Genomic DNA, 224,086 nt, shown 5'->3' with positions numbered 1-224,086 from the left:
GCTGGGGGTGTTGATGAAACCGATGGTGTGGCCGTCGGGAATGGCCCCGGAGATGGTGGCGAACCCGACGTCGCCGCCGCCGCCCTGGATGTTGCTGACCACCACCCGCGCACCGGCGTGCAGGTTCTTCTCGATGTAGGGGGCGATCATCCGTGCCGTGACGTCGGTCGATCCGCCGGCGGCGAATGGCACGATCAGCGTTACGGGCCGATCGGGAAACGCGGCGGCGGCCGGTCCGCCGATCATCGTTACGAAGAGAGTCAGCAGCGTCATGAACGGCGCAAGCATCGTGCCGACCCCTTTCGACCAGGTTTTTGCAAGAAAAGACTATAATGCAACCATTCAGCCCCCACCAAGGACCTTCGTATGATCCTGGCGGGAACTTTCCGGTACGGCGGGTGCCAGTGGGGGGAACCGACCGGTACCGGTTCCGGGCCGGACCGCGGCTCAGCGCGGTGGAGGTGGGGTGGAGTCGTGGACGCCCGCCGGCTGCGCAGCGCGGCGTGGCAGCAGCGATCGCAGGCCGCGCGCGATCATCCGCTGCAGCAGGTTCGCCCGCGACCGGGGCGCGGGGATCCAATGCGGATCGTCGCGCAGGATGTAGTGGATGACGGTGTCGAAGGCATCGACGACGCGCGGATCGAAATCGCATCCCGCACGCCCGCGGATCCAGTCGATTGCGGAATCGACCTCCCATGCGGGGCGGTGTTGACGGTCGGACACCAGGGCGTGGAACACGTCGGCCACTGCGGTGATTCGGGCCGCCAGCGGGATCGCCTCGCCTTTCAGCCCGTCTGGATAGCCCGACCCGTCGAAACGTTCATGGTGATGGCGCGCGATCTCCGCCGCCAGCGATATCAGGGTGCGGCCGCGCAGTCCGGAGGAGGCGCCGGCCAGCAGGCGATGGCCGATCTCCGTGTGATGACGGATCAGGGCGCGGTCCTCATCGCCGAGGTCGCCGGGAATGTTCAGCGTCTCGTCCGACACGCTGATCATGCCGACGTCGTGCAGTGTGCTGGCCAAGCCGATCTTCGCCAGGAAATCCGCCGTGAGTTCGTCGGCGAACTCGCCCCGTCGGTGCAGTTCGCGGGCGATTCCGTCGACCAGCCGCTGCACCCGCCGTAGGTCACCGGGCTGCCCGTCGTCCTTCATCTCGGCGATCGTCCCCAGCGCCTCCACGATGGCGGTCTGCGAGCGGGTCAGCTCGTCCACCAACAGCGCGTTCTCGAAGGCGATCGACGCGTGGTTCCGGAACACTTCCAGCAGTTGCCAGTCCTGCGAGGTGCAACCGTGCCGCCCCACACCGGCGACATAGACCAGGGCCGACACCCCGCCGCTGGCCGGGCGCAGCCGGATCGCGCAGTAGTCGGGCTCCAGGATCGTCTCGGTGCCGTCCTGAAGGTGTCGGAACGCGGCGAGCACCTCCACCGGTGCATCCGGGCCGAGCTCCCCCCCCTCCAAGGCGGCGAAACGGCCGGTCGCCGCCCGCACGCGCGGTGGCTGGTCCGGCCGGTCGAGGGTGCAGAGCACCCCGTCGCGGCCGAGGTTGAGCAGCCCGGAGACCCGCGGCAGCAGATTGGCGAACAGCAGGTCGGGCTGCCGCATCTCCAGCAGGCCGGCGGTGGACACCATCATCCGGGCCAGATTCATGCGCCCGGCAGACTGGGCCTGAAGCCCGGCGTAGGTCCGCAGGGACGCGATGATGCGGGTCCGCAACGCTTCGGCCGTCAGGCCGTCCTTAAGGCGGTAATCGCTGATCTCGTACGCGTCGATGGTCGAGCGCTCGGGCAGCAGGGCGGGGTTGCCGGTGCAGATGACCAGGCGCGTGCGCAGGTTGTTGAGGTCGCGCCGGATGTGGTTGATCAGCTCGATCCCCGCCTTCGGCGTCTCCAGATCCGGTTCCAGCAGGACCACGGCGACGTCCGGATGCTCCTCCAGCGCCTCGCGGGCCTCCGCCGTGCTGGCGGCGGCGATCACCACCGTCGCCAGCCCGTTGTGACGGAAATCGGCCAGCACCATCCGGCTCGTCTGGGCCAGCGCGGGGTCCGGATCGATGACGAGGATCTTCCACGCCCGCCGGAAGATGGCCGGGCCGGCGGTCGGCGTCGGATCGGCGGGGGCCGGCAGGCCCTTGTCGTTGTCCGTGTCGTGCTGCGGCATGCGTCGTCCGGGAGCTGGGCAGCCCAAATGGTAGATGGCGGCGCGGCGACATTCAACCACAGCAATAAGACGCGAGCATGACGCTACGTCGCACGCGAGCGCGTGCCGCCCTGCCGATTGATGGGCCGCGTTCGTGAAACCGGCGCCGCGGCACCATGTTCTCTGTGCATGCCACGCAGCCGGAGCACCTGATGACCGCCTTCCTGAACCGCATCGGAACCGCGGTACCACCCTTCGACATCCACGCCGCGTTCGTCGAGACGGCGCAGCATCTGCTGCCGGACGAGCGGTCGCGCCGCCTGCTGCGGCGGATGGCGGAGCGTTGCGGCATCGAGCGGCGCTGGTCGGTCTTCGAGGCGGCCGGCGGCGGTGGCCTGGACCGCGGCGGCTTCTACCGCTGGGGGGCCTTTCCCGGCACCGCCAGCCGCATGGCGCTGTACGAGCAGCACGCGCCGGATCTCGCCGCGCAAGCTGTGGAACGGCTGGAGATCGGCGCGTTGCGCAGCCGCATCACCCACCTGATCGTCGCCACCTGCACCGGCTTCTACGCGCCGGGCCTCGACCACCAGCTCGTCGAGCGTTTCGGGCTGTCCCCGTCGGTGGAGCGCACGGTGGTCGGCTTCATGGGCTGCTACGCCGCCATCAACGCGTTGAAGCTGGCCCGGCACATCGTCCGTTCCGAGCCGGAGTCGGTGGTGCTGACGGTGAACCTGGAGCTGTGCACCCTGCACCTTCAGGAGCGGCCGGATCTGGAGACGGTGCTGAGCTTCCTGATCTTCGGCGACGGCTGCGCCGCCGGGCTGGTCTCCGCCGAGCCGTCGGGCATCGCGCTGGACGGTTTCCGCGCCGTGGTGGTGCCCGGGACCGCCGACCAGATCACCTGGCGCATCGGGGAGAGCGGCTACGACATGCATCTGTCCGGCGCGGTGCCGCTGACGCTGGCGGCTGGCCTGCCGCGCGCCCTGCCGGCGATCCTCGGCGGGCGTCCGGCCGATGCCATCGAGCTGTGGGCCGTCCATCCCGGCGGCCGGTCGATCCTGGACGCGGTGGAGCAGGCGCTGGCGCTCGATCCGGAACGGCTGGAGGAGTCGCGCGCCGTGCTGCGCGACTTCGGCAACATGTCGTCGGCCACGGTGATGTTCGTGCTGAAGCGGATGCTCGACCGCTTCCGGCGGACCGGTTACGGCGGCAACGGGGATGGCGTCGCCATGGCCTTCGGTCCCGGCCTGACGGCGGAGACGATGACCTTTCGCATGGCCGCGTGAGGCCGGTCATGGCGTGGCTCGACCTGCCCCGGCGCCGCCTCGTGCCCGAACTGATGGACGGCGAGCCGGTGCCCTACGAGGAGTTCCGGGAGTGCCTGCGCCACCTCGCCGGCATCAACCGGGTGAGCGGCGCCTATCGCCCGACGCTGCGCTGGCTGGAGCGGGTGGCGGCCCGCCATCCCGAGGCACGGCCGCTGCGTGTGCTGGACGTCGGTTCGGGTTACGGCGACATGCTGCGGCGGATCGCCGGCTGGGCGCGGCGGACCGGTCGGCCGGTGGAGCTGACGGGCGTCGACCTGAACCCCTGGTCGGCCAAGGCTGCCACGGAGGCGGCGGAGCCAGGGGAAGCCATCCGCTACGTGACGGCGGACTGTTTCGCGCTGCCGGACCACGAGCGGCCGGACGTGATCATCAGTTCCCTCTTCACCCACCATCTGGACGATCCGCAACTCGTCCGCTTCCTGCGCTGGATGGAGGGGCGGGCGCGGCTGGGCTGGTTCGTCAACGACCTGCACCGGCACGCCGTTCCGCACCGCTTCGTCGCCGCGGCGGTGCGGGTGCTGCCGTTCAACCGGCTGGTGGTGCACGACGCTCCCGTCTCGGTCGCCCGCTCCTTCACCCGCCGCGACTGGGAAGGGCGCCTGGCCGAAGCGGGATTGGCGGGGCAGGCGGAGGTGCGGTGGATGCTGCCCTTCCGCCTGTGCGTCGGGCGGCTGCGGTGAGCTGGGACGCGCTGGTGGCGGGCGGCGGCCCGGCCGGTGCCGCTGCCGCCGCGGTCCTGGCGGCGGGCGGCGCCCGCGTGCTGGTCGCGGAGCGCACCAGCGGGCCGCACCAGTCGGTCTGCGGGGAGTTCCTGAGCCACGAGGCGGCGGCTCTGCTCCGCCGGCTGGGCGTTGATCCGCCAGCGCTGGGGGCGCTGCAGGTGGAGCGTGTCCGGCTGGCGACGCGCGGGGTCGAGGCCGCCGCGTCCCTGCCGTTCCCTGCCTGGAGCCTGGGCCGTGACCGCATGGACGAGGCGCTGCTGGGAGCCGCCCGCAATCATGGCGCGGTGGTGCGGCGCGGGGTGACCGTGCGCGGGCTGGAGATGCGTGCGGGTTGCGCGCGCGGGTTCCTGGACGGCGACGCGGTGGACGCCGGCACGGCGCTGCTCGCCACCGGCAAGCACGACCTGCGCGACCACAAGCGGCCCGACTCCGGTCGGGAGGCGGTGATCGGCTTCAAGCAGTATTGGCGGCTGGCCCCGGCTCAGGCGCTTGCGCTTGACGGCCATGTGGAGGTGCATCTGTTCGTCGGCGGCTACGCCGGGCTGCAACCGGCGGCGGGTGGGTGCGCGAACCTCTGCCTCGTCGTTGACGCGGCGCGCTACGCCGCGCTGGGGCGCGACTGGCCGGCGTTGCTGGCCCATGCCGGGCGGGGATCGCCGCTGCTGGCCGCAAGGCTGTCCGGCGGCGAGCCCTGCTGGTCGAAGCCGCTGGCGGTGGCGGGCATTCCCTATGGCTTTCGCCATCGGGGCGGCGAGGGGCCGCACCGGCTGGGCGACCAGCTCGCCGTCATCCCCAGCTTCTGCGGCGACGGCATGGCGATCGCGCTGGATTCCGGCTGGCGGGCCGCAGGGCGCGTCCTGGCCGGGCAACCGCCCGCGGATGCCGCCGTCTACAGCGCCCAGGTGGGGCTGGCGCACACCCTGTCCCGCGCCTTGGCGGTGCCGCTCCTCCCCGCCGCGGCGATCGCCGCGGCGCGGGTGCTGCCGGGTGCGGTGCGGTGGTTCGCGCGGCGTACGCGGGTGCGGAGCGCGCCCTTATCCCACACCCCAGCCGCCCGTGTCCGGAAACGGCACCGGAGGGGGCGGGGCGGCGCCCATGCGCCGGCCGGGTGCGGGGATGTCGCGGGGCAGGGGCGGGGCGTCGGCGGCGGGCGGAAGCAGCCGGGCGGCCTTAATCCACCAGCCGCGCGCGTCCGCGGTGAGGGCGTCCGCGGCGCGGCGGGCATCCTCCGCCGACGCGTACAGCCCGAAACAGGTCGCCCCGCTGCCCGACAGCCGCGCCAGAAGGCATCCGGCCGTCCGTCCGATGGCGTCGAGCGCATCGGCGATCACCGGCGCCACCGACAGCGCCGGCGCGGTCAGATCGTTGCGGCGCTCCGCCAGCAGTGCCGCCAGTTCGTCCGCGCTCGCCGGCGCCTGCGTGAAACGCGCCGGCTGCGAGAAGTCGCCGGAGCGCGCCTTGAACACGGCCGGGGTCGGTACCGGCACGCCGGGATTGACCAGAACGACGTGCGTCTCCGGCAGGGGCGGGGCCTCGTCCAGCTTCTCGCCGACGCCGCCGAAGAAGCAGGGGCGGCCGGCCAGACAGACCGGCACATCGGCACCCAGCGACGCCCCTACCTCGAACAAGCGTACGTCCCCCGGCTCCACCCCCCACAGGGATGCCAGCCCGCGCAACGCCGCCGCGGCATCGGCCGAGCCGCCGCCGATGCCGGACGCGATGGGCAGCGCCTTTTCCAGGGTCAGCAGCGCTTCCGCCGGCACCCCGATGCGTCCCGCCAGAGCGTGCGCGGCGCGCAGCACCAGATTGCCGGCCGGATCCTCCGCCATCAGCGCCGGGCCGAACGGGCCGGAGATGACCAGCCGCGGCCCGGCCGGCGGCAGGTCGGCGCCCCGCAGGGCAACCCGGGCGATGCCCGGCCGCACGGTCACGGTGTCGGCGATGTCGGCAAAGGCGACGAGGCTGTCCAGCTCGTGATACCCGTCGTCACGCCGTCCGACGACGTGCAGATACAGGTTCAGCTTGGCCGGCGCCCGTTCGATGCGCACGGGGTCGGTCATTTCGGTTTCGGCGCCTCCGCCCCCGCCGTCCGGCGCTCGGGCAGGCCCTTCTCCAGCTTCTCGCGGATCTGTTCCTTGAGGTCGTCCTCCTCGGCGGTGCGCAGCGCGCGCTGCCACTGGAAACGGGCCTCGTTGCGGCGGCCGACGCGCCAGTACGCGTCGCCCAGATGGTCGTTGATGGTGGCATCCACCGGCTTCAGCTCGACCGCGCGCTCCAGCTTCGCCACGGCGGCCTCGTAATCCTCCAGCCGGTAGAGCGCCCAGCCCAGACTGTCGATGATGTAGCCGTCGCGCGGGCGCAGCTCGACCGCCCGCTCGATCATCCGCCGCGCCTCGGCCAGGTTCTGGCCCTTGTCCACCCAGCTGTAGCCGAGATAATTCAGCAGGTACGGCTCCTCCGGCCTGAGCGCCAGGGCGGCCTTAAGGTCGGCCTCCGCCTGCGGCCAACGGTTGGTGCGGTCATAGGCGATGGCGCGCGCGTACAGGATCGGCCAGTGCCGCTCCGCCGGCGTGCCGACGCGCTTTACGGCGGTGTCGTACGCCTCGACGGCCTCGTCCCAGCGCTTGGCGGTGCGCAGCACGTCACCCAGGCGTACGGCGGCGTCCACCCGTTCCGGCCGCTCGTCCGCCAGACGGCGCAGCATCGCCGCGGCCTCGTCCGTGCGCTCCATGGACGCCAGCGTGTCCGCCGTGCGCAGCCGCACCGCCCAGCCGAGCACGGGGTGCTCCTGCAGGGAGGCGTAGGTGGCGATCGCCTCCTCGCCATGGTCGCGCGTCGCCTGGATGTCGCCGATCATCAGGCGGGCCAGAGCGAAGTCGGGGCGCAGATGCAGCGCGATGCGGCCGAACAGCATCGCCGTGTCGGCGGAGCCTTCGTGCTGGATGGCGCTGCCCAGGTCGAACAACGCCTCCGCCAGCCCCTCCCGCGCGTCGGCCACCGCGGGCGGCGGCTTGGCGCCGGAGGCCATGGCCGCAAGGTTCGGTTCGATCATCACGCTGTCGGGGTTGCGCTCCCGGAAGCCCTCGTAAAGGGCGCGCGCCTGGTCCTGGCGGCCGGTGCGCTCGTAGAAGCCGCCGACGATCTGAACCACGCGCAGCGGCGCGTCGTCGCTGGTCACGCCGGCGTAGGTCTCCGCCGCCGCGTCGTTGCGTCCGGCCATGTCCAGGATCAGCCCGGCGTGCAGGTCGTGCAGCGCCTTGAAGCCGGGAACCGACAGCAGCGGCGTCAGGGCGGCGAGCGCCGCGTCGGTCTGCCGGCCGGCGGCCAGCAGCCACGCCTCGACCAGCGGCGTCACGTAGCGTGCCATGCCGTCGCGCGGCATCTTCTGGGCGAGCGCCCGCGCGTCGTCGGTGCGGCCCGCCTTGAGGTCGTCGGCGATCACCGTGGTGACGGCGAAGGGGCCGCTGGTGTCCTGGCCCATCAGCTTGCGGGCGAGGACCACCGCCTCGTCCACCTTGCCCTCGCCGAGTTTCAGCAGGAAGGTGCGCCGCATCAGGGCGAGGTCGCCGGGATCGGCGGCCAGCGCCTGCTCCATGTAGCGGGCGGCCGACGGCCAGTCGTCCTGGTTCTGGGCGAACCGGCCGGCGAGATAGCTGCCGATGGCGGTCGTCACCGCCCCATTCGCGGTCGGGGTGCCGGCGGCCAGCGCCGGCGGCAATCCCGCGGCGGTCGCCAGAAGAGCCGCGGCAAGCGTCCGGCCGATCCTCGGAAATCTCGTCATGCCTGATCCAGGGTCGAAGGGAGGCTGGGTGACCATCAGCCTATGCCGATAACGCCAAGCCGTTCAACAACCAGTTCGGAAGTCGGCGCGCACGCGCTCCACCACCTCCGGTCGGAACACGTCCTCCACATAGCGGCGCATATGCCGGGCGAGGGCGGCGGGCATGCCGGCGGACAGCGCTTCGCCCTCCACCGCCCAGCGCGCCATCCAGGTCAGCGTCCGCAGCCAGGTCAGCCGCCGCAGCGGCGTGAGCCACGGCCGCACGGCATCGGCGAGATCCAGCGGCACCGCCGCCTCCCACGCCGCCAGGAAGGCCGCGACCTCGGCGGGCGACAGCTCGGCGTCCACCTGCGGGTCCCAGCGGGTGGAGGTGTGGAGGCTGGCGTGGGCGAGGTCGATGGCCGGATGCCCGTACTGGGCCTTTTCCAGGTCGGTGAACCACGCACGACCGGCGGTGTCGATCAGGAAGTTGCCGGGGTGCACGTCGCTGCCGACCAGCGCGACCGGAACCGGCGCGTCGGGCAGGGAGGGGCGCAGGGCCGCCAGCTCCGCGGCCAGCAGCGCGCGCGTGCGCGGTTCCAGCGGAGCCGCGTCGAAGGCTGCGGCCTGCCGCTCCACCTGGGCCAGCGCCGCCGCCACCGGGTCGGGCGGGCTGACCAGGGGTGGGCGTGCCGCCATCGGCGGAAGGGGCAGGTGGTGCAGCGCCGCCAGGGCGACGGCGATGGCGGCCATGTCGCCGGGCAGGCGGGGCGGACGGCCGACCACCTCGTCCACCAACAGCGCGCCCATCGGCAGCCCGTCCGCTGGCGCGATCACCCGGTGCAGGCGCGGTGTCCGGCCCGACGCCTCCGCCCGGCGGAAGGCCGCCGCCTGATGCGCAAGGTTCGCCGCGGCGTCCAGCCCCACCTGGCTCCAGCGCGGCACCCGCGCCACGAGGCCGCGCCCGACCAGCCGCACATGGTCGTGCGCCACCCCGCGCAGTGGCAGCATCTCCAGCGCGCCCGCCTCGGGAAGGGCGGCGGCGAGGGCGGAGAGGAGGGGGGGCGTCAGCGGCGCACCCTCAGCGTTCCGTCATCTCCGCCCGATCAGCCCGTCTGGTGCTCGCGCAAGCGCGGCATCAGCTCCACGAGGTTGCAGGGGCGGTGGCGGTTGTCGAGCTGGAGGGCGAGAATGCCGTCCCACGCGTCGCGGCAGGCGCTGGGCGAGCCGGGCAGGGCGAAGATGTAGGTGCCGTTGGCGACCCCGCCGGTCGCCCGGCTCTGGATGGTCGAGGTGCCGATCTTCTCATAGGACAGCCAGCGGAACAGCTCGCCGAAGCCGGGGATGTGCTTCTCGAACAGCCCTTCCACAGCCTCCGGCGTCACGTCGCGGCCGGTCACCCCGGTGCCGCCGGTGGTCAGCACCACGTCCACCTCCGGATCGGCGATCCAGCCCTGCACCTGGGCCCGGATGGCGGCCACGTCGTCCTTCACGATGGCGCGGGCGGCCAGCCGGTGGCCGGCGGCGGTCAGCCGCTCCACCAGCGTGTCGCCGGAGCGGTCGTCGGCCGCGCCGCGGGTGTCCGACACCGTCATCACGGCGATGTTCACGGAAAGGAAGGGGCGGGACTCGTCGATCCTGGGCATGGGGCCGTCCGCGTGCCGGAGGGGAGGAACGCCCTCATTCCCCCAGCGGGTCGTAGGCGTACGCCTCGACCGGCGCCGTCTGCGCCACCTGGGAGGGGCGGGCGTCCCGTGAGCTATAGACCGGCCAGCGGCCGGCCGCAACGGCGTCCAGCGAGGCCGTCTCCTGCCCCAGACGCAAGCGGTACACCCAGAAGTTCGCCATCACCTTCTCCACATAGCCGCGCGTCTCGGCGTAGGGGAGGCTTTCCATGAACAGCAGCGGGTCGTTGTCGAGCGTCGACAGCTCGCGCCGCCAGCGCTGCAGCGTGCCCGGACCGGCGTTGTAGGCCGCCAGCATCAGCATCAGGTTGTTGCCGATCTCCGGCATCGCCAGAAGCTCGGCCATGTAGCGCTGGCCCAGCTCCAGGTTGGTGGCTGGGTCGAACAGCGCGGCCTTGCTGGCGTCGTTGATGTCCTCGTTGCGCTCGCGCACATGCTCCGCGGTCATCGGCATGATCTGCATCAGGCCGGTGGCTCCGGCCGAACTGACGAGCCGCGGGTCGAAGCGCGATTCCTGGCGCATCACGGCGAAAACCAGCGCCCGGTCCACCGCGAAGCCGTCGCGCGGGCGCCAGTGCGGCACCGGGAACAGCGCCGCGTCGTAGGGCGCCCCCTCCGGCGCCATCACCGCGTTGCCGACCCGCAGCGCCAGCTCCGGCAGACCGCCGCGCTCGGCCAGCGCGATCAAGGCCGCTTCCAGAAGCGGGTTGCCGCGGGGGTTGATGCGCAGCAGCTCGCGCTCGGCCGCCTCGTACTGGCCGACCTGGATCAGCGCCATCCCGCGCCGCCCGTCCGGCCGCTCGGCCAGTGCCGCCAGATGCTCGCGCGTCAGGTGCGGCACCGTGAAGCGCAGGCGGCTGGTCTGGCCCAGCGCGCGTTCCGCGACCAGCCCGTAGAAGGTGTGCGGGAACAGGGCGGCGGCGGCGAGATAGGCGCGCGCGTCCTCCTCCCGACCCTTCTTGCGGTGGGCGCGGGCGGCCCAATAGGCAGCGGCCGAAGCTTGCCAGGCGGAGGAGGGGCGGGCGGCCACCATCGCCTCGAAATGCTTGGCGGCACGGTCGTACTGCTTGCTCCGCCACGCCGACAGCCCGGCGATCCAATGCGCCTGGGTGACGACGGAGCCGGAGCGCGCCGCACTGGCCGAGGCGAGCGACAGCGCTTCGGAGACCTGCCCGGAGTAATACATGCCGGCCGCGATGCGCGAGCGGGAGGTGTCGTACTGCACGCTGTCCAGCTTGGCGCCCACCTCGTCGGTGCCGAGAAGGCCCAGCGCCGCGGCCGGCTTGCCGGCGCGCAGCAATTCGTTGACCCGCTCCACGGCGCTACGGTCGGTCTGGGAGCGCGGCTTGGCGCGGCTGCGCGGGGTGACGCTCACCGCCTCCGCCGCCTCCTGCAGGTCGAGGAGCGCCTCGTCGGGTTCGGCGTCCTCAAGCCCGCTCTCGGGCGGCTCCATGTCCGGGCGGAAGCCGGCGAAGCGTTCGAGCGAGCCGTTCAGCCGTTCATCGCCACTGCGCGGGCTGCGTGGTGCCTTCTGGCCGGCAGGCTGGCGCCGCACGGCGAGCACATGGATGCGCTCGGCCCCGCCGTGATCGGCGTAGAGCCGGAGCCATTCCGCCAGCTCGATGTAGCTGGCCTTGCGGTCGGGGTGCAGGTAGCGGTGCTGCAGCACATGGCCCAGCAGGCGCTTGTCCGACAGCTTCCGGATCTCCTCGTCCGCCGCGGACCAGTCGCCGCGATCCTGCAGGGCGAAGATGCGCCGGTACTGCGCGACCTGTTCCGGATTGAGCTGCCCCGGGTCGTCCGGTGCGTCGGGGACCAGCAGGTCGTCCACACGCGCGTAATCCGGCAGCGCGGTCGCGCCGACGTCCGGAAGACCGGTCAGGGGGGCGGTGCGCACCGGCCAGTCGGCCGCTTGCGGACCCGTGGCGGCGCCGACCGTCAGCACCACCACCGCTGCCCCGAGGAGGTTCCGCCGCAGCCTTGTCGATTTTGCTGCGTTGCAAAAAGTCCCGAGCATGGCGGAGACATAGCTGCCCGGGGAGCATTCTGCAAGTCCATAAAATGCTACATTTCTGACGTCAGAAATGAAACATCAATGTCAGGAATGTCTTAGATGCCGGATCCCATGATGGCTTAGCCCGATTGGGCAAGTCGGCTCCGCAACGTCAGCATGTCCCGCCAAGCTTCGCGCTTGGATACAGGGTTGCGCAGCAGGTACGCCGGATGGAGCATTGGCAGGACCGGTACCGGCTGGTTCGAAGCGCCCACCGGATACTCGAACCACTGACCGCGCAGCCGCGTGATGCCCTCCGACCGGTTCAGCAGCGTCTTGGCCGAAGTGCCGCCCAGCGGCACCAGAACCTCCGGCCCGATCAGCTCCACATGGCGTTCCAGGAAGGGCAGGCAGGCGGCGATTTCCGCCTGGGTCGGGCTGCGGTTGCCGGGCGGGCGCCAGGGCAGGATGTTGGTGATGTAGACGGAACTGCGGTCGAGCCCGATCTGTTCCAGCATGCGGTCGAGCAGGCGCCCGCTGACGCCGACGAAGGGCTTGCCTTGCCGGTCCTCGTCCTCGCCCGGCGCCTCCCCCACCAGCATGACGCGGGCCTGCGGGTTGCCGTCGGCGAAGACGGTGTTCATCGCCCCGAACTTCAGCGGGCAGCCGTCGAAGGCGCGCAGTGCCGCCTCCAGCTCCGCCAGCGTCGCGGCCTCCCGTGCCCGGGCGCGGGCCGCCATGCCGGCCTCGCTGGCGCCGAGCGGTTGCGCCGGCTCGATGCCGGGCAGGCCGGCCGCGGGGAACGGTGCCGCGGCGGGGGCCGGGCGGGGCCGCGGCGCGGTGGCGGAGTCGCCGCGCAGGGCCGGCGGCGGTGCCCCGGATCCGGCCGGCGCGCGGGCGGTTGCGGCCCGCGACGCGAAGGCGATTGCCCAGTCCATGGGCTCCTCGCCGACCGCCTCGTCGCACCCGACGTCGGCATGCCAGCGCAGCGCAGCGAGGATGTCGCAGAGGTCACTCATAATTTGACCTTAGCACGGGATGTGTGGTTTCACATGAGCTTAACCACAAGCCGTAGGGGCAGGCCAGGGGGGACCGGCCGCACCCGCCGGCACGGACGACGCAACCAAGAAATCATGAGGACGGAGATGGAGCGCGAACCGCGCGAGGCGATGGAATACGATGTCGTGGTGGTCGGCGCCGGCCCCGCGGGCCTTGCGACGGCGATCCGTCTGAAACAGCTCGCCAACGACCGCGGCCAGGAGCTGTCCGTCTGCCTGATCGAGAAGGGGTCGGAGGTCGGCGCCCATCTGCTGTCGGGCGCGGTGTTCGAGCCGCACGCGCTGGCCGAGCTGATCCCCGACTGGAAGGAGAAGGGCGCCCCCCTCCAGACCCAGGCGAAGGAGGACCGCTTCCTCTTCCTCACCGCCACCCGCGCGCTGCGGATGCCGACCCCGCCGCAGATGCACAACCACGGCAACTACATCATCTCGCTGGGCAACCTCGCGCGCTGGCTGGCCACCCAGGCGGAGGAGCTGGGGGTGGAGATCTACCCCGGCTTCGCGGCGGCCGAGGTGCTGTACGACGAGACCGGTGCGGTGAAGGGTGTGGCCACCGGCGACATGGGCATCTCCAAGGAGGGCGAGCGCACGTCGGGCTACACGCCGGGCGTCGAGCTGCACGCCCGCCAGACCGTGTTCGCCGAGGGCTGCCGCGGCTCGCTGACCAAGGGCCTGTTCCAGCGCTTCAACCTGCGTGAGGGCGTGGACCCGCAGACCTACGGCCTCGGCATCAAGGAGCTGTGGGAGATCGATCCCGCCAAGTCCAACCCCGGCCTGATCGTCCACACCATCGGCTGGCCCATGGACCCGAAGACCTATGGCGGGTCCTGGCTGTACCACATGGACGGCAATCTGGTGTCGGTCGGCTTCGTGGTCGGGCTCGATTACTGGAACCCGCATCTGAGCCCCTTCGAGGAGTTCCAGCGCTACAAGACCCACCCCGCCATCCGCGCCACCTTCGAGGGCGGGCGGCGCATCGCCTATGGCGCGCGGGCGCTCAACGAGGGCGGCTTCCAGTCCATCCCCAAGCTGACCTTCCCCGGCGGCCTGATCGTCGGCGACGCGGCCGGCTTCCTCAACGTGCCGAAGATCAAGGGCAACCACACCGCCATGAAGTCCGGCATGGTGGCGGCCGAGGCGCTGTTCGACCATCTGACCGGCGATGCCGGCGGCAAGGAGGTCGCGGCCTATCCCGAGCGCCTCAGGCAGTCCTGGCTGTGGTCGGAGCTGCACGCCGTGCGCAACATCCGCCCCGGCTTCCAGAAGGGGCTGTGGGCGGGGCTGGCCAACGCCGCCTACGAGACGGCGGTCAAGGGCAAGTCCCCCTGGACGCTGCACCACCACCACGCCGACCACGCCACCCTGAAGAAGGCCAGCGAGGCGCCGCGGATCGAGTACCCCAAGCCCGACGGCAAGATCAGCTTCGACCGCCTGTCCTCGGTGTTCATCTCGAACACCAACCACGAGGAGAACCAGCCGGCGCATCTGACGCTGAAGGACCAGGAGACGCCGATCCGCGTCAACCTCGCCCTCTACGACGCGCCGGAGACCCGCTACTGCCCGGCCGGCGTCTACGAGATCGTCCGCAACGAGGACGGCACCAACCCGCGGCTGCAGATCAACGCCCAGAACTGCGTGCACTGCAAGACCTGCGACATCAAGGACCCCACCCAGAACATCAACTGGGTGGTCCCCGAAGGCGGCGGCGGTCCGAACTACCCCGGCGGGATGTGATGTGACCTCCCTCGCCCGCCTCCGGCGGGAGAGGGAAGGGGCCCATGCGCAACAGGGTGGGGCCTGCGGGTGGCCGAACCGCCAAGGCCGCTCCGGCTGGGCCTCGGCGGGGTCTACGACGCCCCCGGCGCATGCTGGCCCAGGTCGAGGGCCTTCGCAGGGTGGAAATGGACCGCCTCCGGGAGTTGTCCTGTTGCTGAGGCGCGAGCGGCGGCGGCAAGGAGGCCCATGCCGATCTCGCTGGAAAGGCGGCCACCAGCCGCCGCCTCAAAGAGCCGATCGCTACCGGTGCCTCCACCCTGGTGACGACGGCCGGCGCTCGTGCAGCACCTGCTCCAGGACATCGCGAGCGCCTTGGTCCGTTCCGGCCCGTCCGTTGTCGGCTCCGGCCGTTTGCCCTGGTCGCGCGCGGCCTGCCGGACCCAGTTCCGCAGCGCCTACGGATTGCGGCCAAGCCTCCCCGCGATCGAGCTGATCGCCGCCCACTGCGAGGCGTGTCCGCCTTCGTGCCCGAGCACCACCCGAACCGCGCGCTCGCGGACTTCAGGGGCCAATCCGGGTGATGGCCGCGCTGTCATGACGACTCCATCCTCTCACCGGTTATAAAAATGCGAATGATTTTCATTATTGAAGTTTATGAGTGTCACTATATTATCCAGGCCAACCGCAGGGAGGGCATATCGCCCGGCACTCGCGAACGGGGTGGGGAAATGGCGCGAAGCGGCCCGGCCCGGACGCTGGCCGACTGCATGAACGATGAGGAGCATGGTCTCTTGTGATCGATGTCCAGGCCGGCACCCGATGGCCAACGCGCCGAGGCGACCAACAAGAACAAGGCCCACGGGCGACCCTTCAAGCCGGCACGGCGCCAGGACCGAGGCGGATAACACGCACAGGCACGAAGCCGGACCGATCATTCCAGATGAATTTCCAAGGGGCGTCGCGATGCGCCGGACGCCGGTCCGGTGGCCGCTGATCGCGCCTTCATTCGGATTGCTGTTGCGCGCGCGAGGCACCGGGGCCTCGGCGCAAGGATCCAACAAACAACAAGGGGCCGGAGAGCATGAGGGTTGCAGTTGGGCGTTCTGGCGGTGTCTTGCGACTGGTGTGTGCCCTGTCCGCTAGCACAGCGCTTTCCGTTGTACTATCGGCATCAGCTGTCGCGCAGACGGCACCGGAAGCGCCTCCCGACGGCGACGGCTCGGTCGTGCTGGACGCGATCCAGGTGCAGGGGACGGTGCAATCCCGTTATGACAGTCGCTTTACCGATGTGGGCGGCCGTCTGACCAACGACATCACGGAAATCCCCCGTTCCATCGATGTGATCCCCGAGCAGCTGCTGCAAGACCAGCACGCGCGGGAGATGGACGAGGTCTACCGCTACTTTCCCAACGTCGTGAACAACGACGGGTACGGCGGCACCCGCGAGGATTACATCATCCGCGGCTTCCGGCGGCGGGACGACGTCTATCGCAACGGCGTACGCTTGAAGTCCAACAGCCGCATCGATCCGGCGACCATCGAAAGCATCCAGATCTTCAAGGGGCCGGTGTCGGACATCGGCCAGATGACGCCCGGTGGACTGGTCAACATCACCACCAAGAAGCCGAGCTGGACATCGCGCAACCACGCCGAGCTGAATTTCGACGAGCACGGCGAACGCCAGGGGATGATCGATTCCACCGGTGCCCTGTCGGAACAATGGGCGTACCGGATCGTCGGCAGCACCGAGAACAGCGAAACGTTCCGCGACGACACCACGATCAAGCGTCAGTTCTTCGCCCCCACCCTGACCTGGATGGGCGCCAACGACGCCACGGTGACCATCGGCTACGAGTACAACCGGGACCAGCGGCCACTGGACCGCGGCACGATCACGACCGCGACAGGGTCGGGGTCCCGCAGCGTGGCCGATCCGGGCCGCTCCGTCCGGTACGACGCGCCATTCTCCGACCGGGATTCACGCTCGCATCTGGGCGAGGTCGACGCCTCGGTCCCGGTCGGCTTCCGGGACTGGAAGCTCGAAGGCAAGCTGTTCTACTCCAACGAACAGACCGACGAGATCCATTCGGAGGTTCGGAGCGTGCTCGCCAACGGGACGCTGGTCCGGCGTGTCGAAGGCAACGACGACCGCAAGCTGAGCACCTTCTTCACCCGTCTCCAGGCGAAGGGCAGCCTTGATGCGGGGCTTCCGCTCCGGATCGCCACCGGCGTCGAATACCGGTACCAGGAGGAGAGCTGGATCAACTTCGTCGGCGCCAACCAGACCGGCGGCACGGTCCAGAACCCCGCGTCCAGCCGGCTTGTGAACGACAGCGCCACCGCCAGCCGGACCCATCGCCGCGTGGAGCAGGCCGATTTCGGGCCCTTCATCCAGGCGGACATCGATCTGCTGCCGACGCTGACGCTGACGATGGGCGCCCGCTACGAGTTTTATCGCGGCAGTGCCGTCGTGCGGAACCTCCAGAATTCGTCGGTCACCAGCGGTTCCTATCCCACCGACCAGAAGTTGACCAAGACCGCCGGCCTGATGTGGAAGGCGACCGGGAACGTTTCGCTGTACGTGTCATACGCCGATACGTTCCAGCCGCACAATTTCTACAACGGCGACACCACGGTCTTCCCGGCCGAGGAGGGGCGCCAGTACGAGGTCGGCACCAAGGTCAACCTGATGGGGGAGCGCCTCTTCCTGACCGGTGCGGTGTTCGACATCAAGCAGGAGAACGTGGTCGAGACCGTCAACGGCGTGGCCCGGCTGACCGGCGGGCAGACGTCGCGGGGCTTCGAGGTTGCGATGGTCGGCAACCCGTCGGAGGGATGGAACATCCGCGCCGCGTTCGGCTATGTGGACGCGGAGTATGTGAGTGACGATGCCGCCATCGACGGCAACCGTCCGACCAACGTGCCCACCCACAACGCCAGCCTGTGGTCGAGCTACGAGTTCAAGGACCCGGCCAGCCCCCTCAACGGGCTTGGGCTGGGCGCCGGCGTGACGCTGGTCGGCAACCGCTACGGCGATGCCGAACACAGCTTCGAACTGGGACGCTACACGTTGGTCGATCTCGGCGCCTGGTACTATCTGCCGATCGGTAAGGACCGCCAGGTCCGCTTCGACGTGGGGGTCAAGAACGTCACGGATGAGGATTACCTGACGGCGTCCGGCGGCAGTTATCGCGTGGCGGTGGGGTCCCCCCGGACCTTCTATGGTGGGATCAGTGTCGATTTCTAAGCCACGCCCGTCGAACCGGCGTGACCGCCGGGTCGTCTGGGGGCTCTTTGCCGGTCTTCAGGTCCTGTGCGCGGTCGTTGCGGTCGAAACGGTGGGCACCGAAGCGGGGTTGACCCTGGCCCTCATGGAAACCGGCCTGACCGGCGGCGCCCTGACCTTGTGGTTGCGCGAGCCGGTCCGGGCGGGAACCGAACCACGGACTCCGGATCGCGTCACCACGCGGGCCGTGACCGGTGGGAGCGGGCGCGTGTGGCTGTCCCTTGCGCTGGCCACGCTGGTGGGGTTTCCCGCCAGCGTGGCGCTCTCGCTGGCGATGGGTGGCGCCTTCGGGTGGCGGGGGGAGGATCGGCTGCTGGGCGTGATGTTGCTCGCCCCGGCGATCTGGAGCGGTCTTTGCTTCGCCGTGCTGTGGCGGGTGTTGCCCGGCCGGTCGCGACGGGGGTCTGCCCATGCCTGATGCCACCGCGTCCGGCCCGAACGCCTCCGAGCGCCTGCTCGCCGTGCATCGCTTTGTCGGGCTGGTGTTCTGCCTCCTGATCTCCTGGTCGATATGGACGGGGATCCTGGCGTTCTACGCCGATTTCATCCGCCCCTGGATGATGCCGGAGGTCGCCCGAGCGGCGGTGTTGTCGGCTGGCGGGGCGCCGCCGGAGGCGTCGCGCACCTACGATCACGTGGCGGTGCGTCACGAGGTCGGGTCGCACTGGACGATGATGGCGCCCAACGATCTGCGGCCCTTCTTCATCTTCTCCGGCCGGATCATCGCCAAGGACGAACCCACCGCCGGCAATACGCCGCTCAGCAACCTGATGGTTCACCCGGACACCGGGCTGATGGCGCCCTGGAACGGATCGCTGGCGGACGGGCTGTTCCGGCGCATCCACACGGACCTCCTGCTGCCCAAGCCGTGGGGCCGGCTGCTGATGGGAATCGCGGGCGTGCTGATCGTCATGCTGACGCTCGGCGGGCTGTTCATCCATGGCAAGATGATCCGCGACGCCTGGGCATGGCGCCGGCGGTCGCCGGTGCTGAACCTGAGCGACGGGCACAAGCGGTTCGGGTTCTGGCTGACGCCCTATCTCCTGCTGCTCGGCCTGACCGGCGCGGTCCTGGGCATGAAGGTGGCGAGCGTCCCGATCGGCGCAATCCTGTGGAGCGGTGGCGACGCGCGCGTGGCCGCGGCCCTCGTCCGCGAGTCGGGGGAGACGGCGCGTGGCAACGCGCCCCCGGTGGCGCGCGACGCGGTGTCAGCCGGGATCGACCGCTGCGTGCGGAGTTTTCTCGACCGCTTCCCCGACACCCGCCTTGGCCGCCTGCGGCGCGACGAGGGGATCCTGATGGTGGAAGGCATCCCCTTCGGCCGTCTGAGCTGGGCGGGCGAGGGGGCGGGGGCGTTGCGGAGCGACTGCGCCCTTGCCACGGGGGAGATCGTCGCGGTCCACGACGCCCGCGAGGACGGCGGTCCGGGTGTGGTCGAGAGCGCGCTGCGGCCGATCCATTACGGCCGTTTCGGCGGGCTGGGCACCGGCCTGATCTACTGTGTCCTGGCCCTGCTGTGCCTGTGGAACATCGACACCGGGATGCGCCTGCTGTGGCTGCGGGACGGGACCGGCGCCGCCGCGCCGGCCATGGGCCGGGTCCCGTGGTCGTTCCGAATTTACGCCGCCAACAACACCCTGTACGTCTGCCTGCCGCTGCTTCTGCTGCTGGATAATCTGCTCGCAGGGACCACCCATTGGGGATTGCTGGCAGCGTTGACGGGTGGCGTCGTCGCGCTGCATTGCATGCCTTTCGCGGACGATGCGCGCAATCGGCTGGTCGGAGCGCTCACGCCGGTGATCGCGCTGACCTATGCCGCGCTGCCGCTCGCGCGTCAGCTGATGCTTCCGGACGGGCCCTGGTGGGAATGCCCGCCGATCCCGGTGATCGACCTCACCTTGGCCGCGTTCGGCGCTTGGCTGCTTTGGCGATCCCGGGGACAGCGTGCCGGGGTGACGTCGATGGCGTTGCTGCAGCGATTGCGTGGGGGCCGATCATCGCGGATGGGGGCGACGACCTGGACAAGTCCGCCCAGGCCCGAGCGGCCGGGGCGGGCTACCAAGGTGCAAGACCGGCGGTGACGCTCATCATCATGCAAGCGACCGTCTTCCCGTTCAGCGACTGTGCCATGTGGGAATCCTCGTCGGTTGCGGGTTTGCCGCAGCAACCGCATCCCGCCCGTAAGGTTCCGGGCCTCAGGCGCCGCTCTGCTCCTCGCCCTCCAGCGGGTGGCAGGGGCGGCAGGCGGTGGGCCAGGGCTCGCCCAGATCCTCCACCATGCAGCGCCAGCCGGCCCCTTCCACGCGGATGCAGGCGCCGCCGGCGAAATGCAGCTCCACCCCGTCGCCGGCCGCCTCCAGCGTCAGCAGCTCCAGGATCCGCGCGCGGTCCTTGATGTCGAGGCCGCGGGTGCGCACGGCGGTGACGTTCTCGAAGCGCACGCCGCAATGGGTGCGCTCGAAGGGGAAGAGGTGGTCGTCGTCGGCGGTCGGCCCCGGCCGCGCCGCGTGGTCGGCGCCGACCGTCTCCCACTTGAAGCGGTTGACGACCAGCACGAAGCGCCGGTCCTCGGGCAGGAAGCACATCTCGCCGATCGGGACGATGGCGTCCTGAAGGCAGGCGGAGACGATCTTCAGGTCGTCCTCGTCCTCGGCGCGCAGGCGGATCGGCGTGGTCATCGTGGCCCCCGGCGGTCTAGTCGGATTCGCGTACCCGTTCGATGTCGGCACCGCAGGCCGCCAGCTTCTCCTCCAGCCGTTCGTAGCCGCGGTCGAGGTGGTAGACGCGGCTGACCGTCGTCTCCCCCGCAGCCGCGAGGCCGGCGAGCACCAGCGACACCGAGGCGCGCAGGTCGGTCGCCATCACCGGCGCGCCGGTCAGCCGCTCCACCCCGCGGACCAGGGCGGAGGCGCCGTGCACCGTGATGCGTGCCCCCATGCGCGCCAGCTCCGGCGCGTGCATGAACCTGTTCTCGAATATGGTCTCGGTGATCATCGCCGCACCCCGCGCCGTGCACATGAGCGCCATCATCTGGGCCTGCAGGTCGGTGGGGAAACCGGGGAAGGGCTCGGTCATCGCGTCCACGCCGATCAGGTCGCGGCCGGTGCGCGACACGCGCACGCCCCCCTCCACCTCGGTGAACTCCACGCCGGCCTGCGCCAGTACGGTGGCGGCGGCCTGGATCAGCTCCAGCCGGGTGTTGAGCAGCGTGACATCGCCGCCGGTGATCGCCGCCGCCATGGCGTAGGTGCCGGTCTCGATGCGGTCGGCCACCACCATGTGCCGGGCACCATGCAGCCGGTCCTTGCCGCGGATGCGCAGCCGGTCGGTGCCGATGCCGCTGATGTCGGCACCCATGGCGACGAGGCAGTGGGCGAGGTCCGACACCTCCGGCTCGCGGGCGGCGTTGACCAGCACCGTCTCGCCGCGGGCGAGCGTGGCCGCCATCAGCAGATTCTCGGTGGCGCCGACGGAGACCTTGGGGAACACCACCTCGGCCCCGACCAGCCCCTTGGGCGCGCGGGCGACGATGTAGCCGCCGTCGATGTCGATCTCCGCCCCCATGGCCTGTAGGCCCTTGATGTGCAGATCGACCGGGCGCGCGCCGATGGCGCAGCCGCCGGGCAGCGACACCCGCGCCTCGCCGCAGCGCGCCACCAGCGGCCCCAGCACCAGCACGCTCGCCCGCATCTTGCGGACGAGGTCGTAGGGCGCCGTGGTGCTCGCGATCCGCTCCGCCGTCAGGTCGAGCTGCCGCCCCGCGCAGGAACCGGCACCATTCAGGTGCTGCGCCACGCCGTGCTGGTCGAGGAGGCGCATCAGCGTCTTGATGTCGGCCAGATCGGGAACGTTCGTAAGGGTCAGCGTCTCGTCGGTCAGCAACGCGGCGGTCATCAGCGGCAGGGCGGCGTTCTTCGCCCCGCCCACCGCGATGCTGCCGCGAAGCGCGTTGCCGCCGCGGATGCGGATCTTGTCCATGGGGGTTCGGCTCTGGTGAGGTGCGTGGAAGGGATGGTTACAGCCGAGGCAGCGTCACGCCCGTCTGACGCATGTATTTCCCCGCCTTGTCGGCGTAGCTGGTCTCGCAGGGGGAGTCCCCCTTGAGGAACAGGAACTGGCAGAGACCTTCGTTGGCGTAGACCTTGGCGGGCAGCGGCGTGGTGTTGGACACCTCCACCGTCACATGGCCCTCCCACTCCGGCTCCAGCGGCGTGACGTTCACGATCAGGCCGCAGCGCGCGTAGGTGGACTTGCCCAGGCAGATCACCAGAACGTCGCGCGGCACCCGGAAATACTCCACCGTGCGGGCCAGCACGAAGCTGTTGGGCGGGATGACGCAGACCGGCGTCTTCACGTCCACGAAGCCGGACGGGTCGAACGCCTTGGGGTCGACCACGGCGTTGTAGACGTTGGTGAAGATCTTGAACTCGTCGGCGACCCGGGCGTCGTAGCCGTAGGAGCTGAGCCCGTAGGAGATCACGCCCTCGCGCTCCTGCCGGTCCACGAACGGCTCGATCATGCCCTTGGTCTGCGCCATGTCGCGGATCCAGGTGTCCGGCATGATGCCCATGGTCGCGGTGCTCCCTCCAGGAATGGACGACCGGGCGGCGTCGCCCGTCACCGCGTTGTAGCCCGTCGCTTGCGCCCGCTCAAGGGATGGAATCAGGACGAGGGAGAGCCGGAATCCGGTTCCGCCGGCTCGTCGGCCGCCACACGCCCCCGCGCCTGCTCCTTGCGGCGCTTCAGATTCTCGCGCAGCCGCGCGGCCAGCCGCTCGTCACGGCTGGCCGGGTCGGGGCGCTTCGGGGGGCGGGGCAGCTCGTCCATGGCGCGCCCGTTGGCCCGTCAGTGGTCGGAGCGGTGCAGGATCGCGTCGCGCAGGCCGGTGTCGTAGTCCAGCCCCTCCGGCGTCACCACGCAGCCCATCGGGCTGCCGGAATGGACGAGGCCCTTGCGCTCCAGCGCCGTCCACACGGCCGGGTTGGACAGGCCGGTGGCGTCCTTGCTGGCCACCACCGCGTCACCGAGGTGGAAATGGTTGCCGTGCGGGTGCGGCATGCGGCCGACGGCGACCGCGCCCGGCTCGCCCTCCACCGGGTTGCCGGCGACGCGGGCCAGTTCCTGCACCAGCGTCAGCGTCTTCAGTTGCAGGGGATTGAGACCGAGGGGATTCTTCTTGGGAGGCATCGGACCGCTGTCGTGAAGGTTCGAACGGGTTTGGGGCACAGGAGTAGACCGGGCGCTGCGGCGCGGTGTCAAGCGCAACGCCGGTACCACATGCGGACTGGCATCGCGCCCCCGGCTCGGGCATAACCGGCCGGGGATTCCTGGCGCTTTGCAACGGCGGACGCACATGACGATTGTTGTTACCGGCGCGGCCGGATTCATCGGCTCCCACGTGGCGGCTGCGCTGCTGGACCGGGGTCAGCCGGTGCTGGGGATCGACAACCTAAACGATTATTACCCGGTGGCGCTGAAGCACGCGCGGCTCGCCCGGCTGGAGGGCCGCCCCGGCTTCACCTTCGCCCGCGTCAATGTCGAGGATCGCGAGGCGATACCCGCGCTGCTGGCCGCGGCGGACGGCGTGACCGGCATCGTCCACCTCGCCGCGCAGGCGGGCGTACGCTACTCGCTGGAGAACCCGTACGCCTACATCGACGCCAACGTCATGGGCCACACGGTCATGCTGGAGGCGGCGCGCCGCCTGCCGGACCTGCGCCATTTCGTGTACGCGTCCAGCTCGTCGGTCTATGGCGGCAACACCGAGCTGCCCTTCTCGGTGGAGGACCGGGTGGACAGCCCGGTGTCGCTGTACGCGGCCACAAAGAAGGCGGGGGAGCTGATCGCCCGCACCTACAGCCACCTCTACCGCATGCCGGCGACGGGGCTGCGCTTCTTCACCGTCTACGGGCCCTGGGGCCGGCCGGACATGGCCGCCTATCTGTTCGCCGACGCCATCCTGGCCGGGCGCCCGATCCGGGTGTTCAACGAGGGTCGCATGCGGCGCGACTTCACCTACATCGACGACATCGTCGCCGGTGTGCTGGCGACGCTCGACCGCCCCGCCGGCCCGGACGCGCAGGGCGCACCGCACGCCGTCTACAATCTCGGCAACCATCAGGCGGAGGATCTCCTGCGCTTCATCGCCGTGCTGGAGCAGGCGCTCGGTCGCACGGCGATCAAGCAGCTCGAACCGATCCAGCCCGGCGACGTGCCCGCCACCTACGCCGACATCGAGGCCAGCCGCCGCGACCTGGGCTTCGAGCCGACCACCCCCATCGACGTCGGCATCCCCCGCTTCGTCGCCTGGTACAAGGAGTATCTCGGTGTGGGCTGAGCTGCTGGCCGGGGCGGGGCTGCTGGCCGCCACGGCGGTCGCATCGAAGGCGCTGACCGGCCGGGTGCTGGTCTGGCTGCGGCAGCGCGCCATCCTCGACCGGCCGAACGAGCGGTCGAGCCACACGACGCCGACGCCACGCGGCGGCGGTTGGGGCCTGATGCTGACGTTGCTGCCCGCGTGGGCGCTGCTCGCCGCGGCGACCGGTGACCTGATGCCGCTGTTGCCGGTCCTGCTGGGTGCCGCGGCGCTGATGGCGGTGTCCTGGGCGGACGACCGGCGAGGGCTTGGGGCGGCGCCACGCTTCCTGGCGCAGATCGCGGCGGTGGCGGCCGGCCTGTCGGCACTGCCGGCCGACGCGTCGGTCTTCCAGGGGCTGGTGCCGGTCTGGCTGGACCGGCTGGCCGCGGGCTTCGCCTGGCTGTGGTTCGTCAACCTGTTCAACTTCATGGACGGCATCGACGGGCTGGCGGGCAGCGAGGCGGCGAGCGTCGGCCTCGGCGCGGCGCTGGTCGCCGTGGCCGGCGGGCTCGGCCTGTCTCTGGGCGGCTACGGGCTGGCGGCGGCGGGAGCGGCGCTGGGCTTCCTTGCCTGGAACTGGCACCCGGCCAAGCTCTTCATGGGCGATGTGGGCAGCGTGCCGCTGGGCTACGCGCTCGGCTGGCTGCTGCTGGCGCTGGCGGCATCCGGGCGGTGGGAGGCGGCGCTGCTGCTGCCGGCCTATTTCCTGGCCGACGCGACGATCACGCTGCTGCGCCGCGCGGCGGAGGGCAAGCGGGTGTGGGAGGCGCACCGCGAGCATTTCTACCAGCGCGCCACCCGGCGCGGCCGCAGCCACGCCCAGGTCGTGCGCGCGGTGATCGCGGCGAACGCCGCACTGGCGGCGCTTTCCGTGCTGTCGGTGCCGCTGGGCTGGCCGGTCGTGCCGGCGGGGGCGGCGGTGGTTCTGCTGCTGCTCGCCCATCTCGCGCGCCCGGCACGGACGGCGGCGGCATGAGCCGGGTGCTGGTCACCGGTGCGACCGGTTTCGTCGGACGCCACCTCGTGCCGCTTCTGCTGGAGCGGGGGCATGCGGTGCGCGCGGCCGTACGCGGCACGCACAGCCTTCCGCCGCAGGTGGAGACGGCGTTGATCGCGGGAATCGACGCGCACACCGACTGGTCGGCGGCGTTGGGCGGGATCGATGCCGTGGTGCATCTGGCCGCCCGTGTCCACGTCATGCGTGACACGGCTGCCGACCCGCTCGCCGAATTCCGCGCCGTCAACCGCGACGGCACCGCCCGCCTTGCCGAGTTCGCGGCGGCGGCCGGCGTGGCGCGCTTCGTGTTCGTCAGCAGCATCAAGGCGGTCTGCAACGAGAGCCGGCCCGAGCCGGTGAGCGACCGCACGCCCCCCGACCCGCACAGCCCCTACGGCGTCTCCAAGCGGGAGGCGGAGCTGGCGCTGGCGGAGATCGCGGCGCGCTCGGGCATGCAGGTTTGCGTGCTGCGCCCGCCTCTGGTCTACGGCCCCGGTGTGGGTGGCAACTTCCGCACGCTGATGGAATTGGTGCGGCGCGGCGTTCCGCTGCCGCTGGGCGCGGTGGACAACCGCCGCAGCCTGCTGTACGTCGGCAACCTCGCCGACGCCATCGAACGGTGCCTGAATCACCCCGGTGCTTCCGGCGGCACCTTTCTCCTGCACGACGGCGATCCGCCATCCACGCCGACGCTGATCCGCGACATTGCCGGCGCGCTCGGCCTGCCGGCGCGCCTGATCCCCATGCCGGCCGGCGCGCTGGCGCTGGCGGCGCGGCTGGCCGGTCGGTCGGCGACCTGGGACCGCGTTGGTGGCTCGCTGGTGGTGGATGACCGCGGTATCCGCAGCGCGTTGGAATGGGCGCCGCCCCATGACCGCGCGCAAGGTTTGCAGGCGACCGCCGAATGGTTCAAAGCACGGCCACAAGGCTGACAGAGGCAGTCCGGTCCACGAGGACCGGTTTCACGAGAGTCCGGTTCATGAGAAAACGTCTGTTCACGCCGCGCGGCGTCCTCGTCTACCTGCACGATCTGGCGATGACCGCCGTCGCCTTCGTGCTGGCGCTGTATCTGCGCGTGGGCGACGACGCCTTCGGCCAGTTCCGCGACCCGCTGCTCGTCGGACTGCCCATCATGGTGGCGATCTCCGCCGTCGTGTTCCGGGTGTTCGGTCTCTACAAGGGCATCTGGCGCTACGCGTCCATCCCCGATCTGCTCCAGCTCATCCGCGCGGTGACCGTGGCGGTGCTGACGCTGGTGCTGGTGATGTTCCTGCTGACCCGGTTGGACGCGCTGCCGCGCTCGGTGCCGCCGATCCTGTGGCTGGTGCAGTTGGGGCTGCTTGGAGCGCCGCGCTTCCTTTACCGGCTGGCCAAGGACGGCAAGGTCGGCTTCCGTGATCCCGGCATGCCGGCGATCCCGGTGCTTCTGGTCGGGGTGGGGGACGGGGCCGAGCTGTTCATCCGCTCCCTGGCCCGCGATGCGCGCGCGACCTACCGCGTGGTCGGCATCATCGACGAGAAGGGACGCCGCGTCGGCCATTCCATCCGCGGCGTGCCGGTGCTGGGCGGGCCGGACGAGCTCGCTGCCGTGGTGGAGCGCCTGGAAGGGCAGGGCGACCGCCCGCAACGCCTGATCGTCGCCAAGGGTCAGGCCGAAATTTCCGGCGCCGTCATCCGCAGCCTGCTGGATGGGGCGGAGGCGCTGGGTCTGTCGCTCGCCCGCCTGCCCAGCCTGACGGAGTTCAAGTCGGCGCTGGGCGAGGGCAAGATCGAGGTGCGCCCGATCGCGCTGGAGGATCTGCTGGGCCGGCCGCAGGCGGTGCTGAACCGCGGCGCCATCGAGGGGCTGATCGGCGGCCGGCGTGTGCTGGTGACCGGTGCCGGCGGCACCATCGGTGCGGAGCTGACCCGTCAGATCGCGGCACTCGGCCCGTCCGAGCTGGTGCTGGTCGATAGCGGGGAGTTCAACCTCTACAGCATCGACATGGAAATCCGCGAGCGGCACCCGGAGGTGCACCTGCACGCCGCGCTGGCCGACGTGCGCGACCGCGACCGCGTCGCCCGCCTGTTCCAGGAGCACCGGCCGGCGCTGGTGTTCCACGCCGCCGCGTTGAAGCATGTGCCGCTGGTCGAGGCCAACCCGGCCGAGGGCGCGCTGACCAACGTCATCGGCACCCGCAACGTGGCCGACGCGGCGCGCGCCGCCGGCTGCGTCGCCATGGTGCTGATTTCCACCGACAAGGCGATCCGCCCGACCAGCGCCATGGGCGCAACCAAGCGCTGCGCGGAAGCCTATTGCCAGGCGTTGGACCTGCTGCCGCCGCGCGACGGGGCGGAGGTGCGCACCCGCTTCATGACCGTACGCTTCGGCAACGTGCTCGGCTCGTCCGGGTCGGTGGTGCCGCTGTTCCAGCGCCAGCTCGCCCGCGGCGGCCCGCTGACCGTGACCCACCCCGACATGCGCCGCTATTTCATGACGGTGCGCGAGGCGGTGGAGCTGGTGCTCCAGGCCTCGGCCCATGGCGCCGACCGGGCGGAGGAGCGCGGCAAGATCCTGGTGCTCGACATGGGCGAGCCGGTGAAGATCGTGGACCTTGCCCGCCAGATGATCCGCCTGATGGGGCTGCGGCCCGATCACGACGTGAAGATCGAGTTCACCGGCCTGCGCCCCGGCGAGAAGCTGTTCGAGGAGATCCTGTCCGCCGCCGAGGCGCCGACGCGCACGGAGGCCGACGGCGTGTTCCTGGCCGCTCCCCGCGCCATCGATCACGCGCTGATCAACCGCACCCTGGCGGAGCTGGAGGCGACCGCCCGTGGTGGCGACGAGGCGCGCGTGCTGGCGCTGTTGTCCACCATCGTGCCCGATTACCAGCGCGCCGAAGCACCCGCTCCCGCCGGAGTGCAGGTATGAATATTTTCCAGTGTTTTCGGCTTGCGCGACCCGGATCCCTGTGGCATAACCCGCGCCACTTCAGGGCGGCGCTGCGGTAGCTCAGTGGTAGAGCACTCCCTTGGTAAGGGAGAGGTCGAGAGTTCAATCCTCTCTCGCAGCACCATTACTCAGCCTTGACCTTCGGCGTCTTGAACGCCCGTCCCCGTTCTCCCATCGAAATTGCTGGTCGCGGAACGCGGATCACGCTGGTTCCACGCCTTTCGGCGCGATCTCGCCAGACGGCAGGCTCGGGCCGACCGCCGATGGCTGTCCGCCTGTGGTGCCTGGATCGCCGGCCCTTGATTTCGCTGCCGGCGGTGCGCATCCTGAAGGGGTCATGACGCACCCGATCCGTACCGTCTTCGGTCCGTTCCCTGGGGACCGCCGCCAAGCGCGCCGGTTCGCCCCGGATCCGGCCGTCTGAACCAGGACGCCTGCACCGGCCGGGGCCGCACCCAATCCCCTTCGCCCATCCCAAGTGCCCGCACCCCGCCGCGCCACGGCCGGTGGACGGGACGATCCATGACTTTCAAAAGGGGACCGCCATGCGATCCGCCGAACCGTTTCCCGCAATCACCTTGACCGCCGCCGACCACAGCCGCTTGTCCGCTCTGGTCGAGACGGTGGCCGACACCGCCCCCGACGTCTACGATTACCTCTCCCGCGAGCTGGACCGGGCCGCTGTGACGGAGGTGCCGGACATCGCTCCGTCGATCGTCACCATGAACGCCGAGGTGACTTTCCGCGATGAGAGCACGGGGCAATGCCGGCGCATCACGCTCGTCTACCCGGGGGAAGCCGATCTGGAGAACGGCAGGCTGTCGATCCTGACGCCCATCGGCGCCGCCCTGATCGGTGTCGCGGAAGGCCGGTCCATCCGCTGGTACGACCGGCAGGGGGAGGCCAGGACCCTGACGGTGCTGGAGGTCGAACGCGGCGGTTGACCGCCGGCGGGATTTGCGGACGATCACCGGGACGAGCCGGAGCCGCGGGCTCGCGCCTGGCTCCCCACCGCAGGACCACCCGCCCATGCGTCTCAGCATCGTGCTTAGCGCCCACAACAAGGCGCATTACCTCGACGTCCTGCTGCATCAGCTCCGCCGCTCGGCGCCCAAGGCCGAGTTGGTGCTGGTGGACGATGGCAGCACCGACGGCACGCGCGCCATCATGGAGCGTTACGCCGACCGCCTGCTGGTGACTGACGATGTGTGGGAGGTGCGGGCCAACAACGCCGGACTGGCGGCGGCGGGTGGCGATCACATCGCCATCGTGCAGGACGACGATCTGATCCTGGCGGCCAACTGGCTGGCGGGCTGCGCGTCGATCATGGACGCGCTGGGGATCGACATATTGGGTGGGCGGGGAACCGGCGGCTACGGTGTGCGCTGCCGGCCGGAGGAGGTGCCGGTCACGCGGCAATGGGCGAGCGCGGGTGCCCCGCCGGAGCGGTTGGTGAACGTCATCGATGGCCCGGTGGCGGACGGCAAGTCGCGGCTGTACCTGCTGAACCTGACGAAGACGTTCGTCGGCGATGTCGGCCGGAGTCTGCGCACCCATCTGACCACCTGCCAGATGGCCGTCCGCTCGCCCTGGATCCTGTCCCGCCGGGCGCTCGACCGCCTCGGGCCGCTGGACGAGGATTACGCGCCGTTGATGTACGACGACATGGACTACTGCATGCGGGCACGTGCCGCCGGGCTGACGGTGGCCTTCACGATGATCCCGCAGTTCGGTCGGTTCGGCGGCGGCAGCGCCCATCTCTACGACGACGCGGACGGGCGGCGGCGGTTGTTCGCCGACGCCGCGCGCCGCAACTTCTCTCGGCTGCTGGACCGCCACCGCCACGCATTCGAACCGCCGGAGCGGGTGCACGCGGTCAACCTCGCGACCGTCGAATTCCCGCTGCTGGCCCCGGCCTTCGCCGGGCCGGTGGACCGGCTCCAGGACCTTTTGGCCTGCGCCGCGGCGTGGCGCCCCGTCGCGGGGTGAGCCTCACCAGTCCGCCCGCATGAGGTCGGAACCATGCCGAGCGGCGCCTTGGCAGCCAGGGGCCCAAGGGCAAGAAAGGGCTTTCCGGTTTGCCGGCTTCGCGCAATCCTGTCGTGGCTTCAATGTTCCGGTCGATGCCCGGCGCGGGCTCGCGGACTGATTCCGGAATGGCGATGATCGACCTGATGGAAGCGTTGTGGGACGTGCTGATCGAGAACAGCCTGGTCCGGTGGTTCTTCATCGGGCTGCTGATCGGTCTGGTCCTGGTCGGCTGGATGATCTGGAACGGCAGCGACATGGGGGCTGCGGATGCGCTGATGGGCATCGTCGCAAGTGGTGTCCTGGTGCTCGGCCTGCGTCTGCTTCTGTGGTTCGCCCGCGGCTGACGCGGCCGGCCGCTCTCCGACATGAGCCCGGACGCACCCGCGAGTCGCGGGTGCGTCCGGGCACGGCGTTCACGACTCCTTCTGCACGACGTCGTCGGGTTTGCGGGCGAAGTTCTCGCCCAGCGCGTCGTAGACCTTGAAGGACCAGCCGGCGAAGCGGGCGTGCCAGTCCTTTGCCTGCGCCTCCACCTCCTCCGGCTTCAACAGCCCCGCGGCACCGGCGTGCGCCTTGGCGGCCTCGCCGTCGAAGGCGGCATCGAAGGTCAGCCAGCGGGCGTCCTCGCGCCTGGCCTGACGCACCGTCAGCACCATCCCGTCGAAGCTGCGGAACACCGCCGTCGTGCCGTCCTTGAACCAGGCCGGGTCGGTCTTGCCGACATCCTCGAAGCTCAGGTAGCCGAGCGCTCCCGTCGTCTCGTCGATGGCGGAAGCCTTGGGCTGTGCGCCCTCCGGCAGGCCGGTGGCGGTGAAGGCCGGCTCGGTGGGGGAGGCGCGCGACAGCCGGAGCTCCGTCCCGTCCGGCTGCCGGATCTCCACCGAGGCCAGCCGCTCCCGCGGCAAGCGGGGCACCGTCCGGTCCACCCAGCGCATGGGGTCCGCCTCCAGCCGCTCGGCCGGTCCGCGCACCAGCCAGGACTGCGCCTCGCCGGCCTTGCGGACATAGAGGGTGGACGCCTGACCGGGGCCGCCGCGCGCCGCCTCGTTGCCCAGGATCAGCGACGCCAGCGGTGCGTCTCCGGCACCGAGCGTCAGCCGGGTGGAGGTCGCCCCCTTGGCGTCCGGGTCCTGCACGCCGATGCGGTCGTAGAGGTCGGGGAGTGCGGTGCGCGCGTCCACGATGGTGGCCTGCGCCACGCCCACGACCGCGGCCTTCACGAGGTTCGCGTCGGCCGGGTAACCGTCCTTCTGGAGGACGATCCACCGCTCGCCATCGCGCGCCAACGTCGCCACGCCCTTGGCCGACACGAGATCGATGCGCGTCACATCGTTCACCTGGTTCATCAGGGCGGGGAAGAGCGGACCGCCGGTCGCGATCTCCGTCCGCACCTCCGGCTGGTGGTTGAGCGCCCAGCCGGCACCGGCCACCGCCGCCGCGGTGGCCAGCCCCAGAACCAGCAGGGTCTTGGTCTGCATGGGATCGTCCCTCCTCACTCCGGGTCGCTGCGGCGCTGCCGGCGGCGCGAACGCACGCCGGCGACACCCGCCGCGGCCAGCGCCACCACCAGTGGCACGGCGACGATGTTCACCGCCTTGACCGCGGCGGACAGCCCCTCGATGTCCTTGTTCAGGCTGTGCTGCACGTCGCGCAGCTCCTTGCGGATGCGCACGGCCTCCTGCCGGAACCGCTCGATGGCCTGCGTCTCCTCCGCCGACAGCATGGCGGACGCGCCGGCCTTCTGCTTGCCCTGAAGGTCGGCGAGCTGGCGTTCCGCCTCCTTCAGGCGGGTCTGAAGCTCCTGCTCCCGCGCCAGCATCTGCTGCCCGGCGGAGCGGCGGAGATCCTCCACCAGCGTGAAGGGGCGGGTGGAGCCGGCGCGCCCGCGCAGCCCGATCAGGTCGGAGCTGCCGGTCAGGTTCTCCACCGCGTTGACGATCAGGTCGCCGTTGCCGGCGAAGGGTGCCAGCACCCGCTGCCCGAACATCGACTGGTCCTCGACCCAGAAGCGGTCCTCGATCAGGTCGCTGTCGGCGATGATGATCAGGTTGGCCGGCTGGCGGCTCTCCGCCAGATGCTGGCCGGCGGGCGGGGCGGCCTCGCCCTCCTTGACCGGCGGCGGGCCGTCGGGGAAGGCGCTCTTCAGCGGGCCTGTGACGCGGGCGGCGAGCACCTGGGTGGCCCCGTCGCCGGCCTTCAGCATGGCCATCAGCTTCTCCGGCTCCGGCCGCGCCCGCATCTCCGTCGTCGGCACGAGCTGGGCGGCGGGGGAGGAGGTGATCAGCGGCGTCAGGGTGATGGCGGCGCCATCCTTCTTCGACAGGCCGCCGGCCGACGCGATGTTGACGGCACCGATCTGCGCGGTCACCACATCGCCGCGGTCCTGGTTCGCCTCGCCCACCGACAGCCAGGCGGGGTAGGGGACGGTGCGGCGGCGCGCCTGATCCCCGGCGCTGACATTGAGCGCAAGGCGCGGGTCGGCCACGAAACGGTCGGCCGCCATGGCGATGCCCCAGGCGTCGAACAGCCGGGGCAGGGCCGCCGCCTTTTCCGGTCCAGGATCGGGCATGCCGGTCTGCGGGTTGGTCTGGCTCTCCGCATAGGGATCGACCAGGAACAGCGCGTGGCCGCCGCGCATGACGAACTGGTCGATGGCGTATTGCGCCGCGTCGGACAGCCCGCGCGGCCGGGCGACCACCAGCACGCGCACGTCCTCGCCGATGCTGGGAGCGGACGGGTCGAGCATCCGCACGTCGAAGAAGCTGCGGAGCTGGGTCAGGATGGCGTAGGGCTGCGATTGCCCGCGCATCGCCATCATCATGCCGCCTGGGCCGTACTCCAGCGGGATGTCGGTCAGCACGCCGACCATGGGCTTCTTCGGGTCGCCCAGCGCGTGCACCAGCTTGGTCAGGTCGTATTCCAGGAAGGCTTCACGGTCCTGCTGGAAGAAGGGAATGACCTCCTGTTTGTCGGTGCTGTTGGTGCCGACCAGGCCGAAATAGAATTGCCGGCCGCTCGTGCGGTCGAGCGGCACCCCCTGCACGCCGGCGGCGACGGCGCGGTCCTCCGCGTCGGAGTAGGGCTCGGGGTCGATGATCTCCAGCCGGATTTTTCCGTTGGCGCGGCCGGCGTATTCCTCCAGCAGTTCGCGCACGCGGGTGCCGTAGGTGCGCATGGCCGGCACCTCGGCCGCAAGCGTGTCGGAGAAGAACAGGCGCAGCGTCACCGGCTCGCGCAAGCTCCCGATGACTTTCTGCGTGCCGGGCGACAGGGTGTAGAGGTGGTCGGCGGTCAGATCCAGCCGCGCCCCCTTCAGCCCGGCCTGCGCCAGCACGTTGACGGCGACGAACAGGACGGCGGCGAGGCCGAGCCCGACGACGGCCGTGTTTTTGCGGTTCATGATCCGTCCTCCCTCAGCCGGCCTTGTTGGCATCGACCACCACCGTGTTGGCGAACAGCCACACGGCGATCAGCGAGGCGAAGAACACGGCGTCGCGGGCGTCGATGACGCCGTTCATGATGGCGGAGAAGCGCGTCAGGAAGCTGAAGGACGCCAGCGCGTCCACAAGCACCGACGGCGCCCATCCGGCCACCGCGTCCAGCACGATCGGGCTGCCCGCCACCGTGAACAGCAGGCAGACCACCACCCCGACGACGAAGGCCACCACCTGGTTGCGCGTCGCCGCCGACAGGCAGGCGCAGATCGCCAGATAGCCGCCGGCCATCAGCAGGCTGCCGATGTAGCTGGCGACGATCACCCCGTTGTCCGGATCGCCCAGCAGGTTGACGGTGATCCACACCGGGAAGGTCAGGGCGAGCGCGATCGCGGTGAAGGCCCAGGCCGCCAGGAACTTGCCCAGCACCACGCCGCCCAGCCCGACCGGCAGCGTCAGCAGCAGCTCGATGGTGCCGGAGCGCCGCTCCTCCGCCCACAACCGCATGGCGATGGCCGGCATCATCACGACGTAGAGCCAGGGATGGAACATGAAGAAGGGCTTCAGGTCGGCCTGCCCGCGCTCGAACAGCCCGCCGACGTAGAAGGTGAAGATGCCGGCCAGCAGCAGGAAGCCGACGATGAAGACATAGGCGACGGGCGTGGCGAAATAGCCCGCCAGCTCGCGCCGGAAGACGGACAGGGTCCCGGTCATCAGGCGGCCTCCCCCAGATCGCTGGCCCCGGTGGTGATGCGGCGGAACAGGGCGTCCATGCGGCCGGGGGCGGCCACCAGATCGCCGAAGCGCCAGCCGCCCTCGGCCGGATGCCCCTCGGCCAGCACCTTGCCGCGGCCGATGATCAGGGCGCGGGTGCACACCGCCTCCACCTCCTCCAGGATGTGGGTGGAGATGACGATGGCCTTGTCGGCGGCCATGGACGCGATCAGGCGGCGCACCTGGTGCTTCTGGTTGGGGTCCAGCCCGTCGGTCGGCTCGTCCAGGATCAGCACCTCCGGGTCGTGCAGGATGGCCTGGGCCAGCCCGACGCGCCGCTTGAAGCCCTTGGACAGCGTCTCGATGGGCTGGTGCAGCACCGCCCCCAGTTCCACCCGCTCGACCGCCCCTGCCACGGCCTGCGTGCGCTGCGCGCGCGTCATGCCGCGCACGTCGGCGATGAAGTCGAGGAAGCCGGCTGGCGTCATGTCGGGGTAGGTGGGCGCCCCCTCCGGCAGGTAGCCGATGCGGCGCTTGGCCTCCAGCGGCGCCTTCTCGACGTCGAAGCCGCACACCGACACGCTGCCCGAGGTCGGGGCCAGGAAGCCGGTGATGGTCTTCATGGTGGTGGATTTGCCGGCCCCGTTGGGGCCGAGGAAGCCCAGCACCGTGCCGCGCTCGACGGAGAAGCTCACCCCGTCCACGGCGGTGAAGGTGCCGAAGCGCTTCACAAGCTGTCGGATGTCGATCATCGCCATGCCGCGGCCCTCCGGCACCGGCACGGCAGGTTCCCTGCACAGACTCGCATGGCGCGATCCTGCCTCCCTGCTCCTATGGCGTCGATGCGGCTTTCCGGCTCGTTCGGGAGCTGGAAAGCGCAGGAAGCGGCGTAGCGCCGCAGCTCGACAAGCTCAAGTGTCAAATTGTTCATGGCTGACCCTGGACCCACCGCGGGGGGCCCCCCACATTCGCCGCCAACGTCGGGGCGATCGGGAGTGGCACGTGGAACTTCAAGGCGACCACCGCATCCCCGCCGACCGCGAGCGGGTTTTCCACGCGCTGTGCGACGAGGCGGTGCTGATGCGCTGCATCTCCGCGCTGGAAGCCATGGAGCGGCGGTCTGACGTGGAATACGCGGCCCGCGTCCGCCTCTCCGTCGGCCCGCTGAAGGCGCGCTTCGAAGGGCGCGTGGAGGTGGAGCCGGTGGACCCGCCGGGCTTCTACGTGCTGAACGGGGAGGGGACGGGGTTGCTCGGCTTCGCCAAGGGGGTGGTCGAAATCCGCCTCGCCGACCTCTCCGGCCACACGCTCCTCTCCTACCGCCTGACCGCCGAGATCGGCGGGCGCGTCGGCCAGATGGCCGCAAAGCTGATGCAGGCGAAGGCCCAGACCCACATCGACCGCTTCTTCGAGCGGTTCACGGAGGCGATGGCGGGGTGATCCTGCGCCGACCGGTGCCGCAGAACGGGCGCGCATGGGTGGGCGGCGCGCTTGCCGTGCTTGCTTGACCGGCGTCCTGCCAATATATTGATCGTTCAGGCGACACTGGAGTTGGTTCGGAATGGCCCGCGTTACCGTTGAAGATTGCGTCCTCAAGGTGCCCAACCGGTTCGATCTGGTGATGATGGCGGCTCAGCGGGCGCGCGAGATCGCGTCCGGCGCGCCCTTGTCGATCGACCGCGACAACGACAAGAACCCCGTCGTGGCGCTGCGCGAGATCGCGGATGAGACCGTGTCGCTCGACACCCTCCAGAACTCGCTGATCAAGGGCCACCAGAAGCACGTCGAGCCGGACGAGCCCGAGGAGGAGATCGTCGAGCTGATGGCCGGCGAGAACGACTGGGCGCGGCAGGGCCGCGACGCGTCGCTCGCCGACGACGACGCCATGGGCGACGCCGAGGAGCTGTCGGGCGAGGACGACATGATGTCCGAGGTCGAGGGCGACCCCGATGCGGCGTTCGATATGACCGAAGATGACGTGGTCGGGCGCGACGCCGAGGGCGATCTCTAACCCCGGCCGGTCGTTTTCCGGGAACGGGGCGCCGGTGCGGGCGCCGCGGTCCCTTCCATCCCCCTCGCGCCCCCGAGCGGCGCGCGGCGGTCCTTCCCCGAAGCGGGCGCCACGGGCGCGGGGCCGGTCGGCATGATCCGGCAATATGAGCTGGTGGAGCGGGTCCGGGCCTACGATCCGTCGGCCGACGAGGATCTGCTCAACAAGGCCTACGTCTTCTCGATGAAGGCGCACGGCACGCAGACGCGCGCCTCCGGCGACCCCTACTTCTCGCACCCGCTGGAGGTCGCCGGCATCCTCACCCAGCTCAAGCTGGACGCCGGCACCATCGCCACCGCCCTGCTGCACGACACGGTCGAGGACACCGTGGCGACGCTGGAGGACATCGAGCGGCTGTTCGGCAAGGACATCGCCCGGCTGGTGGACGGCGTGACCAAGCTGTCGCGCCTGGAGATGCACAGCGAGCAGACCAAGCAGGCGGAGAATTTCCGCAAGCTGGTGCTGGCCATGTCGGAGGACATCCGCGTCCTCCTGGTCAAGCTCGCCGACCGCCTCCACAACATGCGCACGCTCCACCACCTGAAGAACCCGGACAAGCGCAAGCGCATCGCCCGGGAGACGCTGGAGATCTACGCGCCACTGGCCGAGCGCATCGGCATGCATCAGGTGAAGGACGAGCTGGAGGATCTCGCCTTCGCCCAGCTCAACCCCGACGCCCGCGACAGCATCCTGGCCCAGCTCGCCCGCCTGCGCACCGAGGGGCAGAGCCAGATCCAGCGCATCATCGGCGAGTTGAAGCAAACGCTGGCGGCCGAGGGCCTGCCGGACGCCCAGGTGACCGGGCGCGAGAAGTCGGCCTATTCGATCTGGCGCAAGCTCCAAATGAAGAACGTCAGCTTCGAGCAGCTCTCGGACATCATGGCGTTCCGCATCATCGTGGACTCGCTGCCGAGCTGCTACATGGCGCTGGGGCTGATCCACGCGAAGTATCCGGTGGTTCCCGGCCGCTTCAAGGACTACATCTCGACGCCCAAGCCCAACGGCTACAAGAGCCTGCACACCGGTGTGATCGGGCCGGAGCGCAACCGGATCGAGGTTCAGATCCGCACCCGCGACATGCACGAGATCGCCGAGCTGGGCGTCGCCGCCCACTGGGCCTACAAGCAGGACCCGCAGGCGGTCGCCAAGGGGCGCGAATACCGCTGGCTGCGCGAGCTTCTGGACATCCTGGAGCACGCCCAGAAGCCCGAGGAGTTCCTGGAGCACACCAAGCTGGAGCTGTTCCAGGACCAGGTCTTCTGCTTCACCCCCAAGGGCGACCTGATCGCCCTGCCGCGCGGGGCGACGCCGGTGGATTTCGCCTACGCCGTCCATTCGGAGGTCGGCGACCATTGCGTGGGCGCCAAGATCAACGGCCGCATGCTGCCGCTGCGGACCCAGCTCCAGAACGGCGATCAGGTGGAGGTCATCACCTCCAAAGCGCAGTCGCCGGTGCCGGGGTGGGAGCGCTTCGTCGTCACCGGCAAGGCGCGGGCGCGCATCCGCAAGTTCCTGCGCACCCAGCAGCGCTCGCAATACATCGAGCTCGGCCGCGCCATACTGCAGCGCCAGTTCAAGGCGGAAGGCTACGAGTTCTCGGACAAGGCGCTGGACGGAGTCATCAAGATCTTCCAACAGCCGTCGGCGGACGATCTTCTGGCCGCCGTCGGGTCCGGCCTGCATTCGGGGCGCGAGGTCTTCCACGCCGTCTTCCCCGGCCACAAGGCGCAGACCACGCCGAAGGAGGCGGACGGCACCGTCACCGTCAAGACCAGGCCGAAGCCGAAGGGCCGCGAATCGGCGCTGCCCATCCGCGGCCTGATCCCCGGCATGGCCGTGCATTACGCCCGCTGCTGCCACCCGCTGCCTGGCGACCGCATCGTCGGCATCGTCACCACCGGTAAGGGCGTGACCATCCACACCATCGACTGCGAGACGCTGGAGAGCTTCCACGAATCGCCGGAGCGTTGGATCGACGTGGCGTGGGATGTCGGCCCCGACACGCCGGAGGATCACGTCGGCCGCATCAGCCTCGTGGTCGCCAACGAACCGGGGTCGCTCGGCACCCTGTCCACCGTGATCGGCAAGAACGGCGGCAACATCACGAACCTGAAGATCACCAGCCGCAACCAGGACTTCTTCGAGCTGCTGATCGACATCGACGTGAAGGACGCCAAGCACCTGACCAACATCATCGCGGCGCTCCGCGCCACCCCCGCGATCAATTCCGTGGACCGGTCGCGGGGGCGGTAGGCGCGGCCGGGTGCCGCGACCGCGGCATTATGTTGCATCGCAACAACGCCTGTTCCGGTCGGGGGCGGATTGCGGAAAACGCCGGGTGACTCCGGCGGCGCGATCCCCTATCACACCGGTTTGAAGCATCGGCCAAGGGATTCCGCCTTGTCACGCTCCATCGCGATCGGCCTGTCCGCCGCCGTCCTGATCGGCCTTGCGGGCTGCACCTCGTCCTCCACCTACTCCCCCGACTCCTACGCCAGCAACGCCGTCCAGCAGGCCAACAAGGTCGAGCCGGCGGTCGTCGTCGGCTTCCGGCAGGTGGTGATCAGCGCCAGCGGCACCGTGGGCGCGGTCACCGGCGGGGCGGCGGGCGGCATCCTCGGCGCTCAGGTGGGGCCGGGGGGCTTCAATTCGGCGCTGGGCGCGGTGGGGGGCACGGCGGTCGGCACCATCCTCGGCACCACCATCGAGCGGGTGACCGGCGACACCACGGGCTGGGAATACATCGTGCGCAAGCCGAACGGTGACCTGCTCTCGCTGACCCAGCGGGAGGAGAAGCCCATCGCCATCGGCCAGAAGGTGCTGGTGATCACCGGCAACCAGGCGCGCATCGTACCCGACTACTCGGTCGCCGTTGAGGAGCCGGGCAAATCCGCCCCCCCGGCGTCGGGGACGCCACCCAAGGATGCCCCGGCCAAGGATGCGCCCGCCGCGACAACCCCACCGCCGGCCAATCCATCGGCGGGGGAGGCGGCGAAGGACGCCGGTGCCGCACCGGCGGTGCAGGCACCGCTCTCCCTGCGGTCGGAGAACGCGGGCAATCCGGCGCCCGCCGCCGCGGCCCCGACCGTGACCCCGTTGCCGGAGCCGCCCGCGGCCAGCCCCGCCCCGGCCGCGACGACAGCGCCGGCGGCCGACCCGGCGCCGGGAGCCGCGGCACCGGAAACCGCAGCTCCGGCAGCGTCGACGCCCGCCACCCCGGCGCCAGCGGCTACGAAAGAAGCTCCAGCAGAGCCCGCGCGACCACTTCTGTCGCTCTGAACAGGTCGGCGACGGGCAGGCGCTCGTCGGCGCGGTGTGCGTTGGCCTCCTCGATGCTGCGCGGGCCGGCGCCGTACAGCACGATGGGGATGCCGGCGGCGGCGTAGTGCCGGGCGTCGGTGTAGAGCGGCACGCCGACCGTGCCCACCGGCTCCCCGAACACGGCGCTGGCGTGCTCCGCCAGCGTGGACGCCAGCCGCTCGGTGCCGGGCAGCGGGGTGAGCGGCTGGGCCAGCAGGATGCGGCGCACCTCCACCCGCGCCTCGGGGAAGGCCGCGGCGGCCTCCGCGATCAGAGCGCGCAGCTCCTGCTCCACCGTCGCCCCCGTCTCCTCCGGCACCAGCCGGCGGTCGAGGCGGAAGGTGATGCGGTCGGGCACCACGTTGGTGTTGATGCCGCCCTTGATCAGCCCGACGGTGAGCTGCGGGCAACCGATGCCCGGCACCGCCGACGGCTTCGCCGCGTAGCTCTTCCGGTGGGCGTAGAGGCGGGTGAGGATGGCGTTGGCGGTCTCCAGCGCGTCCACCCCGGTGCTCGGACGGGCGGCGTGGGCGGAGCGGCCGATGACCTCCACCTCCAGATGCAGGCAGCCGTTGTGGGCGTTGACCACGGCGTAGGAGAAGCCGGCGGCGATGCACAGGTCGGGCTTGGTGATGCCCTGCTCCAGCAGCCATTGCGGCCCGATCTCGCCGCCGATCTCCTCGTCCCAGGTGCCGTGCAGCTCGATGGTGCCCTTGAGCGGCTGGCCCAGCGCCTCCAGTGCCAGGATGGCGAAGGCATAGGTGGCGAAGTCCGACTTGGAGACCGCCGCCCCGCGCCCGTACATCCAGCCATCGACGATCTCGGCGCCGTAGGGATCATGCGTCCAGCCCTCGCCGGGCGGCACCACGTCGCCGTGCGCGTTCAGCGCGATGGTCGGGCCGTCGCCGAAGCGGCGGCGGGCGATCACGTTGGTGGCCGTCAGCATGCCGGCGGCGCGCACCGTCGCCTCCGGCACCGGGTGCCGCTCCACCGTGAAGCCCAGCTCCTCCAGCAGCTCGGCGGTGCGCAGGGCGTGCGGCGCGCAGTCGCCGGGCGGGTTGTCGGAGGGCACCTTGACCAGTTCGGCCAGGAAGCGGAGCTGGCGGTCGCGGTTTTTCGCGACGAAGTCGCCGATGGCGGCGGCTGCGGTGTCGGCAATCACGGGTCCGGGCCCTCCCCAGGGCGTCAGTGGCTAAGGCTTGAGGGTGCGCAGCATATCCAGCAGCACGTCCAGGGCAACAGCGGCGTCGTCCACCGTGATGGATTCCGCCGGATTGTGGCTGACGCCGCCCTTGCAGCGGACGAACAGCATGGCGACCGGGCAGAGCGTCGCCAGCGCCATGGCGTCGTGCCCGGCCCCGCTTGGCAGACGGAAGGGCCTTATCCCGGCGCGCTCGATCGCCGCCGCGAACGCGTCCATCAGGGTGGGATCGCACTGCGCCGCCGGCGCCGCGTGGATCGGCTCCACCGCCAGCGTCACCCGGCGGTAGGCGGCGATGCCGTCCAGCGCCGCGCGGATGTCCTCTGCCGCCTTGTCCCGCTGCGAATCCTGCGGTGCGCGCAGATCGATGGTGAAGCGGGCCCGGCCGGGGATCACGTTCACCGCACCGGGCAGCGCCTCGATGGTGCCGACCGTGGCCACCAGATCGGGCTCGGCAAGGGCGCGGCGCTCGATGGCCAGGATCATCTCGGCGGCGGCGGTCAGCGCGTCGCGGCGCATCTCCATCGGTACGGTGCCCGCATGTCCGGCCATGCCGCCGACGGTGATGCGAAAGCGGCGCGCGCCGTTGATGGCGGTCACCACGCCGACGGGCAGCCCTTCCGACTCCAGCACCGGGCCCTGCTCGATGTGCAGCTCCAGATAGGCCAGCACATCCTCCGGCCGCTTCGCGGCCTCGCCGACGCGGTCGGGATCGCCGCCGAAGGCACGCAGCGCGTCGCCGTGGCGTACCCCGTCGCGGTCCGCCACGTCGAAAGCGCCGGGGGTGACGGTGCCGGCGATGGCGCGGCTGCCCGTCAGCGTCACCGGGAAGCGCACCCCCTCCTCGTCGCCGAAGGCCAGCACCTCGATGGCGAAGGGCAGCCGCTCGCCTCGGCGGTTCAGCTCGGCCACCGCCTGCACGCCGGCCAGCACGCCGAAGTTGCCGTCGTAGCGACCGGCGTTGCGCACCGTGTCGATGTGCGACCCGATCAGCACGGCGGGCAGGCCGGGCCGTGTCCCCTCGTAGCGGCCGATCAGTGTGGCCGCCGGGTCCAGCCGGACGGACATGCCGGCCTCGGTCATCCGGTCGCGTAGCCACGCCACCGCCTCGCGGTGGGCGGGGGACAGGTAGAGGCGCGTGAGCGCCCCCTCCTCGTCGCTGAATCCGGCGAAGTCGGCGAGCTGCTGCATGAGCGCGGCGGCGGGGGCGGGGGGCGGGTGCGTCGTCATGCCGCCAGAATAGCCCGCGCGCGGGTGACCCGCTTCCCCAAACTGCGGGAACGGGACGATCCCGTTCGCACGAGGCTTGCCAGCGTCCCCGGTTCGGCTACCGTTGGGATGCGGACGGCATCACGACGGGGAAGGCGGGGGCGGCATGGACCCATTGGTTTGGGAGTGGATCAACTTCGCGGTGCGCTGGCTGCACGTGGTGACCGCCATCGCGTGGATCGGCTCCTCCTTCTACTTCATTCATCTCGACGCCAGCCTGACCAAGCGCGAGGGGCTGCCGGCCGGCGTGTCGGGCGACGCCTGGCAGGTGCATGGCGGCGGCTTCTACCACATGATGAAGTACACGGTGGCCCCGGTGGCGTTGCCGGAGAAGCTGACCTGGTTCAAGTGGGAGAGCTACGCCACCTGGATGAGCGGCTTCTTCCTGCTCTGCGTCCTCTACTACCGCGGGGCCGACCTGTTCCTGATCGATCCGGCGGTCATGGAGATGCCGGTGTGGGCGGCGATCGCGGTGAGCGCCGGATCGCTGGTCGTGGGTTGGTACGTCTACGACCGGCTGTGCCGCTCCTCGCTGGCCGACTCCGATTTGCGGCTGGCGCTGGTGGGTTTCGCCTTCCTGGTGGCGGCGGCCTTCGTCTTCGCCCATCTGTTCAGCGGGCGCGGGGCGATGCTCCAGGTCGGGGCGCTGATCGGCACGATCATGGCGGCCAACGTCTTCCTGGTGATCATTCCCAACCAGAAGATCGTGGTGGGCGACCTCCTCGCCGGGCGCACCCCGGACCCCGCCTATGGCCGGACGGCGAAACAGCGGTCGCTGCACAACAACTACCTGACGCTGCCCGTCGTCTTCCTGATGCTGAGCAACCATTACCCGACCAGCTTCGGCACCCGCTACAACTGGGTGATCGTCGCGGTGGTCATCGTGATGGGGGCGGTGATCCGCCATTTCTTCAACAGCCGCCACGCCGGCCGGGGCAGCCCCTGGTGGACCTGGGCGGTGGCCGCGGCGGGGGGGGGCCTCGTCGTCTGGCTGGCGTCGGCCGGCCCGCGCGAGGCGGTGGCCTCGGCCACCGCCGGCTCGACGGTCGATTTCGCCGCGGTGGAGGAGGTGGTGATCTCCCGCTGCAGCATGTGCCATGCGGCGACGCCGGTCTGGGACGGCATCGCCGCCCCGCCGCGCGGCGTGCGGCTCGACACGGCCGACGAGATCCGTCGCCACGCCGACCCCATCCGGCTCCAGGCCGTTCTGTCGGACGCCATGCCGCCCGGCAACATCACCGGCATCACGGCCGACGAGCGCCGCCTGCTCAGCATGTGGACCGGGCAGGGGCGCTGATCGCGGGCCGGGGGGGGCTGTCAGCCCCGACCGGGCACCGCGCGGGCAAGGCCGCCGTGGAGGTCGAGCATGCGCTCCCGCCACGCGGCGACCGGGTCGTCCGCCGCCAGCAGCTCGAAGGGGCTGACCACCCGCGCCCACTGGAAGGCACCGAAGACGATCATGTCCGCATAGGCCGGCGCCTCGCCGCCCAGGAAGGGGACCCGGCGCAGCGGCTGGCGCAAGGGCTCCAGCAGCTTGCGGAAGCCGGGCAGCGCCGCGTCCCGTTCGGCCGTCACCTGTTCCAGCGGCATGCCGAAGCGCTTCTCGCGCGACATGCGGAAGTAGGTCAGATCCGCCGCGTGCAGACGATCGGTGATGTCGCTGACCACCAGCTTGGCCACCGCCGGGTTCAGCACCGTGTCGGCCCAGGTGTTCAGGAACAGGGCGACCGGCCGCCCGGCCCCCGCCGGGAACAGGGAGGGACTGTCGGGGTACTGGTCCTCCAGATACTCGGCGATGGCCCAACTGTCGTGCACCACGCGGTCGCCATCGACGATGACCGGGACGCGGCCGTTGGACGGCTCAGGCAGCTTGGCCTTGTCGGTGAAGCGCCAGGGGATGGTCTCGACCTCCAGCCCCTTGTGGGCGAGGGCCAGCCGCGTCCGCCAGCAGAAGGGGCTGAAGCGGCAGCGCTCGTCTGCGCCCGCAAGATCATAGAGCCGGATCGTCATGGATATCCTCTCCCGTATTGTTGGCTGGATTTTTGATTCGGTGGTCACGCGCCCGGCTTCCACTTGATGGCGCAGCCCATGCTGGGAACCTGATCGGCCGGGCCGGTGCCGCAATCGGCGATGCGGCACATGGCGTGGTACAGCTCGCGCGGGGCGTCCGGAACCGGCTGGGTGCGACCGATGTCCAGCCGCCCGCGGTACTGCAGCTGCAGATCGGCGTTGAAGCCGAAGAAGTCCGGCGTGCAGACGGCGCCATAGGCGCGCGCCACCGCCTGCGACTCGTCGAGCAGATAGGGAAAGCCGAATCCGTGCTGGGCGGCGAAGGACTTCATGGCCTCGAACCCGTCCTGGGGGTAGGCGGCGGTGTCGTTGGGCATGATCGCCACAGCGCCGATCCCGTGCGCCTTCAGATCCTCGGCATCGCGGACGATGCGGGTGATCGCTGCCCGCACATAGGGGCAGTGGTTGCACAGGAACATCACCAGCGTGCCCCGCGGGCCGCGCACGTCGGCGAGCGACCAGTTGCGGCCATCGACGCCGGGAAGGTCGAAGTCGGCCGCGGGCCTGCCGAAATCGCAGATGGGGGTTTCTGCCGCCATGGTCGGTTTCCTCCTCCGGGGCATAGGACCAATGTGTTCGGCGCCGCCACGCTCGCAGCCCTGGACGGTTCCGCCGAGTTGGGTGACAGTTGTGGTGCACGAAGCATACGGGGTTGGACGCCGACAGCCAATGACCGCGGAATCCGTTTCCAATCTGATCCCGCTTTCCGAACGCCGGAAGGCGTCCCGTCGGATCTATTTCGACCGGGTGGAACTCTCGCAGTTGCTGCAACTCTATTCCAGCCGCGTGGCGACCGGCGAATGGCGTGATTACGCCATCGACCATGGGGTGGGCATGGCCGTCTTCTCGATCTTCCGCCACACGTTGGAACGGCCGCTGTTCGCCATCGTCAAGACTCACGGAACGGGAAAGGGCGGGGCGGAATACACGGTGTTCACCGGCCGCCAAAAACTCGCCCGCGCCACCACGCTGCGCGACGCGCTGACCGTCTTCGACCGCCCCATCCGCGTCGTGCTCTGAGCGGCAGGGGTGCCGGAACGGAAAAGGCCGCGCCGGGGATGGCGCGGCCTTGCTGCCGGTGGAAGGCGTCGGAGGGCGCGTCAGCCCGCCATCGACGCGGCGGCGATGACCGCCTGCGTGCGGTTGCGGACGCCGAGCGACTTGAAGATCGCGGTGACGTGGATCTTCACCGTGCCCTCGGACAGGCCCAGCTCGTAGGCGATCTGCTTGTTGGACTTGCCGGCGCGCAGGCAGTCGAGCACCTCGCGCTGCCGCTGGGTCAGGCCGAAGGCGCTGGCGCGGTCGGACTGGCCGTCGCCGTTGCGGCGACGCTGGCCGTTGTCGCCGCTGCCGAAGGCCAGCGCACCCGGCGGGACATAGATGCCGCCCTGGAGGATGAGGTTGAGCGCGCCCATCATAACCTTGACGCTGCTCGACTTGGGAATGTAGCCGGTGGCGCCCTGGTCGAGCGCGCCGCGGATGTCGTTCAGCGCTTCGGAGGCGGACACGATCACCACCGGAACGCCCGGCTGCGCCGCGAGGATCTCGTCGAGACCGCTGAAGCCTTCCCAGCCCGGCATATGGAGATCCATCAGGATCACGTCGAAGCGGTCGCCGGAACGGCAGCGGTCGAGAACTTCGCCGAAGGTGCCGGCCTCGACGAAGACCGCACCGTTGTGCATCTGTTCCAGAAGGCGGCGAAGGCCTTCGCGGAACAGCAGATGGTCGTCGCCAATCAGGATCTTCATTTTTCCCCTACCTCCCACCATCGGTTGAAGCCGATATCGGCGACCGGATTGCCGAGGGTGCAACTCGAACCGGTGATGCCGAAATATTAAAGTACAGGTAACACATTGTGTGTGCGTGCCGTATACCAGCATGCGCTATAGGTCATTTTCCGGTCCTATGACCTTAGGCCAGAAACCGTTCGGGTGCCACGTTACTCCCTTCGGTGGAGCGGTTGCGCGGGAAGAACGAAGGGGTCCACATGTGGTCCGTGCCACAGTCGGCCGGATGTGCTCCGGAAAAGCGTTCCATTCACCGTGTCGCACGAGTGACTTGCAGGCTCCCGCGTTGTTACTCCCTCTGTTGGACGGCGGGGCGTGATGATGACGAGAACATTGAATTATGGTGGATTTTCGCCAGAATACGCGCTGGGAGTTGCACGATCCGTTGCAATCCCGAACGGTAAAACCTATCTCGGAAGTGTTATCACGCAGCGTTCCTCCGTCACCGAATGGTGACGCTTGGCGATCTCGCATGATAATCTATCGTTCGATTTACAGATAGAACCGACAATATATAAGATCATCGATACATTGTCAATTTTTTTTGCAGAATTTCATGGGGTGGCTAGAAAATACGATGGATAGTCCCGGCACACTGTCGACAACGACGGAACTTTCTCACACCGACGGCGGTTACGCGCACCCGGAGACGGGAAGGGCGTGGATGCCTCGTCCAACCAGAGCAGACCCATGACTCCGTACCGTGATCTCGTGCCCGAGACGGCATCGCACCAGACCCGCAACGCGGTGAACCCCATGCATGTTTGCCTGATACTCGACAACCCCGCCCTGACGGAGTCGGTTGTGCCGGCGCTGGAGAAGGAGGGGCGCCATCGCATCACGGTGTTCCACGACATCTCCGAGCTGACCCAGAGCAGCCTGACCCCGGACGCCATCCTGATCGGGTTGCAGCAGTTCACCGCGCTGCGCGAGAACGAGCCGATGGTCTATTTGCGGTTGTCACGCCGCAGCCGGATCGTCGTGGTGCTGTCCTCCCGCGAGCTGCTCGATGCCGCCCACATCCTGGCATTCGCGGACGCCTGGGTGTTCGAGGACATCAATGTCGACCGGATCAACGAACTGCTCGACCTCGGGCTCGAAGGGCATTGCCTCATGCCCAAGCAGTTCCTGTCGCGTCTCGGTGTCGATGAGATCCGGCTGACGCTGCTGCCGCGCCTGTCGGAGGCGGAGTTCGAGACGCTGCGCCTTCTTGGGCAGGGGCTCAACAACCGCACGATCGCCAACCAGCTCGACCTCTCCGAGGCGGTGATCAAGTCGATGGTCCGCAGCGTGCTGTCCAAGCTGCACTTCCGCAACCGCACCGAAGCGGGCGTCTTCGCCGCGCGTCAGCAGGGGGCGTTGCAGGGTGCGCGTGACCCTCAAGGTGCCGGGGACGCCGCCCGGGCCGTTCCGCGGTCGCGTGCCTGACCGGCACCGGACGTCCCTGAAACGCAAGATCGCCGCAGCACCGCTGCGGCGATTTCCGTGTGTCCGGTGATGTCAGACCCGTTGCGACCCGCCGGCGTCCCCTCCATCGCGGGGAGCCGGGGAGCGTCGGACCATAATCCGCCCCGGTTCATTGGTTGGCGGCTACGGCCGGGACCGCGCCGGCCAGCTCGCCGCCGATGCCGTTGTTGAGCGCCCAGATGGCCGCCTGCGTGCGGTTGGACGCGTTGATCTTGCGCAGAAGGCTCTTCAGGTGGACCTTCACGGTCGCTTCCGTGATGTTCAGGTGGTTGGCGATCATCTTGTTGCTGTCGCCGTTCAGCAGGCAGCGGAGGATCTGCACCTCGCGTTGGGACAGGCCCTTGCGCGACACCGGCATGTCCGTCCCGTTGCCGTTGACCCGGCCGCTGATCAGAAGCGCGGCCAGATGGGTGGGGAACACCTTCTCCCCCATCATCACCAGCTTCAGCGACTGCGCCAGCGCGTCCGACGACAGGTCCTTCATCAGGTAACCGTCGGCGCCGGCTTCCAGCGCGTTGGCCAGACGTCGGGTGCACAGCTCGCTCGTCAGGATCACCATGCGGGTGTCGGGCAGCATGCCGCGCAGGCGGCGCATGCCCTCGGCCTCCTCCTCGCCACCGCTCACCAGATCGAGCAGGACGAGCTGGGGTCGCAGTCCGCTTTCCGCAATAGCGGTGGCTTCCCTGAGATTGCTGGCCTCGGCAACGATCTGGAACGGGGAGTCATCCAGAAGGCGCTTCAGGCCCTCCCGGAACAGCTTGTTCGCATCGATCAGAAAGGCTCGCACTGGTTCCATGGTCAGCTCCCGCTTTTTTGGATGTTGCAACGACAGACACCGGCCAAGTCGACTGTTCAGCAATAGGCTCAGCTCTCTCGTATGCGCTCCACTCATGGTATTGTTATGCCGATATTTTGGATGAGGATAACCATGTGGCGTGGAATGCGATACCTCTCCGTGGTATTAAATTAACAACGCAATAGACATATGCGTAAAGCGGTCTCTGTGACGTGGAAACTTCTGTACGGTTTCTTTACAGCATCGTCACTTTGGAGTGGTGGCAGAAGGATATTGCCGACACTTTATCGTGACAAATCTAGTCCTAAAGCTGATTTATTTGTTATCTAAGCCCGTTGAGGTAGCGTGTCGGGCGTTTGTGGTGACAACCGGGGGCGGATTTTGTGCAGTGCACACCGCCAGAACGTGCATCGTCGCCGGTGTTGGGGTCTATGCCTTTATGTCGAATGTCATAGACTTCGGAGAGGCGTCCCGGCAGCCACCAAGGTGGCAAGCCCATCGCCCCACCGGCCATGGTGACGGCTTGACCGGACGTCGCGGCGGGTGTGGGGTATCGCACGTCGGGGGTGTCGGGCGGAGGGCAGGGGAATGTCGGCGATGCAGGCGGTCGGGTTCGTCACCGCCGCCTATCTGGCGCTTCTCGCGCGCAGCGCCTGGAAGCAGGGCGAGTTCCGCCAGTTCATGGCCAGCCTCGCCGTCGTGGCCGCACTGATCGGCTCCATCGCCGCCGCGGTGTGGGCGGCGGCGAGTTTTGGCCTGCGTTGACGGCCCCCGGCCGGTTTTGTCGGAGGCCGTCACGGGCGTGGCTGGCCGACGGTCAGATCTGGCCGCGCTCCTGCGCCTGCCGCATCAGGACGTACTGGCGCATCATCTGGTTCTGGAAGCGGTAGCGGATACGCCCTGGTTCCAGGACCGGGACCAGCACCGCCCCATACTCGTCATCGACCAGGCGGCGCAGCCGCTCGGTGAAGGTCGGCGACACCGTGCCGCCGGGTGCTGCCAGATCCATCGGATCGAAGATGCCGAACTCGTCCGACGGGCAGAGGGCGGCGGCAAGCAGCACATCCTCCAGCTCCGACCGGTGCTCGGGCGCCAGCGCGCGGGCGTAGGAGACGACCACGCCGCGCTCCGCCTCCTGGAGGCAGCGGGACACCGCGTAGACGAGGTCGTCCCGCTCCACCGTGTCCGACCGCCGGCTGACCGCGCTGCGCGCGGAGTGCAGGCCCAGAAGCTGCGCGTAGTAGGGGAGGCCGCGGGCGAAATCGACGATCCGCCGCGACACCTCGGTGGCGAAGGCGATCTTGGCGTTGTCTGCCCCGGCCTGGAGCAGCCGCTCCACCTCGCGGTCGCTCATCAGGGGCAGATGCACCGGCACCAGCGCGCGCTGGATGGACGGGTGCTTGCCCAGGAGCTGGTCCAGGTTCTCCGCCACGCCGACCACCAGCAGGGTCACGTTGATCGAGCTGTCCGACAGGTTCTTGAACAGCTCGGCCAGCTTGTTGCGGAAATCCTCGTCGGTGACGCGGTCGTACTCGTCGAGGATCATCAGCACATGCGTGCCGTGAATGCTGCCCAGCACCTCGTTCAGCTCGGTCACGCTGAAGGATTCGCGGGGCAGCAGCTCGGCGAAGCTCTGGAAGGTGTTGATCTGGGTGAAGGCGTGGCCGGAGGTCGCGCGGTAGTAGGTGGAAGGGATCTTCTTCAGGAAATGGCGGAAGATCTCCTCGAAGGTCAGCTCGGAGCTGCAGGTCTGCTTCAGCGCCATGTAGCCGGCCTGCGCCGCGATCTGCTCGACCGCGTTGGCAAGCGAGGTCTTGCCGCGTCCGCGGTCGCCGAACAGGATCACATGCGCCCGCTCCTCCTCGATGGCGGAGATGATGCGGCGCAGGGTGGCGGTGCGGCCAATGAACAGCGAGTTGAGGCGCTGCTTCGGCCGGGTCGGGGTGAAGGCCTCCCGCAGCAGGCCGTTGACTTCGGGTGACAGGCCCTTCAGCAGGGCCGGCTCGCGTCCAGCGGCGCTGCGCAGCCCGCCGGCCACGGGAATGCTGAAGCGCGGCAGTTCGGTGTCGGCGGGTGCCGCCGTTTCAACACCGGCACGGCCGGCCGGCGGTTCGCCGCGGGCCGGGTTGGCGGCGGCCACCGCCAGCCCGCCGATCGGCCGGAGTTTGGGTGGCCCGCCGACGGTCCGTTCCGCCGCCGGTGCGCGCACCGGTGCGGCGGGGGTCATGGTGGGGCCATCGTCGGCGACGGCGGCCATGCGCCGTTTCTTGAAGAAGTTCCGCATGGAATCCGTATCCCGGCAAATCCCGATGAGGCGCCGGGGCCGGCTGTTCGTTGCTTTCCCCCGGTGCCAGACGTCTGCGCCGACGGCGGTTTGGTCGCCGACCGGCTGCACCCCGCATTTAATCAGGCGTCCGCGGCGCGGCTTCTGGGATTTCGGATAGTATCCCCTTGCGGCGGTTCTTTTGCGCCGCCGGTCCCCGTCCGCCACTGGCAAAAGGTCGGGGACCTAGACCGTCGGGCGGGATTCCGCCGGATCGGCCGGTGTCAAAGTCCGACGGCGTAGCCGAGGAAGGTCCATACGAACAGCGTGCCGAGCATGGCGGTGAAGGTGAACAGCTCGCGCAGGAAGGTCAGGAACGGCATGGCGGTCTCCTTCGTGTCGCTGGCGGTCGGGCGCTCGGCCGGACCGGCGTTGCAGGGTCGCGGAGTGCTTGCGTCTGTCGCTGGGGCGTTCCGATCCCGGATCGGTGCGGGGGCGGGCGCCGTCTGATCACACGATGCCTGAACGAAACGGGAACGACAAGCGGAAAGTTCTGTATATGTTCTTTCGTGTTGCGGGCCCTCTCCCCACGGCCCTCCGGGCCCTCTCCCCACGGCCCTCCCTATGGCCCTCCCCATGGCCTCCCCATGGCCCTCCCTATGGTTCTCCATCTCGGCTGACGACGTGGTTGGCGCCTGCCGTGCCCACCATGCAACAGGTGCGGAGGGTCGGCCGTTCTACGCCGTGGCCTGTGGCTGTCCGCCGGGATATCTAACGTGTACTGAGGCAATGGGGCCGGGGCGGCCCGTCACGGGGGAACGGGAATTCCATGAGCAGTGCCAGCGAGCCGCAGGGGGAGCCCCAAACCGGGCACGAGCCGCAGGGCGGTACGCCCAACCGTCTGCCCGGCCTGGTGGTCGGGGCGGTGGGCGTCGTCTACGGCGACATCGGCACCAGCCCGCTCTACACGATGCGCGAGGCGTTCGGCGAGACCGGCATGGCGCTGGGGGAGGGGACCATCCTCGGCATCCTGTCGCTGGTGTTCTGGGCGCTGCTGCTCGTGGTCACCGTCAAGTACGTGATGGTCGTCATGCTGGCCGACAACCGCGGCGAGGGCGGCGTGCTGGCGCTGGGCTCCGTCGCCAACCGCGTGATCGGATCACCGCGCGGGCAGAGGCTGGTGGTGGGGCTCGCGATCTTGGGCATGGCGCTGTTCTATGGCGACAGCATGATCACCCCGGCCATCTCGGTGCTGAGCGCGGTGGAGGGGCTGAACGTCGCCACGCCGGTGTTCCAGCGCTTCGTTCTGCCGCTGACGCTGCTGGTCATCGCCGTGCTGTTCCTGTTCCAGCGGCAGGGCACAGGCGCGGTCGGCCGCTATTTCGGGCCGGTGATGCTGCTGTGGTTCGCCGTGCTGGCGGTGCTGGGCATCGTGCAGGTGGTGCGCTGGCCGGACGTGCTGCGGGCGGTGAATCCGCTGTACGGCGTCGCCCTGTTCGCCGACCACGGCTTCGCCGCCTTCGTGGTGCTTGGAGCCGTGGTCCTGTCGGTGACCGGTGCCGAGGCGCTCTACGCCGACATGGGGCATTTCGGCCGGCGGCCGATCCGCATCGCGTGGCTGTTCCTGGTGCTGCCGGCGCTTCTGCTCAATTACTTCGGCCAGGGCGCGCTGCTGCTCCACGAGCCGGGCGCGTTGGCGCATCCCTTCTACCATATGGCCCCGGACTGGGCGCTGTTGCCGCTGGTGGGGCTGGCGACGCTGGCGACGGTGATCGCCTCCCAGGCGGTGATCTCCGGCGCCTTCTCGCTGACGCGGCAGGCGGTCCAGCTCGGCTACCTCCCCCGGCGCGAGATCCGCCACACCTCCGAGCACGAGGTGGGGCAGGTCTACATCCCCCGCAACAACTGGATGCTGCTGGTCGGGGTGACGGTGCTGGTGATCGGCTTCGGTTCGTCGAGCAGCCTCGCGTCGGCCTATGGCGTGTCGGTGACCGGGGCCATGCTGATCGACACACTGCTGGCGGCCGTGGTCGCCGCACGCCTGTGGGGCTGGTCCTGGCCGCTGCTGGCGGGCGTCTTCACCCTGTTCTTCATCATCGACGCCGCGCTGTTCGGGGCCACGCTGCTGAAGGTGCCCTCGGGCGGATGGTTCCCGCTGCTGGTGGCCGTGGCCATCTTCATCGCCATGACCACCTGGCGGCGCGGTCGCGCGCTGCTGGCGCGGCGGCTTTACGGCGACGCGCTGCCCCTCACGCAGTTCCTGGAGCGGTTGAGCCCGCAGGGGCCGCAGCGCGTCGCCGGCACCGCGGTCTTCATGACCGGCAACCCCGATGTCGTGCCGCACGCCCTGCTGCACAACATCAAGCACAACCGCGTGCTGCACGAGCGTGTGGTGGTCGCCAGCGTGCGCGTCGCCGATGTGCCCCGCGTCGATCCCGACCGGTCGGTGGAGGTGGAGAAGTTGGGCAAGGGCTTCTTCCGGGTGATCCTGCACTATGGCTACCTGGACGAGCAGCACATCCCGCGCGCACTGGAGCGCTGCCGCCGCTTCGGTCTTCACTTCGACCTGATGGAGACGTCCTTCTTCCTCGGCCGCGAGACGCTGATACCGTCACGGCGCGAAGGGCTGCCGGCGTGGCGGGAGCCGTTGTTCATCGGCATGTCGAAGACGGCCCTGTCGGCCACGGAGTATTTCTGCCTGCCGCCCGGCCGTGTGGTCGAGCTTGGAACGCAGATCGAAATCTGACCGGGGTGCGACCCCTCACGCCACCTCGACCTCCGCCAGCGGCCGTGGGCGGTGGCTGGCGGGCTGCAGGTCGCGCAGCAGATCCATCATCTTCTCCAGCGGCATCGGCCGCCCGAGCAGCCAGCCCTGCGCCTTCACGCAGCCGAGTGCCGTCAGGCAGGCGGCCTGCTCCTCCGTCTCCACGCCCTCGGCGATGACGTCCAGCTCCATCCCGCGGCCCATGGCGATCACGGCGGAGACAAGCGCCACGTCGTCCTCGTCGCCCGGCAGGTTGCGGATGAACTCCCGGTCGATCTTGATGGTCTGGACCGGCAGCTTCTTCAGGCGCGACAGGGACGAATAGCCCTTGCCGAAATCGTCCAGCGACACGGTCAGTCCGGCGTCGTTCAGGCGGACCAGAAGCGACGCCGCGTGCTCGTCGGAGGCCAGCAGGCTGTTCTCCGTCACCTCGATGGCGAGGCAGGCGGGATCGATCCCTTCCTCGGCGCAGGCATCCAGGATCGTCTGCTCCAGCGGCACGTCGCTGGCGAGCTGGCGGGCGGACACGTTGATGGACACCCGCGGCACCACCAGCCCGGCCTCCCTCAGCAGCCGCATGTCGGCGCAGACGCGGCGGATGACGAAGTTGCCGAGCGTGATGGCGTGCCCCGTCTCCTCGGTCAGCGGGATGAACTCGTCGGGTCCGACCATGCCGCGGTCGGGGGTCATCCAGCGCACCAGCGCCTCGAAGCCGAAGACGCTGCGGTCGTCCAACCGGGCCTGCGGCTGGTACATCATGAACAGCTCGCCGGCCTGCAGCCCGCGGACGAAATTCCGCTCGAACTGGGCGCGCTGCTCGGTGCGGCGGTTCAGCTCCTCGGTGAAGAACTGATGGTTGTTCCGGCCGACCGCCTTGGCGTGGTAGAGCGCCGCGTCGGCCTTGCGCAGCAGGTCGTCGGCGTTGTCGGCGTCGTGCGGGAACACGGCGATGCCGATCGAGGTGGACACCCCGATCTCCGCCCCGTCCAGCGTGATCGGCTGCGCCACCGTCCCGATGATCTTGCGCGCGACCTGGTCCAGCGCCTGCACCTCCGCCAGGTTGGTGGCGATCACCGTGAACTCGTCGCCGCCAAGCCGCGCCACCGTGTCCGACGCGCGCAGGCAACTGCCGAGCCGGTGGGCGACGACCGACAGCAGCTCGTCACCCGCCTTGTGGCCCAACGTGTCGTTGACCGCCTTGAAGCGGTCGAGATCGAGGAACATCAGCGCGATCATCGACCCGGTGCGCCGCGCCTGCTCGATGGCCTGGTGCAGCCGGTCGAGGAACAGCCGGCGGTTCGGCAGCCCGGTGACGGCATCGAAGTTGGCGTGGCGCCAGACCGCCTCCTCCTGCTCCTTGCGCTCGGTCAGGTCGTTGAACAGCGCGATGCGGTTCTTCAGCGTGCCGTCGATGCCGCGGACGCTGGAGATCGACACCCACATCGGCACCAGCTCGCCGTCCTTGCGGCGCAGCAGGATCTCCCCGCTCCAGGAACCGGCGGAGGCGACCGAGCGCGAGATCGCGTCGAAATGGCTGCGGCTGTAGCGCGCGCTGCCGAGCTGCGCCAGCGACAGTCCCTTGGCCTCCCGCTCCGCGTAGCCGAGGATCTGGGTGAAGGCGACGTTGACGGTTTCGATGCCGTCATGGCCGTCGAAGATGGCGATCGCCTCGGTCGTGTTCTCGAACACCGAGGCCGCCAGTCGCAGCGCCTCGGCGTTGCGGCGGGCCTGGGTGATGTCCTCGACCACCGCCAGGGCCACCGGGTCGGGGTGCCCGGTCACCCGGGCGTGGGTCAGCGACAGGCGCCCCCAGATCACCGCACCGCTGCCGCACAGCAGCCGCGCCTCCACCGCGTCCTTCATCCGCACGCCGCCCGCCACATGCTCGACCGCGATCTGCAGTGTGGCGCGGTCGTTGGGGTGACCGACCTGCCAGAACTGAATGCCGACCAAGCCATCGAACGGCCGGTCCAGCATGGTGGTGAAGGTCGCGTTGGCGTCCAGCACCTCGCCGTTGCGGGCGATCATCACCATGCCCATGGCGGCTTCGTTGAACACGGCGCGGAAACGCGCTTCGCTGTCGCGGACGGCGCGCTCGGCCCGCTTGCGCTCGGCGATGTTGCGGAAGGTGAAGATGCGCAGGCGGCCGACATGGCTGACCGTGATGCCGGACGTCACCTCCACCGGGAAGGTGCTGCCGTCGGCGTGCAGGGCCAGCGCCTCCACGATGCCCGACTCGTCGTTGAAAGCGGCACCGCCGAGCAGCAGGTCCTTCAGCCCGAGGAGCTTCAGGTCCTCGTCGTGGTAGCCGAACATCTCCGCGGCGGCCTGGTTGTGGAACAGCGGGTGCCCCTCGGCGGAGAAGATGAAGATGGCGTCGGTGGCGACACGGACGATGGCGTCGGTCCTGGCGACGGCCTCCTCCAGCCGGTCCATCACGAAATTGTAGCGGACGGCGATCTGGCCGGCCTCGGTGAAGGGGTCGGCGGTGATGCGCAGCGACATGTCGCCGGTGCGCGCCTGTTCGTGGAACCCCTCGTAGAGGTCGTGCATCTCGTTCTTGGCGCCATGCTCCGACACGTTCAGGCCGACCGTCTCCGCATCCGGCGGAACGCGAAAGGGCAGCACCCGCGAGCACAGCCAGAACAGGGTGAGCGGCAGCAGGAAGGCCACCGCGAAGCAGGCGGCGATGCCCTGGAGCTGTACGGCGAGCTGCTCCCAGAAGGTCAGCCCGGTGCCGAGCAGCTCGGGCCGCCCGAACAGGGCGACAGCGACGATGCCCCAGACGCCGGCACCGAGATGCACGGGAATGGCGCCCACCGCGTCGTCGATGCGCAACCGCAGCAGAAGCTGTTCGAGCACGACGGCGATGAGTCCGCCGATCGCGCCGATCGCCGCCGCGCTGGCGAAGCTGACGGCGTGGCAGTTCGCCGTGACCGCCACCATCCCGGCCAGGATCCCGTTGAGCAGCGCGCCCACGTCGGCCTTGCCGAGACGCATCCAGGCGAGCAACAGCGCGGCGATCCCGCCGGTCGATGCCCCCAGGCAGGTGTTCGCGATGATCGTCGCGATGCGCAGCTCGAGCTTCAGCGTGGAGCCGCCGTTGAAGCCGATCCAGCCGAAGCAGAGCAGCAGCACACCCATTGCCGCGAGCGGCAGGTTGGACATGGCGACCGGCCGTGGAGTGCCGGTTTTTTCATCGAAACGCCCAAGGCGCGGGCCGACCAGGATCAGCAGGGCGAGCGCGGCCCAGCCGCCGGTCTGGTGCACCACGCTGGAACCGGCCCAGTCCACATAGCCGGCGGCGCCCAGCCACCCGGCGAGCTTGCCGGTTTCCAGCCCGTTCCACGCCCAGTGGCCGAACAGCGGATAGACGAATCCGGCGATGACCAGTGACACCAGGATGTATCCGGAAAAGGTCATACGCTCCGCCAGCGCGCCGGAGATGATGGTGACGGCCGTGGCGCAGAACATCGCCTGGAACAGGAAGAAGATCGAATGGGCGGGGCTCGATGCACCATCCAGCAGGAAGTTGCTGGTTCCTATCCAGCCGCCCTCGCTGTATCCAAACATCAAGGCGTAGCCGACCACCCAGAAGGCAACGATGGAGATGACGAAGTCGGCGACATTCTTCATCGCCACATTGATGTTGTTCTTCGATCGGGTAAGACCGGTTTCCAGGCATAGAAACCCCGCCTGCATGATCATGACCAGACTGGTGGCCGTTGCCAGCCACAGGAGGTCTTGCAACTCAAGATTCATGCAACGGCTCCGCTGGGAACGCATCCGCGACCATGGCCGGTCGCGACGGGGTGCTCGGTTTGATCGGCGCGACCATCATACATGCAAGCGATGGGCCGCCCGCGGCCGGGTGAGACGGTCGGCGGGTGGACGGGCGCGCGGCGACGCAATGATTGATAGCGGCTGCCCGGCCGCCGGTTCGGATGTGCTCCACGCGGGTGCAACTATGTCGTGGCGAGGACATAAGCTTACCGCATACGCCCGCACCCGCATACATGGAACTGTGTCGCCCCGGCGACGGTCGTTCCGACCTGTTGCAACCCTGCGGCACATGGACGCGGCGGTGACAACGCGCAGCGGCGGTTTTCCGGGATCCGCGGCGGTACGCCACCGGCCAACGCTGTTCGTTTCCACCGTGATTCGGGCTATGATGCCGATTCCGGGGTGGGCTTGGTGCCCGGGCCGGAAGGGAGGCGGCGTGGACCTTCAGGTGCACAGCGACCGGCAGGACGACATCGGGCGGATCCGGGTGGCGAACCCCGCGCGTCCGATCTTCGCCGCGCTCGACCTGGGAACCAACAACTGTCGATTGCTGGTGGCGCGCCCGACACTGGGCGGTTACCGGGTGATCGACGCCTTTTCGCGGATCGTCCGGCTGGGGGAGGGCGTCTGCCGCACCGAGCGGCTGTCCGACCCCGCCATGGCCCGCGCCCTGTCCGCGCTGCGCGTGTGCGGTGCCAAGATACGGCGGCGTGGCGTCACGGCGGTGCGCGCGGTGGGCACCGAAGCATGCCGCCGTGCCGTCAACTGCGGCGAGTTCGTGGACGCGGTGGAGCGGGAGACCGGCATCGCCATCGAGATCATCACCAGCCAGGAGGAAGGGCGGCTGGCGCTGGTCGGCTGCGCACCGTTGCTCGACGCCTCCCACCCCTACGCGCTGATCTTCGACATCGGTGGCGGCTCGACGGAATTGATGTGGCTGGCGGTGGAGCCCGGCGGGCGCCCGCGCATCCTCGACCAGGTGTCGGTGCGTTGCGGCGTCATCGGTCTGACCGAGCAGTACGGCGGCGACCGCATCGACCGCGCGACCTACCGGCGGATGCTGGACGAGGTGGCGGACGCCATCGAGCCGTTCGAGGCGCGCAACGACATCCGCAGCCGTATGGAGGCGGGTGAGGTGCAACTCCTCGGCACGTCGGGCACGGTGACGACGCTGGCCGGCATCCATCTGGGGCTGCCCCGTTACGACCGGCGGCTCGTGGACGGCAGCTTCCTGCGGGTGGACCACGCCCGCGCGGTGATCCGGCGGCTCTTGGCACTGGACTTCTGCGGCCGTGCGGCGCATCCCTGCATCGGCACGGAGCGGGCGGATCTGGTGATCGGCGGCTGCGCCGTGCTGGAAGCGATCTGCGACTGTTGGCCGGCCGAGAGGCTGCGCATCGCCGACCGCGGGCTGCGCGAGGGGATCCTCGTGGAGCTGATGGGCTCCGTGCCCGCCGCATTGGGGACGAGACAGGATCATGGCCGGTAAGCCACCCACCACGAGGCCGGGCGGCCGCAACGTCGCGGTCCGGGTGAAGACCGCGCGCAGGCGCTCGCTCTCCTCCACCCGCTGGCTGGAGCGCCAGCTCAACGACCCCTACGTGGCGGAGGCGCGCAAGCGCGGCTTCCGCTCGCGCGCCGCCTTCAAGTTGCTGCAGCTCGACGAGAAGTACCGGCTGCTGGCGCCCGGCAAGCGTGTCGTCGATCTGGGCGCGGCTCCCGGCGGCTGGACCCAGGTGGCGGTTGAGCGGGTGAAGCCGGAGACCACCGGCGGGCAGGTGGTCGGGCTTGATATCCTGGAGATGGAGCCGGTTGCCGGCGCCGTCACCTTCCAGGCCGACTTCCTGGACGAGACGGCGCCGCAGCGCCTGAAGGATGCGCTCGGCGGCCCCGCCGACCTCGTGCTCAGCGACATGGCGGCCCCCACCACCGGCCACCAGCAGACCGACCACCTGCGCATCATGGGTCTGGCCGAGGCCGCCCTCGATTTCGCGGAGGAGGTGCTGGCCCCCGGCGGCGCCTTCGTGTGCAAGCTGTTCCAGGGCGGGGCGGAGCGCGAGCTTCTCGACCGCCTGAAGCGCGCCTTCGCCACCGTGCGCCACGCCAAGCCCCCCTCCAGCCGGCAGGACTCGTCGGAGACCTACGTGGTCGCCACCGGCTTCCGGGGAGGGCCGAAGCCGACGGAGTGAATTTCACGCGTCGGAGAAGCAGGAGACGGGAATGACCCATCTCGGTCCCGCCCTGCGCCGCATGCGGCGCCTGCGCGGCATGAAGCAGAGCCATGTGGCGGAACTCGCCGGCGTCACCCAGGCGACGGTGTCGCGCTGGGAGGCGGGCAGCCACCGGCCGGACCCGGAGCAGGCGCTTCGCCTCACCGCGTTCCTCCAGGCCCGGCTCGACGGCGTGGCGGAGCGGGCGCTGAAGCGGCTGGTGGAGACGTCGGCACTTCCCGTGCACCTGATCTGCGACGTGACGCACCGACTGTTCGCCGCCTCGGCCGGGCGCGAGCGGGAATGGACCCGCGGTGCCGACACCTTCATCGGCGACACGGTCTGGCCCTACGCCTGCGACGAGATCCGCGAGGCGGAGGCGCGCCTGCCCGATATCGGCTGGTACGACCCGGCGGCCGTTCCCGTGGCGAGCTGGCACGGGGCGAACGGGCACCCGGTCATGCGCATCCTGCCCGGCCTGATGGTGTGGGAGCGCATGGTTCTGGCCGACGGGACGGCGGTGCGCCTGTGCACCACGGTGGAGCCGGACCGTCTCGACGCGCTCTACCCCGACCGCCGGCTGCTGCGTGCATCGCCCTGCTGACGCGTATTCTTTATTCGTGGCCCCCTTTCACCCCCGCGCGTAGCGTCGGCGGGGTAGGAGGGCTGGTCATGGGCGGGTGGCTGTGGCGTCGCCGGGATGAGGCGGCGGACGATCTGGTCGGGATGCTGGGCGCCGGTGCTGTGCCGGCGGTGCTGGGGCTGGCGCGTCGTGTGGAATGGCCGGTGCGCGCCGGGCGGGCGCTGCGGCTGGTCGCGGTGGCCGGGTTGTCGGAGAGGGAGGCCGCCGGCATCGGGGCGCTCGGCCTGCACCGCCGCTTTCATCAGGGCGCGGGCCGCGAGGAGCGTTTCGTGCGCGCCGTGGTGGCGCTCGACCGGCAGCGGCGGCGCAACCGCGCCGACCCGCGCTTCTGGACGGAGGCGGAGCGGTTCGGCCTGTTCGATCCGCAGGGGCTGACGCTGGCCTGCTCGCACGACCGAGTGTTGGCGGCGCTGGCCGACCGGGTGCGGGCGGAGGCTTGGGCGGTGCTGCGCGGGGCCGGTGACGATCCGGCCCTGCTGGCGCTGCGGGCGTGGGGTGTGCGCAGAGCTGCCCCAACGATCCATTGTGGGTGATGCGCCTTCACAAGCCCATCTCCTTGTGTATAGTGCGGCGCAAATTTTTGCAGGAGGCCCGCCATGGCCCGCGACATCGCGATCCGCGAAGCCCTCACCTTCGACGACGTGCTTCTGGTGCCGGCCGAGAGCGCCGTGCTGCCGAACGAGGTCGAGACCAAGACGCGCCTGACCAAATCCATCGAGCTCGGCATCCCGTTGATGTCGGCGGCGATGGACACGGTCACCGAAAGCGGGCTGGCCATCGCCCTGGCGCAGGCCGGCGGCATCGGCACCATCCACCGCAACATGGACATCGAGCGCCAGGCGGAGGAGGTGCGCAAGGTCAAGCGCTACGAATCCGGCATGGTGGTCAACCCCATCACCATCGCGCCCGACGCCACGCTGGCCGACGCGCTGCGGCTGATGGCCGACTACCGCATCTCCGGCATTCCGGTGGTGGAGGGGGTGGACAGCCGCGGCAGCGGCCGGCTGGTCGGCATCCTGACCAACCGCGACGTGCGCTTCGCCACCGACCCCAACCAGCCGGTGGCCGAACTGATGACCCGCGAGCGGCTGGTCACCGTACCCGAAGGCGTCAGCCAGGCGGAGGCCAAGCGCCTGCTGCACCAGCATCGCATCGAGAAGCTGCTGGTGGTGGACGACGCCTACCGCTGCATCGGTCTCGTCACCGTCAAGGACATCGAGAAGGCGCAGGCCTACCCCAACGCCTGCAAGGACGAGCGCGGCCGGCTGCGCGTGGCCGCCGCCACCGGCACCGGGCCGGACGGGCTGCGCCGGGCCGAAGCGCTGTTCGACGCCGGCGTCGATGTGCTGGTGGTGGACACCGCGCACGGCCATTCCATGAAGGTGGTCGATCAGATCGCCGCGGCGCGCAAGCTTTCCAACTACACCCAGCTCGTGGCTGGCAACATCGCCACCGGCGAGGCGGCCAAGGCGCTGATCGACGCCGGGGCGGACGCGGTGAAGGTCGGCATCGGGCCGGGCTCCATCTGCACCACCCGCATCATCGCCGGCGTCGGCGTTCCCCAGCTCACCGCCGTCATGGACGTGGTCGAGGAGTGCCACAAGCAGGGCATTCCGGTGATCGCCGACGGCGGCATCAAATATTCGGGCGACCTCGCCAAGGCGATCGCCGCCGGTGCCGACTGCGCCATGCTGGGCAGCCTGTTCGCCGGCACCGACGAAAGCCCCGGCGAGGTGATCCTGTACCAGGGCCGCTCCTACAAGACCTACCGTGGCATGGGCTCCGTGGGTGCCATGGCGCGCGGCTCCGCCGACCGCTACTTCCAGCAGGAAGTATCGACCATGAAGCTGGTTCCGGAAGGGGTCGAGGGCCGTGTTCCCTACAAGGGGCCGGTGTCCGCCGTCATCCACCAGCTCGTCGGCGGCCTGCGCGCGGCCATGGGCTACACCGGCAACGCCACGATCCCGGACATGCAGAGCCGCTGCAATTTCGTGCGCATCACCAACGCCGGGCTGCGCGAAAGCCACGTGCACGACATCACGATCACCAACGAGTCGCCCAACTACCGGCAGGGCTGACCGGCTTCGGGCGAGGCACCGGAACCAACCGGTTCCGTTCGTAAGATTTCCGTGGCCGGCCTTGCCGCCCCCGAAGGGGGGCGATAGGGTTGGCCCCGCGTTTCCGGGTCGGCGGCGGAGATCATGCACGGCGTATTCGTCTATGTCCTGAGCGTCTCGGGGCTTCTCGTCCTGGTCAGCTTCCTGCCGCCGCTGGCCGCCCGGCTGCGTCTTCCCTACACGGTGCTGCTCGCCGCCGTCGGCGTGACGCTGGGCCTGCTGCTGCAGGGCTTCAGCACCTTCGACGGGCTGGGGGTGATCAGCGACTTCGTGGACAGCCTGGCGGAGCTGGAGGTCTCGTCGGAGACGCTGCTCTACCTGTTCCTGCCCGTGCTGCTGTTCGAAACCGCGCTGGCGGTGCAGGTGCGGCGGCTGATGGACGACATCGCGCCGATCCTGATGCTGGCGGTGGTGGCGGTCCTGGTCTGCACCTTCGCCGTCGGCTATGCGCTGCATCTGGTCAGCCCGCTCGCACTCGTGCCCTGCCTGCTGCTCGGATCCATCCTGGCGACCACCGACCCGGCGGCGGTGATCGGCGTGTTCCGCGACCTTGGCGCGCCGCGCCGGCTGACCATGCTGGTCGAGGGCGAGAGCCTGCTGAACGACGCGGCGGCCATCGCGCTGTTCACGCTGCTGCTGGGCATGCTGACCTACCGCACCGACGGCGGGGCGCTGGAGGCGGCATCCTCCTTCCTGATCTCCTTCACCGGCGGGGCGCTGGTCGGCTTCGTGCTGGCGCGCATCGCCTGCGTTCTGGTGATGCCGGTGCACGACCAGCCGCTGGCCGAGATCACGCTGACCGTTGCGCTTGCGTATCTATGCTTTGTGGTGGCTGATCATTACGTTGGCGTATCGGGTGTGGTGGCGGTGGTCACCGCGGCTCTGGTGATCGGCTCGGTCGGGCGCACGCGCATCTCCCCCACCACCTGGGGCGCGCTGGAGCATGTGTGGCGGCAGCTCGGCTTCTGGGCCAACTCCCTGATCTTCCTGATGACGGCGCTGATGGTTCCGCGGCTGCTGAGCGGCGTGGGGTGGGAGCATCTGTTCTACCTGATGGTCATCGTCGTCGCGGCGCTGGCCGCAAGGGCGGCGGTGCTGTTCGGCATGCTGCCGCTCCTCTCCGCCTTCGGCGCCGCACAGCGGGTCAGCCACGCCTACAAGGCGGTGATGCTGTGGGGTGGGTTGCGCGGTGCCGTGTCGCTGACGCTGGCGCTGGCCGTCACCGAGAACCACAACGTGCCGAACGGCGTCCAGAGCATGGTGGCGATCCTGGTCGTCGGCTTCGTGTTCTTCTCCCTATTCGTGAACGGAACGACCCTGCGGCCGCTCATCCACCTGCTGGGGCTGGACCGGCTGAGCCCGGTCGAGCACGCCATGCGCAACCGCGCGCTGGCCCTGTCGCTCACCGGCGTGCGGGAGCGGGTGGTGGACGTGGCCAACCGCTACCAGATGGATCCGGCCGCGGTCGATCCGCTGGTCGCCCAGTATGGCGAGCGGATCGAGGCGATCGACCGCGAGCGGCAGGCGGAGGCGGCGCTGCACGACCGCGACCGCGTCGCCATCGGCCTCGCCATCCTGGTGAGCCGGGAGGAGGAGCTGTACTACCAGCATTTCACGGAGGGCATCGTCTCCCGCGCGGTGGTGGAGTTCCTGGCGAGCCGGGCGGTGGGCGTGCTGGACGCCGCCAAGGGACAGGGGGCGGAGGGTTACCGCCGGGCGGCGGAGGCCTTCGCCGTCTACAGTCCCTGGATGCGCGGCGCGAACTGGCTGCACCGCCGCTTCGGCATCCATGGGCCGTTGGCGCAGCGCCTGTCCATGCGGTTCGAGATGCTGGTCGCGGTGCGCATGGTCCTGGGCGAGCTGATGCTGTTCACCCAGACCCGCCTCTCCCAGGTCTTCGGCCCCGGCATCGCGGCGGAGCTGGAGGAGCTGCTGCGCATGCGGCAGGGCAGCGTGGAGCGCGCGCTCGAGGCGCTGAAGCTGCAATACCCGGAATACGCCATCATCCTGCAGAACCAATATCTCGGTCGTGCGGCGCTGCGGTTGGAGGAGGCGGACTTCCGCGCCATGCACACCGACAGCATCATCAGCCAGGAAATCCTGAACGACCTGGAGCGTGGGCTGGGCAAGCGCCGCAACCAGGTGGAAAAGCTGCCGAAGCTGGATCTCCGGCTCGACACGGCGGAGATGGTGGCCAAGGTGCCGATGTTCGCCGGCCTGCCCACCGCGCGGCTGGCGCAGATCGGCTGGCTGCTCAAGCCGCGTCTCTACCTGCCGGACGACCGGGTGGTGCGGCGCGGCGATCGCGGCGACGCCATGTTCTTCATCGCCTCCGGTGCCGTGGAGGTGATGGTTCCGGGACTGGAACAACCGATCAAGCTGGGCAGCGGTGATTTCTTCGGCGAAATGGCCCTGTTGACGCGCCAGCCGCGCAACGCGGACGTGCGGGCGCTCGGCTATTGCCAGGTGCTGGTGCTGGACGAGCGGGATTTCCGCCGCATGGTCCAGCGCGACCCGGAACTGCGGGCACACATCCAAGCGGTCGCCGAGCGCCGCAAATCCCCCGCCAAGCCCGCCGCGGCGGCGGAGTAGGGCGGATCGACGGGGCCGATCGACGGGGCTGATCGACGGGAAGGAATCGGAACACCCATGACCACCGACAGCGCCGCCGGGTCCGCCGCGCGGCTGGGCTGGGTCCGCGCCATGCCGGCGGTGTTCGTCGTGCTGTGGAGCACCGGCTTCATCGGCGCCAAATACGGGCTTCCCTACGTCGAGCCGCTGACCTTCCTGCTGATCCGGCTGGGGCTGGTGGCGGTCGTCCTCACCGCCCTGGCCCTGGTGACCGGTGCGCCCTGGCCGCGCAGCCGGGTGGAGGTCGGGCGGATCGCGCTGGCCGGGCTGCTGGTGCACGGGGCCTATCTCGGCGGGGTCTTCTCGGCCATCGCCATCGGTCTGCCGGCGGGCATGGCGGCGCTGATCGCCGGTATGCAGCCGTTGCTGACCGCGGCGCTGGTCGGGCCGTTGCTGGGCGAGCGGGTGACCGGGCGCCAGTGGATGGGGCTGGCGCTCGGCCTTGCCGGCGTGGTCATGGTGCTGTGGGAGAAGCTGACGGTCGGCACCATCCCGCCGCTGGCACTGCTGCTGGCGCTCGGGGCGCTGCTGGGGATCACCTTCGGCACGCTCTACCAGAAGCGCCATTGCACCGGCATGGATCTGCGCACCGGCACCGCCATCCAGTATCTGGCGACGAGCGCCGCGCTGGCCGTGCTGGCGCCGCTGACCGAGACCATGCGCGTCGTCTGGACCGGGGAGTTCGTCTTCGCCCTGGCATGGCTGACGCTTGTGCTGTCGGTCGGGGCCGTCTTTCTGCTCTTCGCGCTGATCCGCCGTGGGGCCGCGGCCCGTGTCGCCAGCCTCTTCTACCTGACACCGGCCGTCACCGCGGTGATCGCCTGGGCGGTGTTCGACGAGCGGCTGGGCGTGGTGGCGCTGGTGGGCATGGCGGTCGCCTCGGCCGGGGTGGCCCTGGTCAATCGCTGACGGTCAATCGCTGAGGGTCAAACGTTGATGGTCAGCCGCGCATGCGGCTGGCGCGGACCATCTTCTTGGCGTCGATGTGGCCGATCTCGAAGGCGAGGACGATCTGGTTGTCGACGGCCGTTATGACCTTGGACGCGTCCTTGGGCAGGGGGATGCTGCGGGTCATGCAGTGCGCGACGAGGGCGGCGGCGACCTCCTCCTGTGTCAGCACCATCTCGTGCACCGCACCATAGTCGTCGGTCACCGACAGCACGCCGGTCACCCCCTCCCCCTCGCGAATGCCGAAGCCCTTCAGCGTGCCGCTCGGCAGCGACCGCTTGTTCTTGCGACAGAAGGTGACGACGGCGGCGGCGGCTTCCGTCTCGTCGAAGATGATCGTCCGCAGTTCCTTCATCGCCGCCTTCATCCCGCACGCCGGACAATCGGCGCAAAACCATTATGGCGCACGCGTCCGTCGGGGCAACGGCAAGCCGACAGCGTGACTTCCTTTGTTGCAGCTTGTACCATTCCGTGCGGGAAGGCCGCGATCGGGCGGCCGGTGACCGGTGGACGGGACGGCATGGATACGATTTCGCTCGACGACAACCAGACGCTCGAAGCGATCGGCATCCTGGCCGATGTGCTGGATGGCGTGACGGAGCATGGTGGGCTCGACACCGTACTGGTGTCCAAGGCGTTGCGCCAGGTGATCGCCACCAAATCGCAGCCCGCCTTCGAGTTCGCGGCCAAGGCCTTCAACACGTTGGACCCGCAGGTGCGGCGCCAGGTGGCGGCGGACGCCGACGACGCGGCGCACGACGCAGTCGGCCTGCGCGGTCGGGTCGGCGGCTTCCTGTCCACGCCGCCGCGGCGGGCGCAGGCGCCGCAACAGTCCACCACCTTCCTGAACGCCCTGAACCTCAGGGCCCGCCGCCGGCCGAAGGAGGCGTGAGCGCCGTGTCCCAGTAGGGCTCGGGGCCGAATCGGCCGGCGAGGAAATCGACGAAGGCACGCACCTTCGGCGACAGGTGACGGTTCTGCGGGTACACCGCGTAAACGGTCGATCCGCCCCCGTAATATTCCGGCAACAGGCAGCGCACGGCCCCCGATTGCAGGGCGTCGCCGATCAGGAAGGTCGGCAGCACGGTGATGCCGACGCCGGCGATCGCGGCGGCGCGCAGCAGGTCGCCGTTGCTCGTCCGCAGATTGCCGGACACCCGCACCGTCCGCGTCTCCCCGTCCACCTGGAAGGACCATTGTTCCGCAGCCGGAACGTTGGTGTAGAGCAGGCAGTTGTGCCGCATCAGGTCTTCCGGCGTCACCGGGCTGCCATTGCGGGCGAGATAGCCGGGCGAAGCGCAGACCACCCGGTTCGCCGGGGCCAGCCGCCGCGCGATCAGGGTGCTGTCGCGCAGCCGTCCGATGCGCACGGCGACGTCGTAGCCCTCGTCCACCAGATCCACGTAGCGGTCGTTCAGATCGATGTCGATCTCGATCGCCGGGTTGCGCTCCAGGAAACCGGCAATGGCGGGCGCGAGGTGCAGCAGCCCGAAGGAAACGGGGGCGTTCACCTTCAGCCGTCCGCGCGGTGCCGCGTGCAGGTCCGCCACCGCCATCTCCGCCTCCTCCAGGTCGGCGATGATGCGGGTGCAGCGCTCGTAGAAGGCCTGCCCCACCTCGGTCAGGCTGAGCCGCCGTGTGGTGCGGTTCAGCAGCCGCGCGCCCAGCCGGTTTTCCAGTTCGGTGATGCGGCGCGACACCACGGATTTGGAAAGCCCCAGCCGATCGGCGGCGGCGGTGAAACTTTTCGCGTCCACGACCTTTATGAAGGCCAGCATGTCATCGAGGCGGTCCATGGGATTGTTCTACACCGCACAACGATGAAGTGCCATCTCCGCCGGCTTCCCGCAGGCGAGCAACGTGCTATCTCCCAGGAGGCAAGGGACGGATGGTCCCGCCGTCACGGGATGAGGAGTGAGAGACATGGCGAAGATCCTGGTGCTCTATTACAGCAGCTACGGACACGTTTCGCAGATGGCCCAGGCGGTCGCGGAGGGCGCACGCGCGGTGGATGGCGTGGAGGTCGCGGTGAAGCGGGTGCCCGAGCTGGTGCCCGAGGAGGTCGCCGTGAAGTCCCACTTCAAGCCGGAGCCCGATGTGCCGGTCGCCACGGTGGCGGAGCTGGCCGAATACGACGCCATCATCATCGGCACGCCGACCCGCTACGGCAACATGGCGTCGCAGATGAAGAACTTCCTGGACCAGACCGGCGGCCTGTGGATGCGCGGCGCGCTGAACGGCAAGGTCGGCAGCGTGTTCACGTCAACCGCCACGCAGCATGGCGGCCAGGAGAGCACCATCCTGTCCACCCACATCGTCATGCTGCATCTGGGCTTCGTGATCGTCGGGCTACCCTATTCCTTCCAGGGGCAGATGGGCGTGTCCGAAGTGATGGGCAACTCGCCCTATGGCGCCAGCACCATCGCCGCCGGCGACGGCTCCCGCCAGCCGAGCGCGGTGGAGCTGGACGGCGCGCGCTTCCAGGGCCGCCATGTGGCGGAGATCACGAAGAAGCTGCACGGCTGACCGCGCGGCACGAACGGAGGGCGATCCCATGGGCCTGCTGATCGAGGGGCGTTGGAGCGACCGGTGGTACGACACGAAATCGACGGGGGGTGCCTTCGTCCGCTCCGAGTCGCGGTTCCGCGACCGGGTGGCGGCGGACGGGTCCACCCGCTTCGCGCCGGAAGCCGGACGCTACCACCTGTACGTCTCGTACGCCTGCCCATGGGCGCACCGTACGCTGATCTTCCGCGCACTGAAGAAGCTGGAGGATGTGATCGGCCTGTCGGTCGTCGAGCCGTTGATGCTGGAGAACGGCTGGGAATTGGCCGAGGGCGCCGATCCCATCAACGGCGCGCGCTTCCTGCACGAGGTCTACACCCGCGCCGACCCGGCCTACACCGGCCGCGTGACGGTGCCGGTGCTGTGGGACCGCGCGACCGGGACGATCGTCAGCAACGAATCGGCCGAGATCATCCGCATGCTGAACCGGGAGTTCGACGCGTTCGGTGACGCGTCGCTCGATTTCTGTCCGGAGGAGCTGCGTGAGGAAATCGACCGGGTGAACGCCTTCGTGTACGATGCGGTGAACAACGGCGTCTACAAGGCCGGCTTCGCCACCAGCCAGGACAAGTACGAGCAGGCCTTTGACGCGCTGTTCGCTGCCCTGGACGAGCTCGACGCGCGGCTGGCGACGCAGCGCTGGCTGGTCGGCAACCGGCTGACGGAAGCGGATTGGCGCCTCTTCACCACCCTCGTCCGCTTCGACGCGGTGTATGTCGGGCACTTCAAGTGCAATCTGCGGCGGATCGCCGACTATCCCAACCTGTCCGGCTATCTTCGTGACCTTTTCCAGGTCCCGGGCGTGCGCGATACGGTGCGCTTCGACCACATCAAGCGGCACTATTATGGAAGCCACGCCACGATCAACCCCACGGGGATCGTGCCCAAGGGGCCGGCCCTCGACCTCGACGCGCCGCACGGGCGCGACAGTCTGGGCTGAGGGTCAGCCGTCGCACATCCACTGGTGCAGGGTGGTCAGAAGGGTGGCCTTTCCCGCCGGCTTGGTCAGGAAATCGTCCATACCCGCTTCGATGCAGCGCATGCGGTCCTCCGGCTGGCCGTTGGCGGTGAGCGCGATGATCACGACCCGCCCGTGCGGCGGCGGCAGCGCGCGGATCGCGGCGGTGGTCATGGCGCCATCCATGTCCGGCATCGCGAGATCCATCAGAACGGCATCCGGGGCCCTTTCCGAATCGCGCATGACATCCAGCGCCTCCGTACCCCCGGTTGCCAGGGAGACGGTGAAACCGACGCTGGACAGGATGGCTTCGGTCACCAACAGGTTGGTCGGGCTGTCGTCCACCACCAGGATGTGCCCACCCCGCTCCCTTGCCCAGTTCACCAACAGGGACAACCGATCCGAACGGAGAGGAGCTGCCGGCGCGGTGACGTGCGGGTTGAGGAAAGCCATGGTCGAATCCCGAAATGAGTTGCAGAATGCAACGCGCTTTGCGAGGCGGCGAGGCGGAACAGTCTTGCAACCTGCGGCACGTTGCCGTTAACGCGCTCTTAACTGCAAAGGTCGGGCCAAGCGGCGTCGGCGGAAGGAAGAATGATGGGCGGCGTGGATCGGGTGTGGATCGCGTGGGCGGGGCTGCAGGGCGCGGTCGCGGTGGCCGCCGCCGCGTACGCCAGCCACGGGCTGGCCGGTGTGCCGCAGGCGCAGGACTGGGCGCGCACCGCCAGCCAGATGCAGCTGTGGCACGCGCTCGCCCTGATCGCGGCCGCGCTCTGCTGCGGGTACGCCCACGGTGTGGCCCGCATCGCGCTGCGTGCGGCCGGCTGGCTGTTCCTCGTCGGCGGTCTGTTGTTCTGCGGGTCTCTGTACGGCTTGGCGTTCGAACGCCCGCTTCCGCTTCCCATGGCGGCCCCGGCCGGCGGCATGGCCCTCATCCTGGGATGGGTGGCGGTCGCGGTGGCGGCCCTGGCACCGGAGTGGGTGGCCCGGCGCGGGTCCTGACCCGCGCGTCCGACGATCCGATCAGTTGCTCCGTCCCGTCGGCCGGGCGCGGTGCGCCAGCCGCAGGCGCAGCCCGTGAAGGTGCGGGTTGTGGCGCAGGGCCATCTCGGCGGCGGCGTCGGCCTCCGCGAGCGCGCCGTTGCGCTCGCAGATGTGGGCGAACCCCGCGATGGCGCCGAAATGCCGCGGCTCCCTGCTTAACGTCTGCTCGATGTCGAGCAGCGACGCGGTGTCGTTGCCGCGCAGGAAATGCAGCGTCGCCCGCTTGTTCCAGGCCTCCGCCCAATCCGGATCGTGGTCGAGGATGGCGTCGAACCGTGTGGCGGCGGTGGTGAAGTCGCGCAGTGCCAGGGACGCGATGGCCGCGTGCATGGCCTTTTCCAGATCCGGCCGGGAATGGCTGGTCCAGATCGCCCAGATCAGATCTTCCGTCTCCCCCGCGTCGAGCACGCCGTTGTCCTGACGGAGCCGATGGAACAGGGCTGTAAGCCGGCGGGGCAGGGCCGGATGCGGCGTGCGCTCGGTGCTGTCCAGGACCAGCGCGAGGACGCGGCGGATCAAGGGGGGCAGCGGCTCGGTCATGGTCGCCGCCCTTCGCGCGAGCGGGGCGACATACCGCGGAACGTCAAGGCGGCGACGCCGCTCCGCACGCCCACGCCGATGTGCCACATCATGGATCTTTCCCTCTGCTGTTCCGGTGTGCTGACGCCATGGACGGTCATTGCGGGCGGAACGCGCGCACCGGGCCCCCTGGCGGTCGCGGCCGGCCGCGACATGTCATTGCCGGAGCCGTCCGCCGGCACGCCGCATCGCCCAGGAGCCAACCCATGCGCATCCTCCCGATTCCCTTGGTCCTTCTGATCCTCTGGTCGGGCGCCGCGGCGGCCGAGCCGAGGCGCTACGTCATCGATCCCGAGCACGCCACCGTCGCCTTCCTCGTCCGTCACATCGGCTACGCCTCGGTCCTGGCCAGCTTCCTGAAGCTGGAGGGTGCCTTCACCTATGATCACGACGCGCGGACGCTGGACGATCTGGTCGTGTCCATCGACGCGCGCAGTGTGTTCTCCAACCATGCCGCCCGCGACGAGCATGTCCGCGGCCCCGACTTCCTGGATTCCGGGCGGAACCCCGTCATCCGATTCGTCGGAACGCGCGCCGAACCGACCGGTGACGCCACCGGCCGCGTGTACGGCGAACTGACGGTTCGCGGCACCGCCCGGCCGGTCGAGATCGCGGTCACGCGCAACAAGATGGGGCCTTACCCGTGGGGAGAGAACTACGTTGTCGGCATTTCTGCCCGGACAACGCTGAAACGCAGCGATTTCGGCATGACCTACGGGCTTGAGGGCGATCTGGTCGGGGACGAGGTCGAGGTCATCATCGAACTGGAGGCGATTCGCCGGCCCTAGGATCACCGGCCGCCGGACCGGCGGTCGGCCGCTTACCCGTCGGCTTTGACGGCGCGCGTGCCATCCATGCCCAGCCCGTCCAGAAGATGGCCGGCCCGGGTCGCCTTGGCCGCGAGATAGCGGCGGTTCTCCACGGTCACCAGACCGATGAGGGCGCTGCGACCCACCACCTCGATGCCGGCCCGGGCAAGGGCGGCGATCTTGTCGGGGTTGTTCGTGAACAGGCGCACGCGCCCGAACCCCAACCGCAGCAGCATGGTGGCGGCGAGGTCGTAGCGCCGCTCGTCGGCGCCGTACCCCAGCACCGCGTCGGCATCGATCGTGTCGAGCCCGTGGTCCTGGAGGTCGTAGGCGCGCATCTTGTTGGCAATCCCCGTGCCGCGCCCCTCCTGGTCGAGATAGACGAGAACGCCGCCGCCCTCGTCGGCAAGCCGGGCCACCGCCTGCCGCAGCTGGTCGCCGCAGTCGCAACGCAGCGACGCGAACAGGTCCCCGGTCAGGCAGGCCGAGTGCAGCCGCACCGGAACCGGGCGGTCCGGGTCCGGACTGCCGACGATGATCGCCACCTGGTCGCGCAGCCCGGCGCCGCCGCGGAACACCACGAAGACGGTCTCCACGCTCTCCGCCAACGGAACCCGTGCGCGCGAGACGATTTGGAGCGGGTGGGGCGCGCCGTCCGCCCCCTCCGTCAGGGCGGCAAGAGGCACGCGGTGGACGCCGGCCGGCACCGGGCCGCACAGCCCGGCCGGGACCATCAGCACCGCCGGCAACAGCAGGGCCAGCTTCGCCAGACCGATCGCGGCCTCCGCGATCCTGTCGGCCGGGTGCCAGACGGCCGGTCCGGGAGCGTCGATGCCGCCGGCGAGCCGGCAGGCGGCGTCATGCCCCATGCCCGACAGCGGGACGGCGACCGCACCGTCGGCGGGAAGCCCCAGCACGCGGGCGCGCGGTTCCGGCAGCGTGAGAACGGCGCCACCGCCGGCCAGTGTCGCGAAGGCGTCGAAGGTGGCGGGGGAGATGGTGTCGATCGTCGCCACGAGCGTGGCGCCCGTGTCACCTTCGATCACCACCGGCCGGCCGGCGCGCAACTCGGCCACGGCCCGATCCACGGTGACCTGAACGCCGTCGCGGAAAAGATGTGCGAACGGCGTCGGCTGGCTGTTGGAACGCATTATGGTCTCTATCCTCCGCCTTGGGCCTCTTGCGCTTGGTCGCCGACATTGAGATTGCGGCCGCGGCGCCCAGATCAAGCGGCATATCGTTCGGCCAATCAGCGAACCACGGAGCGGCGATGACACCGGTCGGCACCCACCCGGAACTTTGGGGGCAACTTCTGGACCGGGCCGCGGGGCGACCCGCAGCGGCACCGACGTTCGAGGCGGATGGCGAAGCGGCCTGTGTTTTCTGGCGCTTGTACGCCGGCGTCGCCGCCCCGGATCATCGGCCCTTCGTCATCGGGCAGCTGGGCCAGTCGCTGGACGGGCGCATCGCGACGCCGTCCGGCCATTCGCATTACGTCAACGGACCCGAGGCGATCACCCATCTGCATCGCCTGCGCGCGTTGGTGGACGGGGTGCTGGTGGGGGTGGGCACGGCGGTGGCCGACGACCCGCGGCTGACCGTGCGCCATGTGCCCGGCCGCAGCCCGGCGCGCATCGTCATCGACCCGCGCGGTCGGCTGCCGGAAGATGCGGCCCTGCTCGCCGACGACGGCTGCCGCGTCATCGTCGTCCAGTGCGCCAACGTCCGCCGTCCGCCGCGGGTCGAACCGGTCACCGTGGCGGAGCGCGGCGGGCAGATCGCGCCGCGCGACGTCGTGCAGGCGCTCGCCGCGCGCGGCGTGCACCGGCTGCTGGTGGAGGGCGGGGCGCAGACCGTATCAGCCTTCCTCGCGGCGGAGGCGCTTGACCGGCTGCACATGTGCGTAGCGCCGATCCTGATCGGATCGGGCCCGACCGGGATCACCTTGCCGCCCATCGAACGGCTGAACGCAGCACTTCGGCCCGTGGCGGAGGTGGTCCGCCTCGGGCGCGACGTGCTGTTCGATTGTGATCTGCGGGGATGAGTGGACGCGGGTCAGGGACTCTCGAAAAAGCCCCCGCCATTTCCGTCGCCGCCCGACCCCAGGGGGCCCTGCACGGGCGGGGGAGGGGGCTCGCGGTGGTGATGGACGCGGGCGATGGTGCCGGCGAGCTCCTGGAGTTCGACAAAATTGTCGGCCTGACGGCGCAACTCATCCGCCACCATGGGCGGCTGGGACCGGACGGTGCTGATCACGCTGACCCGCACGCCCTTGCGCTGCACGGCCTCCACCAGCCGCCGGAAGTCGCCGTCACCGGAAAACAGCAGGATGTGGTCCACATGGTCGGCCATCTCCATCACGTCGATGGCGAGCTCGATGTCCATGTTGCCCTTGATCTTGCGCCGGCCGGACGCGTCGGTGAATTCCTTCGTCGGCTTGGTCACCATGGTGTAGCCGTTGTAATCCAACCAGTCCACCAGCGGCCGGATCGGCGAGTATTCCTGATCCTCCACCAATGCCGTATAATAGAATGCGCGCATCAGCCGCCCCTCATTGGCAAAACCGTCGCGCAAGCGCTTGTAATCGATATCGAAGCCCAGTGAACGTGCCGCCGCGTAGAGATTCGCTCCATCGATGAACATGGCCAAGCGTTCTTCTTTGTAAAAGAGCCTGGAAACCTCTTTGGGCAATACGGTTGTCCGTTCCAAAGGTCTATTCCTTCTTCAACAGATTGTAATTTATGAGCGATGCAGGCAAATCGCACTGCACCAGTCCATAATGTTAGGGCGTTGTCGCGGAACGCACAAGTCCGAAACAATCGTTCTTGGTATGGGGCACAAATCGGTATCCGACGGTGGGTCATCGGGCAAGTCGCCGCGGCTTTCGCCGATGCCCTTTCCGGCACACTCCCACTCCGGTTGGCGTGTGATCGTCATGAATGATGGGCCGGCATTGTGACCAGCTTGTGATCATACCGCGGACCGTCGTGCCATGATCCTGATCAAAGGGGGCGATGGAAAAACCACTTCGCACATGCGGGATATTTTGCCACCATGGCCCGACCGGCACGCGTCCGCTCGCTCAGGGAGCCGCTCCGCCATGACCGACACCACCATGCCCCCGGAGGCATTCACCATCGCGCCGCAGCCGCTGGACGGACTGGACGGGGACGCGCTCGACGGTTATCTGGCCGGACTGATCCTGGCGCAGGCCGCCCGTGAGGACCGGCCGCTCACCGAGGCGCTGGGGCTGCCGCCCGGCCCGCTGGCAGGACTGGTCCACCAGCTTCGGCCGGACGCGGTCCAACTGCTCGACGGAGCCGTCGGGGATACCGGCGAGGACGCGATCGAGGAGGCGGACCTGCGCGCTTTCCTGTTGGAGCACCGGGCCGGGCGCGGCGCCGTGGAGGAGTGGCTGGCCGCCATCGTGGCCCGGCGCAGCCTGGCGCCCAACCATCTCTGGCAGGACATGGGCTTCACCAACCGGCGGGAGCTGAACGCCTTCTTCCGCCGCCACTTCCCGGCGCTGGTGGCCCTCAACAGCGGCGACATGAAGTGGAAGAAGTTCTTCTACCGCCAGCTCTGCCTGCGCGTGGGCATGCTGATTTGCAAATCGCCCAACTGCGAGGTCTGCGACGACTTCGCCGCCTGCTTCGAGGCGGAGGAGGGCGACCCGCTCTCCACCCTGGCGCAGATGGGGCGGGGCGCCTGACCGCGGGAGGGCCGGCGGGCCGTCAGCCCGCCAGCTTCGCCTCCAGCGCCGCGTTCTTGATCGACTTCTGCAGCTTCTCGAAGGCGCGCACCTCGATCTGGCGCACGCGCTCGCGGCTGATGCCGTATTTCTGCGACAGGTCCTCCAGGGTGGTGGGGTTGTCGCGCAGCCGGCGTTCGGTGAGGATGTCGCGCTCGCGGTCGTTCAGGCCTTTCATGGCCTGGACCAGCAGCTTGCGGCGCTTGCCCATCTCTTCCTGCTCGGCCAGCGTGATCTCCTGGTTGGAGCTCTCGTCGACCAGCCAGTCCTGCCATTCGCCCTCGCTGTCGGCGCGCAGCGGCGCGTTGAGCGAGTGGTCGGGGCTGGCGAGACGGCGGTTCATCGCGATCACGTCCTGCTCCGGCACCTCCAGCTTGGTGGCGATGGCGGCGACATGCTCGGGCGACAGGTCGCCCTCGTCGATCGCCTGCATCTGGCCCTTCAGCTTGCGCAGGTTGAAGAACAGCTTCTTCTGCGCGGCCGTGGTGCCCATCTTCACCAGCGACCAGGAATGCAGGATGTATTCCTGGATCGCCGCCCGGATCCACCACATGGCGTAGGTGGCGAGGCGGAAGCCGCGGTCGGGATCGAATCGCTTCACCGCCTGCATCATGCCGACATTGCCTTCGGAGATCAGCTCCGACAGCGGCAGGCCGTAGCCGCGATACCCCATGGCGATCTTCGCCACCAGCCGCAGGTGGCTGGTCACCAGACGGTGGGCCGCCTCCGAATCGCCGTGTTCGCGCCAAGCCTTGGCCAGCATGAACTCCTCGTTCGGCTCCAGCATCGGAAATTTGCGGATTTCCTGCAGGTAGCGCGACAGGTTGCTCTCAGCGCTGATGACGGGAATGCTCGGAAGTGTCGTCGCCATGCTCACCCTCTCCCGGCGGCTGTTCACCCCTCGTTGCCTCGGAGGCCATCGCCACCACTATGCCACGCCCATGATCCACCGCCACCCCCAGAATAACCGAGTCCGGCGGTCGGTCATAGAGTTTTACGTTCCATCCAGCCTTGCGATCAGCGCGGCCATGTCGGCCGGCAGAGCGGCCTCGAACCGCATCGGCTTGCCCGTGCCTGGATGGACGAATTCGATCGCCGCCGCGTGCAGGGCCTGACGCGGAAACTCAACAAGGGCCCGGCGCACCGGTTCCGGCAGCGCCGCCGTCTTCGACCCGGTCGGCCGGGCCGTGCGCCCGCGGCCATAGACGGCGTCGCCGACCAGCGGGTGGCCGGCGTGCGTCATGTGCACCCGGATCTGATGGGTGCGGCCGGTCTCCAGCTTGCACTCCACCAGCGCCGCCGACAGGCCGTAGCTGGAGCGCACGCGGTAGCGGGTGGCGGCGTGCTTTCCGCCGCTCGCGACCACCGCCATCTTCTTACGGTCGGCGCTGCTGCGCCCGATGTTGCCCTCGATCCGCCCCTCGCGCGGCGAGGGCACGCCCCACACCAGCGCCAGATAGGTGCGGCTGAGCGAACGGTCGGCGAACTGGGCGGTCAGCGCGTGGTGCGCACGGTCGTTCTTCGCCACAACCATAAGGCCGCTGGTGTCCTTGTCCAGCCGGTGCACGATGCCGGGCCGGCGCACGCCGCCGATGCCCGACAGGCTGTCGCCGCAATGGGCGAGCAGCGCGTTGACCAGCGTGCCGTCGGCGTTGCCCGCCGCGGGGTGGACGACGAGGCCGGCCGGCTTGTCCAGTACCACCACGTCCTCATCCTCGTGCACCACGGTGAGCGGGATGTCCTGCGCCACCGGCTCGGCCGGTTCGGCGTCGGGCACCGTCACCTCGTAGCGGTCGCCGGCGCGCACCCGCAGCGACGCGTCGGCCACCGGCCGGCCGTCCGCGCTCACGCAGCCCGACTCCAGCAGCGCCTGCACCCGCGACCGCGACAGGTCGGGGATCGAGACGGCCAGCGCCTTGTCCAGCCGTTCGCCGGCCAGCGCCTCGCCGATCACCACGCGCGCGGGGCCGCCGGCGTCAAGGCTTCCGCCGTCTTGCGGGTTGCCGATCTCGTGATGGTCGGGCATCGTTGCGCCGCTTTCCCCGTCGAACATTCGTGCACCCGAAGTGGACCTCATACCGTGAAGGCACTCAAGGCCGCCGTGGTCATCATGGGCCTCCTGATCGTGGTCGGTGTGACCATCCTGATCATGGAGCTTGCCAACCGAAACCGCGACCCCGACCGCCGCGCCGGAGGCGACGACCCCGGCCGCATCGCCGAAACCGACCTGGGCCTGCCCGACGACGCGGCCATCTCCGAGATGGTGGTCGTGGGCAACCGACTGGCGATCCGCGTCACCATGCCGCAGGGCGGTGACCGCGTGTACCTCATCGACCCGAAGAACGGCGCCGTGACCGCGACCGTGAGCACGACCAGAATTCCGCAACGCGTAGGGACCGCGCAGTGATGGCCGTCACACACGATTTCCGCAGCGACAACACCGCCGGTGCCGCGCCCGAGATCCTGGACGCGCTCGCCCGCGCCTCCAGCGGCGGCGCGCCGTCCTACGGCGCCGACCCCTGGACCGCGCGGGTGCAGGAGCGGATCGCCGCCCTGTTCGAGACGGAGGTGGCGGTCTTCCCCGTCGCCACCGGCACCGCCGCCAACTCCCTGGCCCTGGCGGCGCTGACGCCGCCCTGGGGCGCCGTCTACTGCCACACCGACAGCCACATCCAGGGCGACGAGTGTGGCGCGCCGGAGCTGCAAACCGGCGGGGCCAAGCTGATCGACCTGCCCGGTGCCGACGGCAAGCTCGACCCTGCCATCCTCGACACCGCCATCGCCGACACCGGCGCTGGCTCGGTCCACCGCATCCAGCCGGCGTCGGTCAGCCTGACCCAGGCGACCGAGGCCGGCACCGTCTACAGCGTGGAGGAGGTGAAGGCCATCACCGCCGTCGCCCGGGCCCATGGGCTGGCCGTGCACATGGACGGCGCCCGCTTCGCCAACGCGCTGGTGACGCTGGGCTGCAGCCCGGCCGACGCGACCTGGCGGGCGGGGGTGGACGTGCTGACGCTGGGCGCCACCAAGGGCGGCTGCCTCGCCGCCGAGGCGGTGGTGTTCTTCCGCCCCGAGTTGGCGCGCGACTTCGCCTTCCGCCGCAAGCGCGCGGGGCACCTGTTCTCCAAGATGCGCTTCCTGTCGGTGCAGCTGGAGGCGTGGCTGCAGGACGACCTGTGGCTGCGGCTCGCCAGACACGCCAACGCCATGGCCACCCGCCTCGCCCGCGGCCTCGCCGGCATCGAGGGGGCGGAGCTGATCTTCCCGGTCCAGGCCAACGAGATCTTCGTGCGCCTGCCCGAACCCGCCATCGCCGTGCTGGAGCGGACGGGCTTCGGCTTCTACCGCTGGGACGGCCCGCTGCTGCGCCTCGTCACCTCCTTCGACACGCCGCAGGCCGCGGTGGACGACTTCATCGAAATCGTGCGCACCGCGAAAAAAACCGCTTGATCCCCCGGAAACCGTCGGCTATCTAACCGCCCACGCCGACGACGTCCCCTTCGTCTAGAGGCCTAGGACACCGCCCTCTCACGGCGGTAACAGGGGTTCGAATCCCCTAGGGGACGCCACTTACCGTGCGTCAATCAGCTCAAGCACTTACGGAAGCCGGAACGGCCCTGTGTACCACTCGTGTGTACCAGTGGGGCCGACGTGGGCTTGCAGTCATTCCTCCTCCGACGTGGCGCGACGTACTCCTACCGCGTGCGCGTTCCCCGTGACCTTGTGCCGTTGCTGGGCGGACGGCGGGAGCTGAAGAAGGCGCTTGGCACCGCATGTCCGGTCACGGCAAAGTCCCGCGCCGCCGTCATTCATGCGGCGGTTCAGACCCTGATCGCGAGACTGCGGATGACCAGCCTCCCGGCGGATGCCGAAGCGTTTCTCGAATTCATGAAACGGGCCACCGAGTGGTCCGAGGCGATGCTCATCGAGCACCTCGACCACCTTCCGCCGGATCAGCAGGCCGAGTTCCGCCACCACGCCGCCACGATCCGGACGGCGCTGGCCGGGGCCAGGGCGCATGTGAAGGTGGCGGAGCTTGAGGAGGTCAACCGCGGCCTGCAACGAGCTCTTGCCCGGGGCGCGGGGCCGGGTGTCCCGGCGGAGGAGATCAGCGTCATTGTCGAGCGGATGGAGGCGATCGCGGCGCAGGCCACTCCCGATCCGTTCAAAGGCCTGGACGACAAGGCTAAGCTCCCGATTTCCAACTTCCTCGATGCGTTCCTCGCAAAGAAACGCCTCAGCAGAAGCAGCGTGTACAACTATAAACGCTGTTTCCGAATGCTGACAGAGTGTCTTGGGAACAAGTCTGTCGGCTTGATCGATACCCGCGATTTGCAGAAGTTTCACGAGTTGCTGATGGACACACCGAGCGATAAGGGTGATGGAAATTTTCTAAAGCATGACACCATCTATCGCTACATCAGCAACGTCAGTTGCTTCTTTGATGAATTTGCTATTCCAAACCATTTGGCGAATGACAATCCAACACGGCGGGTTGTGGTTCTTCCGGATAAAGATAGTGACAGCGACGAAGACAACCCATCCCGGCGCCCATACACCATCGACGAATTGACCATCATCTTCGATGCTCCTCTCTATCGTGGATGCAAATCCGAGCGCCGAATCGACGAACCGGGAGAATTCATACTGCGAAATCACAAGACCTACTTTCCGCTGGTTGCCCTATTTTCGGGAATGCGCCTATCCGAAATCGCTCAACTTGAGTTTGACGACATCGTCGAGCACAATGGCCGTCCGCACTTCAGCGTGAACCGTAAGTCCCTTCACGGACACAAGAAAACAACCAAGACGGAAAGCTCGATCCGCTTTGTTCCGATCCATAAAGAATTGGAGAGATGCGGTTTCTTTGATTACATAAAGCGACGCGAGTCCGAGCCGAACGTTGGGAGAATTTTTCCAGACTACCGATATAGCAATTGGTGGAACCAAGTGTTTCTTGTCCGGCGGGGCTTGAAGGAAGACGCACTGGTCTTCCACTCATTCCGCCACACGTTCCGTGACGCGTTGCGGGAAGCAACGGAGAGTGACGAATCGGTTGATCGGATACTTGGTCACCACCATGACGGCACCGGACCACGCTACGGCGACAAACGCAAGCGGCTCCACCGGGAGTCGGAGGTCATCGAAACCGTGGCGTATCCCGGCCTCGACCTCAGCCACCTCCGTCAGTAGGCAGCCTCTCCCCAGGATCAGAATTTTTCCTTCTGCACCACTTCAGAGTCGAAGCGCCTGTCAACGAATCGGCACGACATGTGATTCGATGGGGGTTGACGCTCTCCACAAGGGCGAACACCTTGGAAGGAACGCGCCTCGCTGTCACAGGGCGGCAACCCTCGGCGAGGCGCATTCGCAGGAGTTCGGACAGGATGTCTGACCTTTTCCGCGCCGTCAACAATAGCGTTGCCGCCACCCTCCCGGGTAGGTGACGGCCCGGCCGCATAGTCAAGCGGCCGGTCAACCCAACACTGCACCCCAAGACGTCAACAAATTTGGCCTCTCCGTCCCGCTTCCGGCGTTCGCCCGCCGGGGACAGCATTCCGTCACGACCACGACCACCCGGAAGCCCGCCACCCGTGCCGCACGTCGGCGGTCGCTTCCTACCGGGGACGTCAAGATTGCCACCAGCACGGTTCCGTTGCTGGTCGCCCCGGCCTCAGCAGAGCGCGACAGGCCGGAGGCCGCCGCGGCCTCTGCCCCGCCACTTGCCCCTGGACGAAAGCTCGAACGATTTCGGCAGTTGCCACTGGCGTGGCGAGTCCGGGTGCAGCAGGCGTGCGGCGGCACTGGAGAAGAGGACGTCGGAGCACTCGAATGGGCGTTGGAAGAAGCGCCTCAGCCACCCGAGGCCGCCTTCATCTTGGGGCGGCTGGGAAATGATGGAAGCAGGCTCAGCCCGAAGGCGCAGGCCCATGCGGACGCCCTGGCCGTCGATGTCGCACTGTGGCGTGCCGAGGTCCGGGCATGGGAAGAGGCCCGGCCGCTGCACGATCTGGCGAGCGCCGTCGAGCGCCGCGCCGCCCGGCTGGAGCACGTCGATGCCGGGGCCTTGCGGTTCCTCGACGACGACGAGGAACGCTTGACCGAAGAAGCCCGACGCTTGGCCGACGTCGGCTTCGCCCGGCGGCAAATCATCTTCTGGCAGGGCGACGACGCCGTAGACATGATGCCCCACCCGCGGGAGGGCGACATGCCATCCCTGCGGCGGCGGCTTCGCCGCTGGATCGGGAGAGCCGACGCCCACGCCGCGGCGGTCCTTGGGCTGGTCGGCGGGCGGCCGGGCGGAGGGGGCGCGAAGTTCGTCACCAACTGGAGCCTTGGCCGCTGGGAGCAGGTCCAAGCGAAGAACGAAGCCTTCCTCGCCGAGCGGGAGGCGGTGAGCGAGGTCGGAAAGGTGGTGAACCTCGCCATGGTCGCGAACGAGTCGGTCAAGGCCGCGGCGGCCTCGTGGTACGCCATCGTGCTGGGGATGGAGGAGCGCGCCAGACGGGTGGGATACGTGGCCGTCTTCGTGACCGCGACGTTACCTCCCCGTTACCATCTCAACCCGCGGCACGGCGATGCGGAACACGGTGATCCTGCCCTCTCGCCGTGGATCGGCGCGCAGGAACTGGCGAGGCGCTGGCATGCGGCCTTGTGCCTTGCCCGGCAACGGGGAGTCAATCCGTTTGGGGTGCGTACGGTGGAGCCGCACACCGATGGATGCCCGCACGCCCACGCGCTCCTCTATGTCGCACCGGATGAATTGGGTGACCTCGAAGCCTCCCTCCGTCAGCACTTCCCTGCCGACGGAGGCGATGCCAATGCGGCCCTCAAGGTCCGCCTGATCAACGGCGGCACCGCGGCTCCGACGAGCTACGTGATGCACTACGTTCTCAAATGCGTCGGCCCGGCGGATGACGAGGAGACGCGGCGATTCCGCGCGTGGGCCAGCCACGTGGGCGTACGGCGGTTGTCGCTTGTGGGCCTTCGGCAAGGCACTATCGGGCTGTTCCGGGCGGCGTACCGGACAACAAAGAGCGACACGCCGCCCGCCGAGCCTCGCGCCCGGGCGGTGTACCGGGCGATGCGCCGGAAGCGGTGGGCGACCGCGCTGGCGCTGTTGGGAGCGTGGTCGGTCACTCCGCGGTTCCGGCCCGAGCGAGAGATCCGCGTCAACTGCTGGGGCGAGGACGTCCGGCACACGATCGGTTGGTGCAACGCGCGGACCGGGAAGCATTCCCTCGCTCGGCAACCCGTCCGGTGGGCGATTCGAAAGATCACCAACGTATTGATTGGGAACGCTCTTTCAATTGTCACCAGTTACCCAAGGGGCGCCCCGCCGGACGGTGGCGTCCGCCAACGCCCGCCGGACAAAGGCCAGCATGACCCGTAGGCGTGGGGGGGCCGCTTCGCTCCACCCCCCACACCCCCAGATCGGAACGGCCCTGCCGGGGGCCACATGGGCGCGCTTCGCGCGCTCGAACCAGGCGGTCGTGGGCCGCCTGGTTCGAATTCCGGGCGCTTCGCGCCGGGGGTGGCCGGGGGCCGCATTCACCACGATCCCTTCCATTTTGCGGGTATCATGATATCGGATGTCCCTGCGAAGGCATCCTGCGGCCAAAAGGTCGCGTAATTTTGTTGCGTAGTGTTAAAATGAGTCGCTTTTCGGTCGACCTTCCTGGCCGGGGCGCCTCCGAACGTCCATCGAGAAATGGTGTATGGGTCAGTGCACCAGGAGGTGCTACCACCCACTGGGTCGGCTGGTGCCGAGCTTCCCCGCGAACGTCAGGAATGCCGAGGCTGGCGGCCACAATTAGCGACGTCCACGATGTTGGCCGCTCATCATTCGCCCGGCGGTCACAATGACGCCGTTCCGTTATGGAACCAAACTCTCACCTCAGCTGCACTAGAATATTGTCGCTCCCGCCGGACGGTGCGTTCCCGTTGGTCAGCATCAATCAACCGGGCGCCCTGTATAGGCGACGACCGCGTCTTCAAGAGTCGCCAAAGCATTGCCGCACTGCTGATCATAGACCCATAGGATGGCAGCACGAGCAATATCCTCAAGTTGCGCTCGTCGATCCTTTGATGGCTCAGGTGGTGGTTCAATCGGTGCAGGCGCAGTCAATACTTTCGAGCTCCGTCTCTTCATTTCCTATTTCATCCGCAATGGTAAGATTTGAAAGGTTCAGAAGATCGCTGTACGTCCATCTTGATGAAAATCTGCAATAATCTCCCGGACGCACGGTGCTTGGGAATCGCTTCTCTTGCTCTATCCACCAGTTGGCGGCCTGCGGATACTGGCGGAAAATGTCCACAAGCTTGCGCTTGCCTTTTAGGTAGCAGCCGACGCAGTTTCCAAGTAGTGTCGCGCCTTCCACCGCAGGCAGTTTCAGATCGAACGAGTTACCAGCCCAAAATCGGGCGACATCTGCTTTGTTTATGCCCGCATCCGCCATAGGCATCACTGGAATCCCCTCGTCTCGTCGTTCCGCCGCCCGGCGCAACTGTCGCTCGACCCGGCGCGGTTCATCCGCCCGAAGTCCAACCACCGAGTACCATCGAGACAAACCGAGTGTGTGCTTAGCAAACATCATAATGCGCCGCACCTTCAATTCAACCGTGCAGTATCTGGAGACGACGTTCGGAAGGTAGGTCCGCTTTTGGTTTAGGGCTGCAAAGGGTTCGCCATTACGGGACGCCGAATGATAGTCAACGATACGCGTCCGGTGTGGTGCATCAGGGTCGTATTCGAGCCAATGTACGTTTACGCCCCATTCCTCCTCACAGCGGCGCACAAAATCCAAAGTTTCTGCATGCTCTAGTCCAGTATTAGCGAAACAAACTGTAATCCAATCAGGCAGTGAGCAGCCAAACGCGTCCAACATCTTGCGCATCATGTAGGCGCTACTGCGGCCGCCGGAAAAACTCACCACGGCAGGACCGTCTATACGGAAGTGGTCGAGCATGGAAGGTTCGACGACGCGGCGTTCCATCCCGCGCAACCGCTCTGAGATCCGCACCTCTGCCTCAGGCAGCCCGGCGAACGCTGTGGCCGCCCTTGCGACGACGCGAAGGAAGGTCTGATCGTCGTCGCGCGCGAGGCTCGACACTGCCTCAATCAACGCGCGATCTATCGATTCTGCGGTCAAGCGACGCGAGCTGTTATCCCTGTATTCCCTTTGTTTGGCGGTGCGATAGGCACGTCGATAAGCGGAACGATCCACGGAACTGACCCTGTCCACAGTGGACAGACCTTTTGGACGACCTCAGCGCGCGGCGCAAGGGCTGTCGCGTCCAAGGCTGGCGACAAACGCCAGAACCAGACACGGTTGGTCAATTGCTGAATGCGGCTGACGTTCCGCTGGCCGCGACCTGTCGTGTATAGGCACACGAGGCGTCGGGACGAACGGGCCGGTCGGCCCCACCTCCACACACACAGTCCGAAGGGCCTGCCGGGGCAAGGTGGGCGCGCGTCGCGCTGTCGGGTTGGGGCGGTCGTGGGCCAAGTTGACCGCGATCCCTGCCATTTCGGAGGGTATCAGGATAGCGGACATCCCGCCGAGGGCATCCTACGGCCAAAAGGTCGCGTAATTTTGTTGCGCGATTGCCGGAATGAGCTGCTTCCCGGCCGGGTCCCCGCGCGGCGCCGCCCCCGAGCACCCATCGGGAAACGGTGGATGGGCTAGCGCGCCGGGGGCGCGCCCATCCACCTGGTCGGCTATTGCCGACCTTCCCCGTGGACGTCGGGGACGGCGAGTCCTCCATCGTCGTCTGGTGCTGCGGCCTCGTGGCCGTCGATGATCCCCAACAACCGGAGCACGTCCCGGGGCGGCCCTACCTCCGGTTTCCCAGCTGTGGGCAGAGCGAGCAGCACCTGCGCCCCGATCCTCTCAATCGCCGGAAGTTGGCGGATGATGGCATCGCCCGCCACGCTCCATTCCCCCAGCGTCGCCTTGTCCGCTGCGTTGACCGCGGCGAGCAGGGTTGGAGGCAGGAACCGCACCTCCGGCGGAGGCCGGGTAGCGGTGCCAGTGCGCCCGATGATGATCCCGCCGCGGCTGATGGTGTCGCCCGCCGCCTTCCACGCTGCGTACTTCCGGAACGCGCGTGCCATGCGGTGACGTGGGACCCCGTTCACAGTGGTCCCGGTCCCTTCGTACCGGGAAGGGGGCGGAGCTGGACGCGGCCCCGGAAAAGGTGCCTCGAAAGCCGCATGTGCCACCTCACCGCTGGATCGGCGGAACGTCGCATTGAGGACGCCTTGAAGGCGGAACAGGGCAAACATCACATGCACCGTCAACGTCACCGTGAACACCACCTTACCGACCATTGCGGCCACTACGCCCGGCCCTCGCCGCCGGAGGAGACGGCGCTCGGCTTCTCGCGCCCGTGCAATAGCGATGCGCAGACATCGGCATCGCCTCCGTCCTTCATCGTGGCTGGTGTCTCGGCCGCCCGGCCGCAACTGTGCGATCGTCATGGCTTCTCTCCTTCCGCCGGGATATCCCGCGCGAAGGGTGTCCCGTCCAGTGCCGCCCAATCGGCCTCGCGCCGGATGAAGCCCCCGAGGAAGCGCCGCAGGTGCGGGATGATGCGTGTGTCGGTATCGGCCCACGCCAACACCGCGGAACCGAGAATGAACTTCTGCTGCGCCGTCACGTGCCGATCACGTTTCACCATCGTGCGCTTGAGCCGGGCCGCCGCCTCCCGTGCCCGGCGCTCACGGTCCTGTGCTTCGGTGAGGCGCTCTCTCAGCTGTTCGTTCGACAGTGCGCGCGACATTGCTCCCTCCCGGCAGTGATGAACCGAGTCAGCACCGCACTTGCCGAAGCAAGGAACAAGCTTTTCGTCGTTTCCACCGTCCCGGAGATATTTTCCCTCCGGAGATCCTCAGCAGTCTCGCCTATACATTCCCTTCGGGAACGTGGCTCGGAGGCACAGCATGACCGCCGTTCTGTACCATGTTCAGTTCGGCATTGTTGCGCGCTCCGCCGGGCACTCCGCCGTCAAACGAAGTGCCTACCAAGCTTGCGCCCGCCGGGAGGACGGCGGGGGCCGCGTCTACGATTGGCGGAGGAAGCGCGGCGAGTGGGTCGGCGGATTCATGCTATTGCCAGACGGCGCGCCGGATTGGGCGACGGACCCGGCCCGCCTGTGGCGCGAGGCCGAGGCAGTGGAGCGTCGTTGCGATGCGCAACTCGCGCGGACCATCGAGTTCAGCATCCCGCGCACCGTCCCATCCCATCTGCGAGAGGCTTTCGCCCGAGCTGTCCTCGAGCCCTTGCGAGCGCGGGGAATGGCGATGCAGGTCGATCTCCACTGTCCGCCCGCTTCGGACGGCGAGGAGCAGCCGCACGCTCATGCTCTCCTCACTCTGCGCGCCTTTGAGGGTGACGGCTTCAGCGAGAAGAAGCGGCAGTGGAACGCCGCCTTCACGGAGAACGCTGGGCGAGCGATGCGCGGCCTGCTGGCCGACCAAATGAACGCGTTCTTCGAGGGCCACGGGATCGTGTCCACTGTGGACCATCGTCGCGCCGCAGCTGAACCAGAGCACGCGCCGCCGGAAAGGAATGTACCCCGGGCGGCATGGGCCGCATGGAAAGTTGATCCAACCTCATCGGCAGCCGCTCCGGTGCATGCGGTGCAGGACGTCCGCCGCCTCCGACACCAGCACCGTGCGGCCCTTGCTATGGCCGAGGCCGCCAAGGCCGAGGTGGCCGCGCTGTCCCGGGAAGCCCGCCGCCGGACACCCGGCGTCGCACCCAGCGACAGAGCGACTCGGGAGGAACGCCGCCGCCGCGTTCTGGCCGGGCTGATCCGCCAGCACTACGACACGGTGTGGATGCCCGAGTCGGTGGCCGCGAACGTTCGCTCCGTGCACCTCGACCCGGAACAACATCGGGCCATCATCACCCTGTACGACGGCAGCCAATTCGTGGACTACGGCGACCAAATCACCTTTCACGGCCCGATCACCCGCACTGCCGCCGCCGAAATCGCCGCCGCAGCAGCCCGGCATGGGTGGACGTCGGTGGTGCTGACGGGATCAAGGGAGTTCAAGGACGCTGTGGCATTGGAATGTGCGCTGTTGGTGCCGCCAATTGCTACCGACTATATCATGTCGCAGCACGTCCAAAGGCATCTGCAATCGCTGTCTCGGGAAGTGAACCTCCGGGCCGATGAATGCCACTTCCGTTTCCACATGCCTACCCGGCCGGATATCGTCGGGCTGGCAGCTTCTCCATCGAAGGGTGGGCCCTGTCAGATAGGGGAGCCCCAAATACACTTGCCATCACCTAATAAGCGGAGCTACTGCTAAAGGAGAGCGATACAAGCAGGATTGACGCTGTCGTGCGAAGCAGTTTTCGGGAGATTTTGTGATTTACGCAGGAGCATACCCATGTATGTCAAGACGATAAGAAGGCGCTTGATACTATAATGTGCTCGCGTGAAATTAGTAATGACTGAGCATAATAAAAATGTGACAATAATCATCAATTCGCGAGGTGAAAGATGCTCGGCTCGGCTCTTTACTATCCATATATAGACATAAAAGACTCTGATTGGCTTCGCGCCGCGGTATTGTTTTGGGACTCTCTCCAAACGATTGCGCCGCGATCAGTGAAAGATCCATACAAGAGTTTGGACACAAAGATTCTATGGAAGGAAGGATTTCTCGAGCCGCTAAGGTGTGATCTTCATCCAGAACTACTTGATACACTTGGGAAGCGTGTTGTCGCTCTGATGGATCGAAATGAATTTGGTCCCGGATGCAATTTGAATCAGAGCGATCCAAATTCAAGAACTCTGATGCATGCTGAGAAGGTTGGAACAGATATCCGACGTCAATTTCATCGCGCACGAATTCACCCTGAAAAGCTGTCACCGGAACTGAGGGATTGGGCGATGCGCGCTGCTGTGGCGCGCATGCATCCTGAGAAGCTATCACCTAGAATACGGGATCTATTCGATGAAATCGAATACGCTAGCATTCACCCAGAAAAGATGTCTCCTAGCCTAAGTCGATTTCTTTGGCGCTCTGAACGCTTTCAAGATCGCGATGGGGAGTGGCTGCTTTTGGATAGCCGCTTTGCGGAAGTTTATATGTCAGCCCTCGCAGCTATGCTAGCGAAAGAAACCGATACTGCAGCTCTTACTAATGAAGAGCCGTCTATGGCTGTTAATCTGCACACCATTCTTGAAGATGTAAAAGCTTCACAGCAGTCTGATAAAAAAGGCGCGCTTGTATCTTTCATCATGGAATCAATTCGGATTGATCCAAATACACGAATCGACAAGCTGCTTAATTTTAAGCGGTCTCGAACCAATCAACTTGCTGAGTTGTCCGCTCAATTCGACGACATTTCTTCAAAAATATCAAGTTGTGAGACAGCTCAGGAGCTTGAGGAAAAAGTTCGTATTGTATACGCTAACAGAGTTCGGCCGAAGCTTGAGGCATTGAAGCAGGAACTTAAAGAGAATTCGATTCAATCTCTTTGGGAGGGCATGTACCGTGCGGTGACTGTTTCTGTTCCAGCCGGAGGTGCTCTTGCCTATTTTACAGGATTTAGTGGTCAAGCGCTTTTGGCTGCTGGAGCAGTATTGGCAGTCACTGACGTTTCTGTAAAGACACACCTTGCACGAAGAAAAACTCGTCGGACTTCTCCTTACACGTACCTACTCGACATTGAAAGAAAATTTTCCCCAACAGATTGTTAAACCAGGGTAAGGAGTTACGCATTACACATCAGATGTTCGTTCATCTATCATGAAATTTCTCCGCTGATATGTGGATCAAGTGAACAAATTTCCTTGGCGACATTTGGAAATTGGATCATTCCGCAATCGACGAGATGCGATGCCTTGTCCATACGGGAGCGATCATATTTGGTTGACGTCTCTAAGCATCGTGTGTACCAGTCTCGTGGACCAAGGCTGATCCGGTTATCGCTTCTCGACAGAAAGTGCATTTGTTGACAGACGCTTGCCCGGTAATGGCCTGTCCCCTCCCCTAGGGGACGCCAACCATCCAATGGTTCGGCACCGAGTTCGAGAAGGCCCAGCCGCTTGGCTGGGCCTTTTCTGTTTTGGGATTTTTGCTCAATATCCCGACGTTGCCGTCCTTACAAGGTGCGGAACATTTGGCTGTGATGCCACGCCGGTTCACGCTGCCATTTCCTCAGAGTTGTCCAAAATGGAGGGGTTCATCAAAACCCTATCCACTACGGATTATCGCTTACCTTACGTGTCAAAGTGTTATGCCGCATGCTGTAATATGTGGTTATCCGCTCTGCAATGACAGCTTGCTGCCAAGTGAGCTGCGTGTGTATGCTCATTATGCGAGTTGCCGTGCACGATCCTAAACAAATAAGCGGAGAAATGCAGATGTTTAATCGTATTATTGGAACGGCGTTTGTCCTTGGTGCAATCGCGCTTGCGTCGTGCCGTACTGCAGACTATGCGGCAGATCAACTAAATGATGCTGAGGCAGACGTGACGGCGGGTCGCTACACTCTGGCTCTGGGTAAAATGAATTATTACGTCACGCAACAGACGCCATATGGTGAGAGAGCGAGAAAGACAATAAATTCTAATGAAAAACTGAAAGCTACAATACCAAGATATTATAAAGAACTGTTGAATTCAGCTTATTCCATCGCTCGATTGTCAGAAGTTGGTCGCCAAATACCCGCAATGGCGCAGTTTGGATTAATTGGAAAGGACGCTGAGACTGAGCTTCTGCGATATGCGGACCAGTATGCCCTAGAATCATACCGAAACGGCAGGTACAAGGTTGATCTGTCGCATGACATTTCTTTGTATCCATCTCTTCAATCTCCAGAGATAGGCAGTGAAATATTTCTTGCATCATTGGAAAAAGCAAAGGGAGACAGCGCTCCAGATCCTTATTTGGTGAAATCTATATTCTCGGTAGTAGCAAATGAAGGGAAAAATTCTCCAAAATCAAAATTGGTTCTTCAATCCCTTCCAGAAATGCGCATTAGCAAAGCGCAAATGCAAGAAGTTGTGGCGCCATTGTTTCCTGAGCAGGCGCGGAAAATTCTTGCTGATCGCAGTGTTTCTGTTCGTCTTTTTGTCTCCCCCGAAGATCGCCTATTGTATGAAGACCTGTCGTCGAAGCTCCGCGATATATCCCCGAACATATCTCTGGTATCTGGTAGCGAACAAGCCACGGTATCCATTTTCGTGAAAAAACTTCAATGGGAGGAACGCCAAGCGCCATCAATGGTGCAACCAGTCATGTATGCTCAACATGAGGTCGATCTGCTGTCGGCGGTACTGCTAATGCCAAAAAATGCTACGTATATTTATGATGTCTCGACTGGGGGAGTGCAGATCAACTACGCCTTTGAGGTGAAAGCCGCAATGAAAAATGAAAAGCCTTTCGATGATCTTATAAGAAATAAGATCGTAAGAGAATGGAAAATTTGCAGCAATGCAAGAATTCAGAATGTGTTTGGTGGCGTTCAGCCGGCATCTTTTGTCGCAAATTCGCACATGCAACAGATGTGCAATGGCGGGAGCTCAGCCGTTAGCGTTGATCAACTTCGTGATGCGGCAATTTCAGAGGTGGTAAAAACGATTAGAAAAATACCAGTTATCGACAAAGCGGCGTCAATTCGCTAATGGAAGCTGGCCCAGCCCCCCAAGCCGGGCCTCCCCATCTCCCTCAATACCCCATCGCGCACCCGTCCTTCCGCGGATCGGACCCGCCGATCAGCACGCCTCGCGCGTGGTCGATGTGGATGGCCTGGGAGCCGCCGAGGGGATCGGGGGTGATCTCCACGGTGTGGCCGCGGCGGCGGAGGTCGGCGATGAGGGCGGGGTCGTGGGTGGCTTCCATTTTCAGGATGCCGGCGTGGGCGAAGCTGCGGGGGCGGTCCATGGCGGCCTGGGGGTCGAGGCCGTGGTCGAGGATGCCGGTGATCAGGTCGGCGTGCCCCACCGCCTGGTACTGGCCGCCCATCACGCCGAAGGGCATCACCGCGCGCCCGTCCTTCACCAGCATGCCGGGGATGATGGTGTGCAGCGGGCGCTTGCGGGGCGCGATGGCGTTGGGGTGGGCGGGGTCCAGGCGGAAGGACTGGCCGCGGTTGTGCAGCATCACGCCGCTCTTCGGCGCCATGCGGGTGCTGCCGAACAGGTCGAAGATGGAGTTGATGAAGGAGATGGCGTTGCCGTCGCGGTCGACCACGCAGAGATAGACCGTGTGCCGGTGCTCCGGCCCATCCGGAGGGATTCCGGGGCCGGCGGCCTGCGGGTCGATGGCACCGCGCAGCCGCTCCGCCATCGCGTCGGACAGCAGCCCTTCGACATCGACCGCGCCGTGCCGCGGGTCGCAGAATCGCGTGTCGCGCAGGTGGTAGGCGAGCTTGGACGCCTCGGCCAGCCAATGGATGCGGTCGGCCGGCGGCAGCTCCGCGAATCGGGGCACGCCGCGCAGGATGTTCAGGATGACCAGCGCCGCCAGCCCCTGGCCGTTGGGCGGGCATTCATAGACCTCGTGGTCGCGGTAGGCGGTGCGGATCGGCGTCACCCAGTCGGCGCGCTGGGCGGCGAAATCGTCGAGCGTGTGCAGCCCGCCGAGCCCGCGCAGCGTGTCCACCATGTCCTCCGCCACCGCACCCTCGTAGAAGCCGGCGCGGCCCTGGGCGGTGATGGCGCGCAGCGTGGCGGCCAGCGCCGGCTGGCTGTGCCGGTCGCCGGGGGAGGGGGGACGGCCGTCGAGCCCGAAGACGGCCCGCGCGTTGGCGTCGCCGCACACCCGCTGATAGTGCTTCGCCCAATCATAGGCGACGCGGGGATGGATGGCGTAGCCCTCCTCCGCGCGGCGGATGGCGGGGGCGAACAGCTCGTCCAGCCCGCGGGTGCCGTGCTCCTCCTGGAGCCGGCACCAGGCGTCCACCGCGCCGGGCACGGTGACGGCGTGCGGGCTCTCCGGCCCGATGGAGTCGAGGCCCAGCGCCCGCAGCGCGTCCACCGTCGCCGCGGCCGGCGCCATGCCGGAGCCGTTGAGCGCCAGCACCGGGCCGTCCCCGGTGCCGCCGGCCGGGGCGTAGAGCGCGAAGCAGTCGCCGCCGACACCGGTCATGTGCGGCTCCACCACGCACAGCATGGCGCTGGCCGCCAGCGCCGCGTCGACCGCCTTGCCGCCGGCGCGCAGCACGTCGAGCGCCGTCAGTGTCGCCAGCGGGTGCGAGGTCGCGGCCATGCCGTGCTCGCCGTAAGCCGGCGAGCGGCCGGGCTTCTGGAAGTCTCTCACCGGTGTCCTCCCTGGCCGCTGTGGCGCGGCGCGTTCGTTCGGGACCGGATTATCGTCCGGTGCCGCGAAACCGCCAAGGAGGAGCCGCGGTGGTCAGCCGCGCAAGCCCTGCATGTTGGCGGCGTAGCGCTCCGCCCCGCCGGTGAAGGTGGCGGTGCCGGCCACCAGCACATCGGCCCCCGCCGCGATGGCGAGCGGCGCCGTGTCGGTGTTGATGCCGCCGTCGATCTCCAGATCAATGGGCTTGCCCAGCGTGTCGATGCGGCGGCGCAGCTCGCGGATCTTGGGGAGCTGGCTGTCGATGAAGCTCTGGCCGCCGAAGCCGGGGTTGACGGTCATCACCAGCACCAGATCCAACTCGTGCAGCACCCATTCGATGGCGGACAGCGGAGTCGCGGGGTTCAGCGACACCCCGGCCTTCTTCCCCTGCGCCTTGATGAGCTGGATGGTGCGGTGCAGATGCGCCCCCGCCTCCGGGTGGACGGTGATGATGTCGGCCCCGGCCTTGGCGAAATCGGCGATGTAGGGATCGACCGGCGCGATCATCAGATGCACGTCGAAGGGCTTGGCGCTGTGCGGGCGCAGCGCCTTCACGACCGCCGGGCCGATGGTGATGTTGGGCACGAAATGCCCGTCCATCACATCGATGTGGATGTAGTCGGCCCCCGCCGCGTCCACGGCGCGGACCTCCTCGCCCAGGCGGGCGAAATCGGCGGAGAGGATGGATGGGGCGATCTTCACGGCGGGCATGGCGCGGTTCCGGGCAGGGGCTCTGGATCGGCGTGGTCATAGCACCGATCGGCGGTCATCCCAACCCCGTGCGATCACACGTCCGGCGAACCAATTGTCACAAACAGAGAATCCCAAAAGGGGTAGTCAAAGATCAGCATTCCGCTATACTGACAACCACGGCGCGTGAAGGCGCGCGTGGAATATTCGATCTGAATATGTGGGGGAGCTATGACGGATCACCACGGGAAACATGATGGATGTTGCTGCGTAATTCCGGAAAATACGCGGCGTAATTTCCTGACGCTGGCGACGCTCGGCGCCGGGGTGGCGTTGCTCGCGCCAATTCTGCCGGGTTCGGCGAAGGCCGCCGGCTCCATCGATGCGCTGCTGCTGTGCTGCATGGATTACCGGCTGGTGGACGACGTCACCGCCTACATGACCGGCCGCGGCCTGAAGGACAACTACGACCAGATCATCCTGGCCGGAGCCAGCCTGGGCGCACTCACCGACCACCGGAAGGACTGGGGCGTCACCTTCTTCCAGCATGTGGACGTCGCCAAGCAGCTCCACCACATCCGCCGCGTCATGATCATGGATCATCGCGATTGCGGAGCGTATAAGGTGTTCCTGGGGCTCGACCTGAAGGACGACCGGGCGAAGGAGACGGCGGTGCACGCCGAGCATCTCCAGAAGCTCGCTCAGATGATCAAGGGCAAGCACCCGGATCTGGAGGTGGAGCTGCTCCTCATGGCGCTCGACGGGACGGTCGAAAAGATCCCGACGCCGGCATGATCTCCCGCGTGGTGGGCTGGCCCGCCCGACGGGCCGGCACCATCTTCAGAGCGAGGTCCGCTGGAACCGGAGACGCGCGTGTCGCAAGCTCAAGCCAAGGAAGAACCCACGCGGCTGGAACGGCTGTGTGCCGAAAAGGGGCTGAAGATGACGGAGCAGCGCCGCGTGATCGCGCGCGTTCTGTCCGAGGCCGACGATCACCCGGACGTGGAGGAGGTGTACCGGCGGGCCTCGGCCCATGACGCCGGGATCAGCCTCGCCACGGTCTACCGGGCCATGCGGATGTTCGAGGACGCCGGCATCGTCGAGCGGATCGACGTCGGCGACGGCCGCGCCCACTACGAGGAGGCGCGCGGCGACCAGCACCACCATCTGATCGACGTGGAAACGGGGTCGGTGGCCGAGTTCACCAGCGCCGATGTCGATGCGATCCTCCAACGCATCGCGCGCGATCTGGGCTACTCGCTCGTCGGAACCCGGCTCGCCCTGTTCGGCGTGCGGCGCGACAAGCCGGCGGAGGAGCGTTGATGGTGCACGAGCACGACGAGGAAACGCAGCGTCTGGCCGCCTGCGAGGCCGCGGCCTGCGGGTGCCGCCCGATGGTGGAGCGGGCCTTCCGCGAACTGGTGGGCCGCGGCCAGCCGATGGCGCACGCCCTGGAGGCGGCGCTCGTCGTCATGCGATGGCATCACCCCGAAGTCCCGCCGCCCGAGGCGGCCGAGATCGTGGCCCGCTGGGTCGCCGACGGGCGCCCGCACTGAACGTGCGCCCGGCGGGCGCCAGCCCAACGCCATGGTGGCGCGGGCGGGCTGCTCGTCATCAGTTTCCGGCGAGGCAACGGCGCATCTTGGCGCCGTCGTTGGGGTAACGCTTGGCGCAGCCGACGGCCAGGGCCTCCTCGCTGTGCCGGTCGCCGTTCAGGCACTCGCGGTACTTGCGGTCGTTGTCGTAACGCTCCCGGCACCCGGCCTTCAACGCCTCGCGCGCACCGCCCGAGAGGTTGTGGACGCTGGGCGAGTCGTCATCGTCCGAGCGGCTGCTGCTCGAATAGCTCGAGGACGGGCTGCTGTACCAGCCGCTGTCGTTCCCCGATGTCTGACACCCCCCAAGCGCGACCGCCGCCAGGAACACGGTGGCCACTGCACCCCGCCTCATCACAGACACTCCCTACCCCCATCGATGGGAGGATAGTGAACGTCGACGCGCTGCGATGTCCAGTGATCCATGGGTGGCGCACCGGCGTCAGACGATCCCGGCGAAGCTCAGAACGGCGATCACCACGACGACCAGACCGACGATGTAGATGACGTTGTTCATGCTTGTCTCCAGCGAAGGGGCGATGCCGGCCGGGCGTTCCACGCCGGGCGGCGGATCGGATGCTCGATGAACACGGACAGGGCAGGGCGTGTTCCGCGCCGTTCCCGGCACCGGCGGTCCTACGCCCGCGGCAGCCGTGCCAGAGCCTCCGGCAGGTCCGGGAAACGGTCGATCACCACGTCCGCCCCCAGCTCTCCGACGGGCATCCGCGGGTAGCCGTAGCTGACGGCGACCACCGGCACGCCGGCCGAGCGGGCCGCCTGCACGTCGTTGGCGTTGTCGCCGACCATGGCCGCACGGCCGCCGCCCAGCGTCTCGATCACCCAGCCCAGGTGCCGCCCGTCCGGCTTCTTCACCGGCAACGTGTCGCCGCCGGCCACCGCCGCGAACAGCGCCTCAAGCCCCAGGAACCCGAGAAGCCGGCGGGTGATCCGTTCCGGCTTGTTGGTGCAGAGCCCGAGCGCCACGCCGCGCACCGACAGTTCGGCCAAGGTTTCGGTCACGCCCGGATACAGGCAGGAGGGGTTTTCGGATTCCTCGTAATAGACGTCGAGGAACCGGCCGAGGGCGTCCTGGAACTCCGGCCCCGCCAGTTCCGGGCCGGTGGCGAGCAGGGCGCGCCGCAGCAGGGCGGTGGAGCCGTCTCCGACCATGGAGATCACCTGGTCGAGGCCCAGCGGCGCGCGGGCCAGGTCTCCCAGGGTGCGGTTGAGCGCCCGTGCGATGTCCGGCGCGCTGTCGATCAGCGTCCCGTCGAGGTCGAACACGACGCACTCGAAGGGAACGGGCGACATCGGCATGGCGGGGCTCCTGGTGGTTGCGGCGGAACGCCGACCCGGTCGATAGCACCCGCGCCACGGTCGCCACAAGGCTTGCCGGCCTGCCGTTAACCATTTGTTCGCCGCAATTGGCGACGCCCGGCATCGCATTCTGCGACGCGGCGACGGCACGGAGTGCCTGTCGGCAGGCTCGTCAGGGGCGGATTGCGCTAAATGGCAAGCCGGGAGCGGGCTGCGCGGGTCATCCGACGGTCATGATGCCTTGGCATGACGCTTGCGGAGAGGGGCGGGCCAGCGAAACGTCACTCCGGAACCAGCCCGACATGTGCCCGACGACCGAAGCCGATCGTAAAGTCCTTGCCGCCCGCCTGCTGGCCGCCGCTGGTCGTATCGAGCGGGCGGTCTATGTCCGGCCTGTCACCATGCAGGAGGCGGCGTTCCGTCTTCAGTGGTCGGACGCGCTGATCACCCTTGCCGAACGGCTTCTTCGTGACCCGCCGACAACGGAGTCATGACGAAAACGCACGCCGGTCAGCGCGCATTACCTCTTTTTCAACCTTGAAACGACCGGCGCGACAGTCCATTTTAGACTCATAACCCCTATTTGCCACGCCTGCCGCGCCCCTCACCGGGCGCGGTCTTTTTTTGCTTGGATGGAAGCTACCGCGTCGCCCGCGGAACCGCCACCGGCTTGACGGCTCTGTTCGCCGGGCGGACCGCAAATTCCCCTCCCCATGGCAATTGCGCCACACCCGAAAGGGAGACGGGTGGTCCGGCCGCGGCACCTCCGGCGGCGCCTGGGGCCCGTTCAGACGACGACCAATGACGGCACCGCCTTCGCCTGTGCAATCGCCCGGCGTAACCTCTTGGCTTCACGAAACCCCTACGCGATGACACAAAAGTTGACTTGGGGTTCGCCGCTGCTCTGTGGCACTCAATATCACGGCACGAATTCGGCGCGAACACCAACTCAGGGAATGGCATGAACCACCGCCCGCTCGCCTGCGTGATCCTTGCCGCCGGCAAAGGCTCCCGCATGAAGTCCGACCTGCCGAAGGTCCTCCACAAGGTGGCCGGCCGTCCGATGATCGGGCATGTGCTGGCCACCGTGCGGGAGCTGGATCCCGACCACGTGGTGGTCGTCGTCGGGCCGGGCATGGAGGATGTGGCCGCCGTCGTCCATCCCTACCCCACGGCCGTGCAGGAGCGCCAGCAGGGCACCGCCGACGCGGTGCGGTCGGCCTTCGGGCTGCTGGAGGGGTTCCGCGGCGACGTGGTGGTGCTCTACGGCGACACGCCGCTGGTCACCCCCGACACGCTGCGCGCCATGATCCAGGCGCGGCGCCAGCCGAGCGATCCGGCGGTCGTCGTGCTGGGCATGCGGCCCGACGATCCCGGTGCCTATGGCCGGCTGATCCTGAACGCCCGCGGCGGGCTGGAGAAGATCGTCGAGTATCTCGACGCCACGGAGGACGAGCGGCGCGTCACCCTCTGCAACGCCGGGCTGATGGCCTTCGACGGCGCCCGCATGACCGGGCTGATCAACCGCATCGGCAACAGCAACGCCAAGGGCGAATTCTACCTGACCGACGTCGTCCAGATCGCCCGCAGCGAGTCCATGCCCTGCGCGGTGGTGGAGGCGGCCCCGGCCGAGGTGATGGGCGTCAACAGCCGCGAGGAGCTGGCGGAGGCCGAGCGCGTGGTGCAGCGCCGCCTGCGCAAGGCGGCCATGGACAACGGCGCCACCCTGACCGACCCCAACACCGTCACCTTCAGCCACGACACCCGCCTCGGCCGCGACGTGACCGTCGCCCCTTACGTCGTGTTCGGTCCCGGCGTGTCGGTGGCCGATCGCGTGGAGATCAAGTCCTTCTGCCATCTGGAGCAGGTGCGGATCGACAGCGGCGCCATCATCGGCCCCTACGCCCGGCTGCGTCCCGGCGCCGAGATCGGGCCGGACGTGCACATCGGCAATTTCGTCGAGGTCAAGAACGCCCGCATCGAGGCGGGGGCGAAGGTCAACCACCTCACCTACATCGGCGACGCGCGGGTGGGGGCGAAGGCCAACGTCGGCGCCGGCACCATCACCTGCAACTACGACGGTTTCAACAAGCACCGGACGGACATCGGCGCCGGGGCCTTCATCGGCTCCAACACCGCGCTGGTCGCTCCGGTGAAGGTCGGCGACGGCGCCATGATCGCCGCCGGCAGTGTCATCACCCGCGACGTGGAGGCCGACGCCATGGCGGTCGCCCGCGGCAAGCAGGCCAGCCACGCCGGCTGGGCCGGCCGCTTCCGCGCCGTGAAGGCGGAGGAGAAGGCCAGGAAGCGCTGACCGGCGCACCGGCCCGACCCTCGCATCCCCATCCCATCCGGAGAATCATCCCCATGTGCGGCATCATCGGTATCGTCGGCGTGAACGACGCGGCTCCCCGTCTCGTTGAGGGGCTGCGCCGGCTCGAATACCGCGGCTATGACAGTGCCGGCGTGGCGACGCTGGTCAACGGCCACATCGACCGGCGCCGTGCCGAGGGCAAGCTGCTGAACCTGGACGCCCGCCTGCGCGAGCAGCCGCTGGCCGGCACCGTCGGCATCGGTCACACCCGCTGGGCGACCCACGGCGGCCCCACCGAGAACAACGCCCACCCGCACGCCACCAAGCGCGTGGCGGTCGTCCACAACGGCATCATCGAGAACTACCAGGAGCTGAAGGACGAGCTGATCGAGGCCGGCTGCGTCTTCGAGAGCGCCACCGACACCGAGGTCATCGCCCATCTCGTCACCCTCAACATGGACCGCGGCATGGCCCCGGCGGAAGCCGCGCACGCCGCCTTCCAGCGCTTCACCGGAGCCTTCGCGCTGGTGCTGGTCTTCGCCGGCGAGCACGACCTGCTGATCGGCGCCCGGCACGGCACGCCGCTGGCGGTGGGTTTCGGCGACGGCGAGATGTATCTGGCGTCGGACGCCTTCGCGCTGGCGCCGCTGACCAACCGCATCTGCTATCTGGAGGACGGCGACTGGGCCGAGGTGACGCGCGCCGGTGCGGTCATCCACGACGCCGGCGGCGCCGTCGTCGATCGTCCGGTGAAGACCACCGCGGTGTCGGGCGCCCTGATCGGCAAGGACGGCTACCGCCACTACATGCTGAAGGAGATCTACGAGCAGCCGCAGGTGATCGGCGACACGGTCAACAGCTACATCAACCCGGAGACCTCGCGCATCACCATGCCGGATCTGCCCTTCGATCTGGCGCGGGCGAGCCGGCTGACCATCGTCGCCTGCGGTACGGCCTTTTACGCGGGTCTGGTGGCGAAATACTGGTTCGAGACGCTGGCCCGCCTGCCGGTCGAGATCGACATCGCGTCGGAGTTCCGCTACCGCGAGGCGCCGATGCCGGAGAACGGCGTGGCGCTCTTCATCTCGCAGTCCGGCGAGACGCTGGATACGCTGGAGGCGCTGCGCTACTGCAAGCGCCAGGGCCAGCGCATCCTGTCCGTGGTCAACGCGCCGGAAAGCACCATCGCGCGCGAGAGCGACGCCGTGCTCTACACCATGGCCGGGCCGGAGATCGGCGTCGCCTCGACCAAGGCCTTCACCACCCAGCTCACCACGCTCGCCTGCCTCGCCGCCCAGGTGGCGCACGCCCGCGGCGCCATCGACGACGAGCGGCTGATGTCGGTCGCCCGCTCCCTGCGCGAGGTCCCCGCCCGCGCCGCCGAGGTGCTGGCCCACGACGAGCGCCTGAAGGACCTCGCCGCCGAGGTGTCGGAAGCCCGCGACGTGCTCTATCTCGGCCGCGGCGCCATGTACCCGCTGGCCATGGAAGGGGCGCTGAAGCTGAAGGAGATCAGCTACATCCACGCCGAAGGCTACGCCGCCGGCGAACTGAAGCACGGGCCCATCGCGCTGATCGACGACGCCGTCCCGGTGATCGTGCTGGTCCCCTCCGACAACCTGTTCGAGAAGGTGGTCAGCAACGTGCAGGAGGTCTGCGCCCGCTCCGGCAAGGTCCTGCTGATCGCCGACCGCAAGGGCATCGACCGCCTGTCCGACCGCGTCCGCTGGTCCGTCGAACTCCCGGCCTGCGACCCCATCGTGGCCCCGATCCTCTACGCCATCCCGGTGCAGCTCCTCGCCTACCACACCGCGGTGCTGAAGGGCACGGACGTGGACCAGCCGCGGAACCTGGCGAAGAGCGTGACGGTGGAGTAGGGGGGCTGAACGCCGCCGGGCCCGGCCCCCCGGACCCGGCGGCCCTCCCGCCTACACGGCGGCGGCGTTGCAGTAGGCCCAGGCGTTGCCGCGCAGGCCGAAGAACAGGGCCATCGGCTTGGCGCCGGAGCGGTCGATGACCACGCGGAAGCGTTCGCCGGTGCAGGCACCCTGCGCCTGCTTCTCGAAGGGCAGCTTGACGCTCTTGGAGGTCAGGCACGTCTCCGACGCGGCGGGCGGGGTCGGCATGGCGTCGGCGCGCTTGCCATTGATGACCATGTAGTAGTTGGAGGCCATGCCGCCCTTCACGTCGGCCCTGATCTCGATCCGGCCGAAGCGCGACTTGTAGGAGCCCGCCTCCTGTTCGCCGTCCGGCGTGCCCGCCGCGACCGGCCGGAAGGAGATGGCCGCGCAGGCCGGCGGCTCCTTCTTGGTCGCCGCTTCGGCTGCCGTCGCCGCCGTCATGCCCGCCATGACCAGCGTGAGCATGCCCAGACAAAACCCTTTCATCCCCTGAACTCCACTCGATGCCGCCGGCTGGCGCCGGTTCCGGGCAGTATGGTGCACAAGACTTTCCACCTCGTGAACAGGCACCCTGTTCCCGGAACGCATGGCAGGTTCCGGCCGGCGGTCGCAGGACATGGCGCCGTCGATCCGTCGAAGGGCCGCAACCTCCCCGACTGCGGCTCCGGCCCCGGCCCACGGGGATGGTTCCGGAGCAGGGAGTCACACCGCCGTCATGTTGTCCGTTGCCTGGACGATGCTTGCCGGAGACCGCGCCAAGTGTCTCGGGATCGTCCTCTCGCTCGCCTTCACCACGCTGCTGATCACCCAGCAGGGGGCGATGCTGCAATCCATCCTGTCGAGTACGACCAGTTTCGTCGATTCCATTGGTGGAATCGACATGTGGGTGACCGACCCGCGGTCGGCCTACATCGACGACATCAAGGCGATGACCGACACCCAGGTGAACCGCGTGCGCGGCGTGCCGGGGGTCGCCTGGGCGGTGCCGCTCTACAAGGGATCGATCCGCGCCCGCTTGCCGGACGGCAGTTCGCAGAACAGCCAGTTCATAGGGCTGGACGATGCCACGCTGATCGGCGGACCGGGGGACATGGTGGCGGGAACGCTGGCAGACCTGCGCGTCGCCGACGGAATTCTGGTGGATGTGGACGCCGCCGGCGGCCGGCTCGCCTATCCGCTGTCGGGCGGCGGAACGCGGCCGCTGGCACCCGGTGACACGCTGGAGCTCAACGACCATCACGCGCGGGTGATGGGCATCTACCGCGGCCGCAAGAACTTCCAGTCCCAGCCCGTCATCTACACCACCTACGAACGCGCCAAGGCCTTCGTGCCGAGCGAGCGCAAGCTCCTCTCCTATGTCCTCGTCAAGCTCAAGCCGGGAGCCGACAGCGCCGCGGTGTCGCGCGACATCGCCCGCCTGACCGGGCTGAAGGGGCGCACCACGCGGGAGTTCTCCGAGGAGTCGCTGCGTTGGTTCATCGCCAACACCGGTGTGTTGATGAATTTCGGACTGTCCACGGTGATCGCCTTCGTCATCGGTGGCGGCATCGCCGGAATGACCTTCCACAACTTCATGCTCGATAACCAGCGGCATTTCGCGGTGCTGCGCGCCATGGGCGCCGGATCGGGCACGCTGATCGCGATGGTGGCTCTGCAGGCCGCCGGCGTCACCCTGATCGGCTATGGGATCGGCATCGGTGCGATCGCCCTGTTCGCCTTCGCCATGGCCGGCAGCGAAATCACGCTGACCCTGACTTGGTCGATGATCGGCGCCTCGGCGGCGGTGGTGGTTCTGGTGGGCGGCGTATCCGGCTCCTTCGGACTGCGTCGCGTGCTGACGCTCGATCCGGCGGTGGTGTTCAAATGACGGGTGCCGCGGTGCTCTGCCGTGGCGTCGGCAAGTCCTATCCGTCCGCCGCCGGACGGGTCCAGGCGGTCAGCGGCGCCGACCTGGAGGTGCGGGCGGGAGAGGTCATGTTCCTCGTCGGGCCGTCCGGCTGCGGCAAGACCACGCTGATTTCGATCATAGCCGGGGTTCTGCGGCGCGACACCGGGGAGTGCCGGATCCTCGGTACCGATCTGGATACCCTGGCCCCGGCAGCCGCGTCCGCTTTCCGCCGGCGTCACATCGGTTTCGTGTTCCAGGCCTTCAACCTGATCCCGACACTGACCGCCCAGGAGAACGTGGCGGTGCCCATGCTGCTCAACGGAGCCGCAAGGTCCGCGGCGCGCCGCGCGGCGCTGGAGGCGCTGGAGGCGGTGGAACTGGGTGCCCACGCGGCGAAGCGGCCGTCGCAACTGTCCGGCGGGCAGCAGCAGCGGGTGGCTCTGGCCCGCGCCATCGTCCACGGCCCGGCCCTGGTGGTGTGCGACGAGCCGACCAGCGCGCTCGACCACCACACGGGCATGGAGGTGATGCGGCTGCTCCGCCGCCTCGCGCACGAGCGGGACAGCACGCTGCTCGTCGTCACCCATGACCATCGCATCTACGAGTTCGCCGATCGCATCGCCGAGATGGACGACGGCCGCATCCTGCGGGTCGGCGCACCGCGGCCGAATGACGGGAGCACGGTTCCATGATCGCCACCTTCCGGCGGCTTCTGCTGCCGGCCCTTGCGCTGTCCGGGATGCTCATTGCCGTGGCCGCGGTCCTGTCGGCAAGCAAGCCGGCGCCGATCGCCCAGCCCATCGCCGAGCCGGCCATCGCGCCCTTCGCCAATTACATCGGTGGCACCGGCCAGACGGAACCGCCGGGCCGCACGGTTGCCATCGGGTCGGCGGTCGGCGGCATCGTGACCCTGGTCGCGGTGGCGCCCGGCGACCGGGTGCGTGCCGGAGACACGCTGTTCCAACTGGATGACCGGGTCGAGCGGGCGACACGCGACCAGCGCGTGGCGGAGCTCGCCGAGGCGGAGGCGCAGGTGGCGGAGATGGAGGCGAGCCTGGCCGATTACCGCAACCAGCTCAGGCTCGCGGACACGGTGTCGGATCGGCGCGCCGTCAGCGTGGAGGACCTCGCCAAGCGCCGGTACGCCGTGAAGGTGGCGGAGGCGAAGCTGGCGTCGGCGCGGGCGGCGACCGAGTCGGCGAAGGCGCTGCTCGCCCAGGCGGACACCGCGCTCGCCCGGCTGACGGTCGCCGCTCCGTTCGACGCCGAGGTGCTCCAGGTCAATCTACGACCCGGCGAATACGCGTCGGCGAGCGCGCTCAGCACGCCGCTGGTGATGCTCGGCCGGACCGGGGCGCTGCATGTGCGGGTCGAGATCGACGAGAACGACGCTTGGCGCCTTCGCGCCGGCGCCGCGGCCAAGGCCTATCTGCGCGGCAACCGCAATCTGTCGTCGGCGCTGCGCTTCGTGCATATGGAGCCCTACGTCACGCCGAAGACATCGCTCACCGGTGACAGCAGCGAGCGGGTGGACACGCGCGTGCTCCAGGTCGTGTATGCGGTGGAGGACCCGTCCCTGCCGGTCTATGCCGGCCAGATCCTCGACGTCTTCATCGAGGCTCCACCGCTGTCCGCCGATCCGCATGCGGCGGTGGCCGAGCGGGGCGCGCCGTGATGCGTCTTCCGGCATTGGCGCTGCTCGTCCTGCTGTCCGCCTGCATGGTCGGCCCCGACTACACGCCGCCCACGGCATCGCTTCCGGCGGCTTGGGAGAGCCCATCGGCAAGCGCGGAGCGGGTGGAGTCGCTGGCTGGATGGTGGCGCCGTTTCGACGATCCGGTGTTGACCGACCTGATGGAGCGCGCCGCCCGCGGCAACGCCGATGTGGCACAGGCCGCCGCGCGGCTGCGTCAGGCCCGCGCCCTACTGGGGCAGCAGCAGGCGGGGACCCGCCCGACACTCGACGGCTCGGCCAGCGCCACGCGGCAGCGGCAGACCGGGGCGGACGGCCGGTCGTCGGTGGCGGGCGACGGAGCGGTTGTCGGGAACAGCTTCCAGGCCGGGTTCGACGCGACCTTCGAGCTCGATGTGTTTGGTGGAGCGCGGCGGGCGGTGGAGTCCTCCTCCGCCGAGGTGCAGGCGACGCGGGCCGACCTCGCCGACACGATGCTGACGCTGTGCGGCGACGTCGCCCGGTCCTATGTGGATCTCCGCGCCTATCAGGCGCGGCTGACCGTCGCGCGCGAGACGGTGGACAGCCGCCGCGACACACTGCGGCTCACCGAGGCCATGGCCCGTGCCGGCACCGGGACGACCCTCGACGCGATGCGGGCACGGGCGGAGCTGGAAAGCGCGGAGGCCACCATCCCACCGTTGGAGGACGGGGCCCGCCAGGCCATGCACCGCCTGGCGGTGCTCACGGGGGAGACCCCGGCGACGGTTCGCGCGGCGGTGGGAACCGGTGGACGGGTCCCGCGGCTGGCCGGTACCATCACGCCGGATCCGGTGCTGTCGGTGCTCGACCGGCGGCCGGACGTGCGTGCGGCCGAACGGCGTATCGCCGTCGCCACCGCCGACATCGGCGTCGCCGAGGCCGACCGGCTGCCGGCGGTGAGTTTGGCGGGGACGGTGGGGCTCAACGCCAGCCGTCTCCGGTCGATGACGACGCTGTCAACCGCTTCCGTCTGGTCCTTCGGTCCGCAGGTCGACCTGCCCCTGTTCGATGCGGGGCGTCGCGAGGCCGTTGTGACCGAGAAGACCGCGATCCGCGACGAGCGCATCGCGGCGTGGCGGGCCACGGTGCTGACCGCCATCGAGGAGGTGGAGAACGCCTTGACCGCGCTCGACCGCGAAAAGGCGCACAACGCCGCGTTGACCCGCACGGTCGCCGCCTACGCCGACGCGCTGGCATTGGCCCAGGTGCAGTACCGGGCGGGTCTGGCGGCCTATCTCGATGTGCTCGACGCGCAGCGGTCGCTGGCGACCGCGCGCGACACGCTGGTGCAGAGCGACGCGGCGCTTGCCACCGCTGCGGTCGCCCTGTTCAAAGCCCTTGGCGGCGGGTGGGAGCCGACGCCGTGATGGGCCGGGCTCCCGGTCACTCCGGCATCAGGGCGATGCAGGTCTGCTGCATCAGGGCGTTGTCCACCTCGCGTCCGCCGTCCACCATCGCCACCTCGATGCTGCTGACGGTCAGGGTGCGGCCCGACTTCACCACGCGGGCCCGTGCGATCATCTCCTCGCCCTTGGCCGGGGCCATCAGGTTGATCTTGAACTCCACCGCCAGCACCTCCGCCCCCGCCGGCATCAGCGTCAGCGCCGCGAAGCCGCCGGCATTGTCGGCCAGCATCGACACGACGCCGGCGTGCGTGTACCCGTGGTGCTGCGCGTAGCGCGGATCCACCCTCATCCGCAGCTCCACGAAGCCGGGCTCGATGGCAGTGAGGCGCATGCCCATGGTGTGGACGATCGGCTGGCGGTCGATGGTGGCGCGGGTGATGGCTTCCCAGTCGGGGTTGCGGGGCTTGAAGGCGGTCATGCTACTCCTCACAGCAGGAAGGCGGCGGCGAGGCCGAGGAAGGCGAAGAAACCGACCACGTCGGTGACGGTGGTCAGGAACACGCCGCTGGCGACCGCGGGATCGACGCCGAAACGGTCGAGCGCCAGCGGGATCATCACGCCGAACAGCCCGGCGACGAACAGGTTTATGGTCATGGCGCAGGCGATGACGACACCGATGGCCGGGCCGAACCAGAAGCCGGCGATCAGCCCGACCAGGGTGGCGAAGACCACCCCGTTGAACAGCCCGACCAGCACCTCCTTGCCGACCACCCGCGGGGCGTTGGAGGAGGACAGCTCGCGGGTCGCCAGCGCCCGCACCGCCACGGTCAGGGCCTGGGTGCCGGCGTTGCCGCCCATGGAGGCGACGATCGGCATCAGCACCGCCAGCGCCACCACCTTCTCGATGGTCGCCGAGAACAGCGAGATGACGCCGGCCGCCAGGAAGGCGGTGACCAGGTTCAGACCCAGCCATTTCAGCCGCGAGCGTGCGGTGTCGATCACCGTGCGGTAGATGCTGGCATCGCCCACGCCGCCCAGCTTGAAGAAGTCGTCCTCCGCTTCCTCGTCGATGATGTGCACCACGTCGTCCACGGTGATCACGCCGATCAGCCGGTCGCCGGCATCCACCACCGGGGCGGACACCAGCGCGTACTGCCGGAAGAGGTTGGCGACCTCCTCCTGGTCCATGGTGGCGGGGATGGTGTGGAAATCGTCGTTCTGCAGCTCCGCCATGGCGACCGACCGCCGGGCGCGCAGGATGCGCGACAGCGGCACCGTGCCGATCACCCGGTGCATGGGATCGACCACGAACAGGTCGTAGAAGGTCTCCGGCAGGTCCTCGGCCCCGCTGCGCAGATAGTCGATGGTGCGCCCCACCGTCCAGAACTGCGGCACCGCCACCAGATCGCGCTGCATCAGGCGGCCGGCGGTGTATTCCTCGTAGGTCAGGTTCTCCTGGACCAGCGCGCGCGTCTCGGGCGGCAGGTTCTCCAGGATTTCGCGCTGCTGCTCCTCGTCCAGGTCCTGGATCAGGTCGACGGCGTCGTCGGTCTCAAGCTCCGCGACCGCGGCGGCCAGCTCCTTCGGCTCGAAGGCCTCGACCACCTCCTCGCGCAGGTCGGGGTTGAGATAGGACAGAACCTCCGCGTCGAAGCCGGGCTTCAGGACCTCGACCAGCGCTTCGCGATGGTCGGGGTCGATCTGTTCGATCAGGTCGGCGACGTCGGCGGCGTGCAGGTCGTCGGTGACGGCGCGCACCTCGCCGACGCGGTTCGCGTCCAGCAGATCGACGACCGAGTCGACGAAGTCGGGATCGACGCCGTAGGCGCGCTCCTCCTCGTCCTCCTCCGTGCGGAGCTGGTGCGGCGGCCGGGGTTCCCCGCCGTCCTGGTCGTGCAGGCTCATGGTGTCCGCTCCTGTCGGGCCGGGCGGCGGACGATGGACGCGCGACGTGTGGGGCGGTCGGCCATGGTGCACCGGGGCAGGGGAGGCGGGAATCCCTGGCGGAAGGCACCGGGGCGAACACGACATAGAGGCGGCGTGTCGCTTTGTCCAGCGCAGCGACCGGGCTTTGGCTTGCTCCCGCGTCCTCTTCATGGTTCCCTCTCGCGGTGCGAGTAACGGGGGCGCCGCCATGGAATACGCATATGTCGAGGTGGCCGGGCGGGAGGGAGTGCTGCTCTCGGGCCGATTCACCTACGAAGACAGCGGGAAGTTCCACCAGTTACTCGAAGATTGGGACTTCGCGGCGAAAGCGACGCTGAACATCGACGCACGCTATCTGACCTTCCTCGACTCCACAGCCATCGGGATGTTGTACCTTCTGGCGACCCGCTGCCGGGACGCCGGCGGTTACGCCGTGGTGACCAACGCCCAGGCCAACATCGTGCAGACCCTGAAGCGGGCCTCGCTCGACCAGTATCTGTTGCTGAAGTGAGAAAAAGGAAAAGCCGGCGGTCACCTGAACGGGACCCTGCCGGCTTGAACCTTGATGGTGCGGTCGAGAAGACTCGAACTTCCACGGCCTTTCGGCCACAGCGACCTCAACGCTGCGCGTCTACCAATTCCGCCACGACCGCACGAGGCAAGGTAGCAACTCCGGGCTTGCGTCCGAAGTGGGCGGGGTATACCCGATCCCTGACGCCGGATCAAGCGGCGCAATGGACCTTTCGGACGAAAAATGCTGAGCGTGGACGACGCCGCTGCGGGCGGCCTGGAGAAGCGGCGGGTGGAGTGGCGGATCAGCGACGAGCCGGTCGCCTACGAGCACGCCATGGCGGTGATGGAGGAGCGGGTGGCCGCCATCCGCGCCGGCACCGCGCCGGAGATGGTCTGGCTGCTGGAGCATCCCCCGCTCTACACGGCCGGCACCAGCGCGCGCGACGAGGACCTGCTCGATCCCGGCCGCTTTCCCGTCCATCGCACCGGGCGCGGCGGCCAGTTCACCTATCACGGGCCGGGGCAGCGGGTTGGCTATGTGATGCTGGACCTGAAGGCGCGCGGCGCCGACATCCGGCGTTTCGTCCGCGATCTGGAGGAATGGCTGATCCGAACGCTGGCGGCCTTCAACATCCGTGGCGAGCGCCGGGACGGCCGCGTCGGCATCTGGGTGGACAAGCGCAACCACGGCGGCCTGCCGGGGCAGGAGGACAAGATCGCGGCCATCGGCGTGCGCGTGCGCCACTGGGTCAGCTTCCACGGGGTGGCGCTGAACGTCGAGCCGGAGCTGTCGCATTTCGGCGGCATCGTGCCCTGCGGCATCGCCGAGCATGGCGTCACCTCGATGGTGGCGCTCGGGCACCTCGTGACCATGGCGGAGGTCGATTCGGCGATGCGGGCGGCCTTCGACGAGGTGTTCAGCGGTTAGGCGTGGACCATCGCCGCGTCGAGCCAGTCCTGGAAGCCTGCCCGGGGCAGCGGCGGGGCGTACAGGTACCCCTGTCCCATGTGGCAGCGGAAGTCCATCAGCCGGGCCGCGTGGGCCGTGGTCTCGACACCCTCCGCCACGACCTTCAGGTCGAGGATGCGCGCGAGGTCGATGATGGAGCGCGCGATCGATTCGTCCTCGCGGCTGCGCAGCAGGTTCTTGATGAAACTGCGGTCGATCTTGAGCGTGTCGGCGCGCAGGCGTGTCAGCCGGGCCAGCGAGCTGTGGCCGGTGCCGAAATCGTCGATGGCGATGGACACACCGGCATCGCGCAGACGCAACAGCTCCTCATCCACCCGCTGCCGCTCCTGCATCAGCAGGGTTTCGGTCACTTCCAGCTCCAGCGCCTGGGGTGGCAGGCCCTCGTCATCGAGAATCGCCAGCGCCTCGTCGGCGAAGCCGGGTGTGTCGAGCTGGCGCGGCGACAGGTTGACCGCCACCGTCAGCGGAACCCGGCCGCCGCTGCGCCATTGGACGGTGTCGCGGCAGGCCCGGCGCAGCACGAACAACCCGACCGGCACGATGGCGCCGGACTCCTCGCAGATCGGGATGAACTCCATCGGCGAGACGGGACCCAGCGTCGGGCTGTTCATGCGCACCAGCGCCTCCATCCCGACCACGCTGTTGTCCAGGAGAGACACCTTGGGCTGGTAGTACACGTCGAGCCCGCAGTCGCGCAGCGCGTGGCGGATCTGGTCCTCGACGGCGTGTCGGCGGACCCGCGCCGATTCCATGGCGGCGGTGAAGGGCAGGTGGCCCGTCTCGGCGGCGCGCGCGCAGGATTCGGCCAGCCTGGCGCGGCGCACGAGGTCGGTCGCCGACAGTCCGTCGCCGGGAAAACGGGCCGAACCGGCCGTAAGCTCCATGGCGAGGACGCGTTCGTCGTCGTCAAATGGGCCTTGCAATGCCTTCAGGATGCCTTCGAACAGAGGTTCCGGTTCGATTTCCCCGACCAGCAGGAAGCATTGGCTGTCCCATGCGTAGACCGACGCCACACGCTCCGTGCATTCGCCGAGCCGCTCGGCCACCTGGAACAGCGCCCGCTCGGCGCTGTGATCGCCGAACAGGTCGGCGTGGCGGTCGAGGCCGCTCAGGCGCAGGAAGAGGATATGCCCCTCGCCGCCGTCGTAGATGCAGGTGGCGAGCCGGTCCAGGGCGACGCGGCGGTTCGGCAGGCGGGTGACCTCGTCCATGTTCGCAAGCCGCCAGAAGGATTGTTCCGCCACCTTGCGTTCCGTGGCGTCGCGCATGATCACGATGCTGCCGTGATCGGGCGCGGCCGTCACCGTGATGTCCGCCGGGAAACCGTCGCCGTCGGCGCGTCGCGCCATGGTTTCCCGTGATCCGGTGAAGTGCGTTTCCAGTTCGGGAAGGAAAGAGCCGACGCGTCGCCCCACCGCCTTGTCGCTTTCAAGGCCCAGCATCGCGGTGCCGGCCTGGTTGCATTCGGTCAGGCGACCGGAGCGGTCGATGACCAGGATGCCCTCGCCGGCACTGTCCATGATGCCCTGCAGGAAGTGCCGCCGGCTCTCCAGCTCCACCGTGCGCACCGCCACCTCGCGGTCCAGCCGCTCGGCAAGGTGCAACTGCTCGCGCAGGAGCAACCGCGTGGTCAGCGTGTCGCGGACGCGGTGCAGAATTTCGACGCGGTCGCAGGGCCTGATGATGAAATCGTGCGCCCCAAGCTCCAGCGCCGCGAGGCGGATTTCACGGTCGGCGAGGTTGGACAGTATGATGACGGGCGCGCGGTCACCGTCCCGCCCGTCCATGTACCCGCGCAGGAAGCGCAGGCCGCTCAGCCCCGACCGTCCGATGTCGAGCAGGATGAGCGCGTAGTTGCCGGAAAGCGCGCGGGCGGGCGCCTTCGCAAGGTCCGTTTCCCCGTCGCACGCCCGATAGCCGGCGCCGTGGAGCGTGTGGAGAAGGGCCTTCGCGCTGCCCGGATCGACGTCGATCACCAGGATGCGCGCGTCGGTCAACCGGCCGGGAAGGATCGGAGCCTTCTCCCGCTCCTCCAGTGGCCCGGACCCGACCATGCCGCAGTGTGTAAAGGCTGCCATCAGGACCACCGAGGGACGGTGCCGATGGTCGGCGCGTCGGTCCGGTAAGCGGCTCGGGTGTCGGCGGCAGCCTTGCCACGGGCACAGGGACGTCCGGGGGGATGCGGGATCGCGTTGCCCAACGGCAGTTCGACCCAGAGGCGGCCGGCTTGGCCGATGTCGCCCTCCACCCCGACGCGACCACCCATCAAGGCCGCGAGGCGTTCGCTGAGGGCGAAGCCGATGGCGGATCGCTCGACGCCATGGTGCAGGCAGGGCCGGAACAGCATCGCCATGCGGGCCGCAGGCACGGCGGCGCTGCAGGACACGGTGAAGCGCACGGCGTCATCCTTCGGATCCGCGGTCACCCCCACCCAGCCACCGGCCTCTTCCAGCGTGATTGCGGCGGAGGCAAGATTGAACAGGCACTGCTTGATGCGGGTGTAATCGCCCCGGACGCGGACACCGATGGCCCCCGCCGCGTCCACATCCAGCGAAACCGATGCGTCCCGTGCCGGACGCTCCGCCATGCGCGCAAGGTCACCCAACAGCTCGACCACATCGATCTCCGTCTCTGCCAGCGACAGGCGACCGGTGTCGATCCGCGACAGGTCGTTTATGTCGTTGACCAGGGCCAGCATCTGGTCGCCGGCCTGGATGATCTGCCGGACATGGTCGACCTCCGGGTCGTCGGGGTGGTTCCTGTGGTTGCTCAGCAGAAGCTGCCCATAGCCGAGGACGGTGTTGAGCGGTGCCCGCAGGCCGAGCGCCAAGTCGCCGAGAAACTCGGACTTGGTGTGGTTCGCGTCTTCCGCGGTCGCGCGCGACTGTTCCAGCGCGGCCACGGACCGCTGAAGCCCTGCCACACTGTGGGTCGCCCACCACAGGATCAGCATGGCGCATCCGGACGCCAGCCCCGCAAGCCCCACCAGCGCACTGCCGAACGTCAGCGGATCCAGGCCGGCACCCGGGTCGGCGAGCGGCCACACGGCGATCCCCAGAACGATAGCCATCAGGGCCGCAACGGCCAGCAGCCCCGAGCGGAGCGCCGCGATGATCCGCATCGCGTCCTTCGTGTCAGTTCCTTTCGGTTCCTTCGCGGAACCGTCACAGCGCTCGTCCATGGCGATACCTCTGCGACCAAGCGGCATATCGGCGTATGTGATACGCAGGCCGCAAATGTTCGGATCGGTAAAGAGCACACGCCGTGCCAGATGCGGTCGCGACCGGCCGGTCGATGGTTCGCAGTCACCGCAACGGTTACAGGGGTATTGGTGGACGGCCGATGCGCGGGATGTGGTCGCCTTGTGACGCGAAATGCGAATATACACGCAGATTGCAACGCACCGTCCCCGGGCGGGTCAGCGGGCGGCGGGGATTCCGGACGGCCGCATCACGCTCCGGTGGGCGTCGATGCCCATCTGGAAGCTGCGGGCGATCTGCTCGGCCTTGCCGACGAAGAAGACGGCGGCCTCGGGCGTGCAGACCTCCGCCGCCGTGGTGCGGAACAGCTCCAGCCAGCGGCCGAAATGCTCCGGCCCGACATCCAGCCGGACATGGACCGGCATGGGCCGGCCGGCATAGCGCGCGGTCTGCAGCGCCACCGACGACCAGAAGTCCATCAGCGTGCGCAGGTGCGGCTCCCACTCATCGACCCTGGCGGCGAAGATCGGGCCGAGCAGCGGGTCCGTGCGGACCCGGTCGTAGAAGCCGCGCACCAGGCGCTCCACCATGGCCTCGTCGATGCCGGTGCGGGCGATCCGCTCGGCCAAGTGGATGTGGCGCAGGGAAGGGTGGTCGGTCGCGTCCATGCGTGCCTTCATAGACCACCCTCGCGCCGGGGAGAAGGGTCGAAGACCGTTCCGGCCCTCACGCCTGGGGCTGCGAGAACGCGGACTCGGGGAGCGATGTGCCGCCCGTTCCTGCATCGGCCAGCGTGGGCCACGCGATGCGGCCGGCGGGTGTCAGCGCCTCGAAGGCGGGCTTGGCGAACAGGTAACCCTGCATCAGCGACACCCCCAGCCCGGCGAGCACCTTGGCCTCCGCCACGGTTTCCACCCCCTCCGCCACCACGGCGATGCCCAACTCGCGGCAGGTCGCCAGAACGCCGGTCACGATGGCGTGGCGGGTGCGGTTGCTGTCGATGTTGCGGATCAGGTCCATGTCCAGCTTGATCACGTCGGGCTGGAAGTCCGCCAGCAGGTTGAGGCCGGAGAAGCCGGCCCCGAAATCATCGATGGCGGTGGTGAAGCCCTGGCGCTTGTACTCCTCCATGATCGAGCGCAGATGCACCCGGTCCAGCGTCTGCTCCGCCTCCGTCACTTCGAAGATCAGCCGGTCGAGCTGGAGGCCGGTGCGATCGGCGGCATCCAGCGTCGCGCGGATGCAGGCGGCGGGGTGGTAGACCGCGTTGGGCAGGAAGTTGATGCTCAGCTTGGTGTCGATGCCCAACCGCTGCGCCAGCTCGATGGCCCGGATGCGGCAGGTCTGGTCGAAGGCGTAGCGGTTGGCGTCGGTCACCTGGGCGAGCACCCAGCCGGCTGGCTGCCCCTCGGTCCCCCGCACCAGCGCCTCATGCGCCCAGACGCTGTGGGTCGCGATGTCGACGATCGGCTGGAAGGCCATGCTGATCGTGAACGCGAGGCCCTCCCGGCACTGGCCGCCGCAGGCGGGGGATCGCTGTTCGGTCATGGGGACGTTCCTGTCGGGTGGGGCACTCCGAAAAAGATGTAGTCACTTATCCATCGGAATGCCACGCGACATAGGCTCTATCCTTGTGTCGTTTTCGTGACTGAGCGAACGGCCGTCTCCCACGTCGACCGGGGGAGGTGGACACTCCCTGGTGAGCCGGAGTTACGCCGACTTCGGGCGTAGGTCGCGCACCCGCTTGGCCTTGCCGATCGAGCGCTCGATGCCGCCTGGCTCGACGATCTCGATATCGGCGGTGATGCCGATGAAGGATTTGATGCGGTGCTGGAGCTGCGACGCCTCGGCCCCCATGTCCATGCGGCCGGTGCCCGGCGCCCGCTCCACGCGCACGGTCAGGCAATCCAGATGCGCTTGCCGGGTCAGCACCAGCTCGTAATGCGGGGACAGGTTCTCCGCCTTGCAGATGATCTCCTCCACCTGGGTGGGGAAGACGTTGACGCCGCGGATGATGAGCATGTCGTCGGAACGGCCGGTGATCTTGTCCATCCGGCGCATGCTGCGCGCGGTGGGGGGCAGCAGGCGCGTCAGGTCGCGGGTGCGGTATCGCACCATCGGCAACGCCTCCTTGGTCAGGGTGGTGAAGACCAGCTCCCCGTATTCGCCGTCCGCCACCGGTTCGCCGGTTTCGGGGTTGATGATCTCGGGGTAGAAATGGTCCTCCCAGATCACCGGCCCATCCTTGGTCTCCACGCACTCGTTGGCGACGCCTGGGCCCATGATCTCCGACAGGCCATAGATGTCCACCGCGTCGATGCCCATGACCTGCTCGATCTCCGCCCGCATGGCGTTGGTCCAGGGCTCCGCGCCGAAGATGCCGATCTTCAGCGAGGTGCCGGCCGGGTCGATGCCCTGGCGCCGCATCTCCTCCGCGATCGCCAGCATGTAAGAAGGGGTGACCATGATGATGTCCGGCTCGAAGTCCTGGATGAGCTGGACCTGCCGCTCCGTCTGGCCGCCGCCGAAGGGAATGACGGTGCAGCCCAGCCGCTCCGCCCCGTAATGCGCGCCGAGCCCGCCGGTGAACAGCCCGTAGCCGTAGGCGACATGCACCTTGTGGTGCCGCCGCCCGCCGGCCGCGCGAATGGAGCGGGCGACCAGATCCGCCCAGTTGTCGATGTCGCGCTGGGTGTAGCCGACCACCGTCGGTTTGCCCGTGGTGCCGGAGGAGGCGTGCAGCCGAACGATCCGCTCCATGGGCACGGCGAACAGGCCGAAGGGGTAGGCGTTGCGCAGATCCTCCTTGCCGGCGAAGGGGAACTTCGCGAGGTCCTTCAGCTCCTTGAAGTCGTCGGGGTGGACACCCTTCGCCTCGCATTTCGCGCGGAACGGTGCGACGTTGGCGTGGGCGTGGTTGAGCGTCCAGCGCAGCCGTTCCGTCTGCATGGCCGTGATCTCGTCGCGGCTGGCCGTCTCGTAATGGTCGAGGTCCTGCGTCCGCGGTGCTGCGTTCATCAGCATTCTCGTTTCCTCCCCGTACCGTTTTCCAGCGCCTTACACCCGCTCCATCACCAGCGCGATGCCCTGGCCGACCCCGATGCACATGGTGCAGAGCGCCAGCTTCGCCCCGCGCTCCTCCAGCTCCCGCAGGGCCGTGCCGGCGAGCCGCGCACCCGATGCGCCGAGAGGGTGGCCGAGCGCGATGGCGCCGCCGTTGGGGTTCACGTGCTCCGCGTCCTCCGGCAGGCCCAGCATGCGCAGCACCTGGATGCCCTGGCTGGCGAAGGCCTCGTTCAGCTCCACCACGTCGATGCGGCCGATGGGAATGCCCAGCCGCTCCAGCAGCTTCTTGGAGGCCGGTGCCGGGCCGATGCCCATGATGCGCGGCGTCACCCCGGCGGCCGCCATGCCGAGCACACGGGCGCGCGGCATCAGGCCATACCGCTTCACGGCCGCGGCCGAGGCCACCAGCACCGCCGCCGCCCCGTCGTTGACGCCCGACGCGTTGCCGGCGGTGACGGTGCCGTTGGGGAACAGCGGCTTCAGCTTGGCAAGCTGGTCGAGCGTCACGTCGGGGCGCGGGTGCTCGTCGGTGTCCACCACGGTGGCGGCACTCTTGCGGCCGGCGATGGTGACCGGAACGATCTCCTTCGCCAGCCGGCCATTCGCCAGCGCCGCACCCGCCCGGCGCTGGGAGCGCAGCGCGAAGGCGTCCTGGTCCTCCCGGCTCACCCCGAATTCGCGGGCGACGTTCTCCCCCGTCTCGGGCATGGAATCGATGCCGTGCTCCGCCTTCATGCGCGGGTTGACGAAGCGCCATCCGATGGTGGTGTCGTAGACGGCGTTGTCGCGGGAGAAGCCGCTCTCCGCCTTCGGCATGACGAAGGGGGCGCGGGTCATGCTCTCCACCCCGCCGGCGATGATCAGGTCGGCCTCGCCGCTGCGGATGGCGCGGGCCGCCTGCCCGATGGCGTCGAGACCGGAGCCGCAAAGGCGGTTGAGCGTCACCCCCGGCACGTCGGTGGGCAGACCGGCCAGCAGCGCCGCCATGCGGGCAACGTTGCGGTTGTCCTCCCCCGCCTGGTTGGCGCAGCCGTAGATCACGTCATCGACGGCGGACCATTCGACGGACGGGTTGCGCTCCACCAGCGCCCGGATGGGGATCGCGCCCAGATCGTCGGTGCGCACGCCCGAGAGCGCCCCGCCGTAGCGGCCGAAGGGGGTGCGCACGGCGTCGCACAGGAAGGCGTCGGTCATGATGGAAGCTCCTCGGGCGGCACCACCTCGCCCTTCAGGCGGGCGGAATGGCCGCGGAACAGGCCGACGATGGTGCCGTCGGGCTTGGCCACGGTGACGTCGTAGACGCCGCTCCGCCCCTTGCGGTGCGCTTCCCGGCATTCGGCCGTCAGCACGTCGCCAAGGCGGGTGGGGGCGAGGAAGACGATGTTGCAGGCCTGCGCCACCGTCACCTCGTTGCCCGCGTTGCAGGCGTAGGCGAAGGCCGTGTCGGCCAGCGTGAAGGTCATGCCGCCATGCCCGATGTCGTGGCCGTTCACCATGTCCTGGCGCACCACCATGCCCATGCGCGCGTAGCCGGGGCCGATCTCCAGCAGCTCGATGCCATGGGCGCGGGCGCAGTGGTCGCGCGCGTACATGGCCCGCCCGACGGTCTCGGCGAGGCGTTGGGCGGTGTCGGTCGGGGGGGTGTCGTCGTTGGCGGCCATGTCAGCGCCCCTTGAAGGCCGGCGGACGCTTGGCCGCGAAGGCGGCCACGCCCTCCTGGTAGTCGTCGCTGCTGCCGGCGAGCCGCTGGAAGTCGCGCTCCAGGTTGAGCTGGGCGTCCAGCGTGTTGGCGGCGGACTGGTTGAGCGCCCGCTTGGTCAGCGCCAGCCCGCGGGTGGGTCCGGCGGCGAGGCGGCGGGCGAGAGCGGTGGCCTCCGGCATCAGCGCCTCGTCGTCCAGGCACTTCCAGATCAGGCCCCAGCTTTCGGCGGTCGCCGCGTCCAGCTTGTCGCCGAGCAGGGCGAGGCCGGCGGCGCGGGCCGGGCCGACGAGGCGCGGCAGGATCCAGGTGCCGCCGCTGTCCGGCACCAGCCCGATCCTGGCGAAGGACTGGATGAAGCTGGCCGAGCGGGCGGCCAGCACGATGTCGCCGGCCAGCGCCAGATTGGCCCCGGCACCCGCGGCCACGCCGTTGACGGCGACCACCACCGGCATCTCCAGCTCGCGCAGCGTGCGCACCAGCGGGTTGTAGTTGGTCTCCAGTGACTCTCCCAGGTCCGGCCGGTGCTCGCCGGGGGCGACGGCGCGGTCGCCCAGATCCTGCCCGGCGCAGAAGCCGCGGCCGGCTCCGGTGAGCAGCAGGCAGCGCACCTCCGCCCGCCGCTGGACGGTGGCGAGAGCGGCACGCAGCTCCGCGTGCATGGCCGACGTGAAGCTGTTCAGCCGGTCCGGACGGTTGAGGGTGATGGTCGCCACCCCCTCCGCCACGTCCAGAAGGATGGTGGAGCCGGTCATGCCGCGGGCCTCGCGGGCGGAATCATGGCGGGGTGCTGTCGCTGCCTCATCTCTGTCGGTCCCTCCGCGGCGCGCCCCGTCCGGTGCCGCGCCGATGTGATACAGTTCTTGTTGATTGGCCGCCCTGTTCTGAGCCGCGACGACCCCTTCCCTGGGGTTCTAGTTTTTATCCAACGCTCTGAAAAGGATACATAATTTTCCTTCTATCATAGAAATTCGTATCACAAAAGGATTTCGTTGGTGTATCCTACCATCCTGCGGGCGATCGGTCAGGCCCGCCCCCATTGCCATGAAAATGGTGCGCCCCACGCGGCGTGCGAGAAGAACGAACGATGCAGGAGGACGCTTTCCCGATGACGCCGGACACCCTGTTCGCCCGCCACCGCCCGACGCTCGACGCCGCGGTGGCCGCGACCCGCGCCCGCGGCTACTGGTCCCCCTTCACGGAGATGCCGAGCCCCCGCGCCTATGGCGAGACCGCGGCGGCGGACGGCGAGACCGCCTTCAAGGCGCGGCTGAACACACGGTTCGACCTGCACCAGCCGGCCGGTCCGGGCTTCGCCGGCAACGAGCGCTCCCCCTTCGGCTTCGACCTTGGCGTCACCTACCCGACGGCCGATGTGGACGCGGTGATCGCGGCGGCGAAGGCGGCGCTGCCCGGCTGGCGCAAGGCCGGGGTGGACGGCCGCGCCGGCGTCTGCCTGGAAATCCTGACCCGCCTCAACCGCCGCAGCTTCGAGATCGCCAACGCGGTGATGCACACCACCGGGCAGGCCTTCATGATGGCCTTCCAGGCCGGCGGCCCGCACGCCCAGGACCGCGGGTTGGAGGCGGTGGCCTATGGCTGGAAGGCGATGGCCGACCAGGTGCCCTCCGCCCGCTGGGAGAAGCCGCAGGGCAAGAACCCGCCGCTGGTGATGGACAAGACCTTCGACGTGGTGGGGCGCGGCATCGGTCTGGTGATCGGCTGCGCCACCTTTCCAACATGGAACGGCTTTCCAGGTTTGTTCGCCAGCCTCGTCACCGGAAACGCGGTGCTGGTGAAGCCGCACCCCGCCGCCATCCTGCCGCTCGCCATCACGGTGGAGGTCTGCCGCGAGGTTCTGGCCGAGGCCGGGCTCGACCCCGCGCTGGTGGCGCTGGTGCCCGACACCGCCAACGCCCCCATCACCAAGGAGCTGGCGCTGCGGCCGGAGGTGGCGCTGATCGACTACACCGGCTCCAGCGAATTTGGCGACTGGCTGGAGCAGAACGCCCGGCAGGCGCAGGTCTTCACCGAGAAGGCCGGCGTCAACACCGTGGTCATCGACGGCACCGATGATCCCAAGGGCATGGTCCGCAACCTCGCCTTCACCCTCAGCCTCTATTCCGGCCAGATGTGCACGACCACGCAGGTGTTCTTCGTGCCGAAGGACGGGATCGCGGCGGGCGAGGGGCGCATGTCCTTCGACGAGGTGGTGTCGGCGCTGGCCCAGGGGGTGGACAAGTTCCTGTCCGACCCGGAACGGGCGGTGGAGGTTCTCGGCTGCATCCAGTCCGAGGCCACCCTGGCGCGCATCGAGCAGGCGGCGTCGCTCGGCCGTGTCGCCCTGCCGTCGCGCGCCATCCAGCACCCCAAGTTCCCCGACGCCCGCGTGCGCACCCCCATCCTGCTGGTGGTGGAGGCCGACCGGGAGGACGTCTATGGGCGGGAGATGTTCGGCCCCATCGCGATGGTTGTGCCGGCCGCCGACACCGCCGACGCCATCCGCCGCGCCACCGGTCTCGCCCGCACCCGCGGTGCCCTGACCGCCGGGCTCTACTCCACCGACCCGGCCACCATCGAGGCGGCGCGGGAGGCGTTCGTGGAGGCCGGGGTGGCGCTGTCGGTCAACCTGACGGGGGGCGTGTTCGTCAACCAGTCGGCGGCCTTCAGCGATTTCCACGGCACCGGGGCCAACCCGGCCTGCAACGCCGCCCTCTGCGACCTCGCCTTCGTGGCGAACCGTTTCCGCGTGGTGCAGAGCCGCATCCCGGCGGCGGCGTGACGGGGGAACCGACGATGCACACGCCGCTGCGCCCGCGCGTCTGGGCCATCGAGGGGGTGGTGCCGGTGATCCACCCCACCGCTTTCGTCCACCCCACCGCCGTGCTGATCGGCGACGTGATCGTCGGCCCCGGCTGCTACGTCGGCCCCTGCGCGAGCTTGCGCGGCGATTTCGGCCGCTGCGTGCTGGAGGAGGGCAGCAACGTGCAGGACAACTGCACGCTCCACGCCTTCCCCGGCATGGACGCGGTGGTGGAGGTGAACGGCCATGTCGGCCACGGCGCCGTGCTGCACGGCGGCATCGTCAAGCGCGATGCGCTGGTCGGCATGAACGCCGTGATCATGGACGGTGCGGTGATCGGCGAGTGCTCCATCGTTGCCGCCATGGCCTTCGTCAAGGCCGGCTTCGTGGTGCCCCCGCGCACCCTGGCCGCCGGCCTGCCCGCCAGAATCCTGCGCGAGCTGTCGGAACAGGAGATCACCTGGAAGCGCGAGGGCACCGACACCTACCAGCAGCTCACCCGCCGCTCCCTCGCCAGCATGGTCGAGTGCGACCCGCTGACGGAGGTCGAGGAGAACCGGCCGAAGGTGGACGGCGGCGAGGTGCAGCCGCTGTTCAAGGTGAAGGGGTAGGGGTGGACCGGGCCACGCGGATCGCCATATCCTGCCGGCAGGAGGCGATCCATGAACGTGTCCCTGACCCCGGATCTCGAACGCCAGATCGAAGAGCGGGTGGCGAGCGGCCGCTACGGCTCTCCCAGCGAGGTGATGCGCGAGGCCCTCCACCTGCTCTTCCGCTACGACGAGGAGCGGGCGCACGGCATCGAGTTGCTGAACGAACGCATCGACGAGGGTTTGGCGCAACTCGACCGCGGCGAGGGGGTGCCGGGGGACGAGGCGCGGCGATTGGTGGTAAAAGGAAGATGAAAATCTATCAAGGGCTTAAGTGGGACAGAAGATTCATAAATTGATAAATCAAACTATGATTTTCAAGAACAGAAATAATCATTGGGATTTCCAGATAATGAGATCGTCGCCAGAGCATTCGCTTTGGTTGCCATGGCCGGCTTTGGGTTGAAAATCATGTCATATCAAGAAAAATAACGGAAATTATTCTTTAATTGCATTGCAGTGCGCAGTTGTCTTATAAATTTATCGCTTTCTAACGTTCGTTAAATTCTGGTTGCCATTGTTGGCTTGGCCTGGAATTTCCACTCTGGAGTTTCTCTAGAACAAGTCGTATTTTTTCTGTTTCTTTGTAGAGCTGGTATGTCGGATCGCCCCCGCCGATCATTTTAATCCCTTTGTACTCCGAGAAATCCACAACCGAATCAACAGTATGGGGGCGTCCATCCAAGTCTAGGCAAGAGATTTTCACCGAAAATCGCACGTTAAACATTTCGTCTCCAGCCTTGCCTGACAATTCATGGAAGCTGAAGGCGAAGCTTGTCCTCTGTTTGCCCGATCCGAGAGACGATATCCCATTCGAAAGCATGTTCAATTTCAGCAGATTATCGATCACAAGACGTTCATATTCTGTGAATTCATTTTTTCCTTCGGGCATAAATTTAAACGAAATATTGCGCGCCACACCTTTTCCATTATTCTCAACATGTACATTCATAAAATTGATTGCGGCAGGCGAAGAGAGCAAGTAAATGTCAACTCCTGGCCGAATCGCTTCCTTCCTGATCTCCTCGACCTGCTTCATCTGTACGATGCGAAGACTCCAAGTCTCTTTCGCTAGAACAAATGTCAAAATAGCAATTGCGAGTGTAGCAACAGCACTTACCCAGGAGGAGAGAGAATCAGCGGAGAGACCTATTTCTCCTGGGATGCTTGTGCCGAAAATCAACCCAATAATAAATATCAAGGGCGTCAGAAGCAAAGATCCCAAGGCAATTATTATCCAGAATGGCTTTTCTGTTCCCATTGTCGGCAAAGCCCTGAGATATGTACCATCGCCGAGATATTCGCCGTTTATGACCGCCCGCGCAAGATCTCTTCATCGTTCAGGAATTGACCGACGCGGGGCACATCCAGGCGGCGCAGGTCACGCCGTGGGCGGTCTTCGAAGCGATCCGGTGTGTGCAACCGATCAACAATGGCGAGGCGCCGAAGGGTCGGACACCATGATTTCGCTTATCAGCGCAATCCGGAACATCGCCGACGAAGCCCCATCCGGGATGTGAAGACCACCCCCGCTACTCCGCCGCCCGCGTCCACCCCTCCGCTTCGCCCAGTCCCCCGAACCGCTCCTCGAAGCCCGGCTCGACCTCCGGCAACGGCCCGTCCGCCGTCTTCAGGGTCGCCATGACGAACGCCTCCGACGGGCGCTTCAGCAGGCGGTAGAGGTTGCGGGTCAGGGTGCGGGCCGCGTTGCCGGACCAGTCGGGGGGGAGCAGGGGGGCAGGCAGCATGGGGTCGCGCAGCAGGATGCGGCGGAAGTCATGGATCAGCAGGGTGCGCAGCAGGAAGGCGGCGCGCGGCTCCGGCTCGGCACCGTCCAGCGCCTGCCAGACGGGGCGGTAGCGGGCGAGATAGGCGGCGTAGTCGGTCTCCAGCCGGTCGAGGTCCCAGCAGCCGCGCACCAACTCGCGCAGGGCCGGAAGGCCGCCGCCCTGGTCCTGGCTGGCCTTCATCAGCACGACACGGTCGGCGACGCCGAGGTCGGCCAGCAGGCGGCGCACCGCCGGCTCGTCGCAGCAGGGGTGGGTGAGGACGGTGGGCGACACGGTGCCGAAGCCGAGCCATACCAGCTCGCTCTTCAGCCGCTCCCGCGTCTCCGGTTCGATGGTGGAGGCGCCGATCAGCAGCATGTGCCAGCCGCCGTCCCATGGCCGGTCCTGCGGGGCGTAGATGCGGCGCTCGGCGGCGTGGAAACGCTCCAGCCCGCCCTCGGTGATGCGGTAATAGCTGCGCCGGCCGACCTGGGTGTTGGTCAGCAGATCGTCGCGGCACAGCCGGAAGACGGAGGTGCGGACGATCCGCTCCCCCATGCCGAACTCGCCCATCAGCTCGATCAGGCTGCCCAGCCACACCGACCCGCCATGCGGCAGCACCGCGTCGCCGTAGATGGTGACGATGAGCGACTTGGCGCGCGGCGCCACCGCCACCGTCAGCGACGCGACCAGCCCCTCGGCCTTGCGGGATCGTGCCATCCGCCAATCTCTCTCACAAACGCGTTCATTCCCGACCGGCCGGCTCCGCGACACCGCAGCCGCCGGATCGGCTGCTGTCTTGTATCACGTCCGGCGCCGCGATGCGCATCACCGCGCTGGATTTGCTCGTTGTAGAAACTGTTTGACACCGGACAATATGATACAGTAACGTCTCGATAAATCGAGAATAATGTGTCGCATGGGCTCCAGGCCCGGCGAACGCCAACTGGGGAGGACCGTCCGTGTTCCGGAAACGCCTGCTTTGCGCGGTCATGACCGCATCGGCCGTCGCCCTCGGCGCAATGAGCGCGCTGGCCCAGTCGGGGCAGCCGATCAAGATCGGCTCCATCCTGTCCGTCACCGGTCCCGCCTCCTTCCTGGGTGAGCCGGAGAAGAAGGTGCTGGAGCTGTATGTCGACCGCATCAACAAGGCGGGCGGCGTGGCCGGCCGGCCGATCCAGCTCACCGTCTACGACGACGGCGGGGCGGCGGACAAGGCGGCCTCCTTCACCAAGCGTTTGCTGGAAAGCGACGGGGTGGACGCGATCCTGGGCGGTACCACCACGGCGGCGACCATGGCCGCGGTGCCGCTGGTGGAGCGGGCCGGTGTGCCCTTCATCTCGCTGGCCGGTGCGGTGGTGATCACCGAGCCGGTGAAGACCTGGGTCTTCAAGACCCCGCACACCGACCGCATGGCGGTGGAGAAGGTCTACGGGGACATGAAGAAGCGCGGCTTCACCCGCGTGGCGCTGCTGTCGGAGGATTCCGGCTTCGGAAAGTCCGGTCGCGACCAGGCGCTGACGGTCGCCAAGCTGGTCGGCATGACCGTCGTCGCCGACGAGACCTACGGCGCCAAGGACGCCGACGTCTCCGCGCAGGTCACCAAGATCCGCGGGGCCGAAGGCGTGCAGGCGGTGCTGGTCTCCGGCCTCGGCCAGGGGCCGGCGATGGTGACGCGCGATTACCGCAAGCTCGGCGTGTCGGCCCCGCTCTACCACCTGCACGGCGTGGCCTCGAAGGAGTTCATCCGGCTGGCCGGCGACGCCGCGGAGGGCGTGCGGCTGCCGGCCGCCGGTCTGGTGGTCGCGGCACAGCTTCCCGACAGCGACCCGCAGAAGAAGGTCGCGACCGAGTTCACCAAGACCTACGAGGAGGCCTTCAAGAGCGAGGTGTCCACCTTCGCCGGCCATGCCTATGACGCGCTGATGATCTACACCGACGCCGTCAAGCGCGCCGGCGGCACCGACAAGGCCAAGGTCCGCGACGCCATCGAGCAGACCAAGGGCTATGTCGGCACCGGCGGCGTGGTGAACATGAGCGCCACCGACCACATGGGCCTGGGCCTCGACGCCTTCCACATGGTGGAGGTGAAGAAGGGGGATTGGGCGCTGGTGAAGTGACGGGCGAAGGGGTGGGTGGTCGCCGAGGGCCCCCACCCCGACCCTCCCCCATCTTCGACGGGGGAGGGGGAAGAAAAGAAGCCCTCCCGCGCGCAGTGGGGGAGGGTTGGGTGGGGGCACAGCTCGACCACTCCCCGCAACACTCCCCGGAGCCCCCATGGCCGAGTTCCTGCAATATCTGGTGACCGGGGTCACCATCGGGTCGATCTACGCGCTGGCGGCGCTGGGTTTCGCCATCGTCTACAACGCCAGCCACGTCATCAACTTCGCCCAGGGCGAGTTCATCATGATCGGCGGCATGGCGACGGCGACGCTGACGGCGGCCGGCGTGCCGCTGCCGCTCGCCATCCTGGCCGGCATCGCCGGCGCCATGCTGGTCGGCGTGCTGATCGCCAAATTCGCGGTGGAGCGGGCGCGCAACGCGTCGGTCGTCACCCTGATCATCATCACCATCGGCGCCTCCATCTTCCTGCGCGGGCTGGCCGAGGTGGTGTGGGGGAAGGAGTTCCACCGCCTGGACTCCTTCAGCGGCAACGCGCCCCTGATGCTGGGCGGGGCGGTGGTGACGACGCAGTCGCTGTGGGTGCTGGGGGTCACGGCGGCGCTGATCCTGGCGACCGGCCTGTTCTTCAACCGGACCATGGCGGGCAAGGCGATGCTCGCCACCTCCCACAACCGGCTGGCGGCGCAGCTCGTGGGCGTCAATGTGCGGCATGTGGTGCTGGCGGCCTTCGCCCTGTCGGCGGCGCTGGGGGCGATGGGCGGTGCGGTCGTGGCGCCGATCACCTACAGCTACACCGAGATGGGCATCATGCTGGGGCTGAAGGGCTTCGCGGCGGCCGCACTCGGCGGGCTGGGCAACGGGGTGGGGGCGGTGGCCGGCGGCCTGATCGTCGGCATCGCGGAGAGCCTGTCGGCTGGCTACATCTCCTCCGCCTACAAGGATGCGGTGGCCTTCGTGATCATCGTGGCGGTGCTGGTCTTCATGCCCGGCGGGCTGTTCGGCCGCGCTGGCACCGAGCGCGTGTAGGGGGCCGGAGATGACCCATCGCCTCCTCGGGTTGGGCCTGCTGGCCGTGGTGCTGGCGTTGCTGCCGCTGGGCCTGCCCAACAACTTCTACCTCGACATGGCGATCCTGGCCGGGCTTAACGCCATCGTCTGCGTCGGCCTGAACCTGCTGGTGGGCTTCGCGGGGCAGGTCAGCCTGGGCCATGCCGGCTTCTTCGGCATCGGCGCCTACGCCACGGCCGTGCTGGTCAGCACCCACAAATGGCCGGCGCTGCTGGCGCTGGCGGCCGGCGCGCTGCTGTCGGCGGTGATCGCCTTCGCCGTGGCACGTCCCATCCTGCGGCTGAAGGGCCATTACCTGGCCATGGCGACTCTCGGCATCGGCATCATCATCTCCATCGTGCTGCGGACGGAGACGCGGATCACCGGCGGCCCCGACGGTATGATCGTGGATCCGCTCAACGTCTTCGGGTTCGAGGTCTATGGCGAGCGGGTCTGGTACTGGGTGGTCGCCGGGCTGCTGCTGGTCACGGTGTGGCTGGCGCTGAACCTGATCGACAGCCCGGTCGGCCGCGCGCTGCGCGCGCTCCACGGTTCGGAGGTGGCGGCCGAGACGCTGGGCGTGGACACCGCACGCTTCAAGGCGATGGTCTTCGTGCTGTCGGCGGTCTTCGCCAGCGTGGCGGGCAGCCTGTTCGCCCATTACGCCGGGCTGATCACCCCGGCCAAGGCGGATTTCCTCAAATCGGTGGAGCTGGTGACCATGGTCGTGTTCGGCGGCATGGCCTCCACCTTCGGGGCGGTGGTGGGGGCGGCGATCCTGACCGTGCTGCCGCAGCTTCTGACCGTGTTCCAGGATTACCAGCACATGATGCTCGGCCTCATCCTCATGCTGACCATGGTGTTCATGCCCAAGGGGTTGCTGCCCACCCTCGCCGGCCTCGTCCAGGCTCGTACCTCCCTTGGGGGGCGCCGGTGAGCGCGCTGCATCGCCATAGGACCGACGCGCTGCCCGAGGAACCGCCCGCCTCCGCACCGCGCGCCGCCGCCCCGCTGCTGCGGGTGGAGGGGTTGAGCCGGGAGTTCGGCGGGGTGCTGGCGGTCGCCGACCTGTCCTTCACCATCGCCGCCGGCACGGTGCATTCCATCATCGGCCCGAACGGGGCCGGCAAGACCACGCTGTTCAACCTGATCACCGGCGTCTACCGGCCGAGCGGCGGGCGGGTGCTGTTCGACGGCCGCGACGTGACGGGGATGGCGCCCTACCGGCTGGCGGCGCTCGGCCTGTCGCGCACCTTCCAGAACCTGCAGATCTTCATGAACATGACGGCGGTCGAGAATGTGATGGTGGGCCGCCACCGCCATCTCGACACGCGGCTGCTGCCGGCGCTGCTGCGGCTGCCGTCGCTGGTGCGCCGCGACCACGCGGCGGCGGATCGGGCGGCGGAGCTGATGCGCGCGGTGGGGCTGGAGCGCTACGTCGGCACCGACGCCGCCTCCATGCCCTATGGCGCCCTGAAACGGCTGGAAATCGCCCGCGCGCTGGCGGCGGAGCCGAAGCTGCTGCTGCTCGACGAGCCGGCCGCCGGGCTGAACGCCACCGAGAAGAAGGAGATCGGCGCCGTCATCCGCCGCATCGCCGACACCGGGATCACCGTGGTGCTGGTGGAGCACGACATGAAGATGGTGATGGGCCTGTCCGACCACATCCTGGCGCTCAACTACGGCCGCAAGCTGGCGGAGGGGCGGCCGGAGGAGGTCGCCCGCGATCCGGACGTGGTCGCCGCCTATCTCGGCTCCCACGGGTGACCGCCATGCTGTTGGAGATCACCGGGCTCGACGCCCATTACGGCCGCATCCGCGCGCTGTCCTCCGTCGATGTGGCGGTCGGGGAGGGGGAGCTGGTCGCCATCGTCGGCGCCAACGGTGCCGGCAAGACGACGCTGCTGCGTACGCTGTCCGGCGTGCACCCGGCCAGCGCCGGGACCATCCGCTTCGACGGCGGCGACATCACGCGGCTCAGCGCGCACGCCCGCGTCGCCGCCGGCATCGTCCAGGTGCCGGAAGGGCGGCAGCTCTTCGGGCCTTTGTCGGTGGAGGACAACCTGCGCCTCGGCGCCTTCCGCCGCCGCCACCGGCCGGAGGAGGACCTCGGGCGTGTCTACGCCATGTTCCCGGCGCTGGGGCAGCGGCGGCGGCAGCCGGCCGGCACCCTGTCGGGCGGCCAGCAGCAGATGGTGGCGATGGGCCGCGCGCTGATGGCGAACCCGCGGCTGCTGCTGCTCGACGAGCCCAGCATGGGCCTCGCCCCCCTGCTGGTCGCCGAGATCTTCAAGGCCGTCCAGGCGCTGAAGGAGCAGGGCACCACCATCCTGCTGGTCGAACAGAACGCCACGGCGGCACTCGCCATCGCCGACCGTGCCTATGTGCTGGAAACCGGGTCCGTCACGTTGCGCGGCACGGGTGCGGCGCTGCTGGCCGACGAAGGGGTGCGGCAGGCGTATCTGGGGCTTTAGCCGATGCGGCGTCTTGGAAACATCCGGTCACGCCGCGCGCGCGGCCAGTGTCGCCGCCACACCGTCGGCCGCCGGGGCTTTTGTAAAGCGTTACAGAAAAATCTGGAAAACGGAAAATTCTGTGTCATATTGATCGGGCGGCGGATGGTTGCCTCCGCACCGCTTTGGAGAGGGGTTCGGGCATGTACACGCAGGGTCTCGACGCCAAGCCGGCGGACAACACGATACCGTTCAACCGCACCGACCCGGAGCTGGAGCGTCGCTTTCAGGAGCGGGTGGACGCGGAGGAGAAGATCGAGCCGCGGGACTGGATGCCGGACGGCTACCGCCGCACGCTGGTCCGCCAGATCTCCCAGCACGCCCATTCCGAGATCGTCGGCATGCTGCCGGAGGGGAACTGGATCACCCGCGCCCCGACACTGCGCCGCAAGATCGCGCTGCTCGCCAAGGTGCAGGACGAGGGCGGGCACGGCCTCTACCTCTACAGCGCGGCGGAGACGTTGGGCGTGTCGCGCGACGAGCTGGTCGAGCAGCTCCTGTCGGGGAAGGCCAAATACTCCAGCATCTTCAACTACCCGACCCTGACCTGGGCGGACATCGGCACGATCGGCTGGCTGGTGGACGGGGCGGCGATCATGAACCAGGTGCCGCTCTGCCGCTGCTCCTACGGCCCCTACGCCCGCGCTATGATCCGCATCTGCCGGGAGGAGAGCTTCCACCAGCGTCAGGGCTACGAGATCGTGATGACGCTGGCGCAAGGCACGCCCGAGCAGAAGCGGATGGCGCAGGACAGCCTGGACCGCTGGTGGTGGCCGGCGCTGATGATGTTCGGCCCCTCCGACGATGCTTCCGCCCACTCCGCCCAGAACATGCGCTGGAAGATCAAGCGCTTCTCCAACGACGAGCTGCGCCAGAAGTTCGTCGATGCCACGGTGCCGCAGGCCGAGTATCTCGGCCTCACCATCCCGGACCCGGATCTGCGCTTCAACGCGGAGACAGGCCATTACGAGTTCGGCACCATTGATTGGAGCGAGTTCGAGCGGGTGCTGAAGGGCGACGGCCCCTGCAACCGCGAGCGTTTGGAAGCCCGCAACAAGGCGTGGGACGACGGCGCCTGGGTGCGCGAGGCGGCGCTCGCCCACGCCCGCAAGCGGGAGAGCCGCGCTGCTGCGCAAAATCAGGCTGGAGCGCGCGGCCGTGCGTGACCGAGACTGTGGTATGGCGTCGCCCCCGGCGGCGCTCCACGTTGCGAACACGCAAGGAGGGTTCATGCGCATCGTTCTGTCCGCCGCTGTCGTCCTGGCCGCCCTGGCCGTGGTCCCTGTAGCCGCCCAATCGCCGTCGCCCGGCCTGTGGGCCGTCTACGAGCAGAGCATCAAGGGCGCCAAGCACGTCGACCTGACCCACCCGTTCGAGCCGGTGCAGGCGGTGTGGCCGGGTTTCGGCAACGCCACCTTCAAGCCGGCCACCGCGGGGGCGGACATTCCGGGCTATGTGGAGAAGGGGCAGGTCTACACCTACGAGAAGCACGGCTTCGTCGCGACGGCCTACGAGCTGACCACCGACCAGTACGGCACGCAGCTCGACCCGCCCGCCCACTGGAACCCCAAGGGCGCCACCATCAGCGACCTGCCGCCGACTTACGCCGTGCGTCCGCTGGTGGTCATCGGCATCCACGAGCAGGCGGCCCGCGACCCCGGCTACCATCTCCAGATCGCCGACATCCAGGCGTGGGAGGCGAAGCACGGCCGCATCCCCGAGGGGTCGGTCGTGATGGTTCGGTCGGACTGGTACAAGGGCTGGAAGGACATCGCCCGCTTCAACCAGAAGCCCTTCCCCGGCGTCAGCCTGGACGCGCTGAAGTTCCTGCATCTGGAACGCAAGATCCTGTTCCACGGCCATGAGCCGCTGGACACCGACACCACGCCGACTCTGGAGGGCGAGGCCTGGCTGATGCACAACAACTTCGCCCAGGCGGAGGGGGTCGCCAATCTCGACCTCGTGCCGGAAGCGGGCGCCCTGATCGCCATCGGCTACGCCAAGCCGCTGGGCGGCACCGGCGGCTACGCCCGCTACATCGCCATCGCCCCGGCCGACTGGCCGCACGGCGTGACGGTGGCCGACGCGCCCGGCGCCCCGCTGCCCACCCAGACCGCCCCATTGAAGCGCGACGCCAACGGCGTCATGCGCCCGACACCCTGACACCATCGAGCACTGGGACCCGGCCCGGCGCCGGGTTCCATCGGGAGGACACGCACCATGGCCCGCAACGAATGGCCGCTCTACGAGGTCTTCATCCGGCCGAAGAACGGCCTGAGCCACAAGCATGTCGGCAGCCTGCACGCCGCCGACGCCCGCATGGCGGTGGAGAACGCCCGCGACGTCTACACCCGCCGCGGCGAGGGGGTGAGCCTGTGGGTGGTGCCGTCGGCGGCCATCACCGCGTCGGAGCCGGGGGAGAAGGAGTCCTTCTTCGACCCGGCTGACGACAAGATCTACCGCCACCCCACCTTCTACACGATCCCCGAGGACGTGAAGAACATCTGACGGGAGACGGCCGATGACCGACGACACCCTCCGATCCGCCCTCGTCGACTACGCGCTGCGCCTCGGCGACACCAGCCTTGTACTCGGGCACCGGCTGTCCGAATGGTGCGGGCACGCGCCGGAGCTGGAGGAGGATCTGGCGCTCGCCAACATGGCGCTCGACCTCGTCGGCCACGCCCGCATGTGGTTGGCCTTTGCCGGGGAGACGGAGGGGAAGGGGCGCGACGAGGACCGGCTGGCTTATCACCGCGATGGCTTCGATTACCGCAACCATCTGCTGGTCGAGCAGCCCAACCGCGACTTCGGCCACACCATCGCGCGGCAGTTCCTGCACGACGCGTGGTCTGTCGGCCTCTACGAGCGGCTGGCCTCCTCGGCCAACCCGGAGGTCGCCGGCATCGCCGCCAAGGCCGTGAAGGAGGTGCGCTACCACCTGCGTCATAGCGGGGAGTGGGTGGTGCGGCTGGGCGACGGCACGGAGAAGAGCCGCGCCATCATGGCCGACGCCTTCGACCGGCTGTCGCGCTACACCGACGAGATGTTCGAGGCCGACGGCGTGGAGCGCACGCTGACCGCCGCCGGCATCGCCCCCGATCCGGAGGAGCTGCGGGCGGGGTGGGAGGCACGGGTCGACGCGGTCCTGGCCGAAGCCACCCTGTCCCGCCCGGCGATCCATGGCCGCCAGACCGGTGGGCGCAGCGGCCGCCACACCGAGCATCTGGGCCATCTGCTGGCCGAGATGCAGTTCCTCCAGCGCGCCTATCCCGGCGCCACCTGGTAGGGGCGGGGAGGGCGCCATGCCGGACGGCGGAAGCTGCTGGGGACCGGAGCCGGGGGCCGACGCCGCGGTGCGCGCCGCCTGGGACGCGCTGGCCCGTGTCAACGACCCCGAGATCCCGGTTCTGACCGTGGTCGATCTGGGCATGATCCGCCGCGTCGGGCGCGACGCCGACGGGCGGCTCAGGGTGACGATCACCCCCACCTATTCCGGCTGCCCGGCGACCGGCGTGATCACCTTCGAGATCCGCCGGGCGCTGGACGAGGCGGGGTTGACGGACGCGGTGCTCGACAGCGCCGTCTTCCCGCCCTGGACCACCGACTGGATCAGCCAGTCCGGGCTGGAGAAGCTGCGGGCCTATGGCATCGCACCCCCGCCGCGCGGGGCCGGCAAGCGGGCGCTGACGGCCCCGGACGAGGTGCCGGCCTGCCCGCGCTGCGGCTCCGGCGACACGCGGGTGATCAGCGTCTTCGGCTCCACCGCCTGCAAGGCCCTGCACCGCTGCAACGCCTGCCTGGAACCCTTCGACTCCTTCAAGTGCATCTGAGGCGAACGATGACGCCCTCCTTCCACGCGCTGACCGTGCGCGACGTGCGCCGCGAGACCGACGACACCGTGTCGATCGCCTTCGACGTCCCGGCCGATCTGGCCGCGGCCTACCGCTTCGCCCACGGCCAGTATCTGACGCTGCGCACCGTCATTGACGGGGCGGAGGTGCGGCGGTCCTATTCCATCTGCGCCGGCTGCGACGACGGGGAATTGCGCGTCGCCATCAAGCGGGTGCCGGGCGGGCTCTTCTCCGCCTACGCCAACGGCAACCTGAAGCCCGGCGACCGGGTGGAGGTGATGACCCCGATGGGCCGCTTCACCGTGCCGCTCGATCCCGAGGCGGCGCGCACCTATGTGGCCATGGCGGCGGGCAGCGGCATCACCCCGGTGCTGTCGATCCTGAAGACGGTGCTGCGACGGGAGCCGAAGAGCCGCTTCATCCTGGTCTACGGCAACCGGACGGTGGACTCCATCATCTTCCGCGAGACGCTGGAGGATCTGAAGGACGCCCATCTCGGCCGCCTGTCGATCCATCATGTGCTGAGCCGGGAGCCCGACGAGTCCGGCCTTCTGACCGGCCGCATCGACCGCGCCGGCGTCGCCGAGCTGTGCGGGACGCTGGTCGATCCGGCCGGAGTGCACGCCTGGTTCCTGTGCGGCCCGCAGGGGATGATCGAGGACGCGCGCGCCGAACTGCTGGATCGCGGCGTCGATCCCCACGCCATCCACGCCGAGCTGTTCACCACCGGCATCGACCCCACCCGTGCACCGGCCCCCGTGCCGCACCCGGTGGTCGAGCATTCCGGCGACGCGGCCCACATCACCGTCCTGCTCGACGGCAAGCGCAAGGAATTCGCGCTGCCCTTCGACGGCGAGGCGATCCTGGACGCCGCCCACAAGGCCGGGGCCGATCTGCCCTATTCCTGCAAGAGCGGGGTGTGCTGCACCTGCCGCGCCAAGCTTGTGGAAGGGCAGGTCGAGATGGCGAAGAACTACGCGCTCCAGCCCTGGGAGGTGGAGGCCGGCTACATCCTCACCTGCCAATCGCGCCCGCTGACCGACCGGGTGGTGGTGGATTTCGACGCGACGTGATCAACCCGTTCACGAAAACTTGGTAACCCGCCCTGTTCATCGATCCTCCGCACGTCCTATCTATTGCCTGTCGCTCCCGGGGGCGGGGGCGCAAGGACGAGAACGGAGGAGCGGACCACATGACGATTTCCAGGCGGCATCTCTTCGCGACCGGCGCCATGCTGGCCGGCGCCGCGGCAAGCCTCCCCCTTGCCGCCGGTCGGGCGCAGGCGCAGCCGGCCCCGAGCCCGGCGGCTCCGCCGGTCGGCCAGCTTCCGTCCGCCTACCGTTACAAGGTGGGCGACGCCATGGTGACCGCCTTCAGCGATGGCGCCTTTTCACGTCCGGTGGACGCATCCTTCGTCCGCAACGCCACGGTGGAGGAGGTGAAGAAGGCGCTGGCCGACGCGCATCTGCCCACCGACACGCTGCAGATCTCCTTCACCACGCTGGTCGTCGAGACCGGCTCCAGCAAGATCCTCATCGACGCCGGCTTCGCCGACAACGGGCCGCCGACCGCCGGGCGGATGCTGTCGGCGATGGAGATGGCCGGGTTGAAGCCGGCCGACATCACCCATGTTCTGATCAGCCATTTCCACGGCGACCACATCGCCGGCCTGCGCCGCAAGGACGGCACAGCGACCTTCCCCAACGCCGAGGTCCTGGTGCCGGAGCCGGAGTGGGCCTACTGGATGGACGACGGCAAGATGGCGCAGGCGCCGGAGGGGTTGAAGGGCAACTTCTCCGCCGTCCGCCGCGTCTTCGCGCCGATGGCGCCCAGCGTGCGCCGCTTCGCCTGGGGCAAGGAGGTGCTGCCCGGCATCACCGCGGTGGAGGCGTCCGGCCACACCCCCGGCCACACCGCCTTCGCGGTGACCACGGGTGGCGGCAAGCTGCTGGTGCTGTCCGACACCACCAACGTGCCGTACCTGTTCGTGCGCTATCCGGAATGGCAGGTGATGTTCGACATGGATCCGGAGCTGGCCCGGTCGAACCGCCGCCGCCTGCTCGACATGGCGGCTTCGGAGGGGATGCAGGTGGCCGGCTACCACTTCCCGTTCCCGGCGACCGGATTCATCGGGCGTGACGGCAAGGGCTACGCGCTCGATCCGGTGGTGTGGCGCGCCGCGTTGTGATCCCGGCGGGGGCGGCCCGCCAGGGCCGCCCTCCGACCGCCCAATGCTCTTGCAGCGCGAAGTGAACGCATGATATTCGTCTCCCGATAAATTCGTGACCCGCCGGACAGCGCCGGTGGTGGTCGAAGGGAGGCGATCCGCATGAACATCCTCGAGACGCTTGGAACCGCCGTCCAGGGCGCCATGAACCTGCGCGTGATCACGCTGGTGGGCGACGCGGCGGTGACCGGCAAGGTGGAATCGCCGACGGTCGAGATGCCGGCGGCCGGTCCAGCCATGGTGACCAACATCAACCTGGCCGGTGGCGACATCAGCACGATCATGAGCCAGCCCTTCGTCGATGCGGGCTACGCCGACCTGCGCACCCTGCACAACGACATGGTCGCCAAGGCGCAGTCGGTGGTGGAACGCAACGTCACCATGCTGAAGGACCTCGCCGACTGGCTCGCCGGCAAGGATCTGCCGACGCCGCCGTCCAACGGCGGCTGACCGGGCGCTCCGGGCCGGGCAGGGGGGCGCGGCATGGCGGCGGACGTGGCGGACCGGCTGCGCGAGCTGGCGCGCAACCTGCTGAGCCTCGAGGTCAACACCATCCTGAAGGAGAACATCACGGCGGAGCGGATGCCCGCCGTGGGGCACACCCTGCTGGACATTGCCGGCGAATACGCCCGCTTCCTGTGCGACGTGGGCTACGACCTCGATCCCTACTTCGCCGGGGGGGCCGCCGACGCGTCGGCCGTGGTGTCCGGCTGGCGGGCGAGCCGGGCTTTCGACAGCGCCGCCCTGACCATCAGCGTGGAGACCTTCGACCGGCTGCGCTGGGCGGCCAAATCGGCATGGGGCAACGCCGCCGCGGCGCCGGATGGCCTGACCGCCGTGCAGAAATCCATCCTCGACCGCATCTGCAACAACGCCGACACGCTGAAGGAAATCCTGAAGCGCCCGGACGCGGCGAAGGCGATCCCGCTCGGCGCCACCCGCGCCGACCTGCTCGCCCGCCGCAACGACGACTCCAACACGCAAGCCGACCTGCCCGTCGAGGACCTGCTGGCACTCCGCAAGATCTGGGAGGTCGGGACGGAGGAGGTGGTGGCCCAGACCGTCATCCATCTCGACGGCGATGTGGTGACCCGCGTGCGCGACCTGTCCCGCCAGCCCGGCGGCGATGTGCTGCTCCACGTGCACCGGCAGAGCGTCGATGTCGCGGTGTCGAGCTGGCGCTACCTGCTGGAGGTGCTCGGGCACATCGCAGGCACGGCCGCCGACGCGCTCTTCAAGCGCTGACCCGTGCATGCTCGGACGGCTGACCGAGTGGGCGGAGCGTGCGGCGGGGCTCGGCCGGCTCCGCGATCTGATCGTCCACAACGAGATCCGCGTGGCCTCCAGCGACCCGGCGGCGGGTGAGCGGCCATATGCCATCACCATCCTGCAGGTCGATGGTGATCTGGTGATGGCGGTGCGGCCGTCCTGGCTGAAGGCCGCGGACGACCGGCAGCGGCGGGCGCTGCTGGACGCCCATTTGCGGAAGGTGCGGAGCGAGCTGGGGGGCATCGCCGCCGGGCTCGCGCACGCCCGGCAGGCGGCCCGGTGGTTGCTCGCGGGGGCCGCGCTGTGGGCCGGCGGGGCGGCTCTCGTCACGGCCCCGCTGGCCGATTCGCTGGCCGGCTATGCCCGCGCGGCCGCTATGGCTGCCGCCGCCGGGCTGCTGCCCGCCGCACTCGGGCTCGCCATGAAGACCCTGTTCCGACGGTGGCTGCGGTGGCGCGGGCGGATGGCCGGGCGGGCGTGACGCCATGACGCATCGCCGCAGGGCTGGATACCGCGTCCGCCTTGCACGCAGGGGCGAATCTCCGCAAGATCGTGTCACCATTGAGGACGGCCTGTTGCGGCGACCCGGTGCCGGCGGTTCACCACCGGTCACGGCGCGAGGCAACCGTCGGTGCAGGAGATACGAATGAAGTTTCTGGTACTCGCGTTGGCGACCGCGATCTCCGCGCTGCCGCAGGCGGCGCTGGCTCACACCTTCGGCGCCCATGACGCCGGCTTTGCCCATGGCTTCCTTCACCCGATCGGCGGGTGGGACCATCTGCTGGCCATGGTGGCCGTGGGGTTGTGGGCGGCCCAGCGCGGCGGCCGGGCGCTGTGGGCGCTTCCCCTGGCCTTCGTCGGCGCCATGGTCGCCGGCGGTTCGCTCGGCATGGTTGGCCTGGAGCTGCCGGCGGTGGAAACCGGCATCCTGCTGTCGGTCCTGGTGTTCGGCGCGCTGATCACCTTCGCCGTCGCGATGCCGCTGCCGGCCGCCGCCGCGGTGGTCGCCCTGTTCGGCGTGTTCCACGGCCATGCCCACGGCATGGAGATGCCGGAAGCCGCGCAGCCGATGCTCTACGCGGCGGGATTCGTGCTGGCCACCGCGCTGCTCCACACCGGCGGCATCGTCGCCGCATCGTCTCTGCTGCGCTCCATCCGTGGCGAGCTGGGCTCGTTCGCGGTGCGCGGCGCGGGTGCCGCGGTTGGTCTCGGCGGCGTGGCGCTCGCCGTTCTCGGCTGACCCGGCGTTGATTTTCGGATGCGGGGCCGCCTTCGGGCGGCCCTTCGTCGTTGTGCGGGGGGTTCCGCGTCACCGCCACGGCACCGCGGCCACCCGGGTGGTGGGGGCCGGGGCGGGGAAGGGCGGGGGAAGCTCGTCGAGGCCGCGCAGGGCCTGGGCGCGCTGGAAGGCGTAGGCGTCGCTGGTGAAGCGGCGCAGCAGCTCGTCGTAGCTGTCCCGCGCCACAGTGTCGCACCCACGCGCACGGAACACCTCCGCCTGGAGCAGCAGCACGTCCGCCTCCAGCCCGCTGCGGGCGACGACATCACCGCCCGTGGCGATGTACCAGTTGTCGTAGGCGGCCCAGACCTCGCCGATGGCCGGGCCGGTGCAGCGGCCGTCCGCGAGGGCGGCGGCAAGCGCCTGCCGGTAGGCCGCGTCCGCCGTGGTCGGCGCGGAGGTGGTGCAGCCCACCGCCGCCAGTGTCAGGACCGCGACGGCGAGCAGGGACGGCAGGCGGATCATCGGCCTCTCCCCCTTGGTTTCCATGCCCTCACAGAGTCGGCGCAACCGGTTAACCGGCCGTTGATGCGACGGATCCGGCGCAACCCGCCGTTTTGCCGCGTGGTCGTGCGTTCACGGTAAAATTCGGAAGGCCAAACCGCCATTCTCCTGTTGTTGACCAAAGTCGCGGCCTGGTTCAACGCTGTCGTCATTCCTCATTGGTGGTAAGTCTTTCGATTGACAGGCGACTGCAATCGCTGTTTGCTGACTGTCACGGGAGAGTGGAGAAAGAAAGTAATTTTCTAAATCTTTAGAAGATCCTGCCGTGATATTCGGAACGGAGATTGTGGATGCGCGCTCTTCTGATCGAGCCGGATGATGGTATCGCCGCGGCGATCGGCCGGCAATTGGATGGAGCCGATGTTGCGCATCATCGTGCCGTCGCGGCGGCGCTCGACGACGCGATGCTTGCCCCTGGACGCGAGTTCGACGCGTATGACGCCGTCATCATCGGCAGCATGGAGGATGCCGGCGGATTCGTGGCGGCGTTGCGCAACCATGGCGTGCGCACCATCGTGCTCTGCCTGATCGACCGGCGCTGCACCGCGACCACGGTGGAGTTGCTGCGCGCCGGGGCGGACGATGTGATCGTCAAGCCGGTGGCCAGCGCGGAGATCCGGGCGCGGATCGAGGCCACCCGGCGGCGCGTCCATGGCTTCACCACCAACGCGGTGCGCGCCGGCCGGCTGACCGTGTTCCTGGACGGCCGCGATCCGGAGGTGGACGGGGAACGGCTGCGGCTGAGCCAGCGCGAGCACGCCATCCTCGGCGTCCTGGCTTTGAACCACCGCCGCGTGGTGTCCAAGGAGTGCATCTACGAGGCGGTCTACGGCCTGTCCGGGGCCGATCCGATCGACAAGGTGATCGACGTCTACATTTGCAAACTTCGCAAAAAGATCGCCGGATCGACCGGCGGCGGCAAATACATCGAAACCGTCTACGGCCGCGGCTACAAATTCGAAGCCCCCGCGGACGCCGCCGGAACCGTTGCCGGACGGGCTTCCCACGCGGTTTCCGCCGTGCCGGGACGGGGTTCGCTGCTGCACGCCGCGGACCGCTGAGCGGTCTTGAGGGTGCGCCGCAGCATCCGTATCGGAATGGTCATACCATTTTCCGGGAAGTCCGTGATCTGACTGACTTTTCGCCTCGTATACCGACATGATGTCACGGTATGACCCCCGTCGTTGACAGGGGGGTTTGCAGAGGCGTAATTGATCCCCCGATTTTCGGATGCACGTTCCGTCCGTTGCAGCTCTCCCCGCCGACGCGGTGGCCTCCATGCCGCGCGGTCGCCGAACAGAGGACGACAAGAATGGCAAACGGCAGCAGCAGGCCGCTTTCCCCGCACCTTCAAGTCTATCGCTGGCAGTGGACCATGGCCCTGTCGATCCTCCACAGGGCGACCGGCATCGCGCTGACCGTCGGCACGCTGCTGCTCGCTTGGTGGCTGATCGCCGCCGCGGCCGGCCCCGCAGCCTTCGCACGCGCGCAGGGCTTCATCGGGTCGGGGCTCGGCATGCTGATGCTGTTCGGCTGGACCTTCGCGCTCTACTACCATCTGTGCGCGGGCATCCGTCACCTGGTGTGGGACGCGGGTTACGGGTTCGAGCTGCAGTACGCCCAGCGTGGCGCCTACATCGTGATCGGGGCGGCCGTCGGATTGACGATCATGTCCTGGATCATCGGCCTGGCCGTGTGGTGAGGAGAGAGACCATGGCGAACGACACCGCCAAGCAACTGCGCAACCCCCTCCAGAAGGCCCGCGGCCTGGGTTCGGCCAAGCATGGTGCGGAGCACTGGTGGGGCCAGCGCCTCACCTCGCTGGCGCTGATCCCGCTGACCCTGTGGTTCGTGCTGGGCGTCATCGGCCATCTCGGCGCCGACCACGCCGCCTTCCAGGCCTGGATGCGCTCGCCGGTCACCGCGGCCATGATGATCCTGACGGTCGCCGTCACCTTCCATCACGCCGCCAGTGGCATGCAGGTCGTCTACGAGGACTACCTGCATGTCGAGTGGCAGAAGCTGGCCGCCGACATCGTCACCAAGTTCCTGTGCTACGGGCTGGCCGCGGCCTGCATCGTGTCCGTCCTCAAGCTTTCGTTCGGAGCCTGACGCGCCATGGCGAACGCCTACCAGATCATCGACCACACCTATGACGTCGTCGTCGTCGGTGCCGGCGGCGCCGGCCTGCGCGCCACCTTCGGCATGGCGGAGAAGGGGCTGAAGACCGCCTGCATCACCAAGGTGTTCCCCACCCGCAGCCACACCGTGGCGGCGCAGGGCGGCATCTCGGCGGCTCTCGGCAACATGAGCGAGGACGACTGGCGTTTCCACATGTACGACACCGTCAAGGGGTCGGACTGGCTGGGCGACCAGGACGCCATCGAGTACATGTGCCGCGAGGCGATCCCGGCCATCATCGAGCTGGAGCATTACGGCGTGCCCTTCTCGCGCACGCCGGAGGGCAAGATCTACCAGCGCGCCTTCGGCGGCATGACCGCGGAATACGGCAAGAAGCAGGCCTACCGCACCTGCGCGGCGGCCGACCGCACCGGCCACGCCATGCTGCACACCCTCTACCAGCAGGCGCTCAAGCACGAGGCGGAGTTCTTCATCGAATACTTCGCGCTCGACCTGATCATGGACGCCGACGGCGCCTGCCGCGGCGTGATGGCCTGGAACCTGGACGACGGCACCATCCACCGCTTCCGCGCGCAGGAGACGGTGCTGGCGACCGGCGGTTACGGCCGCGCCTACTTCTCCTGCACCTCGGCCCACACCTGCACCGGCGACGGCGGCGGCATGGTGGCGCGCGCCGGGCTGCCGCTCCAGGACATGGAGTTCGTGCAGTTCCACCCCACCGGCATCTACGGCTCGGGCTGCCTGATCACCGAGGGTGTGCGCGGCGAGGGCGGCTACCTCACCAACTCGCAGGGCGAGCGCTTCATGGAGCGCTACGCCCCGTCGGCCAAGGATCTGGCGAGCCGCGACGTGGTCAGCCGCTCGATGACCATCGAGATCCGCGAGGGCCGCGGCGTCGGCCCGCAGAAGGACCACATCCACCTGCATCTGGAGCATCTGCCGGCGGACATCATCCACCAGCGGCTGCCCGGCATCGCCGAGACGGCGAAGATCTTCGCCGGCGTGGACGTGACGAAGGAGCCGATCCCGGTTCTGCCGACCGTCCACTACAACATGGGCGGCATCCCGACCAACGTTCACTGCGAGGTGGTGCGCCCGACGGCCGAGAACCCGGACGCCATCGTGCCCGGCCTGATGGCCATCGGCGAGGCGGCCTGCGTGTCGGTGCACGGCGCCAACCGGCTCGGCTCCAACTCGCTGCTCGACCTCGTGGTGTTCGGCCGCGCCGCCGCCATCCGCGCCTCGCAGGTGGTGGAGAAGGGGTCGTCGCACAAGCCGCTGCCGTCCGACAGCTCCGACTTGGCGCTGGACCGGCTGGATCGTCTGCGCAACGCCAAGGGCAGCATCAAGACCTCGGCGCTCCGCGGCGAGATGCAGCGGGTGATGCAGAACAACTGCGCCGTCTTCCGCACCGGCGAGGTGCTGGAGGAGGGCTGCCAGCTCATCGATCAGGCCTTCGCCAAGCGCGGCGACGTGGCGATCAGCGACCGCACGCTGGTGTGGAACTCCGATCTGGTCGAGGCGATCGAGCTGGACAACCTGCTCTATCAGGCGGTCGCCACGCTGCATTCCGCCCGCAACCGGCTGGAGAGCCGCGGCGCCCACGCCCGCGAGGACTACGCCGACCGCGACGACGAGAACTGGATGAAGCACACGGCCATCTGGGTGTCGGAGAAGGGCGAGACGACCATCGACTACCGCCCGGTGCACCTCTACACCCTGACCAACGAGGTCCAGGTGTTCCCGCCCAAGGCCCGCGTGTACTGACCCGAGGACGAAGACCATGGCCGAGTTTTCCCTTCCCGCGAACTCCAAGGTCGGCGTCGGCAAGACGGTCAACGCCGCAGGCGGGGCCAAGCGGACCAAGACCTTCAAGATCTACCGCTGGAGCCCGGACGACGGACAGAACCCGCGGGTCGACACCTATGTGGTCGATCTCGACAAGTTCGGCCCGATGGTCCTGGACGCGATCATCTACATCAAGAACGAGCTGGACTCGACGCTGACCTTCCGGCGCTCCTGCCGCGAGGGGATCTGCGGGTCCTGCGCGATGAACATCGACGGCACCAACACGCTCGCCTGCCTGAAGGCGATCGAGGATGTGGCCGGCGACGTCAAGATCTACCCGCTGCCGCATCTGCCGGTGGTGAAGGACCTCGTCCCCGACGTCAACCACATCTACGCCCAGCTCGCCTCGGTGAAGCCCTGGCTGCAGACGCAGTCGCCGGCCCCGCCCGACCGCGAGCGGCTGCAGTCGCCGGAGGACCGGGCGCGGCTCGACGGCCTCTACGAATGCATCCTGTGCTTCTGCTGCTCGACGAGCTGCCCCAGCTACTGGTGGAACGGCGACCGCTACCTCGGCCCCGCCGTACTGCTCCAGGCCTACCGCTGGATCGCCGATAGCCGCGACGAGATGACCGGCGAGCGCCTCGACAATCTCGAGGACCCGTTCCGCCTCTACCGCTGCCACACCATCATGAACTGCACCCAGACCTGCCCCAAGGGTCTGAACCCGGCGAAAGCCATCGCCGAAATCAAGAAGCTGATGGTCGCCCGCCGCTGAGGGCTGCCGGATCTGCTGTGAACGAAACGGGCGGGGGAGCGATCCCCCGCCCGTTTCTCATGGGGAGAGCTTATTGACAATATTCCTATAAGCGGCTTATAAGCCTTCATCGCAACGATGGAGGAGCCTGTTCATGTCTGTGATGTCCTCACCGTCCGACCGCAGCTCGAACCTGGGAGACCGGGTCGGGAACGGCATGACCAACCGGCCGCAAGACATTCTCTGGGTCAAGGAGGTGCTGCGCCACCTCGGCCGCTACAACCACGCCGGCCCGCCCAACCCGATCATCGACCGCGCGCTGCACGACGCCATCCAGGGCTACCAGCGCGACCGCGGCCTGCGCCGCGACGGCTTCCTGGCTCCCGGCGGGGAGACGGAATGCACCCTGTGTGTCGAGCTGGCGCGCCTTCTGGGGAGGACCGGGCGATGAGTTTCCTCGACAGCCTGCTCGACGGCATCGGCGACGCCGCGGACGAGGTGGGCGCTGCATGGTCGCGCGGATTCTTCGACGTCACCCAAAGCGCATTCGACCTGCTCGGCTTCCGGACGGCCGCCGACAACCTGCGCCGCTATCGCAGCGGCGTCGGTGGCGACTACACCTACTCCGCCGAGGAGATGGCCGGGCACCCGGCCTATGATGATAGCATTGACATCAACCGATCGAGATTCGAATCCACGACTTTCACCGGAAGAACCAGGGACGACAGCATCAATAAAGGTCTTCTTGAGCTTGGTGACGGTCAGAATTTTCAATTTTCCGATCACTATGATCATGACATTGCATACTCACGACCATCAACATATCTTGCATTTGGCCGGTCTGGCGTTCACTCGACGGGCGGCTTCGATGCTCAACGGGCTGGCGACCGGTTGCTGGTTCAAGGACGTGTGACCAACCGTCTCGGTAGCAGGAAAGACGACTTCGAGACATTCGACTTCAATGAAGGACAACCAGGCCATTATGAAGGAACTACGCTGGAACGGAGAGGCCAAGCCCGACCATTCAATATGCGCTATAGCCAGGAACAGGATGTGAATGCGGAATTGCGGTATGTTCCCGATCCACGAAATCCATCTCGCTCGATTCTGACCCTTGTTCGCTCGACGTGGGGACCCATACGATGATTCGGCGGAGCGCTCGCTGGTTTCGATATGGAATCTCTGCAATGCTCACCGTGTTGCTTTTCATCCTGTTCGTTCCAATCGAGCGCTACCACCCCTCATGTCCGGCTATGCGGGAGAATGTCCCGATCTCCGGCCCAATGAGGGAGGATTACATCGCTTGGCTGACCAAAGGATTGCGCGAGGATGAGTTCCCGCATCTGCGCATCGGTGACGATATATTCGTTCGAACATTTTACCCTCTCCGAATAATTGGCGTGCGAAAACTATTTTCATCCCTCGATGACTACCTGATCAATCATGAATGGCGTTTCGTGGACAACATCATTCATGGACACCGTGCCGATGGGACGCGCGGTGACCCTCCGCAGGTGTTGCGGGGACTGTCGATACGACTGAAGGACTCCGGCAGAATCGATCTCGCTCCCTATAGCGACTGCGAGGTGATGCGCGCAGCCATGATCCGGGTGGAGGATCTGACGCCCGAGCAGCGGCGGCGCGTGATCCCAAAGACACCCCTGCCATCCGGCTGTTACGCGCGCCATGTCCGGGACCCCGAGGACTTCGACCCGCGCTGCGGCGACCTGACCGACAGCGTGGTCGGCGGGCGGTACCTGCCGTGAGGCGGCTCGCTGGACGACTGTGCCAGGCACCATCGGTGCTGTTGGATCGGCGGATCGATGCTCGCCTTGTCGCTCATCGCCCTCTTCATCCCGGTTGAGCGCTATCGTCCCTCATGTTGGATCCACCTTGACCGGCTTGGCTTCGAAGGAAGGATGCGGGAGGACTGCATAGCATGGCTGACCGATCGACTTCGTGACGAAGGCTTTTCAAGAGGCGGTTTCAATGCCGAGCGTAAAGGCGATCTGTTGCGTATCAGCGGTACCGTACGCAATCGCTTCGGAAACTCGGAACGAGAGGAGGAGCCGTACGATTTCAACGACGGGCAGCCCGGCCACTATGAGGCCGCGACGCTTGAGCCCAGGGGGCGAGGCGCAGCCCTTCCAGATGCGCTATGATCGTCTTCAGGACGTTAACGCCACCCTCCGTTATGATCGTGATCCAGACGATGCCGAGAGAGAGATCTTGACGTTGCTCGGCGCAACATGGGGGCCATTGCGATGATCGGTGGGGGGAACCGCAGGAAGCGGCGCAGGAGGCGGTTCCCACCATTTCCCTGGCGGTGGTCGGCCATCGGGCTGGTGGCGGCGGTGTTGGTCCTCCTCTTCGTTCCCATCATCCGTTACCAGCCATATTGTACGTTTACCCGCGGGGACCTTTATTTCGAAGGCCCCCTTCGTGAGGAGTATCGCGCATGGATCCTTCACGGGCTGGAAGAGCAAAAATTTCCATACTTGCTGTTCGGAGACGATATATATGTGAAAGCCATCCAAATTCTCCGCGATCTGGATGATCGCAGTCTTTACCATGGTCAATTTGATTTTCTCGACAACGTCCAGTGGCGATACGTCCGCAACGTCGTGTTGGGCTATCGGCCGGACAAGACACGAGGCGAACCACCGGCCCTCTTGCGCGGCCTGGCGGCGCGGGTGGGGCCGAACGCCGAGGTCGACCTGGACCCGTTCAGCGACTGCGAGGTGATGCGCGCGGCGATGATCCGGGTGGAGGATCTGACGCCCGAACAGCGGCGGCGGGTGATCCCCAAATCACCCCTGCCGTTCCGCTGCTACGCGCGGCATGTCCGAGACCCCGACAACTTCGACCCGCGCTGCGGCGACCTGACCGACAGCGTGGTCGGCAGGCGGTACCTGCCGTGAGGCGGCTCGCCGGACGACTGTGCAGGCACCATCTGCGCCTTTGGATCGGCGGATCAATGCTCGCCTTGTCGCTCGTGCTTCTCTTCATCCCGGTCGAACGCTATCGCCCCTCATGTTGGATCTTACCTTGACCGGCTTGGCTTTGAAGGAAGGATGCGGGCCAGGCTTATTCCAGCCGCCAAGCTGTCCGGGGGATGGGGACCAGCTCACGCGGCCTGCCGGGAACGGCGACGCTGGAGGCCTTCCGCAAGGCCGTGGCCGCCCATTCGCCCTGACCATACCGGGAGGGATCGGGACGGCGGCGTGCCGTCCCGGTGCCGGGGGTGTCACGACGACAGGCCGACCGTCAGCGCATGCAGCTTCAGTGCGAGGTGCGTCTCCAGCAGCCGCGACGGGTCGTCCCAATCGCGGCTCAGGCCACGGATCGTCGTCAACCGCTGCCGCAGGGTGTTGATGTGGATGTCGAGCGCTTCGGCGGTGCGCTGCAGCTTCATCCCATGGTCCAGATACACGAGCAGCGTCGCGGTCAGGCTGGCCTGCCGCTTCTCGTCGTAGCGCCGGAGCGGCCCGATCGCGCGGTCGAGGAACAGGCCGATCTCGTCCTCCTCCTTGCCGTGAAAAAGCGGGGCGTAAACGGCGAACAGGCGCTCGTGCGCCACCCGGCCTCGGTGCCCCAGCGCGCGCAGCATCCGCAGCGACCGTCGGGCGAGCTGGTAGCGGGCCGGGACCTGCGCCGGGTTCGCAGCCGGCTCGGACACCGCGACGTTGATCCGGACGCCGGTTTCCTCCTCGATGGCGTCCTGAAGGGCGACCGCGGTGTCCTCCGGGTTCGGCGCCGGGGACAGCGCGACCAGATCGCCGTTGTACTCGGAGACGATCCCACCCTGATGGGCCAGGGCCGCCTTCGCGGCCGGAATCGCTTGGCCGGAGCGCAGGCCTCCCAGCTCCAGCAGGAACACCGTCAGCGGCCAGCGCAGCGACGGACCCTTGGTTCCGCCGCGCGCGTAGCCGGGCAGCGCGTCGGTGGGGCCGCGCAGCAGGCCGGACACCAGGTCGTAGGTGTCGCGGGTGGCGGCGTGGGCCAGGCGCTCGTTCGACAGCAGGACGATGGCCGACACGATGGCGCTGCGCTCCAGCGTCAGCACCTCCGTGTCGGCAAGCGCGTGGTGGTGCCAGATCAGCACGCCGCCGAACAGGTCGGACCCGCCGAAGATGGCCGCGATGCGGCAGGACAACCCGTCCGGGCCCTGCGCCACGGTGGATCGGCCCGTCGCCACACTCTCGCGCAGTGCGTCACGCACCGGCCCGCGCCATTGGGGAGTGTCGATGTCGGGATCGGCCTCACCGGCACCCACCCGGCCGGCGGCGCAGCGCGCCCGGAGCCGGTCGTCCGTGATGCAGACGCGTCCGCCGAGCTGCCCGGCCACCAGGGCGGCCAGATCCTCAAGGCTTCCGCCGCGGGCGATCAGATCGACCATCCGCTCGTGCGCGTCGCCCGCCGCCTGAATCTCCGCCGCCTTCTGGTTGAGCTGCTCGTTCACCGCGCGCTCGTTCGCAAGGGAGCGGCGCGCGTTCTCGAACAGGCGGGAATTGTGGATGGCCAGCGCCGCCAGCGCCGCCAGCGACGAGAGGATGGCGATCTCCTGCGGCGTGTAGCCGCGCACGAAGCGGTTGCCGACGAACAGCACGCCGATCACCCGCTCATCGATCTCCAGCGGAATCCCCAGCAGCGACACGATGCCCTCAGTCCGCACCATCCGGTCGATCTCGTCGTGCCGGTCGAAGGCGTAATCGGACAGATAGTTGACGGAGTGGCAGGGACGCCGGGTCGCCAGGACTTGGCCGCACAGTCCATAGCCGCGCGGCACCTTCATCGCTTCCAGGTCGTGATAGAGGCAGCCTTCCGTGGCGCGCACGATGAACTCGTCCGCGCCATCCTCCAGCGACGAGATGTAGGCCACATCGGCCGTCGCCAAACGGCGGCCCCGCTGCACGATGGCGCGCAGCAGCACGTCCGTCGCCCGCAGCGCCGTGATGTCGCGGGCCGTGTCGTAGAGGGCGAGCAGTTCGCCCTCCCGCTTGCGGTGGTGGACGAGTTGCTCGGCGACGTGGGCCGCCCTGGCGATGTCCTCCTCCAGCCCCGAAGCCCCGGAAACGGCGGCTTCGCGCGCCAGCGGCTCGAAATCCGCGGGTGTGGCGTTGCCTTCCAGCAGCCGGAGCGCCTTCCGGAGAATGGCAGCCCCGTCATCGGCCACCGTCGCTCGGGTGTCCGGCATGTGTCGTGCTCCCTCATCGTCCGGGAGCGGAACAATACATAGAAGCGTACTGATTGTATAGATTTCCAACATTGTCCGCGTGCGTGCGGCGCCTTAACCTGACCGAATGGACCGTCCCTCGATTCGTCAGAAATCGGTGGAGCGGCTGAGGTCTTCCCAGGCGGCGATCTCGGCGGTGAGCGCATCGATCTTCTGGCGCACCAGGGCAAGGGCGTCGCTGCCAAGAAGGAGGTGCACCGGCGGGTTCTCCGCCTCCACGATCGCCAGAAGCGCCTGCGCCGCCTTGGCCGGATCGCCGGCCTGGCGGCCGTTCTTGTCCTGCCGTGCCTTGCGGATGGGGTCGAACAGGGCGTCGTAGTCGGCGATGCTGCGATCCGAGCGCACCATTGACCGTCCGGCCCAGTCCGTGCGGAACGACCCCGGCGCGACGGCGGTCACCTTGATGCCGAGCCCGGCGACCTCCTTGGCCAGCACCTCGGACACCCCTTCCAGGGCGAACTTGCTGCCGCAGTAGTAGGCGATGCCCGGCATCGTGATGAAGCCGCCCATCGACGTGATGTTGACGATGTGGCCGCGCCGCCGCCCGCGCATGCCGGGGAGCACCGCCTGGATCATCGCCACCGCGCCGAAGACGTTGACCTCGAACTGCCGCCGCATCTCGTCCAGCGGCGATTCCTCCAGCACGCCCTCGTGGCCGTAGCCGGCGTTGTTCACCAGCACGTCGATGGGGCCGATGTCCCGCTCGACCGCCGCGACCGCGGGTGCTATCGCCGCTGTGTCCGTCACGTCGAGAACAATGCCCTTCGCGCGTTCCGGAGCCGCGGTCTCGAAGGCCGCGCGGGCGTCGTCGCTGCGCACCGTTCCGACGACCGTATGGCCGGCGGCCAGCGCCGCCTCCGCGAAGGCCCGACCGAAGCCGGAACCCACGCCGGTGATCAGGAAGATCCTGCGTCCGCTCATTTCGATGATCCTGTGATTGGCCGATGTTCGCAGCACCGCGTTCGCGCGGGCCGAGCGGCGTGGATGGTAGCGCGACGCCGATCCTTTGAACTATCCTCTATAAATGGAATAAGCTCATTGGATTCTGGTGCAGAATGCGCGGCCACGAATATGCGGATCTCCGCGCCTTCGCGATGATCGCCGAGCACGGCAGCTTCGCGCGCGCCGCCGCCCAGCTTCGCATCTCCCCCTCCACGCTCAGCCAGACCATCCGCGAGTTGGAGGAGCGGCTGGGCGTGCGGCTGCTGAACCGCACAACCCGCAGCCTGTCGCTGACCGAGGCCGGTACCCGCCTGTTGGCGCGCTTCAGGCCGGCCATGGAGGAGATGGAGGCGGCGGTGAAGGATGTCGGCACCTTCCGCGACACACCGACCGGGACGGTGCGCCTGCACCTTCCGCGTCCGGCGTCGGCTGCGCTGCTGGAGCCGCTGCTCGGCCGCTTCCAGGAACGCTATCCCGACATCGTGCTGGAGGTGGCGATCGACGACGCGGTGGTCGACATCGTGGACGCTGGCTTCGACGCCGGCATCACCCTGGGCGAGCTTCTGCAGAAGGACATGATCGCGGTCCGGCTCGGTGGCGAACTGCGCCAGCTCGCGGTGGCGTCGCCGGTCTATCTGGCGCGCCACGGCCGGCCGGAGACACCGGCCGACCTGCACGCCCACCGCTGCATCAACTGGCGCAAGCCCGGCAGCGGCAAGCTCTACAATTGGGAGTTCTTTCAGGATGGCCGGTGGATCTCGGTGGCGGTCGACGGCCCCCTGATCGTCTCCCACCGCGATCTGGCGCTGGAGGCCGCCGCGCAGGGTGTCGGGATCGCCTTCGCCTACTGGTCGGAGCGGTGGATGCGCCCGCTGATCGAGCAGGGCCGGCTGGTGCCGGTGCTGGAGGCGTTCTGCCCCGGCTTTCCGGGCTGGCACCTCTACTACCCCCGGCAACGCTGCACGCCGGCGCCGGTTCGTGCCCTGGTGGAATTCCTGCGCGAGGCCGCCGGCGGTTGATCCTTGCCGGACACGCGCTTCATTCGCTGCGTCAACGCACATACAGATGACGGGATTGTATAGCTTTCAAACATTGTCGCTGCGGCGGCACCGGCGCTAACGTCCCATCAGACACCAGCCGCCGCGCGGCGCCAGCCGCTCCGGCGGCCCCTTGTTTCGACAGCCATCCCGCGTTTCCGCAGCGCCGGCGCCACGCCCGCGCCTTGCCTGGACGCGCCGATCCGACCCCATGAACCCAGGAGTGCCCCCATGGAATCCACCAGCACCATCCCGTCCGACCTGCCCGGCCTGGCCGGAACGGGGCCATTGGCGGGCGTCGTCGTCCTCGACGTGACGCGGGTGGTGGCCGGGCCGTACTGTACGATGCTGCTGGCGGACCTCGGTGCCACCGTGCTCAAGGTCGAGCATCCGGACGATGCCGACTACACGCGCACCTTTCCGCCCTTCGTCGGCACCGACGACACCCGGTTCAGCGCCTTCTTCGCCCAGTACAACCGAAACAAATACGGCCTCACCATCGACCTGAAGTCGGCGGCCGGAAAGGCCCTGCTCAAGCAGCTCGTGCGGCAGAGCCACATCCTGGTCGAGAATTTCCGGCCCGGCACCATGGACAAGCTCCAGCTCGGCTACGAGGTGCTGGCGCGGGAGAATCCGGCCCTGGTCTACGCCGCGATCAGCGGCTTCGGCGCCACCGGTCCCTACTCGCGGCGCCCCGGCTTCGACAACAGCGGCCAGGCCACCGGCGGACTGTGGTCGATGAACGGCATGCCGGGCGAGCCGCCACTGCGGGTGGGCACGATCATCGGCGACCTCTCCGCCACGCTGTTCGCCACCATCGGCGTGCTGGGCGCCCTGCGCGAGGCCGAGCGCACCGGCCGCGGGCAGTTCGTCGATGTGTCGCTGCAGGACTCCACCCTGGCGCTCACCGAGAACGCGGTCGTGCGTTACACGGTCGATGGCGAGGTGGCGGGCCCGCTGGGCAGCGACCACCCCTTCGTCCGGCCCTACGGGCGGTTCGCGTGCAAGGACGGGCACGTCTTCTTCGGCGGCTACACCGACAAGTTCTGGCGCGAGACCTGCGCCATGTTCGGCGAGCCCGTCATGGCGGAGGATCCCGCCATCGACACGATGGACAAGCGGTTCGACACCGCTGTGTACGAGGAGCGGGTCCGGCCGCTGCTGGAACGCTGGTTCGCCGGACACACGAAGGCCGAGCTGGAGACGATGGCCGGCGACCGCGTGCCGCTGTGCGGGATCAAGACCATCGACGAGGTGGTCAACGACCCGCACATCGCCGCCCGCGACATGATCGCGCGCGTCGCCTATCCCGGTGGCGAGGTCGGCATGTTCGGGCTGCCGATCAAGCTGTCGCGCACGCCGGGCAACCCGCGCGGGATGGCGCCGAAGCTCGGCGAGCACACCGACCTGGTCCTGGAGCGGCTGCTCGGTCTGGACGCCGCCGGCGTGGCGGCATTGCGCGACGCGAAGGCCATCTGACCATGGGCATCACCCTGTCCGTGAACGACGGCATCGCCACCGTCACGATCGACCGCCCGGAGAAGCTCAACGCGCTGACGCTCGCCATGTACCGCGACCTGGGCGACGCCTTCAACGCGGTGGGACGCGACGATGCGGTCGAGGTCGTCGTCCTCACCGGTGCCGGCGACCGCGCCTTCTGCGTCGGCGCGGACCTCACCGAATCGATCCCGGCACTGGCGAGCGACCGCTTCGACATCTCCGAATGGGACGACGCCCACATCAAGGCAAAGCCCCTGCACAAGCCGGTCATCGCCGCGGTCAACGGCCTGTGCCTGGGCGGCGGATTCGAGATCATGCTCGCCACCGACATCCGCATCGCCTCCACGGCCGCGTCCTTCGCTCTGCCGGAGCCGGGGCTGGGTTTCGTCCCCGCCGGCGGGACGCTGGTCCGCCTGGTGCGCCAGATCGGCTATGCCCACGCCATGGAGATCATGTTGACCGGCGACCGGTTCGACGCCGCGCACATGGAGCGGGTCGGGGTGGTGAACCGGGTGGTCCCGCCCGACGCGCTGATGCCGGAAGCCCTGCGCATCGCCACCCGCCTCCGCGCCAACAGCGGGCAGGCGCTGCGGACGATCAAGGAGGCGGCACTCGACCTGCGGCACCTGGACTGGGCGCAAGCCTTCGCCGCCGAGGCGCGGCTGGGCCAGCGCACCTTCACCAGCGCGGACGCGCGCGAAGGGCTGCGCGCGTTCGGCGAAAAGCGCAAGCCGGACTTCCACGCACTGCGCCGTGCAGGCGGCGCCGGGGACCGGTCATGAGCACGGTCATCATCACCTGTGCCGTCACCGGCGCCATCCACACGCCGACCATGTCCGACGCCCTGCCGGTCACCCCGGACCAGATCGCCGAGCAGGCGGTCGCCGCGGCCGGGGCGGGAGCGGCGATCCTCCACCTGCACGCCCGCGATCCGCAGGACGGCCGCCCGACGCCCGATCCCGCGGTGTTCCGGGCCTTCCTGCCACGCATCAAACAGAGCTGCGACGCGGTGCTCAACATCACCACCGGCGGTGGCCTCGACATGTCGGTGGAGGAGCGTCTGGCGGCGCCGTTGCTGCTGTCGCCCGAGATGTGCTCGCTCAACATGGGCTCGATGAATTTCGCGCTGCACCCGCTGGCCCGGCGGCACACGGTGTGGAAGCACGCCTGGGAGGAGCCCTACCTGACCGGCACCAGGGACTTCATCTTCCGCAACACCTTCGCCGATATCGAGAAAATCCACCGGTTGCTCGGCGAGGGGCACGGAACGAAGTTCGAGCACGAGTGCTACGACGTCGGCCATCTCTACAACCTCGCCCATTGCCTGGACGAGGGCTGGTTCAAGCCGCCGCTCTTCCTGCAGTTCGTGTTCGGGGTGCTGGGCGGCATCGGCGCCGACGTCGAGAACCTGATGGTCATGAAGCGGACGGCCGACCGCCTGTTCGGCACTGGCTACCTCTGGTCGGTGCTGGCCGCCGGCCGCCACCAGATGCCGTTCGCGACCCAGGCCGCGATCATGGGCGGCAACGTGCGCGTCGGGCTGGAGGACAGCCTGTACATCGGGCCGCGCCAGCCAGCCCGCGACAACGCCGAGCAGGTCGCCAAGATCCGCCGCATCGTCGAGGAACTCGGCCACCGGGTAGCCACCCCCGCCGAGGCGCGGGCGATGCTGGCCCTGAAGGGCGGGGACCAGGTCGCCTTCTGAGCGCGCCGGATCCGTCCGTCGACACATCCGCTGAAAGGGTTCAGTCACAATGTCCAGCGCCTTCACCGCGTTCGTCATCGAGGACCAGGGCGGCAAGCCCAAGGGTGCCTTCAAGCCGGTCGCGCTGTCCGAACTGCCGGACCACGATGTTCTGGTCGAGGTCGCCTATTCGACCGTCAACTACAAGGACGGCCTCGCCGTTACCGGCAAGGGGAGGATCGCCCGCAAGCTGCCGATGGTGGCCGGCATCGACCTCGCCGGGACCGTGGTGGAGTCGCGCTCGCCCGACTGGCGGACCGGCGACCGCGTGGTCGTCAACGGCTGGGGACTTTCGGAAACCCAGTGGGGCGGCTACGCGCGCTTCCAGCGCGTCCGGCCGGAATGGCTGGTGCGTCTGCCCGACGCTTTTTCCCTGGAGCAGGTGATGGGCATCGGTACCGCCGGCTACACCGCCGCCCTGTGCGTCGACGCGCTGGAGCGGTGGGGTGCCATCGAGCCGGGTGGGAAGGAGGTTCTGGTCACCGGAGCGGCGGGCGGCGTCGGTTCGGTGGCGGTGGCCCTGCTGGCGAAGCGGGGATACGCGGTGACCGCCTCCACGGGACGGCCGGAGACCCACGACTACCTGCGCGGGCTTGGCGCCACCGGCTTCATCGACCGTGCGGCGCTGTTGGAGAACGGTCCCCCGTTGCAGAAGGAGCGCTGGGCCGGCGGCGTGGACCCGGTCGGCGGCCAGACCCTGGTGAACGCCCTGGCCCAGATGGTCTGGGGTGGCGCCATCACCGCCTGCGGGCTGGCCGGCTCGCCTGGCCTGCCGGGCACCGTCCTGCCGCACATCCTGCGCAGCGTGGCGCTGCTCGGCATCGATTCCGTCATGGCGCCGGCGTCGCGGCGGGCGGCGGCCTGGGACCGGCTGGCCCGCGACCTCGACCCGGCGCATCTCGCGGCGATGTACGAGGTCCATCCGTTCGGTGACCTGCCGGAGCTGGCCGAGCGGATCCTGGCCGGGCGGATCCGCGGCCGGGTCGTCCTCGACCTGTCGGCCTGACCCGCGGGGCGCCGGCAGCCGATGGCCGAAATCGTTCTCGAAGCCCGCGACCTCTCCAAGGAGTTCAAGGGCTTCACCGCGGTGAAGGGGGTGAACCTCCAGGTCCGCCGCGGCACCATCCACGCGCTGATCGGCCCCAATGGGGCCGGCAAGAGCACGGTGTTCAACCTGATCACCCGCTTCCTGCCGCCGACGCGCGGCCGGATCCTCTACAAGGGCCGGGACATCACCCGGGCCAGACCGGCCGACGTCGCGCGGATGGGGCTGGTCCGCTCCTTCCAGATTTCGGCGGTCTTTCCGCATCTCAGCGTCCTGGAGAATGTGCGCGTGGCGCTCCAGCGCCCGCTGGGCACGAGCTTCCACTTCTGGAAGCCGGAAGCCAGCCTGCATGGGCTGCACGAGCGGGCGCGCGACCTGATCGACGCGGTGAACCTCGCCGCCTGGGCCGACCGCGCCGCCGTGGAGCTTCCCTATGGCCGCAAGCGGGCGCTGGAGATCGCCACCACGCTCGCCCTCGATCCCGAAGTGATGCTGCTCGACGAGCCGCTCGCCGGCATGGGGCACGAGGACATCGGGCACACCGCCGCCCTGATCCGGCGGGTCGCCGCCGGCCGTACGGTGCTGATGGTCGAACACAACCTGTCGGTCGTCGCCGATCTGTCCGACACCATCACGGTGCTCCGCCGCGGCGAGGTGTTGGCGGAGGGGCCCTACGACACGGTGTCGCGCGACCCCGAGGTCCGCGAGGCCTACATGGGGGCCGGCCATGGCTGAGCCCGCGATGCTGGAGATCGCCGACCTGCATGGCTTCTACGGCGAAAGTCATGTCCTGCACGGGGTGTCGCTGGAGGTCCGGCGCGGCGAGGTGGTGACCCTGCTGGGCCGCAACGGCGCCGGCAAGACCACCACCATGCGCGCCATCATGGGCATTCTGCCCAAGCGGACCGGCGCCATCCGGTTCCGCGGCGCGGAGCTGGTCGGCATGGCGCCGCACCGCATCCCGCGGCTCGGCATCGGCTATGTGCCCGAGGAGCGCGGCATCTTCGCCTCGCTCAGCGTCGACGAGAACCTCACCCTGCCGCCGGTCGTCCGGGACGGCGGCATGACGGTGGAGCAGATCCACGCACTGTTCCCCAACCTGAAGGGCCGCGGTGCCACCCAGGGCACGCGGCTTTCGGGCGGCGAGCAGCAGATGCTGGCCATCGCCCGCGTCCTTCGGACCGGTGCCGACCTGATCCTGCTCGACGAGCCGACCGAGGGCCTCGCCCCGGTCATCATCGAGCAGATCGGCGTCGCGGTGCGGGCGCTGAAGGAGCGCGGCTTCACCATCGTCCTGGTGGAGCAGAACTTCCGCTTCGCCGCCACCATCGCCGACCGCCACTACGTCATGGAGGCGGGCCGCGTCGTGGACATGATCCCCAACCACCGGCTCCACGCCAGCATGGACAAGCTCCACGATTATCTCGGCGTGTGAGCGGGAGACCACCCGCAATGTTCGAATTCCTCGGAATCCCACCGCAGGCGCTGTTCGGTCAGCTCCTGCTCGGGCTGATCAACGGTTCCTTCTATGCGCTTCTCAGCCTTGGTCTGGCCGTCATCTTCGGCATGCTCAACGTCGTCAACATGGCGCACGGCGCGTTCTACATGATCGGCGCCTTCGTGGCCTGGCTGCTGCTGGCGCATGCCGGTATCGGATACTGGTGGGCGTTGGTGCTGGCACCGCTCGCGGTGGGTGCCCTGGGGCTGGTCCTGGAGCGCACGATGCTGCGGCGGCTGTACAAGGTCGATCATCTCTACGGTCTGCTGCTGACCTTCGGACTGGCCCTGATCTTCGAGGGGGCGTTCCGTCACCAGTTCGGCGTCTCCGGACAACCCTACCCGACGCCGGAGTTGCTGAGGGGTGGCAGCAACCTGGGCTTCATGGTCCTGCCGGTCTACCGCGGCTGGGTTGTCGTGTTCTCGGCGATGGTCTGCCTGGGGACCTGGTTCGCGATCGAGCGGACGCGGCTCGGCGCGTACCTGCGCGCCGCCACGGAGAACCCCGTGCTGGTGCAGGCGTTCGGGATCAACGTGCCGGTGATGGTCTCGCTCACCTACGGCTTCGGGGTGGCGCTGGCGGGGCTGGCCGGGGTGCTGGCCGCACCGATCTACCAGGTCAATCCCCTGATGGGCTCCAACCTGATCATCGTGGTGTTCGCCGTCGTCGTCATCGGCGGCATGGGCTCGATCCTCGGCGCCATCGTGACGGGATTGTCGCTCGGGCTGCTGGAAGGGCTGACCAAGCTGCTCTATCCGGAAGCGGCCAACATCGTTGTGTTCGTCATCATGGCGGTGGTGCTGGTGATCAAGCCCGCCGGCCTGTTCGGGCGGGAGAGATAGTCAATGTCCACCCAATCGACCGTCCATGGCCGCAGCGGCCTGGGCACGCCGACCCCCGCCGTCATCCCGGGCGCTGTCCTGTGGGCGGCGGCCCTGCTGCTGGCGGTGCTGGCGCCCTTCGCCCTCTATCCCGTGTTCCTGATGAAGGTGTTGTGCTTCGCGCTGTTCGCTTGCGCCTTCAACCTTTTGATCGGCTTCGCCGGCCTGATGAGTTTCGGCCATGCCGCGTTCTTCGGCGGGGCGGCCTACGTCACGGCGCACGCGGCCAAGGTGTGGGCGCTGCCGCCCGAATTCGCGATCCTCGCGGGGGTGGGCACCGCGACGCTGCTGGGGCTGGTCTTCGGCGCCCTGGCGATCCGCCGGCAGGGCATCTACTTCGCCATGATCACCCTGGCGCTTAGCCAGATGGTGTTCTTCCTGGCGCTCCAACTCCCCTTCACCGGGGGCGAGGACGGCATCCAGGGTGTGCCGCGGGGACGGCTCTTCGGGCTGGTCGACCTGACCGACCCGCTGGCGATGTACTACGCCGTGCTGGCGCTGTTCCTGTCCGGCTTCCTGGTGATCCGGCGCGCGGTGCACTCGCCCTTTGGCCAGGTCCTCAAAGCGATCCGCGAGAACGAGCCGCGCGCGGTCTCGCTCGGCTACCGGACCGAGCGCTACAAGCTGCTGGCCTTCGTGCTGTCGGCGTCGCTGGCCGGGCTTGCCGGCAGCGTCAAGGCGCTGGTCTTCCAACTCGCAACCTTGACCGACGTGACGTGGCAGATGTCGGGCGAGGTGGTGCTGATGACGCTTCTCGGCGGCATGGGCACGCTGCTGGGGCCGGTGGTGGGAGCGGCGCTGGTGGTCGCGCTGGAGAGCTACCTTGCCGAAACGTCGCTGCCGGTTCCGGTGGTGATCGGCGCGATCTTCGTCTTCTGCGTCCTTCTCTTCCGCAAAGGCATCGTCGGCGAGATCGCCGGCATCCTGAAGCGACGGGCGTAGCCGCCTTGCGGCCACCCGCGGTCCGTCACCGCAGAACGGCGGGTCGGCTTTGGGCCAGCCATACACATCGGTGGACAATTCGTGTGTGTTCCGCACATTGCGGACAATGCCGACCGTCCGCCACAGTGCTGATCATACCGATTGTAAGAGCTCATCTCATTCAGCGCACTCACCGGATCAGCTTCAAACACCACACACGTGCGCGTGGCGGCCCTGCCGCGGGCGCCTAGAAACAGAAAACGGAGGAACGTCATGAGAAACCATGTCGGCGCGCTGTCGGCGGCAGCGCTGTGCCTGTGGATGTCGGCACCCCAAGCCCACGCCCAACCGGCGGCGGTGTCCGACGGTGTCGTGCGGGTGGGCGTGATCGAGGACATGTCCGGTGTCTTCGCCAGCATCACCGGGCAGGGTGCGGTCACGGCTGCGGCCATGGCGATCGAGGAATTCGGTGGCAAGGTGCTGGGGCTCCCGGTCGAGCTTCTTCACGCCGACCACCAGAACAAAGCAGACATCGGTGCCGCGACCGCCCGGAAATGGTTCGACGAGGACAAGGTCGACGCCATCCTCGACGTCGCGACGTCCTCGCCGGCGCTGGCCGTCCTCGAGATCGCCAAGGCGAAAAAGAAGATCCTCACCTTGAGTTCGCCGGGCTCGATGCGCATCACCAACGAAGCCTGCGGCCCCTATGTCGCCCACTGGGCCTATGATTCCTACGCCGTCGCCCACGGAACCGGCAACACGCTGGTGAAGCAGGGGTTGGACTCCTGGTACTTCGTCACGGCCGATTACGCGTTCGGACACAGCCTGGAGAAGGATGCCGGCGATTTCGTGACGGCCAGCGGCGGCAAGGTGCTGGGCTCCATCCGGCACCCGGTGGGGACCAACGATTTCGCGTCGGCCCTGCTCCAGGTGCAGGCATCGAAGGCCAAGGTCGTGGCGTTGGCGAATGCGGGTGGCGACACCATGAACGCCATCAAGCAGGCCACCGAATTCGGCCTTACGGACGGGGGGCAAAGGCTTGCCGCGCTGGCGGGCATGATCAACGACGTCCATGGTCTCGGGCTGCTGGGGGCACGTGGGCTGATCATCACCGAGGCCGTCTACTGGGACATGAACGATGAGACACGCGCGTGGTCGCAACGCTTCTTCCAGCGCGTCAAGGCCATGCCGAACATGCTGCAGGCCGGCGTCTATTCCTCGGTGCGCCACTATCTCAGGGCCGTGCAGGCGGCGGGTACGGACGAGACGGACGCGGTGATGCGGAAGATGCGGGAAATCCCGGTCAATGACGTCTTCTTCAAGAACGGCTACATCCGCAAGGATGGCCGCATGGTGCATGACATGCATCTGTTCGAGGTCAAGCAACCGAGCGACTCGAAAGGCCCATGGGACTATTACAGACTGATCAACACCATTCCGGCCGAGGAGGCTTTCCAGCCGCTTTCCACGTCCAGGTGCCCGCTCGTAAAGAATTGATACCAGGATTCGCGGATCCCGACCGATGGGTCCGATCCTGTGCGGCTTCGTCCTCGCACCTGCGGATAGGCCGATCACACCGGCGTGCACGGTATCCGGTGTGGTGCGGTCATCCGTCGGTGCCGCCCCCTGTCCGGCGACCCGCTCGTAACGCCCCGGCCCCACGGCGACGCTGGTGCCCTCGCGGCGCAGGTGCAACGGCGTGCGGAAGACCAGCCCCGCCCGCGCCGGCGGCAACGCCAGCCGCTCGACCCCCTCCACCCCGCCGTGGAGCGGGGGCAGGGCGGGGTGCTGCGGGGAACCGCGGCGGTCAGGCCGGCAGGCTTTCCCTGGCCAGCCGTTCGGCCAGCCGGAGGGCGCGTTGCTCGTGCGCCGATTGCCGGGTTTGACGGGCCGCCGACAGGGCGGACGCGACGCAGTTGCGGGCCTCGGACGTCCGGCCGGCGAGCATCAGGGTCTCGGTCCGCCAGAGTTCCATCTGCGGGGCGTTGATCCGCGGATGGAACTTGTTCGCGCGATAGGTCTCGAAACCGCGCTCGGTCAGCTCGACCGCCTGGGCGAGATTGCCGAGAACGGCGTGGGCATGGCCCAATCCCGACTGCACCAGCGGGACCCAAAGACGCGAGCGAATGGCGTCGGACAGGGTGAGTGCCGCGTCGAATGCGGGGATGCAGCGGTCGTGATGGCCGAGGATCGACAGGGACCAACCGAGATGGACCTGCGCGAAGATCTGGGTGAAGGCATGGCCCGATGCGACGGCGCGGTCGACGGCCGTCGCGCCGGACCGGATCGCCTCGTCGCGCATCCCCATCTCGGCGCAAATCCGTGCCCGCAGGCTCATGGCCCCGACATTCGGGCTGGCGGTCATTCCATGGGTGGCCGGATTCTCGACGTCGGTGATCGACTCCACCGTGCGCGCGATGGCCAGGGCCTCGTCGAAAGCTCCCATTTCCGCCAACGACCCGCAGAGCCGCACGAGCAGCTGGATTCGGATCTCGTTCTCCCCGGACCCGCCCAGCGACCGAAGCCCCTCCCGGCACAGGTGCACCGCCTCGTCCAGGGCGCCATGCGCCCAACGGAACGACGCCATCATGGAGGCGGCGCGGGCATGGCGCACGGAATCGCTCAACTGCCGGGCCAAGCCCGCTGCTCGCGACAGGTGCGTGTCCGCGTCCGAGATGCCGCGCGGCAGATAGATGCGGGGAAGCGCGATGCCCAGATCGACGCGCCGCTGCAGGTTGCGCCGGGTCTCGGCCAGCTTCTCGATGGCCGACAGGCCGTTCTCATAGAGCCGCGTCGCTTCGACGAGCCGTGAGCGTGCCTCGGCGCGCCGTCCGGCGGCGCGGCCGTAGGCGTAGGCCAGATCCCAGTTTTCCGCCTGATAGGCGTGGTGGGCGAGGAGCTCCGTGCGGCCGGGCAGATCGCGGTCGCTGCGCCGGCGCAGGGCGCGCAGAATGCGCTCATGCAGGCCACGACGTTCGCGCCGCGTCAGGGTGTTGCAGGCGACCTCCTGCATCAGCGCGTGGCGGAAACGGTATTCCAGGTTGGGCAGGACCCGCGCCCGCTCCAGGAAACCGGCGGCTTCCAAACGCGCCAGCAGGGACGGAAGCTGCGCTTCGCCCACCGGGGCGACGGCGGTCAGCAGGCCCGCGTCGAAGGTCGCACCGATCACCGCGGCGTGCAGCAATGTTCGCCTCGGCTCCTCCGCCAGCGTGTCGATGCGCGAGGCGATCAGGCCATGGATGGTCGGCGGCAGATTGACCACGCGATCGGCGTCCAGGACCCGGTAAGCCCCCGGTGCGCCTTCGATCGCCCCGCCCGTCTCCAACGCACGCAGCGATTCCTCGAGATAGAGCGGCACCCCCTGGCTTTGCCGCGACACCCGCGCCTTCAGCGGCTCCAGCGACCGGTCGCGACCAAGCCAATGGTCCAGGAACTCGGAGATCTGCGCGGTGCCGAGCGCGTCCATGGAAACCACGCGAGCCTCGGCCGGCGCTTCCCACCCCCCGTCGCCGGGCCGCCGCGTCACCAGCAGGAGAACGCGCGATCCCGCCACCACCGACGCCAGATGGTCGAGCAGGCGTGCCATCACGCCGCTGGCCCAATGCGTGTCCTCCACCAGGAGGATGATGGGGCAGAGCCGCGCCATGTCCCGAAGCGCGCCCGCAACCCCCTCGATCCCGAAGGTCAGTCGCTGTGCCGGGTCCAGACCCTTCCACAGCCCGTCGGACACCGGCAGGCCCAGCAGGTCGCGAATGGCGCACCCGGCCAGTGCCCCGGCCCCGCGCGCCGCCGCCTCCGCCACCCGCTCCGCCGCACCCTCGGCGTGGCGGCGGCCGGCGAGCGCCAGCAGGGTGGCCGCTGCCGCCTCCAGCCCGTCCGGCTCGCCCAGCCGGCGGATCGGCGCCTGCGGCCACTGCACGATGGACGCCGGCTCCAGCGCATGGCGGTCCAGGAACTCGCCGGCCAGCCGCGATTTTCCGATGCCGGCCTCGCCGCGGAGCACGACCACCCGACCGCTGCCGGCCGCGGCTTCGCGCCACGCATGCGTCAGAGTGGCCAGTTCGGCGTGGCGACCCACGAAGCGCGACGGAGCGCCCGACAGGATATCCAACGCCGAGCGGCGCTCCGAGCGCGCTTCCACCAATTCATGATAGGCGACCGGCCGCGCCGCCGCGGCCAGCCGCAGCGACCCGACCTCGCGGCTGCTCAGCCCTGCACCCGCCAGTGCCGCCGTATCCGCCGAGATCAGGACCGAATCGGGATCGGCGCGTTGCTGGAGCTTGGCGGCCAGATGCACGCTTTCGCCGACGGCGCGCTGGTCGTGGCGGGCGGCGTTCTCGACCGTCTGCGTCACCACCTCGCCCGAGGCGATCCCCACGCGGATCGAGCAGGCCGCAGCGCCACCATCCGCCCCACCATCGGCCACCCGCGCGGCGCGCAGCATGTCCTGCGCCGCGAGGCAGGCGCGCAGTGCGTGGTCCTCTTGCGCGGCCGGTGCCCCGAACATCGCCATGATGCCGTCGCCCAGCTCCTGCGCCACCATCCCTTGGTAGCGCACGACCGAGGCCGTCATCACCTGAATCACGGAGCGCAGGATCTCGTCCGCCTCTTCCGGATCACGCTCCGACACAAGCGCCGACGACGCCACGATGTCGGCGAACAGCACGGTGACGAGCTTGCGCTCGGCCGCGGTCTTCCGGCTGGCTGACGTGGCGTCCGCGTGCGGCGGCATGAATCGGCTCCCGCCGTCGGGAGATGGGAACCCGTTCCAGCGACGTCGGGTACAAGCGGCTGAACCAGAGGTTGGGTGGTTCGAAGCATCCTGCCCGCCGTCGGCAGCACCCCCGACGACATACCTGCATATTAGCGCATGCATTCGACCGGTTGTACAGGCTTGAAAAACAATCTCTCGAAAATCTTGGCAAATTCGCGCGCTAGCTGCATACCATGGTATGCGTTCAGCCGGATTTTCGGACTCTTATTGTTGATACGCCTATGGAATTTGTTCGTTCTAAACGCCTGCGGCCGACGATTGCTCGTCGGCCGCAACGTAGATATGTGTGAACATACAAGGCGATAGGTCCGATGCATACACGGTGTACGTAACGTCAACGCCGGATCGCGATGCCCTCGACCTGCGACACATCCCGCACCGCGCCACGATCGGCGCTGGTGGTCAGGGCCGCATACGCCCGTAGGGCGGGAGACACGTTACGGTTGCGTCCCGACGGCTTCCAGCCGGCCGCACCCAGCGCGTTCATCGCCTCCCGACGGCGGGCCAGCTCGTCATCGGACACGGCAAGACGGATCGAACGACCGGGGATGTCGATCTCGATCCGGTCGCCTTCCTGGACCAGCCCGATGGAACCACCGGCCGCCGCCTCCGGTGAGCAATGGCCGATCGACAGGCCGGAGGTGCCACCGGAGAAGCGGCCGTCCGTGACCAGGGCACAGGCCTTACCGAGCCCCTTGGACTTCAGGTAGCTGGTCGGGTAGAGCATCTCCTGCATGCCGGGGCCGCCCTTGGGGCCTTCGTAGCGGATCAGCACCACGTCGCCCGCCTGGATGCGGTCGCCCAGGATCGCCTCCACCGCGGCGTCCTGGCTTTCGAACACGCGGGCCGGACCGGAGAAAACGAGGATCGATTCGTCCACACCCGCGGTCTTCACGATGCAACCGTTCTCCGCGATGTTGCCGAACAGCACAGCCAGTCCGCCATCCTTGCTGAACGGGTGCTGCGCGTCACGGATCACGCCCGCCGCGCGGTCGGTGTCCAGCTCCGGCCAACGCTTGGACTGGCTGAAGGGCACGATGGTGGGAATGCCACCGGGTGCGGCGCGGAACATGGTGTGCGCGCCTTCGTCGGCTGTGCGGCGGATGTCCCAGCGCTCCAGAGCCGCGGCCAGGGTGGGGGCGTGCACGGTGGCGCAGTCGCTGTTCAGCAGGCCGGCGCGGTCCAGCTCGCCCAGGATGCCCATGATGCCGCCGGCGCGGTGCACATCCTCGATGTGGACGTTCGACACCGCGGGGGCGACCTTGCACAGCACCGGCACGCGGCGCGACAGCGCGTCGATGTCGGCCATGGTGAAATCCACCTCGCCTTCCTGCGCGGCGGCGAGGATGTGCAGGACGGTGTTGGTGGAACCGCCCATGGCGATGTCCAGCGTCATCGCGTTCTCGAAGGCCGCCTTGGTGGCGATGCCGCGGGGCAGGGCGGTTCCGTCCTCCTCCTGGTACCAGCGGCGGCACAGCTCGACCGCCACGCGGCCGGCGGCGCGGAACAGCTCCTCGCGGTCGGCGTGGGTGGCGACGATGGTGCCGTTGCCCGGCAGTGACAGACCCAGCGCCTCGGTCAGGCAATTCATCGAATTGGCGGTGAACATGCCGGAGCAGGAGCCGCAGGTCGGGCAGGCGCTGCGCTCCATGCTCTCCGCCTCCTCGTCCGAGACGGTGGGATCGGCGGCGGCGACCATCGCGTCGATCAGGTCAACGGCCTTGGTCTTGCCGCGCCAGTTCACCTTGCCGGCCTCCATCGGTCCGCCGGAGACGAAGACGGCGGGAATGTTGAGGCGCATGGCGGCCATCAGCATGCCCGGCGTGATCTTGTCGCAGTTGGAGATGCACACCAGCGCGTCGGCGCAATGGGCGTTCGCCATGTACTCCACCGCGTCGGCGATCAGCTCGCGGGACGGCAGGCTGTAGAGCATGCCGTCGTGGCCCATGGCGATGCCGTCGTCCACGGCGATGGTGTTGAACTCCTTTGCCACGCCGCCGGCCTTCTCGATCTCGCGCGCGACGAGCTGGCCCAGGTCCTTCAGGTGGACGTGGCCGGGGACGAACTGGGTGAAGGAGTTGGCGATCGCGATGATCGGCTTGCCGAAGTCGCCGTCCTTCATGCCCGTGGCGCGCCACAGGCCGCGCGCGCCCGCCATGTTGCGGCCGTGGGTGGAGGTGCGGGAACGGTAGTGCGGCATGGGACGACCTCAAGTGGAAAGAAAATGGCGCGAATAGGCGCGTCAACTTAGCAATCCCAACGCAACGAAGCCAGCCCCCACGCGTCGTGACGAGGGATGGCTGGGTTGCCGGCTCAGCCGGGCGGTGGGGTCGCGTCCTTCCGACGGGCTTTCGGAGCCGCGCGTGTCCGGCGGCGGCTGTCCTGCACGGGGCCGGCCTCGACCGAACAGGCGGCGGCCGGTGCGGCGAGTTCGCTGGGGCCGCCGTTGGCCTCCTCCGCCGCGATCTCCGCTTCGGCGCGGGACCAGTGTTCGGCGTCGCGGCCGTCGGCGCGGCCCTCGCGCTCCCAGATCTCGTGGGCGCGTTGACGGATGCGGTCGGTGCGGTCGTCGGGCATGGCGGTGTCTCCGGTCTCCTTGGGCGTCTGCCGTTACAACCGCGGACGCCGGCGCCCGTTTCGGTTCACAGGGCCAGCGGTTTCGTGCCACAAGGCGGCCTGGACGCCACCCGCAACGCCGAGCCCCCGCCCGATGACCGCCGCCGACCGCGCCGACACCGCCGTGCCCCGACGTCTCGACCTCGGGAGGCTGCCGTGGTGGGCGCTGTGCCTGTTGCTGGGGGTGGTGCTCGCCGCCTCCTGCTTGGCGCTGGGATTCCGGCTGCCCTATTGGCGGAACGCCGACCAGGATCTGGTGCTGGCCTACCATGGGCTGCTGCTGAACGACGGGCTGCCTCAGGAGTATTTCGACCACCCCGGCTATCTCTATTTCCTGGTCGTCGCCGGTTGGTACCGGCTGCTGCACGCGCTCGGGCTGTTGGAGGTGGCGCGGCTGTCCGATCTGCCGCCGCTGGCCGATGCCGTCGCGTACGACGCGGCATGGCAACAGCTCGTTCAGGCCGGGCGCGGGCTGTCGATCCTGCTGTGCGCCGGATTTGTCATGGTGGTGGCGACGCTGGCGCGCTTCATCCTGGAAGACAGGCTGATCGGCTTCCTGTCGGGGCTGGCGGTCGCCTTCGCCATGGGGGTGATGACGCAGGCCCGGCAAATGCGCACCGATCTGCTGTCGGGCATTTTCGCAGGGCTGGCGCTGCTGCTGGCCATCCTGGCGGTGCGACGGCGGCCGGGAGCCGGGCCGCTGGGGCTGTTGACGCTGGCCGGCGGCTGCGCGTCGCTGGCCATGGCCAGCAAGGTGCAGGCGATCTTCCCATTGTTGGCGACGCCGGCCATCACGGTCGTCTTCGGGCGCTCCTGGCGGGAGCCGGCCCCGGGCGGCTGGGGGCGGGCGGCGCTGCTGGCGCTGCTGGCCGCCGCGGCGCTGGTCCCGGCGGTGGAGCTTCTGCGGTTCGGCATCGAGGGCTCGGGACGGGCGCTCTACCCGTACCGGCCGGTTGGCGGCGGACTGTCCGGCGTCTATCAGGGGATCATCGCCGGCTGGGTGGTGCTGGGGGTTCTGGCGCACGCCGCGGTGTGGCGGCTGCGCCCGGCCTGGGCCGCCCAGGCGCTGGCCGCCGTCGCCCTCGGGGCCGCGGTCGGGCTGCTGTCGTTGCTGATCCGCTGGCACGAACAGAACGCCATCGCCGTCGCCAACTTCATCGAGCACATGTTCGTCTTCACCACCTGGCGCCATCCCGGCGAACTGCAGGCGGAGGGGCAGGTGCTCAGCGGGTCGCTGGTCGGGCTGCTGCTGGAGGGGCTGTGGCGGACCTTCGCCATCCGCACGGTGGTGCTTCACCCCGATCGGATTCCACAGACGTTGATTGTGGAATGGTTCGCCATCGCCGGGGCCTTGGTGGCGTGGCGCCGCGGCGACCGGCTGATGCCGCTGCGGGTGGCGCTTCTGCTCGGTGCCGCCTGGGGGTTGGAGACGCTGTTCTCGCTGCGCGGCTTCCAGCGCGCCTACGCCATCTACACCGATCCGCTGGCGGTGCTGGCCGCGGCGCTGGTGCTGGTGCGGTTCCGCGGCATCCTGGACGGTGTCCGGTCGCGGCGGTGGCTGTTTGGCGGCATGGCGCTCTACGTGGCGCTCGCCCATGTGTGGCCGGTCGTCTTCGAACTGCGCCGCGGCGACCCGAGACCGCATTGCGAGTGGATCCCCGTCTACATGAAGCAGGTGGAGGGGTTCCCCTTCTGTCAGCGCTGAGGAGCTTCGGCCTTGAGGGTGAGCCAGAGGAGGCCGCCGGGAAGGGTCAGCAGCGTGACCGACACGCCGATCAGCAGTGACAGGACCACCGCCTCCGCCGAGCCGATGCCGAACAGGGCGAGGCCGGCGGCCATGGCGCCTTCGCGCACGCCCCAGCCGTTCAGCGAGATCGGCAGGGCCGCCGCGAAGATCGCCACCGGAACCACGGACAGCGCGTCCATCGGCGACACCGGCAGGTCAAGCGCGCGGGCGAAGGCGACGACCGCGGCGATGGTGGTGATGTGGACGCCGGCGGCGTGGAACCCGCTGACCAGCGCCGCCCGCGTGAACAGAGCGTTGCGCAGGCGGCCGACCTGATCCAGCAGGGCGGTGACCGGTGGGCGCAGAAGCACGGCCGGCAACGGAACCCGGTCGATCTGCAGCCCGACCGCCACACCGACGGCGAGCGCCAACGTCGCCAGCGGCGGTGCCCAGGCGACCGACGGCGGCGAAGCCGTGACAAGGTGCGGCAGGCCGACGAACATGATAACGACCACCCCCACCAGCGCCAGCAGCCGGTCGAGGATCATTGCCGTCACCACCGACGCGGCCGGGCAGCCGGCGCGGTAGGTCAGCCAGCCCCGCGCCACGTCACCACCCAGCGCGCCGGGCAGCATCTGCCCAAGGAACAGCCCGGCCAGCATCAGACGCAGCGCGGTCCACGAGCTGATCACCGCGCCACAGGACGCCGCCGCCCACCGCCAACGCTCCCCCGCGAAGAGGATGCCGGCCGCCTTCAGCAACACACCAAGCGCGAGCCAGCCGGGCGAGAGATCAGCGAATCGTGCCGCCACCCCGCTCCAGTCCGCGCGGACGGCCAGCAGCACCAGCACGCCCACCGTCACCGCCAGCTTGGCGGCCAGTGCCAACCGTCCGCGCCAGGTGCGGGGCGGGGCTTCGGGCAGGGCTGCGCTGGCATCCGGGACGGTCATGGACGGCTGCTTAGCATGGTGCGACCGCCGGGTCACGACGCGCGCAGGCGTCGCAGGTCGTCCATCACCCCTTCCGCGGTCATGGTGGCGAAGTCGGGGCGATGGTGGACCAGCACGTGCGGCCCGGTCACCTGGATCGGGGTGGGCTGGTCGACGAAGAGCGCCAGGGTTGGGGTGCCGAGGGCGGCCGCCATGTGGGTCGGGCCGGTGTCGTTGCCGACCGCCACCGCAGCGCGACGCGCCAGGGCCGCCAGACCGAACAGGTCGGTGCGTCCGGTGAGGTCCGCTGCCTCCGGACACACCGCATGGATGGCGGCCGCCAGCGGCATCTCCGCCTTGCCCCCGGCGATGACCGGGCGAAGCCCCTCCGTCAGCAGAAGTCGTGCCAGGGCGCCGTAACGCTCCGCGGGCCAGCGCTTTTCGGGACGATGCGGCGCGGAGCCGGGAATCAGCATGGCATAGGGTTCGATGGGTCCGAGGCCAGCCTCGCCGTCGAGCCAGGAAAGGTCGGGGTCGGGTGGCAGCTCGATCCCGAATGCGCGGAGCTGGCGTGAGTGCCGCTCGACCGCCGGCATGGACTTGCGGCCTGGATAACGGTCGGAGTGGCTGGCCCCGCGCGCCGGTCCCGACCACTCCGGCCACGGGCCGGGAGCGATCAGCCAGAAGTACCGCTCCGTCCGCGTCTGTCCCTGGAGATCGTAGACGCGGTCGAAACGTCCGGCGCGCAACAGCCGCCGCACTGCGAGGTAGGCCAGGGGGGAGCGGCCACGCGGGTCCTCCAGCACCTCGTCGAACAGGCCGCTGCGCCGGGCGAGCGGGGCCAGGGATGGAATGGTGAGCAGGCTCAACCGGTCGCCGCGGTGGTGGGCGCGGATGGCCTGGAAGGCGGTCTGCGCCAGGAAGAAGTCGCCCAGCGCCCCCAGCTTGATGACGAGGATGCGGCGGCTCATCGCCGGTTCCCGGCGCACTGCGCCGCCAGCAGCATGGTTCCGGCGGCGAGGTATCCGGCCATCCACCAAGCCTGCCAGAGCCCGTAAGCGGTGTTCGCCATGGCCAGCCCGGCAGCAAAGAGGCCGAGGGCGTAGGGCTGCGCCTCGGTTCCCAACCGCCGCGTGGCGGACAGCATCAGCAAGGACGCGACCACCACCAGCGTCGACCCCGCCAGCCCGAGTTCGAGCCAAACCTGGAGGAAGCCGTTGTGCGGGTGCAACGGCAGCAGGCTGTCGGTCAGGGTGCCGAACCGTGACCATTCCCCGGCTTCCGGCCGGAGGGCACGCGACGCGTCGATGCCGTGGCCGAACAACGGCGCCTCCAGCACCCTCCACGCGGCGTGGCCCCAGATTTCCAATCGATGGCGGGCGGAGGGGAAAAGCCAGTCCGCATAGCCCGCGTCCAGCGTTTGACCGGCGGCCAGACCCAGAGGCACCGCGAGCACGAAACCGGCGATGAGCACACCGCCGACGGCGCGCCGCGACCACAACGGGGACAGGGTGGCCAGCCCGAAGGCGGCGAGCCCCGCCACCAGTCCCAGCGTGGCCGACCGACTGCTCAACAGCATGGACCCCGCGGTGCAGACAACCAGCAGCGCCGGGCCTGCCCAGCCACCGACGCGCCGATGCAGCGCCAGCCCCCCGGCCCAGGCCAGAAGGCTCAACACGGCCGCCGTCCGCTTGGGGACGTTGGTCATGTCCATATCCAGGTCATCGGGCACGGTGTTCCACCACCGGTGCAGAGGGTGGTCGAACGCGGCCTCGACGCTGAAGACGAGAGTGCCGGCCGCCAGGCCAGAGAGAAGCCAGCCAATGGCACGGTCTGCTTCCTGCGCATCGAGCGCGGTCGCCCAGCGGCCAATGACCGCGGCGCCAAGCGCGATGTACCCGAGTTCCACGACCGTGGCGACGGCGCGGGAGGACGGGCTCCAGAGGGTGCTGACGCAGGCCAGCAGCAACAAGCCACCGACCGTGACGGTTTGCACGCTCACGCCACGACGCATGCCGCCCGCTCCGCTGTGCCGGAGACCGGCCGCCGCAATCACCGTCATGACGATCGCCCACACCGGCAGCCCGCGCGGTGCCAGCGCCGCGACAGGCCCGAGCGACCCGCAGCCGATCGCGGCCAGCGTGGCGCACATCCGGCCGATGAGGTCGTCCGACCGTTGGCGGCGCGATGACGGAGCTATCATGGGGGGCGGGGCCGTCCGACCGGAAACCGTGAATGGCCGGCGCTGCGTCCGGGTCCGCCCGCTGCTTATCAGGACCCTGGAGGGAATTCAACGACGGGAGACGGACGCACCCGACGGGTGGCGGGCGCTGTCCGGTCCCGGCGCCTGGGGGTTACTGCCGCATATGCATTTCGTACTCGCTGCGGCTGACGATTCCGTCACCGTTCAGGTCCATCCGGTCGAACGAGGTTCCGGGGCGGACGGTGGTGCCCGGCTCGATCGTCGTGGCGGCACTCGGCCCGGTCTGCCCGCCGCCTCGGCTCATGCTGCGGTCGTCGCCGGCCGGTGCGCTGCGTGTGGTGTAGGTGTATCCCGGCGTGCCGGGTACGGTCTGGGCCGCGGCGCCACTCCGCATGTCGGTGCCGCCCATGGCGGGGTTGGTGCCCATGCCGGTGCCGGTGGTGCCGGACATCGCGCTGCCGGGCGAATGGACGATGGTCTGCGGCGGGGCCGCACGGTCGACCGGGGCGGTCGGGTTGGCCGCGCTGAACTGCCGGTGCGTCTCGATGAATTCCTGCCGGGAGACGCGACCATCGCCGTCGCCGTCCATCATCGAGGCGGAGGTGCCGCCATAGGATGACATCTCGGTGTCGGAGAGCCAGCCGTCGCGGTTGCGGTCCAACGACGAGAAGCTGCGCTGCGCTTCGCGACGGAGCTGCTCGGTGTTGGTGTAGCCGCTCTGCGCGATGGCCGGCGCGCTGGTGGCCGCCATGAGGGCGGCGAGCGCCAGGCTGGAGAGCGTTGCGGTTCGCATGGTCGATCCTCCTGAGATCGGAACTGGTTTCCTGACACCATGCAAACACCGCAGGGTGCACGGTTGTTCACGGGCGGGGCATCCGGTCGCGCCCCATACGCACGAATTCGCTGTCGCGCTCGCGCCGCCCTTGGGCGATAGTCCGAAGGTGGACGGGAGGCGACCACCATGATGGGCACGGGCTGCGACCGCCGCGCCGTTCTGGCCGGCCTCGGTGCAGCGGCGTTCGTGACGACCGCCGGAGCGCCGGTCGGATTCGCGCGGGCTGCCGCCGCGGGCAGTGGCGACCTACGAGTCGGGGTGGTGTATGCCGGATCGCGCGATGATGGCGGCTACAACCAGTCGCATGCTCTTGCCATCCGTTCGATCGCGGCCTTGCCCGGCGTTCAGGTGCTGGAGCGGGAGGCGGAGGGTGGCGGGTTCGACGCCGTCGCCGGCCGACTTGCCGCCAAGGACGAATGCCGCATCGTTTTCGTGACCGCGCCCGACCTGTCGATGCCGGCACTGCTCGCCGGAGCGATGGAGACGCCGGACACGCTCTTCGTGCTGTTCGGCGGGGTGTCCATGGGGGACCGGCTTCCGGCCAATGTGGCGCTCTGCAGTGCCTTCATCGACGAAGCGCAGCATGTGGCCGGCCTGGTCGCCGGTTATGTCAGCCGCAGCAAGCGGCTGGGATTTGTCGGTGCCGGACGGGGGCCGGGCGTGTTGCGCAGCCTCAACGCTCTCGCACTCGGTGCCCGCCGGGCCGATCCGGGCGCGACCTTGCGCGTCGCATTTCTGGAACCCGGCGCGGGCGAGGCGGAGGCTGCGGACGCCGGCCGTGCACTGTTGGCGGCGGGTGCCGACACGCTGGCCGGGCATCTGCCCACCGTGCGTCCGCTCTGCGTGGTGGCCGAGGAGGCCGGCGCCTTCTGCTGCGGCCTGCACACCGATCTGTCCGCCCTGGCGCCAACCGGTTATCTGACCGGGGCGGAGTGGGACTGGGCGCGGGCGGATATGATGTTCGTTCAGGCCCTGCGTGGCGGAAATCCATGGCCACGGACGTTGCGCGGTGGGCTGGGTGCCGGTCTGGTTCGCTGCGGATCCTTCGGACCCGCGGTTTCGGCCGAGGCTCGTGCCCATGCGGAAGCCGCGCGCTTCCAGCTTGCGAACGGCAACGCCGCCGTGTTCCGCGGGCCGATCCTCGACAATGCCGGGCGCGTCGTGGTGCCGAAGGGCAAGGTGCTGGCGACCGACGATCCAGCGCTGGGCGCGCTCACCTGGCTGGCCGAGGGTGTGAGCGAGCTTGCACGCTGAACGGCAATGTCAGGGGCCGCCGCCATCCGCGGCCGGCGGTGAGGGCAGGCCGGCAACCTCCACCAGATGCGCAACGACGCTGCCGAAGGGACTGTCCATCTCCACGCGCACCGGAACGGGGGGCACGCCCTCGCGCACTGGCGCGATGAAGACGTCAACCGGGGGGCGCTCCGCATCGTCGGCACTCGGGCGGAACCAGCCGGAACTGCGGTTCTTCCACTGCCCGGCGATGGACCGGTACGAGGCGCGGCAGTGCAGGGTGTCGCCTGCGAAGACGGAGTAGCGCGTCCGCTCCAGTGTCCGGCCGCCGAAGGGCACGAAACTGAGGTCGTAACGATGACGGCCATCGAACACCGGAAGACTGCGCCCGCAGGTGCCATCGCTGCGGACGCCGAGCATGGTGGCGACCACGGCGGAGAGCGGATCCAGCGTGCCCCTCTGAAGGTCCGCCGGGACCGGATCGCGCTCCACCCCGTCCGCGGGCGGATCGGCCACCGCGGACAGGACGCCACCAGGGCCGTAATCGATGCGCACGCTGCGAGGTTCTCCGCGCCACAGGCTTGACGCCCGGAAACTCTCCGGCGTCGCCGACGTGCCGGCGAGCGCGCCGGCAACGGTCGACTGGGTGCGCCATGCCGCAAACCGGCCGATCAGGCCGTCCGTCGCCGCTTGGACCGTCACGGTGTAGCGCCCTGGCGCGACCGCCACGTCCGCCGACGCGTCCAGCACTGCGATCCCGCCAACATGCACGCGATACAGAAGGCGCACCCCGTCGGCCGCATGGGTCGGCGCGATGCCCACCAGCAGTGATGCGGCCAGTGCCATGGCTGGAATCGCAAGCTTCATCCGACCCTCTTGTCAGCGATGGACGCCGCCCGGAACCGGTCCGGGAATGAAATGCAATATGGTGCGCAAACGCCGCTTGACACCCTGCGATCCGCCCCTTAAAAGACCGCTCCACCGCGACGGAGCGGGCGCGTAGCTCAGCGGGAGAGCACTCCCTTCACACGGGAGGGGTCACAGGTTCAATCCCTGTCGCGCCCACCATCTTTTCAGCACGTTTCCGTGCATCGTGGCGATAACATCCCCAACCATCGATCATGGCAAGCGCTTTGGAATACTTTTCCAGGGCGGTTTCGTTTTTTCAGGTCGGCTGCCGATCTTACCTGCTGCTGCCCCCTTCACGCCGCATCGCAACGTGGCATAATCGCCCGGAAAGACAGGGCAGGGGGTGGGTCGTATGAATCTGACACCGCGGGAGAAGGACAAGCTGCTGGTCGCCATGGCGGCGGTGGTGGCGCGGCGGCGGTTGGAGCGCGGCGTGAAGCTGAATCACCCGGAAGCGGTGGCGCTCATCACCGACTTCGTGGTGGAAGGGGCCCGCGACGGGCGCACGGTCGCCGAGTTGATGCGCGACGGCGCCACGGTGATCACCCGAGCCCAGGTGATGGATGGCGTGGCCGAGATGATCCATGAGATCCAGGTGGAGGCCACCTTCCCCGACGGCACCAAGCTCGTCACCGTCCATCAACCGATCCGCTGAGGGTGACGCCCATGATTCCCGGTGAAATCCTGCCCGCCGCGGGCGAGATCGAGCTGAACGCCGGCCGCGAGACGGTGGAGCTGGAGGTCGCGAACAGCGGCGACCGCCCCATCCAGGTCGGCTCCCACTATCATTTCTACGAGACCAACGGGGCGCTCAGCTTCGACCGCGAGAAGGCGCGCGGCTTCCGGCTGGACATTCCGGCCGGCACCGCCGTGCGCTTCGAGCCGGGGCAGACGCGCAGCGTCCGCCTCGTCGCCTACGCCGGCGCGCGGGTGGTGCAGGGCTTCAACGGCAAGGTCGACGGCCCCCTCTGACGGGCCGGTGCAGAGAACGAGGAGGGGGACCATGGCGCATCGCATCGACCGGGCCGAATACGCGGCCCTCTACGGCCCCACCGTGGGCGACCGTGTGCGGCTGGCCGACACCGACCTGATCATCGAGGTCGAGCAGGACCACACCGTCTATGGCGACGAGGTGAAGTTCGGCGGCGGTAAGGTGATCCGTGACGGCATGGGTCAGAGCCAGATCAGCCGCGCCGGCGGGGCCGTGGACACGGTGATCACCAACGCGCTGATCATCGACCATTGGGGCATCGTCAAAGCCGACATCGGCATCCGCGACGGCAAGATCGCCGGCATCGGCAAGGCCGGCAATCCGGACGTCCAGCCCGGCGTGGACATCGTCGTCGGCCCCGGCACCGAGGTGATCGCCGGCGAGGGCAAGATCGTCACCGCGGGCGGCATCGACGCGCACATCCATTTCATCTGCCCGCAGCAGGTGGACGAGGCGCTGTACAGCGGCGTCACCACCATGCTGGGCGGCGGCACCGGCCCGGCGGCCGGTACCTCGGCCACCACCTGCACGCCGGGGCCATGGCACATGGCGCGCATGCTCCAGGCGGCGGAGGGCATCCCGATCAACCTCGGCTTCTTCGGCAAGGGCAACGCCAGCCAGCCGGGGCCGCTGGCGGAGCAGATCGCCGCCGGGGCCTGCGGCCTGAAGCTGCACGAGGACTGGGGGACCACGCCGTCGGCCATCGACACTTGCCTGTCGATCGCCGAGGACATGGACATCCAGGTCGCCATCCACACCGACACGCTGAACGAGTCGGGCTTCGTCGAGGACACGGTCGCCGCCTTCAAGGGCCGCAACATTCACGCCTTCCACACGGAAGGGGCGGGCGGCGGCCACGCGCCGGACATCATCAAGCTGGCCGGGCTGGCCAACGTGCTGCCCAGCTCGACCAACCCGACGCGGCCCTTCACGGTGAACACGGTGGACGAGCATCTCGACATGCTCATGGTCTGCCACCACCTGAGCCCGCGCATCCCCGAGGACGTCGCCTTCGCCGAAAGCCGAATCCGCCGCGAGACCATCGCGGCTGAGGACATCCTGCACGACCTCGGCGCCTTCTCCATGATCAGTTCCGACAGCCAGGCCATGGGCCGGCTGGGCGAGGTGATCATCCGGACTTGGCAGACCGCCCACAAGATGAAGGTCCAGCGCGGCCGGCTGCCGGAGGAGACGGGGGACAACGACAACTTCCGCGTCCGCCGCTACATCGCCAAATACACCATCAACCCGGCGCTCTCCCACGGCATCGCTCACGCGGTGGGATCTCTGGAGGTCGGCAAGCTGGCCGATCTGGTGGTGTGGAGCCCGGCCTTCTTCGGGGTGAAGCCGGACATGGTGTTGAAGTGCGGCACCATCGCGGCGGCGCTGATGGGCGATCCCAACGCCTCCATCCCCACGCCGCAGCCCGTGCATTACCGCCCGATGTTCGGCGCGTACGGCCGTGCGCTCCAGGCGTCGAGCGTCACCTTCGTCAGCCAGAAGGCGATGGAGCTGGAGGTGGGGCGTACGCTCGGCCTCTCCCGCCTGCTGATGCCGGTGAAGAACGTGCGCGCCGTCGGCAAGAAGCAAATGGTGCTGAACGACTACACCCCGGTGATCGAGGTCGATCCGGAAACCTACGAGGTGCGCGCCGACGGGCAGTTGCTGACCTGCGAGCCGGCGGCGGTGCTGCCCATGGCGCAGCGGTATTTCCTGTTCTGAGGTCTGGTCTGTTGTCTTCCATCGGTGTGTTCGATTCCGGCCACGGCGGGCTGACGGTGCTGCGCGCGCTTGTCGATGCCCAGCCGCGACGGCCCTTCGTCTTCCTCGGCGACCACGCCCACGCCCCCTATGGCCGGCGCAGCAACGAGGACATCCACGGGCTGACGCGGGCGGGGGTGGAGGCGTTGTTCGCGCAGGGCTGCCGGCTGGTGGTGGTGGCCTGCAACACCGCCGCCGCGGTGGCGTTGCGCCGGTTGCAACAGGAATGGCTGCCGCACGCCTACCCCGGCCGCAACGTGCTGGGGGTGCTGGTGCCGATGGTGGAGGCGATCACGCGGGTGCCCTGGATGGTGCAGGAGCCGCCGGTGGACCGCATGCACGAGCCGCGCACGGTCGGCGTCTTCGCCACCGTGCCGACCGTCAGCTCCGGCTCCTTCCCGCGGGAGATCGGCAAGCGGGCGCCGCATGTGCGGGTGGTGCAACAGGCCTGCCCCGAGCTGGTGCCGCTGATCGAGGAGGGGGCGCCGGACGCCGTGCTTGGCCCCGTCGTGCGCGGCTATGTGGCCGAGATGCTGGAGCGGGCGGATGGCGTGCCCGACGCCTTCGTGCTGGGCTGCACGCATTACCCGCTGGTCGCCCATCTCTTTGCCGAGGCGCTGCCGGCGGGTGCCGAGATCTTCGACCAGCCGGCGCTGACCGCGCGCAGCCTGGAGCATTACCTGGAGCGGCATCCGGACTACGCGCCGGAGCTGCACACTCATCCGGCGCCGCTGCGCTTCCTGACCACCGGCGACGCGGAGCGGGTCGGTGCGCTGGCCGGCCGCTTCTTCGGCGGGACCACGCCTTTTCAACGGATCACCCATGGCTGACGATCTTTCCCGCCGCGCCACCCGCGTGCACGCCCGCGATCACTGGCCGGCCGACCGGCAGGCCGGCACCGTGACGCTGGCCTTCGACGACCGCCACCGGCGGCGCATGATGATGGCGGACGACGCCGGTGGTGCCTTCCTGCTCGACCTGCCGCGCGCGGTGGCGCTGGATGACGGCGACGGGCTGGAGCTGCCGGACGGCACCTATCTGCGTGTGGTGGCCGCGGACGAGGATCTGGCCGAGGTGCATTGCCACGGCATGGAGCATTTCGGCCGCGTCGCCTGGCACCTGGGCAACCGGCACCTGCCGGTGCAGGTGGTGGGGGAGACCGTACGCATCCGCCGCGATCATGTGATCGAGGACATGCTGCGCGGGCTGGGCGCGCACGTACACGCCATCCGGGCGCCGTTCCAGCCGGAGGGCGGGGCGTACGCCGGGCATGGCTCCGCGCAGGGGCATTCGCATGAGCATGGTCACAGCCACGATCATGGGCACAGCCATGACCACGGGCATTCGCATGGATGAGCCGAGCGGGGATGTGGAGCACCTCACCCTTCTTCTCGCCTGGCTGTCGCCGTCCTTCCCGGTCGGCGCCTTCTCCTACAGCCACGGCATCGAGGCGGCGGTGGAGCAGGGGTTCGTGCGCGACCGCGCCACGCTGATCCGCTGGATCGGCGGTGTGCTGGAGCATGGGGCCGGGCGCACCGACGCCATGCTGTTCGCCCACGCCCATGCCGCCGTGCTGGCCGGGGACGAGGCTGGCTTCGCCTGGGCGGTGGAGCGGGCCGACGTGCTGCGCGTCTCCTCCGAGATGGCGCTGGAAAGCCGGGCGCAGGGGCAGGCCTTCCTGACCACCATCCGCAACGCATGGCCGCTGGATGGGCTGGAGCGTTGGCGCGGCGTGATCGCCGGCACGGGACGACCACCGGCCTACGCGGTGGGGGTGGCGATGGCGGCGGCGCTTGCCGGTGTTGGCGTGTGGCCGGCGTTGGCGGCCTTCCTGCACGCGTTCGTCGCCAACCTCGTTTCCGCTGGGGTGCGGCTGGTGCCGCTGGGCCAGACCGACGGGCAGAAGGCGCTGGCCGCGCTCGACCCGCTGGTCCACCATGCGGCCGAGGTTGCGCTGCTCACCCCCATCGACGATCTCGGCGGCCGCTCCGCGATGGTCGATTGGACGTCCATGATCCACGAAACCCAGTACACGAGGCTGTTCCGCTCATGACCTCCCCCATCGAGAAGAGCCATGCCGGCCCCTTGCGCGTCGGCGTCGGCGGGCCGGTCGGGTCCGGCAAGACCGCGCTGGTCGATGCGCTGTGCAAGCGCATGCGGGAAGGTTGGGAGGTCGCGGCGATCACCAACGACATCTACACCAAGGAGGATGCGGAGTTCCTGACCCGCTCCGGCGCGCTCGACCCGGCGCGCATCATGGGGGTGGAGACCGGCGGCTGTCCGCACACGGCGATCCGCGAGGACGCGTCGATCAACCTCGCCGCCGTGGAGCAGATGAACATCCGCTTCCCGGATCTGGATCTGATCTTCATCGAATCGGGCGGCGACAACCTGGCCGCCACCTTCTCGCCGGAACTGGCGGACATCACCATCTACGTCATCGACGTGTCGGCGGGCGACAAGATCCCGCGCAAGGGCGGGCCGGGCATCACCCGCTCGGACCTGCTGGTGATCAACAAGATCGACCTCGCCCCGCTGGTCGGCGCCAGCCTGGAGGTGATGGACCGCGATTCGAAGAAGATGCGCGGCGAACGGCCCTTCCTGTTCACCAACATCAAGGCCGGCCAGGGGCTGGACGATGTGATCCGCTTCATCGTGGAGAGGGGCGGGTTGCCGCTGCCGGGCTGAGGCCACCGACTCCCAAAAGGGGTGCGGAACCTCCGTCTTGACCGTGCTGTTCTACGACGTGAGAGCGAACCACGCCGGAGCCCGCACGCATGACCATCACGTCCTTCCGCGGCCTCCTCCTGGGTGCTGTCTTGTCGGCCGGCCTGGGCGCCGCACCGGTGGCGGCACAGTCGCCGCCGCCGTGCGACCAGCAGCTCGCCGGGCTCGACCGCCGGATCGAGGCGGTGCGCGGGAACCTGTCACCACCAGCCAGCCGTGCGGAGCTGGAAGCGCTGGACGCCCACCGGCGCGCGCTCGAGATGGTGGCAAAGAACGGGACGCCGCAAGCCTGCGCCGCGGTGCTGAACGATTCCATCGCCGTGGTGCAGGCGGTCGAGAGTCCGCGCGTTCTGCCCGCCGATGAGTTCGACGACCGGAAACTGCGCAATCCGCAGGGTGAGGAGTTGGGCGAGATCGGCGAATTGATCGTCGATCCGGTCCGTGGGCAGATCGTCTACGCCGTCGTCGAGCTGGGGGGCTTCCTTGGCCTCGGCGAGCGATATTTCCCGGTTCCATGGTCTTTGGTGCGGCCGGCACCGGACGGGGACGCCTTCGTCCTGAATGTGGCGAAGGAACGGCTGACCGCGGCACCCCAATTCGCTCGTGACAACCGCCCCAACATGGCCGACCGCCAATGGGCGCAGGCGCTGCACACCTATTATGGGGTTGTGCCGCCCTGGTTGGAGAGCAGTGCCGTGCTGGGCGCTCTCGTTTCGAGTGGAGCCGGGAGCCAGACCGCCGGGGATGCGCAGGAGATCGAGCGCCTGAAGGCGGAGGTGTCGCGGTTGAACGAGGAGTTGATGCGGATGCGCGCGTCCGGCGGGTCGGGCGCGCCGCCGGTTCCCGGGGCCGCCGGCAACTCCGGCGATTCTCCTCAGCCGCAAGCGGCGCCGCAGTCGGGCAATCCGTGAACGCCGATAGGACCGAAAGAGGGAGAGGGCAACCATGGGGCAGTCCCTGTTCAAACATGATTTCGACCGCATGATCAATGTCGGTCATACCGAGCGGCTGGCGTCGTTGGTCGGCGGCGGTGTCCTGGCCGTGCTGGGTATGCGCCGCCCCTCCGTCGCGGGTGCCGCGATGGCGCTGGTCGGCGGGGCGTTGGTGGCCCGTGGCCTTACCGGCTATTGTCCGGTGAAGGGGATGGTGGAGGACTGGAGCGGCAACGGTGCCGCCGTGCCGAACCAGGATGTGGACTCGGGGCGAGATCCCTATTCCCGCCATCCCGGCGACATTTACAGCCAGCCGGATGAGAAGGATCTGGTGGACGAGGCATCGCAGGAATCCTTCCCCGCGAGTGATCCTCCCTCCTTCACACCGGGCGTCGCACACTGACCGTCCGCAAAGCGAAGCCGGGCGGAGAAAGCCCGGTTTCAGCCGCATGCCCGACGTGTCCGATCAAGGTTTCCAGCGACGACGTCAATTGATTCACGTCAATGCGGAAGTCAAAGTGACGGGCGTGAGCATACAACGCCGCATAATGTCTATTTTATTACACCATCCAGACGTTGCACCTCTATCGGATAGGCATTATGCTGCATCGCAGCTAAGTATCCAAGAGGGCTTCCGTCATGTCTCTGATCTCCCTGGAAGGCAAGCGCGGGCTTGTCATCGGCATTGCCAACAAGAGCAGCATCGCCTACGGCTGCGCGCGCGCCTACAAGGACATGGGGGCGGCGGACCTCGCGGTCACCTACCTGAACGCCAAGGCCGAGCCGCACGTCCGTCCGATCGCCGAAGACCTGGGCGCCGGTCTCTTCCTGCCTCTGGACGTGCGGGTCGAGGGCGACCTGGAGCGCGTGTTCGCCACCATCAAGGAACGCTGGGGCAAATTGGATTTCGTGCTGCATTCCATTGCCTTTGCGCCGAAGGATGATCTGCACGGGCGCGTGGTGGATTCCACCCGCGACGGCTTCATGCTGGCGATGGACGTGTCCTGCCATTCCTTCATTCGCACCGCCAAACTGGCTGAACCGCTGATGACGGACGGTGGATGCCTGCAGACGGTCAGCTTTTACGGTGCCGACAAGGTCGTCGAGCATTACAACCTGATGGGCCCGGTCAAGGCGGCGCTGGAAAGCGTCACCCGTTACATGGCCTACGAGCTGGCGCCCAAAGGCATCCGCGTGCACACCTTGTCGCCGGGACCGCTGGCGACGCGCGCGGCCTCGGGCATCGACCATTTCGACGAGCTGATGGAGCGCACCGCCGAGCGCGCGCCGCAGCACCGTCTGGTCTCGGTGGATGACGTGGGTGCCTACTCCGGCTTCCTGGCGTCGGACGCGGCCAAGGCCCTGACCGGCTCCTGCGTGTACATCGACGCCGGGTACAATATCATGGGTTGATGCGGGTGCGGCCGGGAGTGGGGCAACACCCACTCCCGGTCGAAGCTGCGTCAAATCGCCCTCCAACCCTCGTGGTCATTCTTTGCAAACGAAAGCCGCTTCATAATCCCGGCCGATAAGGAAGGCCGGAGGCGCCATGGGCGTCATAACCTGGAGGCGGCAGCTGAGCGTCGGCCAGCCCGCTATCGATGAGGACCACAAGCACCTCATCGAATACCTGAACCAGCTCGACACCGCGCTGAACGCGCAGGTCTACCTGCCGTCGCGTGTCGCGAAGATCCTCGTCAAGTTGCTCGAGTACACGAAGGAGCATTTCGGGCGGGAGGAGAAGCTGATGCGCATGGCGCACTACCCACGGCTGGAGGAGCACATCCGCCAGCACCGGGAGTGTGTGTCCAAGATCGCCGCGTTGTCGCAGGAGTTCACGAAGAATCCGTCACGCGCCAGCGGCGAGCACATCTATTCGTTCACCGCCGATTGGCTGGTCCGTCACATCATCATGGAAGACACCCAGCTCACCCCCTACGTCCGCGGTGTCTGGCTTTAACCCGGTACCCGTCAGCCAAAGACGGGGCGTCGGCGGCTGCTGCCATTCTGCCAAGCCCATTCCACGAGCACGGCCACCAGCCGCTCCAGTGCCGGCCGCACCTGTTGCGCCAGATCGGGGCGGAACCCGTAGGGCGGCGACTCGTCCATGTAGGTGACTTGGCTCAGCTCGAGTTGCACGGCGTGGATGTTCTCGTCCGGATGGCCGTAATGCCGGGTGATGAAGCCACCCTTGAAGCGACCGTTCAGCACATGGCTGTGCGTGTCCATCGCCTCCACGACGTTCATCAGACGCCCGACCAGGGCGGGGGACGCGGTGGCGCCGTCGCCGGTGCCGAGATTGAAGTCCGGCAGGCGCCCTTGGAAGAAACGCGGTACCTCCGATCGGATGGAATGGGCATCGAACAGCACCGCGACCCCGAATCGGTCGCGCAAAGCCCGCAATTCCCGCGCGAGTTGGTCGTGATAGGGGCGCCAGTAGACCTCCACCCGCCGCTCCACCTCGGCCGCGTCGGGTTCCATTCCCGGCTTGTAGACCGGCGCCTGGTCGAAGGTCCGGGTGGGGCAGATCTCCGTGTTGTCAGCCCCCGGGTAAAGCGCCGTGCCAGCGGGATTCCGATTGAGGTCCGCCACATAGCGCGACTGCACCGCCTTCAGGAAGCCGACCCCGTGCGCTGGCGCGAAGTGGTAGAGGCGGTCGAGATGCCAGTCCGTGTCGGGAACGGCACGCGCGTCGTCGGTCATCGTGGCAGCAATGTCCGGCGGAATCTCGGTTCCCACATGCGGAATGCTGAGAAGGACCGGAGTCTCGCCGGGTTGGAATCGGAAGGTGTCCATGCGTCACTCCAACGGGCGGCGCGGGGCGGGTGCGCCGCAGCATGCGCATGGACTATGGCGATCCGAACCCGGTGATGCAAACATTGTTACAGATTTGTCAAATCGTCACCGGCCCACGGCATCGCCGCCATCAGGGGCTGTGCATGGCAGCCGCCCCGTCGGTTCCTATGGTATACGGAATCCAATGCGGCTATAGAAAGGGCGTTTGCCGGCTGCCGCAGTGCGAAAGCCGCCCCATTGTTTCACCGGAAGTGCACCTGTGACCTTCGATCCCGTCTCGCTGGGCCTGCTGGCCGCTGTTCTCCTTTTCGCCGGGCTGTGCGCCGGTGTCCTGGCGGGATTGCTGGGGGTCGGCGGCGGCATCGTCATTGTGCCCGTGTTGTTCCACCTGTTCGGAGTCGTCGGCGTGGATGGCGACGTGAAGATGCATCTGGCGGTCGGCACCTCGCTCGCGTCCATCATCCCGACCTCGATCTCCTCGATCCGCTCACACCTGAAACGCGACGCCGTGGACAAGGATCTGCTGAAGCGCTGGGCTTGGGCGGTGGCGCTGGGCGTGGTCGTGGGCACCATACTGGCTGGCGTTGTGCGCGGCGCCGTGCTGACCGGAGTGTTCGCCACGGTAGCGCTGGCGGTAGCCGTGCACATGGCATTCACCACGGAGAACTTGCGGTTGTCCGATCACCCGCCGACGGGGTGGCTGAAGAACCTGATCGCCGGCTTCATCGGCATGTTCTCGTCGATGATGGGGATCGGTGGCGGCACGCTGACCGTGCCGACCCTGGTGCTGTGCAACTATCCGATCCGGCGCGCGGTGGCGACGTCGTCTGCGCTCGGCCTGATCATCGCGGTGCCGGGAGCGATCGGCTTCGTGATCGGTGGCTTGAGGGCGGAGGACCTGCCACCCTTTTCCCTCGGCTATGTCAGCCTTCTCGGTCTGCTGTTGGTCGCACCCACAAGCATGCTGACGGCGCCGCTGGGTGCGCGCATGGCCCACACGATCAACCCCCGCATGTTGCGGCGGGCCTTCGCACTGTTCTTGGGCATCACCTCGGCGCGGATGTTCTATGGGCTGTTGACGTGAGCCGCCGGCCCGGCGACAATCTCCGGATAAGAAGAAGGACGTCTTGAGCCAGGCGGAGCTATGCTTGGCCATCCGGGAGGACGCCATGACCACTCGCAGACAGTTCCTGGCCCCGCTTGCCGTAATTCCCGTCGCTGGTTGGGCGGTCTGGGCGTCGGGGGCGCAGGAGCCACCGCACCCCGTCGGCCCGTTCCACTTGCCGCTCGACGAGACCACCGCGCTGTGGCGCGATCTTGCGCAAACCCGCTTCGTTGGACCGGCATCGGAACCCGCTTTTCCGGAACTCGTCCTGGCGCTCGACGGCAGGACGGTGACGCTCCGCGGTTTCCTGGCCCCCCTGTCCGAAGGAGCGGTGCACAGCCGCTTTATCCTGTGCGCCAACCCGGTTTCCTGCTCGGCCTGCCAGAGCCCGCAACCGGCCACCATGGTCCAGGTCCAGTCCCGCGAGGCCGTGGCAGCCCACCGCGAACCGGTCGTCGTCACGGGCATCCTCAGGCTGAAACCTTTCGAGGGGCTGTTCTATCGCCTGGACAGGGCGGATATCGCGCTCGGTTGAGCCTCCGTCCGTTCAATCGAACAGCAGCCCGCGGTCCGATTCCGCTTGCGGAACCGTGCCGGCGATGCTGGCGATCAGGTCGCCGACACCGGCGAATCGCAGATTGCTGCGCGCCATCAGCAGACCATCCGTGCCGGCGTGCAGCGACCGGCGGGATGCAGGGTCGGTAGGATCGGCGATGTCGGCCACCGGATCCCCGGTGCGGAGCTGTGCGCCGGGCTGCGCGTGAAACAGGATGATGCCGGGAACGGGGGCGGTGATCCGCTCCAACGCCGCCAGTGGCGTGGCCTCGCACAACGGGGCGGGCGGATCGGCAACGGGCGCCTGTACCACCCCGCGGCGGGCAAGGAAACGGATCAGCGCTTCGGCGTCGGCGCGTGCCAACGCGTCCGAGACGTCGGCTTTGCCACGAAGCTCCACGGTTGCCGCAAGACAGGCGGGTGGGATCGGACCATCGCCCGAGAAGCGCTCGGCCAAGCGCCACCAGGGCGCCGAGCACGCCTCATCGAACGGATCGCCGCCCGAGTCGCTGGCCAGGAGCACGGCCCGCGCTCCGATCTCGGCCGCCAGATCGGCGGCGTCCGGCCACAGCGCATCGCCGGTGTATACGTGGACGACCGCCTCCATGTCGCAATGAAGGTCCAGCACGATGTCGGCGTCCAGAGCAAGGCCGAGCAGGGCATGGCGCAACGCCGCGAGTTCCGAGACCGGAGTCCGCGCCGCGTGGGCGGCGGCCAGGGCGGCGCGCACCGCTACGACATTGGCTTGCGGATCATGGCCGATTCGGCCCTGCAGCCGTTCGGCCGCACCGTCCGCCAGAGCGGCGAATCCCCGGTTGAAGTTTTCCCCGCTCGGCAGGGCATACCGTCCGATGGCGGAGCTGGAGACGGACTGAGCCAGACCGATCGGGTTGCAGAGCGGCACCACCACGATCTCGCCCGTGACATTCGCCGTTTCCAACATGCCGATCAGGCGACTGGCAACGATCATGCCGGGGATCTCGTCAGCATGAAGCCCACCCTGAACATAGGCTTTCGGTCGTGCTCCCGGAGTACCGAAGCGATGGACGGTCAAGGCTCGGCGAGTGCCTGTGCGATCTGAGGGGAGGGCAATCTCCTGAACCGTGTGCGGCATGGCGGAATCCCTCGCTGCTTTGGCCTGTCGGCCGCTACCATATGGGCATGGCGACCTTAACGCCCAGTCCTGTCACGATCGACCGCATGCGGATCGGCGCGCTGTGCGGAGCCGTCGGGCTGTATGGCGCGCTGGGGGCACCGGCCCCGCCGTCCCTGCGTTGGATCGAGCTCGGCATCGCGGTGCTGCTGCTGGTGGCCGTCGGGTTGCGGCAGCCATTGTTGGCGGCGGCCGGCAGCGGCTTCCGCGATGGCCCTGCATGGGCGATGGCGGGAACGCTGGCGCTGCTGTGGCTGACATGGGTGCCGCTGTTGCGCGGCGTCTGGCAGGGCTGGGAGCCGACGGACATCCTGCGCGATGTGGTGCCGCTGTTCTTCCTGTTCCTGCCGCTGCTTCTGGTGCCGATCCTCTCGCGCGAAGGCGACGGAGCGGCCGAGGCACTGTGCGGTGCTCTGATGTTGGCCGGGCTGTTGTTCGCGCTGCGTTGGTGGCGGCAGCAGGGGTGGGAGTTCGGAGCCTTTGGGGAACGAACGCTCGGCGATGGTCGAACCTACCTACTGAATGCGCCAGCGGTGCTGGTCGCCGCCATCGGCCTTCCGGCATTGTCGTTGCGGCTTGCCGGCCGGGGAGGGGCGGCAAGCTGGGCCGTAGCCATCGCGGCCGGCTTGGCCGGTGCGGTCTGCCTGACCGCGCTCGCCGGTGCGGCCCACAGATTGGCGTTGGGCATTGCGATGGTGGCGCTGCTGGCGATCTGTTCGATCCAGGCGGCGCGGGCACCGCGGGTGTCCGCCGTCCTCGTTCTCCTGGCGTGCGCGTTGCTCGTGGCGTTCCACGAGGTTGCCGTCGGCACCTTGGACCGTCTGATCGAGAAGACACGGCTCGCCGGTGCAAACGCCCGTGTGGAGGAAGCGGAGGCGGTGCTGCGGGTGGTTTCCGCCTCCCTTCCGTCCCTTCTCTTCGGCGAGGGCTGGGGTGCCCTGCTGGCGAACCCGGCGGTCGGGGAGTGGCGGGTTTCCTACAGCCACACCTTCCTGACCTACGTCCTGCTGAAGACCGGTGTGCTGGGGCTCGCCGCTTTTGCCGGCTGGGCGGGCGCCATGGCGTGGTTGGCGTGGCGGCTGCTGCGCAACGATCCGGTGTTGGCCCTGGTGTGCCTCCCGCCACTGCTGGTCCCCTTCGGCCTGCACACCAGCTTCAAGTACCTGGATACCGGATTGCTGCTGGCAGTGGTTGCCGCGGCTGGCTGCCGCAACGCTGGGCCAGCGGCGCGTTGAAATGGAATACCAATGAATGTATTGTGGTGCGACACAATCGCGGTGCGGTCGCGTGCGCTCCATTTTGTTCGTGAACCGAGTTTTCCCTCCGCAGAGAGGTGCAACCGGCCGATGCCTTGCGGACCTGTCGGAACGCTTGGCCGCCGCTGGCTGGCGGGTCACCGTGCTGTGCGACGGGGATGGCCCTGCCGACGCGCCGCAGGGCGTGATTGTGTTGCGCACCGGTCGGTCGATCGAGGACGATGGGCGGCTGTCGGCACGGGCGTACCTGCGCTCGCTGGCGCGCCTCGCGTTCGGGGCCCTTCGCGTGCCGCGGCAGGATGTGATCGTGACCATGACCGATCCGCCGCTTCTTGCCCTGTCTGGTCCCATGCTGGCCGCTTGGCATCGTGCGGCGGTCATACATTGGTGCCACGATCTGTATCCGGATCTTCTGCCGGCACTCGGCGTGGTCACGCCCCGGTTGCTTGCCGGTCATTTGGGGCGGTGGATGCGGCGGGCTCTGCGCGCGCATGACGGTGTCGTGGCCATCGGGCGCTGCATGAGCGAACGGTTGTCACGGATGGGTATCACCGGCGCCCGTATCACCGTCCTGCCCAATTGGCCGGACCCTGCCATCCACCAAGACTCCGGTGCGGCAGCTTCGGCACGGCGCGACCTCGGCCTCGACGGGCGGTTCGTCGTCACCTACGCGGGGAATTTCGGTCTTGCCCATCCATTGGGCACCATCCTCGACGCGGCGGCGTTGCTGGCGCGGGACTGCCCGGAGGTGCTGTTCCTGATGGTCGGCGACGGGCGTGCGCATGGCGCGATGGTCGCCCGGGCGGCGGAAATCGGTCTGGGCAATCTGCTCACGCTGCCGTTTCAGCCGAAGGAGCGCATCGGCGCGCTGCTCGGGGCCGCAGACCTGCACCTCGTCACGATGAATCCGACGGTGGAGGGGATGCTGGTGCCCTGCAAGGCGACCGGTGCCCTGGCGACGCACCGGCCCTGCCTGTTCCTGGGGCCGGCGGGTTCGGAAGCCGCACGACGCATCACGGAGCGCCGCTGTGGAATGGTGTTGGACCCGGGGGACGCAGCCGGATTGGCCGCAGCGATCGTGGGTTATCGGAACGATCATCAGCGCCGTGCGGAGGAAGGCCGGCGGGCAGGTCTGGCAGCGGCGGAATGGACAGCCGATCTGGCGGCCGTGCGTTTCGCCGGGGTCATCGACGCGCTTGCCAGGAACACCACGATGCCTGCGGGTTTCGAGATCGGGAGCCGGGGCTGTGGTTGACGGTCTGGCGGCGATTACGGAGCGGCGGGCCGAACAGGATGCCGCAGTGACGATCCTGCGTGATGTCCTGCGTGGGTGGCGGCTGGTTCTCGTACTGCCACTGATGACACTGACGGGCGGTTTGGCACTGTTGTGGTCCGTTCAGCCTGAATTCACAGCGGTCATGGTGGTCGGTCCGACCTCCACTTCCGGCTTCGCGGCCATGGGCGCGCGCATTCCCCAGCCGGGACGGGAAGCGGCGAGCGCGGCGGAGCAGGGAGTCGGCTCGGAAGCTCTGTCCGACTTCGCCCGATATCTCCACCTTCTGACGTCCGTGCCGGTGGCCGAACGACTGATGGCCGATCCGCGTCTCCTTCAGCGCATGTTTCAGGAGCGGTGGGACGCGCAGGCTGGCGCGTGGGAGGAGCCGGCGGGTGCTGCCTCGGCGCTGCGCCGGCTTCTTTTCAGGCTTGCGGGTCGTGAGGATTGGGTGGTGCCTGATGTGACTGCGGTCGCGCAGTATCTGAAGCGCCGCATCGTGGTCGAGCCGGTTGGAACAAGCGCAATGCGCCGAGTCCGTTTCCGTCATTCCGACCGCGGCTTCGCGCTTGCCTTTTTGCGGACATTGGGGGAGCAGGCCGATGCCCATCTCCGGGCAGAGGCACGACGCCGCACGGCCGCACAACTCGAATTTGCCGATGCCCTGGCCACGACGGTTACCCAGAACGAACACCGCAAGGTTTTCGCCGAACTTCGGAACGAGCAGCAGCGGGTTCTCGTCATGCTGGATGTGGGGCTTCCCTTTGCCGCGGACATGTTGGAGGCGCCGAGTGCCGACGCACTGCCGGACTGGCCCGATCCAACGATGGTGTTGACCGTGGCGCTGGCGGCCGGTCTGTCCGTAGGGGTGATGGCCGCCGCATTCGGCGCAACCCGGCGCTCCTGGGCGCGCGATTGATGATTCCGGTGTCCGTCATCGTGATGACCAGAAACGAAGCGGTGAACCTGCGTGCGTGCCTGGAGTCGGTTCGCGAGTTCCGCGAGGTGTTCGTCGTCGATTCCGGCAGTACCGACGGCACGCCGGACATTGCGGCCGATATGGGCGCGGTGGTGGTGCCCTTCATGTGGGACGGCGGCTACCCGAAAAAGAAGCAATGGTGCCTGGAGCGGCTGCCCTTCATCGGGGATTGGGTGCTGTATCTCGACGCCGATGAGCGGTTGACACCCGCGTTGGTGCGTGAGCTGGCGGCGCTGATGCGGGATGGGCCGCGACACGCCGGCTACTTCGTGACCGGCCGTCCTGTGTTCCTCGGGCAGAGACTGCGGTTCGGCGCGGCGAACCACAAGCTCATCATGATGGACCGACACCGCGCTTCCTTTCCTGTCGTGCCCGACCTGGACGTTGCGACCATGTGGGAGGTGGAAGGCCACTACCAGCCGGTCGTGGATGGTCGCATCGGACGGTTGAAACACCCGTTGTTGCACGAGGACCGGAAACCGCTGTCGACGTGGTTCGACCGGCACAACCGCTATTCGGACTGGGAAGCCGCCCTGTGTAACGACGGGAGGATGGCGACTTTGGTCGATCGCGAACGGGGGTTACGCCGCGTCCTCAAACACATCCGGTCGAACACGCCGATGCGGCCTCTGATGGTGTTCCTGCACGCCTATGTGCTGAAACTCGGCTTGCTGGACGGAAGGGCGGGCTTTCACCACGCGTTGGCCCGCGCCTTCTATCACTGGCAGGTGGACGTGAAACGGTTGACCTGCGTCAGTCCGCCGACGGACCGCCGTCCTTCTCGCCGCCAAGCGCCTTGACGAGATCGAACGTTCGCTTGCGCACCGACGGCTCGGAGATGCGGTAGTAGGCACGCACCAACTCGAGCGTCTCCCGCCGTGCCATGGACTCGAACTCGTCCGTTTCGCTCACTTGACCTTCGGCCACCAGGATCGTCTCCGACTCGGGCGGGGGCATATCGTCGAAGAAGAAGCTGACGGGCACCCCCAACACCTGCGACAGATTGTAGAGACGGCTGGCGCTGATACGGTTCGATCCGCGCTCGTATTTCTGCAACTGCTGGAATGTGATGCCGACCGCTTCACCCAGCTTCTCCTGGCTGAGACCGAGAAGCGTTCGCCGTAGCCGCAGCCTGGCGCCCACGTGCACATCGATCGGGTTCGGCCCCTCTCCTCGGCGCGAGAGGGTATGAGGTGCGGAAAGCTTGGTTTTTTGAGGAGACATCGAGCAACCCTCGGGCACACAGGAGCAACACGGCATCCGCCGCAGTTGATGATTAGTTCAAAAACTAAATTGTATGAATCCGTAGCCCGGTATCAACACTTTGTTGCGTTCCGGGGATCATACATTTCAAAAAGACATATTCTTTCTCTCGAGATAAACCGCAAGCGCTTGTATGTCTCTGGAAAGCGCCGCCGAACCGCCATGCTGACGCGTTGGAGCGCCGCGATGGTGCCGTTGCGGAGGCGGCCGTAACCCAAGATTTCGTAGCGGATCCGCGCCTGATCCCGCCGTCCGGTTGCGGCGTCGCGGGCCGACAGGCCGGCCGGCTCGACCAGACAGACCGGGTCCTGCAAACGCACGACCGACCGCGCGGCGGCAAGCGCCCGTAGCGTGAAGGCATAGTCCGCGCCGACCGTGAAGCGCTCTTCGTATCGCGGGCTGCCGAGCTGTGGGATGCGGTAGAGGATGGCCGGGTGGTGGGTGAACATGCCGAACGCGACCGCCTTGTGGTCTCGGGCGGGCTTCAGAACCACCTGACCATCAGCAAGCCGTTCAAGCGCGTCGCCGTACAGCACATCCGCCTCGTGATGGGTTTCAAGCGCGGCCAAGAGCCGTTCCACGACCTGCGGGCCGGCCAGGCAGTCACCGGCGTTGAGGAACAGCACGACCGGCGCCGTGGTCGCGGTCAAGCCCAGGTTCATGGCATGATAGGGACCGCGGTCCGGACCGGAGCGCCACCAGGTGGCTTCGACGGTATGATCGGCCAGCCATTCCGCGGTTCCGTCGGTTGAGCCGCCATCCACCACGATCCAGTCGAAATCCTGCCGGCTTTGCGATCTCAGGCTGGTCCGTGTGGCCAGGAAGCCGGCAAAGTCGTTGCGGATCACGGTGATGATGGCGAGCGGCCTGGTGCTCATCGTGAAATCACCGTGATCGATGCCGCGGTCAGGGCGAGCTGGCTGACGATTCCCCCGATGTCCTTGGCCAGCTCGAGGAATCCATAGGGGCGGACGTCGCGTGGGATCACAATCATCGCTCCAGGCGGCACGGCGGTGACCGTGTGGTTCCAGGATGAGATGGACAGCGGCTCCGCGCGCCCATCGGGAAGAACCAGGAAGCTGCGCCCCGTGTCGGCATCCCGGGTGGTTCCGCCGCCCTCGTGGATGTAGTCGTCGGCGGTCTTGCCCGACACGAACTGAAGGGCTGCCGGAGCCATGAGTTCACCGGACACGACGACGGTGAGCGGGCGTTTGGGAATGACGATCTGGTCATCCGCTTCCAGCAGGATGTCGAGTTCCGGTCGCTTCCGGAGCACGATGGGATCGGCCTCGACGACGATCCTGCCGGGAGGATCGATCCCACGCAGTTCCGCGGCGAGCTGCCGGGCGTGGGATTCCTGTTCGTCGCGGATCGGTTCGCCCTTCTGACGCAGCCGCACGATGGCGGCATCGATCGCGCGCGCGTGATTGTTGAACTCCTCCTTCTTGCGGCGGCGTTCGCTTTCGCGGCTGAAGAACGCACCGGCGGGATAGGCATCGTCGGTCAGGCCGCCAGCTCGCGCGATGAGCGCGGACAGCCGCTCCCCGCGCAGAACGTCGTAGCGGCCGGGCCGGCGGACTTCCCCCACGATGTTGACCGTACGCGGTTCCATCCGCGCGAAGGTCGGATTGACCCGCACCGCATCGCCGATCCCGACGAATGCCCGTTGGCCGTCGGCCTTGGTAAGGTCGATGGTCTCGCGTCGGGTGGCACCGCTTCCGAAGGTGAGCTCCACGCTTGCCGGATCTCCCGAGGCGGAGACTCCACCCGCTTCGGTAATCACTGATTCGACCGCTGTACGGTCGGCCACCGGGTAGGCGCCAGGCTGGCGCACCGCGCCGCGCACCTGCACAGCGTGCTCGTTCAACAGAGAGGCGATCAGCGGATCCAGCCCCAATTCCTCGACCGAGGGGGGCAGACTGTCGTGTGCCGGAGGGTGGGCCGTGAGCAACCGGATGTGGGTACGGGCAATCAGATGCACGCGGTCCCCATCCTCCAGCACGCGATCGGCCCGGCCGCGCACGACCTCCTGCGGCGAGAAGGCGATCAAGGTCTGAGACAGGGAGCGTCGGTTCACCCGCTCGATCACCCCCATCAATGGGTAGACACCGTCGCGCAAGGCACGCCCCTGCTCGAGTGCCGCACGGAGCGTCGTCCCGCCGGCCAGCCTCCGCACGCCTGGAAATCTCACATGTCCGATGAGTTCGAACACGGGCTCCGCCCGATCCATGATGTCGTCGCGGCCAAGGCTTCCCTCCGGCTCGATGGCAGCGACCGCGCGCGTTGCCGGCTTGTCCCTCGCTTGGCCGGTCGATCGGGCGATCGCCTGCGTGCCGGCCTTACCGGCGACCGGGAAGAATCCCGGACGGGTGACGCCGGAGCGGACAAGCACGGATTGCTGAAGCGCGAAGGCCAGCAAATCCGGATTTTCGTCGAATATGGGTGGGCAAGGCTGCCGGCTGCCGGTCAATTCAGCGGCGGCCTGGGCCTGTGGTCCGCGGGCGAACGGTCCGTCGGGCGATCCTGCAATCGTCCGCGCGAGCACCACCAGGCCACGGCAGGCGCCTTCGGGCAACGAGCGGTCGCCGCGCAACAGTCGGAGGACGGCGTCGGATGTCAGAAAATCCACATCGGCGGTGCTGAAGATGATCAGCGTGTCCCCTTCGGCAAGCCGGCGGTCGGTGCGGCCGTCCAAGACCCCGGCAAGATCGATGGCCGTGTGGGTCGTCATCCCGGTGGCGCGGTCCGTCGACGCGAGTGCGGCGAAGGGCCGATAATGCCCTGGACGAAGATCGCGTTCTCCCACGAGATCGATCAGTGTCCGATTGTCGCGGATCGAGCGTGGACCAGGGCGCAGGACGTGCCCCTCCAGGCGCACGACGCCCTGCCGGTCTTCCCGCAGCGGGGCGAGCATCAGGATGTCACCGTCACCCAGCAGGGGCGCGGTGCTGTCCCTGACCTCCTCCGCCAATTCGCCGCCGTCGGCCTTCAGGCCGAGCCGCATCGCCTGCTGGGTGGCCGGACGGATAAGGCCTCCCGCGAGGTCGCGCATGGCCGCAACGGACGCACGATCGACGCCGGCGGGCAGTTCGAAGATGCCGGGGTGCTTGACCGGGCCAGCCACAGCGACGGTCGGTCCCAAGGGCGGAACCAGGATGCGATCACCGTCGCGCAGGCGCTCCGTCGTCCCGCCACCGCCCGTTTGAACAAGTTCATAGACGTCGACGACGCGTTCCGTTGCGCCGCGAAGCAGCTTGATCCTCCGCAGCGACCCGCTGCGCGTGACGCCGCCGGCCACGATCAACGCATCGAACACCGTGGCTTGACTGATCAATTCCTGCCGCCCAGGTCTGCCGACGGCGCCCAGGACAAGGACGCCGATTTGCCGGATCTCCGTGACCGAGACGAAGGTTTCCACATCGAGATGTGCTGCGGAGATGGCGATCGCCAACTCCCTGCGGAACTCATCGAGGGTGCGACCATCGGCGCGCAGTGGCCGAAGCTCGTCGATCAGCAGGCGACCGTCGCCATCGACGCGGTAACGCCGAGTCGAATTAATCTGGCCGCGCAGTGTGACGGCCAATTCGTCACCAACGCCAAGCACATAGTCACCGTGTACGGCGCCAATCGGTTCACGCCCCTGCGCCGGAGGCGATTTAGTGGCAAAAAGTTCATATCCGAACTGCTTGAGTTCGGAGCCGGCGCGGGTGGAATAGGCCTGTTCGATGGGCGACGGCGATGCTGCCGCGGCCTGACCGATGAGGCCCAACCCCCATATGATGCAGGCATACACCCACATCGGCGCCGCATAAGCCGCGAACACCCTCAATTCGCGCGCGGCAAAAAACATGCTTCTTCCCCAAAGGCGGTTTAACGCCGCGGAGTTGACAACCGGAAGATAGAATACAATGGCATGGAATCGCGTGACAACAGGGTTTCTGCGATGGTCAGCGTCTTTAGCGTGAGAATCCGCTGACGAGGAGAGGTCCAGTCATGCCCGCGCATGCCGGGCCACCGGCAGGATGGGGGCTTGAAGGCTGGCGTCCAGCACGCCAAGGTGATTTCTGGCCGTGAAGGGTTCGCTGACGGCTTTGGCGGCTCCCCACCACGTGGAATGAACGCATGATCATCCTGTACAGCGACGACCATCGGCAGCAGGCCGGACGGGCCGAGTTGAACGACGGCCGGCTGGTGCCTTGTCATGAACGTCCGGAACGGGCGGAGATGGTACTGGCACGGGCACGGCAGATGGCGCTGGGTCCCTTGCGCCCGCCGTCGCTGCTCGATGAAGCACCAATTCTGCGCGTTCATGACAAAGCCTATGTCGAGTTCCTCAAGACCGCGTGGGATCAGTGGGTGGTCGAGCACGGCGATTGGGATGCCCTGCCACTCAATTGGTTGGCTCCGAACATGCACAGGCGGGTGGTGCCGGAGTCGATCGATGGAAAACTGGGTTATTACTCCTTCGATGCAGGCACGCCGATCACAGAGGGGACGTGGCGGGCCGCCCTTGCCGCGGCTTCTTGTGCCGTGACGGCCGCGGATCTCGTGTCCAGCGGCGATCGGGCGTCCTTCGCGCTGGTCCGTCCGCCGGGTCATCATGCCGGGCAGGCCTTCTATGGGGGCTATTGCTTCGTCAACAACGCAGCGGTGGCGGCCCAGCGTATGCTCGATGGAGGAGCAGAGCGGATCGCCATCCTCGACGTCGATTACCATCACGGAAATGGTACCCAGGAGATTTTCTGGGAACGCGACGATGTTCTCTTCGTGTGCGTGCACGCCGACCCGCGCCAGGAATTCCCATACTACAGTGGTCACGCCGACGAGCGCGGCGGCGGGCGTGGTGAGGGGTTCACGCTGAATCTGCCACTGCCCTGGGGGACGGACTGGCCCGCCTATGCCGAGGCGCTGTCCATTGCGGCATCGCGCATCCAGGAGTTCACGCCGGACGCGCTCGTCGTGTCCTTGGGTGCGGACACGTACGAAGGCGACCCGATCTCCCGCTTTCGGTTGACGATGGAGGATTTCCCGCGGATTGGCGCGATGATCGAACGCATCGGGCTCCCGACCTGTTTCGTCATGGAGGGCGGCTACGCCGTCGATGCCCTCGGTGTGAACATCGTGAATGTCCTGACCGGTTTTGAGGGACGCTGACGGATCACGATTCCTTGCAATTGGTCGGGGGGCGTTGCCGAGTCGCCGGCAATCGTCGTAAAATCCGACGATCGAACATCGATTGGGCCGAACGACCTTGATCGACAGCGTCTCGGGGAGCAACGGGTGGCAGCCGCAGCGTGCTGGCCGGCGCGCTGACCGGTCGGACTCCGATTCGGGGCCATCGGCCGCCGGTGGCACGGATCTGACGAATCCCGAGGTTCAACGGCAAATCCAGCAGCTTCGCGCAACGGACCAGAAAGTCCGCCAGCATGAGCAGGCGCATGTCTCCGCGGGTGGGCCACACGCAGGGGCGCCGAGCTATCAGTTCACGCGGGGGCCCGATAACAAGAATTACGCGGTTGCTGGCGAGGTGCCGATCGACGCCAGCCCGGAGCGGGATCCGGCAGCCACCATCCGCAAGATGGAAACGGTCAAACGCGCGGCGTTGGCACCTCCGGATCCTTCCCCCCAGGATCTTCGCGTGGCCCAGCAGGCCGATGCCGCCGGCGCACAGGCTCGATCCGAGCAGCGGCGGCAGCAGGCGGAGGAGGAGGGCGGGGGGACCAACGGCGTTCGCAATGCCGCGGCTGAACGAGGGGCCGCTGCCTATGGTTCCGCAGCGGCCATTGGGAAGACGTCAAGGGTCAGGGCCGTCTCGGTCAGCGTCTGATGCCCCCCGGGTGCCGGGTCAGCCCCGACGTCGCCCATCTGAGGTCAGCAAGGCTCCGTAGAGATCGGGCCTGCGGTCCCTGAAGATGCCCCACGACGCGCGCTGCAGAGCGATCCGGTCGAGATCGAAGGTGGCGGTCAGAATGCACTCGGACGTCCTGTCGGCCTGCGCCACAATCTCGCCGGTCGGGCCGGCGATGAAGGAGGAGCCATAGAAGGTGATGCCGCAGCTTTCCTCGATTTCACGTCCGATGCGGTTGGAAGCAACGAGGGGCATCAGATTGGCGCCAGCGTGACCCTGCATGACCCGCGTCCAATGCGCCTGGCTGTCGATTTCCGCATCCTGCGGTTCCGATCCGATCGCCGTCGGGTAGAGCAGAAGCTCCGCCCCCATGAGCGCCATGGCGCGGGCGCTTTCCGGAAACCACTGATCCCAGCAGATCGCAGCGCCGATGGTGGCATACCGTGTGGTGAACACGCGAAAGCCGGTGTCACCGGGATTGAAGTAATATTTCTCCTGATATCCCGGTCCGTCTGGAATGTGGGATTTGCGGTAGATGCCAAGGATCGATCCATCCGCATCGATCATGGCCAGGGAATTGTAAAAGGCATTGTTTGCCCGTTCGAAGAAGCTCACGGGAAGAACCACTTCAAGGGCTCGAGCCAGCGCTGACATTCTGGCCAGCACTGGATGACCTTCGGCTTCCATGGCCAGCGAAAAGAGTTTTTGCCTCTGCTCCTTGCAGAAGTAGGGAGTCTCGAACAACTCCTGAAGCAGGATCACCTGGGCCCCATCGGTGGCGGCGCGGCGCACCAGGGCCTCGGCTTTATCCACGTTCGCTTCCCGGTCCCAACTGCAGGCGAACTGCGTGGCGGCGACAGTTATGTTGCGCATGACGACCCCTCTCCCAGACATGTCGCCACCTGAAAACGATCTCCGGGACGGCATAGGTGGCAGGCGGACCCTGTATGTGCTCTTCATTGCCGGACTGGCAACCCCTTGTCCCGGAAACTTCATCGAGGCTGTGGTTTACCGGATGATCCTGCGATCGTGACATCCAAAGGAAAACCGGCTAAAATCCGGATGCGCACAAATCTAACATACGTGGATATGGATGGCATTCTTCTGAATGACGCTGGTAGCTGAGAAATCCGGGCCGGGGTAATCTTTCATTCATCATAGAACTTTCAGCCGTCTGGTGACGGAAAAAGGAGGAAGAGGACACATATCCTTGCATGCGAGGCGAAACGCCGCGATGGTTTCCTTTGCGTCAAGCATTTCAATGGATATGATCCATCATCCACCGCGCACTTGAGGTTGCGGATGCCGGTTCCATCTCTCACCCTGCTCCCGGATGTCATGAGATCGCCTTGATGCACCCACCTTCCTACAAACCCGGCGCTGCACCAGGAACGCCTGCTCACGGCAGCGCGCCGAAGCATGGTGACCTGGAGTATGGATTCTCCCAGCTTTTGCGGGATGTTCACCGCTCCTTCACCAGGGCCCTTCAATCGCGGATCGCAAGCCATGGCGTAACCATGGGGCAATGGCTCTTTCTGCGTGCGCTCTGGCACGAGGATGGCATCACGCAGCGGGAGTTGAGCCAGCGGGTCGGCATGATGGAGCCGACAACCGTCACTGCCCTCAATGGCATGGAGCGGCGCGACTTGGTGCAGCGCGTCCGGAACCCTCATGATCGGCGCAAAGTGAACATTTTTCTGACGCCGAAAGGGCGGTCGCTTCGTGACGTCCTCCTTCCATGCGCGATGGAGATCAACCAGCTGGCGATGCGTGGTCTTGCGGACGATGATCTGACGCGTACGATGGAGCTGATGCAGCGCATGATCGAGAATTTGCGCGAGCTGAATGCAGGAGGGGAGGAAGCGGACGGTGGAAGTGATCCGCTGACGGAGGATTAATCCTCAATCGACTGGATTCGTGTCGGGAACTCGAGCCGGATGTCTATGGCTGTTCTGTTGTGCGATGCGGAATGGAAGCGCCACTGCCCGTGGGTCATCCTGGAGATCCGAGCCGCGGCGCCCATATACGGCCCTCCTCGGATGATCATGCCGGCCTGTGACGGACTGCCGTGCTCGGCAGGAGGGGCCGGCAATGGTTTCATGGCACTGTGCCCCGCATTCGCAGGACAAGAGCCAGGAAGAACGGCGCGCCGAGCAACGCCGTGACCACACCGAGCTTCAGTTCATTGCCGGATGCCGGCATACGAACCGCTATATCGGCGGCAACGGTGAGCGCCGCCCCTCCGAGCGCGCTCGGCAGAAGAAGCCGTCCCGGTTGCCACCCGACCAGAGGGCGCAGCAAATGCGGAACGATCAACCCGACAAAGCCGATAGCGCCTGTCACCGCCACAGCAGCCCCGACGGCAAGGGCGGTTCCCAGAACCAGTCGGAATCGCAGGCGGGCGAGGTCGATGCCCAACGAGCGTGCCGTCGCCTCCCCCAGCGTCAACGCGTCAAGCGGCTTGCCGAGACTCAGCAGCAACATCCAGCCCATGATCATGAAGGGGAGTGTCAGGCCCACATGGGACAGACTACGGTCGGCCAGCGATCCCAGGAGCCAGAACACGATTTCCGTCAGTGCGAACGGATTCGGTGACAGACTCAGCGCAAGGGATGTCAGCGCCGACGCCAAGCTGGACAGTGCCGTACCAGCGAGCACCATCGTCAAAACACCCGCGGCCCGGCCCGCAAGTCCGTAGAGGATGGCGACGCCAAACAGCGCTCCGGCTATACCGCCCAATGGCAACGCCAGAGGGAGGGCGGTGGACCAGCCGCTGTAGAACGCGATCACGGCGCCCAGGGCCGCGAACGGCGACACCCCGACGACACCAGGTTCCGCCAGCGGATTGCGCAACCAGCCCTGCAAGGCAGCGCCCGCCAAGCCAAGGCTGGCCCCGACGGCGAGGCCAAGCATCGCCCGCGGCACACGAATCTCGGTGAAGATGACGGCCGCGGTGCTTCCGTTACCGGCCATCAGATCGGCGAGGGCGGTCGACACGCCGACGGGGCTGGGACCGACGGACAGCGAAGCACCGAACAGCGCGGCGCAAAGCACGGCAAGAGCGGCATTGAGAACGCGAGCGGTCATGGTTCCGATGCTTGGCGGATAATGCGAACGGCTTCGGCCGTGAAAGGTCCTCCGCAAGCCGTAAGTGCGCTTGGCACATCGATCCGGTGCCCGATCCCACTTCCGTCCGCAAGAGCCGGATGTTGGAGCAAAGCCTGTTGCAGGGACGGGCGACCAGGCATGGCATGCTCCGAAACAAGCAGGTCCGGTCGTCCGGCCACAACGGTCTCCAGACCGATGTATCCGTATCCAGCCAATCCGCTGCGGGCAGCCAGGTTCTCCACCCCGGCCGCTTCGAAGACGGCATCGGTCAGGGTTCCCGTACCGGCTGTGAATCCGCCTGCCTGCCATGCGAGTGCGAGAGGACGGGAGCCGGCGCGTGCCGGTACCTCGTCGAGAAGACGATCCATTGCGGTGATCAATTCCTCTCCCCTGGCAGTCCGGCCCAACGCGTCGGCTACCCGACGCAGCTGATCGCGGATTTCATTGAAGTCCCTGGGAATCGAAAGTTCCAGAACTGGGATTCCTCTGGACTTCAGGAACGCCACCGTCGGCCGGGCCGTGTGGGAGCCGGCCAGTACCAAATCCGGCTTGAGGGGATAGATCTCCTCAGCCATTCCATGGTTCTGTGGAAGGTCTTTGACAAGCGGCGCCACGTAGGACAGCACCGGGTCGCGCGACAGCGGGGACAGCGACAGGATCGCCGGTCGGTCAGCCAGCAGCACCAGCAGCTGGTCGGCACACAGGTTCATCGATACCACCCGGCGAGGCTCACCGAACGCCGGCGTGGAGACGATGCTTATGAACAGTATCAGGAGAACATTTACGCGCATCGCCTTGAGAGGGTTACCGGAATCCATCGCTCCGCCCGCGGACGACCACGCCGGTGGCACACCCCGCCCTTCGGTTGGTGGACGCGCCCTACACAACGGCAAGTCTCCTCTCTTCGGGTCATGGCCGGACCGTCGGAGCATTCCAGTGGTCCTTCGCGCTGGCCGGTTCGCCGTCAGCGGTTACTGGGCTAGCCACAGAATTGCGCCGCGGCGCGCCACCCTGTTCCGTTGTCATCCCCTGAAGGAGCCGTTGTGCGGTTGCGACACTAAGGATTACCAAGGGCATCTGGCAAGCAGAACCTTTGGGAGCTAATGTACCGCATCATGGTGGCAGCACGAGACATGCGCAGGCCCCGTATCGGCCTGACCGGCAGTGCCGGAGTGGGGAAGACAACGTTGGCGCTCACCGTCGCCGACGCACTGGGCGTGCCGGTGCTGGAGGAGCGGATGCGCGCCCGATTGCTGGCGGGGTTCAGTCTTCACGCAATGACACGGGACGAGCACCGGGATCTGCTTCGTGACGATTCCGAAGATCTGATCGACGCCGCTACGGCTTGCGATGATGGGTTCGTGTCGGACCGTACGCCGCTGGATTTCGTGGCGTTCTGGCTCTGCAATGGTTATGCGGCCGACGAGCCGGATGGCACCGGAGCGCTGCTGGAGCGTGCCATTGCCGCGACCGAGGCCTGGGACGCGGTGATCGTGTTGCCCTGGGGTGTGCTCCCCCTGTTGGATGATGGTGTCCGTTACCCGAACCGGTGGCACCAGCTTCACGCGCAGACGGTGATCGAGGGCCTCTGTCGTCGCTACGTTCCCATGCCGCGGCTGCACTTCATGCCCGCCCATATGAACGAGCCCGACGTACGTTGCGACTGGATATTGCGTCACGTGGGAGTCGTCCCGTAGCTGCTGATCAATCGTCAGGCTCGGACGCTTTCGGCATGCTGGTGCCGGTAAGGTTGGCACCGGTGAAACGTGCATCGCGCGTGTTGGCATCGCTCAGTACGGCGCCTGTGAGATCCGCATCCGAGAAATCGGCACTCGCAAGATTGGCGCCGCGCATGTTCGCGCGCACCAGCGACGCTGCGTTCAGCTTGCATCCCGTGAGATTCGCCGCCCAAAGGCGACCGGTCGGATTCCCTTCCGGTCCTTTTATATCGACCCAGCCAATGCCGGTTCCGTCGAGGCGTGCTCCTGTCAGATCGGCACCCCGCAAGTTGACGCCGTCGAGGATCGCTCCGCTGAAGTCGGCGTTGCGAAGGTCCGCTTCCGACATGTCGCACATGATCAGCAGGCTGTCGCGCATCTTGGCCCCCACCAGTGTCACCTTCCTGAGATTTGCCCCGGAAAGGTTCACGCCGTGAAGGTCGATGTGGGACAGATCGGCACCGGTCAGATCGGCGCGCGCGCCCATGGCACCGTTCGTGTTGATCCAGGTATAGTGGTGGTGAAGCGACTCCTGGATCTGGATGGAGAAGTTTTCCGCCGAACGAGCCAGATTGGCGCCCGTGGTGTCGGCACCAGCGAGATCGGCACCCTCGAGGCGGGCGCCCTGCAGGTCGGCATTGCGCAGATTAGCACCCGCTAGGACACAGCTGGACAGGTTGGCATCCCGCAGAACCGCACCCGTCAGGTTGACACCAGAGAGATTGCATCCGCGGAGATCGGCGCGAGTGAGGTTGCAATTCTTCATGGTGGATCGCAAAAGCGTGGCGCCGGCCAGGAGCGCGCCTTCACAATCGGCTCCATTCATCGTGACGTCCGTCAGATCCGCGCCGCTCAGGTTGGCGTTGGACAGCATCGCCTCGTCGAAATTGCTTCCGGTCAGGTCGGATCGGACGAAATCAAGCCCTTTGCCGCTGTTCCTGCCATTGCCATAGAGCAGGGCGCCACCGCGGAGGTCCGCCTCCTTGAGAATCGCCCGGCGGAGCTTCGCGCCGCGCATATGGGCGCCGCGCAGGTCGGCACGGTACAGGTTGCAGCCGGACAGGTCCGCCTTGGTCAGATGAGCGGCGAACAGGTCCGCGTGGCTCAGATTGGCGTTGGACAGGTCGCAATGCGAGAGGTTGGCACCGGAGAGCTTGCCGGACGTCAGATCGACGCCGGACAGGTTGGAGCCTTCCAGATTCAACATGGTCAGGTTGGCACGGCTTCCGCCGCCCTTGTTTTTCAGCCAGCGCTCATGCTTCTCCAGCACGGCGACCAACTCGTGAGGCGTCATGTCCCGATCCGTAGTCCGGCGGCCAGAGGGTGCCTGATCCGTTGCAACATGCGGCAGTTTGCTAAAATAGTCTCCATCAATCGTTAAGAGCGATAATCCCTTCGGCGAAGCGCGGCATGGGATGACGAACTGCCGCGGTGAGCTTATCCTACGGTGACACGGACATGGAAAGGACGAGGAATGGCCATTGGGCACACCGTCGCCGCCTTCGACGCGGAGATGCGAGAGCTCCAGGCGACGGTCGAAAGCATGGGCCGGATTGCCGAACGCCAGCTCGAAATGGCTCTCAAGGTGGTCATCGATGGCGAGCTGCAACTGGCTGATCAGGTCGTCGCCGGCGATGCGGAGATCGACCAACTGGAACATCGCGTTCAGATGATGGCTGTCCGCTTGTTGGCGCTCCGCCAGCCGATGGCTCGCGACCTCCGCGAGGTTGTGGCGTCCCTCAAGATCGCCGGCAACATGGAACGCATCGGCGATTTCGCCCGTGGCATCGCACGTCGGGCCGCCGTTCTGGCGGACCTTCCTACGCCACCGCCGGTCCGTTCGCTGACCTGGATGGGCCAAAGCGTTGTGACCATGGTTCGGGACGTTACGACCGCCTACGTCAAACAGGATCCTGATCTCGCCATGGCCGTGCGAAACCGCGATGGCGAAGTGGATGCGGCCTACACGGCGCTGTTTCGCGAGTTGCTCACCTACATGATGGAATCGCCGCAACAGATCGGCGGCTGCACGCATCTGCTGTTCATGGCCAAAGCGATCGAGCGGATCGGCGATCACGCGACCAACGTCGCGGAGAATGTCTGCTTCCTGGTCAAGGGAGCATTGCCTGGCGAAGAGCGGATCAAGCAGGATCTGAGCAGCTTCACCGTGCTTACCCGCAAGGAAGACCCAAACGAAGGCTGACGCAGGTACCGCCGCCTTCAGTAATGGCCGGCCGGCCCGAGTGGTCACGGGCCGGCCGAGGTGGTTACTGATTTTGCTGCAACTGGCGCATGATGTCGGCACCCGGATCATCCGCCGGAGCGGCGGGCTGATCGGCACCAGGGAACGTCAGCGGAGGTGCCGGAGCATAGTCGGTCTGCGGGATTTCGATCTGGATCGTGTCGATGTCCACCGCCGGCCCGTGATGGACGCTGTCCAGAACCAGCCCGGGGAACATGATGACGATGGCCACCATGATCAACTGGATGCACACGAACGGCACCGCACCCCAGTAAATCTGGCCCGTGGAGATCCCCTCCGTGCGCAGATTTGTTACCTTGTCGAGATAGGCGGTTCGCGGCGCCACGCTGCGCAGATAGAAGAGCGCAAATCCGAAGGGCGGGTGCATGAAGGACGTCTGCATGTTCACGCCCAGCAATACGCCGAACCAGATCAGGTCGATCCCCAGCTTGTCCGCCACCGGTGCCAGAAGCGGAACGATGATGAAGGCCAGCTCAAAGAAATCGAGGAAAAAGGCCAGCAGGAAGACCATGATATTGACGACGATGAGGAAGCCCAACTCACCGCCAGGTAGGCCGGTCAGAAGATGCTCGACCCAAAGGTCGCCGTTGACCGCGCGGAACACGAGGCCGAAGACAGTGGACCCAATTAGAATGAAGACCACGAAGGTGGACAGCTTCGCCGTCGTGTCCATCGCCTGACGCATCAACGCCATGCTGAGCTTGCCCTTGAACAGGGCCAACAGCAGCGCGCCGACGGCACCCATGGCTCCGCCTTCGGTCGGCGTGGCGATGCCGAGGAAGATGGTGCCGAGCACCAGGAAGATCAGCACCAGTGGCGGCACCAGCGACACCACCACCCGCGTGACCAGCTTCATGCCCCGCAACGACCGTGCTTCCAGCGGGAGCGCCGGCGCGTAGCTCGGGCGGATGAGGGTGACCAGCAGGATGTAGCCCGTGTAGAGACCGGTGAGAACCAGACCCGGCAGGAGCGCGCCGGCATACATGTCGCCAACGGAACGGCCGAGCTGATCGGCCAAAACGATGAGCACAAGCGACGGCGGGATGATCTGCGCCAGCGTTCCGGACGCCGCGATCACGCCCGTCGCCACACGCCGGTCATAGCCGTAGCGCAGCATGATCGGCAGCGAGATCAGGCCCATGGAGATGACCGACGCCGCCACCACGCCCGTCGTGGCGGCCAGCAGCGCACCGACGAAGATGACGGCGTAGGCGAGACCACCGCGCAACGGGCCGAATAGCTGTCCAATGGTGTCCAGCAAATCCTCGGCCATGCCGCTGCGTTCGAGGATCAGCCCCATGAAGGTGAAGAATGGGATGGCAAGAAGCGTGTCGTTGAACATGATCCCGAACACGCGTTCGGGCAACGCTTGGAACAGCTCCGGGCGCAGCAGCCCCAGCTCCATGCCGATGAAGCCGAAGAGCAGCCCATTGGCGGCCAGCGCGAAGGCCACGGGGTAGCCGAAGAGCAGGAAGAAGACCAGCGCCACGAACATCAGTGGCGCCATGTTCTCGATCAGGAATGCCGTCATCGGTATCGTCCTCCCCCCTTCAGGAATGCCCGTGCATCTTCTCGCCAGGCTCATCGCGCAGTCCCATCAGGAACGCGACGCGCTTGATGAGCTCGGAGACACCCTGGAGCACCAGAAGGAGGAAGCCGGCCGGCAACAGCAGCTTGACCGGCCAGCGCAACAGGCCGCCCGCGTTGCTCGACAGCTCATGGATGCGATAGCTGTCCATGAACAGCGGCCACGCCAGCACCATGATCAAGATCGCCATCGGCATCAGGAAGAAAATGGTGCCGATGATATCGACCCAGACCTGCGTGCGTTTGGAGAAGCGGCTGATGACGATGTCGATGCGAATGTGCTCATTGCGCAGCAACGTGTAGCCGGCGCAAAGAAGGAACACGGCCGAGAACAGGTACCACTGCAATTCGAGCCAGGCATTCGAACTCGTGTCGAGGGTATAACGAATGGTGGCGTTGCCGGCGCTGACCAAGACGGCCACCAGGACGAGCCAGTACACGAGCTTGCCGACCGCCTCATTGAGCGCATCGATAAGCCCGCTCACCTTGAGCAGGATTCCCAAAGAAACCTCCGTGACGCTCCGGAGCGGCCGCAGCCGTCCGTCTCCCTGTTCGTTTCGTTGAGCAACCGCCGGTCTCCCAACCGGTTCGTACAGCGCATGGTTGCAGCGCCGAACGTTGGCAGCTGGCGCGGATATTCGGCTGGCCACACGTAAGATGCAAGCGTTTGTATGAGGTCGTGAGAAAGCCGCCGGCTATCGTGCGCTATCGTCCGGCATGATGAACCAACCTTCGGTTCCCAGCGCTTCCAACGGCCTGAATTTGGCCTTGTAGGCCATCTTCCGACTGTGGGCGATCCAATAGCCAAGATAGACATATGGAAGCCCGACGGCGCAGGCCCGCCGAATCAGGCTCATGATCAGGAAGGTTCCAAGGCTCCGTCGGGGCTGACGAGGATCGTAGAAGCTGTATACGGCTGAGAAGCCGTCACCCAGCCGATCGACCAGCATGCAACCGATCAGACGTCCGCTGGCCTCCCGCAACTCGAAGAGGCTGGTCTCGGCGCGTCCTTCATCGATCATTGCGGCAAAGTCCGCCATCGACATCCGCGCCATGTCGGAATCACCGTGGCGGGAGTTCTGATAGGCAGTGAACAGCCGGAACTGTTCGGTGGTGGCATGGGCGGCGACTTCGGTGAAGGACAGGCCCTGATTCTCGCGGTCCACCCGGCGCTGGGATCGGGACGGCTGGAAGGCGGCGGTAGGAATTCGCACCGGCACGCAGGCGCTGCAGGACGGGCACACCGGCCGGTACACGATATCATGGCTGCGCCGGAAGCCGGCTCGCGACAGGGTGGAGTTCACCTCTGCCGCGAAGGGGTTGGACAGCCGCGTGAACAGCTTGCGCTCCACCCGCCCTGGCAGGTAGGGGCAAGGCATCGGCCCCGAGCGGTAGAACTGCTGGAGAGGGCGGTGGAGCGGCTGGATGATCGACATGCCGTGGTCTCTCTGGCCCCTTAACCCTCGGGGTATGGTCCGTCAGATGTTTGACTGCGTCTGGACTTGAGTTTGGGCCGGCCCGTTCACGACGTCCAGCGCATCGGAAGGGATCAGGTCGTCCTGACCAAAGAAGGCGCGGCCGATCCCGTCCGTGACCCCGCTGAGCTGTTGCTGGATCCAGTCCAGGTATTCGTGCAGACCATCCCGGATGACGGCTTCGATCGGGCGGGAGAGCAGGGCCGCCTGCAGCTCGTCAAGGCGCTCCATCGCTTCCGATCCACGGCGCAGGTTGTACCGCGAACGCAGGCGAGTCAGCACGCCGTCGATCTGCCGGACGCACATCACCACCGATCGGGGGAAGCCTTCATTGAACAGCATGAAGCCGGCAACCGTCGCCGGCGTCATGCCGCGCGGGTAGACACGACGGAAAGCGTGATAGCCTGCCGCCGAGCGGAGCACGGTCGTCCACTGACTGACGTCGAGCGTCGAGCCGACGTCCATCGGGGACGGCAGAAGCGTGTGGTATTTGATGTCCAGCAGCCGGGTCGTCTGGTCCGCCCTTTCGATGTATTTGCCGAGCTGATAAAAATACCAACCCTGGTCACGGTAGAAGGTGCCCTCCGTGATGCCGGTGTGGGTCTGGCATGCCTCCTTGATCCAGGAACAGGCGCGACTCAGGTTCGGCATCTGCACGTCACGTGGCGAAAGCTCGTTCAGGCGGTTGTAGAAGACGTTGATCTGCGCCCACATCTCCGTCGAGATCCAAGGGCGCAGCGTCCGCGCGTTCTCGCGCGCCGCCCGGATGTTGAAGATGAGCGAGTTCATGTTCTGCGGGTCGAGCATATAGAAATGCAGGACGCTTTCCGCATTCGCCTTGTCGTACCGGCTGAAAAAATTCTTCTCGTCGCCGTTGAGCTGCACCACCGACAGCCAATTGGTGGCCCCACGGGTGTCGCGGGCGAAGGTCTCCTGGACGTCGAGGATGCGCGCGAGGTTCTCGGCGCGCTCCATGTAGCGCGCCATCCAGAAGATGCACTCGGCATAGCGGGCAAGCAGGCTCACGGCGCGGTTCCCTCCAGGACCCAGGTATCCTTGGACCCGCCCCCCTGGGACGAGTTGACGATCAGCGTGCCCTTCTTCATGGCCACCCGCGAGAGTCCGCCGGGAAGCACCCAGGTGCTCTTTCCCGTGATCGCGAACGGCCTCAGGTCCACATGGCGCGGCTCGATCCCGTCCGGCGTGACGGTGGGGCATACCGACAGATCCACCACCGGCTGGCTGATGTAGTTGGACGGGTCCGCCAGCAGTTTGGCGCGGCAGTCATCGAGTTCCGCCTTGGTGGCGCGGGGCCCGATGGTGATGCCGTAGCCGCCGGCTTCGCCAACCGGCTTGATCACCAGCTCTTCGAGGTGATCGAGGGTGTATTGCAACGCGTCGCCCTCGCGGCAGATGCGGGTGTCAACATTCGGGATGATCGCCTCCTGATCCAGGTAGTACTTGATCATCCGCGGCACGTAGCAATAGACGGCCTTGTCGTCAGCCACACCGGTGCCGATGGCGTTCGCCAGCGCGATGTTGCCCTTGCGGTAGGCCTCCATGATGCCTGGCACGCCGAGGAGGCTGTCCGGATTGAAGGCCTTGGGGTCGAGGAAGTCATCGCCGATGCGGCGGTAGATGGAATCGACCCGCGCCAACCCGTCGGTGGTCCGCATGTAGACGCGGTCGTTATCGACCACAAGGTCGCGACCCTCCACCAGCGGTACGCCCATCTCGCGCGCAAGGAAGATGTGTTCGAAATAGGCTGAGTTGTAGGTGCCCGGCGACAGCAGCGCCACCTGCGGATCGTTCTGGTGGGGGGCGATCTCGTACATCGCCTCGAGCAGCTTGTGGCCGTAATTGTCCACCGGGCGGATGCCGATGTCCTGCATCAGGTCGGGGAACACCCGCTGCATCATGTGCCGGTTCTCGACCACATAGGACACGCCGGACGGAACGCGCCCATTGTCCTCCAGCACCCGGAAGGTGCCGTGCCGGTCGCGCACCAAATCCACGCCCATGATGTGGATGTAGGTGTCGAAGGGCACGTCCAGCCCGATCATCTGCGGGCGGTAGTTGGCGTTGCCGAGCACCAGTTCCGCCGGAATGACGCCGTCCTTCAGGATCTTCTGGTCGTGATAGACATCTTTGAGGAAGAGGTTCAACGCGGTCACGCGCTGGTTGATGCCCGCTTCCAGATGCGCCCACTCCTTCGCCGAGATGACGCGCGGAATGACGTCGAAGGGAAGGATGCGATCGACCGCATCCTTGTTCGAATAGACGAGGAAGGTGATGCCGAGATTGTAGAGTTCACGTTCGGCATCCTGCAGGCGACGACGCAAATCCTCGAAGTCCAGGGATGACAGCCGCTGCCTGATCAAAGCCGTATGATCGACCGGGGCGTCGCGGAGACCGAACAATTCATCATAATACAGACCCTGATCGTAATCGGCCAGGATATCGTTAGGCCTTGACGCGGTTGCGCTCACCGATCCCCCCGCTGTCCGACCCGGCTCCGCTTGCGTTCCGGGCAATGACGAGACGGCGAGTATGAACCAGATTTCGTCGGGTTTGAACAGGTCCAAACAGGCGCCATTGTGCGACGCAACGGCACTTTGACGTTGGTTGCACGCATCGTCGCTCAACTGCGTCCCGGCTGTGCAGCCGGTGCCTGCGCTTCGCGCAAAAGCACAATGGAGATGCGGCGATTGCGCGGTGATCCCGGCTGATCGGGAACGAGGAGATCGCGGCTCGCTTTGCCGACCACGTCCTGTATGCGGGACTCGGGAATGCCGTCGGTAACCAGCGCACGGCGCATAGCGTTGGCCCGCTCGGCCGAAAGATCCCAGTTGTCGCGGTTGGATCCGGCCGGGAACGGGGTCGCGTCCGTGTGCCCGCTGATGGAGAGCTTGTTGGGCAATTTACCCAATGCCTTGGCGAGCTGGGAGATGAGCTGGCGGGTTTGGGGAAACATCTGGCTGGAGCCGCCGGGGAACATCGACACGCGATCCTGGTCGACGATCTGGATGCGCAAACCATCCGGCGTCTGGTCGATGATCAGGTTCTGGGCGAGCGGAGCAAGCTCGGGCACGGACTGGATGGCCTGCCGGATCTCGGTCGCGGTCTGTTGGAACCGTTTCGCCTCCGTCTGCGCGTCGATCAGCTTGTCCTTGGCTTCCTCGACCCGCTCGGCGAAATCGGACAGCCGCTCGCCGGGCTTCTGGCCGGGAATGCCCAATTGCTTGGCCGTCGCCTCCAGACGCTCCTGATACGCGCGGCGCGTCTCGCTGCCGCTCTGCTCCGCCTGGCCCTGGGCGGAATTCTGGCCCGGACCCTCGCCGGGCTTCGGGGTGTTCTCTTCGGTCGGGTCGAGCGGATCGTCGGTGGTGCGCGATGCGAAGCCCGGCTGACCCTGCACCGGAACGTCCGCCGACACCGGCGAGGAGGGGGAAATCTGCGCGCCAGGGGAGGTGATGGTCTGCCCTCCCAAGACGCCGCCGGAACCCGAGCTCTCGCGGCTGACGCTGACCGGGGCGAAATAATCGGCGATGCCCTTGCGCTGGTCCGACGTCGTGACGTTCAGGAGCCAGAGCAGCAGGAAGAAGGCCATCATGGCCGTCACGAAATCGGCGTAGGCCACCTTCCACGCACCGCCGTGATGGCCGCCGTGACCGCCCTTCTTCTTCTTGATGATGATCGGCTGCTCGGTGCCGCCCGGATTGGCTGCCATGGTCGGAACGCGCGGCCCTGAGGTCGGTATTGGTGGCGTGATGATTGGCTGTGTTGATTAATATCCCTTTAACACTGCTTGCACCGGAGACCGGGATGCGTCGCGCCTGGATTCGGCTTGCGCCCTCCGGACCCTTGCTTTAATCCCGCCATTGACTTCGATGGCTGCGATGGGCGTGGGCAGGATGGACTTCGATTCGCGGGAATTCCGCAGCGCGCTGGGCTGCTTCGCGACGGGCATCGCGGTGATCACGGCTGTATCGGCGGATGGTCACGCCGTGGGCGTCACCGTGAATTCCTTCTCCTCCGTCTCGCTCGATCCGCCACTGGTGCTCTATTGCCTGGGCAAGGCGGCGCAGTCCTTCGATGCGCTGGCATCCGCCGACAGCTTCGCCGTGAATGTGCTGGCGGAGGACCAGAAAGAACTGTCGGTGCGCTTCTCGCGCAGTGCGCTGCAGGATCGTTTCGCAGGGCTGTCGGTCACCACCGGCGTGACCGGTGCGCCAATCCTCGACGGCTGCCTCGCCACACTGGATTGCACGCGCGAGGCGATGCACGACGCCGGTGACCATATCATCATCGTCGGGCGGGTGCAGGGATTGACGTCGCGTGACGGGCGCCCGCTGCTGTACTACCGGGGCGCCTACGCCGAACTGGCCTCGTAAGGACCTACGACACGTCCGACATCAGTTCCGTCGGGAAGCCGGCGGTCGTCAGCGTGTCCGTGATCTGGGCGAGGTGGCGGGTGCCGCGGGTCTCCAGGATAACGTCGATCTCGGCCATCTTGACGGGCACATCCTGGAACAGGCGCTGGTGGTGGACCTCCACGACGTTCGCTCCGACATCGGCGATCAGCCGGGTAACGGTGGCGAGGGCGCCGGGTACGTCGGCAAGGCCGATGCGCAGCCGCACCACGCGCCCTTCACGCACCAGCCCGCGCACCAGCACCTGGGACAGGATGCGGGCGTCGATGTTGCCGCCGCTGATCACGATGCCGACGCGCTGTCCGGCAAAGCGCGCGTGTTCGGCCATGACGGCCGCGAGGCCGGCGGCCCCGGCTCCCTCCACCACCAGCTTCTGCACGGTGGCGAGCTGATAGACGGCCTGCTCCAGCGCCACCTCGTCCACAAGCAGGATCTCATCCACCAGCCGTCTTGCGATCTCCAGAGTGTGACGGCCCGGTGCCTTGACCGCGATGCCCTCGGCGATGGTGGCTCCGCTGCACCGAACCGGCTCCCCCGCCAGCGCCTGACGCATGGAGGGGTAGAAGGCGCATTCCACGCCGATGACCGTGATGCCCGGTCGCAGCGCCTTGGCGGCTACCGCGACTCCGCCGATCAGGCCGCCCCCGCCGACCGGAATCACGAGCGCATCGAGGTCCGGCACCTGCTGCAGGAATTCCAGTCCCGCGGTGCCCTGACCCGCGATGATGAGAGGATCGTCGTAGGGATGGACGAACAGGCAGCCCTCGCGCGCCGCCAGCTCATGCGCGAAGGCCTCCGCGTCGCTCAACGTCTCGCCCTTCAGCAGCACGGTGGCGCCCAGCGCCTCCGTCCGTTCCACCTTGGTGAAAGGGGTGAAGGCCGGCATCACGATGGTCGAGCGGATGCCGAGCCGTGTCGCATGGCAGGCCACCGCCTGGGCATGGTTGCCGGCCGACATGGCGACCACGCCGGCCGCGCGCTCGTCGGGGCCGAGCGACAGCAGCTTGTTGAGCGCGCCGCGCTCCTTGAAGGCCCCCGTGCGGTGCTGCGTTTCCAGCTTCAGAAAGACCGAGCAGCCGGCTGCTTCCGACAGGCGCGGTGCCTCTTCCGCCGGGGTGAGCGGCAGGTGGCCGTCGATCCGGCGGGCCGCCGACTCGATGTCGGCAAGTGTTACGGTCATTGCTGCGGTTCCGGGGTGAGAAGGAGGCGCGTGGCGCCGCTGGCGCGCAGTTGGTTGGCGTCGCCCGCGAGCGTCACCGCTCCGCCATTGGCCCACAGCGTTACGAAATCGCCCCAATGCGGGGACAAAGGATTGCCCGACTGGCCCGTGGCGATCACGAAGCGGGAGTTGTCGAGATCGGCGAGGTCGTAGACCGCGCGGAAACCCGGACCGTGGACGTGGGAGAAGGGAGCATCGCTCGAGGCAACCTTCGTGGTCCCACGGTTGACCGTGTGGGCATCGCCGTCGGTGGCGACGGACAGATCGAACAGCGACCCGAGAACGGGAACGCGCCCGAGAAGGCGATGGTTCAGGGCCGCCTTGTGCTCCAGCCCCCAGGACCAGCCGGACATGTCGTTCCCATGCCTTTTCGTGATTGCCGCCAGCGCCGTGGCGAGGGATGCCGACAGCGCGTCGGCGCAGGTCTCACTCGCCGACGTGGACACATCGTCGCACCAGCCTTGCGCCTCCGTCAGCATGTGGCGCGCCGCTTCGGCGCGCAAGTCCCAGTAGGCTGGGAACAGCTCGCCCAACTCGTCGGCGGTCAGGCGTCGGACCAGCTCGCGCAGCCACCACGCGTAGATCAGCGGCTCCGCGCGGTCGCGGGCCATGGTGCCATCCCACGACCGCAGCAAAGCGAGCGCCTGCGCCTCCCGCTCGTTGCCGGGCCTGGTGGTCAGGAGCACCGGGAGGATCGCGCGGGCGTGCAGGGAAACGGCGTCCATCTGCTGGATGGCTGCACGTTCGACCGACAGCGGCGTATCGCTGTCGAGCATCTGGCCGATCCGGCGGGCACGCACGGGGTCCGGCCACTCACTCGCCAGCCGGTGGGGATAGTCGGGGCCGACCACCCGGTTGTTGGCGTTGACGATCCGACCGGATGGTGGGTCGAGGGCGCGGGGCAACTCGTCGTAGGGGATTGTGCCGATCCAATCATACTCCCCGGTCCATCCCGGCACCGGGGTGCGGCCGTCGCCTTTTCGGCGGATCGGCACCAGCGCCGGAGCCATGAAGGCGGTGGTGCCTTTGCTGTCGGTGTAGACGACGTTCTGCTGGGGAGCCTTGTGCAGGGACAGCGCAGCGGACGCCTCCGCCACGTTGCGGGCGAGGTTCAGGCGGTGCAGACCGCCGGCCGTGGTGTCGTCGTCCGCCAGCCCGGTGAAGGCAAGAGCGATCACATGCCCGGCCGGTGCCCCGGCGCTGCCATCCACGTCGGAGATCACCGGACCGTGGCGAGTCTCCCGCACGGTGATCGTCAGGTCCGGCTGTCCGGCAACGCGGATCACCTCTTGCCGCGTGCGGAAGGGTTCCGACCCGTCAGGCGTCAGGTAGCGGGCGGGATCCAGCGGATCGATGCGCTCGATGAACAGGTCCTGTGTGTCGCTGTGGGTGGTCGTGAAGCCCCACGCTATATGGCCGTTGTGGCCGAGCACATGCATCGGCACGCCGGGCACGGTGGCCCCGGCGATGGTCAGCTCCGGTGTGACGATGCGCGCGAGGTACCAGAGGATGGGCGCTTCCAACCCCAGATGCGGGTCGTTGGCAAGGATCGGTTTGCCCGTCGCCGTACCACGCCCATCGACCAGCCACTCGTTGGACGCCAGATCCGGCCCAAGGTCGGGCAGGGTTGCCAGCGCGTGGTCGAAGGACAGTCCGCGCAGCTCGGATGCGAGCGTCACCGGCGAGTCGGCCGGGGCTTCGGGGTAGAGGTCGCGGATCCGCTCGGGCGGAAGCGTCCGGAGGAGACGGGCGTTGCGCAACTCCTCCCGGTAGTTGCCGGAGAGCTGGAGCGCCATCAGCTTGCCCCACACCAGGCTGTCGGCCGGACTCCATGGCTCCGGCTCCAGCCGCAGGAGTTGGAACTCGATGGGCAGGGCCTCGCGTCGCGTGGTGAGATACGCGTTGATGCCGGCGGCGTAGCGGTCGAGCGCGGTGCGTGTTTCCGGCGGCAGCGCGCCGAGGCTGGACTCGGTGCGGCGGTACAGGCCGAGCGTCCGCATCATGCGGTCGATATCGACCGCCCAACTGCCGAAGCGTGTGCCCACAACCTCCGCGACCCGGCCGGCCCCGACCCGCCGCATGAACTCCATCTGGAACAGGCGGTCCTGAGCGTGCGCATGTCCGAGCGCGAAGTACGCATCGCCGAGGTTTGATGCCACGATGTGGGGCACGCCATTGCGGTCGCGCAGCACCTCCACCGGCGCCGACAGGCCCGGCATGGACAGTGTGCCCCGGCCGGACGGAACCTCGGCGCGCATCCACAGCAGCAAGGCGCAGGGAACCGCGACGGCCAGAAACAACAGGGTGCCCAGCAGAGCCGCGGTCACGGTCAATGTCCGCCTGGTCATGCTGTCGGGGCTCCTCTGATCCCATCCATTCCGCCGGCCCTGATAGATGGAGATGCGTGGACCGATTGCCACAGGCTGTACCGCGGCGTGCACCATCCCTATCATGGTGCCGATCGATGGTCCGCATGGTCGGGGAGGAGTCAGGGATGCCCTATTCGCAGCGCAGCGTGCTCGGGCTCAGCGCCGTGGGCTTCCACAGGATCGCCTACACCCAGTGGGGGCGCGAGAATGCCGACCGCACGGTGGTCTGCGCGCATGGGCTGACCCGGAACGGCCGCGACTTCGATGCGCTGGCGCTGAAGCTCGCGGACACACACCGGGTCGCATGCCCGGACGTGGTCGGGCGCGGCAAGAGCGACTGGCTTGCGAACCCGGCGCTCTATGGTTACCCGCAGTATCTTGCCGACATGGCGGTGCTGATCGGGCGGCTTGGGGTGGAGCAGGTCGATTGGGTGGGCACCTCCATGGGCGGGCTGATCGGCATGATGCTGGCGGCACAGCCGAACTCCCCGATCCGCCGCCTCGTCATCAACGACGTCGGTCCACTCGTCCCGAAGGAGGGGTTGGAGCGGATCGCCGATTACGTTGGTCGCGACCCGGTGCTGGAGGACATTGCGGGAGTCGAGGCCTATCTGCGCTTCGTGCTGATGGGGTTCGGGAGGCTGAGCGACGAATGCTGGCGCCATCTGGCGGAGCACAGCGCCCGACGGCGGCCGGACGGGCGCTTCGGCCTCGCTTATGATCCCGGCATCGCCGTACCCTTCAAGGCACAGCCGATCGGCAATGTGGATCTGTGGCCGCTGTGGGATCGCATCACCTGCCCGGTGCTGGTGCTGCGCGGCGCCGATTCGGACATCCTGCTGGCGGAGACGGCGGAGGAGATGGCGACCCGGGGTCCGAAGGCGCGCGTGGCGGAATTCGCTCATGTCGGCCATGCGCCGGCCCTCATGGATGACTCGCAGATCGGCGTCGTCACCCAGTTCCTGAACGCGGAGGGCTGAGATCATCGTCGTGTTCGACCCGCACGCCCTGCCGCCACTGCGCGACGTGATCGCCCGGCACGGTCTCGATGCCCGCAAGTCGCTGGGCCAGAACTTCCTGCTCGACCTGAACCTGACCGGCCGAATCGCGCGCTCGGCCGGGGATCTGCGCGGCGTGACGGTGGTGGAGGTCGGGCCCGGTCCGGGCGGGCTCACCCGCGCGTTGCTGGCGACCGACGCCGCAGCGGTGGTGGCGGTGGAACGGGACAGCCGCTTTGTCAGGGCCCTTCAGGATGTTGTCGAGGCGTCCGCCGGCCGATTGACCATCGTGGAGGCCGACGCGCTTGAGGTGGACCCGGTCGAGCTTGTTCCTGCCCCGCGGGCGATCGTCGCCAATCTCCCGTACAACGTGGCGACGCCCCTTCTGCTCGGCTGGCTGAAGCGCATCGATGCGTTCGCCGGGCTGACGCTGATGTTCCAGAAGGAGGTCGCCGACCGGCTGGTGGCGCAGCCGGGAAGCAAGAGCTACGGCCGTTTGTCGGTGATCGCCCAATGGCGGGCGCAGGCGAAGGTGCTGTTCAACCTGCCGGCGAAGGCCTTCACGCCGCCGCCGAAGGTCGAGTCCACCGTCGTGCAGTTCACCGCCCGTCCCGACCCGGAGCCGGCCGATTGGAAGACCATGGAGCGGGTCACCGCCGCCGCCTTCGGCCAGCGCCGCAAGATGCTGCGGCAGAGCCTGAAGCCACTGGGCGACGCGGAGGCGCTGCTGGCCGAAGCCGGGCTGGACGGCACCGCGCGGGCGGAAGAGGTGCCGGTGGCCGGATTCGCCGCCCTGGCGCGGGCGGTCAGTGCCCGGACTGGAGCGTCTTGACGTAGTCGGACAGGCCGATCTGCCGTCGGCGGCGCAGCCGCTCCGCGCGCAGGATGGACTGCACGGACAGCACGCTCTCGTCCACGTCGTGGTTGACGATGACGTAATCGTACTCCGCCCAGTGGCTCATCTCGTCACTGGCTTTCGCCATACGGTGGGCGATGACCTCGGCCGAATCCTGTGCTCGGGCGCGCAGACGGCGCTCCAGCTCCGCCGCCGACGGTGGCAGGACAAAGATGCTGACGAGGTCGTCGCGGGCGTTCTCCGCGAGTTGCTGCGTACCCTGCCAGTCGATGTCGAACAGCACGTCGCGCCCCTCCCGCAGGGCGCCTTCCACCGGGCCGCGGGGGGTGCCGTAGAAATTGCCGAAGACGTTGGCCCATTCCAGCAACTCGCGCCCCTCGGCCATCCGTTTGAACTCCGGCTGGTCCACGAAGTAGTAATCGGTGCCCGGCACCTCCCCCGGCCGCATGGGGCGGGTGGTCACCGACACCGACATGGTGATGCCCGGGTCGCGGTCGAGCAGACGGCGCGAGATGGTCGTCTTGCCCGCGCCCGACGGCGAGGACAGCACCAGCATCAGGCCGCGGCGGCCGATGTGCCGTGGGACGGCGGCGAAGGGGGAGGTGGGGATGGCCATGATGCGCTCGCTCACTCGATGTTCTGGACCTGCTCGCGGAACTGCTCGATCGACGCTTTCAGCGACAGCCCGATTCGCGTCAGCTCGACGTCGGCCGACTTGGAGCAGAGGGTGTTGGCTTCGCGGTTGAACTCCTGGCACAGGAAATCGAGACGGCGGCCGATGGCCCCACCCTCCGCCAGCATGTCGCGGGCCGCCTGGATGTGGGCGCGCAGCCGGTCCAGTTCCTCCCGCACGTCGGCCTTGCCGATCAGCAGGGCTGCCTCCTGCGCCAGCCGCTCCTCCGCCATGGCGGGGATGGCGTCGAGCAGGGCCATCACCTGGGCCCGCAACTTATCGCGCAGCGCGGCCGGCTGGGTCGAGGCGCAGGAGGCGGCCAGCCCGACCAGCCGCTCGATCTCCGCGAGATGCCCGGCGAGGACCTCGGCCAGCCGCTTGCCCTCGGCAACGCGGGCGGCGGCGAGCTCGTCGATGAGGCGCGCGAGGTCGGCGCGGACCGACTCCTCCATGCGGCCGCGGGCCTCGGTCTCGTCCTCCTCCACCGGCTCGATGATGCCGCGGATGGCGAGCAGCGCGTCGAGCCGGGGCGGGGCGGCACCGGCGCCCTCGATCTCCCGGGCGAGCGCGATGACTTCGGCCAGCAGCGGGCGGTTGATGCGGACTTGGGACACGCCGGCGGTGCGGGTCACCGACAGGGTCAGGTTGACATTGCCGCGCGCGAGGCGCTTGGGCATCTCGGCGCGGGCGATCGCCTCGATCCCGTCGAAGCCGGTCGGCATGCGGCAGCGGATGTCCAGACCGCGTCCGTTGACGCTCTTGGCTTCCAGCGTCCAGGAATAGCCGTCCCCATGGCCGTCGGTCCGAGCGAATCCGGTCATGCTGGCGACAGGGCGTTTGGCGGTCACGGTCGGCCTCGGCAACAAGGTCTTGGGGAGCGATGGAGCGGCAACTTACAGTCTGCCCATCGTCTGAGCAACAAGGGGAGCGGGGGGATCGTCATGCGGGAGCCTGGGTCGATCGTCATCACCGGGGCGTCGAGCGGCATCGGCGAGTCGCTGGCGCGTCTCTACGCCGCACGGGGCATCGCGCTGGCGCTGACCGGGCGGGACCGGGACCGGCTGGAGGCGGTGGCGGCCGCGTGCCGGGGGCAGGGGGCCGCGGTGACGGCCGCAGTCATCGACGTGACCGACCGGGAGGGCATGGCGGAGTGGCTGCTCGGGGTCGACCAAGCGGCGCCGGTGGATCTGCTGATCGCCAACGCCGGGGTGTCGGCCGGCACCGGACGGGCCGGCGAGACCGAGGAGCAGGCGCGCTTCATCTTCGACGTGAACCTCACCGGTGTGCTGAACAGCATCCACCCGCTGCTGCCGGCCATGCGGCAGCGGCGGCGCGGGCAGATCGCCATCGTGTCGTCGCTGGCGGGGTTCCGCGGCATGCCGGGGGCGCCGGCCTACAGCGCCAGCAAGGCGGCGGTACGGGTCTATGGGGAGGCGCTGCGCGGCGAACTGGCCGCCGACGGGGTTGAGGTCTCGGTCGTCTGCCCCGGATTCGTGCGCAGCCGGATGACCGCCCGCAACCCGTTCCCGATGCCCTTCCTGATGGACGGGGAGACGGCGGCGCGGATCATCCGCTCGCGCCTTGCCCGCAACCGGGGGCGGATCGCCTTCCCATGGCCGACCGCGGCGGCGGTGTGGCTGCTCGCCGCGCTGCCGCCGGGGCTGACCGACCGGCTTCTCCGGGCTGCACCGAAGAAGCCGTGACCGGGGGTGGGATCAGGCCCGGCTGTAGCCCCACAGATAGGCCGGCGGGAAGTTGACCGGAGTCCAGCCGAGCCGCGTGCCCTTCAGGCCCAGCGCCTTCATGTCGAGCGGCGAGGTGAAGGAGTAGGTGAAGAGGAGGAAGCGCCGCCCCTCCGGGATCACGCGGAAGATGGCGTCCACGATCTCCGCCTGCATGCGCTTGGGCAGGATCACCATGGGCAGCCCGACCAGCAGCGTGCCGACCTTGCCGATCAGGTTCGTCGGGAGCATGCGGTCGATGTGGCGGCAATCGCCGTGCAGCACGTTGACGCGGGGGTAGATGCCGCGCAGGTAACCGGCGAGCTTGCTGTCGATCTCCACCGTGTAGACGCGCTCGTCCGGAATGCCGCCGTCGAGGATCGCCTTGGTCAGGGCGCCCGTGCCGCCGCCGAACTCCACCACCACCTCGTCCGCACCGCAGATCAGATTCTCACGCACCAGCTTCTGCAGGCCGGGGCCGGACGGACAGACCGACCCCATCGTCACCGGGTTGGCCGCCCAGCGCTGCAGGAAGATCCAGGCCGCCGGGGGCTTCTTGCCCACTTTCCGCTTCTTGATGGCGGTGGTGAGTTCCGATCGCGTCATGTCCGGCCTTTCGCCGCAGGTTGTTGATCGATTGCCACGCGGGGTGAACACGCAAAACCCCTCCGTAGTCCCGAACCGCTGATACCCACACGTCTTATGGATGAATACTCGGAGCCTCGCAACCGGTGCCGGTCACGGAACCGTCATGGATCGGTCGTCCCCGTCAGAAGCTCGTGCCCGGCGTAGGACAGGCCGCTGACCAGCACGCTGGCGAACAGCACGGCCCCGGCCGCGAGCGCCAGCCCGAACCCGACGGCGGCGCCGTCGCGCTCGATCAGCCCCAGCGCCAGGAAGACCAGCGCGAATCCGGGCAGCCAGCCCATCAGCGGCAACGGCACGAAGGCGACCAGGGCCAGCACGAAGATCAGCAGCGGGAACCAGGGCTGGCCGTCGATCCGCGCCAGGGCCGGCAGGCGCGGCTGCAGCGTCCGCTCGATCCCGGTCAGCCGCGGCAGCACCGCGGTGATCATGCGTGCCGCCGTGGAGCGCGCCACCGAGCGCCGGCTGAGCCAGCCGGGCAGCCCCGCGTCCCCATGGCCGAACAGAAGCTGGATGCTGAACAGCAGGACCGGCAGGTTGAACAGCACCGACACGCCGAGCGGCACCGGCGACACGGTGGGAATCGACAGGGCGAGCAGCACGGTGCCGAGCGAGCGGTCGCCCAGCGCCCGCATCAGATCGCCGATGGTCACCCGCCCGTCCGGCAACTCCGCCAGGAAGCGGGTGAGCACGTCGGAGGTGCGTTCCGGGCCGGGACGGCTGGCGGCGGCGGGCTCGTCGTAGAAGACGCCATCGCCGGGGACCGGGGCGGTCACGCGGGCACCCCCGCGTCCGCGGCGGCCGACTCGTAGGCTTCGAGTGCTTCCAACCAGGCCTCCTCAGCAGCCGAAAGGCGCTTGTCGATGGCGCCCAGATCGATCTGGAGCTTCTTGAGCGCGTCCGGCGGCCCGTCGTAGAGGGCGGGGTCGGCCAGCTTCGCCTCGATCGTCTTCCGGTCGGCGGCCAGCCGGGTGACCTGCGACTCCGCGTCGGTCGCCTTGCGCTTGAGGGGGGCGAGCTGGGCGCGCGCCTCCGCCGCGGCGCGGCGTTGGTCCTTGCGGCTGGGACCGGTGTCGCCGCGGGCGTCCGCCCGATCAGCGCGGGCCGCTTCCAGCAGCATGCGGCGGTAGTCGTCGAGGTCGCCGTCGTAAGGCTTGCAGGTGCCGCCGTTGACCAGCCACAGCCGGTCGGCGGTCAGCTCGATCAGGTGCGGGTCGTGGCTGATCAGGATGACGGCACCCTCGTAGCCGTTGATCGCCTCGATCAGCGCCTCTCGACTGTCCACGTCCAGATGGTTGGTCGGCTCGTCCAGCATCAGGATGTGCGGCGCCTCGCGGCTCATCAGCGCCAGCAGCAGCCGCGCCTTCTCGCCGCCGGACAGGTCGCCGATGCGCGTTTCCGCCTTGGTCTGCGGGAAGCCGAAACGGCCGAGATGGGCGCGGACCTTGGTTTCCGGCACGTCGCGCAGGATGCGCTGCATCTGCTGGATCGGGGTGATGGACAGGTCCAGCTCGTCCTGCTGGTGCTGGGCGAAATAGCCGACCTTGAGCTTGCCGGACCGGCGCATGGTGCCGCCCATCGCCTCCAGCCGCCCGGCGAGCAGCTTGACCAGCGTGGACTTGCCGTTGCCGTTGGCGCCCAGCATGGCGATGCGGTCGTCCATGTCGATGCGCAGCGACACGCGCTTCAGCACCGGCTTGCCGTCATAGCCGACCGCCACGTCCTCAAGTGCGATCAGCGGCGGGGCGAGCGCATCGGGCTGCGGGAAGTTGAAGGCGATGGTGTCGTCGTCCTGCACCAGCGCGATCGGCTCCAGCCGCTCCAGCGCCTTCAGGCGGCTCTGCGCCTGCCGGGCCTTGCTGGCCTTGAAGCGGAAGCGGTCCACGTAGGACTGCATGTGCTTGCGCGCCGCCTCCTGCTTGGCGGCCATCGACTGCAGCCGCTCGATGTTGGCCTGTCGGGTGCGCAGGAACTGGTCGTAGCCGCCGGCGTAGCTGACCAGCTTGCCGTTATCGACGTGGATGGTCGTGGTCGGCACCGAGTTCAGCAGGTCGCGGTCGTGGCTGACGATCAGGATCGTGTGCGGGTAGTTCTTCAGATAGCTCTCCAGCCACAGCGTGGCTTCGAGGTCGAGGTGGTTGGTCGGCTCGTCCAGCAGCAGCAGGTCGGGCCGTGCGAACAGCACGCCGGCCAGGGCCACGCGCATGCGCCAGCCGCCGGAGAAGTCGGAGCAGGGGCGCTGCTGCGCCTCGTGGTCGAAGCCGAGGCCGGACAGGATCTGGGCGGCCCGCGCGGGGGCCGAATGCGCCTCGATGTCGGCCAGCCGCGTATGGATCTCCCCGATGCGCAGCGGGTCGGTGGTGGTCTCCGCCTCCGCCAGCAGGGTGGTGCGTTCGGTATCGGCGGCCAGCACGGTGTCGATCAGGCTGGTGGCGCCCGACGGCGCCTCCTGCGCCACCATGCCCATCCTCATCCCCGAGGGCAGGGTGATGGAGCCGCCGTCGGCCGTGAGCTGGCCGGCGATCAGCTTCAGCAGCGTGCTCTTGCCCGTGCCGTTGCGGCCCACCAGCGCCACCCGGTGCCCCTTGGGCACGACGGCGGTGGCCTGGTCGAAGAGCACCCGTCCGCCGTAGCGGAACGTCAGATCGTTTATGTGAAGCATATCACCGGCCGATGTAGCAGAGGACGCGGCGGTTTTGAAGGGTTGCCGCCGGAATTGGCCCCTGCGTCCACCGAATGTCGCCATTGTCGGGTAGACGCGGGGCAAGACCGCGGATATAACGCCGCGCAATTCGGCGCCCCCGATGCCATCGTCAACCCAACACGGGGCGCCTTCCGCAAGGAGCACACGTCCATGGCCGTCGAACGCACCCTCTCGATCATCAAGCCCGACGCGACCCGCCGCAACCTGACCGGCAAGATCAACGCCCGGTTCGAAGACGGCGGCCTGCGCATCGTCGCGCAGAAGCGCATCCGGCTGAGCCGGGAGCAGGCCGAGCGGTTCTACGCCGTCCACGCCGAGCGCGCCTTCTTCAAGGACCTCGTCGAGTTCATGATCTCCGGCCCGGTCGTCGTGCAGGTGCTAGAAGGCGAGAACGCCATCGCCCGCAACCGCGAGATCATGGGCGCCACCAACCCGGCCAACGCCGCGGCCGGAACCATCCGCAAGGATTTCGCGGAGTCGATCGAGGCCAACTCGGTGCACGGCTCCGACGCGCCGGAGACGGCCGCCGAGGAGATCCGCTTCTTCTTCAGCGGCCTGGAGCTGGTGGGCTGACGCTTCGCCGCACCGACGCCGTTCCGGTGAGGGCCGCTCCTGGGAAGGGGCGGCCTTCGTCGTTTGCGGGGTGTCCGCCGCGGCGTGGACAGTGCCGGCTTTGTGGAGTATTCGGGTGGGGCGGTGCCGGTGCCGATTGCCGGACGAACAGTTTCCAGGACACCCGGCCCATGGCTTCCTTCGACTCGCAGCCGATCGTCATCTCCTTCCTGAAGCCGCTGCAGGGTGCCAACGACCTGGCCGACGAACGGGTGGTGGAGCTTCTGGTGCGCGGCTATGTCGACCGTTGCCTGGCCGCCTTCCGCGACGCGGCGGAGGGGCGGGTCTCGCAGGACGACGCGGTGGATGACATCTACCAGCTCGCCAGCGCGCTGAACGCCGTGTTCCTCGGCACCAGCGGCTTCCACACGCTGACCGTCCATCCCTGGAACGCCGCCGACCAGCTCGGTGTGTTCCTGCGCGACACGCTGGATCTGGACTTCCCGCCGGGCGAGTGCGTGCGTGCGTCGCTCGTCCATCTGGCGACCCAGATCATGCTGGGTGTCCAGCAGCCCCAGCCGGAATGGGAGGGCATGATGGAGGAGTTGACGATCGATATGCGCGATCTGCTGCTCGGGCGCGCCCCGGCCGACGACGGCGAGGCGCTGCCCTACGCGTGATCCTGCCGTTACAGCAGGAAGAACGCCATCAGCACGAGCAGCACGGCGACGGCGACGGAGCCGTACTTCACGAACTGCGTGAAGGCGATCCAGTCCGCCCGGTGCTCGCGCAGCAGCTCGTCGGATTGGGCGCTGTCGGTGTGGGTGACGCTGGCCATGTTGTCCCTCTTCCCTTGTGACCCTGTGACGCTTTTGTCCGAGATTTAGGGGAGTCGGGGGGTGCTGTCCAGTGGAGCTTGCGGGCGGCTGGACAAGCGGGGCGGCGGGCGGGATCATGGTGGTTCCTGTTCCAGTCGGGAGGGCAGCGATGAGCGCATCCGACACGGTGATCCGGGAAGCACAGCCGACCGACGCGCCGGGCATCGCGCATGTGCATGTGGCGACCTGGCGCACCACCTACCCCGGCCTGGTGCCGGCCAGCTTCCTGGTCGGCATGTCGGAGGATCAGGCGGCGCGCCGCTGGTCGGGGCTGCTGCTGACGCGCGAGCCCGGCCACGGCACCTTCGTGGCGGTGGACGCGCGCGGGGCGGTGGTCGGATTCGCCACCTGCGGACCGCGCCGGGGCGGTTTTCCGGATTTCGGCGGTGAGTTCTACGCCATCTACCTGCTGGACGAGGTGCAGGGCACCGGCATCGGCCGCCGGCTGATGGCGGCCATGGCCGACCGGCTTCTGGAGCACGGCACGCGGACCGCCTGCGTCTGGTGTCTCCGCGACAACCCGGCGCGCTGGTTCTACGAGCGGATGGGCGGGGCGCGGGCGGCCGAGCGGCCGATCCAGTTCGCCGGCTCGTCGCTGGTTGAGATCGCCTATGGCTGGCAGGATCTGCACCCGCTGGCGCGGATGTCGGCTGGAGCGTGATGGGGCGGGGCGTGATGCCCGCATGGCGCCCCCGCCGTGGCGGGGGTTTTTTCGGGTTGACCCCGTCTGGTCTTGGGGCCATGAAACCGGCTTCACAAAAAGCCGGTGCCGAGCCATGTCCGCGGAACGCGTCCTCATTCTCGATTTCGGGTCGCAGGTCACCCAGCTCATCGCCCGCCGTGTGCGCGAGGCCGGGGTCTATTGCGAGATCCACCCCTATGCCATGACGGCGGAGCGTATCCGGGCCTTCGCGCCGAAGGCGGTGATCCTGTCCGGCGGCCCCGCCTCGGTGCTGGAGCCGGGGGCGCCGCGGGCGGACGACGCGGTGTTCACGCTGGGCGTGCCGGTGCTGGGCATCTGCTACGGGCAGCAGACCATGTGCCACCAGCTCGGCGGCACCGTCTCCGCCTCCGAGCACAAGGAGTTCGGCCGCGCCTATCTGGAGGTGAAGGAGCCCTGCGCCCTGTTCGACGGGCTGTGGGTGGTGGGTGCCCGCGAGCAGGTGTGGATGAGCCACGGCGACCGGGTCACCGAGCTTCCCCCCGGCTTCCGCGTGGTCGCCACCAGCGAGGGCGCGCCCTTCGCCGTCTGCGCCGACGAGGCCCGGCAGTTCTATGGAACGATGTTCCATCCGGAGGTGGTGCACACCACCCACGGCGCCCAGCTCCTCGCCAACTTCGTGCACCGGGTCGCCGGCTGCACCAGCGACTGGACCATGGCCGCCTTCCGCGAGGCCGCCATCGCCCGCATCCGCGAGCAGGTCGGCAAGGAACGGGTGATCTGCGGCCTGTCCGGCGGCGTCGACAGCTCGGTCGCCGCGGTGCTGATCCACGAGGCGATCGGCGACCAGCTCACCTGCATCTTCGTCGACACCGGCCTGATGCGGGCGGGCGAGTCGGAGGAGGTGGTGAGCCTGTTCCGCAACCACTACAACATCCCGCTGGTGCACCGGAACGCCGCCGACCTGTTCCTCGGCAAGCTGGCCGGCGTCACCGATCCGGAGACCAAGCGCAAGATCATCGGCGCCACCTTCATCGACGTGTTCGACGAGGAGGCGCACAAGGTCGGCGGCGCCGGCTTCCTGGCCCAGGGCACGCTGTACCCCGATGTGATCGAGAGCGTGTCCTTCACCGGCGGTCCCAGCGTCACCATCAAGTCCCACCACAACGTCGGCGGCCTGCCCGAGCGGATGAAGCTGAAGCTGGTCGAGCCGCTGCGCGAGCTGTTCAAGGACGAGGTCCGCGCGCTGGGGCGCGAGCTGGGGCTGCCCGAGAGCTTCGTGAAGCGCCACCCGTTCCCCGGCCCCGGCCTCGCCATCCGCATCCCCGGCGACATCACCCCGGAGAAGCTGGAGATCCTGCGCAAGGCGGACACCATCTATCTGGAGGAGATCCGCAACGCGGGCCTCTACGACGCCATCTGGCAGGCCTTCGCCGTGCTGCTGCCGGTGCGCACCGTGGGGGTGATGGGCGACGGCCGGACCTACGACCATGTGCTGGCGCTGCGCGCCGTCACCTCGACCGACGGCATGACCGCCGACTGGTACCATTTTCCGCACGAGTTCCTGGCCCGCGTCTCGAACCGCATCGTCAACGAGGTGCGGGGCGTGAACCGGGTGGTCTACGACATCACCAGCAAGCCGCCCGGCACCATCGAGTGGGAGTGAGGCGGTCGGGCTCCGTGCGACATCGTGCGACGCTTTTCGGCGGGGGTGCCGGGGTGTCGCATGGGTGTGAGCGGGGGATTTTTCCGTGTTTTCAGTGGGTTGGTTAGAATCGTTCGTGGACGGACGTGCGACGGGGGTGTCGCACGGGGTTGAGGGGAGTGGTCGCGTCGGGCCCCCACCCAAACCCCTCCCCACTGCGCGGGGGAGGGCCTTTTCTTCTCCCTTCCCCGTCGTCAGATGGGGGAGGGTCGGGGTGGGGGCCGGGCGCGACACCGCCGCCTCCATCCGCTCCCACATGGCTTTCTGCCAGTCCGGCACCAGCGCCGCCGGCAGCACATAGGCGTTGTTGCGCCGGAGCCGAGCGCGGGCTTCGGCGATCATGGACTGGTATTCCCAATAGGTCCGGTAGCGGAAATCCTCCGCCTCCTTCCAGGCGTTGCGCAGGGCGTCCATGCCGATGCCCAGCGTCTCCGACACATGCCGTGGCGTGTAGCCGGCGGCCAGCGCGCGGGCGTGTAGCGCGCCAACTGGTTTGACACATTCGGA

The 224,086-nt window shown here is 67.9% G+C and carries 214 protein-coding genes, 4 tRNA genes and 2 pseudogenes (1 of these 220 cut by a window edge); 130 read left to right on the top strand and 90 right to left on the bottom strand.

Annotated features, from left to right (window positions below):
- Both HL658_RS21360 and HL658_RS21355 read right to left on the bottom strand, forming a co-directional pair.
- Positions 1-273, bottom strand: partial view of a tripartite tricarboxylate transporter substrate binding protein gene (locus HL658_RS21360; protein ID WP_246337756.1) — the 5' portion only. It extends 675 nt beyond the left edge of the window; the window shows 273 of its 948 coding nt (coding positions 1-273); it begins with the start codon at positions 271-273; its stop codon lies beyond the left edge, outside the window.
- 174 nt (positions 274-447) lie between these two features.
- On the bottom strand, positions 448-2,160 hold the full coding sequence (locus tag HL658_RS21355; protein ID WP_180284615.1) for an HD domain-containing phosphohydrolase: 1,713 nt from the start codon (positions 2,158-2,160) through the stop codon (positions 448-450).
- A 191-nt stretch (positions 2,161-2,351) separates the two neighbouring features.
- On the opposite strand from HL658_RS21355, the gene HL658_RS21350 reads away from it, so the two are divergent.
- From HL658_RS21350 to HL658_RS38235, 3 genes and pseudogenes are all read left to right on the top strand, one after another.
- Complete coding sequence (locus HL658_RS21350) at positions 2,352-3,425, top strand: type III polyketide synthase (RefSeq protein ID WP_246337755.1); 1,074 nt, start codon at positions 2,352-2,354, stop codon at positions 3,423-3,425.
- Positions 3,426-3,433: 8 nt separating this feature from the next.
- On the top strand, positions 3,434-4,147 hold the full coding sequence (locus HL658_RS21345) for a methyltransferase domain-containing protein (protein WP_180284613.1): 714 nt from the start codon (positions 3,434-3,436) through the stop codon (positions 4,145-4,147).
- A pseudogene (locus tag HL658_RS38235) lies at positions 4,105-4,497 on the top strand (NAD(P)/FAD-dependent oxidoreductase); the annotation flags it as partial. The gene HL658_RS21345 and the pseudogene HL658_RS38235, both read left to right, overlap by 43 nt.
- Positions 4,498-4,787: 290 nt before the next feature.
- Here HL658_RS38235 and HL658_RS37845 read toward each other — a convergent pair.
- The 7 genes from HL658_RS37845 to HL658_RS21310 all read right to left on the bottom strand — a co-directional run bounded on the left by HL658_RS37845 (position 4,788) and on the right by HL658_RS21310 (position 12,646).
- The gene (locus tag HL658_RS37845) at positions 4,788-4,913 is read right to left on the bottom strand and encodes a hypothetical protein (protein ID WP_281378835.1); all 126 of its coding nucleotides are present in this window, start codon (positions 4,911-4,913) and stop codon (positions 4,788-4,790) included.
- Positions 4,914-5,223: 310 nt separating this feature from the next.
- A complete protein-coding gene (locus HL658_RS21335) occupies positions 5,224-6,249 on the bottom strand; it encodes a 4-(cytidine 5'-diphospho)-2-C-methyl-D-erythritol kinase (protein ID WP_180284612.1) in 1,026 nt (341 codons plus the stop codon).
- Positions 6,246-7,970 carry a tetratricopeptide repeat protein gene (locus HL658_RS21330; RefSeq protein ID WP_180284611.1) on the bottom strand — a complete coding sequence of 575 codons (1,725 nt, stop codon included), beginning with the start codon at positions 7,968-7,970 and terminating at the stop codon, positions 6,246-6,248. The genes HL658_RS21335 and HL658_RS21330 overlap by 4 nt, the downstream gene beginning before the upstream one ends.
- 63 nt (positions 7,971-8,033) lie before the next feature.
- Positions 8,034-8,960, bottom strand: a complete 927-nt coding sequence (locus HL658_RS21325) for a phosphotransferase (RefSeq protein ID WP_180284610.1) — start codon at positions 8,958-8,960, stop codon at positions 8,034-8,036.
- A 95-nt stretch (positions 8,961-9,055) separates the two neighbouring features.
- Positions 9,056-9,595, bottom strand: coding sequence for a molybdenum cofactor biosynthesis protein B (gene moaB / locus HL658_RS21320; protein ID WP_180284609.1), 540 nt, complete (start codon positions 9,593-9,595; stop codon positions 9,056-9,058).
- Between the two features lie 34 nt (positions 9,596-9,629).
- On the bottom strand, positions 9,630-11,585 hold the full coding sequence (locus HL658_RS21315; protein ID WP_343055246.1) for a transglycosylase SLT domain-containing protein: 1,956 nt from the start codon (positions 11,583-11,585) through the stop codon (positions 9,630-9,632).
- Between the two features lie 182 nt (positions 11,586-11,767).
- Positions 11,768-12,646, bottom strand: coding sequence for a uracil-DNA glycosylase (locus HL658_RS21310; protein ID WP_180284607.1), 879 nt, complete (start codon positions 12,644-12,646; stop codon positions 11,768-11,770).
- Positions 12,647-12,772: 126 nt separating this feature from the next.
- Here HL658_RS21310 and HL658_RS21305 point away from each other — a divergent pair, with 126 nt between their 5' ends.
- Positions 12,773-14,419 carry an electron transfer flavoprotein-ubiquinone oxidoreductase gene (locus tag HL658_RS21305; RefSeq protein WP_180284654.1) on the top strand — a complete coding sequence of 549 codons (1,647 nt, stop codon included), beginning with the start codon at positions 12,773-12,775 and terminating at the stop codon, positions 14,417-14,419.
- Between the two features lie 347 nt (positions 14,420-14,766).
- Here the strand turns inward: HL658_RS21305 and HL658_RS21300 are convergent.
- A pseudogene (locus HL658_RS21300) lies at positions 14,767-14,997 on the bottom strand (transposase); the annotation flags it as partial.
- 629 nt (positions 14,998-15,626) lie between these two features.
- Here HL658_RS21300 and HL658_RS21295 point away from each other — a divergent pair.
- From HL658_RS21295 to HL658_RS21285, 3 genes are all read left to right on the top strand, one after another.
- Entirely contained in the window at positions 15,627-17,648 is a 2,022-nt protein-coding gene (locus HL658_RS21295; protein WP_343055245.1) for a TonB-dependent receptor, read from the top strand.
- 91 nt (positions 17,649-17,739) lie between these two features.
- Positions 17,740-18,105 (top strand): hypothetical protein, encoded by a 366-nt coding sequence (locus HL658_RS21290; protein WP_180287656.1) that lies wholly within the window; start codon positions 17,740-17,742, stop codon positions 18,103-18,105.
- Complete coding sequence (locus HL658_RS21285; protein ID WP_180284604.1) at positions 18,098-19,768, top strand: PepSY-associated TM helix domain-containing protein; 1,671 nt, start codon at positions 18,098-18,100, stop codon at positions 19,766-19,768. Before HL658_RS21290 ends, HL658_RS21285 begins: the two co-directional genes overlap by 8 nt.
- A gap of 114 nt (positions 19,769-19,882) precedes the next feature.
- On the opposite strand, the gene HL658_RS21280 is transcribed toward HL658_RS21285, so the two are convergent.
- The 5 genes from HL658_RS21280 to HL658_RS21260 all read right to left on the bottom strand — a co-directional run bounded on the left by HL658_RS21280 (position 19,883) and on the right by HL658_RS21260 (position 22,874).
- A complete protein-coding gene (locus tag HL658_RS21280; protein ID WP_180284603.1) occupies positions 19,883-20,365 on the bottom strand; it encodes a DUF2948 family protein in 483 nt (160 codons plus the stop codon).
- Between the two features lie 16 nt (positions 20,366-20,381).
- Entirely contained in the window at positions 20,382-21,665 is a 1,284-nt protein-coding gene (gene murA / locus HL658_RS21275; RefSeq protein ID WP_180284602.1) for a UDP-N-acetylglucosamine 1-carboxyvinyltransferase, read from the bottom strand.
- Between the two features lie 37 nt (positions 21,666-21,702).
- Positions 21,703-22,257, bottom strand: coding sequence for a dCTP deaminase (gene dcd / locus HL658_RS21270; RefSeq protein WP_180284601.1), 555 nt, complete (start codon positions 22,255-22,257; stop codon positions 21,703-21,705).
- A gap of 92 nt (positions 22,258-22,349) precedes the next feature.
- On the bottom strand, positions 22,350-22,514 hold the full coding sequence (locus tag HL658_RS21265; protein ID WP_180284600.1) for a hypothetical protein: 165 nt from the start codon (positions 22,512-22,514) through the stop codon (positions 22,350-22,352).
- Between the two features lie 18 nt (positions 22,515-22,532).
- A complete protein-coding gene (locus tag HL658_RS21260) occupies positions 22,533-22,874 on the bottom strand; it encodes a hypothetical protein (protein ID WP_180284599.1) in 342 nt (113 codons plus the stop codon).
- 166 nt (positions 22,875-23,040) lie between these two features.
- Between HL658_RS21260 and HL658_RS21255 the strand changes: the two genes are divergently transcribed.
- From HL658_RS21255 to HL658_RS21220, 8 genes are all read left to right on the top strand, one after another.
- Entirely contained in the window at positions 23,041-24,024 is a 984-nt protein-coding gene (locus HL658_RS21255; RefSeq protein WP_180284598.1) for an NAD-dependent epimerase/dehydratase family protein, read from the top strand.
- On the top strand, positions 24,014-25,021 hold the full coding sequence (locus HL658_RS21250) for an MraY family glycosyltransferase (RefSeq protein ID WP_343055243.1): 1,008 nt from the start codon (positions 24,014-24,016) through the stop codon (positions 25,019-25,021). The genes HL658_RS21255 and HL658_RS21250 overlap by 11 nt, the downstream gene beginning before the upstream one ends.
- Entirely contained in the window at positions 25,018-25,974 is a 957-nt protein-coding gene (locus HL658_RS21245) for an NAD-dependent epimerase/dehydratase family protein (RefSeq protein WP_180284597.1), read from the top strand. The genes HL658_RS21250 and HL658_RS21245 overlap by 4 nt, the downstream gene beginning before the upstream one ends.
- 47 nt (positions 25,975-26,021) lie before the next feature.
- Positions 26,022-27,953, top strand: coding sequence for a polysaccharide biosynthesis protein (locus tag HL658_RS21240; protein WP_180284596.1), 1,932 nt, complete (start codon positions 26,022-26,024; stop codon positions 27,951-27,953).
- A 70-nt stretch (positions 27,954-28,023) separates the two neighbouring features.
- Positions 28,024-28,098: transfer RNA gene (locus tag HL658_RS21235), tRNA-Thr, on the top strand.
- Between the two features lie 421 nt (positions 28,099-28,519).
- Positions 28,520-28,918, top strand: coding sequence for a nucleoside diphosphate kinase regulator (gene rnk, locus HL658_RS21230; RefSeq protein WP_180284595.1), 399 nt, complete (start codon positions 28,520-28,522; stop codon positions 28,916-28,918).
- An 85-nt stretch (positions 28,919-29,003) separates the two neighbouring features.
- The gene (locus tag HL658_RS21225) at positions 29,004-29,963 is read left to right on the top strand and encodes a glycosyltransferase family 2 protein (RefSeq protein ID WP_180284594.1); all 960 of its coding nucleotides are present in this window, start codon (positions 29,004-29,006) and stop codon (positions 29,961-29,963) included.
- A gap of 167 nt (positions 29,964-30,130) precedes the next feature.
- On the top strand, positions 30,131-30,349 hold the full coding sequence (locus HL658_RS21220) for a hypothetical protein (RefSeq protein ID WP_180284593.1): 219 nt from the start codon (positions 30,131-30,133) through the stop codon (positions 30,347-30,349).
- 69 nt (positions 30,350-30,418) lie between these two features.
- Here HL658_RS21220 and HL658_RS21215 read toward each other — a convergent pair whose 3' ends face one another.
- The 4 genes from HL658_RS21215 to HL658_RS21200 are packed head-to-tail and all read right to left on the bottom strand — an operon-like array spanning position 30,419 to position 34,911.
- Positions 30,419-31,483 carry a DUF4340 domain-containing protein gene (locus tag HL658_RS21215; protein WP_180284592.1) on the bottom strand — a complete coding sequence of 355 codons (1,065 nt, stop codon included), beginning with the start codon at positions 31,481-31,483 and terminating at the stop codon, positions 30,419-30,421.
- A gap of 14 nt (positions 31,484-31,497) precedes the next feature.
- Positions 31,498-33,405 carry a GldG family protein gene (locus HL658_RS21210; RefSeq protein WP_180284591.1) on the bottom strand — a complete coding sequence of 636 codons (1,908 nt, stop codon included), beginning with the start codon at positions 33,403-33,405 and terminating at the stop codon, positions 31,498-31,500.
- A gap of 13 nt (positions 33,406-33,418) precedes the next feature.
- Positions 33,419-34,153, bottom strand: coding sequence for an ABC transporter permease subunit (locus HL658_RS21205; protein ID WP_180284590.1), 735 nt, complete (start codon positions 34,151-34,153; stop codon positions 33,419-33,421).
- Positions 34,153-34,911, bottom strand: coding sequence for an ABC transporter ATP-binding protein (locus HL658_RS21200; RefSeq protein ID WP_211109805.1), 759 nt, complete (start codon positions 34,909-34,911; stop codon positions 34,153-34,155). Before HL658_RS21200 ends, HL658_RS21205 begins: the two co-directional genes overlap by 1 nt.
- Positions 34,912-35,155: 244 nt before the next feature.
- On the opposite strand from HL658_RS21200, the gene HL658_RS38070 reads away from it, so the two are divergent.
- The 4 genes from HL658_RS38070 to HL658_RS21180 all read left to right on the top strand — a co-directional run bounded on the left by HL658_RS38070 (position 35,156) and on the right by HL658_RS21180 (position 39,482).
- On the top strand, positions 35,156-35,593 hold the full coding sequence (locus HL658_RS38070; protein WP_180284589.1) for an SRPBCC domain-containing protein: 438 nt from the start codon (positions 35,156-35,158) through the stop codon (positions 35,591-35,593).
- Positions 35,594-35,714: 121 nt separating this feature from the next.
- A complete protein-coding gene (gene rpoZ / locus HL658_RS21190) occupies positions 35,715-36,164 on the top strand; it encodes a DNA-directed RNA polymerase subunit omega (protein WP_180284588.1) in 450 nt (149 codons plus the stop codon).
- A gap of 132 nt (positions 36,165-36,296) precedes the next feature.
- A complete protein-coding gene (locus HL658_RS21185; protein WP_180284587.1) occupies positions 36,297-38,456 on the top strand; it encodes a RelA/SpoT family protein in 2,160 nt (719 codons plus the stop codon).
- A gap of 147 nt (positions 38,457-38,603) precedes the next feature.
- The gene (locus tag HL658_RS21180) at positions 38,604-39,482 is read left to right on the top strand and encodes an outer membrane lipoprotein (protein ID WP_180284586.1); all 879 of its coding nucleotides are present in this window, start codon (positions 38,604-38,606) and stop codon (positions 39,480-39,482) included.
- On the opposite strand, the gene HL658_RS21175 is transcribed toward HL658_RS21180, so the two are convergent.
- Complete coding sequence (locus tag HL658_RS21175; RefSeq protein ID WP_425485358.1) at positions 39,433-40,665, bottom strand: ArgE/DapE family deacylase; 1,233 nt, start codon at positions 40,663-40,665, stop codon at positions 39,433-39,435. The genes HL658_RS21180 and HL658_RS21175 overlap by 50 nt on opposite strands.
- A gap of 30 nt (positions 40,666-40,695) precedes the next feature.
- Positions 40,696-41,934, bottom strand: coding sequence for an allantoate amidohydrolase (locus HL658_RS21170; protein ID WP_246337754.1), 1,239 nt, complete (start codon positions 41,932-41,934; stop codon positions 40,696-40,698).
- 145 nt (positions 41,935-42,079) lie between these two features.
- Between HL658_RS21170 and HL658_RS21165 the strand changes: the two genes are divergently transcribed.
- The gene (locus tag HL658_RS21165; protein ID WP_180284585.1) at positions 42,080-43,270 is read left to right on the top strand and encodes a urate hydroxylase PuuD; all 1,191 of its coding nucleotides are present in this window, start codon (positions 42,080-42,082) and stop codon (positions 43,268-43,270) included.
- Positions 43,271-43,290: 20 nt separating this feature from the next.
- Here HL658_RS21165 and HL658_RS21160 read toward each other — a convergent pair whose 3' ends face one another.
- Both HL658_RS21160 and HL658_RS21155 read right to left on the bottom strand, forming a co-directional pair.
- Positions 43,291-43,983 carry a glutathione S-transferase family protein gene (locus HL658_RS21160; RefSeq protein WP_180284584.1) on the bottom strand — a complete coding sequence of 231 codons (693 nt, stop codon included), beginning with the start codon at positions 43,981-43,983 and terminating at the stop codon, positions 43,291-43,293.
- 44 nt (positions 43,984-44,027) lie between these two features.
- Positions 44,028-44,582, bottom strand: a complete 555-nt coding sequence (locus HL658_RS21155; RefSeq protein WP_180284583.1) for a thioredoxin family protein — start codon at positions 44,580-44,582, stop codon at positions 44,028-44,030.
- 130 nt (positions 44,583-44,712) lie between these two features.
- Here HL658_RS21155 and HL658_RS21150 point away from each other — a divergent pair, with 130 nt between their 5' ends.
- Positions 44,713-45,063: a DUF2794 domain-containing protein gene (locus HL658_RS21150; protein ID WP_180284582.1), complete on the top strand. Its 351-nt coding sequence runs from the start codon at positions 44,713-44,715 to the stop codon at positions 45,061-45,063.
- A gap of 80 nt (positions 45,064-45,143) precedes the next feature.
- On the opposite strand, the gene HL658_RS21145 is transcribed toward HL658_RS21150, so the two are convergent.
- Positions 45,144-45,791, bottom strand: coding sequence for a response regulator transcription factor (locus HL658_RS21145; RefSeq protein ID WP_180284581.1), 648 nt, complete (start codon positions 45,789-45,791; stop codon positions 45,144-45,146).
- A 729-nt stretch (positions 45,792-46,520) separates the two neighbouring features.
- Here HL658_RS21145 and HL658_RS21140 point away from each other — a divergent pair.
- Positions 46,521-47,258: a response regulator transcription factor gene (locus tag HL658_RS21140; protein ID WP_246337753.1), complete on the top strand. Its 738-nt coding sequence runs from the start codon at positions 46,521-46,523 to the stop codon at positions 47,256-47,258.
- 148 nt (positions 47,259-47,406) lie between these two features.
- On the opposite strand, the gene HL658_RS21135 is transcribed toward HL658_RS21140, so the two are convergent.
- Complete coding sequence (locus HL658_RS21135) at positions 47,407-48,093, bottom strand: LuxR C-terminal-related transcriptional regulator (RefSeq protein WP_180284580.1); 687 nt, start codon at positions 48,091-48,093, stop codon at positions 47,407-47,409.
- Between the two features lie 588 nt (positions 48,094-48,681).
- On the opposite strand from HL658_RS21135, the gene HL658_RS21130 reads away from it, so the two are divergent.
- Entirely contained in the window at positions 48,682-48,858 is a 177-nt protein-coding gene (locus HL658_RS21130) for a hypothetical protein (protein WP_180284431.1), read from the top strand.
- 52 nt (positions 48,859-48,910) lie between these two features.
- On the opposite strand, the gene HL658_RS21125 is transcribed toward HL658_RS21130, so the two are convergent.
- Positions 48,911-50,377 (bottom strand): AAA family ATPase, encoded by a 1,467-nt coding sequence (locus HL658_RS21125; protein ID WP_180284579.1) that lies wholly within the window; start codon positions 50,375-50,377, stop codon positions 48,911-48,913.
- An 808-nt stretch (positions 50,378-51,185) separates the two neighbouring features.
- On the opposite strand from HL658_RS21125, the gene HL658_RS21120 reads away from it, so the two are divergent.
- Positions 51,186-53,102, top strand: a complete 1,917-nt coding sequence (locus tag HL658_RS21120; RefSeq protein ID WP_180284578.1) for a potassium transporter Kup — start codon at positions 51,186-51,188, stop codon at positions 53,100-53,102.
- Between the two features lie 15 nt (positions 53,103-53,117).
- On the opposite strand, the gene amt is transcribed toward HL658_RS21120, so the two are convergent.
- The gene (gene amt, locus HL658_RS21115; RefSeq protein ID WP_180284577.1) at positions 53,118-56,882 is read right to left on the bottom strand and encodes an ammonium transporter; all 3,765 of its coding nucleotides are present in this window, start codon (positions 56,880-56,882) and stop codon (positions 53,118-53,120) included.
- Between the two features lie 457 nt (positions 56,883-57,339).
- Between amt and HL658_RS21110 the strand changes: the two genes are divergently transcribed.
- From HL658_RS21110 to HL658_RS21080, 7 genes are all read left to right on the top strand, one after another.
- Complete coding sequence (locus tag HL658_RS21110; protein ID WP_343055239.1) at positions 57,340-58,392, top strand: Ppx/GppA phosphatase family protein; 1,053 nt, start codon at positions 57,340-57,342, stop codon at positions 58,390-58,392.
- Entirely contained in the window at positions 58,382-59,092 is a 711-nt protein-coding gene (locus tag HL658_RS21105) for an RlmE family RNA methyltransferase (protein ID WP_180284576.1), read from the top strand. Before HL658_RS21110 ends, HL658_RS21105 begins: the two co-directional genes overlap by 11 nt.
- 31 nt (positions 59,093-59,123) lie before the next feature.
- Complete coding sequence (locus tag HL658_RS21100) at positions 59,124-59,717, top strand: helix-turn-helix domain-containing protein (protein WP_180284575.1); 594 nt, start codon at positions 59,124-59,126, stop codon at positions 59,715-59,717.
- Positions 59,718-59,785: 68 nt separating this feature from the next.
- Positions 59,786-60,289 carry a hypothetical protein gene (locus HL658_RS21095; RefSeq protein WP_180284574.1) on the top strand — a complete coding sequence of 168 codons (504 nt, stop codon included), beginning with the start codon at positions 59,786-59,788 and terminating at the stop codon, positions 60,287-60,289.
- Positions 60,290-60,352: 63 nt separating this feature from the next.
- Complete coding sequence (gene guaB, locus HL658_RS21090; protein ID WP_180284573.1) at positions 60,353-61,834, top strand: IMP dehydrogenase; 1,482 nt, start codon at positions 60,353-60,355, stop codon at positions 61,832-61,834.
- A gap of 123 nt (positions 61,835-61,957) precedes the next feature.
- A complete protein-coding gene (locus tag HL658_RS21085; RefSeq protein ID WP_180284572.1) occupies positions 61,958-64,465 on the top strand; it encodes a cation:proton antiporter in 2,508 nt (835 codons plus the stop codon).
- A gap of 57 nt (positions 64,466-64,522) precedes the next feature.
- On the top strand, positions 64,523-65,413 hold the full coding sequence (locus tag HL658_RS21080; protein ID WP_180284571.1) for a DMT family transporter: 891 nt from the start codon (positions 64,523-64,525) through the stop codon (positions 65,411-65,413).
- Positions 65,414-65,444: 31 nt separating this feature from the next.
- On the opposite strand, the gene HL658_RS21075 is transcribed toward HL658_RS21080, so the two are convergent.
- Positions 65,445-65,807 (bottom strand): hypothetical protein, encoded by a 363-nt coding sequence (locus tag HL658_RS21075; RefSeq protein ID WP_180284570.1) that lies wholly within the window; start codon positions 65,805-65,807, stop codon positions 65,445-65,447.
- Between the two features lie 165 nt (positions 65,808-65,972).
- On the opposite strand from HL658_RS21075, the gene HL658_RS21070 reads away from it, so the two are divergent.
- Complete coding sequence (locus HL658_RS21070) at positions 65,973-66,344, top strand: hypothetical protein (protein WP_180284569.1); 372 nt, start codon at positions 65,973-65,975, stop codon at positions 66,342-66,344.
- On the opposite strand, the gene HL658_RS21065 is transcribed toward HL658_RS21070, so the two are convergent.
- Positions 66,313-67,248 (bottom strand): LysR family transcriptional regulator, encoded by a 936-nt coding sequence (locus HL658_RS21065; protein ID WP_180284568.1) that lies wholly within the window; start codon positions 67,246-67,248, stop codon positions 66,313-66,315. The two genes, HL658_RS21070 and HL658_RS21065, sit on opposite strands and share 32 nt — an antisense overlap.
- 127 nt (positions 67,249-67,375) lie before the next feature.
- Between HL658_RS21065 and wrbA the strand changes: the two genes are divergently transcribed.
- A complete protein-coding gene (wrbA, locus tag HL658_RS21060; protein ID WP_180284567.1) occupies positions 67,376-67,978 on the top strand; it encodes an NAD(P)H:quinone oxidoreductase in 603 nt (200 codons plus the stop codon).
- 28 nt (positions 67,979-68,006) lie between these two features.
- A complete protein-coding gene (locus HL658_RS21055; RefSeq protein ID WP_180284566.1) occupies positions 68,007-68,957 on the top strand; it encodes a glutathione S-transferase family protein in 951 nt (316 codons plus the stop codon).
- Positions 68,958-68,960: 3 nt separating this feature from the next.
- On the opposite strand, the gene HL658_RS21050 is transcribed toward HL658_RS21055, so the two are convergent.
- Positions 68,961-69,359, bottom strand: coding sequence for a response regulator (locus HL658_RS21050; protein ID WP_180284565.1), 399 nt, complete (start codon positions 69,357-69,359; stop codon positions 68,961-68,963).
- 210 nt (positions 69,360-69,569) lie between these two features.
- Here HL658_RS21050 and HL658_RS21045 point away from each other — a divergent pair, with 210 nt between their 5' ends.
- On the top strand, positions 69,570-69,977 hold the full coding sequence (locus tag HL658_RS21045; RefSeq protein ID WP_246337751.1) for a DUF423 domain-containing protein: 408 nt from the start codon (positions 69,570-69,572) through the stop codon (positions 69,975-69,977).
- A 21-nt stretch (positions 69,978-69,998) separates the two neighbouring features.
- On the opposite strand, the gene HL658_RS21040 is transcribed toward HL658_RS21045, so the two are convergent.
- Positions 69,999-70,559, bottom strand: a complete 561-nt coding sequence (locus HL658_RS21040; protein WP_180284564.1) for a tetratricopeptide repeat protein — start codon at positions 70,557-70,559, stop codon at positions 69,999-70,001.
- A 245-nt stretch (positions 70,560-70,804) separates the two neighbouring features.
- Between HL658_RS21040 and HL658_RS21035 the strand changes: the two genes are divergently transcribed.
- Positions 70,805-71,386: a YceI family protein gene (locus tag HL658_RS21035; RefSeq protein ID WP_180284563.1), complete on the top strand. Its 582-nt coding sequence runs from the start codon at positions 70,805-70,807 to the stop codon at positions 71,384-71,386.
- 32 nt (positions 71,387-71,418) lie between these two features.
- On the opposite strand, the gene ribA is transcribed toward HL658_RS21035, so the two are convergent.
- Positions 71,419-72,483, bottom strand: a complete 1,065-nt coding sequence (gene ribA / locus HL658_RS21030) for a GTP cyclohydrolase II RibA (protein WP_211109804.1) — start codon at positions 72,481-72,483, stop codon at positions 71,419-71,421.
- A 194-nt stretch (positions 72,484-72,677) separates the two neighbouring features.
- On the opposite strand from ribA, the gene HL658_RS21025 reads away from it, so the two are divergent.
- Positions 72,678-73,451: a RibD family protein gene (locus HL658_RS21025; protein ID WP_180284561.1), complete on the top strand. Its 774-nt coding sequence runs from the start codon at positions 72,678-72,680 to the stop codon at positions 73,449-73,451.
- 11 nt (positions 73,452-73,462) lie between these two features.
- On the opposite strand, the gene HL658_RS21020 is transcribed toward HL658_RS21025, so the two are convergent.
- On the bottom strand, positions 73,463-74,050 hold the full coding sequence (locus tag HL658_RS21020; protein WP_246337763.1) for a LabA-like NYN domain-containing protein: 588 nt from the start codon (positions 74,048-74,050) through the stop codon (positions 73,463-73,465).
- Positions 74,051-74,507: 457 nt separating this feature from the next.
- Between HL658_RS21020 and HL658_RS21015 the strand changes: the two genes are divergently transcribed.
- On the top strand, positions 74,508-75,119 hold the full coding sequence (locus HL658_RS21015; protein WP_246337750.1) for a nitrogen fixation protein NifQ: 612 nt from the start codon (positions 74,508-74,510) through the stop codon (positions 75,117-75,119).
- Between the two features lie 22 nt (positions 75,120-75,141).
- Here the strand turns inward: HL658_RS21015 and rpoH are convergent, their stop codons facing one another.
- Both rpoH and HL658_RS21005 read right to left on the bottom strand, forming a co-directional pair.
- Positions 75,142-76,029, bottom strand: coding sequence for an RNA polymerase sigma factor RpoH (gene rpoH, locus HL658_RS21010; protein ID WP_180284560.1), 888 nt, complete (start codon positions 76,027-76,029; stop codon positions 75,142-75,144).
- A 123-nt stretch (positions 76,030-76,152) separates the two neighbouring features.
- Positions 76,153-77,184: an RluA family pseudouridine synthase gene (locus HL658_RS21005; RefSeq protein ID WP_180284559.1), complete on the bottom strand. Its 1,032-nt coding sequence runs from the start codon at positions 77,182-77,184 to the stop codon at positions 76,153-76,155.
- Between the two features lie 54 nt (positions 77,185-77,238).
- Here HL658_RS21005 and HL658_RS21000 point away from each other — a divergent pair, with 54 nt between their 5' ends.
- The 5 genes from HL658_RS21000 (at position 77,239) to HL658_RS20980 (ending at position 82,551) form a co-directional block, all read left to right on the top strand.
- Positions 77,239-77,565: a hypothetical protein gene (locus HL658_RS21000; RefSeq protein ID WP_180284558.1), complete on the top strand. Its 327-nt coding sequence runs from the start codon at positions 77,239-77,241 to the stop codon at positions 77,563-77,565.
- Positions 77,565-78,608 carry a threonine aldolase family protein gene (locus HL658_RS20995; RefSeq protein ID WP_180284557.1) on the top strand — a complete coding sequence of 348 codons (1,044 nt, stop codon included), beginning with the start codon at positions 77,565-77,567 and terminating at the stop codon, positions 78,606-78,608. The genes HL658_RS21000 and HL658_RS20995 overlap by 1 nt, the downstream gene beginning before the upstream one ends.
- A gap of 43 nt (positions 78,609-78,651) precedes the next feature.
- Positions 78,652-78,727 (top strand) — tRNA-Glu (locus HL658_RS20990).
- An 88-nt stretch (positions 78,728-78,815) separates the two neighbouring features.
- Entirely contained in the window at positions 78,816-80,351 is a 1,536-nt protein-coding gene (locus tag HL658_RS20985) for a DUF6538 domain-containing protein (protein ID WP_180284556.1), read from the top strand.
- Between the two features lie 589 nt (positions 80,352-80,940).
- Positions 80,941-82,551 carry a replication endonuclease gene (locus HL658_RS20980; protein WP_180284555.1) on the top strand — a complete coding sequence of 537 codons (1,611 nt, stop codon included), beginning with the start codon at positions 80,941-80,943 and terminating at the stop codon, positions 82,549-82,551.
- Between the two features lie 712 nt (positions 82,552-83,263).
- On the opposite strand, the gene HL658_RS20975 is transcribed toward HL658_RS20980, so the two are convergent.
- From HL658_RS20975 to HL658_RS20965, 3 genes are all read right to left on the bottom strand, one after another.
- On the bottom strand, positions 83,264-84,385 hold the full coding sequence (locus tag HL658_RS20975) for a phosphoadenosine phosphosulfate reductase domain-containing protein (protein ID WP_180284554.1): 1,122 nt from the start codon (positions 84,383-84,385) through the stop codon (positions 83,264-83,266).
- Between the two features lie 494 nt (positions 84,386-84,879).
- On the bottom strand, positions 84,880-85,641 hold the full coding sequence (locus HL658_RS20970) for a hypothetical protein (protein WP_180284553.1): 762 nt from the start codon (positions 85,639-85,641) through the stop codon (positions 84,880-84,882).
- Entirely contained in the window at positions 85,638-85,943 is a 306-nt protein-coding gene (locus tag HL658_RS20965; protein ID WP_180284552.1) for a hypothetical protein, read from the bottom strand. The genes HL658_RS20970 and HL658_RS20965 overlap by 4 nt, the downstream gene beginning before the upstream one ends.
- A 160-nt stretch (positions 85,944-86,103) precedes the next feature.
- Here HL658_RS20965 and HL658_RS20960 point away from each other — a divergent pair, with 160 nt between their 5' ends.
- The 3 genes from HL658_RS20960 to HL658_RS20950 all read left to right on the top strand — a co-directional run bounded on the left by HL658_RS20960 (position 86,104) and on the right by HL658_RS20950 (position 90,809).
- Positions 86,104-87,480, top strand: coding sequence for a MobA/MobL family protein (locus tag HL658_RS20960; RefSeq protein ID WP_180284551.1), 1,377 nt, complete (start codon positions 86,104-86,106; stop codon positions 87,478-87,480).
- 194 nt (positions 87,481-87,674) lie between these two features.
- A complete protein-coding gene (locus tag HL658_RS20955) occupies positions 87,675-88,880 on the top strand; it encodes a DUF6236 family protein (RefSeq protein ID WP_180284550.1) in 1,206 nt (401 codons plus the stop codon).
- A 666-nt stretch (positions 88,881-89,546) separates the two neighbouring features.
- Positions 89,547-90,809: a hypothetical protein gene (locus tag HL658_RS20950; protein WP_180287655.1), complete on the top strand. Its 1,263-nt coding sequence runs from the start codon at positions 89,547-89,549 to the stop codon at positions 90,807-90,809.
- A 43-nt stretch (positions 90,810-90,852) separates the two neighbouring features.
- On the opposite strand, the gene HL658_RS20945 is transcribed toward HL658_RS20950, so the two are convergent.
- Together HL658_RS20945 and rpe are read right to left on the bottom strand one after the other, a co-directional pair.
- Positions 90,853-92,445, bottom strand: a complete 1,593-nt coding sequence (locus HL658_RS20945; RefSeq protein ID WP_343055238.1) for a gamma-glutamyltransferase family protein — start codon at positions 92,443-92,445, stop codon at positions 90,853-90,855.
- Positions 92,446-92,538: 93 nt separating this feature from the next.
- Entirely contained in the window at positions 92,539-93,195 is a 657-nt protein-coding gene (gene rpe / locus HL658_RS20940; protein WP_180284548.1) for a ribulose-phosphate 3-epimerase, read from the bottom strand.
- Between the two features lie 210 nt (positions 93,196-93,405).
- Between rpe and HL658_RS20935 the strand changes: the two genes are divergently transcribed.
- The 3 genes from HL658_RS20935 to HL658_RS20925 all read left to right on the top strand — a co-directional run bounded on the left by HL658_RS20935 (position 93,406) and on the right by HL658_RS20925 (position 94,730).
- Complete coding sequence (locus HL658_RS20935) at positions 93,406-93,969, top strand: carbonic anhydrase (RefSeq protein ID WP_180284547.1); 564 nt, start codon at positions 93,406-93,408, stop codon at positions 93,967-93,969.
- A gap of 78 nt (positions 93,970-94,047) precedes the next feature.
- Positions 94,048-94,497 (top strand): Fur family transcriptional regulator, encoded by a 450-nt coding sequence (locus tag HL658_RS20930; RefSeq protein ID WP_425485357.1) that lies wholly within the window; start codon positions 94,048-94,050, stop codon positions 94,495-94,497.
- The gene (locus tag HL658_RS20925) at positions 94,497-94,730 is read left to right on the top strand and encodes a hypothetical protein (protein WP_180284546.1); all 234 of its coding nucleotides are present in this window, start codon (positions 94,497-94,499) and stop codon (positions 94,728-94,730) included. The genes HL658_RS20930 and HL658_RS20925 overlap by 1 nt, the downstream gene beginning before the upstream one ends.
- Before the next feature lie 58 nt (positions 94,731-94,788).
- Here the strand turns inward: HL658_RS20925 and HL658_RS20920 are convergent, their stop codons facing one another.
- The gene (locus tag HL658_RS20920) at positions 94,789-95,124 is read right to left on the bottom strand and encodes a hypothetical protein (RefSeq protein ID WP_180284545.1); all 336 of its coding nucleotides are present in this window, start codon (positions 95,122-95,124) and stop codon (positions 94,789-94,791) included.
- 281 nt (positions 95,125-95,405) lie between these two features.
- Positions 95,406-96,086, bottom strand: coding sequence for a phosphoglycolate phosphatase (gene gph / locus HL658_RS20915; RefSeq protein ID WP_246337749.1), 681 nt, complete (start codon positions 96,084-96,086; stop codon positions 95,406-95,408).
- Positions 96,087-96,388: 302 nt separating this feature from the next.
- Here gph and HL658_RS20910 point away from each other — a divergent pair, with 302 nt between their 5' ends.
- The 3 genes from HL658_RS20910 (at position 96,389) to glmS (ending at position 100,277) form a co-directional block, all read left to right on the top strand.
- Positions 96,389-96,580 carry a hypothetical protein gene (locus HL658_RS20910; RefSeq protein ID WP_180284544.1) on the top strand — a complete coding sequence of 64 codons (192 nt, stop codon included), beginning with the start codon at positions 96,389-96,391 and terminating at the stop codon, positions 96,578-96,580.
- A 467-nt stretch (positions 96,581-97,047) separates the two neighbouring features.
- Positions 97,048-98,400: a bifunctional UDP-N-acetylglucosamine diphosphorylase/glucosamine-1-phosphate N-acetyltransferase GlmU gene (gene glmU, locus HL658_RS20905; protein WP_180284543.1), complete on the top strand. Its 1,353-nt coding sequence runs from the start codon at positions 97,048-97,050 to the stop codon at positions 98,398-98,400.
- 53 nt (positions 98,401-98,453) lie between these two features.
- A complete protein-coding gene (gene glmS / locus HL658_RS20900; protein ID WP_180284542.1) occupies positions 98,454-100,277 on the top strand; it encodes a glutamine--fructose-6-phosphate transaminase (isomerizing) in 1,824 nt (607 codons plus the stop codon).
- 51 nt (positions 100,278-100,328) lie between these two features.
- On the opposite strand, the gene HL658_RS20895 is transcribed toward glmS, so the two are convergent.
- Entirely contained in the window at positions 100,329-100,787 is a 459-nt protein-coding gene (locus tag HL658_RS20895; protein ID WP_180284541.1) for a hypothetical protein, read from the bottom strand.
- A 229-nt stretch (positions 100,788-101,016) separates the two neighbouring features.
- On the opposite strand from HL658_RS20895, the gene HL658_RS20890 reads away from it, so the two are divergent.
- Genes HL658_RS20890 through HL658_RS20875 form a run of 4 tightly spaced genes read left to right on the top strand, consistent with a single transcriptional unit; the run spans position 101,017 to position 105,270 of the window.
- On the top strand, positions 101,017-102,168 hold the full coding sequence (locus HL658_RS20890; protein ID WP_180284540.1) for an ABC transporter permease: 1,152 nt from the start codon (positions 101,017-101,019) through the stop codon (positions 102,166-102,168).
- Positions 102,165-102,881: an ABC transporter ATP-binding protein gene (locus HL658_RS20885; protein ID WP_180284539.1), complete on the top strand. Its 717-nt coding sequence runs from the start codon at positions 102,165-102,167 to the stop codon at positions 102,879-102,881. Before HL658_RS20890 ends, HL658_RS20885 begins: the two co-directional genes overlap by 4 nt.
- Complete coding sequence (locus HL658_RS20880; RefSeq protein WP_180284538.1) at positions 102,878-103,864, top strand: efflux RND transporter periplasmic adaptor subunit; 987 nt, start codon at positions 102,878-102,880, stop codon at positions 103,862-103,864. The genes HL658_RS20885 and HL658_RS20880 overlap by 4 nt, the downstream gene beginning before the upstream one ends.
- Positions 103,864-105,270, top strand: coding sequence for an efflux transporter outer membrane subunit (locus HL658_RS20875; protein WP_246337760.1), 1,407 nt, complete (start codon positions 103,864-103,866; stop codon positions 105,268-105,270). The genes HL658_RS20880 and HL658_RS20875 overlap by 1 nt, the downstream gene beginning before the upstream one ends.
- Positions 105,271-105,286: 16 nt before the next feature.
- On the opposite strand, the gene HL658_RS20870 is transcribed toward HL658_RS20875, so the two are convergent.
- Both HL658_RS20870 and mgtE read right to left on the bottom strand, forming a co-directional pair.
- Complete coding sequence (locus HL658_RS20870; RefSeq protein WP_180284536.1) at positions 105,287-105,727, bottom strand: PaaI family thioesterase; 441 nt, start codon at positions 105,725-105,727, stop codon at positions 105,287-105,289.
- Positions 105,728-105,735: 8 nt separating this feature from the next.
- Positions 105,736-107,154 carry a magnesium transporter gene (gene mgtE, locus HL658_RS20865; protein WP_180284535.1) on the bottom strand — a complete coding sequence of 473 codons (1,419 nt, stop codon included), beginning with the start codon at positions 107,152-107,154 and terminating at the stop codon, positions 105,736-105,738.
- 229 nt (positions 107,155-107,383) lie between these two features.
- Here mgtE and HL658_RS20860 point away from each other — a divergent pair, with 229 nt between their 5' ends.
- Positions 107,384-107,686: an STAS domain-containing protein gene (locus tag HL658_RS20860; protein WP_180284534.1), complete on the top strand. Its 303-nt coding sequence runs from the start codon at positions 107,384-107,386 to the stop codon at positions 107,684-107,686.
- 55 nt (positions 107,687-107,741) lie between these two features.
- Here the strand turns inward: HL658_RS20860 and HL658_RS20855 are convergent.
- Positions 107,742-107,828 (bottom strand) — tRNA-Leu (locus HL658_RS20855).
- Between the two features lie 149 nt (positions 107,829-107,977).
- Between HL658_RS20855 and lipB the strand changes: the two genes are divergently transcribed.
- Entirely contained in the window at positions 107,978-108,616 is a 639-nt protein-coding gene (gene lipB, locus HL658_RS20850) for a lipoyl(octanoyl) transferase LipB (RefSeq protein WP_343055251.1), read from the top strand.
- Here the strand turns inward: lipB and HL658_RS20845 are convergent.
- The 8 genes from HL658_RS20845 to paaG all read right to left on the bottom strand — a co-directional run bounded on the left by HL658_RS20845 (position 108,613) and on the right by paaG (position 117,378).
- Complete coding sequence (locus HL658_RS20845; protein ID WP_180284532.1) at positions 108,613-110,736, bottom strand: putative bifunctional diguanylate cyclase/phosphodiesterase; 2,124 nt, start codon at positions 110,734-110,736, stop codon at positions 108,613-108,615. The genes lipB and HL658_RS20845 overlap by 4 nt on opposite strands.
- Entirely contained in the window at positions 110,736-111,779 is a 1,044-nt protein-coding gene (locus tag HL658_RS20840) for a sensor histidine kinase (RefSeq protein ID WP_180284531.1), read from the bottom strand. Before HL658_RS20840 ends, HL658_RS20845 begins: the two co-directional genes overlap by 1 nt.
- Before the next feature lie 297 nt (positions 111,780-112,076).
- Positions 112,077-112,526, bottom strand: a complete 450-nt coding sequence (locus tag HL658_RS20835) for a group III truncated hemoglobin (protein ID WP_180284530.1) — start codon at positions 112,524-112,526, stop codon at positions 112,077-112,079.
- 58 nt (positions 112,527-112,584) lie between these two features.
- A complete protein-coding gene (locus tag HL658_RS20830; protein WP_180284529.1) occupies positions 112,585-113,406 on the bottom strand; it encodes an EAL domain-containing protein in 822 nt (273 codons plus the stop codon).
- A gap of 162 nt (positions 113,407-113,568) precedes the next feature.
- A complete protein-coding gene (gene paaK, locus HL658_RS20825; RefSeq protein ID WP_211109803.1) occupies positions 113,569-114,882 on the bottom strand; it encodes a phenylacetate--CoA ligase PaaK in 1,314 nt (437 codons plus the stop codon).
- Positions 114,883-114,915: 33 nt separating this feature from the next.
- Positions 114,916-116,118, bottom strand: a complete 1,203-nt coding sequence (gene pcaF, locus HL658_RS20820) for a 3-oxoadipyl-CoA thiolase (RefSeq protein WP_180284528.1) — start codon at positions 116,116-116,118, stop codon at positions 114,916-114,918.
- Positions 116,115-116,585 (bottom strand): hydroxyphenylacetyl-CoA thioesterase PaaI, encoded by a 471-nt coding sequence (gene paaI / locus HL658_RS20815; RefSeq protein WP_180284527.1) that lies wholly within the window; start codon positions 116,583-116,585, stop codon positions 116,115-116,117. The genes pcaF and paaI overlap by 4 nt, the downstream gene beginning before the upstream one ends.
- Before the next feature lies 1 nt (position 116,586).
- Positions 116,587-117,378, bottom strand: coding sequence for a 2-(1,2-epoxy-1,2-dihydrophenyl)acetyl-CoA isomerase PaaG (gene paaG / locus HL658_RS20810; protein ID WP_180284526.1), 792 nt, complete (start codon positions 117,376-117,378; stop codon positions 116,587-116,589).
- 332 nt (positions 117,379-117,710) lie between these two features.
- Between paaG and paaN the strand changes: the two genes are divergently transcribed.
- The 3 genes from paaN to HL658_RS20795 are packed head-to-tail and all read left to right on the top strand — an operon-like array spanning position 117,711 to position 120,331.
- On the top strand, positions 117,711-119,405 hold the full coding sequence (gene paaN / locus HL658_RS20805; RefSeq protein WP_246337748.1) for a phenylacetic acid degradation protein PaaN: 1,695 nt from the start codon (positions 117,711-117,713) through the stop codon (positions 119,403-119,405).
- A 14-nt stretch (positions 119,406-119,419) separates the two neighbouring features.
- Complete coding sequence (locus HL658_RS20800; RefSeq protein ID WP_180284525.1) at positions 119,420-120,037, top strand: phenylacetic acid degradation protein PaaY; 618 nt, start codon at positions 119,420-119,422, stop codon at positions 120,035-120,037.
- 51 nt (positions 120,038-120,088) lie between these two features.
- Positions 120,089-120,331 (top strand): type II toxin-antitoxin system ParD family antitoxin, encoded by a 243-nt coding sequence (locus HL658_RS20795; RefSeq protein WP_180284524.1) that lies wholly within the window; start codon positions 120,089-120,091, stop codon positions 120,329-120,331.
- A gap of 235 nt (positions 120,332-120,566) precedes the next feature.
- Here the strand turns inward: HL658_RS20795 and HL658_RS20790 are convergent, their stop codons facing one another.
- Together HL658_RS20790 and paaX are read right to left on the bottom strand one after the other, a co-directional pair.
- Positions 120,567-121,301 (bottom strand): hypothetical protein, encoded by a 735-nt coding sequence (locus HL658_RS20790; RefSeq protein ID WP_180284523.1) that lies wholly within the window; start codon positions 121,299-121,301, stop codon positions 120,567-120,569.
- 307 nt (positions 121,302-121,608) lie between these two features.
- The gene (paaX, locus tag HL658_RS20785) at positions 121,609-122,565 is read right to left on the bottom strand and encodes a phenylacetic acid degradation operon negative regulatory protein PaaX (RefSeq protein WP_180284522.1); all 957 of its coding nucleotides are present in this window, start codon (positions 122,563-122,565) and stop codon (positions 121,609-121,611) included.
- A 272-nt stretch (positions 122,566-122,837) separates the two neighbouring features.
- Here paaX and HL658_RS20780 point away from each other — a divergent pair, with 272 nt between their 5' ends.
- The 16 genes from HL658_RS20780 (at position 122,838) to HL658_RS20705 (ending at position 136,119) form a co-directional block, all read left to right on the top strand.
- Positions 122,838-123,965, top strand: a complete 1,128-nt coding sequence (locus HL658_RS20780; RefSeq protein WP_180284640.1) for an ABC transporter substrate-binding protein — start codon at positions 122,838-122,840, stop codon at positions 123,963-123,965.
- Between the two features lie 157 nt (positions 123,966-124,122).
- Positions 124,123-124,995 carry a branched-chain amino acid ABC transporter permease gene (locus HL658_RS20775; RefSeq protein ID WP_180284521.1) on the top strand — a complete coding sequence of 291 codons (873 nt, stop codon included), beginning with the start codon at positions 124,123-124,125 and terminating at the stop codon, positions 124,993-124,995.
- Between the two features lie 10 nt (positions 124,996-125,005).
- Positions 125,006-125,953, top strand: a complete 948-nt coding sequence (locus tag HL658_RS20770) for a branched-chain amino acid ABC transporter permease (RefSeq protein ID WP_180284520.1) — start codon at positions 125,006-125,008, stop codon at positions 125,951-125,953.
- A gap of 29 nt (positions 125,954-125,982) precedes the next feature.
- Positions 125,983-126,783: an ABC transporter ATP-binding protein gene (locus HL658_RS20765; RefSeq protein ID WP_246337759.1), complete on the top strand. Its 801-nt coding sequence runs from the start codon at positions 125,983-125,985 to the stop codon at positions 126,781-126,783.
- Between the two features lie 5 nt (positions 126,784-126,788).
- On the top strand, positions 126,789-127,490 hold the full coding sequence (locus tag HL658_RS20760; protein WP_180284519.1) for an ABC transporter ATP-binding protein: 702 nt from the start codon (positions 126,789-126,791) through the stop codon (positions 127,488-127,490).
- Between the two features lie 182 nt (positions 127,491-127,672).
- On the top strand, positions 127,673-128,695 hold the full coding sequence (gene paaA, locus HL658_RS20755) for a 1,2-phenylacetyl-CoA epoxidase subunit PaaA (RefSeq protein WP_180284518.1): 1,023 nt from the start codon (positions 127,673-127,675) through the stop codon (positions 128,693-128,695).
- Positions 128,696-128,759: 64 nt separating this feature from the next.
- Entirely contained in the window at positions 128,760-129,692 is a 933-nt protein-coding gene (locus tag HL658_RS20750) for a cyclase family protein (protein ID WP_180284517.1), read from the top strand.
- A gap of 57 nt (positions 129,693-129,749) precedes the next feature.
- The gene (paaB, locus tag HL658_RS20745) at positions 129,750-130,037 is read left to right on the top strand and encodes a 1,2-phenylacetyl-CoA epoxidase subunit PaaB (RefSeq protein ID WP_180284516.1); all 288 of its coding nucleotides are present in this window, start codon (positions 129,750-129,752) and stop codon (positions 130,035-130,037) included.
- Positions 130,038-130,050: 13 nt separating this feature from the next.
- On the top strand, positions 130,051-130,818 hold the full coding sequence (gene paaC / locus HL658_RS20740) for a 1,2-phenylacetyl-CoA epoxidase subunit PaaC (protein WP_180284515.1): 768 nt from the start codon (positions 130,051-130,053) through the stop codon (positions 130,816-130,818).
- A 16-nt stretch (positions 130,819-130,834) separates the two neighbouring features.
- Positions 130,835-131,362, top strand: coding sequence for a 1,2-phenylacetyl-CoA epoxidase subunit PaaD (gene paaD / locus HL658_RS20735; RefSeq protein ID WP_180284514.1), 528 nt, complete (start codon positions 130,835-130,837; stop codon positions 131,360-131,362).
- Positions 131,363-131,370: 8 nt separating this feature from the next.
- Complete coding sequence (gene paaE / locus HL658_RS20730) at positions 131,371-132,456, top strand: 1,2-phenylacetyl-CoA epoxidase subunit PaaE (protein WP_180284513.1); 1,086 nt, start codon at positions 131,371-131,373, stop codon at positions 132,454-132,456.
- Positions 132,457-132,575: 119 nt separating this feature from the next.
- Positions 132,576-133,571, top strand: coding sequence for an MBL fold metallo-hydrolase (locus HL658_RS20725; protein WP_180284512.1), 996 nt, complete (start codon positions 132,576-132,578; stop codon positions 133,569-133,571).
- A gap of 141 nt (positions 133,572-133,712) precedes the next feature.
- Complete coding sequence (locus HL658_RS20720) at positions 133,713-134,060, top strand: hypothetical protein (protein WP_180284511.1); 348 nt, start codon at positions 133,713-133,715, stop codon at positions 134,058-134,060.
- 33 nt (positions 134,061-134,093) lie between these two features.
- Positions 134,094-134,855, top strand: a complete 762-nt coding sequence (locus HL658_RS20715) for a hypothetical protein (protein ID WP_180284510.1) — start codon at positions 134,094-134,096, stop codon at positions 134,853-134,855.
- A gap of 7 nt (positions 134,856-134,862) precedes the next feature.
- Positions 134,863-135,360: a hypothetical protein gene (locus HL658_RS20710; RefSeq protein ID WP_180284509.1), complete on the top strand. Its 498-nt coding sequence runs from the start codon at positions 134,863-134,865 to the stop codon at positions 135,358-135,360.
- Between the two features lie 165 nt (positions 135,361-135,525).
- The gene (locus HL658_RS20705) at positions 135,526-136,119 is read left to right on the top strand and encodes a HupE/UreJ family protein (protein WP_180284508.1); all 594 of its coding nucleotides are present in this window, start codon (positions 135,526-135,528) and stop codon (positions 136,117-136,119) included.
- A gap of 69 nt (positions 136,120-136,188) precedes the next feature.
- Here the strand turns inward: HL658_RS20705 and HL658_RS20700 are convergent, their stop codons facing one another.
- Entirely contained in the window at positions 136,189-136,623 is a 435-nt protein-coding gene (locus tag HL658_RS20700) for a hypothetical protein (RefSeq protein ID WP_180284507.1), read from the bottom strand.
- Between the two features lie 329 nt (positions 136,624-136,952).
- Here HL658_RS20700 and HL658_RS20695 point away from each other — a divergent pair, with 329 nt between their 5' ends.
- From HL658_RS20695 to HL658_RS20650, 10 genes are all read left to right on the top strand, one after another.
- Positions 136,953-137,723 carry a response regulator transcription factor gene (locus HL658_RS20695; protein ID WP_180284506.1) on the top strand — a complete coding sequence of 257 codons (771 nt, stop codon included), beginning with the start codon at positions 136,953-136,955 and terminating at the stop codon, positions 137,721-137,723.
- A gap of 251 nt (positions 137,724-137,974) precedes the next feature.
- Complete coding sequence (gene sdhC, locus HL658_RS20690) at positions 137,975-138,364, top strand: succinate dehydrogenase, cytochrome b556 subunit (RefSeq protein WP_180284505.1); 390 nt, start codon at positions 137,975-137,977, stop codon at positions 138,362-138,364.
- A gap of 11 nt (positions 138,365-138,375) precedes the next feature.
- Positions 138,376-138,774, top strand: coding sequence for a succinate dehydrogenase, hydrophobic membrane anchor protein (gene sdhD / locus HL658_RS20685; RefSeq protein ID WP_180284504.1), 399 nt, complete (start codon positions 138,376-138,378; stop codon positions 138,772-138,774).
- Positions 138,775-138,780: 6 nt separating this feature from the next.
- A complete protein-coding gene (sdhA, locus tag HL658_RS20680) occupies positions 138,781-140,571 on the top strand; it encodes a succinate dehydrogenase flavoprotein subunit (RefSeq protein WP_180284503.1) in 1,791 nt (596 codons plus the stop codon).
- A 16-nt stretch (positions 140,572-140,587) separates the two neighbouring features.
- The gene (locus HL658_RS20675) at positions 140,588-141,367 is read left to right on the top strand and encodes a succinate dehydrogenase iron-sulfur subunit (RefSeq protein WP_180284502.1); all 780 of its coding nucleotides are present in this window, start codon (positions 140,588-140,590) and stop codon (positions 141,365-141,367) included.
- Positions 141,368-141,500: 133 nt separating this feature from the next.
- Entirely contained in the window at positions 141,501-141,797 is a 297-nt protein-coding gene (locus HL658_RS20670) for a peptidoglycan-binding domain-containing protein (RefSeq protein WP_180284501.1), read from the top strand.
- Entirely contained in the window at positions 141,794-142,492 is a 699-nt protein-coding gene (locus HL658_RS20665; RefSeq protein WP_180284500.1) for a hypothetical protein, read from the top strand. The genes HL658_RS20670 and HL658_RS20665 overlap by 4 nt, the downstream gene beginning before the upstream one ends.
- A gap of 41 nt (positions 142,493-142,533) precedes the next feature.
- Positions 142,534-143,112, top strand: a complete 579-nt coding sequence (locus HL658_RS20660) for a hypothetical protein (RefSeq protein WP_180284499.1) — start codon at positions 142,534-142,536, stop codon at positions 143,110-143,112.
- Between the two features lie 57 nt (positions 143,113-143,169).
- Entirely contained in the window at positions 143,170-143,508 is a 339-nt protein-coding gene (locus tag HL658_RS20655) for a hypothetical protein (RefSeq protein ID WP_180284498.1), read from the top strand.
- A 195-nt stretch (positions 143,509-143,703) separates the two neighbouring features.
- Positions 143,704-144,267: a hypothetical protein gene (locus tag HL658_RS20650; RefSeq protein ID WP_180287654.1), complete on the top strand. Its 564-nt coding sequence runs from the start codon at positions 143,704-143,706 to the stop codon at positions 144,265-144,267.
- A gap of 326 nt (positions 144,268-144,593) precedes the next feature.
- Here HL658_RS20650 and HL658_RS20645 read toward each other — a convergent pair whose 3' ends face one another.
- Complete coding sequence (locus HL658_RS20645; RefSeq protein ID WP_180284496.1) at positions 144,594-146,543, bottom strand: helix-turn-helix domain-containing protein; 1,950 nt, start codon at positions 146,541-146,543, stop codon at positions 144,594-144,596.
- A gap of 126 nt (positions 146,544-146,669) precedes the next feature.
- Positions 146,670-147,503, bottom strand: coding sequence for an oxidoreductase (locus HL658_RS20640; RefSeq protein ID WP_180284495.1), 834 nt, complete (start codon positions 147,501-147,503; stop codon positions 146,670-146,672).
- Between the two features lie 134 nt (positions 147,504-147,637).
- Here HL658_RS20640 and HL658_RS20635 point away from each other — a divergent pair, with 134 nt between their 5' ends.
- The 10 genes from HL658_RS20635 to HL658_RS20590 all read left to right on the top strand — a co-directional run bounded on the left by HL658_RS20635 (position 147,638) and on the right by HL658_RS20590 (position 157,647).
- Positions 147,638-148,543 (top strand): LysR family transcriptional regulator, encoded by a 906-nt coding sequence (locus HL658_RS20635; RefSeq protein ID WP_180284494.1) that lies wholly within the window; start codon positions 147,638-147,640, stop codon positions 148,541-148,543.
- Between the two features lie 249 nt (positions 148,544-148,792).
- Positions 148,793-150,040 (top strand): CaiB/BaiF CoA transferase family protein, encoded by a 1,248-nt coding sequence (locus HL658_RS20630; RefSeq protein ID WP_180284493.1) that lies wholly within the window; start codon positions 148,793-148,795, stop codon positions 150,038-150,040.
- Positions 150,041-150,042: 2 nt separating this feature from the next.
- Positions 150,043-150,843, top strand: coding sequence for an enoyl-CoA hydratase/isomerase family protein (locus HL658_RS20625; protein WP_180284492.1), 801 nt, complete (start codon positions 150,043-150,045; stop codon positions 150,841-150,843).
- The gene (kce, locus tag HL658_RS20620) at positions 150,840-151,766 is read left to right on the top strand and encodes a 3,5-dioxohexanoate:acetyl-CoA acetone transferase (RefSeq protein ID WP_180284491.1); all 927 of its coding nucleotides are present in this window, start codon (positions 150,840-150,842) and stop codon (positions 151,764-151,766) included. The genes HL658_RS20625 and kce overlap by 4 nt, the downstream gene beginning before the upstream one ends.
- A 49-nt stretch (positions 151,767-151,815) precedes the next feature.
- Entirely contained in the window at positions 151,816-152,811 is a 996-nt protein-coding gene (locus tag HL658_RS20615) for an MDR family oxidoreductase (RefSeq protein WP_180284490.1), read from the top strand.
- A gap of 21 nt (positions 152,812-152,832) precedes the next feature.
- Complete coding sequence (locus HL658_RS20610; RefSeq protein ID WP_180284489.1) at positions 152,833-153,585, top strand: ABC transporter ATP-binding protein; 753 nt, start codon at positions 152,833-152,835, stop codon at positions 153,583-153,585.
- Entirely contained in the window at positions 153,578-154,285 is a 708-nt protein-coding gene (locus tag HL658_RS20605) for an ABC transporter ATP-binding protein (RefSeq protein ID WP_211109802.1), read from the top strand. Before HL658_RS20610 ends, HL658_RS20605 begins: the two co-directional genes overlap by 8 nt.
- Positions 154,286-154,302: 17 nt before the next feature.
- Positions 154,303-155,190, top strand: a complete 888-nt coding sequence (locus tag HL658_RS20600) for a branched-chain amino acid ABC transporter permease (RefSeq protein ID WP_180284488.1) — start codon at positions 154,303-154,305, stop codon at positions 155,188-155,190.
- Positions 155,191-155,193: 3 nt separating this feature from the next.
- A complete protein-coding gene (locus HL658_RS20595) occupies positions 155,194-156,171 on the top strand; it encodes a branched-chain amino acid ABC transporter permease (RefSeq protein ID WP_180284487.1) in 978 nt (325 codons plus the stop codon).
- Positions 156,172-156,369: 198 nt separating this feature from the next.
- Entirely contained in the window at positions 156,370-157,647 is a 1,278-nt protein-coding gene (locus HL658_RS20590) for an ABC transporter substrate-binding protein (protein ID WP_343055230.1), read from the top strand.
- 310 nt (positions 157,648-157,957) lie between these two features.
- On the opposite strand, the gene HL658_RS20585 is transcribed toward HL658_RS20590, so the two are convergent.
- From HL658_RS20585 to HL658_RS20575, 3 genes are all read right to left on the bottom strand, one after another.
- Entirely contained in the window at positions 157,958-160,882 is a 2,925-nt protein-coding gene (locus HL658_RS20585; RefSeq protein WP_180284486.1) for an ATP-binding protein, read from the bottom strand.
- Between the two features lie 376 nt (positions 160,883-161,258).
- Positions 161,259-163,124 carry a dihydroxy-acid dehydratase gene (gene ilvD / locus HL658_RS20580; RefSeq protein WP_180284485.1) on the bottom strand — a complete coding sequence of 622 codons (1,866 nt, stop codon included), beginning with the start codon at positions 163,122-163,124 and terminating at the stop codon, positions 161,259-161,261.
- A 113-nt stretch (positions 163,125-163,237) separates the two neighbouring features.
- The gene (locus tag HL658_RS20575; RefSeq protein ID WP_180284484.1) at positions 163,238-163,501 is read right to left on the bottom strand and encodes a DUF2934 domain-containing protein; all 264 of its coding nucleotides are present in this window, start codon (positions 163,499-163,501) and stop codon (positions 163,238-163,240) included.
- 133 nt (positions 163,502-163,634) lie between these two features.
- Between HL658_RS20575 and HL658_RS20570 the strand changes: the two genes are divergently transcribed.
- A complete protein-coding gene (locus tag HL658_RS20570) occupies positions 163,635-165,245 on the top strand; it encodes a hypothetical protein (RefSeq protein ID WP_180284483.1) in 1,611 nt (536 codons plus the stop codon).
- Here HL658_RS20570 and HL658_RS20565 read toward each other — a convergent pair.
- From HL658_RS20565 to HL658_RS20550, 4 genes are all read right to left on the bottom strand, one after another.
- Positions 165,236-166,216, bottom strand: coding sequence for a lysylphosphatidylglycerol synthase transmembrane domain-containing protein (locus HL658_RS20565; protein WP_180284482.1), 981 nt, complete (start codon positions 166,214-166,216; stop codon positions 165,236-165,238). The genes HL658_RS20570 and HL658_RS20565 overlap by 10 nt on opposite strands.
- A gap of 32 nt (positions 166,217-166,248) precedes the next feature.
- The gene (locus HL658_RS20560) at positions 166,249-167,166 is read right to left on the bottom strand and encodes a glycosyltransferase family 9 protein (protein WP_180284481.1); all 918 of its coding nucleotides are present in this window, start codon (positions 167,164-167,166) and stop codon (positions 166,249-166,251) included.
- Positions 167,163-168,347, bottom strand: coding sequence for an O-antigen ligase family protein (locus tag HL658_RS20555; protein WP_180284480.1), 1,185 nt, complete (start codon positions 168,345-168,347; stop codon positions 167,163-167,165). The genes HL658_RS20560 and HL658_RS20555 overlap by 4 nt, the downstream gene beginning before the upstream one ends.
- 202 nt (positions 168,348-168,549) lie before the next feature.
- Positions 168,550-169,191: an EF-hand domain-containing protein gene (locus HL658_RS20550; protein ID WP_180284479.1), complete on the bottom strand. Its 642-nt coding sequence runs from the start codon at positions 169,189-169,191 to the stop codon at positions 168,550-168,552.
- A 168-nt stretch (positions 169,192-169,359) separates the two neighbouring features.
- On the opposite strand from HL658_RS20550, the gene HL658_RS20545 reads away from it, so the two are divergent.
- Positions 169,360-170,487, top strand: a complete 1,128-nt coding sequence (locus HL658_RS20545; protein ID WP_180284478.1) for a BMP family ABC transporter substrate-binding protein — start codon at positions 169,360-169,362, stop codon at positions 170,485-170,487.
- 9 nt (positions 170,488-170,496) lie between these two features.
- Here HL658_RS20545 and HL658_RS20540 read toward each other — a convergent pair whose 3' ends face one another.
- The gene (locus HL658_RS20540) at positions 170,497-171,312 is read right to left on the bottom strand and encodes a DUF3108 domain-containing protein (protein ID WP_180284477.1); all 816 of its coding nucleotides are present in this window, start codon (positions 171,310-171,312) and stop codon (positions 170,497-170,499) included.
- A 147-nt stretch (positions 171,313-171,459) separates the two neighbouring features.
- On the opposite strand from HL658_RS20540, the gene HL658_RS20535 reads away from it, so the two are divergent.
- The 12 genes from HL658_RS20535 to HL658_RS20480 all read left to right on the top strand — a co-directional run bounded on the left by HL658_RS20535 (position 171,460) and on the right by HL658_RS20480 (position 179,746).
- Positions 171,460-171,534, top strand: a tRNA-Val gene (locus tag HL658_RS20535).
- Positions 171,535-171,727: 193 nt separating this feature from the next.
- A complete protein-coding gene (locus tag HL658_RS20530) occupies positions 171,728-172,030 on the top strand; it encodes an urease subunit gamma (protein WP_180284476.1) in 303 nt (100 codons plus the stop codon).
- A gap of 11 nt (positions 172,031-172,041) precedes the next feature.
- Positions 172,042-172,347, top strand: coding sequence for an urease subunit beta (locus tag HL658_RS20525; protein WP_180284475.1), 306 nt, complete (start codon positions 172,042-172,044; stop codon positions 172,345-172,347).
- Between the two features lie 31 nt (positions 172,348-172,378).
- On the top strand, positions 172,379-174,088 hold the full coding sequence (ureC, locus tag HL658_RS20520; RefSeq protein ID WP_180284474.1) for an urease subunit alpha: 1,710 nt from the start codon (positions 172,379-172,381) through the stop codon (positions 174,086-174,088).
- A gap of 11 nt (positions 174,089-174,099) precedes the next feature.
- Positions 174,100-174,957, top strand: a complete 858-nt coding sequence (locus HL658_RS20515; protein ID WP_196242327.1) for a glutamate racemase — start codon at positions 174,100-174,102, stop codon at positions 174,955-174,957.
- The gene (locus HL658_RS20510) at positions 174,950-175,483 is read left to right on the top strand and encodes an urease accessory protein UreE (protein WP_180284473.1); all 534 of its coding nucleotides are present in this window, start codon (positions 174,950-174,952) and stop codon (positions 175,481-175,483) included. Before HL658_RS20515 ends, HL658_RS20510 begins: the two co-directional genes overlap by 8 nt.
- Positions 175,458-176,180 carry an urease accessory protein UreF gene (locus HL658_RS20505; protein WP_180284635.1) on the top strand — a complete coding sequence of 241 codons (723 nt, stop codon included), beginning with the start codon at positions 175,458-175,460 and terminating at the stop codon, positions 176,178-176,180. The genes HL658_RS20510 and HL658_RS20505 overlap by 26 nt, the downstream gene beginning before the upstream one ends.
- Positions 176,177-176,815 carry an urease accessory protein UreG gene (gene ureG, locus HL658_RS20500; RefSeq protein WP_180284472.1) on the top strand — a complete coding sequence of 213 codons (639 nt, stop codon included), beginning with the start codon at positions 176,177-176,179 and terminating at the stop codon, positions 176,813-176,815. Before HL658_RS20505 ends, ureG begins: the two co-directional genes overlap by 4 nt.
- 89 nt (positions 176,816-176,904) lie before the next feature.
- A complete protein-coding gene (locus tag HL658_RS20495) occupies positions 176,905-177,765 on the top strand; it encodes a PRC-barrel domain-containing protein (protein WP_180284471.1) in 861 nt (286 codons plus the stop codon).
- Between the two features lie 34 nt (positions 177,766-177,799).
- Positions 177,800-178,189, top strand: coding sequence for a YgaP family membrane protein (locus tag HL658_RS20490; RefSeq protein WP_180284470.1), 390 nt, complete (start codon positions 177,800-177,802; stop codon positions 178,187-178,189).
- 236 nt (positions 178,190-178,425) lie between these two features.
- Positions 178,426-179,199, top strand: coding sequence for an enoyl-ACP reductase FabI (fabI, locus tag HL658_RS20485; RefSeq protein WP_180284469.1), 774 nt, complete (start codon positions 178,426-178,428; stop codon positions 179,197-179,199).
- A gap of 136 nt (positions 179,200-179,335) precedes the next feature.
- Entirely contained in the window at positions 179,336-179,746 is a 411-nt protein-coding gene (locus HL658_RS20480; protein WP_180284468.1) for a bacteriohemerythrin, read from the top strand.
- Positions 179,747-179,757: 11 nt separating this feature from the next.
- Here the strand turns inward: HL658_RS20480 and hutG are convergent, their stop codons facing one another.
- Positions 179,758-180,582, bottom strand: a complete 825-nt coding sequence (hutG, locus tag HL658_RS20475) for an N-formylglutamate deformylase (protein ID WP_180284467.1) — start codon at positions 180,580-180,582, stop codon at positions 179,758-179,760.
- Positions 180,583-180,841: 259 nt separating this feature from the next.
- Here hutG and HL658_RS20470 point away from each other — a divergent pair, with 259 nt between their 5' ends.
- Complete coding sequence (locus HL658_RS20470) at positions 180,842-181,666, top strand: TSUP family transporter (RefSeq protein ID WP_180284466.1); 825 nt, start codon at positions 180,842-180,844, stop codon at positions 181,664-181,666.
- A gap of 85 nt (positions 181,667-181,751) precedes the next feature.
- Positions 181,752-182,222, top strand: coding sequence for a hypothetical protein (locus tag HL658_RS20465; RefSeq protein ID WP_180284634.1), 471 nt, complete (start codon positions 181,752-181,754; stop codon positions 182,220-182,222).
- 12 nt (positions 182,223-182,234) lie between these two features.
- Here HL658_RS20465 and HL658_RS20460 read toward each other — a convergent pair whose 3' ends face one another.
- Positions 182,235-183,356: a succinylglutamate desuccinylase/aspartoacylase family protein gene (locus HL658_RS20460; protein WP_180284465.1), complete on the bottom strand. Its 1,122-nt coding sequence runs from the start codon at positions 183,354-183,356 to the stop codon at positions 182,235-182,237.
- 86 nt (positions 183,357-183,442) lie between these two features.
- On the opposite strand from HL658_RS20460, the gene HL658_RS20455 reads away from it, so the two are divergent.
- The 4 genes from HL658_RS20455 to HL658_RS20440 are packed head-to-tail and all read left to right on the top strand — an operon-like array spanning position 183,443 to position 187,703.
- Positions 183,443-184,630 (top strand): hypothetical protein, encoded by a 1,188-nt coding sequence (locus HL658_RS20455; RefSeq protein ID WP_180284464.1) that lies wholly within the window; start codon positions 183,443-183,445, stop codon positions 184,628-184,630.
- Between the two features lie 16 nt (positions 184,631-184,646).
- Positions 184,647-185,906 carry a glycosyltransferase family 4 protein gene (locus HL658_RS20450; protein ID WP_180284463.1) on the top strand — a complete coding sequence of 420 codons (1,260 nt, stop codon included), beginning with the start codon at positions 184,647-184,649 and terminating at the stop codon, positions 185,904-185,906.
- Complete coding sequence (locus tag HL658_RS20445) at positions 185,899-186,843, top strand: hypothetical protein (protein ID WP_180284462.1); 945 nt, start codon at positions 185,899-185,901, stop codon at positions 186,841-186,843. Before HL658_RS20450 ends, HL658_RS20445 begins: the two co-directional genes overlap by 8 nt.
- The gene (locus HL658_RS20440) at positions 186,843-187,703 is read left to right on the top strand and encodes a glycosyltransferase family 2 protein (protein WP_180284461.1); all 861 of its coding nucleotides are present in this window, start codon (positions 186,843-186,845) and stop codon (positions 187,701-187,703) included. The genes HL658_RS20445 and HL658_RS20440 overlap by 1 nt, the downstream gene beginning before the upstream one ends.
- On the opposite strand, the gene HL658_RS20435 is transcribed toward HL658_RS20440, so the two are convergent.
- The 3 genes from HL658_RS20435 to HL658_RS20425 all read right to left on the bottom strand — a co-directional run bounded on the left by HL658_RS20435 (position 187,657) and on the right by HL658_RS20425 (position 192,016).
- Positions 187,657-188,127 (bottom strand): helix-turn-helix domain-containing protein, encoded by a 471-nt coding sequence (locus tag HL658_RS20435; RefSeq protein ID WP_180284460.1) that lies wholly within the window; start codon positions 188,125-188,127, stop codon positions 187,657-187,659. The genes HL658_RS20440 and HL658_RS20435 overlap by 47 nt on opposite strands.
- 92 nt (positions 188,128-188,219) lie before the next feature.
- Positions 188,220-189,044: a glycosyltransferase gene (locus HL658_RS20430; RefSeq protein ID WP_180284459.1), complete on the bottom strand. Its 825-nt coding sequence runs from the start codon at positions 189,042-189,044 to the stop codon at positions 188,220-188,222.
- A complete protein-coding gene (locus tag HL658_RS20425; RefSeq protein ID WP_180284458.1) occupies positions 189,041-192,016 on the bottom strand; it encodes an SLBB domain-containing protein in 2,976 nt (991 codons plus the stop codon). Before HL658_RS20425 ends, HL658_RS20430 begins: the two co-directional genes overlap by 4 nt.
- A gap of 272 nt (positions 192,017-192,288) precedes the next feature.
- On the opposite strand from HL658_RS20425, the gene HL658_RS20420 reads away from it, so the two are divergent.
- Together HL658_RS20420 and HL658_RS20415 are read left to right on the top strand one after the other, a co-directional pair.
- A complete protein-coding gene (locus tag HL658_RS20420) occupies positions 192,289-193,320 on the top strand; it encodes a histone deacetylase family protein (protein ID WP_180284457.1) in 1,032 nt (343 codons plus the stop codon).
- A gap of 97 nt (positions 193,321-193,417) precedes the next feature.
- Positions 193,418-193,993 (top strand): putative metalloprotease CJM1_0395 family protein, encoded by a 576-nt coding sequence (locus HL658_RS20415; RefSeq protein ID WP_246337745.1) that lies wholly within the window; start codon positions 193,418-193,420, stop codon positions 193,991-193,993.
- 18 nt (positions 193,994-194,011) lie between these two features.
- On the opposite strand, the gene aguB is transcribed toward HL658_RS20415, so the two are convergent.
- Positions 194,012-194,887, bottom strand: coding sequence for an N-carbamoylputrescine amidase (aguB, locus tag HL658_RS20410; protein WP_180284456.1), 876 nt, complete (start codon positions 194,885-194,887; stop codon positions 194,012-194,014).
- A 479-nt stretch (positions 194,888-195,366) separates the two neighbouring features.
- Here aguB and HL658_RS20405 point away from each other — a divergent pair, with 479 nt between their 5' ends.
- Positions 195,367-195,912 (top strand): MarR family winged helix-turn-helix transcriptional regulator, encoded by a 546-nt coding sequence (locus tag HL658_RS20405; RefSeq protein WP_180284455.1) that lies wholly within the window; start codon positions 195,367-195,369, stop codon positions 195,910-195,912.
- Between the two features lie 199 nt (positions 195,913-196,111).
- On the opposite strand, the gene HL658_RS20400 is transcribed toward HL658_RS20405, so the two are convergent.
- Positions 196,112-197,101: a FecCD family ABC transporter permease gene (locus HL658_RS20400; RefSeq protein WP_180284454.1), complete on the bottom strand. Its 990-nt coding sequence runs from the start codon at positions 197,099-197,101 to the stop codon at positions 196,112-196,114.
- Complete coding sequence (locus HL658_RS20395; protein WP_180284453.1) at positions 197,098-197,940, bottom strand: ABC transporter substrate-binding protein; 843 nt, start codon at positions 197,938-197,940, stop codon at positions 197,098-197,100. The genes HL658_RS20400 and HL658_RS20395 overlap by 4 nt, the downstream gene beginning before the upstream one ends.
- 285 nt (positions 197,941-198,225) lie before the next feature.
- On the opposite strand from HL658_RS20395, the gene HL658_RS20390 reads away from it, so the two are divergent.
- A complete protein-coding gene (locus tag HL658_RS20390) occupies positions 198,226-198,819 on the top strand; it encodes an AAA family ATPase (RefSeq protein WP_180284452.1) in 594 nt (197 codons plus the stop codon).
- 7 nt (positions 198,820-198,826) lie between these two features.
- Here HL658_RS20390 and HL658_RS20385 read toward each other — a convergent pair whose 3' ends face one another.
- Positions 198,827-200,134, bottom strand: coding sequence for a pentapeptide repeat-containing protein (locus tag HL658_RS20385; protein WP_180284451.1), 1,308 nt, complete (start codon positions 200,132-200,134; stop codon positions 198,827-198,829).
- A gap of 180 nt (positions 200,135-200,314) precedes the next feature.
- Between HL658_RS20385 and phoU the strand changes: the two genes are divergently transcribed.
- Complete coding sequence (phoU, locus tag HL658_RS20380) at positions 200,315-201,043, top strand: phosphate signaling complex protein PhoU (RefSeq protein WP_180284450.1); 729 nt, start codon at positions 200,315-200,317, stop codon at positions 201,041-201,043.
- A 64-nt stretch (positions 201,044-201,107) separates the two neighbouring features.
- Here phoU and HL658_RS20375 read toward each other — a convergent pair whose 3' ends face one another.
- The 6 genes from HL658_RS20375 to HL658_RS20350 form a co-directional block, all read right to left on the bottom strand.
- Positions 201,108-202,634: a TRAP transporter large permease gene (locus tag HL658_RS20375; protein WP_180284449.1), complete on the bottom strand. Its 1,527-nt coding sequence runs from the start codon at positions 202,632-202,634 to the stop codon at positions 201,108-201,110.
- A 19-nt stretch (positions 202,635-202,653) separates the two neighbouring features.
- Positions 202,654-203,193, bottom strand: coding sequence for a TRAP transporter small permease subunit (locus tag HL658_RS20370; protein ID WP_180284448.1), 540 nt, complete (start codon positions 203,191-203,193; stop codon positions 202,654-202,656).
- A 192-nt stretch (positions 203,194-203,385) separates the two neighbouring features.
- On the bottom strand, positions 203,386-204,126 hold the full coding sequence (locus tag HL658_RS20365; protein WP_180284447.1) for an arginyltransferase: 741 nt from the start codon (positions 204,124-204,126) through the stop codon (positions 203,386-203,388).
- A 42-nt stretch (positions 204,127-204,168) separates the two neighbouring features.
- On the bottom strand, positions 204,169-205,191 hold the full coding sequence (locus HL658_RS20360) for an alpha-E domain-containing protein (protein WP_180284446.1): 1,023 nt from the start codon (positions 205,189-205,191) through the stop codon (positions 204,169-204,171).
- On the bottom strand, positions 205,188-206,621 hold the full coding sequence (locus tag HL658_RS20355; protein ID WP_180284632.1) for a circularly permuted type 2 ATP-grasp protein: 1,434 nt from the start codon (positions 206,619-206,621) through the stop codon (positions 205,188-205,190). Before HL658_RS20355 ends, HL658_RS20360 begins: the two co-directional genes overlap by 4 nt.
- 185 nt (positions 206,622-206,806) lie before the next feature.
- On the bottom strand, positions 206,807-207,895 hold the full coding sequence (locus HL658_RS20350; RefSeq protein ID WP_180284445.1) for a flagellar motor protein MotB: 1,089 nt from the start codon (positions 207,893-207,895) through the stop codon (positions 206,807-206,809).
- Positions 207,896-208,079: 184 nt separating this feature from the next.
- On the opposite strand from HL658_RS20350, the gene HL658_RS20345 reads away from it, so the two are divergent.
- Complete coding sequence (locus tag HL658_RS20345) at positions 208,080-208,559, top strand: flavin reductase family protein (protein WP_180284444.1); 480 nt, start codon at positions 208,080-208,082, stop codon at positions 208,557-208,559.
- 4 nt (positions 208,560-208,563) lie between these two features.
- Here HL658_RS20345 and HL658_RS20340 read toward each other — a convergent pair whose 3' ends face one another.
- Entirely contained in the window at positions 208,564-209,778 is a 1,215-nt protein-coding gene (locus tag HL658_RS20340) for a threonine ammonia-lyase (RefSeq protein ID WP_180284443.1), read from the bottom strand.
- Entirely contained in the window at positions 209,775-212,165 is a 2,391-nt protein-coding gene (locus tag HL658_RS20335) for a penicillin acylase family protein (protein ID WP_246337743.1), read from the bottom strand. Before HL658_RS20335 ends, HL658_RS20340 begins: the two co-directional genes overlap by 4 nt.
- Positions 212,166-212,311: 146 nt before the next feature.
- On the opposite strand from HL658_RS20335, the gene HL658_RS20330 reads away from it, so the two are divergent.
- On the top strand, positions 212,312-213,166 hold the full coding sequence (locus HL658_RS20330; protein ID WP_180284441.1) for an alpha/beta fold hydrolase: 855 nt from the start codon (positions 212,312-212,314) through the stop codon (positions 213,164-213,166).
- A gap of 1 nt (position 213,167) precedes the next feature.
- Positions 213,168-214,016, top strand: coding sequence for a 16S rRNA (adenine(1518)-N(6)/adenine(1519)-N(6))-dimethyltransferase RsmA (gene rsmA, locus HL658_RS20325; protein WP_180284630.1), 849 nt, complete (start codon positions 213,168-213,170; stop codon positions 214,014-214,016).
- Here the strand turns inward: rsmA and gmk are convergent.
- Together gmk and HL658_RS20315 are read right to left on the bottom strand one after the other, a co-directional pair.
- The gene (gene gmk, locus HL658_RS20320; RefSeq protein WP_180284631.1) at positions 213,991-214,656 is read right to left on the bottom strand and encodes a guanylate kinase; all 666 of its coding nucleotides are present in this window, start codon (positions 214,654-214,656) and stop codon (positions 213,991-213,993) included. The genes rsmA and gmk overlap by 26 nt on opposite strands.
- Positions 214,657-214,667: 11 nt before the next feature.
- Positions 214,668-215,534, bottom strand: coding sequence for a YicC/YloC family endoribonuclease (locus tag HL658_RS20315; RefSeq protein WP_180284629.1), 867 nt, complete (start codon positions 215,532-215,534; stop codon positions 214,668-214,670).
- Between the two features lie 120 nt (positions 215,535-215,654).
- Between HL658_RS20315 and HL658_RS20310 the strand changes: the two genes are divergently transcribed.
- A complete protein-coding gene (locus tag HL658_RS20310) occupies positions 215,655-216,416 on the top strand; it encodes an SDR family NAD(P)-dependent oxidoreductase (RefSeq protein WP_180284440.1) in 762 nt (253 codons plus the stop codon).
- A gap of 12 nt (positions 216,417-216,428) precedes the next feature.
- Here the strand turns inward: HL658_RS20310 and HL658_RS20305 are convergent, their stop codons facing one another.
- From HL658_RS20305 to HL658_RS20295, 3 genes are all read right to left on the bottom strand, one after another.
- Positions 216,429-217,040: a class I SAM-dependent methyltransferase gene (locus HL658_RS20305; protein WP_180284439.1), complete on the bottom strand. Its 612-nt coding sequence runs from the start codon at positions 217,038-217,040 to the stop codon at positions 216,429-216,431.
- A gap of 143 nt (positions 217,041-217,183) precedes the next feature.
- The gene (locus HL658_RS20300) at positions 217,184-217,855 is read right to left on the bottom strand and encodes an exopolysaccharide biosynthesis protein (protein ID WP_180284438.1); all 672 of its coding nucleotides are present in this window, start codon (positions 217,853-217,855) and stop codon (positions 217,184-217,186) included.
- A complete protein-coding gene (locus tag HL658_RS20295) occupies positions 217,852-219,741 on the bottom strand; it encodes an ABC-F family ATP-binding cassette domain-containing protein (RefSeq protein ID WP_180284437.1) in 1,890 nt (629 codons plus the stop codon). Before HL658_RS20295 ends, HL658_RS20300 begins: the two co-directional genes overlap by 4 nt.
- A 192-nt stretch (positions 219,742-219,933) precedes the next feature.
- Here HL658_RS20295 and ndk point away from each other — a divergent pair, with 192 nt between their 5' ends.
- Both ndk and HL658_RS20285 read left to right on the top strand, forming a co-directional pair.
- Positions 219,934-220,356 carry a nucleoside-diphosphate kinase gene (ndk, locus tag HL658_RS20290; protein WP_180284436.1) on the top strand — a complete coding sequence of 141 codons (423 nt, stop codon included), beginning with the start codon at positions 219,934-219,936 and terminating at the stop codon, positions 220,354-220,356.
- Between the two features lie 170 nt (positions 220,357-220,526).
- Positions 220,527-221,015: a hypothetical protein gene (locus tag HL658_RS20285; RefSeq protein ID WP_180284435.1), complete on the top strand. Its 489-nt coding sequence runs from the start codon at positions 220,527-220,529 to the stop codon at positions 221,013-221,015.
- Between the two features lie 8 nt (positions 221,016-221,023).
- Here the strand turns inward: HL658_RS20285 and HL658_RS20280 are convergent, their stop codons facing one another.
- A complete protein-coding gene (locus tag HL658_RS20280; protein WP_180284434.1) occupies positions 221,024-221,173 on the bottom strand; it encodes an aa3-type cytochrome c oxidase subunit IV in 150 nt (49 codons plus the stop codon).
- 149 nt (positions 221,174-221,322) lie between these two features.
- Between HL658_RS20280 and HL658_RS20275 the strand changes: the two genes are divergently transcribed.
- Positions 221,323-221,874, top strand: a complete 552-nt coding sequence (locus tag HL658_RS20275) for a GNAT family N-acetyltransferase (protein ID WP_180284433.1) — start codon at positions 221,323-221,325, stop codon at positions 221,872-221,874.
- Positions 221,875-221,989: 115 nt separating this feature from the next.
- Entirely contained in the window at positions 221,990-223,540 is a 1,551-nt protein-coding gene (gene guaA / locus HL658_RS20270) for a glutamine-hydrolyzing GMP synthase (protein WP_180284432.1), read from the top strand.
- Positions 223,541-224,086 lie beyond the last annotated feature (546 nt).

This window comes from Azospirillum oleiclasticum (genome assembly GCF_013423485.1).
GTDB lineage: Bacteria > Pseudomonadota > Alphaproteobacteria > Azospirillales > Azospirillaceae > Azospirillum > Azospirillum oleiclasticum.
Note: the sequence above shows the minus strand (reverse complement) of the source record. Positions and strands in the feature narration are given on the sequence as shown.

What these genes read in the sequence shown, in the direction of transcription:
- paaA (WP_180284518.1), top strand. Translation starts at nt 127,673, where the DNA reads ATGTACACGCAGGGTCTCGACGCCAAGCCGGCGGACAACACGATACCG.
- HL658_RS21095 (WP_180284574.1), top strand. Translation starts at nt 59,786, where the DNA reads ATGGGCGGGTGGCTGTGGCGTCGCCGGGATGAGGCGGCGGACGATCTG.
- HL658_RS20430 (WP_180284459.1), bottom strand. Translation starts at nt 189,044, where the DNA reads ATGAGCACCAGGCCGCTCGCCATCATCACCGTGATCCGCAACGACTTT.
- HL658_RS20405 (WP_180284455.1), top strand. Translation starts at nt 195,367, where the DNA reads ATGCACCCACCTTCCTACAAACCCGGCGCTGCACCAGGAACGCCTGCT.
- HL658_RS20295 (WP_180284437.1), bottom strand. Translation starts at nt 219,741, where the DNA reads ATGCTTCACATAAACGATCTGACGTTCCGCTACGGCGGACGGGTGCTC.
- HL658_RS20435 (WP_180284460.1), bottom strand. Translation starts at nt 188,127, where the DNA reads ATGTCTCCTCAAAAAACCAAGCTTTCCGCACCTCATACCCTCTCGCGC.
- HL658_RS20880 (WP_180284538.1), top strand. Translation starts at nt 102,878, where the DNA reads ATGATCGCCACCTTCCGGCGGCTTCTGCTGCCGGCCCTTGCGCTGTCC.
- HL658_RS21330 (WP_180284611.1), bottom strand. Translation starts at nt 7,970, where the DNA reads ATGACGAGATTTCCGAGGATCGGCCGGACGCTTGCCGCGGCTCTTCTG.
- HL658_RS21205 (WP_180284590.1), bottom strand. Translation starts at nt 34,153, where the DNA reads ATGACCGGGACCCTGTCCGTCTTCCGGCGCGAGCTGGCGGGCTATTTC.
- HL658_RS21140 (WP_246337753.1), top strand. Translation starts at nt 46,521, where the DNA reads ATGACTCCGTACCGTGATCTCGTGCCCGAGACGGCATCGCACCAGACC.
- HL658_RS20700 (WP_180284507.1), bottom strand. Translation starts at nt 136,623, where the DNA reads ATGATCCGCCTGCCGTCCCTGCTCGCCGTCGCGGTCCTGACACTGGCG.
- HL658_RS20335 (WP_246337743.1), bottom strand. Translation starts at nt 212,165, where the DNA reads ATGACCAGGCGGACATTGACCGTGACCGCGGCTCTGCTGGGCACCCTG.
- HL658_RS21345 (WP_180284613.1), top strand. Translation starts at nt 3,434, where the DNA reads ATGGCGTGGCTCGACCTGCCCCGGCGCCGCCTCGTGCCCGAACTGATG.
- HL658_RS21310 (WP_180284607.1), bottom strand. Translation starts at nt 12,646, where the DNA reads ATGAGTGACCTCTGCGACATCCTCGCTGCGCTGCGCTGGCATGCCGAC.
- HL658_RS20840 (WP_180284531.1), bottom strand. Translation starts at nt 111,779, where the DNA reads ATGCGGATCATCGCGGCGCTCCGCTCGGGGCTGCTGGCCGTTGCGGCC.
- HL658_RS20555 (WP_180284480.1), bottom strand. Translation starts at nt 168,347, where the DNA reads ATGTGCGCCACGCTGGCCGCGATCGGCTGCGGGTCGCTCGGGCCTGTC.
- HL658_RS20725 (WP_180284512.1), top strand. Translation starts at nt 132,576, where the DNA reads ATGACGATTTCCAGGCGGCATCTCTTCGCGACCGGCGCCATGCTGGCC.
- paaB (WP_180284516.1), top strand. Translation starts at nt 129,750, where the DNA reads ATGGCCCGCAACGAATGGCCGCTCTACGAGGTCTTCATCCGGCCGAAG.
- HL658_RS21350 (WP_246337755.1), top strand. Translation starts at nt 2,352, where the DNA reads ATGACCGCCTTCCTGAACCGCATCGGAACCGCGGTACCACCCTTCGAC.
- HL658_RS20640 (WP_180284495.1), bottom strand. Translation starts at nt 147,503, where the DNA reads ATGAGCGGACGCAGGATCTTCCTGATCACCGGCGTGGGTTCCGGCTTC.
- HL658_RS20425 (WP_180284458.1), bottom strand. Translation starts at nt 192,016, where the DNA reads ATGTTTTTTGCCGCGCGCGAATTGAGGGTGTTCGCGGCTTATGCGGCG.
- wrbA (WP_180284567.1), top strand. Translation starts at nt 67,376, where the DNA reads ATGGCGAAGATCCTGGTGCTCTATTACAGCAGCTACGGACACGTTTCG.
- paaI (WP_180284527.1), bottom strand. Translation starts at nt 116,585, where the DNA reads ATGGCCGCCAACGACGACACCCCCCCGACCGACACCGCCCAACGCCTC.
- HL658_RS21280 (WP_180284603.1), bottom strand. Translation starts at nt 20,365, where the DNA reads ATGACCACGCCGATCCGCCTGCGCGCCGAGGACGAGGACGACCTGAAG.
- HL658_RS20960 (WP_180284551.1), top strand. Translation starts at nt 86,104, where the DNA reads ATGACCGCCGTTCTGTACCATGTTCAGTTCGGCATTGTTGCGCGCTCC.
- HL658_RS20305 (WP_180284439.1), bottom strand. Translation starts at nt 217,040, where the DNA reads ATGACGCGATCGGAACTCACCACCGCCATCAAGAAGCGGAAAGTGGGC.
- HL658_RS20510 (WP_180284473.1), top strand. Translation starts at nt 174,950, where the DNA reads ATGGCTGACGATCTTTCCCGCCGCGCCACCCGCGTGCACGCCCGCGAT.
- gmk (WP_180284631.1), bottom strand. Translation starts at nt 214,656, where the DNA reads ATGGCCATCCCCACCTCCCCCTTCGCCGCCGTCCCACGGCACATCGGC.
- HL658_RS20970 (WP_180284553.1), bottom strand. Translation starts at nt 85,641, where the DNA reads ATGACGATCGCACAGTTGCGGCCGGGCGGCCGAGACACCAGCCACGAT.
- HL658_RS21220 (WP_180284593.1), top strand. Translation starts at nt 30,131, where the DNA reads ATGGCGATGATCGACCTGATGGAAGCGTTGTGGGACGTGCTGATCGAG.
- ilvD (WP_180284485.1), bottom strand. Translation starts at nt 163,124, where the DNA reads ATGCCGCACTACCGTTCCCGCACCTCCACCCACGGCCGCAACATGGCG.
- dcd (WP_180284601.1), bottom strand. Translation starts at nt 22,257, where the DNA reads ATGGGCATCATGCCGGACACCTGGATCCGCGACATGGCGCAGACCAAG.
- HL658_RS21240 (WP_180284596.1), top strand. Translation starts at nt 26,022, where the DNA reads ATGAGAAAACGTCTGTTCACGCCGCGCGGCGTCCTCGTCTACCTGCAC.
- paaK (WP_211109803.1), bottom strand. Translation starts at nt 114,882, where the DNA reads ATGCTGATGAACGCAGCACCGCGGACGCAGGACCTCGACCATTACGAG.
- HL658_RS20285 (WP_180284435.1), top strand. Translation starts at nt 220,527, where the DNA reads ATGGCTTCCTTCGACTCGCAGCCGATCGTCATCTCCTTCCTGAAGCCG.
- HL658_RS20965 (WP_180284552.1), bottom strand. Translation starts at nt 85,943, where the DNA reads ATGTCGCGCGCACTGTCGAACGAACAGCTGAGAGAGCGCCTCACCGAA.
- HL658_RS20760 (WP_180284519.1), top strand. Translation starts at nt 126,789, where the DNA reads ATGCTGTTGGAGATCACCGGGCTCGACGCCCATTACGGCCGCATCCGC.
- HL658_RS20570 (WP_180284483.1), top strand. Translation starts at nt 163,635, where the DNA reads ATGACCGCCGCCGACCGCGCCGACACCGCCGTGCCCCGACGTCTCGAC.
- paaG (WP_180284526.1), bottom strand. Translation starts at nt 117,378, where the DNA reads ATGACCGGCTCCACCATCCTTCTGGACGTGGCGGAGGGGGTGGCGACC.
- glmS (WP_180284542.1), top strand. Translation starts at nt 98,454, where the DNA reads ATGTGCGGCATCATCGGTATCGTCGGCGTGAACGACGCGGCTCCCCGT.
- HL658_RS21105 (WP_180284576.1), top strand. Translation starts at nt 58,382, where the DNA reads ATGGCCGGTAAGCCACCCACCACGAGGCCGGGCGGCCGCAACGTCGCG.
- HL658_RS20885 (WP_180284539.1), top strand. Translation starts at nt 102,165, where the DNA reads ATGACGGGTGCCGCGGTGCTCTGCCGTGGCGTCGGCAAGTCCTATCCG.
- HL658_RS21055 (WP_180284566.1), top strand. Translation starts at nt 68,007, where the DNA reads ATGGGCCTGCTGATCGAGGGGCGTTGGAGCGACCGGTGGTACGACACG.
- fabI (WP_180284469.1), top strand. Translation starts at nt 178,426, where the DNA reads ATGTCTCTGATCTCCCTGGAAGGCAAGCGCGGGCTTGTCATCGGCATT.
- HL658_RS20480 (WP_180284468.1), top strand. Translation starts at nt 179,336, where the DNA reads ATGGGCGTCATAACCTGGAGGCGGCAGCTGAGCGTCGGCCAGCCCGCT.
- paaD (WP_180284514.1), top strand. Translation starts at nt 130,835, where the DNA reads ATGCCGGACGGCGGAAGCTGCTGGGGACCGGAGCCGGGGGCCGACGCC.
- HL658_RS21125 (WP_180284579.1), bottom strand. Translation starts at nt 50,377, where the DNA reads ATGCGGAACTTCTTCAAGAAACGGCGCATGGCCGCCGTCGCCGACGAT.
- aguB (WP_180284456.1), bottom strand. Translation starts at nt 194,887, where the DNA reads ATGCGCAACATAACTGTCGCCGCCACGCAGTTCGCCTGCAGTTGGGAC.
- HL658_RS20585 (WP_180284486.1), bottom strand. Translation starts at nt 160,882, where the DNA reads ATGCCGCCGCACGCGGACGCCACGTCAGCCAGCCGGAAGACCGCGGCC.
- HL658_RS20670 (WP_180284501.1), top strand. Translation starts at nt 141,501, where the DNA reads ATGTCTGTGATGTCCTCACCGTCCGACCGCAGCTCGAACCTGGGAGAC.
- HL658_RS20605 (WP_211109802.1), top strand. Translation starts at nt 153,578, where the DNA reads ATGGCTGAGCCCGCGATGCTGGAGATCGCCGACCTGCATGGCTTCTAC.
- HL658_RS20655 (WP_180284498.1), top strand. Translation starts at nt 143,170, where the DNA reads ATGCTCGCCTTGTCGCTCATCGCCCTCTTCATCCCGGTTGAGCGCTAT.
- HL658_RS20460 (WP_180284465.1), bottom strand. Translation starts at nt 183,356, where the DNA reads ATGCCGCACACGGTTCAGGAGATTGCCCTCCCCTCAGATCGCACAGGC.
- HL658_RS21225 (WP_180284594.1), top strand. Translation starts at nt 29,004, where the DNA reads ATGCGTCTCAGCATCGTGCTTAGCGCCCACAACAAGGCGCATTACCTC.
- HL658_RS20455 (WP_180284464.1), top strand. Translation starts at nt 183,443, where the DNA reads ATGCGGATCGGCGCGCTGTGCGGAGCCGTCGGGCTGTATGGCGCGCTG.
- ureC (WP_180284474.1), top strand. Translation starts at nt 172,379, where the DNA reads ATGGCGCATCGCATCGACCGGGCCGAATACGCGGCCCTCTACGGCCCC.
- HL658_RS20595 (WP_180284487.1), top strand. Translation starts at nt 155,194, where the DNA reads ATGTCCACCCAATCGACCGTCCATGGCCGCAGCGGCCTGGGCACGCCG.
- HL658_RS20860 (WP_180284534.1), top strand. Translation starts at nt 107,384, where the DNA reads ATGGAATACGCATATGTCGAGGTGGCCGGGCGGGAGGGAGTGCTGCTC.
- HL658_RS20450 (WP_180284463.1), top strand. Translation starts at nt 184,647, where the DNA reads ATGTATTGTGGTGCGACACAATCGCGGTGCGGTCGCGTGCGCTCCATT.
- HL658_RS20390 (WP_180284452.1), top strand. Translation starts at nt 198,226, where the DNA reads ATGTACCGCATCATGGTGGCAGCACGAGACATGCGCAGGCCCCGTATC.
- HL658_RS21075 (WP_180284570.1), bottom strand. Translation starts at nt 65,807, where the DNA reads ATGAAGGAACTGCGGACGATCATCTTCGACGAGACGGAAGCCGCCGCC.
- paaX (WP_180284522.1), bottom strand. Translation starts at nt 122,565, where the DNA reads ATGGCACGATCCCGCAAGGCCGAGGGGCTGGTCGCGTCGCTGACGGTG.
- HL658_RS21085 (WP_180284572.1), top strand. Translation starts at nt 61,958, where the DNA reads ATGCACGGCGTATTCGTCTATGTCCTGAGCGTCTCGGGGCTTCTCGTC.
- HL658_RS20600 (WP_180284488.1), top strand. Translation starts at nt 154,303, where the DNA reads ATGTTCGAATTCCTCGGAATCCCACCGCAGGCGCTGTTCGGTCAGCTC.
- rpoH (WP_180284560.1), bottom strand. Translation starts at nt 76,029, where the DNA reads ATGGCGACGACACTTCCGAGCATTCCCGTCATCAGCGCTGAGAGCAAC.
- HL658_RS21145 (WP_180284581.1), bottom strand. Translation starts at nt 45,791, where the DNA reads ATGAAGATCCTGATTGGCGACGACCATCTGCTGTTCCGCGAAGGCCTT.
- ndk (WP_180284436.1), top strand. Translation starts at nt 219,934, where the DNA reads ATGGCCGTCGAACGCACCCTCTCGATCATCAAGCCCGACGCGACCCGC.
- HL658_RS20750 (WP_180284517.1), top strand. Translation starts at nt 128,760, where the DNA reads ATGCGCATCGTTCTGTCCGCCGCTGTCGTCCTGGCCGCCCTGGCCGTG.
- HL658_RS21210 (WP_180284591.1), bottom strand. Translation starts at nt 33,405, where the DNA reads ATGAACCGCAAAAACACGGCCGTCGTCGGGCTCGGCCTCGCCGCCGTC.
- HL658_RS20835 (WP_180284530.1), bottom strand. Translation starts at nt 112,526, where the DNA reads ATGGACGCGACCGACCACCCTTCCCTGCGCCACATCCACTTGGCCGAG.
- HL658_RS20935 (WP_180284547.1), top strand. Translation starts at nt 93,406, where the DNA reads ATGACGGATCACCACGGGAAACATGATGGATGTTGCTGCGTAATTCCG.
- HL658_RS21065 (WP_180284568.1), bottom strand. Translation starts at nt 67,248, where the DNA reads ATGGACCGCCTCGATGACATGCTGGCCTTCATAAAGGTCGTGGACGCG.
- HL658_RS20365 (WP_180284447.1), bottom strand. Translation starts at nt 204,126, where the DNA reads ATGTCGATCATCCAGCCGCTCCACCGCCCTCTCCAGCAGTTCTACCGC.
- gph (WP_246337749.1), bottom strand. Translation starts at nt 96,086, where the DNA reads ATGCCGATGTCGCCCGTTCCCTTCGAGTGCGTCGTGTTCGACCTCGAC.
- HL658_RS21285 (WP_180284604.1), top strand. Translation starts at nt 18,098, where the DNA reads ATGCCTGATGCCACCGCGTCCGGCCCGAACGCCTCCGAGCGCCTGCTC.
- HL658_RS20875 (WP_246337760.1), top strand. Translation starts at nt 103,864, where the DNA reads ATGCGTCTTCCGGCATTGGCGCTGCTCGTCCTGCTGTCCGCCTGCATG.
- HL658_RS20660 (WP_180284499.1), top strand. Translation starts at nt 142,534, where the DNA reads ATGCTCACCGTGTTGCTTTTCATCCTGTTCGTTCCAATCGAGCGCTAC.
- HL658_RS20385 (WP_180284451.1), bottom strand. Translation starts at nt 200,134, where the DNA reads ATGACGCCTCACGAGTTGGTCGCCGTGCTGGAGAAGCATGAGCGCTGG.
- HL658_RS20925 (WP_180284546.1), top strand. Translation starts at nt 94,497, where the DNA reads ATGGTGCACGAGCACGACGAGGAAACGCAGCGTCTGGCCGCCTGCGAG.
- HL658_RS20575 (WP_180284484.1), bottom strand. Translation starts at nt 163,501, where the DNA reads ATGCCCGACGACCGCACCGACCGCATCCGTCAACGCGCCCACGAGATC.
- HL658_RS21355 (WP_180284615.1), bottom strand. Translation starts at nt 2,160, where the DNA reads ATGCCGCAGCACGACACGGACAACGACAAGGGCCTGCCGGCCCCCGCC.
- HL658_RS20495 (WP_180284471.1), top strand. Translation starts at nt 176,905, where the DNA reads ATGACCATCACGTCCTTCCGCGGCCTCCTCCTGGGTGCTGTCTTGTCG.
- guaB (WP_180284573.1), top strand. Translation starts at nt 60,353, where the DNA reads ATGGCCCGCGACATCGCGATCCGCGAAGCCCTCACCTTCGACGACGTG.
- HL658_RS20400 (WP_180284454.1), bottom strand. Translation starts at nt 197,101, where the DNA reads ATGACCGCTCGCGTTCTCAATGCCGCTCTTGCCGTGCTTTGCGCCGCG.
- HL658_RS20800 (WP_180284525.1), top strand. Translation starts at nt 119,420, where the DNA reads ATGCACACGCCGCTGCGCCCGCGCGTCTGGGCCATCGAGGGGGTGGTG.
- HL658_RS21335 (WP_180284612.1), bottom strand. Translation starts at nt 6,249, where the DNA reads ATGACCGACCCCGTGCGCATCGAACGGGCGCCGGCCAAGCTGAACCTG.
- HL658_RS21005 (WP_180284559.1), bottom strand. Translation starts at nt 77,184, where the DNA reads ATGCCCGACCATCACGAGATCGGCAACCCGCAAGACGGCGGAAGCCTT.
- moaB (WP_180284609.1), bottom strand. Translation starts at nt 9,595, where the DNA reads ATGCCCAGGATCGACGAGTCCCGCCCCTTCCTTTCCGTGAACATCGCC.
- HL658_RS21155 (WP_180284583.1), bottom strand. Translation starts at nt 44,582, where the DNA reads ATGGCGGCAGAAACCCCCATCTGCGATTTCGGCAGGCCCGCGGCCGAC.
- HL658_RS20490 (WP_180284470.1), top strand. Translation starts at nt 177,800, where the DNA reads ATGGGGCAGTCCCTGTTCAAACATGATTTCGACCGCATGATCAATGTC.
- HL658_RS21165 (WP_180284585.1), top strand. Translation starts at nt 42,080, where the DNA reads ATGGACCCATTGGTTTGGGAGTGGATCAACTTCGCGGTGCGCTGGCTG.
- HL658_RS21130 (WP_180284431.1), top strand. Translation starts at nt 48,682, where the DNA reads ATGTCGGCGATGCAGGCGGTCGGGTTCGTCACCGCCGCCTATCTGGCG.
- HL658_RS21305 (WP_180284654.1), top strand. Translation starts at nt 12,773, where the DNA reads ATGGAGCGCGAACCGCGCGAGGCGATGGAATACGATGTCGTGGTGGTC.
- HL658_RS20315 (WP_180284629.1), bottom strand. Translation starts at nt 215,534, where the DNA reads ATGACCGGATTCGCTCGGACCGACGGCCATGGGGACGGCTATTCCTGG.
- HL658_RS20645 (WP_180284496.1), bottom strand. Translation starts at nt 146,543, where the DNA reads ATGCCGGACACCCGAGCGACGGTGGCCGATGACGGGGCTGCCATTCTC.
- rnk (WP_180284595.1), top strand. Translation starts at nt 28,520, where the DNA reads ATGCGATCCGCCGAACCGTTTCCCGCAATCACCTTGACCGCCGCCGAC.
- HL658_RS21120 (WP_180284578.1), top strand. Translation starts at nt 51,186, where the DNA reads ATGAGCAGTGCCAGCGAGCCGCAGGGGGAGCCCCAAACCGGGCACGAG.
- HL658_RS20560 (WP_180284481.1), bottom strand. Translation starts at nt 167,166, where the DNA reads ATGAGCCGCCGCATCCTCGTCATCAAGCTGGGGGCGCTGGGCGACTTC.
- HL658_RS20955 (WP_180284550.1), top strand. Translation starts at nt 87,675, where the DNA reads ATGCTCGGCTCGGCTCTTTACTATCCATATATAGACATAAAAGACTCT.
- amt (WP_180284577.1), bottom strand. Translation starts at nt 56,882, where the DNA reads ATGAATCTTGAGTTGCAAGACCTCCTGTGGCTGGCAACGGCCACCAGT.
- HL658_RS20910 (WP_180284544.1), top strand. Translation starts at nt 96,389, where the DNA reads ATGTGCCCGACGACCGAAGCCGATCGTAAAGTCCTTGCCGCCCGCCTG.
- HL658_RS20545 (WP_180284478.1), top strand. Translation starts at nt 169,360, where the DNA reads ATGATGGGCACGGGCTGCGACCGCCGCGCCGTTCTGGCCGGCCTCGGT.
- paaN (WP_246337748.1), top strand. Translation starts at nt 117,711, where the DNA reads ATGCAGGAGGACGCTTTCCCGATGACGCCGGACACCCTGTTCGCCCGC.
- HL658_RS20995 (WP_180284557.1), top strand. Translation starts at nt 77,565, where the DNA reads ATGGCCGTCACACACGATTTCCGCAGCGACAACACCGCCGGTGCCGCG.
- HL658_RS20610 (WP_180284489.1), top strand. Translation starts at nt 152,833, where the DNA reads ATGGCCGAAATCGTTCTCGAAGCCCGCGACCTCTCCAAGGAGTTCAAG.
- paaC (WP_180284515.1), top strand. Translation starts at nt 130,051, where the DNA reads ATGACCGACGACACCCTCCGATCCGCCCTCGTCGACTACGCGCTGCGC.
- HL658_RS20895 (WP_180284541.1), bottom strand. Translation starts at nt 100,787, where the DNA reads ATGAAAGGGTTTTGTCTGGGCATGCTCACGCTGGTCATGGCGGGCATG.
- HL658_RS20615 (WP_180284490.1), top strand. Translation starts at nt 151,816, where the DNA reads ATGTCCAGCGCCTTCACCGCGTTCGTCATCGAGGACCAGGGCGGCAAG.
- HL658_RS20780 (WP_180284640.1), top strand. Translation starts at nt 122,838, where the DNA reads ATGACCGCATCGGCCGTCGCCCTCGGCGCAATGAGCGCGCTGGCCCAG.
- HL658_RS20890 (WP_180284540.1), top strand. Translation starts at nt 101,017, where the DNA reads ATGTTGTCCGTTGCCTGGACGATGCTTGCCGGAGACCGCGCCAAGTGT.
- HL658_RS20565 (WP_180284482.1), bottom strand. Translation starts at nt 166,216, where the DNA reads ATGACCGTCCCGGATGCCAGCGCAGCCCTGCCCGAAGCCCCGCCCCGC.
- HL658_RS21255 (WP_180284598.1), top strand. Translation starts at nt 23,041, where the DNA reads ATGACGATTGTTGTTACCGGCGCGGCCGGATTCATCGGCTCCCACGTG.
- rpe (WP_180284548.1), bottom strand. Translation starts at nt 93,195, where the DNA reads ATGCCCGCCGTGAAGATCGCCCCATCCATCCTCTCCGCCGATTTCGCC.
- HL658_RS21025 (WP_180284561.1), top strand. Translation starts at nt 72,678, where the DNA reads ATGACACCGGTCGGCACCCACCCGGAACTTTGGGGGCAACTTCTGGAC.
- HL658_RS21080 (WP_180284571.1), top strand. Translation starts at nt 64,523, where the DNA reads ATGACCACCGACAGCGCCGCCGGGTCCGCCGCGCGGCTGGGCTGGGTC.
- HL658_RS20525 (WP_180284475.1), top strand. Translation starts at nt 172,042, where the DNA reads ATGATTCCCGGTGAAATCCTGCCCGCCGCGGGCGAGATCGAGCTGAAC.
- HL658_RS20625 (WP_180284492.1), top strand. Translation starts at nt 150,043, where the DNA reads ATGGGCATCACCCTGTCCGTGAACGACGGCATCGCCACCGTCACGATC.
- ureG (WP_180284472.1), top strand. Translation starts at nt 176,177, where the DNA reads ATGACCTCCCCCATCGAGAAGAGCCATGCCGGCCCCTTGCGCGTCGGC.
- guaA (WP_180284432.1), top strand. Translation starts at nt 221,990, where the DNA reads ATGTCCGCGGAACGCGTCCTCATTCTCGATTTCGGGTCGCAGGTCACC.
- HL658_RS21215 (WP_180284592.1), bottom strand. Translation starts at nt 31,483, where the DNA reads ATGCAGACCAAGACCCTGCTGGTTCTGGGGCTGGCCACCGCGGCGGCG.
- HL658_RS20635 (WP_180284494.1), top strand. Translation starts at nt 147,638, where the DNA reads ATGCGCGGCCACGAATATGCGGATCTCCGCGCCTTCGCGATGATCGCC.
- HL658_RS20715 (WP_180284510.1), top strand. Translation starts at nt 134,094, where the DNA reads ATGGCGGCGGACGTGGCGGACCGGCTGCGCGAGCTGGCGCGCAACCTG.
- pcaF (WP_180284528.1), bottom strand. Translation starts at nt 116,118, where the DNA reads ATGACCGACGCCTTCCTGTGCGACGCCGTGCGCACCCCCTTCGGCCGC.
- HL658_RS20340 (WP_180284443.1), bottom strand. Translation starts at nt 209,778, where the DNA reads ATGACCGTAACACTTGCCGACATCGAGTCGGCGGCCCGCCGGATCGAC.
- HL658_RS20350 (WP_180284445.1), bottom strand. Translation starts at nt 207,895, where the DNA reads ATGGCAGCCAATCCGGGCGGCACCGAGCAGCCGATCATCATCAAGAAG.
- rpoZ (WP_180284588.1), top strand. Translation starts at nt 35,715, where the DNA reads ATGGCCCGCGTTACCGTTGAAGATTGCGTCCTCAAGGTGCCCAACCGG.
- HL658_RS21040 (WP_180284564.1), bottom strand. Translation starts at nt 70,559, where the DNA reads ATGACCGAGCCGCTGCCCCCCTTGATCCGCCGCGTCCTCGCGCTGGTC.
- HL658_RS37845 (WP_281378835.1), bottom strand. Translation starts at nt 4,913, where the DNA reads ATGCCCGCCACCGCCAGCGGCTTCGACCAGCAGGGCTCGCCGCCGGAC.
- glmU (WP_180284543.1), top strand. Translation starts at nt 97,048, where the DNA reads ATGAACCACCGCCCGCTCGCCTGCGTGATCCTTGCCGCCGGCAAAGGC.
- HL658_RS20505 (WP_180284635.1), top strand. Translation starts at nt 175,458, where the DNA reads ATGACCACGGGCATTCGCATGGATGAGCCGAGCGGGGATGTGGAGCAC.
- HL658_RS21185 (WP_180284587.1), top strand. Translation starts at nt 36,297, where the DNA reads ATGATCCGGCAATATGAGCTGGTGGAGCGGGTCCGGGCCTACGATCCG.
- HL658_RS20280 (WP_180284434.1), bottom strand. Translation starts at nt 221,173, where the DNA reads ATGGCCAGCGTCACCCACACCGACAGCGCCCAATCCGACGAGCTGCTG.
- HL658_RS20630 (WP_180284493.1), top strand. Translation starts at nt 148,793, where the DNA reads ATGGAATCCACCAGCACCATCCCGTCCGACCTGCCCGGCCTGGCCGGA.
- HL658_RS20420 (WP_180284457.1), top strand. Translation starts at nt 192,289, where the DNA reads ATGATCATCCTGTACAGCGACGACCATCGGCAGCAGGCCGGACGGGCC.
- HL658_RS20710 (WP_180284509.1), top strand. Translation starts at nt 134,863, where the DNA reads ATGCTCGGACGGCTGACCGAGTGGGCGGAGCGTGCGGCGGGGCTCGGC.
- HL658_RS20540 (WP_180284477.1), bottom strand. Translation starts at nt 171,312, where the DNA reads ATGGCACTGGCCGCATCACTGCTGGTGGGCATCGCGCCGACCCATGCG.
- mgtE (WP_180284535.1), bottom strand. Translation starts at nt 107,154, where the DNA reads ATGAGCCTGCACGACCAGGACGGCGGGGAACCCCGGCCGCCGCACCAG.
- HL658_RS20275 (WP_180284433.1), top strand. Translation starts at nt 221,323, where the DNA reads ATGAGCGCATCCGACACGGTGATCCGGGAAGCACAGCCGACCGACGCG.
- kce (WP_180284491.1), top strand. Translation starts at nt 150,840, where the DNA reads ATGAGCACGGTCATCATCACCTGTGCCGTCACCGGCGCCATCCACACG.
- HL658_RS20770 (WP_180284520.1), top strand. Translation starts at nt 125,006, where the DNA reads ATGACCCATCGCCTCCTCGGGTTGGGCCTGCTGGCCGTGGTGCTGGCG.
- HL658_RS20920 (WP_180284545.1), bottom strand. Translation starts at nt 95,124, where the DNA reads ATGAGGCGGGGTGCAGTGGCCACCGTGTTCCTGGCGGCGGTCGCGCTT.
- HL658_RS21045 (WP_246337751.1), top strand. Translation starts at nt 69,570, where the DNA reads ATGATGGGCGGCGTGGATCGGGTGTGGATCGCGTGGGCGGGGCTGCAG.
- HL658_RS20830 (WP_180284529.1), bottom strand. Translation starts at nt 113,406, where the DNA reads ATGACCGAACAGCGATCCCCCGCCTGCGGCGGCCAGTGCCGGGAGGGC.
- HL658_RS21020 (WP_246337763.1), bottom strand. Translation starts at nt 74,050, where the DNA reads ATGTTCATCGATGGAGCGAATCTCTACGCGGCGGCACGTTCACTGGGC.
- HL658_RS21070 (WP_180284569.1), top strand. Translation starts at nt 65,973, where the DNA reads ATGGATACGATTTCGCTCGACGACAACCAGACGCTCGAAGCGATCGGC.
- sdhD (WP_180284504.1), top strand. Translation starts at nt 138,376, where the DNA reads ATGGCGAACGACACCGCCAAGCAACTGCGCAACCCCCTCCAGAAGGCC.
- HL658_RS20375 (WP_180284449.1), bottom strand. Translation starts at nt 202,634, where the DNA reads ATGACGGCATTCCTGATCGAGAACATGGCGCCACTGATGTTCGTGGCG.
- HL658_RS20530 (WP_180284476.1), top strand. Translation starts at nt 171,728, where the DNA reads ATGAATCTGACACCGCGGGAGAAGGACAAGCTGCTGGTCGCCATGGCG.
- sdhC (WP_180284505.1), top strand. Translation starts at nt 137,975, where the DNA reads ATGGCAAACGGCAGCAGCAGGCCGCTTTCCCCGCACCTTCAAGTCTAT.
- HL658_RS20440 (WP_180284461.1), top strand. Translation starts at nt 186,843, where the DNA reads ATGATTCCGGTGTCCGTCATCGTGATGACCAGAAACGAAGCGGTGAAC.
- HL658_RS20550 (WP_180284479.1), bottom strand. Translation starts at nt 169,191, where the DNA reads ATGCGAACCGCAACGCTCTCCAGCCTGGCGCTCGCCGCCCTCATGGCG.
- HL658_RS21260 (WP_180284599.1), bottom strand. Translation starts at nt 22,874, where the DNA reads ATGCCTCCCAAGAAGAATCCCCTCGGTCTCAATCCCCTGCAACTGAAG.
- sdhA (WP_180284503.1), top strand. Translation starts at nt 138,781, where the DNA reads ATGGCGAACGCCTACCAGATCATCGACCACACCTATGACGTCGTCGTC.
- HL658_RS21200 (WP_211109805.1), bottom strand. Translation starts at nt 34,911, where the DNA reads ATGGCGATGATCGACATCCGACAGCTTGTGAAGCGCTTCGGCACCTTC.
- HL658_RS20395 (WP_180284453.1), bottom strand. Translation starts at nt 197,940, where the DNA reads ATGGATTCCGGTAACCCTCTCAAGGCGATGCGCGTAAATGTTCTCCTG.
- phoU (WP_180284450.1), top strand. Translation starts at nt 200,315, where the DNA reads ATGGCCATTGGGCACACCGTCGCCGCCTTCGACGCGGAGATGCGAGAG.
- paaE (WP_180284513.1), top strand. Translation starts at nt 131,371, where the DNA reads ATGACGCCCTCCTTCCACGCGCTGACCGTGCGCGACGTGCGCCGCGAG.
- HL658_RS20310 (WP_180284440.1), top strand. Translation starts at nt 215,655, where the DNA reads ATGCGGGAGCCTGGGTCGATCGTCATCACCGGGGCGTCGAGCGGCATC.
- HL658_RS20845 (WP_180284532.1), bottom strand. Translation starts at nt 110,736, where the DNA reads ATGGCAGCCTTTACACACTGCGGCATGGTCGGGTCCGGGCCACTGGAG.
- HL658_RS21015 (WP_246337750.1), top strand. Translation starts at nt 74,508, where the DNA reads ATGACCGACACCACCATGCCCCCGGAGGCATTCACCATCGCGCCGCAG.
- HL658_RS20950 (WP_180287655.1), top strand. Translation starts at nt 89,547, where the DNA reads ATGTTTAATCGTATTATTGGAACGGCGTTTGTCCTTGGTGCAATCGCG.
- HL658_RS20330 (WP_180284441.1), top strand. Translation starts at nt 212,312, where the DNA reads ATGCCCTATTCGCAGCGCAGCGTGCTCGGGCTCAGCGCCGTGGGCTTC.
- HL658_RS20720 (WP_180284511.1), top strand. Translation starts at nt 133,713, where the DNA reads ATGAACATCCTCGAGACGCTTGGAACCGCCGTCCAGGGCGCCATGAAC.
- HL658_RS20775 (WP_180284521.1), top strand. Translation starts at nt 124,123, where the DNA reads ATGGCCGAGTTCCTGCAATATCTGGTGACCGGGGTCACCATCGGGTCG.
- HL658_RS21160 (WP_180284584.1), bottom strand. Translation starts at nt 43,983, where the DNA reads ATGACGATCCGGCTCTATGATCTTGCGGGCGCAGACGAGCGCTGCCGC.
- HL658_RS20345 (WP_180284444.1), top strand. Translation starts at nt 208,080, where the DNA reads ATGGACTTCGATTCGCGGGAATTCCGCAGCGCGCTGGGCTGCTTCGCG.
- HL658_RS20665 (WP_180284500.1), top strand. Translation starts at nt 141,794, where the DNA reads ATGAGTTTCCTCGACAGCCTGCTCGACGGCATCGGCGACGCCGCGGAC.
- HL658_RS21035 (WP_180284563.1), top strand. Translation starts at nt 70,805, where the DNA reads ATGCGCATCCTCCCGATTCCCTTGGTCCTTCTGATCCTCTGGTCGGGC.
- HL658_RS20695 (WP_180284506.1), top strand. Translation starts at nt 136,953, where the DNA reads ATGCGCGCTCTTCTGATCGAGCCGGATGATGGTATCGCCGCGGCGATC.
- HL658_RS20675 (WP_180284502.1), top strand. Translation starts at nt 140,588, where the DNA reads ATGGCCGAGTTTTCCCTTCCCGCGAACTCCAAGGTCGGCGTCGGCAAG.
- HL658_RS20870 (WP_180284536.1), bottom strand. Translation starts at nt 105,727, where the DNA reads ATGACCGCCTTCAAGCCCCGCAACCCCGACTGGGAAGCCATCACCCGC.
- HL658_RS21170 (WP_246337754.1), bottom strand. Translation starts at nt 41,934, where the DNA reads ATGACGACGCACCCGCCCCCCGCCCCCGCCGCCGCGCTCATGCAGCAG.
- HL658_RS21265 (WP_180284600.1), bottom strand. Translation starts at nt 22,514, where the DNA reads ATGGACGAGCTGCCCCGCCCCCCGAAGCGCCCCGACCCGGCCAGCCGT.
- hutG (WP_180284467.1), bottom strand. Translation starts at nt 180,582, where the DNA reads ATGGACACCTTCCGATTCCAACCCGGCGAGACTCCGGTCCTTCTCAGC.
- HL658_RS20705 (WP_180284508.1), top strand. Translation starts at nt 135,526, where the DNA reads ATGAAGTTTCTGGTACTCGCGTTGGCGACCGCGATCTCCGCGCTGCCG.
- HL658_RS21135 (WP_180284580.1), bottom strand. Translation starts at nt 48,093, where the DNA reads ATGGAACCAGTGCGAGCCTTTCTGATCGATGCGAACAAGCTGTTCCGG.
- HL658_RS20795 (WP_180284524.1), top strand. Translation starts at nt 120,089, where the DNA reads ATGAACGTGTCCCTGACCCCGGATCTCGAACGCCAGATCGAAGAGCGG.
- HL658_RS21245 (WP_180284597.1), top strand. Translation starts at nt 25,018, where the DNA reads ATGAGCCGGGTGCTGGTCACCGGTGCGACCGGTTTCGTCGGACGCCAC.
- HL658_RS21100 (WP_180284575.1), top strand. Translation starts at nt 59,124, where the DNA reads ATGACCCATCTCGGTCCCGCCCTGCGCCGCATGCGGCGCCTGCGCGGC.
- HL658_RS20465 (WP_180284634.1), top strand. Translation starts at nt 181,752, where the DNA reads ATGACCACTCGCAGACAGTTCCTGGCCCCGCTTGCCGTAATTCCCGTC.
- HL658_RS21150 (WP_180284582.1), top strand. Translation starts at nt 44,713, where the DNA reads ATGACCGCGGAATCCGTTTCCAATCTGATCCCGCTTTCCGAACGCCGG.
- murA (WP_180284602.1), bottom strand. Translation starts at nt 21,665, where the DNA reads ATGGACAAGATCCGCATCCGCGGCGGCAACGCGCTTCGCGGCAGCATC.
- HL658_RS21325 (WP_180284610.1), bottom strand. Translation starts at nt 8,960, where the DNA reads ATGCTGCCACTGCGCGGGGTGGCGCACGACCATGTGCGGCTGGTCGGG.